Source organism: Anaerococcus urinomassiliensis (genome assembly GCF_900128425.1).
Taxonomy (GTDB): Bacteria; Bacillota; Clostridia; order Tissierellales; family Peptoniphilaceae; genus Anaerococcus; species Anaerococcus urinomassiliensis.
The window spans coordinates 1,346,201-1,576,886 of sequence record NZ_LT635782.1; the positions used below are offsets into that span (position 1 = coordinate 1,346,201).

At 32.4% G+C, this 230,686-nt stretch carries 202 protein-coding genes, 5 pseudogenes and 1 riboswitch (2 of these 208 cut by a window edge); of the genes and pseudogenes, 29 read left to right on the forward strand and 178 right to left on the reverse strand.

Going from position 1 to position 230,686, the window contains the following annotated elements; all coding sequences use genetic code 11:
* Window positions 1-1,266, reverse strand: the 5' portion of a protein-coding gene (gene groL / locus BQ7474_RS07395; RefSeq protein ID WP_073998280.1) for a chaperonin GroEL. It extends 351 nt beyond the left edge of the window; 1,266 of the gene's 1,617 nt are visible here — the first part of the coding sequence; its start codon is at window positions 1,264-1,266; the stop codon falls past the left edge of the window.
* A 15-nt stretch (window positions 1,267-1,281) separates the two neighbouring features.
* Entirely contained in the window at window positions 1,282-1,563 is a 282-nt protein-coding gene (locus BQ7474_RS07400; RefSeq protein WP_044566645.1) for a co-chaperone GroES, read from the reverse strand.
* A gap of 1,258 nt (window positions 1,564-2,821) precedes the next feature.
* Between BQ7474_RS07400 and msrB the strand changes: the two genes are divergently transcribed.
* Window positions 2,822-3,265 carry a peptide-methionine (R)-S-oxide reductase MsrB gene (gene msrB, locus BQ7474_RS07405; RefSeq protein ID WP_073998281.1) on the forward strand — a complete coding sequence of 148 codons (444 nt, stop codon included), beginning with the start codon at window positions 2,822-2,824 and terminating at the stop codon, window positions 3,263-3,265.
* Window positions 3,266-3,318: 53 nt separating this feature from the next.
* On the opposite strand, the gene BQ7474_RS07410 is transcribed toward msrB, so the two are convergent.
* The 8 genes from BQ7474_RS07410 to BQ7474_RS07445 form a co-directional block, all read right to left on the reverse strand.
* Window positions 3,319-3,813: a hypothetical protein gene (locus BQ7474_RS07410; RefSeq protein ID WP_073998282.1), complete on the reverse strand. Its 495-nt coding sequence runs from the start codon at window positions 3,811-3,813 to the stop codon at window positions 3,319-3,321.
* Window positions 3,797-7,318, reverse strand: coding sequence for a coiled-coil domain-containing protein (locus BQ7474_RS07415; RefSeq protein WP_073998283.1), 3,522 nt, complete (start codon window positions 7,316-7,318; stop codon window positions 3,797-3,799). The genes BQ7474_RS07410 and BQ7474_RS07415 overlap by 17 nt, the downstream gene beginning before the upstream one ends.
* 1,365 nt (window positions 7,319-8,683) lie before the next feature.
* Complete coding sequence (locus BQ7474_RS07420) at window positions 8,684-10,054, reverse strand: hypothetical protein (RefSeq protein ID WP_073998284.1); 1,371 nt, start codon at window positions 10,052-10,054, stop codon at window positions 8,684-8,686.
* Between the two features lie 429 nt (window positions 10,055-10,483).
* Complete coding sequence (locus tag BQ7474_RS07425; protein ID WP_073998823.1) at window positions 10,484-10,996, reverse strand: hypothetical protein; 513 nt, start codon at window positions 10,994-10,996, stop codon at window positions 10,484-10,486.
* Between the two features lie 1,208 nt (window positions 10,997-12,204).
* Entirely contained in the window at window positions 12,205-12,984 is a 780-nt protein-coding gene (locus BQ7474_RS07430; protein WP_073998285.1) for a hypothetical protein, read from the reverse strand.
* A gap of 63 nt (window positions 12,985-13,047) precedes the next feature.
* On the reverse strand, window positions 13,048-13,728 hold the full coding sequence (locus BQ7474_RS07435) for a peptidoglycan amidohydrolase family protein (RefSeq protein WP_073998286.1): 681 nt from the start codon (window positions 13,726-13,728) through the stop codon (window positions 13,048-13,050).
* A gap of 9 nt (window positions 13,729-13,737) precedes the next feature.
* Window positions 13,738-13,866 (reverse strand): YvrJ family protein, encoded by a 129-nt coding sequence (locus BQ7474_RS07440; protein ID WP_073998287.1) that lies wholly within the window; start codon window positions 13,864-13,866, stop codon window positions 13,738-13,740.
* 294 nt (window positions 13,867-14,160) lie between these two features.
* Window positions 14,161-15,063, reverse strand: coding sequence for a helix-turn-helix domain-containing protein (locus tag BQ7474_RS07445; protein ID WP_073998288.1), 903 nt, complete (start codon window positions 15,061-15,063; stop codon window positions 14,161-14,163).
* Between the two features lie 169 nt (window positions 15,064-15,232).
* Here BQ7474_RS07445 and BQ7474_RS07450 point away from each other — a divergent pair, with 169 nt between their 5' ends.
* Window positions 15,233-16,288 (forward strand): hypothetical protein, encoded by a 1,056-nt coding sequence (locus BQ7474_RS07450; protein ID WP_073998289.1) that lies wholly within the window; start codon window positions 15,233-15,235, stop codon window positions 16,286-16,288.
* 33 nt (window positions 16,289-16,321) lie between these two features.
* A complete protein-coding gene (locus BQ7474_RS07455; RefSeq protein ID WP_073998290.1) occupies window positions 16,322-17,095 on the forward strand; it encodes a pepsin/retropepsin-like aspartic protease family protein in 774 nt (257 codons plus the stop codon).
* A gap of 964 nt (window positions 17,096-18,059) precedes the next feature.
* Here the strand turns inward: BQ7474_RS07455 and BQ7474_RS07460 are convergent.
* From BQ7474_RS07460 to uvrB, 7 genes are all read right to left on the reverse strand, one after another.
* Window positions 18,060-19,235, reverse strand: coding sequence for an ABC transporter permease (locus BQ7474_RS07460; protein ID WP_159429554.1), 1,176 nt, complete (start codon window positions 19,233-19,235; stop codon window positions 18,060-18,062).
* The gene (locus tag BQ7474_RS07465) at window positions 19,228-20,118 is read right to left on the reverse strand and encodes an ABC transporter ATP-binding protein (RefSeq protein ID WP_073998292.1); all 891 of its coding nucleotides are present in this window, start codon (window positions 20,116-20,118) and stop codon (window positions 19,228-19,230) included. The genes BQ7474_RS07460 and BQ7474_RS07465 overlap by 8 nt, the downstream gene beginning before the upstream one ends.
* Window positions 20,119-20,212: 94 nt before the next feature.
* A complete protein-coding gene (locus BQ7474_RS07470) occupies window positions 20,213-20,419 on the reverse strand; it encodes a helix-turn-helix transcriptional regulator (RefSeq protein ID WP_073998293.1) in 207 nt (68 codons plus the stop codon).
* 12 nt (window positions 20,420-20,431) lie between these two features.
* Window positions 20,432-20,749, reverse strand: a complete 318-nt coding sequence (locus BQ7474_RS07475; RefSeq protein WP_073998294.1) for a DUF6442 family protein — start codon at window positions 20,747-20,749, stop codon at window positions 20,432-20,434.
* Window positions 20,750-20,856: 107 nt separating this feature from the next.
* The gene (locus tag BQ7474_RS07480; RefSeq protein ID WP_073998295.1) at window positions 20,857-21,123 is read right to left on the reverse strand and encodes a hypothetical protein; all 267 of its coding nucleotides are present in this window, start codon (window positions 21,121-21,123) and stop codon (window positions 20,857-20,859) included.
* A gap of 9 nt (window positions 21,124-21,132) precedes the next feature.
* Window positions 21,133-23,952 (reverse strand): excinuclease ABC subunit UvrA, encoded by a 2,820-nt coding sequence (gene uvrA / locus BQ7474_RS07485; RefSeq protein ID WP_073998296.1) that lies wholly within the window; start codon window positions 23,950-23,952, stop codon window positions 21,133-21,135.
* A 1-nt stretch (window position 23,953) separates the two neighbouring features.
* Window positions 23,954-25,921 carry an excinuclease ABC subunit UvrB gene (uvrB, locus tag BQ7474_RS07490; protein ID WP_073998297.1) on the reverse strand — a complete coding sequence of 656 codons (1,968 nt, stop codon included), beginning with the start codon at window positions 25,919-25,921 and terminating at the stop codon, window positions 23,954-23,956.
* A 175-nt stretch (window positions 25,922-26,096) separates the two neighbouring features.
* On the opposite strand from uvrB, the gene dhaK reads away from it, so the two are divergent.
* The 4 genes from dhaK (at window position 26,097) to BQ7474_RS07510 (ending at window position 28,807) form a co-directional block, all read left to right on the forward strand.
* On the forward strand, window positions 26,097-27,074 hold the full coding sequence (dhaK, locus tag BQ7474_RS07495) for a dihydroxyacetone kinase subunit DhaK (RefSeq protein ID WP_073998298.1): 978 nt from the start codon (window positions 26,097-26,099) through the stop codon (window positions 27,072-27,074).
* Between the two features lie 4 nt (window positions 27,075-27,078).
* The gene (gene dhaL, locus BQ7474_RS07500; protein ID WP_073998299.1) at window positions 27,079-27,678 is read left to right on the forward strand and encodes a dihydroxyacetone kinase subunit DhaL; all 600 of its coding nucleotides are present in this window, start codon (window positions 27,079-27,081) and stop codon (window positions 27,676-27,678) included.
* Window positions 27,671-28,057 (forward strand): dihydroxyacetone kinase phosphoryl donor subunit DhaM, encoded by a 387-nt coding sequence (gene dhaM, locus BQ7474_RS07505; protein WP_073998300.1) that lies wholly within the window; start codon window positions 27,671-27,673, stop codon window positions 28,055-28,057. Before dhaL ends, dhaM begins: the two co-directional genes overlap by 8 nt.
* A 126-nt stretch (window positions 28,058-28,183) precedes the next feature.
* The gene (locus BQ7474_RS07510; RefSeq protein WP_073998301.1) at window positions 28,184-28,807 is read left to right on the forward strand and encodes a PepSY domain-containing protein; all 624 of its coding nucleotides are present in this window, start codon (window positions 28,184-28,186) and stop codon (window positions 28,805-28,807) included.
* Window positions 28,808-28,834: 27 nt separating this feature from the next.
* On the opposite strand, the gene BQ7474_RS10625 is transcribed toward BQ7474_RS07510, so the two are convergent.
* From BQ7474_RS10625 to BQ7474_RS07525, 5 genes are all read right to left on the reverse strand, one after another.
* Complete coding sequence (locus tag BQ7474_RS10625; protein ID WP_159429555.1) at window positions 28,835-28,996, reverse strand: hypothetical protein; 162 nt, start codon at window positions 28,994-28,996, stop codon at window positions 28,835-28,837.
* 60 nt (window positions 28,997-29,056) lie between these two features.
* Complete coding sequence (locus tag BQ7474_RS10630) at window positions 29,057-29,230, reverse strand: hypothetical protein (protein ID WP_159429556.1); 174 nt, start codon at window positions 29,228-29,230, stop codon at window positions 29,057-29,059.
* A gap of 82 nt (window positions 29,231-29,312) precedes the next feature.
* Complete coding sequence (locus tag BQ7474_RS07515; RefSeq protein ID WP_073998302.1) at window positions 29,313-29,513, reverse strand: hypothetical protein; 201 nt, start codon at window positions 29,511-29,513, stop codon at window positions 29,313-29,315.
* 30 nt (window positions 29,514-29,543) lie between these two features.
* A complete protein-coding gene (locus BQ7474_RS07520) occupies window positions 29,544-30,641 on the reverse strand; it encodes a hypothetical protein (RefSeq protein WP_073998303.1) in 1,098 nt (365 codons plus the stop codon).
* A complete protein-coding gene (locus BQ7474_RS07525) occupies window positions 30,634-31,347 on the reverse strand; it encodes an ATP-binding cassette domain-containing protein (RefSeq protein WP_073998304.1) in 714 nt (237 codons plus the stop codon). Before BQ7474_RS07525 ends, BQ7474_RS07520 begins: the two co-directional genes overlap by 8 nt.
* A gap of 136 nt (window positions 31,348-31,483) precedes the next feature.
* Between BQ7474_RS07525 and BQ7474_RS07530 the strand changes: the two genes are divergently transcribed.
* From BQ7474_RS07530 to BQ7474_RS07540, 3 genes are read left to right on the forward strand one after another with little or no spacing between them, the layout of a single operon-like run.
* Window positions 31,484-31,777 carry an ArsR/SmtB family transcription factor gene (locus BQ7474_RS07530; RefSeq protein WP_073998305.1) on the forward strand — a complete coding sequence of 98 codons (294 nt, stop codon included), beginning with the start codon at window positions 31,484-31,486 and terminating at the stop codon, window positions 31,775-31,777.
* 3 nt (window positions 31,778-31,780) lie between these two features.
* Entirely contained in the window at window positions 31,781-32,008 is a 228-nt protein-coding gene (locus tag BQ7474_RS07535; RefSeq protein WP_073998306.1) for a cation transporter, read from the forward strand.
* Between the two features lie 13 nt (window positions 32,009-32,021).
* Window positions 32,022-33,860 (forward strand): heavy metal translocating P-type ATPase, encoded by a 1,839-nt coding sequence (locus BQ7474_RS07540; protein WP_235821489.1) that lies wholly within the window; start codon window positions 32,022-32,024, stop codon window positions 33,858-33,860.
* Window positions 33,861-35,161: 1,301 nt separating this feature from the next.
* Here the strand turns inward: BQ7474_RS07540 and BQ7474_RS07545 are convergent.
* From BQ7474_RS07545 to BQ7474_RS10695, 21 genes are all read right to left on the reverse strand, one after another.
* Entirely contained in the window at window positions 35,162-35,839 is a 678-nt protein-coding gene (locus BQ7474_RS07545; RefSeq protein WP_073998308.1) for a hypothetical protein, read from the reverse strand.
* A 549-nt stretch (window positions 35,840-36,388) separates the two neighbouring features.
* On the reverse strand, window positions 36,389-36,874 hold the full coding sequence (locus BQ7474_RS07550; RefSeq protein WP_073998309.1) for an SH3 domain-containing protein: 486 nt from the start codon (window positions 36,872-36,874) through the stop codon (window positions 36,389-36,391).
* The gene (locus tag BQ7474_RS07555; RefSeq protein WP_073998310.1) at window positions 36,871-37,647 is read right to left on the reverse strand and encodes a tyrosine-protein phosphatase; all 777 of its coding nucleotides are present in this window, start codon (window positions 37,645-37,647) and stop codon (window positions 36,871-36,873) included. The genes BQ7474_RS07550 and BQ7474_RS07555 overlap by 4 nt, the downstream gene beginning before the upstream one ends.
* 1 nt (window position 37,648) lies before the next feature.
* A complete protein-coding gene (locus BQ7474_RS07560) occupies window positions 37,649-38,305 on the reverse strand; it encodes a CpsD/CapB family tyrosine-protein kinase (protein ID WP_073998311.1) in 657 nt (218 codons plus the stop codon).
* A gap of 4 nt (window positions 38,306-38,309) precedes the next feature.
* Entirely contained in the window at window positions 38,310-39,005 is a 696-nt protein-coding gene (locus BQ7474_RS07565) for a YveK family protein (protein ID WP_073998312.1), read from the reverse strand.
* A gap of 118 nt (window positions 39,006-39,123) precedes the next feature.
* Window positions 39,124-40,320, reverse strand: coding sequence for a hypothetical protein (locus tag BQ7474_RS07570; protein WP_143179997.1), 1,197 nt, complete (start codon window positions 40,318-40,320; stop codon window positions 39,124-39,126).
* A 24-nt stretch (window positions 40,321-40,344) separates the two neighbouring features.
* Entirely contained in the window at window positions 40,345-41,442 is a 1,098-nt protein-coding gene (locus BQ7474_RS07575; protein ID WP_073998824.1) for a glycosyltransferase, read from the reverse strand.
* Window positions 41,443-41,471: 29 nt separating this feature from the next.
* Window positions 41,472-42,449, reverse strand: coding sequence for an SDR family oxidoreductase (locus tag BQ7474_RS07580; protein WP_073998314.1), 978 nt, complete (start codon window positions 42,447-42,449; stop codon window positions 41,472-41,474).
* Between the two features lie 9 nt (window positions 42,450-42,458).
* Complete coding sequence (locus BQ7474_RS07585; protein WP_073998315.1) at window positions 42,459-43,778, reverse strand: nucleotide sugar dehydrogenase; 1,320 nt, start codon at window positions 43,776-43,778, stop codon at window positions 42,459-42,461.
* A gap of 11 nt (window positions 43,779-43,789) precedes the next feature.
* A complete protein-coding gene (locus BQ7474_RS07590) occupies window positions 43,790-44,920 on the reverse strand; it encodes a glycosyltransferase family 4 protein (protein ID WP_073998316.1) in 1,131 nt (376 codons plus the stop codon).
* A gap of 28 nt (window positions 44,921-44,948) precedes the next feature.
* Window positions 44,949-45,920: an ATP-grasp domain-containing protein gene (locus BQ7474_RS07595; protein ID WP_073998317.1), complete on the reverse strand. Its 972-nt coding sequence runs from the start codon at window positions 45,918-45,920 to the stop codon at window positions 44,949-44,951.
* 26 nt (window positions 45,921-45,946) lie between these two features.
* Window positions 45,947-46,078 (reverse strand): hypothetical protein, encoded by a 132-nt coding sequence (locus BQ7474_RS11010; protein ID WP_268873861.1) that lies wholly within the window; start codon window positions 46,076-46,078, stop codon window positions 45,947-45,949.
* A 69-nt stretch (window positions 46,079-46,147) separates the two neighbouring features.
* Window positions 46,148-46,846: an NAD-dependent epimerase/dehydratase family protein gene (locus tag BQ7474_RS10445; RefSeq protein ID WP_143179998.1), complete on the reverse strand. Its 699-nt coding sequence runs from the start codon at window positions 46,844-46,846 to the stop codon at window positions 46,148-46,150.
* Between the two features lie 38 nt (window positions 46,847-46,884).
* Window positions 46,885-48,057, reverse strand: a complete 1,173-nt coding sequence (locus tag BQ7474_RS07605) for a type III PLP-dependent enzyme domain-containing protein (RefSeq protein ID WP_073998319.1) — start codon at window positions 48,055-48,057, stop codon at window positions 46,885-46,887.
* Window positions 48,044-48,676: a sugar transferase gene (locus BQ7474_RS07610; RefSeq protein ID WP_328585401.1), complete on the reverse strand. Its 633-nt coding sequence runs from the start codon at window positions 48,674-48,676 to the stop codon at window positions 48,044-48,046. The genes BQ7474_RS07605 and BQ7474_RS07610 overlap by 14 nt, the downstream gene beginning before the upstream one ends.
* Window positions 48,677-48,685: 9 nt before the next feature.
* Entirely contained in the window at window positions 48,686-49,948 is a 1,263-nt protein-coding gene (locus BQ7474_RS07615) for a DegT/DnrJ/EryC1/StrS family aminotransferase (RefSeq protein ID WP_073998320.1), read from the reverse strand.
* Window positions 49,949-49,957: 9 nt separating this feature from the next.
* Entirely contained in the window at window positions 49,958-51,919 is a 1,962-nt protein-coding gene (locus BQ7474_RS07620; protein ID WP_073998321.1) for a polysaccharide biosynthesis protein, read from the reverse strand.
* 7 nt (window positions 51,920-51,926) lie between these two features.
* Complete coding sequence (gene murJ, locus BQ7474_RS07625; protein ID WP_073998322.1) at window positions 51,927-53,453, reverse strand: murein biosynthesis integral membrane protein MurJ; 1,527 nt, start codon at window positions 53,451-53,453, stop codon at window positions 51,927-51,929.
* 18 nt (window positions 53,454-53,471) lie between these two features.
* Complete coding sequence (locus BQ7474_RS07630; protein ID WP_073998323.1) at window positions 53,472-54,914, reverse strand: LCP family protein; 1,443 nt, start codon at window positions 54,912-54,914, stop codon at window positions 53,472-53,474.
* 282 nt (window positions 54,915-55,196) lie between these two features.
* Complete coding sequence (locus BQ7474_RS07635) at window positions 55,197-55,970, reverse strand: hypothetical protein (RefSeq protein WP_073998324.1); 774 nt, start codon at window positions 55,968-55,970, stop codon at window positions 55,197-55,199.
* A 144-nt stretch (window positions 55,971-56,114) separates the two neighbouring features.
* Window positions 56,115-56,285 (reverse strand): hypothetical protein, encoded by a 171-nt coding sequence (locus BQ7474_RS10695; RefSeq protein ID WP_165695395.1) that lies wholly within the window; start codon window positions 56,283-56,285, stop codon window positions 56,115-56,117.
* A gap of 106 nt (window positions 56,286-56,391) precedes the next feature.
* Between BQ7474_RS10695 and BQ7474_RS07640 the strand changes: the two genes are divergently transcribed.
* Window positions 56,392-57,435 carry a Fic family protein gene (locus tag BQ7474_RS07640; protein WP_073998325.1) on the forward strand — a complete coding sequence of 348 codons (1,044 nt, stop codon included), beginning with the start codon at window positions 56,392-56,394 and terminating at the stop codon, window positions 57,433-57,435.
* A 56-nt stretch (window positions 57,436-57,491) separates the two neighbouring features.
* Here BQ7474_RS07640 and BQ7474_RS07645 read toward each other — a convergent pair whose 3' ends face one another.
* From BQ7474_RS07645 to BQ7474_RS07675, 7 genes are all read right to left on the reverse strand, one after another.
* Window positions 57,492-59,015, reverse strand: a complete 1,524-nt coding sequence (locus BQ7474_RS07645) for an ATP-binding cassette domain-containing protein (RefSeq protein WP_073998326.1) — start codon at window positions 59,013-59,015, stop codon at window positions 57,492-57,494.
* Window positions 59,016-59,272: 257 nt separating this feature from the next.
* Complete coding sequence (gene fic / locus BQ7474_RS07650) at window positions 59,273-59,848, reverse strand: protein adenylyltransferase Fic (RefSeq protein WP_073998327.1); 576 nt, start codon at window positions 59,846-59,848, stop codon at window positions 59,273-59,275.
* 28 nt (window positions 59,849-59,876) lie between these two features.
* Window positions 59,877-60,494, reverse strand: coding sequence for a class I SAM-dependent methyltransferase (locus tag BQ7474_RS07655; protein ID WP_073998328.1), 618 nt, complete (start codon window positions 60,492-60,494; stop codon window positions 59,877-59,879).
* Window positions 60,484-60,942 carry a hypothetical protein gene (locus tag BQ7474_RS07660; protein ID WP_073998329.1) on the reverse strand — a complete coding sequence of 153 codons (459 nt, stop codon included), beginning with the start codon at window positions 60,940-60,942 and terminating at the stop codon, window positions 60,484-60,486. The genes BQ7474_RS07655 and BQ7474_RS07660 overlap by 11 nt, the downstream gene beginning before the upstream one ends.
* A 174-nt stretch (window positions 60,943-61,116) precedes the next feature.
* Window positions 61,117-61,662, reverse strand: coding sequence for an NADPH-dependent FMN reductase (locus tag BQ7474_RS07665; RefSeq protein ID WP_073998330.1), 546 nt, complete (start codon window positions 61,660-61,662; stop codon window positions 61,117-61,119).
* Window positions 61,663-61,914: 252 nt separating this feature from the next.
* Entirely contained in the window at window positions 61,915-62,247 is a 333-nt protein-coding gene (locus tag BQ7474_RS07670; RefSeq protein WP_073998331.1) for an RNA helicase, read from the reverse strand.
* Between the two features lie 326 nt (window positions 62,248-62,573).
* Window positions 62,574-66,005 carry an SIR2 family protein gene (locus BQ7474_RS07675; protein ID WP_073998332.1) on the reverse strand — a complete coding sequence of 1,144 codons (3,432 nt, stop codon included), beginning with the start codon at window positions 66,003-66,005 and terminating at the stop codon, window positions 62,574-62,576.
* A gap of 916 nt (window positions 66,006-66,921) precedes the next feature.
* Between BQ7474_RS07675 and BQ7474_RS07680 the strand changes: the two genes are divergently transcribed.
* Complete coding sequence (locus BQ7474_RS07680) at window positions 66,922-68,730, forward strand: DUF4365 domain-containing protein (RefSeq protein ID WP_073998333.1); 1,809 nt, start codon at window positions 66,922-66,924, stop codon at window positions 68,728-68,730.
* Window positions 68,731-68,973: 243 nt separating this feature from the next.
* Here the strand turns inward: BQ7474_RS07680 and istB (BQ7474_RS07685) are convergent, their stop codons facing one another.
* From istB (BQ7474_RS07685) to BQ7474_RS11015, 13 genes and pseudogenes are all read right to left on the reverse strand, one after another.
* Window positions 68,974-69,717 carry an IS21-like element helper ATPase IstB gene (gene istB, locus BQ7474_RS07685; RefSeq protein WP_073998005.1) on the reverse strand — a complete coding sequence of 248 codons (744 nt, stop codon included), beginning with the start codon at window positions 69,715-69,717 and terminating at the stop codon, window positions 68,974-68,976.
* A 1-nt stretch (window position 69,718) separates the two neighbouring features.
* Entirely contained in the window at window positions 69,719-71,182 is a 1,464-nt protein-coding gene (gene istA, locus BQ7474_RS07690; protein WP_073998334.1) for an IS21 family transposase, read from the reverse strand.
* A 447-nt stretch (window positions 71,183-71,629) separates the two neighbouring features.
* A complete protein-coding gene (locus tag BQ7474_RS07695) occupies window positions 71,630-71,917 on the reverse strand; it encodes a cupin domain-containing protein (protein ID WP_073998335.1) in 288 nt (95 codons plus the stop codon).
* Between the two features lie 69 nt (window positions 71,918-71,986).
* Complete coding sequence (locus BQ7474_RS07700) at window positions 71,987-72,559, reverse strand: uracil-DNA glycosylase family protein (protein WP_073998336.1); 573 nt, start codon at window positions 72,557-72,559, stop codon at window positions 71,987-71,989.
* A gap of 117 nt (window positions 72,560-72,676) precedes the next feature.
* A pseudogene (locus tag BQ7474_RS07705) lies at window positions 72,677-72,796 on the reverse strand (MobA/MobL family protein); the annotation flags it as partial.
* 532 nt (window positions 72,797-73,328) lie between these two features.
* Window positions 73,329-73,493 (reverse strand): hypothetical protein, encoded by a 165-nt coding sequence (locus BQ7474_RS10635; protein WP_159429557.1) that lies wholly within the window; start codon window positions 73,491-73,493, stop codon window positions 73,329-73,331.
* A gap of 176 nt (window positions 73,494-73,669) precedes the next feature.
* A complete protein-coding gene (locus tag BQ7474_RS07715) occupies window positions 73,670-75,796 on the reverse strand; it encodes an AAA family ATPase (protein ID WP_073998338.1) in 2,127 nt (708 codons plus the stop codon).
* Between the two features lie 93 nt (window positions 75,797-75,889).
* Window positions 75,890-76,237 carry a type II toxin-antitoxin system RnlB family antitoxin gene (locus BQ7474_RS07720; RefSeq protein ID WP_073998339.1) on the reverse strand — a complete coding sequence of 116 codons (348 nt, stop codon included), beginning with the start codon at window positions 76,235-76,237 and terminating at the stop codon, window positions 75,890-75,892.
* 46 nt (window positions 76,238-76,283) lie between these two features.
* Complete coding sequence (locus BQ7474_RS07725; protein ID WP_073998340.1) at window positions 76,284-77,768, reverse strand: ribonuclease H1 domain-containing protein; 1,485 nt, start codon at window positions 77,766-77,768, stop codon at window positions 76,284-76,286.
* A gap of 164 nt (window positions 77,769-77,932) precedes the next feature.
* Window positions 77,933-79,456, reverse strand: a complete 1,524-nt coding sequence (locus BQ7474_RS07730; protein ID WP_073998341.1) for a recombinase family protein — start codon at window positions 79,454-79,456, stop codon at window positions 77,933-77,935.
* Window positions 79,449-81,191 carry a recombinase family protein gene (locus tag BQ7474_RS07735; protein WP_073998342.1) on the reverse strand — a complete coding sequence of 581 codons (1,743 nt, stop codon included), beginning with the start codon at window positions 81,189-81,191 and terminating at the stop codon, window positions 79,449-79,451. The genes BQ7474_RS07730 and BQ7474_RS07735 overlap by 8 nt, the downstream gene beginning before the upstream one ends.
* A complete protein-coding gene (locus tag BQ7474_RS07740) occupies window positions 81,184-81,969 on the reverse strand; it encodes a recombinase zinc ribbon domain-containing protein (RefSeq protein WP_235821491.1) in 786 nt (261 codons plus the stop codon). Before BQ7474_RS07740 ends, BQ7474_RS07735 begins: the two co-directional genes overlap by 8 nt.
* A 15-nt stretch (window positions 81,970-81,984) precedes the next feature.
* Window positions 81,985-82,101 (reverse strand): annotated as a pseudogene (locus tag BQ7474_RS11015) (recombinase family protein); the annotation flags it as partial.
* A 92-nt stretch (window positions 82,102-82,193) separates the two neighbouring features.
* Here BQ7474_RS11015 and BQ7474_RS10925 point away from each other — a divergent pair.
* The gene (locus BQ7474_RS10925) at window positions 82,194-82,523 is read left to right on the forward strand and encodes a terminase gpP N-terminus-related DNA-binding protein (RefSeq protein WP_073998343.1); all 330 of its coding nucleotides are present in this window, start codon (window positions 82,194-82,196) and stop codon (window positions 82,521-82,523) included.
* Here BQ7474_RS10925 and BQ7474_RS07750 read toward each other — a convergent pair.
* From BQ7474_RS07750 to BQ7474_RS07880, 26 genes and pseudogenes are all read right to left on the reverse strand, one after another.
* Window positions 82,489-83,325, reverse strand: a pseudogene (locus tag BQ7474_RS07750) (recombinase family protein); the annotation flags it as partial. The gene BQ7474_RS10925 and the pseudogene BQ7474_RS07750 sit on opposite strands and share 35 nt — an antisense overlap.
* 98 nt (window positions 83,326-83,423) lie before the next feature.
* Window positions 83,424-83,591, reverse strand: a complete 168-nt coding sequence (locus BQ7474_RS07755; protein ID WP_000332792.1) for a hypothetical protein — start codon at window positions 83,589-83,591, stop codon at window positions 83,424-83,426.
* A 451-nt stretch (window positions 83,592-84,042) separates the two neighbouring features.
* Entirely contained in the window at window positions 84,043-84,447 is a 405-nt protein-coding gene (locus BQ7474_RS07760) for a sigma factor-like helix-turn-helix DNA-binding protein (protein WP_072469600.1), read from the reverse strand.
* A gap of 812 nt (window positions 84,448-85,259) precedes the next feature.
* A complete protein-coding gene (locus BQ7474_RS07765; RefSeq protein ID WP_019034951.1) occupies window positions 85,260-86,603 on the reverse strand; it encodes an MATE family efflux transporter in 1,344 nt (447 codons plus the stop codon).
* 31 nt (window positions 86,604-86,634) lie between these two features.
* Window positions 86,635-88,380 carry an ABC transporter ATP-binding protein gene (locus BQ7474_RS07770; protein WP_073998344.1) on the reverse strand — a complete coding sequence of 582 codons (1,746 nt, stop codon included), beginning with the start codon at window positions 88,378-88,380 and terminating at the stop codon, window positions 86,635-86,637.
* Window positions 88,373-90,163: an ABC transporter ATP-binding protein gene (locus BQ7474_RS07775; protein WP_073998345.1), complete on the reverse strand. Its 1,791-nt coding sequence runs from the start codon at window positions 90,161-90,163 to the stop codon at window positions 88,373-88,375. The genes BQ7474_RS07770 and BQ7474_RS07775 overlap by 8 nt, the downstream gene beginning before the upstream one ends.
* The gene (locus BQ7474_RS07780) at window positions 90,153-91,619 is read right to left on the reverse strand and encodes an ABC transporter ATP-binding protein (RefSeq protein WP_073998346.1); all 1,467 of its coding nucleotides are present in this window, start codon (window positions 91,617-91,619) and stop codon (window positions 90,153-90,155) included. The genes BQ7474_RS07775 and BQ7474_RS07780 overlap by 11 nt, the downstream gene beginning before the upstream one ends.
* Entirely contained in the window at window positions 91,604-92,305 is a 702-nt protein-coding gene (locus BQ7474_RS07785; RefSeq protein ID WP_073998347.1) for an energy-coupling factor transporter transmembrane component T family protein, read from the reverse strand. Before BQ7474_RS07785 ends, BQ7474_RS07780 begins: the two co-directional genes overlap by 16 nt.
* A 2-nt stretch (window positions 92,306-92,307) precedes the next feature.
* Window positions 92,308-92,904: an MptD family putative ECF transporter S component gene (locus tag BQ7474_RS07790; RefSeq protein ID WP_073998348.1), complete on the reverse strand. Its 597-nt coding sequence runs from the start codon at window positions 92,902-92,904 to the stop codon at window positions 92,308-92,310.
* Between the two features lie 141 nt (window positions 92,905-93,045).
* Window positions 93,046-93,684 carry a TetR/AcrR family transcriptional regulator gene (locus BQ7474_RS07795; RefSeq protein WP_073998349.1) on the reverse strand — a complete coding sequence of 213 codons (639 nt, stop codon included), beginning with the start codon at window positions 93,682-93,684 and terminating at the stop codon, window positions 93,046-93,048.
* 107 nt (window positions 93,685-93,791) lie between these two features.
* Window positions 93,792-94,502, reverse strand: a complete 711-nt coding sequence (locus BQ7474_RS07800) for a class I SAM-dependent methyltransferase (protein WP_073998350.1) — start codon at window positions 94,500-94,502, stop codon at window positions 93,792-93,794.
* A gap of 16 nt (window positions 94,503-94,518) precedes the next feature.
* Complete coding sequence (locus tag BQ7474_RS07805) at window positions 94,519-95,601, reverse strand: Gfo/Idh/MocA family oxidoreductase (RefSeq protein ID WP_073998827.1); 1,083 nt, start codon at window positions 95,599-95,601, stop codon at window positions 94,519-94,521.
* A gap of 13 nt (window positions 95,602-95,614) precedes the next feature.
* Window positions 95,615-96,589 (reverse strand): Rossmann-fold NAD(P)-binding domain-containing protein, encoded by a 975-nt coding sequence (locus tag BQ7474_RS07810; RefSeq protein WP_073998351.1) that lies wholly within the window; start codon window positions 96,587-96,589, stop codon window positions 95,615-95,617.
* Entirely contained in the window at window positions 96,582-101,489 is a 4,908-nt protein-coding gene (locus BQ7474_RS07815) for an AMP-binding protein (protein ID WP_073998352.1), read from the reverse strand. Before BQ7474_RS07815 ends, BQ7474_RS07810 begins: the two co-directional genes overlap by 8 nt.
* Entirely contained in the window at window positions 101,489-101,734 is a 246-nt protein-coding gene (locus BQ7474_RS07820; protein WP_159429558.1) for an acyl carrier protein, read from the reverse strand. Before BQ7474_RS07820 ends, BQ7474_RS07815 begins: the two co-directional genes overlap by 1 nt.
* Window positions 101,735-101,762: 28 nt before the next feature.
* A complete protein-coding gene (locus BQ7474_RS07825; protein ID WP_073998354.1) occupies window positions 101,763-102,779 on the reverse strand; it encodes an alpha/beta hydrolase in 1,017 nt (338 codons plus the stop codon).
* A gap of 17 nt (window positions 102,780-102,796) precedes the next feature.
* Window positions 102,797-104,215 (reverse strand): condensation domain-containing protein, encoded by a 1,419-nt coding sequence (locus BQ7474_RS07830; RefSeq protein ID WP_073998355.1) that lies wholly within the window; start codon window positions 104,213-104,215, stop codon window positions 102,797-102,799.
* Between the two features lie 10 nt (window positions 104,216-104,225).
* Window positions 104,226-110,360 carry a non-ribosomal peptide synthetase gene (locus BQ7474_RS07835; protein WP_073998356.1) on the reverse strand — a complete coding sequence of 2,045 codons (6,135 nt, stop codon included), beginning with the start codon at window positions 110,358-110,360 and terminating at the stop codon, window positions 104,226-104,228.
* A gap of 10 nt (window positions 110,361-110,370) precedes the next feature.
* Window positions 110,371-111,957, reverse strand: a complete 1,587-nt coding sequence (locus BQ7474_RS07840; protein WP_073998357.1) for a (2,3-dihydroxybenzoyl)adenylate synthase — start codon at window positions 111,955-111,957, stop codon at window positions 110,371-110,373.
* A complete protein-coding gene (locus tag BQ7474_RS07845) occupies window positions 111,957-112,649 on the reverse strand; it encodes a 4'-phosphopantetheinyl transferase family protein (protein ID WP_002841784.1) in 693 nt (230 codons plus the stop codon). Before BQ7474_RS07845 ends, BQ7474_RS07840 begins: the two co-directional genes overlap by 1 nt.
* The gene (locus BQ7474_RS07850; RefSeq protein ID WP_073998358.1) at window positions 112,639-113,391 is read right to left on the reverse strand and encodes a thioesterase II family protein; all 753 of its coding nucleotides are present in this window, start codon (window positions 113,389-113,391) and stop codon (window positions 112,639-112,641) included. The genes BQ7474_RS07845 and BQ7474_RS07850 overlap by 11 nt, the downstream gene beginning before the upstream one ends.
* A 156-nt stretch (window positions 113,392-113,547) precedes the next feature.
* Window positions 113,548-113,919 carry a metal-dependent transcriptional regulator gene (locus tag BQ7474_RS07855; protein ID WP_073998359.1) on the reverse strand — a complete coding sequence of 124 codons (372 nt, stop codon included), beginning with the start codon at window positions 113,917-113,919 and terminating at the stop codon, window positions 113,548-113,550.
* Between the two features lie 355 nt (window positions 113,920-114,274).
* Entirely contained in the window at window positions 114,275-115,492 is a 1,218-nt protein-coding gene (locus BQ7474_RS07860; RefSeq protein WP_001291561.1) for a tyrosine-type recombinase/integrase, read from the reverse strand.
* An 81-nt stretch (window positions 115,493-115,573) separates the two neighbouring features.
* Window positions 115,574-115,777: an excisionase gene (locus BQ7474_RS07865; RefSeq protein ID WP_000814511.1), complete on the reverse strand. Its 204-nt coding sequence runs from the start codon at window positions 115,775-115,777 to the stop codon at window positions 115,574-115,576.
* A 460-nt stretch (window positions 115,778-116,237) separates the two neighbouring features.
* Window positions 116,238-116,468 (reverse strand): helix-turn-helix domain-containing protein, encoded by a 231-nt coding sequence (locus tag BQ7474_RS07875; RefSeq protein WP_000857133.1) that lies wholly within the window; start codon window positions 116,466-116,468, stop codon window positions 116,238-116,240.
* Complete coding sequence (locus BQ7474_RS07880; protein ID WP_000804885.1) at window positions 116,465-116,887, reverse strand: sigma-70 family RNA polymerase sigma factor; 423 nt, start codon at window positions 116,885-116,887, stop codon at window positions 116,465-116,467. The genes BQ7474_RS07875 and BQ7474_RS07880 overlap by 4 nt, the downstream gene beginning before the upstream one ends.
* A gap of 504 nt (window positions 116,888-117,391) precedes the next feature.
* Between BQ7474_RS07880 and BQ7474_RS07885 the strand changes: the two genes are divergently transcribed.
* Window positions 117,392-117,745 (forward strand): helix-turn-helix transcriptional regulator, encoded by a 354-nt coding sequence (locus tag BQ7474_RS07885; RefSeq protein WP_001227347.1) that lies wholly within the window; start codon window positions 117,392-117,394, stop codon window positions 117,743-117,745.
* A 59-nt stretch (window positions 117,746-117,804) separates the two neighbouring features.
* Here the strand turns inward: BQ7474_RS07885 and BQ7474_RS07890 are convergent, their stop codons facing one another.
* From BQ7474_RS07890 to BQ7474_RS07960, 14 genes are all read right to left on the reverse strand, one after another.
* Window positions 117,805-117,972, reverse strand: coding sequence for a cysteine-rich KTR domain-containing protein (locus tag BQ7474_RS07890; protein ID WP_000336323.1), 168 nt, complete (start codon window positions 117,970-117,972; stop codon window positions 117,805-117,807).
* Between the two features lie 118 nt (window positions 117,973-118,090).
* Window positions 118,091-120,010: a tetracycline resistance ribosomal protection protein Tet(M) gene (tet(M), locus tag BQ7474_RS07895; protein ID WP_000691727.1), complete on the reverse strand. Its 1,920-nt coding sequence runs from the start codon at window positions 120,008-120,010 to the stop codon at window positions 118,091-118,093.
* A 15-nt stretch (window positions 120,011-120,025) separates the two neighbouring features.
* Window positions 120,026-120,112, reverse strand: coding sequence for a tetracycline resistance determinant leader peptide (locus BQ7474_RS07900; protein ID WP_011058339.1), 87 nt, complete (start codon window positions 120,110-120,112; stop codon window positions 120,026-120,028).
* Window positions 120,113-120,386: 274 nt separating this feature from the next.
* Window positions 120,387-121,319, reverse strand: coding sequence for a conjugal transfer protein (locus tag BQ7474_RS07905; protein WP_001224319.1), 933 nt, complete (start codon window positions 121,317-121,319; stop codon window positions 120,387-120,389).
* Window positions 121,316-122,317: a bifunctional lytic transglycosylase/C40 family peptidase gene (locus BQ7474_RS07910; protein WP_000769868.1), complete on the reverse strand. Its 1,002-nt coding sequence runs from the start codon at window positions 122,315-122,317 to the stop codon at window positions 121,316-121,318. Before BQ7474_RS07910 ends, BQ7474_RS07905 begins: the two co-directional genes overlap by 4 nt.
* Entirely contained in the window at window positions 122,314-124,491 is a 2,178-nt protein-coding gene (locus BQ7474_RS07915; protein ID WP_000804748.1) for a CD3337/EF1877 family mobilome membrane protein, read from the reverse strand. Before BQ7474_RS07915 ends, BQ7474_RS07910 begins: the two co-directional genes overlap by 4 nt.
* Before the next feature lie 2 nt (window positions 124,492-124,493).
* Entirely contained in the window at window positions 124,494-126,941 is a 2,448-nt protein-coding gene (tcpF, locus tag BQ7474_RS07920) for a conjugal transfer ATPase TcpF (RefSeq protein WP_000331160.1), read from the reverse strand.
* Window positions 126,925-127,317, reverse strand: a complete 393-nt coding sequence (locus BQ7474_RS07925) for a conjugal transfer protein (RefSeq protein ID WP_000723888.1) — start codon at window positions 127,315-127,317, stop codon at window positions 126,925-126,927. The genes tcpF and BQ7474_RS07925 overlap by 17 nt, the downstream gene beginning before the upstream one ends.
* 88 nt (window positions 127,318-127,405) lie before the next feature.
* A complete protein-coding gene (locus BQ7474_RS07930) occupies window positions 127,406-127,903 on the reverse strand; it encodes an antirestriction protein ArdA (RefSeq protein WP_073998360.1) in 498 nt (165 codons plus the stop codon).
* A 116-nt stretch (window positions 127,904-128,019) separates the two neighbouring features.
* Window positions 128,020-128,241 carry a hypothetical protein gene (locus BQ7474_RS07935; protein WP_001009056.1) on the reverse strand — a complete coding sequence of 74 codons (222 nt, stop codon included), beginning with the start codon at window positions 128,239-128,241 and terminating at the stop codon, window positions 128,020-128,022.
* Window positions 128,242-128,283: 42 nt separating this feature from the next.
* Window positions 128,284-129,489, reverse strand: a complete 1,206-nt coding sequence (gene mobT, locus BQ7474_RS07940; protein ID WP_000398284.1) for a MobT family relaxase — start codon at window positions 129,487-129,489, stop codon at window positions 128,284-128,286.
* Window positions 129,490-129,666: 177 nt separating this feature from the next.
* Window positions 129,667-131,052 (reverse strand): FtsK/SpoIIIE domain-containing protein, encoded by a 1,386-nt coding sequence (locus tag BQ7474_RS07950; protein WP_000813488.1) that lies wholly within the window; start codon window positions 131,050-131,052, stop codon window positions 129,667-129,669.
* A gap of 28 nt (window positions 131,053-131,080) precedes the next feature.
* Complete coding sequence (locus tag BQ7474_RS07955) at window positions 131,081-131,464, reverse strand: YdcP family protein (RefSeq protein ID WP_001234286.1); 384 nt, start codon at window positions 131,462-131,464, stop codon at window positions 131,081-131,083.
* A gap of 18 nt (window positions 131,465-131,482) precedes the next feature.
* Entirely contained in the window at window positions 131,483-131,797 is a 315-nt protein-coding gene (locus tag BQ7474_RS07960; RefSeq protein ID WP_000420682.1) for a YdcP family protein, read from the reverse strand.
* 807 nt (window positions 131,798-132,604) lie between these two features.
* Between BQ7474_RS07960 and BQ7474_RS07970 the strand changes: the two genes are divergently transcribed.
* Both BQ7474_RS07970 and BQ7474_RS07975 read left to right on the forward strand, forming a co-directional pair.
* On the forward strand, window positions 132,605-132,973 hold the full coding sequence (locus tag BQ7474_RS07970; RefSeq protein ID WP_019107245.1) for a plasmid mobilization protein: 369 nt from the start codon (window positions 132,605-132,607) through the stop codon (window positions 132,971-132,973).
* On the forward strand, window positions 132,973-134,343 hold the full coding sequence (locus BQ7474_RS07975; protein WP_073998362.1) for a relaxase/mobilization nuclease domain-containing protein: 1,371 nt from the start codon (window positions 132,973-132,975) through the stop codon (window positions 134,341-134,343). The genes BQ7474_RS07970 and BQ7474_RS07975 overlap by 1 nt, the downstream gene beginning before the upstream one ends.
* A 188-nt stretch (window positions 134,344-134,531) precedes the next feature.
* Here the strand turns inward: BQ7474_RS07975 and BQ7474_RS07980 are convergent, their stop codons facing one another.
* The 28 genes and pseudogenes from BQ7474_RS07980 to BQ7474_RS10935 all read right to left on the reverse strand — a co-directional run bounded on the left by BQ7474_RS07980 (window position 134,532) and on the right by BQ7474_RS10935 (window position 167,840).
* Window positions 134,532-135,674 carry a single-stranded DNA-binding protein gene (locus BQ7474_RS07980; protein ID WP_073998363.1) on the reverse strand — a complete coding sequence of 381 codons (1,143 nt, stop codon included), beginning with the start codon at window positions 135,672-135,674 and terminating at the stop codon, window positions 134,532-134,534.
* A gap of 33 nt (window positions 135,675-135,707) precedes the next feature.
* On the reverse strand, window positions 135,708-144,929 hold the full coding sequence (locus BQ7474_RS07985; RefSeq protein WP_407922702.1) for a helicase-related protein: 9,222 nt from the start codon (window positions 144,927-144,929) through the stop codon (window positions 135,708-135,710).
* Window positions 144,815-145,273, reverse strand: coding sequence for a TnpV protein (locus BQ7474_RS11110; protein ID WP_407922703.1), 459 nt, complete (start codon window positions 145,271-145,273; stop codon window positions 144,815-144,817). The genes BQ7474_RS07985 and BQ7474_RS11110 overlap by 115 nt, the downstream gene beginning before the upstream one ends.
* A gap of 899 nt (window positions 145,274-146,172) precedes the next feature.
* Window positions 146,173-147,186 (reverse strand): nucleotidyl transferase AbiEii/AbiGii toxin family protein, encoded by a 1,014-nt coding sequence (locus BQ7474_RS07990; protein ID WP_022620869.1) that lies wholly within the window; start codon window positions 147,184-147,186, stop codon window positions 146,173-146,175.
* A complete protein-coding gene (locus BQ7474_RS07995; protein WP_022620868.1) occupies window positions 147,158-147,784 on the reverse strand; it encodes a DUF6088 family protein in 627 nt (208 codons plus the stop codon). Before BQ7474_RS07995 ends, BQ7474_RS07990 begins: the two co-directional genes overlap by 29 nt.
* Before the next feature lie 530 nt (window positions 147,785-148,314).
* Entirely contained in the window at window positions 148,315-150,021 is a 1,707-nt protein-coding gene (locus BQ7474_RS08000; protein WP_073998365.1) for a DNA topoisomerase 3, read from the reverse strand.
* A 337-nt stretch (window positions 150,022-150,358) separates the two neighbouring features.
* Window positions 150,359-151,255 carry a CD1107 family mobile element protein gene (locus BQ7474_RS08005; RefSeq protein ID WP_044564916.1) on the reverse strand — a complete coding sequence of 299 codons (897 nt, stop codon included), beginning with the start codon at window positions 151,253-151,255 and terminating at the stop codon, window positions 150,359-150,361.
* 14 nt (window positions 151,256-151,269) lie between these two features.
* A pseudogene (locus BQ7474_RS11115) lies at window positions 151,270-151,713 on the reverse strand (copper amine oxidase N-terminal domain-containing protein); the annotation flags it as partial.
* A gap of 1,118 nt (window positions 151,714-152,831) precedes the next feature.
* Window positions 152,832-153,077, reverse strand: a complete 246-nt coding sequence (locus BQ7474_RS08015; RefSeq protein ID WP_010248092.1) for a hypothetical protein — start codon at window positions 153,075-153,077, stop codon at window positions 152,832-152,834.
* Between the two features lie 14 nt (window positions 153,078-153,091).
* On the reverse strand, window positions 153,092-155,632 hold the full coding sequence (locus tag BQ7474_RS08020) for a C40 family peptidase (RefSeq protein ID WP_044564913.1): 2,541 nt from the start codon (window positions 155,630-155,632) through the stop codon (window positions 153,092-153,094).
* Between the two features lie 9 nt (window positions 155,633-155,641).
* Entirely contained in the window at window positions 155,642-156,601 is a 960-nt protein-coding gene (locus BQ7474_RS08025; protein WP_022620850.1) for a DNA-methyltransferase, read from the reverse strand.
* Complete coding sequence (locus BQ7474_RS08030; protein ID WP_022620851.1) at window positions 156,591-159,068, reverse strand: VirB4-like conjugal transfer ATPase, CD1110 family; 2,478 nt, start codon at window positions 159,066-159,068, stop codon at window positions 156,591-156,593. Before BQ7474_RS08030 ends, BQ7474_RS08025 begins: the two co-directional genes overlap by 11 nt.
* Window positions 159,065-159,412 (reverse strand): PrgI family protein, encoded by a 348-nt coding sequence (locus BQ7474_RS08035; protein WP_010248104.1) that lies wholly within the window; start codon window positions 159,410-159,412, stop codon window positions 159,065-159,067. The genes BQ7474_RS08030 and BQ7474_RS08035 overlap by 4 nt, the downstream gene beginning before the upstream one ends.
* A complete protein-coding gene (locus BQ7474_RS10640) occupies window positions 159,412-159,573 on the reverse strand; it encodes a hypothetical protein (RefSeq protein ID WP_022620852.1) in 162 nt (53 codons plus the stop codon). The genes BQ7474_RS08035 and BQ7474_RS10640 overlap by 1 nt, the downstream gene beginning before the upstream one ends.
* A gap of 11 nt (window positions 159,574-159,584) precedes the next feature.
* The gene (locus BQ7474_RS08040; RefSeq protein ID WP_010248107.1) at window positions 159,585-160,448 is read right to left on the reverse strand and encodes a VirB6/TrbL-like conjugal transfer protein, CD1112 family; all 864 of its coding nucleotides are present in this window, start codon (window positions 160,446-160,448) and stop codon (window positions 159,585-159,587) included.
* Between the two features lies 1 nt (window position 160,449).
* Complete coding sequence (locus BQ7474_RS08045) at window positions 160,450-160,665, reverse strand: Maff2 family mobile element protein (protein WP_044564909.1); 216 nt, start codon at window positions 160,663-160,665, stop codon at window positions 160,450-160,452.
* A gap of 3 nt (window positions 160,666-160,668) precedes the next feature.
* Window positions 160,669-160,977: a single-stranded DNA-binding protein gene (locus BQ7474_RS08050; protein ID WP_235821497.1), complete on the reverse strand. Its 309-nt coding sequence runs from the start codon at window positions 160,975-160,977 to the stop codon at window positions 160,669-160,671.
* Window positions 160,978-161,194: 217 nt separating this feature from the next.
* On the reverse strand, window positions 161,195-161,542 hold the full coding sequence (locus tag BQ7474_RS08055; RefSeq protein ID WP_071126403.1) for a type II toxin-antitoxin system RnlB family antitoxin: 348 nt from the start codon (window positions 161,540-161,542) through the stop codon (window positions 161,195-161,197).
* Window positions 161,543-161,690: 148 nt separating this feature from the next.
* Window positions 161,691-163,463, reverse strand: a complete 1,773-nt coding sequence (locus BQ7474_RS08060; protein WP_071126402.1) for a VirD4-like conjugal transfer protein, CD1115 family — start codon at window positions 163,461-163,463, stop codon at window positions 161,691-161,693.
* Between the two features lie 70 nt (window positions 163,464-163,533).
* Complete coding sequence (locus tag BQ7474_RS08065) at window positions 163,534-163,731, reverse strand: hypothetical protein (protein ID WP_044564905.1); 198 nt, start codon at window positions 163,729-163,731, stop codon at window positions 163,534-163,536.
* Between the two features lie 17 nt (window positions 163,732-163,748).
* The gene (locus BQ7474_RS08070; RefSeq protein WP_010245412.1) at window positions 163,749-164,033 is read right to left on the reverse strand and encodes a helix-turn-helix domain-containing protein; all 285 of its coding nucleotides are present in this window, start codon (window positions 164,031-164,033) and stop codon (window positions 163,749-163,751) included.
* Entirely contained in the window at window positions 164,026-164,385 is a 360-nt protein-coding gene (locus BQ7474_RS08075; protein WP_010245415.1) for a type II toxin-antitoxin system RelE/ParE family toxin, read from the reverse strand. The genes BQ7474_RS08070 and BQ7474_RS08075 overlap by 8 nt, the downstream gene beginning before the upstream one ends.
* Before the next feature lie 55 nt (window positions 164,386-164,440).
* Window positions 164,441-164,932 (reverse strand): PcfB family protein, encoded by a 492-nt coding sequence (locus tag BQ7474_RS08080; protein ID WP_071126401.1) that lies wholly within the window; start codon window positions 164,930-164,932, stop codon window positions 164,441-164,443.
* A 14-nt stretch (window positions 164,933-164,946) separates the two neighbouring features.
* Window positions 164,947-165,804 carry an ATP-binding protein gene (locus tag BQ7474_RS08085; RefSeq protein ID WP_071126400.1) on the reverse strand — a complete coding sequence of 286 codons (858 nt, stop codon included), beginning with the start codon at window positions 165,802-165,804 and terminating at the stop codon, window positions 164,947-164,949.
* Between the two features lie 14 nt (window positions 165,805-165,818).
* Window positions 165,819-166,802, reverse strand: coding sequence for a replication initiator protein A (locus BQ7474_RS08090; RefSeq protein WP_071126399.1), 984 nt, complete (start codon window positions 166,800-166,802; stop codon window positions 165,819-165,821).
* 85 nt (window positions 166,803-166,887) lie between these two features.
* A complete protein-coding gene (locus tag BQ7474_RS08095) occupies window positions 166,888-167,178 on the reverse strand; it encodes a CD1845 family protein (protein WP_071126398.1) in 291 nt (96 codons plus the stop codon).
* 65 nt (window positions 167,179-167,243) lie between these two features.
* Entirely contained in the window at window positions 167,244-167,444 is a 201-nt protein-coding gene (locus BQ7474_RS08100) for a hypothetical protein (RefSeq protein ID WP_073998367.1), read from the reverse strand.
* A gap of 201 nt (window positions 167,445-167,645) precedes the next feature.
* Window positions 167,646-167,840 carry a hypothetical protein gene (locus tag BQ7474_RS10935; protein WP_073998368.1) on the reverse strand — a complete coding sequence of 65 codons (195 nt, stop codon included), beginning with the start codon at window positions 167,838-167,840 and terminating at the stop codon, window positions 167,646-167,648.
* A 651-nt stretch (window positions 167,841-168,491) separates the two neighbouring features.
* Between BQ7474_RS10935 and BQ7474_RS08115 the strand changes: the two genes are divergently transcribed.
* From BQ7474_RS08115 to BQ7474_RS08135, 5 genes are all read left to right on the forward strand, one after another.
* The gene (locus tag BQ7474_RS08115; RefSeq protein ID WP_073998369.1) at window positions 168,492-169,193 is read left to right on the forward strand and encodes a lantibiotic protection ABC transporter ATP-binding protein; all 702 of its coding nucleotides are present in this window, start codon (window positions 168,492-168,494) and stop codon (window positions 169,191-169,193) included.
* Window positions 169,194-169,196: 3 nt separating this feature from the next.
* Window positions 169,197-169,937 carry a lantibiotic immunity ABC transporter MutE/EpiE family permease subunit gene (locus BQ7474_RS08120; protein WP_073998370.1) on the forward strand — a complete coding sequence of 247 codons (741 nt, stop codon included), beginning with the start codon at window positions 169,197-169,199 and terminating at the stop codon, window positions 169,935-169,937.
* Window positions 169,937-170,569 (forward strand): lantibiotic immunity ABC transporter MutG family permease subunit, encoded by a 633-nt coding sequence (locus tag BQ7474_RS08125; RefSeq protein ID WP_328585402.1) that lies wholly within the window; start codon window positions 169,937-169,939, stop codon window positions 170,567-170,569. The genes BQ7474_RS08120 and BQ7474_RS08125 overlap by 1 nt, the downstream gene beginning before the upstream one ends.
* 138 nt (window positions 170,570-170,707) lie before the next feature.
* Window positions 170,708-171,367 carry a response regulator transcription factor gene (locus BQ7474_RS08130; RefSeq protein ID WP_073998371.1) on the forward strand — a complete coding sequence of 220 codons (660 nt, stop codon included), beginning with the start codon at window positions 170,708-170,710 and terminating at the stop codon, window positions 171,365-171,367.
* Complete coding sequence (locus tag BQ7474_RS08135; protein WP_073998372.1) at window positions 171,358-172,737, forward strand: sensor histidine kinase; 1,380 nt, start codon at window positions 171,358-171,360, stop codon at window positions 172,735-172,737. Before BQ7474_RS08130 ends, BQ7474_RS08135 begins: the two co-directional genes overlap by 10 nt.
* 123 nt (window positions 172,738-172,860) lie before the next feature.
* Here BQ7474_RS08135 and mobC (BQ7474_RS08140) read toward each other — a convergent pair.
* The 8 genes and pseudogenes from mobC (BQ7474_RS08140) to BQ7474_RS08170 all read right to left on the reverse strand — a co-directional run.
* Window positions 172,861-173,054, reverse strand: a pseudogene (gene mobC / locus BQ7474_RS08140) (plasmid mobilization relaxosome protein MobC); the annotation flags it as partial.
* Window positions 173,055-173,394: 340 nt separating this feature from the next.
* Window positions 173,395-175,569: a hypothetical protein gene (locus BQ7474_RS10755; protein ID WP_073998373.1), complete on the reverse strand. Its 2,175-nt coding sequence runs from the start codon at window positions 175,567-175,569 to the stop codon at window positions 173,395-173,397.
* A gap of 26 nt (window positions 175,570-175,595) precedes the next feature.
* Window positions 175,596-177,578: an AlwI family type II restriction endonuclease gene (locus BQ7474_RS08150; protein ID WP_073998374.1), complete on the reverse strand. Its 1,983-nt coding sequence runs from the start codon at window positions 177,576-177,578 to the stop codon at window positions 175,596-175,598.
* Window positions 177,579-179,747 (reverse strand): Dam family site-specific DNA-(adenine-N6)-methyltransferase, encoded by a 2,169-nt coding sequence (locus BQ7474_RS08155; protein ID WP_073998375.1) that lies wholly within the window; start codon window positions 179,745-179,747, stop codon window positions 177,579-177,581.
* Window positions 179,748-179,890: 143 nt separating this feature from the next.
* Window positions 179,891-180,271: a hypothetical protein gene (locus BQ7474_RS10760; protein WP_235821502.1), complete on the reverse strand. Its 381-nt coding sequence runs from the start codon at window positions 180,269-180,271 to the stop codon at window positions 179,891-179,893.
* Between the two features lie 459 nt (window positions 180,272-180,730).
* Window positions 180,731-181,351: a relaxase/mobilization nuclease domain-containing protein gene (locus BQ7474_RS10765; RefSeq protein WP_218188981.1), complete on the reverse strand. Its 621-nt coding sequence runs from the start codon at window positions 181,349-181,351 to the stop codon at window positions 180,731-180,733.
* 29 nt (window positions 181,352-181,380) lie between these two features.
* The gene (gene mobC, locus BQ7474_RS08165) at window positions 181,381-181,731 is read right to left on the reverse strand and encodes a plasmid mobilization relaxosome protein MobC (protein WP_073998376.1); all 351 of its coding nucleotides are present in this window, start codon (window positions 181,729-181,731) and stop codon (window positions 181,381-181,383) included.
* Window positions 181,732-181,998: 267 nt separating this feature from the next.
* Window positions 181,999-182,475, reverse strand: a complete 477-nt coding sequence (locus tag BQ7474_RS08170) for a hypothetical protein (protein WP_235821504.1) — start codon at window positions 182,473-182,475, stop codon at window positions 181,999-182,001.
* A gap of 164 nt (window positions 182,476-182,639) precedes the next feature.
* Here BQ7474_RS08170 and istA (BQ7474_RS08175) point away from each other — a divergent pair, with 164 nt between their 5' ends.
* Together istA (BQ7474_RS08175) and istB (BQ7474_RS08180) are read left to right on the forward strand one after the other, a co-directional pair.
* Window positions 182,640-184,103, forward strand: coding sequence for an IS21 family transposase (istA, locus tag BQ7474_RS08175; RefSeq protein WP_073997523.1), 1,464 nt, complete (start codon window positions 182,640-182,642; stop codon window positions 184,101-184,103).
* A 1-nt stretch (window position 184,104) separates the two neighbouring features.
* Window positions 184,105-184,848 (forward strand): IS21-like element helper ATPase IstB, encoded by a 744-nt coding sequence (gene istB, locus BQ7474_RS08180; RefSeq protein WP_073998377.1) that lies wholly within the window; start codon window positions 184,105-184,107, stop codon window positions 184,846-184,848.
* Window positions 184,849-184,958: 110 nt separating this feature from the next.
* Here istB (BQ7474_RS08180) and BQ7474_RS08185 read toward each other — a convergent pair whose 3' ends face one another.
* The 5 genes from BQ7474_RS08185 to BQ7474_RS08205 form a co-directional block, all read right to left on the reverse strand.
* A complete protein-coding gene (locus tag BQ7474_RS08185) occupies window positions 184,959-185,414 on the reverse strand; it encodes an AAA family ATPase (RefSeq protein ID WP_235821506.1) in 456 nt (151 codons plus the stop codon).
* Window positions 185,411-186,334 (reverse strand): DNA primase, encoded by a 924-nt coding sequence (locus tag BQ7474_RS08190; RefSeq protein WP_073998378.1) that lies wholly within the window; start codon window positions 186,332-186,334, stop codon window positions 185,411-185,413. The genes BQ7474_RS08185 and BQ7474_RS08190 overlap by 4 nt, the downstream gene beginning before the upstream one ends.
* An 89-nt stretch (window positions 186,335-186,423) precedes the next feature.
* A complete protein-coding gene (locus BQ7474_RS08195; protein ID WP_073998379.1) occupies window positions 186,424-186,807 on the reverse strand; it encodes a plasmid mobilization protein in 384 nt (127 codons plus the stop codon).
* A 10-nt stretch (window positions 186,808-186,817) separates the two neighbouring features.
* Window positions 186,818-187,888 (reverse strand): site-specific integrase, encoded by a 1,071-nt coding sequence (locus BQ7474_RS08200; protein ID WP_073998380.1) that lies wholly within the window; start codon window positions 187,886-187,888, stop codon window positions 186,818-186,820.
* An 11-nt stretch (window positions 187,889-187,899) separates the two neighbouring features.
* On the reverse strand, window positions 187,900-188,091 hold the full coding sequence (locus tag BQ7474_RS08205; protein WP_007392548.1) for a hypothetical protein: 192 nt from the start codon (window positions 188,089-188,091) through the stop codon (window positions 187,900-187,902).
* A gap of 161 nt (window positions 188,092-188,252) precedes the next feature.
* On the opposite strand from BQ7474_RS08205, the gene BQ7474_RS08210 reads away from it, so the two are divergent.
* Window positions 188,253-188,852: a helix-turn-helix domain-containing protein gene (locus BQ7474_RS08210; protein ID WP_073998381.1), complete on the forward strand. Its 600-nt coding sequence runs from the start codon at window positions 188,253-188,255 to the stop codon at window positions 188,850-188,852.
* Window positions 188,853-188,906: 54 nt separating this feature from the next.
* On the forward strand, window positions 188,907-189,035 hold the full coding sequence (locus BQ7474_RS10770; RefSeq protein ID WP_218188982.1) for a DUF2513 domain-containing protein: 129 nt from the start codon (window positions 188,907-188,909) through the stop codon (window positions 189,033-189,035).
* 110 nt (window positions 189,036-189,145) lie between these two features.
* On the opposite strand, the gene istB (BQ7474_RS08215) is transcribed toward BQ7474_RS10770, so the two are convergent.
* Window positions 189,146-189,889, reverse strand: a complete 744-nt coding sequence (gene istB / locus BQ7474_RS08215; protein WP_073998377.1) for an IS21-like element helper ATPase IstB — start codon at window positions 189,887-189,889, stop codon at window positions 189,146-189,148.
* 1 nt (window position 189,890) lies between these two features.
* Window positions 189,891-191,354, reverse strand: a complete 1,464-nt coding sequence (gene istA, locus BQ7474_RS08220) for an IS21 family transposase (RefSeq protein ID WP_073997523.1) — start codon at window positions 191,352-191,354, stop codon at window positions 189,891-189,893.
* A 131-nt stretch (window positions 191,355-191,485) separates the two neighbouring features.
* Here istA (BQ7474_RS08220) and BQ7474_RS08225 point away from each other — a divergent pair, with 131 nt between their 5' ends.
* Window positions 191,486-191,734 carry a DUF2513 domain-containing protein gene (locus BQ7474_RS08225; RefSeq protein WP_073998382.1) on the forward strand — a complete coding sequence of 83 codons (249 nt, stop codon included), beginning with the start codon at window positions 191,486-191,488 and terminating at the stop codon, window positions 191,732-191,734.
* Between the two features lie 159 nt (window positions 191,735-191,893).
* Here BQ7474_RS08225 and guaA read toward each other — a convergent pair whose 3' ends face one another.
* The 25 genes from guaA to ald all read right to left on the reverse strand — a co-directional run bounded on the left by guaA (window position 191,894) and on the right by ald (window position 219,885).
* Window positions 191,894-193,426, reverse strand: a complete 1,533-nt coding sequence (guaA, locus tag BQ7474_RS08230; RefSeq protein ID WP_073998383.1) for a glutamine-hydrolyzing GMP synthase — start codon at window positions 193,424-193,426, stop codon at window positions 191,894-191,896.
* 18 nt (window positions 193,427-193,444) lie between these two features.
* On the reverse strand, window positions 193,445-194,263 hold the full coding sequence (locus BQ7474_RS08235; protein ID WP_073998384.1) for a pyruvate, water dikinase regulatory protein: 819 nt from the start codon (window positions 194,261-194,263) through the stop codon (window positions 193,445-193,447).
* A 9-nt stretch (window positions 194,264-194,272) separates the two neighbouring features.
* A complete protein-coding gene (glyS, locus tag BQ7474_RS08240; RefSeq protein ID WP_073998385.1) occupies window positions 194,273-196,336 on the reverse strand; it encodes a glycine--tRNA ligase subunit beta in 2,064 nt (687 codons plus the stop codon).
* Entirely contained in the window at window positions 196,329-197,213 is an 885-nt protein-coding gene (gene glyQ / locus BQ7474_RS08245) for a glycine--tRNA ligase subunit alpha (protein WP_044566499.1), read from the reverse strand. Before glyQ ends, glyS begins: the two co-directional genes overlap by 8 nt.
* Before the next feature lies 1 nt (window position 197,214).
* Window positions 197,215-198,021, reverse strand: a complete 807-nt coding sequence (gene recO / locus BQ7474_RS08250) for a DNA repair protein RecO (protein ID WP_328585403.1) — start codon at window positions 198,019-198,021, stop codon at window positions 197,215-197,217.
* A complete protein-coding gene (gene era, locus BQ7474_RS08255) occupies window positions 197,966-198,847 on the reverse strand; it encodes a GTPase Era (RefSeq protein ID WP_073998386.1) in 882 nt (293 codons plus the stop codon). Before era ends, recO begins: the two co-directional genes overlap by 56 nt.
* The gene (gene cdd / locus BQ7474_RS08260) at window positions 198,844-199,245 is read right to left on the reverse strand and encodes a cytidine deaminase (RefSeq protein WP_073998387.1); all 402 of its coding nucleotides are present in this window, start codon (window positions 199,243-199,245) and stop codon (window positions 198,844-198,846) included. The genes era and cdd overlap by 4 nt, the downstream gene beginning before the upstream one ends.
* Complete coding sequence (locus tag BQ7474_RS08265; protein WP_073998388.1) at window positions 199,242-200,087, reverse strand: diacylglycerol kinase; 846 nt, start codon at window positions 200,085-200,087, stop codon at window positions 199,242-199,244. Before BQ7474_RS08265 ends, cdd begins: the two co-directional genes overlap by 4 nt.
* Window positions 200,080-200,529, reverse strand: coding sequence for an rRNA maturation RNase YbeY (gene ybeY, locus BQ7474_RS08270; RefSeq protein WP_073998389.1), 450 nt, complete (start codon window positions 200,527-200,529; stop codon window positions 200,080-200,082). Before ybeY ends, BQ7474_RS08265 begins: the two co-directional genes overlap by 8 nt.
* A gap of 8 nt (window positions 200,530-200,537) precedes the next feature.
* Window positions 200,538-201,500 carry a PhoH family protein gene (locus BQ7474_RS08275; protein WP_177343677.1) on the reverse strand — a complete coding sequence of 321 codons (963 nt, stop codon included), beginning with the start codon at window positions 201,498-201,500 and terminating at the stop codon, window positions 200,538-200,540.
* Between the two features lie 80 nt (window positions 201,501-201,580).
* Window positions 201,581-202,144: a hypothetical protein gene (locus BQ7474_RS08280; protein ID WP_073998391.1), complete on the reverse strand. Its 564-nt coding sequence runs from the start codon at window positions 202,142-202,144 to the stop codon at window positions 201,581-201,583.
* Entirely contained in the window at window positions 202,137-203,084 is a 948-nt protein-coding gene (gene floA, locus BQ7474_RS08285; RefSeq protein WP_073998392.1) for a flotillin-like protein FloA, read from the reverse strand. The genes BQ7474_RS08280 and floA overlap by 8 nt, the downstream gene beginning before the upstream one ends.
* A complete protein-coding gene (locus BQ7474_RS08290; RefSeq protein WP_073998393.1) occupies window positions 203,072-203,707 on the reverse strand; it encodes an NfeD family protein in 636 nt (211 codons plus the stop codon). Before BQ7474_RS08290 ends, floA begins: the two co-directional genes overlap by 13 nt.
* A gap of 892 nt (window positions 203,708-204,599) precedes the next feature.
* On the reverse strand, window positions 204,600-205,619 hold the full coding sequence (gene fni, locus BQ7474_RS08300) for a type 2 isopentenyl-diphosphate Delta-isomerase (RefSeq protein ID WP_073998395.1): 1,020 nt from the start codon (window positions 205,617-205,619) through the stop codon (window positions 204,600-204,602).
* 17 nt (window positions 205,620-205,636) lie between these two features.
* Window positions 205,637-206,857 carry an LCP family protein gene (locus BQ7474_RS08305; protein ID WP_073998396.1) on the reverse strand — a complete coding sequence of 407 codons (1,221 nt, stop codon included), beginning with the start codon at window positions 206,855-206,857 and terminating at the stop codon, window positions 205,637-205,639.
* Between the two features lie 91 nt (window positions 206,858-206,948).
* Window positions 206,949-211,220 (reverse strand): 2-hydroxyacyl-CoA dehydratase, encoded by a 4,272-nt coding sequence (locus tag BQ7474_RS08310; protein ID WP_073998397.1) that lies wholly within the window; start codon window positions 211,218-211,220, stop codon window positions 206,949-206,951.
* A gap of 211 nt (window positions 211,221-211,431) precedes the next feature.
* A complete protein-coding gene (locus BQ7474_RS08315) occupies window positions 211,432-212,607 on the reverse strand; it encodes a DUF819 family protein (RefSeq protein ID WP_073998398.1) in 1,176 nt (391 codons plus the stop codon).
* Between the two features lie 136 nt (window positions 212,608-212,743).
* Window positions 212,744-213,352, reverse strand: a complete 609-nt coding sequence (locus tag BQ7474_RS08320; protein ID WP_073998399.1) for an isochorismatase family protein — start codon at window positions 213,350-213,352, stop codon at window positions 212,744-212,746.
* On the reverse strand, window positions 213,337-214,266 hold the full coding sequence (locus tag BQ7474_RS08325) for a tRNA modification radical SAM protein MnmL/YtqA (protein WP_073998400.1): 930 nt from the start codon (window positions 214,264-214,266) through the stop codon (window positions 213,337-213,339). The genes BQ7474_RS08320 and BQ7474_RS08325 overlap by 16 nt, the downstream gene beginning before the upstream one ends.
* Window positions 214,267-214,483: 217 nt before the next feature.
* Entirely contained in the window at window positions 214,484-215,125 is a 642-nt protein-coding gene (locus tag BQ7474_RS08330; protein WP_073998401.1) for a metal-dependent transcriptional regulator, read from the reverse strand.
* Window positions 215,085-216,002: a metal ABC transporter permease gene (locus tag BQ7474_RS08335; RefSeq protein WP_073998402.1), complete on the reverse strand. Its 918-nt coding sequence runs from the start codon at window positions 216,000-216,002 to the stop codon at window positions 215,085-215,087. Before BQ7474_RS08335 ends, BQ7474_RS08330 begins: the two co-directional genes overlap by 41 nt.
* Complete coding sequence (locus tag BQ7474_RS08340; RefSeq protein WP_073998403.1) at window positions 215,995-216,852, reverse strand: metal ABC transporter permease; 858 nt, start codon at window positions 216,850-216,852, stop codon at window positions 215,995-215,997. The genes BQ7474_RS08335 and BQ7474_RS08340 overlap by 8 nt, the downstream gene beginning before the upstream one ends.
* 3 nt (window positions 216,853-216,855) lie before the next feature.
* Complete coding sequence (locus tag BQ7474_RS08345) at window positions 216,856-217,563, reverse strand: metal ABC transporter ATP-binding protein (RefSeq protein WP_073998404.1); 708 nt, start codon at window positions 217,561-217,563, stop codon at window positions 216,856-216,858.
* 6 nt (window positions 217,564-217,569) lie between these two features.
* Window positions 217,570-218,622: a metal ABC transporter solute-binding protein, Zn/Mn family gene (locus tag BQ7474_RS08350; protein WP_082187909.1), complete on the reverse strand. Its 1,053-nt coding sequence runs from the start codon at window positions 218,620-218,622 to the stop codon at window positions 217,570-217,572.
* A gap of 147 nt (window positions 218,623-218,769) precedes the next feature.
* Complete coding sequence (gene ald / locus BQ7474_RS08355) at window positions 218,770-219,885, reverse strand: alanine dehydrogenase (protein WP_073998405.1); 1,116 nt, start codon at window positions 219,883-219,885, stop codon at window positions 218,770-218,772.
* Between the two features lie 96 nt (window positions 219,886-219,981).
* On the opposite strand from ald, the gene BQ7474_RS08360 reads away from it, so the two are divergent.
* Window positions 219,982-220,809: a Cof-type HAD-IIB family hydrolase gene (locus BQ7474_RS08360; RefSeq protein WP_073998406.1), complete on the forward strand. Its 828-nt coding sequence runs from the start codon at window positions 219,982-219,984 to the stop codon at window positions 220,807-220,809.
* A gap of 158 nt (window positions 220,810-220,967) precedes the next feature.
* Here BQ7474_RS08360 and BQ7474_RS08365 read toward each other — a convergent pair whose 3' ends face one another.
* Complete coding sequence (locus BQ7474_RS08365; protein WP_073998407.1) at window positions 220,968-221,489, reverse strand: hypothetical protein; 522 nt, start codon at window positions 221,487-221,489, stop codon at window positions 220,968-220,970.
* Window positions 221,490-221,591: 102 nt separating this feature from the next.
* Here BQ7474_RS08365 and BQ7474_RS08370 point away from each other — a divergent pair, with 102 nt between their 5' ends.
* A complete protein-coding gene (locus tag BQ7474_RS08370) occupies window positions 221,592-222,158 on the forward strand; it encodes a DUF3783 domain-containing protein (protein WP_073998408.1) in 567 nt (188 codons plus the stop codon).
* A 71-nt stretch (window positions 222,159-222,229) separates the two neighbouring features.
* Here BQ7474_RS08370 and BQ7474_RS08375 read toward each other — a convergent pair whose 3' ends face one another.
* On the reverse strand, window positions 222,230-223,408 hold the full coding sequence (locus BQ7474_RS08375; RefSeq protein WP_073998409.1) for a cation:proton antiporter domain-containing protein: 1,179 nt from the start codon (window positions 223,406-223,408) through the stop codon (window positions 222,230-222,232).
* Window positions 223,409-223,442: 34 nt separating this feature from the next.
* Window positions 223,443-223,514: riboswitch (Fluoride riboswitch) on the reverse strand.
* 82 nt (window positions 223,515-223,596) lie between these two features.
* On the opposite strand from BQ7474_RS08375, the gene BQ7474_RS08380 reads away from it, so the two are divergent.
* Window positions 223,597-224,742: a CD0519/CD1768 family membrane protein gene (locus tag BQ7474_RS08380; RefSeq protein WP_073998410.1), complete on the forward strand. Its 1,146-nt coding sequence runs from the start codon at window positions 223,597-223,599 to the stop codon at window positions 224,740-224,742.
* A gap of 983 nt (window positions 224,743-225,725) precedes the next feature.
* Here the strand turns inward: BQ7474_RS08380 and BQ7474_RS08385 are convergent.
* The 5 genes from BQ7474_RS08385 to BQ7474_RS08405 form a co-directional block, all read right to left on the reverse strand.
* On the reverse strand, window positions 225,726-226,310 hold the full coding sequence (locus tag BQ7474_RS08385) for a ribonuclease H1 domain-containing protein (protein ID WP_073998411.1): 585 nt from the start codon (window positions 226,308-226,310) through the stop codon (window positions 225,726-225,728).
* Window positions 226,307-227,758: an alpha-amylase gene (locus BQ7474_RS08390; protein ID WP_073998412.1), complete on the reverse strand. Its 1,452-nt coding sequence runs from the start codon at window positions 227,756-227,758 to the stop codon at window positions 226,307-226,309. The genes BQ7474_RS08385 and BQ7474_RS08390 overlap by 4 nt, the downstream gene beginning before the upstream one ends.
* 8 nt (window positions 227,759-227,766) lie before the next feature.
* Window positions 227,767-228,399: a deoxyribose-phosphate aldolase gene (gene deoC / locus BQ7474_RS08395; protein WP_073998413.1), complete on the reverse strand. Its 633-nt coding sequence runs from the start codon at window positions 228,397-228,399 to the stop codon at window positions 227,767-227,769.
* Window positions 228,386-229,492, reverse strand: a complete 1,107-nt coding sequence (locus BQ7474_RS08400) for a PP2C family protein-serine/threonine phosphatase (protein ID WP_073998414.1) — start codon at window positions 229,490-229,492, stop codon at window positions 228,386-228,388. The genes deoC and BQ7474_RS08400 overlap by 14 nt, the downstream gene beginning before the upstream one ends.
* A 206-nt stretch (window positions 229,493-229,698) precedes the next feature.
* On the reverse strand, window positions 229,699-230,686 hold the 3' portion of the coding sequence (locus BQ7474_RS08405) for a PTS transporter subunit EIIC (protein WP_073998415.1). The gene runs 464 nt beyond the window's last position; only the last 988 of its 1,452 coding nucleotides appear in the window; its start codon lies off the right edge, out of view; its stop codon occupies window positions 229,699-229,701.

Genomic DNA, 230,686 nt, shown 5'->3' on the forward strand with positions numbered 1-230,686 from the left:
TTCTATAGCCCCGATTAGAACTACTCCACCACCAGCTACTATTCCTTCTTCTACTGCAGCTCTTGTTGCTGATAGGGCGTCTTCTATTCTGTATTTCTTCTCTTGCATTTCTGTTTCTGTTGCTGCACCTACGTTTATAACTGCAACTCCACCTGCAAGTTTTGCTACTCTTTCTTGTAGTTTTTCTGTTTCATATGTGCTTTCTTCAGATTCGATTTGTTGACGGATATGGCTTACTCTTTCTTCTAGAGCGGCTTTGTCGCCTTTGCCTTCTACTATTGTAGTGTTGTCTTTGTCAACTTTTACTTTCTTAGCTGAACCTAGCATTTCCATTTCTGTTTCTTTTAGGTCCATATTTAGGTCTTCAGATATTACTGTTGCACCTGTAAGAATAGCAATATCTTCAAGCATTGCTTTTCTTCTATCACCATATCCTGGTGCTTTTACTGCTACAACGTTGAATGTTCCTCTTAGTTTGTTTAGGATAAGTGTTGTTAGAGCTTCTCCGTCTACATCATCGGCAATAATAAGTAGTGGACGACCAGCTTGGACTATTTGTTCAAGTAATGGTAGTAGGTCTTGGATGTTTGAGATCTTCTTATCTGTTAGTAGGATGTATGGATCTTCAAGTTCTGCAACCATTTTTTCATTGTCTGTTGCCATATATGGTGATAGGTATCCCTTATCAAATTGCATACCTTCTACAACATCTAGGTAAGTATCAGTTGTTTTAGATTCTTCAACTGTGATTACCCCATCGTTGCCAACTTTTTCCATAGCATCAGCTATAAATTTACCAATTTCTGGGTCAGCTGATGAGATTGTTCCAACGTTTTCTATAGATTGCTTATCTACTATATCTTGAGAATTTTCTTTGATATATTCAACTGTAACATCTGTTGCTTTCTTAAGTCCCTTGTTTAAAACAATTGGGTTTGCTCCAGCTGCAAGGTTTTTAAGTCCTTCTTTGATAATAGCTTGAGCAAGAACTGTAGCTGTTGTTGTACCATCACCTGCTACATCATTTGTCTTTGTAGCAACTTCTTTTACAAGTTGAGCACCCATATTTTCAAATCTATCTTCAAGTTCAATCTCTTGGGCAATTGTTACACCATCGTTTGTGATTGTTGGTGCACCATATGATTTGTCAAGGACAACATTACGTCCCTTTGGTCCAAGAGTAACTTTAACTGCATTTGCTAGTTTGTCGACACCACGTTCTAAACCATCACGGGCATCTTTACCATAATAAATATCTTTAGCCATTATTTATATCCTTTCTTATTTTACAACTGCCAAAATATCAATGTATTTTACAACAATGTAGTCAGTATCTTCTAGTTTAACTTCTGTGCCTGCATATTGAGAATAGATTACCTTATCCCCAACAGCAAGAGAATCTTTTCTCTTTTCATCTTTTAAAATATCATCACTGATAGCCACAACCTCTGCATAAACTGGTTTTTCTTGGGCAGATTCTGGTAGAACAATTCCAGATTGAGTTGTCTTTTCTGCCTCAGCTTTTTTAATAACGACTCTATCTCCTATAGGTTTTAATTCCATAAATTATCTCCTTAATTATTTTTAGCACTCGTTAGCGTCAATTGCTAATTACATTATTAGTGTACTATCAATAAATAAAAAATCAAATCCTAGAAATTGGTATTTGATTAAAAAAATATTTTTCCATTAAGGGTGAATATTACAGTTTTTCATTATTGGAATTTATTTAATGTATAAGATATGCATATGAAATAAACGCACCTGTAATCTTAAAAGGAGCGAAAGCAACCGAAAGATCTTTACAAAGAAATCAAAAAGAAAATATTTTTCTTTTATATTAACTAATTAGTGTCTTTTATTTAAATATTATTTAAAGATATACCTTCGTACTAAGGGGGAAAACCCAGGGGAGTTAATAAGCCCGTCCGGCTGGTTGAGGACTCTCACCAACCGGTTACGAAAACTCGCTTCTTCGAAGCTCTCCCGTGCTCTCGCACTAAGTTTTCGGGGTAAAAGCCCAAAATCAATGGGCTTTTACCTCCCCCTTATACCCCCTTTTCTGCTACCCCCTCGAAACGGCCACTCGCGTGGGGCGATGTTGTAGTATAAACACCAAAATTTGGGTTTTATCAATCTCAAATTTCTAAAAATCGCAAACTCGCTACGCTCAAACAGTGCGATTTTCTAAACGAAATTATGAGATTTTAAAACACCAATTTTTTCCACCTCTAAGTTTAAGAACACTTAGACTTAATGGTGTAGCATATAATGTATTAACAGTTAAAACAAAAGAATTTGCGGAGCAAACTTCTACTGCTCATTGCTCTCCGCAGGAGCGGTGGGGGTGTAGAAGGTATAGGGGGATCGGGGGAAAGGAAAAAGGGGTCTCCGCTACCCCTAATTCCTATCCCCCGAGGTACGAAGGTACAGCCTGAAATAATAAAAAAACTTAAGATATTCATTCCGTAAAACAAAAGAAATATTCTTTTTATTAGATTTCTTTATAAGGATACTTCTGTCGGTTCTTTAAAAAATTTCACGGACGACATGACGCATGAAATAATTCATATAACGAATATAATTTATATTACAAAAATAAATTTTGAATTAGTTAACTTACTATTGGTTTTGTATTTAGATTAAGCGGGCATCTTTTTTCCAAAATTCTTTGTTACTATTAACTAAATCGATAAAAAGATTTTATTTTTTTTCATATATTAATACAAAAGCATTTTGATTTTGAAATAATGATAGTATAGTTAAAAAAACACATAAACAAAAAAGTTTTTTGCTCATTTTTTAAAAAGGGGGGATTTTTATGTATAATAAGCCTAGTGATGATGAATTAAAGAAAAATCTTTCTCCAATTTCCTATGAAGTAACCCAAAATTCTGCTACTGAAAGACCTTTTTCTTCTACCTATGATGATTTTTATGAAGATGGTATTTACGTTGATATAGTCTCTGGTGAAGCTCTTTTTTCATCAAAAGATAAGTTTGATGCAGGTTGTGGATGGCCATCTTTTACCAAGGCTATTGATGATGAAGCCTTACATGAGAGAGAAGATTTATCTCACGGCATGGTTCGTACTGAAGTTAGAAGCAAGGATGCCGGTAGTCACCTAGGCCATGTTTTTGCTGATGGACCGACAGAGCTTGGCGGACTACGTTATTGTATCAACGGAGCTAGCCTTAGATTTATTCCAAAGGAAGATTTAGAAAAAGAAGGATACGGTAAGTACTTAAGTATTTTTGAAGATTAATTTTGCATTATAAAAGGAACTCCATTTTTGGAGTTCCTCATTTTTTGTCTTTTTTAGTTTCCAAGTTGATCTAGGGCTGCTTGTGCTTCGTCAATTAGTTGGTTTGAATCTTCAAGCATTTGTTCTAGTTCTGGTTTGATGTCAGCTACTTGTTCTGGTGTCATTTCTAGTAAGATTTCTATAGCACGAGCTTGTGTTCTATTATCAAAGATTGCTTGTTCTAGTGTCTCTCTGACGTCTTTGTCAGAAGCATCTGCCATATCATCTTTTGATTCTTCGGCATTTTCTTCAGCGTTTTCTTCACCTTCTGCTGCATTATCTTCTGTATTTTCTTCTGCGCTTTCGTCAGCATTTTCGCTTGTTTGGTCTGCTGCCATATCATCAGTAGTTTTTTCAGCATTTTCTGCCGGAGCATTTTCAGTGTTTTCAGTGTTTTCTTCTACTACTGGCGCTTCGCCTTCTTTGTCATTTTTAACTACATTGTCGCAACCTACTAGAGCTAATGAAAGCGCTAGAGTTGCAAGAATTGTTTTACTTGTATTGGTCATTTTTATCTCCTTCGTAAGTCTTTTTTTCTTTTTTATCAGATGTATTATCTTTTTTACCCTTTTTTGTTACAAATACATAGCCCAAGATTGCTATTGCTAGAACTGCCACATAACCTATTACAGAATCTATACCAGTTCTTACTATTGATCCTGGTGTTACAGTTGTTGGAACATTCTTGGTTGTTGTCACAGGAACTGTTTTTGTACTTGTTGTAGTTACAGGAGTCTGTACTCTTCCACCTGTAGTTGTTACACTAACCTTTCCCTCTTTTGGTAGAGCCTTGGTTAGTTCCTTTTCTACAGCTATAAGATCGTCCATAGTCTTACCATCTTCGTTTAGAGCATTGATTTTATCAGCAAGAGCAGCCTTTACCTTAGAATCAGTAATTTTATCAGAATTATCTTGGTATTTCTTGGCAAGGGCTTGGAATCTTTCTTCAAACTTGTCGCCGTCCAATTTTTTGCGAGCATCAAATAGCTTATTATAAGCTTCTTCAATTTCTTCACTGCTTGCATCAGATTTTTCTACGATTTTCTTTGCATCATCAAGGGCCTTGATATAGGCTTCCTTTAGACTCTTTTGTGCCTTAATGTATTTTATTTCTTTTCTAAATGATGCATCTCCCTTAATAAATTCATTTATCTTTGCCTTGTTGTCATTTAGCATTGATTCTTTGATCTCTTTAAGGATGTTTTCAAATTCTTTTTTGTCTAATATTTCCCTTAATTTATTAATAGCTTGGTTAATTTTTCCAGCATCTTTGCTATTTAAAGCATCTTTTGCTTGGACGATTGCATCTGTTAGATCTTTTTTCAAACTATCGTCGATAGCTTCATAGTCTTTGCGAGATTGGACTTTTTCGCCAATAGCTATTAGTTGTTGTAATTGTTCAGTCTTCTTTTCGAGACCTGTGTCAGTTTTGCCAGATCTTTGAGCTAGAACTTCTTGGGTGATTCTCTTTATGTCGCTTGCATTAAGCATACTAATCAACCTAGTTCTTGCAGCTTCGATATCTTCTTGATTATTAGATTTTATAGCAGATTCCAAAGCTTCTAAGGCTTTTCTTAAAGAAGATTTGTTAGTTTGAGTTACCTCATTAAAGTCCGGGTGATTTTGAACTTCTTTAGCTACTTCAAGTAAATCTTTTTCATTAAGATTATCTAATTTAATCTCTTTGGCCTCTTGGTTTTCTGATTTATTTTCTTTTGCTTTTAGGATTTCTTCAACTATTTCTTTTATAGATGTTGCATTGAAGGCTTCTTCAAGTTCGCTTAGTATAGATTTTACTTCATCGTCAGTAGTTTCATCAGTAATACTTTTACCTGCAGCTTTTTCTAGTCTAGTTTTATCGGCTTGAGGGGCTTCTTTATATTTTGGATAAGCAAATACTTCTCTTGCTAAATCAATATATTCTCTTACTTTAGCGATAGCTAAGTTTCTATCACTTGGCTTATCTATAACTATGCGAGCAAATTTTAAATCATCCGTAAGTTTTTCCATATCAGCATCAGATCTATTCTCATTAGCTAAGATTTTTTTGGATTTCTCTATTAACTCATTGAAGTCTTCAGCAAGTTTTTTTAATTTCTTATCTTTTTTTGCTTCTTGATATTTACTATCATTTTTGAAATCAATTGCGTTTTCAAGCTCCATTACTAAATCAAACTCAGCCTTGCTAATCTCATCAAGAATTGCTTTCTTAAGATTATTAATAACCATTGCATAATCATCTAGTGTTGCTTGGTCATTTTTGCCACTATTTAGATATTTTTTTGCCTCTTCTATACGCTCGTTATAAGTATTTATAAGACTTTTTTCATATTCGTTGCCAGATAGAGCTTTATCTGTAAATTTCTTTTGATTTCTAAAGTCACTTGCCTCATCAACTAAGGCTTGTAGATCATTTGGATAAGTTGTTTTTGCATCGTATCCAATGTCTTTGAGGGCTTTTTCTACCTTGTCTACTGCAGTTTTAAGCTCTTCAAGCTTGATTTTCTTATCATTAGCTTTCTTGGTTTGCAATTCAAGAGCTTCTTTGATAGCTTGGTCATAGGCAGTTTTAAAATTAACTTTAGCTTGTCTATAGGAATTGCTTGATTGTACATTTTCCTTATCACTTGTATAAGTATTTAGTTTATCAAGTAGGGCCTTTGATTCTGCCGTGAGCTCTTCATTATCATCAGAAGTTTTGCCAAAGCCTACTTTTGCAGACTCTATTAGTTTAATAGCGCTATTGACTTTATCTAAGTTTTCCTTATCTTCTTTTTGGGTTTTTTTAGCATCCTCAATAGCTATATCGTAGGTATCTTTTGAAGTTTTATCTGCATTTTTATATTCGTCAGAATTCTTGAATGAGTTAGCTTCTTCTATTAATCTATCTAGCTTCTCAACCGCCCTTTGTAGGTCAGTTTTGCCATCATCTATAGTCTTGGTTTCAACTGGCTTTAGAGCAAGTTTTGCCATACTTATGCTTTTGATAGCTTTTTGATATTCAGCAGGACTTGCGTCTTTATTTTCCAAAACTTTCTTACCATTGGCAAGGGCGCTGTCATAAGTGCTTTGGGCAATCTTATTTGCCTTTTCCTTACCAGCAAAGTTCTCATTAACCAAACTTTCAAGACTTGATTTTAACCTACTAGCTTCTGTATTATTTTTATCTTTGCCAACTTGAGCCTCACTTAAAGCCTCATTTAGGCTCTTATAAGCTTTTTGCAAATCATCAGTTTCAGAATTAACATCATTATAAACATTAACTCCTGCTTTAATAGCATCAGCTAGCTTATTAGCAAAACCTGCATTTTGGTTAGCATCGTGGAACTTCTTTGAACTATCAATCAATTCATAAAGATTGGTCCTAGCCTTACCATAAGCTGCAATATCAGCAGATTCTAGATTAGAAAGTTCGTCTCCACTTAGGATGTACTTACTGGCATCAAGTTTTTTTTCATTGATAATCTTATCAATTAGACTAGCAAGCTTTGAATTTTCTGCATCAATGTCACTAACAGATTTTTCAACATTTGCCAAAATATCCTTAGCCTTATTTATAGCATCAGTAAGACTATTCTTACTAGCCTCATCAAGATCTTTATCAGCTGCTAATTTATTAGCCATAGCAATAGTAGAAGATAGACCATCACGGGCATCACTTGTCAGATAGACATTGCCAGAAAGATTCTTCTTGGCATCTACTATAGCATTATAAAGCTTTTCGATATTGTCTGGGTTTTCGTTTTTAAGCTCACTAGAAGCATTTGCGATAGCATCATCATAAGCTTTCTTTTCACTTGCACTTGCATTGTTATATTTCTTAGATTTTTTAACATTCTCACTTTCATCGACCAAAGTCTTTAGAGAACTTGTATCGACAGTAGAATCTTCACTAGCCGGCGCACTCACTTCACTTGCATAAACAGTATTATTATGTAGTGGTCCTTGAAGATTGGCAACAGAAAAAGAAAGTGCCAAAACAAGTGCTCCAACTTTGATATTTCTCTTATACATTTTAATCTCCTGATTAGTGTTAAAGTAAGTAAAATACTTACACTTAGTCACATTGATTATACAATTTTTCTTAACTTTAGTCAAAAGAAATGGAGGGTGCTATAGTTTTCAAAAACTATAGAAAAAATTTTTTTGTTAGACTTTATGCATATCTTTAGTTTAATTACTTTTTTAAAGTTTTACTTCGACTCCGGGGGATAGGGATTAGGGGTTACGGAGACCCCTATACCCTTTCCCCCGGTCCCCCAAAACCCTTTTCACCCCCTCCGCCACTGCGTGGTGCAATGAGCAGTAGAAGTTTGCTCCGCAAATTCTTTTGTTTTGAATATTAATGTAATATTCACTGCACCTCTGAGCCTACAAGTAAAGAACACATAAGTTATATCTATGGGAAACTCACACACCTGTCATCCTCGAAGGAGGTCCTTTTAGGACCGACCGAGGGATCTTTTTAAAGAAACAGGAAAAAAGATGTTTCTGTTCTATCAGAAGTGAATAAGTATCTTTTATTTTGTTGTAGTCTTAAGTATTTACCGTTGCACCTCGGGGGATAGGAATTAGGGGTAGCAATTGCCAGTCCGGCCGATCTCGGACAGACCCCTTTTTCCTTTCCCCCTTACACCCCAAACCCTTTTCTACGAAAACTCGCTTCTTACGAAGCTCTTCCGTGCTACCGCACTATGTTTTCGGGATAAATGACCGAAATCAACGGTCATTTATCTCCCACCGCCACTGCGTGGTGCGCAGAGCTGTAGAAGTTCTCTTCGAGAATTCTTTTTTTATAATTAACATCACAAACTTGCATCATTAAATCTGAGTGTTTTTAAGCTTAGAGGAGGAAAAAATTGGTGTTTTAAAATCTCATAATTTCGTATAAAAAATCGCACTGTTTGAGCGTAGCGAGTTTGCGATTTTTAGAAATTTGAGATTGATAAAACCCAATTTTTGATGTAGATATAATACTTCGCCCCACGCGAGTGGCAGAGGGGTGAAATGGGTCGGGGGTCCGGGGAAGGGCATAAGGGGCCTCTGCCGCCCCTACCGCCCTGCGCCCCGGTGTCGAAGAATAAACCTTAAATATTGATTAAATATAAGACATTTATCACTTTAAAAGTGGAAAAATATATTTTTTGGAATTTTTTAAAAAGACCTTCCATTTAGGATTACAGGGCGTGTATAAAAATATAAGTGGTGGCAATTATTAATGTATTTAAAAAGCTTTTTTCTTATTTTTTTGTCAAAAAAATCATCCACATTGCTGTGGATGGTTTTTTCAAGTGAGTACCGCGCGTTACTTTTCTTTATTTATTTGTGAGCCTTATTGAGTGCACTCTTTTGTGGGCTCTGTTTTTTAATAACTATTAATTAGTTATTTTTTTTGCTTGCTGCGTATGCAACTGAAGCTGCTGCTAGAACGCCTGCTACGCCAGCTACACCAGCGATACCAGTTTTAGCGTTGTTACCAGCTTTTTTAACTACTTTTGTTGTTGTAGTTGTTTTTTCTTCTTTTTTATCTTCTTTTTTATCTTCTTTTTTGTCTTCTTTTTTATCTTCAGCTGGTTTTTCTTCTTCTTTTTTGCCTTCTTCAGGTTTTACTTCTGGTTTTGTTTCTTCTTCAGCTGGTTGATTAGCTTCGTTTTCTTTAAGAGTATCTTCAATCTCTTTTGTTTTTTCGTTTAGCTTGTCTGTTAATTCTTTAGCTTTTTCTTCAGCTGATTTTTCTTCTTCTGCAGCGTAAGCTGTAGATACTACGTTAAGAGCAGCTTTTTTGCCTAGAAGTTCTTCAGACATTTTGATTGTTGCTTCAGCTTCTTTTACAAGTTTGTCAAGTTTGTCAACAACTTTAGCGATTGTTTTTGGAGTTGTTTTCTTTAATGTTTCAACAGCTTTGATTTGAATCTTAGCGTCAAGGATAGCTTTTTCTAGAGCTGCTTTTGTTTCTGGTTTGATTTCATCTTTGTCAGCTGGTTTTGCTGGTTTAACATTTTCAAAGATAAGTGTGATGTCGCCAGCTTTTTCAGCTCTGTTGATTACGTCAACGCCAACGCCTTCTTTGATTAGAAGTTTTTTAGCTGCATCGTATTCAGATTGAGCTTCTGCTTTAGCGTTTTCAGCTGCTTGTCTTTTATTTTGAGCTTCGTTGTAGTCACCTTGTCTTCTTGTTAATTCAGCTTGAAGGTTAGCTCTTTGGTTTTGAATCCAACCAGCTTCTTTTGTGAATTCTTTGATTCTTTGGTTTAGAGCAACGATGTCTTTAACAGCTTCTGCTTGTGTTTCAGATTTTGTTTTGTCAATGATACCACTGTTTGTAGAAACTTCTGTTACGTAATCACCGATTTTATCAACTTCTATTTTTTCAATTGATTTAAGAAATGTATCAGTTTTTGCACCGCCAGCTCTGTGGTATGTTTCAATGTGTCTAGCTCTTTCTTCTTCGTATCTTGCAAGAGTTGTTTCATATGAACCCTTGTCACCATAGATAGCTTCGAAATCGTTTAGTGCTTTAAGTGCTGCTTCATAAGCTGCTTTTGCTGTAGCTTCGTTAGCTTTAGCTGTTTCAAGATTCTTTTCAGCTTCTCTTAGAGCGTTCCATTTTTCGATAAATTTGTTTTTAGCTACTTTGTAGTCATATGTGTATTCTGCAGATACTTTTGTATCAGCTGCGAATGATGGTGCAACTGCACCAAGTCCTAGAGCTAATGCTAATGCACCAGCTGCGATTTTATTTCTTTTCATTAGAAATATTCTCCTTTTTGTTTTCTTGTTTTAATTTACTAATTAATTTAATTAGTACTCACTTTACACTTTCTATATTACCCCAGATTCTACATTTTTGCAACACATTTGTTCAAAAAATAAATATTTCTAAAAAATATCTATCAAAGAATAGACACATTGTCTTCACAATGGTTACAAATGGGTATTTTATCATATTGGTAATATGAAAGATTTTTAAGACCGTGGCCAATGATTTTATAGATATATTTATTTTCTATATATTTGCCTGAGGTCTTTGGTAAACTATCAGTATTTTCTTGCACTCATGATTAAGATTTCAGCCCATGGATTCTTAATCTATTTTCAATCATTTGTCTTTTTATTCCAAAAGAAATGGCAAATGATTATAGATAGTTCACTTATATTTTAGCACTGTAAATGAAAGTGTCAAGGTTTTTTTGTTTCATTTTTGTAACTTTTGTCATTTATGATGTTGGCGTTGATGTATCTGATGGTTGTAAAGTTGTCATAATTGATCTCAGACATTTCCCTATATAGCATTAATAGGGCGTTATTTCTGTTTTGGATGAGGCTTGGTGCTTGGTTTAAGGTCGATATTGCTTCTCCTGATTTTAGTATGATCTGAGATCCTTCGATATGGTCAACCCAAGTGACATTGACAAAGCCACGCCCTTCCTTATCGTAGATAGCCTTGCGGTATTTGAATCCAAAGAACACATGGTTTTGGTCTATGGTGTAGGGGATATTTCTTGACATTTGTGTGATGGACTTAAATTTCTGGTCCATAATTTTCTTGGACCTGCCCTTTTCTTTGTAAAGAGTATTTAAAAAATGTGTAGGTGTTTTCTCATCTATGTAGGTAGTAGTCTCGGTATATACACGTGCACACAATCCAAATCCTTTGACTTCTTCTGGAAGCACAGCTATGATATGGTACATTGGAGGACTCCTTTCTTTTATATTTATAAGATCTATGTAATAAGATTTGTGTCTTTTGATGTCTATCTTGGACTTTAAGTGTACCATAATATTGGGTTTTTGAACAGAGGCTAATCCCCTATTTAAGATTTTCCCCTCTCTTTATATAAGAAGGAATTGTATTTCATTTTTTGTAAAAATATGAGAAAACTTTTTTATATTTATTATTGCTAAGGGGATTATTTTTAATTATTATTTTAGGTTATAGCTTCTAACCATGGGGTATAGGAATATATTTTGTTCTATTATAGTTTAATATATGAAAAGTTCTTTATATTCTTGTAGTTATTGATGTCTTTTATTTTATAAGTAATCTTAGATATACCTTCGACACCGGGCTGCAGGGCGGTAGGGGCGGCAGAGGCCCCTTATGCCCTTCCCCGGACCCCCGACCCATTGCACCCCTCTGCCACTCGCGTGGGGCGGAGTGAAGTATAAACATCAAAAATCGGGTTTTATCAATCTCAAATTTCTAAAAATCGCAAACTCGCTACGCTCAAACAGTGCGATTTTTTAGACGAAATTATGAGATCTAAAAACCCAATTTTTTCCACTACTAAGATTTATGATTTTCAGTGGATTAAAATTATAGATAAAGATCCTTCGGTCACATTCGTTCCCTCGGTCGGTTACGTTAGCCAAATCATATAGATTTGGACTTCGCGACATTTGACCTTCCATCAATTTCACAAAAAGTTCTTCGGATTCGCTTTCAGCTCATCTCGAAGATGTCAAATATAATTTGCCACCCTAGATGTAGGGACTTGGGATAGGTCAAGAAGTATGACAGGTGTGTTGGAATAATACAGTTAATTAATAAAATCAAAACAAAAGAATTCTCGAAGAGAACTTCTACTGCTCTGCGCACCACGCAGTGGCGGTGGGAGATAAATGACCGTTGATTTCGGTCATTTATCCCGAAAACATAGTGCGGTAGCACGGAAGAGCTTCGTAAGAAGCGAGTTTTCGTAGAAAAGAGTTTGGGGGTGTAAGGGGGAAGGGACGTAGGGGTCTCCGCTACCCCTCGACCCTACCCCCTTAGTACAGAGGTATAACCTCAAATTATAGATAAAATATAAGATATTCATCACTTTTATTGTAAAAAGATTTTTACCAAAAAGTTTTTATTAAAAAAACGCACCTTTTTTAGATGCGTTTTGTTTCTTTTGCTAAAAGATAAAACCTTCTTCTTCATCATCTGTGATTGCTGTGATTATTTTGAAGGCTCCTATGGTTGCTGCGAGTCCTAGGGCTATTGGTTTCCATGGGATTTGTTTTTTGTTTTGTTTTTTCATATTTTTGTAATAGCTTTTGATTGATAGTGGGCTTGTGGTTATTGGTTGGTTTAGTGGGTTTTTGAGGCTTAGGGGATTGGTTGTTTGGTTTTTGTTAGTGAAGTATACGCCTTGGAGTTCGTAGTCTGGGTTTTGTTTGTTGGCGTATCTTTGCACATTTTTGTTTACCTGCTTGTAGCTTTTGCTGTAAGTTTTACTTATTGGTCTTTGGTAAGTGTTGCCCTCTTCTGTTTCTAGGAGATAGCTTGTTTGATTTTCTCCCCTTGCCATAGTAGATTGGTGGCTTCTGATGTTTCCATGATGAGGCTCTATGACTACTTTTGATTCTTTTGGTATCTCTCTTGTTTCACTGGTGATTGTGGATGTGATTTTCCTATCTGTGCTTTCTTTTGTGTTTATTTCGATTTCTTTTACTTGTTCTTCTTTCCTGTCATCTATTATTGTAAGTTTTGGTTTTTCTATGATTTTTTCTTCTTTTTTTATAGAGTCTCTTTGATCTATGCTAGGGCTTGGGACTTCTACGTTTATGTTTATGTTGCCAAAGCCAAAGCCTGTGTATAATTCTTCGCCTTGGTCTAGGTCTTTTGTTAAATCTTCTGCTTTCTTATTTTGTTCTACTTTACTGTTTTGATTTTGTGTGTTTTTATCAGCCAAAATAGCCTCCTTTATCTGGGTAAGTGTGATTATTTGCTTTATTTATACCCATAATGACAACTTTTAGAGGCTAATCCAGGAATTTTTCTTGTCTTTGTAGGCTACATACCTTCTTTTGCCAGAGCTTTGGCCGATGTATGATATCCACCAATAGCCATTTGTGGCAAGGATTCTATCGTAGTAGATGGTTGAATTGGCTGGATAGCAAGCTACAATTGGGGCCTTGGTTGATGGGTAGGCTCTGACATTGGTTGGGTAGTGGACTATGGCCTTGCCGGATTTGTTAATATATTTTTGCTCGCTTATGCCTATGGGTCTAAAGTAGCGCTCGGTATTTGAACGTCTTAAGTCCAAGAAATATCTGATAAATGATGATTCGTTGTTGATAGTGACGGTTCCATTTAGGGCGTTACAGTGGATGATCTCCCCTTTCCTGGTGAAAATCCCCGTGTGTCCTCCCGCCCCAGCAGATTTGCCCTCTATGCCCCTGATAAATATATCTCCGGGCAAGATTTCTTGGTAGGAATAGATTTCTTCTAATGCCCTGCCTTTTTCTTTGTATAGACTTTCTGTGTTGCCAATTGTGGTGTTTGCTGGCAAGTATCCTCCTGCTATGAGGCTATAGTAGACAAAGGATGAGCAGTCCATGGACCCTGGACCCAGACGAGCTGGGTAGGCCATGGAATATCTCACCTTGTGGTGTTTGGATCTGGCAAAGGCTAGCATTTTGTCAATTGATGGCATATGCCCTCCTTATTTGTAGTTTTTGATTTCTCTGATTTCTTGTAGGATTTGATCTAGCTTTCCATCTATCTGATAGATTAGTATCAGAGTGATTACTATTGGAAAGCCTAGGTCTCCGATTAGTTTTGTTATATCCATATATACCTCCTCGCATGTAGTTTGTAGGATGGTCATGGATTTCTAGAAGTTTATACTAGTAGAAAAACTATTTCGCGCTAAAGAATCTTTCAGTAGGGCGAAAAACTTGTCGTATCCTTATTTATTGTCTGTTTTATCCTCTTTGTCTTCTTTTTCTTCGTCTTCTTCTTTATATATACAGATTACTTCCATGGTTTTCACCTCCCTTCTATACTTATATAGAAAAAGGATGTGAAAATTCCCGACAAAAAAACAGGTGCAAACTAAACTGACACCTGTTTATAAGTTTGTTTTTTAGTCAGAAATTATTCCAACTGCTGTTTGTATCACCCCGGCAATAACAAATATAAGCCAGCTTCTGCCCCAATTGCCACTTGTGTAGCTGTAGATTAGGAAAATTGCTATGGTTGATATCCAAAGTATGGCTGAAAACTTGTTCATCCATGATTCTTTCTTTTGTTTCTTAGGATCCCTGTATGCCAAAATATCACGAAGTGACGAATATTTGATAAGGGTATAGGATATAAGCGAAGTTGCTAGGGCTATTAGGACTAGAAATACTATGTTATATCCATCTTTGGCTGGGTTTTCTACTATATATCCTATTGGAGATAGGATGTATAAAAGTACTGCTATTATGACATTTCTTTTTAATGTCGGCATATAGGCATCAAGGTTTTTCTTGATGACACCTTCTACTCCATAGGCAAAAGTGTAGGATTCTTTTTCTACATATTCTATAGAATTTGAAACAAAACCTGCGTGGATACATATAGCTACAGATATGGCCACTAGTATCAATGTGAGAACTATTGCCAAAGCTTCATTAGTTGCTCCCAATATTAGGACTGGTAATGAAGATAGGATAAAAAGTGGTATAGCAAGGGCGATTGATCTTGCGATTTTCTCGTAGCTATCATAATATTCGTTTAAAGCTTTAAGATCAACCAATCTTTCTTTGCTTTCTTCATTGTCATTTATTATAATATTTTCCATACCTAAATCATCATTTAATAGGAAGTCTGTGGAAACCCCAAAAATATTTGAAAGTTTGACTATTTTGTCCAAATCTGGCATAGCCATAGAACTTTCCCATTTGGAAACTGATTGGCGGCTGACACCAATCTCTTGGGCCAGGTCTTCTTGGGTCATAGATTCTTTTTTTCTTAAATTTATAATTTTATCTGCGAGTATCATAAATTCCTCCTTTGTTTTTCTGCTATTATTTTATTAAATCTTAAAGGTGCATACCAGCAATCGGCTTTGGAAATTTGTAAACTCCTGGTTGCATTGTTCAAATTCAGCCTTTTTTTATGAAAGAAAATGTATTATAATTATATTAACTTTTAAAATTGTAGGAAAAAATATGAAGAAAATTTTGTTAGTCTTATTTATAATTATTTTATCATCATGTGGGCAAAATCCCAAGGAGAATAATAAAACTTCTTTGGCTCCCCTAAAGAGTCCTAAGAAAGTGGAAAATAGTTTTAGCCTAGCTGGCATAAATTATAAACTCCCTTTAAAGTATAGTGATTTTACAAAAAGTGGTATAAAGCTAGTCGAAAATGATTATTACAAGGAAACTTTGAACAAGGACGAACAGTTGATGGTAAACTTCTCCTCGGCTAATACCGACTTTGGTGGGTCTTTTAAAAATAACAGCGAGAAGAAAATTCCTACCAAGGATGCACTTATTACAGAAATTTATATCAACTCTGCCCTAAATAATGACTTTGAGATCAACGGTCTCAGATTTGGAGATGATTACTCCAAGGCTATGAAGCTCTTGGATGATTATTATAAAGAAGAAGCAAGTACTGATAAGGAAAAAAGTCTCAATTATCAAACGAAAAATGACTATGTTTCCCTATATTTTTCCGATGACAAGCTAGTATCAGCTGCAATATTTTCCAAAGATTTTATGAGGGATAAGTCCTATGTGGAGGGAGAATTCGTAGTATTTGGCCAAAGTGTCAAGTTCCCAGAAACCATAGCCGAGATAGAAGAGCTTTTGGGGGCCAATTTTGATGCAGATACGGACGATAAGATATTAGCTCCAAATGAGGAGTATAAGATAAAACTACATTCCCCGTTTTTGAAAGATGAAAATGCTAATGATATAGAATTTGTAATCAAAAATACTAATGACTTTGATGTGGATATCAAAGATGGGCAAATCGCAAAAATCACAAGTGATCAGAGCCTTGACCTAAGCATTGGCAATATATTCCTAAGCCAAGGTATAGATGAGCTTAAGAAAATTGATAAGCAAAATCAGAATCCTCAAAGAATGTCCATTGGCAAAAAGAACAAAAATGGCCAAGTTAGCCTTGTCTTTGATGCAGGCAACAATACCCAGTATGTTTTTTATACTGATGGCAAGGCTATTACAAAAATAGAAGTAATCAACAAGACATTATAAGCTTTTAGCAAACACAAATATTAAGGAGAAAAAATGAAATTTACAAAAATAGCACTTTCTGATGCAAAATACCTAAACTATGTCTTCATAGAGGCAAAGGCAGGAGGCATACCAGTAACAGCAATGTTTGACACCAAGGGCAATACCTTGATTAAAGAATCCCTAGCCGAACAAATAGACATAGACTATATAGACGAAAAGCCAATTGATGACAAAAAGGGATGGAGAAGAGCAAGAATCAGACTAAATCTAGGTGAACTTGAAATAGGATCAGCACCAGTAGTAGTGACAAAAGACGAAAATTTCGACCTCATAAAAGACCCACAAGGCAACGCCTTCCCTGCAGATATGATATTGGGCTGGAATATCATCTCTCAACTATGCTTTAGGGGCAATCTCAAGATAGGCGACTTCCAAGTCCAAGTAGATGATTTCAAAGATCCAAAAGCAAAAGATAAACCAAATTCCCCAGTCCTATATGTTGACTTCATGGGAGAGCGAGTACTAGCTGCCCTAGACACATCAAAGCCAGTCACATCAATAAGCCAAAATATCTTCGATAAGATAACAGGCAAAGATGGCAGAAGAGAAACAATGGAAATGCTAGGTCTAGATAAGGAAAAGCTCACCTACGAAACTGCCCTAACCATCAAAATAGACGAAGACACCATAACCCTACCCCAAGCCCAAGTAAACCCAGCATTAAATGATGGAAAGATTGAAATTATAATGGGCGCTGACCTACTATGGAACACAACCTGGGCAATATATTCTCCTATGAGATATATTAGGGCAAGGCAAGGTTAGAAACTTTGAGAACTTTTCTTAAAGTAATAGTAACTTTTATTTTTATGATATAAATTATATTTTCTTGATATATCATCTCATAAAGTTAATTTATATTCTCTAGGAACACCATCTCAGACTTGAAGCAGGTCCTTTTAAGGACTGACCGGATGAACTTTAACAAGAAACTAGAAATAAATATTTTTTATTTATCATATAGGGTGTGTCCATAAACATTCATTAATAATAGTTATATAAATCACTTAAAATAACAATATTATATACTCTAACCTCTCCCTCTTGGGGACCCTTTAAGGGCGTTCCGATTCGCCCTCCAAAGGGTCCCCAAACCCCTACCAAACTCACCCTAACGGCCACTTCGCGTGGAGCGAAGTATTATATCGACATCAAAAATAGGGTTTTGTCAATCTCAAATTTCTAAAAATCGCAAACTCGCTACGCTCAAACATGCGATTTTTTAAACGAAATTATGAGATTTTAAAACACCAATTTTTTCCTCCTCTAAGCTTAAAAACACTTATACTATATGGTGCAGCATGTAATGCATTAACAGTTAAAACAAAAGAATTTGCGGAGCAAACTTCTACTGCTCATTGCTCTCCGCAGGAGCGGTGGGGGTGTAGAAGGTTTAGGGGGATCGGGGGAAAGGAAAAAGGGGTCTCCGCTACCCCTAATTCCTATCCCCCGAGGTGCAACGGTACAGCCTTAAATAATAAAAAAAACATAAGATATCCATTCCTTAAATAATAAGAGAAAGAAAATTTTTTTCTTTTTGCTTTCTTTTTAAAGATCCTTCTATTATTTTTTAAAAGACCTTCCCTCTAGGATAAGATCTTGTATATGTTGTAGCGATTGATGATATTAAGAGGGTGTCTTAGTCATGCTGATAATTTAGATAATTTCCCATCAAAAAAAGGAGCAGTATATGCTCCATTTTTTCTTAAAGTTTTTTATAAAAACTTTTTTATTTCTTTTTTCTTTTGAAAAAACCATCTGTTGAATAGTTTAATATATTCTTCTTATAAACTTTTTCTCCAAATTTGTACATTAATAATATTGATATTAAAAGTATTACTACTGATATGGCTCCCTGTGCTATTGTGGCGTAGCCGTTTAGTAGTCTGAGTGGCATAAAGAATGTTGATGCAAATGGTACATAGGATAGGACCTTGCCTACCATTACATCTCCTCTATTCATTAAGTTGAAGGCTAGGAAAAATAGGATTACTATTAAAAATATTAGTGGTGAGCCCATTTTGCCTGCGTCTTCTACTTTTGTTGCAAATGATCCTAGCATGCCTGCTGCTATTAGGAAGATGAATATCCCTAGTAGGAATAGGAGTATCATTTCTATCAAAATCGGAGTAAAGTTTGGGCCCATGGCTAGGTTTATTGGCAATCCATCTAGTATGCCCTTAGCTTTTGCTATATTAAATCCTATGACTCCAAATATTACATAGGTCAGCATTTGTATGAGGACTGCTATGAAGTTTCCTAGCATTTTTCCTGCAAAATAGTCTCCAGGTCTTACTGATGAGAAGATGAATTCTATCATCTTTGTTCCTTTTTCTGTAGCTGTCTCTGATAGGACTACATTTATAAAGCTGATTGATATCATATACATCAAAAATAAGAAGATGAAGTAGATTATCATACCCATTGACCTATTTTCTTCTTTTTCATCGCTGATTTCATTGATTACTGGCATCTTTCCTAAGGCCTTTATTTGTTCCTGGTTAAGGTCAGCCTTTTGGGCGTTGATGTCTGTTTGTATTTGACTAAGTATTGCTTGTAGGGTTAGTTTTTGGCCCATTGATGATGAGCCTGACATATAGTCAGCTTTTATTAGGCCATTGTCATTTTTGACTTTTGCATAGGATGAGATTTCCTTATCGTCCAATAGCTTATCAAGTTCATCTTCGCTGATAAGCCTAAAATCATAGTCTGGGTTGTTTTCAAAGTATGGTGCTATACTTTCATCTGCTATGACTGCCATGTCGTTGCCAGAGCTACTAGCAAAATATCCTATGGCCATGGTTATGACCATCATAATTATTGGGAATAAGATCATAAACCAGAAAGAACCTGATTTGATTTGCTTCATCAAAGTATCTTGGGCTACAATTTTCATTCTATTCATGACTTTCCACCACCTTTGCAAATATCTCATTTAGTGTAGGAGCAGCTTGGCTAAATTGGCTAACAAAACCTATATGGTTTTTGATTGATTCATAAATCTCTCTGCTATCGTTTTGGTCATTTAGGTAAAGTTTCCAAATATTGCCATTTTTAGTGTAAGATTTGACCTTGCCATCTATAAGTGGCAACAAGTCCCTATCTGTTTCTACCAAGATTTCCTCTCTTGGATAAGTATTTCTAATCTCTGCTGGAGTACCATTTAGGACAACTTTGCCGTTTTTTAGCATGACAAGTTTATTGCAGAGGGCTTCCACGTTTTCCATGTTGTGGGATGAGAACAATATAGTCATACCCATGGAGTTTAGTTCTTTGATGATATCTTCCAATAGCCTGATATTGTATGGATCAAGGCCTGAAAGTGGTTCATCTAGGATTACAAATTCTGGCCTATAGATTACTGCTGCCAAGAGTTGGACTTTTTGTTGGTTCCCTTTGGATAGGGATTTGATCTTGTCTGTTAACTTGCCCTTGATTTCAAATCTATCAAACCATTTTTCCAAAGTTTCTTTAGGGATATTGTCCATTTGGTTAAGTCTTGCAAAGTAGCGGATTTCCTCTTCAATGGTCTTTTTTGGTGAAAGAGATCTTTCTTCTGGCAAAAATCCAATTTTTTCTAGGGGAACTTTGGCCATTGGTTTTCCATCGTAGAGGATTTCTCCACTGTAATCGTCAAAGAAATTCATCATTGAACGAAATAGAGTGGATTTACCAGCGCCGTTTTGGCCAATCAAGCCAAAAACATCTCCTTTTTCAACAGTAAAAGAGACATCATCTAAGGCCTGGACTTTGCCAAAAGATTTAGATACATTTTTTATCTCAATCATAGCTTTACTCCTTTATCTTTTATAGTTAATAATTTTTAAAAAACAATTAATACTTCTCTAAGTTTTTACCCAAATTTATATGAAATCATCATTGCTAAAAGTAAAATAAATCTTCAAATTTTTCATCTAGGGCTATGCACAAGATCAAGGCCAACTTGGCAGTCGGATTAAATTGGCCTGTTTCTATGGAACTTATGGTGTTTCTAGAAACACCAACTTCGTCGGCTAGCTTTTGTTGAGAATATCCTTTGGCCTTTCTTACTTCCTTGAGCCTATTTTTTAGTATCAATTCTTCATTCATAGATTCACCTTATTAGTTGAAACTCATAAAATGAGCTACTAGACTTAATAATCCACCTAAGGCAAAAATAATTCCCAAAACTAGGTCTTTCTTTTCTCTGATGTATTTGTATCTGACTAGAATCATAGTCCCCATAATAGCAAAATATATAGCTTGGGCGCCATAATTGTAAGTATTGAAGACAAATTGATCTCCAGCCACTATAATGGCAGTCACTATTAGGCCAACTTGACTTGAAATCTTTCCTGCTTTTGTCAGTGCATCTAAGAGATACTCATCATTTTTCTCATAATCCTTTCTGCTTTTTGCGAGTATTTCTTCTCTATCCATATTTTTCTCCTTTTTGACAAGTATACTTGGTAATTTAATTATACATATGCCAAGTGTACTTGTCAAAAATATTTTCAAACAAAAAAAGACTGCCGAAGCAGCCTTGATTAATTATCTTCATTTAAAATCTTTGAAACATCGTCAATACCAACACTTTTTAGTAGATCTTCGATTTCCTTTGTTGTCTTGTTTAGCTTGTTACTTAAATCTTTTGCTGAAACTTCTGCGCTTTCATCATTAGCCACATCCTCTTGGCCTGGAATGGATTCTGGAAGGTCTATATAGAAATCTTGACCATCTCCCATTGAAAAGCTTACTGGTCTACCGTTTCTTTTTGTGTCTACTTTGTTGTCTTTTTTATCTTCAAATCCCATTATTTTCTCCTATTTTTTAAGAATTTTCTTTAGGTACTTGCCCGTGTATGATTTTTTGTTTTTTGCTATCTCTTCTGGAGTACCAGCTCCCACCAGGGTCCCACCACCATCTCCACCTTCTGGTCCTAGGTCTACAATGTAGTCAGAAACTTTGATTACATCTAGGTTGTGCTCTATGACAACCACCGTGTTGTTCTGGTCAACTAGACGGTTTAGGACTTCTATTAGTTTGTGGACATCAGCCATGTGTAGGCCTGTAGTTGGCTCATCGAGTATATATAGGGTCTGGCCTGTGCCTACTTTGGCAAGTTCTGTGGCAAGTTTTACTCTTTGAGCCTCTCCACCAGATAGTTCTGTGGATGGTTGGCCAATCTTGATATAGCCAAGTCCTACATCATAGAGGGTTTGGAGTTTTCTGACAATTGGGGCGTGGTTTTCAAAAAATTCTATGCCTTCTTCAACTGTCATATCCAAAACTTCTGATATATCTTTGCCCTTATATTTGACTTCTAAAGTCTCGCGGTTGTAGCGCTTACCATGGCAAACTTCGCATGGCACATATACATCTGGCAAGAACATCATGTCTACCTTGATTGTACCATCACCCTTGCAGGCTTCACAACGTCCACCCTTTACATTGAAGGAAAATCTGCCCTTGGCATAGCCCCTCATCTTGGCCTCGTTGGTCATGGCAAATACATCTCGGATATTGTCAAAGACCTTGGTGTAGGTTGCAGGATTGGACCTCGGAGTCCTTCCTATTGGGGATTGGTCAATGGCTATGACCTTGTCGATTTGATCAAGACCTAGGATATCGTCGTGCTTGCCTGGGCGAACCTTGGTTTTGTTGAGCCTTCTTGTAACAGACTTATAGAGGATTTCATTTATCAGTGAAGATTTTCCCGAACCTGATACTCCTGTCACAGATGTCAAGACGCCAAGAGGTATCTTAACGTCTATATCTTTGAGGTTGTTTTCCTTGGCTCCCTTAATCTCTATAAAATTGTCCGAGCTTCTTCTTGTTTTAGGAACTGGGATTTCTCTTCTGCCAGATAGGTAGTCGCCTGTGATAGAATTTTTGGCTTTTATAATGTCATCTAGGCTTCCTTTGGCCACAACTTCTCCCCCGTGGACTCCAGCCTTTGGACCTATATCTACTATATAGTCAGCTTCACGAATGGTATCTTCGTCGTGTTCTACGATAATTAGGGTGTTTCCTATATCTGTGAGATTTCTTAGGGAGGTTATTAGCTTGTCATTATCTCTTTGGTGTAGTCCTATTGATGGCTCATCTAGGACATAGCATACTCCCACAAGGCCCGAGCCAATCTGGGTAGCCAGTCTTATCCTCTGACTTTCTCCTCCAGAAAGGGTTGATGCAGCACGGCTTAGGGTTAGGTAGCCAAGGCCTACGTCATTTAGGAACTTTAATCTCGCCTTAATCTCCTTTACGATTAGCTCTGCTATTTTTGCTTTCATTTCTGATAATTTTAGTTTATCAAAAAATTCTATAGACTTCTCTACAGAAAGTTTGGTCAAATCTGATATGTTTGTCTCGTTTATTTTGATGGCCAAAACTTCTTGCTTTAACCTGTCTCCGTGGCAGGTGTGGCATTCTTCTTCGCCCATGAATTCACCAATTCTTTTCCTTAGTGAATCAGAGTTTGACCTTTCGTACCTGTCAGATAGGTTAGTGATAGCTCCTTCAAATTTGCCCTTGTATCTCTTTCTGCCAGAAAATCTGGAGTCAAAGACAAAGTTTAGCTCGTAGTCGGTCCCATAAAGGATATCATCTATCATCTCTTGTGGAGCATCTTTGATTGGCTTATCAGTTGGAAAATCATAATGGTCGGATATGGCCTTGATAGTTTCGTAATAGTATGAACCCTTGGCAGAACCAGCATAGGCATCAATGGCCCCCTCATCTATAGAAAGATTTTTCTGTGGGATTACAAGCTCTGGGTCAATTTGTAGGTGAAAACCTAGACCATTACAGTCTGGGCACATGCCTATTGGTGCATTGAAGGAGAACATATTCGGTGTAATCTCTGGCAGGCTCACGTGGCCGTCTGGACAGGCAAGCTTGGAGCTCATCATAAAAGGCTCTCCGTCTATGACATCGATTATGACCAAGCCATTAGCAAGGCCTAAGGCCGTTTCCAAAGAATCTGTAAGTCTAGCATTGACGCCTTCTTTGATGACAATCCTATCTACGACAATTGATATGTCGTGCTTTTTGGTTTTGGATAATTCAATCTCTTCTGCCAGGTCGTATTTTTCTCCATCTATGATAACTCTCACAAATCCTTGTTTTTGGATATTTTCTAGAGCCTTTTTATGTTGGCCCTTCTTGCCCTTTATCATAGGAGCAAGGATCTGTATCCTAGTCCTTTCTGGCAACTCCAGGATATGGTCTACCATTTGGTCTATGGATTGGGCTTCGATTTTCTTGCCACAAACTGGACAATAAGCATCGCCAATTCTGGCATAGAGCAGCCTATAATAGTCGTATATTTCTGTAACTGTTGCTACAGTTGATCTTGGGTTTCTATTGGTTGTCTTTTGGTCTATGGATATAGATGGGGAAAGTCCCTCTATGCTATCCACATCCGGCTTGTCAACATTGCCCAAAAACTGCCTAGCATAGGATGATAGACTTTCTACGTAGCGCCTCTGTCCCTCGGCATAAATTGTGTCAAAGGCCAAAGTGGACTTCCCAGATCCGGAAAGCCCAGTAAAAACTATCATATTATCGCGTGGCAGAGTTATGTTGACATTTTTTAAGTTGTTGGTGCGAGCACCTTTTATAACTATGTCGTGTTCTGTCAATTTATGCTCCTTGGAAATTTTCTTTCATAGACTTGATTTGGTCACGAATGTTGGCAGCTCTCTCAAAGTCAAGCTCTTCTGCTGCCTTATACATTTGACTTTCAAGATTGATCAATATTGTATCTATATCTTCGCGGCTAAATTCTTCAACTTCCTCTTCTTTTGTTTCTTTGGTTACTTGAATCATTTCGCCGATATTTTTCCTGATTGTAGTTGGTACTATACCATGTTCTTCGTTGAAGGCCATTTGGATCTCACGACGACGGCTTGTTTCATCCATGGCAATTTTCATAGACTTGGTTATAGAATCCCCATATAAGATTACATGGCCTTCGCTGTTTCTAGCAGCACGACCAATAGTTTGGATAAGGGATCTTTCTGACCTGAGGAAGCCTTCCTTGTCAGCATCAAGTATGGCTATAAGGCTAACTTCTGGTATATCTATACCCTCACGAAGGAGGTTGATGCCAACTAGTACGTCAAATTCTCCAAGTCTAAGCTCTCTTATAATCTCAGATCTTTCTATAGTTTTGATATCTGAGTGCAAGTATTTTACCTTTACTCCATTTTGAGTTAGGTAGGTTGTCAAATCTTCGGCCATTTTCTTGGTCAAAGTTGTAACCAAAGTCCTGTCGCCCTTTTCTGTGGTCTTGTTAATTTCTTCCATTAGATCGTCGATTTGATTTTCTGTTGGACGAACTTCAACAAGTGGGTCTAATAGCCCTGTAGGACGAATGATTTGATCTACCATCTTTCCACCAGTCTTGTCCATTTCGTAAGGACCTGGGGTTGCTGAAACATAGATTGCTTGGTCGATTAAACCTTCAAATTCATGGAATTTCAAAGGTCTATTGTCAAGGGCTGATGGAAGTCTAAAACCATAGTCGACTAGGTTTTGCTTTCTGGACCTATCTCCCTCATACATGCCCCCTACTTGAGGGATGGATACGTGGGATTCGTCAACCATAAGGACAAAATCTTTTGGGAAATAATCTATCAAGGTATATGGTCTAGATCCTGGTGCTCTTTGGCTTAGGTGTCTGGAGTAGTTTTCTATACCTGAGCAAAAACCTATTTCCTTTAGCATTTCTATGTCGTAGCGAGTTCTTTGCTCCAACCTTTGAGCTTCCAAAAGCTTGTTTTGACTATTTAGCTCAGCAAGACGTTCTTCTAATTCTTCTTCGATAGTAACAATGGCACGCTCTGTCTTTTCACTAGTTGTAGCGTAGTGGCTGGCAGGATAAATGTAGCCGTGGCTTAGCTTCGCTGTCACCTTTCCTGTTAGGGAATCAAACTCAGAAATCTCCTCGATTTCATCACCAAAAAACTCAACTCTGATGGCTTTTTGGTCAAAACCTGCTGGGAAAATATCTAGTATATCTCCACGACGTCTGAAAGTCCCTCTCTCAAAGTCAATGTCATTTCTTACATATTGAACATCTATTAATTTTCTCATCACTTCTTCCGGAGCGATCTCTTGGCCAGGGCGCAAGGATACGACTAGTTCTTTGTAGTCGATTGGGTCACCTAGACCATAGATACAAGAAACAGATGCCACGATTATAACATCTCTTCTCTCAAAAAGAGCCATGGTCGCAGAGTGGCGCATCTTGTCGATCTCATCGTTGATAGAAGAATCCTTGGCAATATAAGTATCAGTTGCAGCTACATAGGCTTCCGGTTGGTAGTAGTCGTAGTAGGAAACAAAATACTCCACAGCATTGTCTGGGAAAAACTCCTTAAACTCTGTAAACAGCTGGTAGGCCAAGGTCTTGTTGTGGGCAAGAATCAAGGTTGGCCTTTGGACCTCCTCGATTATATTTGCCATGGTAAAGGTCTTGCCAGAACCTGTAACCCCTCTTAGAATTTGGTGCTTTTTACCTTCCTTAAGGCCCTTAGCAAGCTTAGCAATAGCCTCTGGCTGGTCACCTCTTGGTTTGTATTCGGAATTTATCTTAAATTTATTCAAAGATTAATCCTTTCTTTATATATCAATGAAAAAGTCAAAGTTTTTGACTTACTTTGACCTTTGTATTACTATTCTCATATTCATAAATATACTGCGGAAAGGACAATATTTCAATCATTATTATCTACCTAGATGGGTATATATCATAAAAAGAATATTATAATCGGAGGTAGATATGAAAAAGATTATAAACAAGCCAGAAGATATAATTAATCAAATGCTAGATGGAATGGTAAAGGCAAATCCAGAAAAAATCGTAAGAATCGAAGGCACTAGTGTCATTGCAAGAAAAGATGCACCAGTTGCTGGCAAAGTTGGTCTAATATCAGGTGGTGGTTCCGGTCACGAACCTGCTCATGCTGGTTATGTTGGCAAGGGCATGCTTGATTGTGCCATAGCTGGAGATGTATTCACATCCCCTACCCCAGACCAAGTACTTGAAGCTATCAAAAGAGCTGACTCTGGCAAGGGAGTTTTTATGGTAGTGAAAAATTACCAGGGAGATGTTATGAACTTTGAAATGGCCAAGGAAATGGCAGAAATGGAAGATATAGAAGTCGACTATGTGATTACCAACGATGATATAGTAGTAGAAAACAAGGAAGACAGACGTGGGGTAGCTGGAACAATCTTTGTTCATAAGACCCTTGGCGCCATGGCAGAAAACGGAGCTAGCCTAAGCGAAATCAAGGAAATGGCTGATAAAATTGTAGAAGACATCAAATCTATCGGTATGGCAAGCAAACCATGCACCAACCCTTCAGATGGCAAGGAATCCTTTAGCCTAGATGAAAACGAAATCGAAATGGGAATCGGCATCCACGGTGAAGAGGGCATCCAAAAAGAAGAAATGAAATCAGCAGATGAAATCACAAAAGAAATGATCGATAGGCTCCTAGTTGAAGTGACAGATACAAATAGCCAATATGCCCTCATGATAAATGGTATGGGAGCTACACCAGAGATGGAACTATTTGTCATAAACAACAGCATTGCTGATTACCTAGCTGAGAAAAACATCAAAATTGCTCGCACTTATGTAGGTAACTTTATGACCAGTATGGATATGGCAGGATTCTCAATCACCTTATACAAGGTTGACGACCAAAGACTAGCCCTCCTAGACCAAGAAGTAGACATAGTAAGGAAATAAATATATGCAAGTTAATAATGTAAAAACTCTAATATTACAAGCAGCAGATGAAATCATAGCCAACAAGGACTATCTCACAGACCTAGATAGGTCCATAGGAGATGCTGACCACGGCGTAAATATGGCAAAAGGCTTTGGCTTTACCAAGGAAGCTCTAGAAGCTGACTTTGATGATTACAAAACTTTGTTTAATAAAGTAGCTACTACTTTGCTATCCAAGGTAGGCGGAGCCTCTGGCCCTCTCTATGGTTCATTTTTTATGAAATTTGCTGCAAGCCTCAAGGATGTAGAAGATTTGACCCGTGATGAACTAAACAAAGCATTTACAGCTGGTCTTGAGGGAGTCAAACAAAGAGGAAAGGCAGAAGTTGGCGATAAGACTATGGTAGATGTCCTAGAGCCAGTTGCAGAAGCCCTAAATGCTGGCAAATCTTTTGATGAGGTTATTAAAATAGCAGAAGAATCCATGGAAAAAACCAAGGACATCAAAGCTAAAAAAGGCCGTGCATCATACGTTGGAGAAAGGTCTATTGGCCACATTGACCCAGGTGCAGCAAGTTCTTATATCCTAATCAAAGAAACTTTGGGAGCTATCAATGATTAATATACTAATAGCAAGCCACAGCCATAAATTAGCGGAAGGGTTAAAAGAATTAGTAGGCCAAATGGCTGCTGATGTCAATATCGAATACTCTGGTGGAACAGAAGATGGAGAACTTGGTTCAAACTTTGAAGAAATCAACGAAAAAATGACAAGACTTGCTGAGGATGGAGTAGTAGTATTCTTTGACCTTGGATCATCAATGATGAACTGTGAGATGGCCTATGATATGCTAGATGATAACCTTAAGGAAAATGTCCTACTAGCTGGCTCTCCCCTAGTTGAATCAAGTGTTGAGATAGCAGTAACTATAGACGAAAACACAAGTCTTGACCAAATCAAAGAACAAGTATCTTCCTATCATCTTAATAAATTAGCATAGAACACTTTTGTAAATACAATTTATGTTTTATAAATAAACCTCTCTAGATTTTTCTATTATATTAATTTATTGATTAATATTATAAAGTGGGTATATTAATAATATGCAATTTAAGGAGGAAGAATAATGAAAATTAAAAACCTAAAATACGGAGCATCTGCTCTAGCTTTGGCAGCAGTATTAGCTGCTTGTGGTAACGAAAGTGCCAACAAAGCCAAAGAAGATGTCAAGGATGCCGCAAGCAATACCGAAGCTGCAGTCACAGAAGAAGTTGACAAGGCAAAGGATAGCGTAGAAGAAAAAGTTGACGACCTAAAATCTGGCATAGAAGAAAAAGAATTCGCTCTAAGTCTTGATGATGCTGTAGCAAAATTCAAAGAAACTTTCACAGCTGAAGGTCTTGAAATCAACAGTGTAGAACTTGACGAAGATGACGGAGTTTATGCTTACTCTATAGAAGGATTTGACGGCGAAAAAGAATATCAAGCAAAAATTGACGCTGAAAGTGGCGAAATCCTAGGTCAAGAGGAAGAAGTTGATGATGATAAAGACAATGACACAGCAATCGACTTTACTAAAATCCTAGCTCCAAAAGAAGCTATGGCTAAAGCACTTGAAAACAACAAAGGCTATGTAAAATCATACGAAATAGAAACTAATGACGAAGGCAAAATAGTATACAGCATCGACGTTGAAGATGGCGATGATGTAGAACTTGATGCAGAAAGTGGAGACATACTTCACAAATAATCACAAAAGGGCCCATAGGGGTCCTTTTTACATTGATCTATAATCAGTCCCTCGCCTACTAAATATATATAGGCCAAGTCCAATTAAAAACACAAGAAATCCCATGCCACCCTTTTTAGTAAAAAACATAAAAACGGATATGCTTATAAAAACTATGGCAAGTATACTTAAAAGCTTTCTCTCATTCATAATATTCCTCCATTGTTAAATATGTACAAAAAAACCTTCCGCTTGGGAAGGCTAAAATTTTTATCTAGGAACGTAATTTTGATTTTCTTTTTCTTCCTTTTTACCAAGTCCGAATACTACTGCACCTATCAAAAATACAATAAATCCTACTCCCCCACGTTTATCAAAAAACATATAAACTGAGAAAAGCATAGCTACAATTCCTATAATTTGTTGAATCTTAGTTTTGTTCATAATATCTCCTTATATTTTTTCATATATAATATACTTACCCAAAAAAATAAAACTCCCAAAAGGAGTTTTATCAAGTCAGTAATTAAAAGAAATATTTTGTTCTATTTCTCTTCCTGCCATTAGCATTATCTGATGGATTTCTAAATGCCATGACAATAAATAGAATTCCTAGTATTACAGAAACTACTGCAAAAATTGGTTGGTTTTGTTTATATATAAAATATGCAGCTACTAGCCAAATTATACCAACGATAATTCTTATAGCTTTAGAACTATTAGTCATCAATTATCTCCTTTCTATTAAAATTTATACTTAGAATGTCTTAAACATTATTAGTACTAAAAAACTGATTACAAAAACAATTATTGGTAAGATATACTTTCTTGGATGTTTCCAGATTTCATTTTGTGTCTTTGTATTTGTTATAGGCCTTAGACTTTCGAGTTTATATGATACAAAAACTTCTATTATTGTTACAATTACCATGTTTACTATTAGCAAATAAGTTGGTTGGACTTTATTAAAATTAATCACTACAATTATGGTATTTATAATTACAAAATATAGGGCTAGGACTTTGATATAATCTTTTTGTAGGGTTACATTTGGAAACATTTTATCATAGCTTCTCAAAGCTTCACTTGATGAAAACATAGTCAATAGTGGAGTGTTTACAGCTCCAACTGCAAAGGCAATAACTAGTCCCATAGCTTCAGGAAGAGCAAGAGATGCAAATATTATCATGACTATAAGCGAAATAGAGTTTATAATATATACACTTTCAGCAAGAGCAAATTTTAAGAAATAATTCTTTATATGTAATTTATTAATTTTTGTATTAGTTCTTGTAGAAAAATATATATCTTTAAATAATACTGAAGATATCGCAATAGTAACTAGACAAGCTATACCACCATAGAGCAAACTATAATTTATTATCATATATAAGGCTATAAGAGATATGGCTAAAATAAGCAAAAATTTCCCCAGGGAAAGATTTAAAGTATTACTTGCTGAAGCAAAAAAAGTAATAACCAACATAATAAAGGTAACTTTTACATAAAAATCAAATGGGGCCTTTAGTAGATATAAGGCTATAAAAACTAAGATTAATTTACTAAAAATTGTATCAATTAATATAGCAAGGATAAAATTTCTATTTAAAGTCTGAGTGCTAACAGGTAAGGCATAATAAGATAAAATTCTATCATTTGCAACATATCCTCTAATATAATAAAAAATTGATCCAACTAGGGCAACTGCTACAAAAATTAGAAATCTTTCGTTAAAGACAATATCTTGCCTATTTTTTAAAAGTCCATCTAAGACGGCATAGGCAACTATAGCGTAGATAAAATATTTTAAGAACCTTTGCCTATCAAGAAGATCTTTGGTAAAAAGTTTAAACATTTTCCACTCCAAAAGATTTCATAATTTCATCAGAACTCAATTTTTCAACTATTGGTTTTTTCTCGCTAAGTTTGCCATTGTGCAGTAGTATGTATGAATCAGCAACTTCATTTATTGACTCTAGAATATGGGTAGACATAAAAATCGAACCATATTTTTTGTATTTTTTTAACTCTTGGTACAAAAACACAGTAGATTCAAAGTCTAGGCCATCTACAGGCTCATCTAATACTAAAAAAGGTAATTTTAGGCCAAGAGCAGCTATAATATAAAATTTCTTGGCATTTCCCATAGATAGATCTTTTAGTATGTAGTTTTCATATTTATTAAAATTAAAACCCTGCATCAAGGACTCTATGTAAGTTTCATCGATTTCTTTGCCATATATTTTGTACAAAAAATCTGCATATTCCCAAAAACTCCAGTATCTAAAGGCTTTATCATCTGAAAAAACTGCCAGCCTATTTTCTTTAAAGTATGGGTCTTTGAAATCAGAATTTTTGCCCATAAAACTAATTTCATCCACCTTGTAATTAGGATGTATGTCCATAATAGTTTTGATAAGGGTTGTTTTCCCCGAACCATTACTGCCTACAAGTGCCACGACTTCATTTTGATTGAGACTAAAACTGCACCCATCTAAGATATTTTTTTCTGGGTCATACCACGATTTTAAATTTTTCACTGTAAAAAGTTCTTCTACCATACTGGCCTCCTTGAGAATTATTTACCCACTAAATAAATTATAAATGTAAAATTATCATAACATATATAAACTTTGACATAATGTAAATATCTGCTATAATATATATGAACACATATTCATATGAACAGAGGTGACAATGTTAAGCATTAAAGATGAAGAAATTTTATTTGATTTAGCTGATCTTTTTAAGGTTTTTGGCGATTCAACTAGGCTTAGGATCATGAATGTGCTTTTTAGTGGACCTACTGCTGTAGGCGAAATTGCGGAGGCCTTGGATATGAGCCAGTCGGCTATTAGCCACCAGCTAAAAAGTTTGAAGGATAACAATTTGGTCAGAGCCAAGAGAAGTGGCAAATCAATGTACTACGAACTTGCCGATGACCATGTAAAGACGATTTTTAAGACAGGAATTGAACATATTAAGGAGTAAGTTATGAGATTAAAATATAAAGTAGAAAGCAAATCACTATGTGCAAATTGCGCAGCAAAAATAGAAGAAGCTGTCAAAAATATTGACGGAGTAGAGGATGCCAACCTATCATTTTTGACAGAAAAATTAAAGCTTGAAGTTAAGGATGATGCAAATCCTGACCAAATCCTAGATGAAGCTAATAAAATTGCTGACAAGTTAGAACCAGGAACAGTATTTTTGGCCAAATAGTATGTTTAAATCAATGACAGATGAACACAAAAGTGAGCTTAAGCGATTGATTGTAATTGCCATCCTCACTTTTGTCCTAGGTATTTATCATCATAGATACGTTTCTGGTCCATATATAATAATAGTATTTGCAATAATATATATAATGGTGGCTTTTGATATTCTAAAAGAAGCATTTCAAATGCTTAAGCGTGGACAAGCTCTTGACGAGAATTTCTTGATGTCTATTGCTACAATCACAGCCTTTGCAATCGGCCAATATACTGAAGCTGTCGCTGTAATGCTCTTTTATAATTTTGGTGAGCTTTTTGAAGAAATTGCCACCCATAAGTCTAGAGAAAATATCAAAGGACTACTAAACTTGGTGCCAGAAGTAGCAAATAAGGTAAATCCAGACGGAAGTACTACAGAAATCGACCTAGATGATGTCGAAGTTGGCGATATACTCCTAGTCCGTGATGGCGAAAAAATCGGTGTTGACGGTATTGTAACCAAGGGTCACGGGCTATTGGATACCTCATCTGTAACAGGCGAATCTATGCCAGTTGAACTTGAAGTTGGATCTGAGATTATTTCTTCATCTATTATGACAGAAGGAATCATACAAATGGAAGCCAAAAAAGAATTTGAAGATTCTGTAGCTGCCAAAATCATGGAACTTATCGAAGACTCAGCAGGAAGTAAGTCAGAAAGTGAGAAAACTGTAACTCGTTTTGCAAGGGTATATACACCAATTGTAGTTGTACTTGCAATCTTACTTGCACTGGTGCCTCCCTTATTTTTTGGTGGAGCCTGGAATGATTACTTGCTACGTGCTGCAACATTTTTAGTATTATCTTGCCCATGTGCTCTTGTCCTATCAGTACCACTTACCTTTATGTCAGGCCTTGGCCTTGCTAGTGAAAATGGGATACTCATCAAGGGAAGCCAATACTTTGAAAGCCTCAACCAGGCCCAAGTCCTATTGACAGACAAGACTGGAACTCTCACAACAGGCAAATTCAAGGTAGAAGATGTCAAATATTTTGGAGATTATGATAAGGAAGAAACCCTTGATTACATCTACAATATAGAACTTTTGAGCACCCATCCAATAGCCAAAGGAGTGGTAGAAAGCTTAGATAGAGAAAAAAAACCAGATCTATTTAAAAATGTAACAAACGAAAAAGGCCTTGGGGTCAAAGCCATCAACCAAAATGACCAAGAAATCAAAATTGGTTCAGCAAAATATGTGGGCTACAAAGAAGAAGAAAAAGATAGGTCAATATATCTTTCTATAGATGGAAATCTAGCCGCAAAAGTAATAATAGAAGACGATATCAAGGAAAATACAAAAGAAACTATAGATAACCTCAAAGATCACTTCAAAGAAGTCCTAGTAGTATCTGGCGATAGCGAACAAGTCGTAAAAGAAACATCAAACAAACTCGGACTTACAGACTATTATGCAGAAGTTATGCCAGATGAAAAACTCAAAGTTTTAAAAGAATTTGAAACAAAGGGAGAAAAAACAGTCTTTGTAGGAGACGGAATAAACGATGCTCCAGTCCTTGCCAATGCAAGTGTGGGAATCTCCATGGGAGAAACAGCAAGCGACCTTGCCATAGAATCATCAGATATCCTGGTAGTAAATGGCGAATTTGCAAAACTAAATGAATTAATGAAAATATCAGACATCACCAATAGAACTGTCAGACAAAACATAACATTCATATTGCTAGTAAAACTAGTAATACTAATCCTAGGATTTTTAGGAAAAGCCAATATGTGGCTGGCAATATTTGGAGATGTAGGAGTATCAATCATTGCCATACTTTGGGCAATGAGGATATTGAAAAAAGGGGAAGTATAACTAACCCCTTTTTAATTTCCCCTATTATTGAAATGATGGTATTTTTGATAAGCACATTCTCTACTTTGCCAGTCCAAACACCTGTCATCATAGAGAGAGGCCTTATAGGGCCATCTTTACAAAGAATGTGTTTGTATGAAAGATGTTTCGCATTCGCTCAATCAGATTTTGACAAATCACAGATTTGAAACAATCTGATATCTGACCTACCATCCATTTTTTTCAAAAATGGATGGTAGGTCATTAAACATGACAGTGAGGTGGATGTGATTACGGATAATGGCAAAAGCATGGGATTATAAAGCCCTATTCTAGAGTGGTTTGGAACAAATGTATACTCCTTGCTTAGCGAAAAAAACACATTCTAGCTCTCCCCTCTGTCATCCTCGAGGAAGGCCCTTGAGGGCCGACCGAAGGATCTTTACAAAGAAATTAAAAAGAAATATTTTTCTTTTATTTTAGTAATCAATATCTTTTATTTAAATATTTTTTAAGGCTGTGACTTCGTACCTCGGGGGATAGGAATTAGGGGTAGCAATTGCCAGTCCGGCCGATCTAGGACAGACCCCTTTTTTCCTACGGAAACTCGCTTTTAAAAAGCTATTTCGTGCATCCGCACTTAGTTTCCGTATAAATGTCATTCTTGATGAAAAACAAACCCTACCATTCGGTAATGCAAACCCCAGTGTCATTCTGAGCAAAAGCGAAGAATCCATTTTTAAAGAATATTTTTGTAAAAACTATAACAAACTATATTTATAATATTAACAACACACCTATCCCCTTTGGGGACCCTTTAAGGGCGTTGTCCTCACTCGCCGGACTGGCTGGCGTTCGCCCTCCAAAGGGTCCCCAAGCCCCTACCAAACTCACCCTAACGGCCACTCGCGTGGGGCGGATTATAATATCAACATCAAAAATTGGGTTTTTACAATCTCAAATTTCTAAAAATCGCAAACTCGCTATGCTCAAACAGTGCGATTTTTTAAACGAAATTATGAGATCTTAAAACACCAATTTTTTCCACCTCTAAGCTTAGTTATATTTCCCGGCTCCCCTGTCATTCTGATTGAGCGCTAGCGAAAGAAGAATCTCCTGGCGTAGTGTTTCTCTATGAGATCCTTCGGTCAGTCCTTGTTAGGCTTCCCACTGGGATGACAGGGTGGAACGGAGGGATCTTTCGGTCGCATTCGCTCCCTCGAGGATGACAATAGGGTAATGGAATCCAAACCCTATCATTCGGCAATGAAAACCCCAATGTCATTTTGAGCTGAAATCGAAGGATCTTTCTTTTAAGTCTTCTACAAGCTTAGCTGATTGAAGACTTCATCATCATATTTTTCCCAGATTATAAAACCCTCACTCTTGTCTTCTGTGGAGTCTTCTTTTTTGTAATTCTTATCCAGTCTAGAGTCTTCTCCTGGCATTAGATCTCCTGGTGTTCCTGGGATGTATAGGTAGTAGTCTGCGTCTTCTTTCATACCTAGAGCGAAGTCTACGTTAAAGTATATGTCATCGTGGAGACCGTATTCTGAGGTTATTTCAAAGTCTTCAAGTTTCATCATATATACATAGTCATTGATCTGTTTTACTATGGTAAATCTCCCCTTAAAATCTGATGAATGAATTTCTTCTCCCAGGTAATATGCAGCTGCCTTCCAGTTTCTGCCTCCATCAAAGCCATCTACCGAGGTTTTGCCCATGTAGGAGCCTGTAAATGTCCCATCTGGTCCAAGTTCTAAGTTAGTCCAGCCAGTATCTTCTCCATAATTTCTGACCAATTTTTGTCCATCAAGCTTCTCATAAAGGAACGCAGATAGTTCATCAAGTGAAACTTCCGCTTTCTTTTCTTGCTCTTTTTCTTCCTCCAAATTTACAACCTTAGGAGCTTGTTTTTCCTCTACTTGTCCGCAAGCTGTAAGTATCGAAATCGAAAGTAATCCTAATAACATTTTTTGTCTAAATATTTTTTCAGTCATGCTATCATTATATTATTTAAAAATACACAATCAACGCAAGTATATTGTAAGCCTTTGTAGATTTTTATGATATAATTAAATTGTCTCCGAAAGGAGGTGATTTAAATGGAGATAATCCTTTACATTTTGGAAAATTTTATTTTTCCTTTGTTAGTAGCTATTATAGCTAGCCTTATAGTCTATAAATGCGAAGACAAGTAAAACAAAAAGACAGTAGCTGCAACTACTGTCTTTTTTGATTCTAATGGAGAATCTTCCTTTACATTCATCCTTGATTACTCAAGGGCTTTTTTGGGATCAAGAGGTGGCTTCTCTTACCATTATTATATTGCTTGATGGTCTATTTTCAACTAAGCTAGTTATCTCCTCTTGAGACATTTCTTTAGAAAAGTTTGCAAAATAAAACAGTAGCGGCAACTACTGTCTTTTTTGATTCTCATGGAGATTCTTCCTCTACCTTATCCTTGAAAATTCAAGGGCTTTTTTGGGATCAAGAGGTTGCTTCTCTTACCATTATTATATTGCCAAAGAAACAATTTTCAAATAAAGCTAATTATTTACCTCTTGAAGCAATTCTTTGACTACAAATCCTGTCTGTCCTTGATATTCTAACTTGACCCAAATCTTGCCATTTTGTTCAATCTCTTCAAGACCTGTAATCTCTGTACCAGGGTCAATCACAGCTATGATATTGTCAGCATCCGTATTAGCTTCAGATCTCATATTTACGCCATTTTCAACCCTATATTTCTTTGTATTATTATCAGGGTCCTTATTGCCTTGTTGATTATTATCTTCCGCCTTATTATTGTCTTCAGCTTTATCATCTGCTGGCTTTTCTTCTTTTTTCTCTTCTTTTGCCTTATCTTCATTTTTAGATTTATCTTTGTCAGCGTCGGATTCATTAGAATCATCAGCCTTGTCAAAGACTGAATCCACCTTCACATTTTTACTCTCATAATGTTCTTCTTCTTTGTTGCAAGAAGTCAATGCGAATAAAATAATAGCAGAATAAATAAATTTTCTTATTCTCATTTTTTTCTCCAAAAATTAAATATGCCTTTTCTCTTTGTCTTTTCTGGTCTAATGATTTTGTCATAGTCACTAGAAATAAAGTCATTATCAATCACTTTTTGTGGGTTGATAGTTGAAAGCTTATCAAATTTCTCCTTAGAGATTATCCTTTCTATCTCATCTTTGTAGGATGAAATATCTGGGCTCCTCCACTCTGATTGGTGGGCATCTGTCCCTATGATATGAACCATATTTCTTTTCAAAAGTTCCCTAGTAATATCAGAATGTGATCTTATTGATGCATAGTTGATTTGAACCAGAGCTCCAGCTTTGATAAAGTCCTCAAGCCATTCTATGTGGTCCTCCACATAGGGATATCTCTCAGCGTGGGCTATGATTGGAATATAGCCTTCCAATTGCATATTGTAAAAAAGGTCCTTCAAGAAATTAGGCTTATTTACAAATGAAAGCTCACAAAGCACATACTTTGAACCATTCAAAGTTAATAGTTCGCCATTTTTTAGTTTCTTAATCATATCAAGCTCAACCTGGATCTCGTGACCTGGATATATTTTGAAATCTAAATCACGGTTAGAAATTTCATCATACAAAATCTCAACTTTTTCTTTGATTTCCCCAGCATCTACCATATATCTAGACCTATCATAGTGGCTTGTCGCTATAATTTTGTTAAAGCCAGCCTTTTGGTAGAGCTCAACCATCTTTAGGCTCTCATCAATGTCTCTAGCCCCGTCATCAACTCCATATATTATATGATTGTGTATATCTATCATCTTAATAGTAGTTTCCGTATTTGCTCTTCTTCAAGTGAGCGTGGGTCAAAACCATACCTAAAATATTTGCATCTACTCTCTTTAGATTTTCTAAGGCTTGGGATATCTCTTCCCTTTTGGTATCAGATGATTTTACAACATATATCATGCCGTCAGAAAGGGTAGAAACTATTGATGCATCTGTAAAAAGTCCCACTGGAGGAGTATCTATGAATACATAGTCATATGTTTCAGCAAGGTTTTTGATAAGATTTGCAAAAACCTTTGAAGCAAGCATCTCTGATGGATTTGGTGGGATAGGACCAGTAAGAATCAAATCTAGATTAGCCTGTTCCCTATCCTTAATAATAACATCATTAATATCTGCTTTGCCAGTAAGGTAATTTGTAACGCCAAGGTTAAAATTCACACCAGCAATCTCGCCTATAGATGGACTCCTAAGGTCACAATCAAGAAGTATAGACCTATCACCGTTTTCTGCAAAAGACTTGGCCAAATTATACAAAACAGTAGACTTACCCTCAGCAGGTTTAGTTGAAGTAACAGATATTATTTTGTTTTCCTTATCAACACCAGAAAACTGGATATTAGTTCTCACTGATCTGATAGCCTCATCATACATTGAGGAATTATAATAATTTTTATTTTTCTTTCCCATAATCTTATCCTTGCTTCTTATCTGGAATAATACCAATAACTGGTAGGTCAAAATACTTGTTAATATCATCTTGGGACTTGATAGTTGTATCTGCAAGTTCTTTAAAAATAGAAATCATAACTCCAAGAATAAGTCCTAAAACAACTCCAATAGCAGTATTTTTCTTAATATTTGGAGATGAAGGTTTTTCTGGTAATGTCGCACCATCAAGTATCTGAACATTATCAACCTTCATTATGTCACCAATAGAATCCTTAAAGATATTCGCAGTCTCATTAGCAATGTCCTGAGCTCTCTCAGGTATTGTATCTACTACCATCACAGATATGATCTGAGTATCTTTCACAGACTCAATAGACACCTTTTCTGAGAATTCTTCATAATCCATATCAAGATTTAGATTACTAATAACCTTATCAGCAATACCCCTAGACTTTACTATCTCTGAATAGGTGGAAATAAGAGCTTTGTTAGCATTAATTTGACTAAGCTCTACATTAGCCTGTGGCATATTTTGACTATCCACGTTAGTAGAATTACTAATTATCATAGTTGCATTCGAATCATATTTTGGTGTGAGTACAAATGAAGAAATACCATAAGAAATCCCCCCTATCAAAAGACCCAAAATAATGATTAGTAATGTATGTTTTTTAATGTTATTAAACAGTTCAATTAAATCAATTTCTTGTTCATTCATTTCTTCTCCTTGTATATTATGAATTATTACAATTTTTATAAAATAAATAATTAATTATTTTCCACCTCTAAAGCATCTTAAAATGTAATACATTAAATATAATAATATATGTATTATATTAAGTTTCTTTCTTTTTATGAAAAATAAAAGGTATATATAGATACATAAAATAACCAAACATAATTTCTGTTCCAATATTCATAATTAAAAATACAAATATAAGGCATTTTTGAAGTTTGGTTTCTCCAATGAAAGATTTTATCGCAAAATTAAAATAAAATAATACACCAATCAAACCAAAATTATAGAACAGTCTAAATAATCCTGGTAAATAAGTTTCAATCTTGATATTTCCTTTCCCTAAAAATACATTAAAAATACTATTAAAGTTATCAAATGATTTACCAAGACTTCCGAATCTAGAAGAATTTGTAATACCAGATAGCTTCCTCGTGTTTCCAAATGTCCTATTAATAAAGTAATCAATTGTTTTGAATCCAGAAGTGGAAGAATATATAATAAGTATTGATAATAGAATCAATATTATTATCATCATATCTTTATTGCTACCCTCAACTATACTTGTGTATATATATATAATCCATATAATGAACATCATTATTATTGCTGTTGATGATTTACTTAATAAACATGCAGAAGATAATATCAAGCCTATCAAAAAATATGAATTTTTAGTTTCACGATTATCAAAAAGTACTATTGTTAAAGAGCTTATAATATAGGTAGCAAAGTGAGCTGGTTCATTAAGTAAAGATCTAGGTCTGAATTCCAATCCTAAGTTTAATTGGTCAAGCAAAATATCATCCGTATTTTTGTATATACCAGTTGTGTCAAAATGTTTTAGCCCAGGCAGGTAAGTTGTTAGTACGATTCCTCTTTTTGCATAAAAATACTGTATGAATGCATATACAGATAAAATTAGGGTAATTAAAATAATGATTTTCTTCCCTAACTCTATATCAAAAAAGTTATAAGCTAATACACCTAGTAATATTAATAGGTAAATAAACCTCATACTTGTTCCTAATATTTGTATAGATATTTCTTTAGGATAGAAAAATAAAGAGACTAGCGTATGGGTTAATATAAACAATATAAATTGAAGTAATGCCCTATCCACTTTAATATTTTTATTATTTAGAACTAATACATATATTAATAATATGAAAGATAAAACTTCCGGTATACTCACCATATCTGAAACAATAAAGTATCTGGCAAAAATTGGGAACGATAACAGTAGTACAGTTATTATATTATTAAGTTTTTTACTCTCATTACTCAAATAATTCATAATACATGAACCTTAACCATTTAATTAACCTACATTCAAATAAAATCTTTCAAGTTTTTTTGCGACACATGCAATATCATAACCACTAGTTTTTATCTCATTAATCATATTATTTCTTTTAATAATGCTGTTATTTAGTATTTCCTCTGACCAGATTTTTACTGAATTTTTAGAATCTATTGGAATATATTTAATGTTATTCGTAATTTTTGCGTCCTGAGGCACTTTATTAGAAACATAGCATTGTAATCCTGCAGCCTGTGCTTCAATTAAAACTAAGCCAAGTCCTTCATAGCTAGACGGCAAAATAAAAATATCAAAAGCTTGTAACAATTCATTTACATCAGATCTAGATCCAAGAAATAGTACGTTATTTTTTGCTTTATCATCAATATAATCCCTTACTTTTTCTTCAACTCCAGATCCAACCAAAGCTAATTTATAATTTTCATCTTCATTAAAAATATTATTAAATATCTCAACCAGAAATCTATGATTTTTAACTGGTCGATAATTTCCTACATGTCCTATTAAGATTTCGTTATTTTTTATTCCTAATTCTATCCTCTTCTCGTTTCTTACATATTTATTGAATAGAAATTTATCCACTTCAATACCATTTTTTATAATTTTGAAATCATTGCTATTGCTCTCATACATCCGACATCCCGCTTCTTGCGAACAAGCAAACTTATAGTCAGCAACTTTACTAATGTTTCTTTTAGATATATTTTTTATTAAACTCTTTAATCCACCTTCACCATTTACATTATGAATATGAGATATAGTAGAAATCCCTCTTTTTTTAGCAATATTTAAATATATAGATGCAGTACTATTCATATGCCCATGTACAGCATGAAAGTTGTTATTCTTAAATAAATTTTTCCAAGCATTTATATATCTTAAATGATTATACACTTTATATCTAGGCAAATGATAAATTCTACCACCCAATGATTCTATTTCATCATCAAAATCGCATCTATCATCTGTATGAATAGCAAAGTCAAATTGAATCTTTTCTCTATCTATATTCCTATATATACTCATTACTAGCGATTCTGCTCCACCTATATCTGTTCTCCCTAGGACATGCAGTATTCGAATTGGATCTGTCATTTTTGCTCCCAACTTTATTATTCTACCAACTACAGGTTTTTCACATACCAATCTATGGCTTCTTTTATTCCCTCTTCAAAGCTCCAATCTGGATCATATCCTAGGATTTCTTTTGCTTTGCTTATGTCAGCGTTGGAATGCTTTATATCTCCGACTCTATCTGGACCATATATTGGTTTTATGTCAGTTTTGTTCATTAGTTCTGCTATGGTATCGTACATATCGTTTAGATATGCTCTGCCACCATATGCTATATTAAAGGCTTCCCCTGCATACTTTGAATCCGCTTTCAGTGCCTTTAGGTTAGCTTCGATTACATTTTCAATATATGTGAAATCTCTACTTTGTGTTCCATCACCATTTATTGTTGGGCTCTCATCATTTAGTAGTAGTTTTATAAATTTAGGTATTACCGCAGCATAAGCTCCATCTGGATCTTGGCGTCTGCCAAATACGTTGAAATATCTAAGACCATAGGTATCAAGATTATATAAATCTGCATATATTTTAGCATACATTTCATCAACTTTTTTTGTTAGTGCATACGGAGAAAGTGCCTTACCTTCTTTACCTTCTTTTTTAGGTAGTGTCTCTTCGTCTCCATATACTGATGAGCTTGATGCGTACACTACTTTTTTCGCTCCATTTTGTCTAGATGCTTCGAATATATTTAGTGTTCCTTTGATATTTATATCATTGTATTTTAAAGGCATCTCTACACTTCTTGGCACTGATCCCCAAGCAGCTTGATGGAGTACATAGCCCACACCATCAGTAGCTCTCATACAAGTATCAAGGTCACAAATATCTCCCTTTATAAATTCATAGTTAGGATTGTCAATAAATAAGTCAATATTTTCTTGCTTACCTATAGAAAGGTCGTCAAGGCATCTTACTTTGTGCCCTAGGCTTAGTAAAGCTTCGCATAAGTTTGAGCCTATAAAACCAGCTCCCCCAGTAACCAAAAACAAACTATCTTTTTCAAATTTTATATCTTTGTATCCCATTTCTTATCCCTACAATCTCCAATATGCATAATCATAATCTGATTCGTATTCTTCTATATCATAGATCCCTTTTAAGTCAAAAAGAATTTTCTTACCATCTTTGAATAGAGAAGAAATATCTTCTTTTTCCAATTCTTTAAATTGCTTGTGAGATACTGCAACTATTAGAGCATCCAAATCATTTAGCTTATCAAAATCTTCTAAATCAATATTGTAAATTTCGCTTGTTTCTTCCCTATCAGCTTCTGGATCTACTATAATTGGACTTACTCCAAATTCATTTAATTCTTTTACAATGTCGTATACTTTGGTATTTCTAGTATCTGGGCAGTCTTCCTTAAATGTAAAGCCTAATATTCCAACTTTGGCAGTGTTTAGATCTTTCTTTTCACCTATTAAGGCTTTGACAAGTTTGTCAGCTATATATATTCCCATACTATCGTTTATATTTCTACCAGCAAGTACTACTTCGCTTTTGTACCCATATTGGTTTGCAGCATATGTTAAATAATATGGGTCCACTCCTATACAGTGCCCACCTACTAACCCTGGGTAGAAACTTAGGAAATTCCATTTTGTAGATGCTGCTTCAAGTACTGACTTGGTATCTATTCCCATTTTATCAAAGATTATTGAAATCTCATTCATAAAGGCAATGTTTATATCCCTTTGTGAGTTTTCTATTACTTTTGCAGCTTCTGCAACCTTTATGGTCGGTGCTTTATGTACTCCTGCTTCGATAATAGAGTTATAAACTTCATATATTATTTCAAGACTCTCTTCATCCATACCAGATACAATCTTGACTATATTCTCTAACCTGTTGTTCTTGTCCCCTGGATTTATTCTTTCCGGAGAATATCCAATTTTAAAATCCACTCCACACTCTAATCCAGATTCTTTCTCCAAAATAGGTGCACAAATATCTTCTGTAACTCCAGGGTATACTGTAGATTCGTAGACAACTATGCTTCCTTTTGTAAGATTTTGACCTAATAATTTGCTAGCTTCTTCAACGGGTGTTAGATTCGGTGTCTTGTCTTGATTAATAGGTGTTGGAACCGCAACTATATGAAACTTAGATTTCTTTAAGTCGCGAGGATTGCTTGTAAAGTTTAAATCTGATTTACTTAACTCTTCATCACCCACTTCATTAGTTGGATCTTGACCACTTCTGTATAAGTCTATCTTGTGCCCATTTATATCAAATCCAATTACATCATATTTTCTTGACAGTGCTACTGCTAAAGGCAATCCTACATAACCAAGTCCAACTACAGATACTTTTTCTTTTCTTTCCTTTAAATTACTATATAAAAAACTATACATAATGCTCCTACCTATCTAGCGTATTTCTCAATACACTCTATATACTTTTGAACTACAATCTTCCTATCGAAGTTCTTTTCAACATGCTCCCTATTTGCTTTTCCCATTTGTACTTTTTTCTCATAAGGAATATTTATAAACTCCTCTATTTTACGAATCAAATCATCCGAATCTTTTACTCTTACTGCTAATCCTGATACTCCATCAATAAATGTTTCTTTGCAACCGGGCACATTACTTGCAATAACAGGTCTACCAGTTGCTCCAGCTTCTAGCAGAACATTGGATAGGCCTTCGTGGTATGATGGGTGGATTATACAATGATAATCCCCTATTATTTGTGGTATGTCATTTCTTAGACCCAAATAATTTATAGTACCAACTTTATTTAAACTGTCTATTTTATCTTTATACGAAACGTCATCATAACTTCCAGCTATATGAAACTCCACTTTTGAACCAAATTCTTTTTTAATTTTAACTATTGATTCTAAAAGTTCATCGATTCCTTTATCCTTCATTATCCTTCCAATAGTTATAAACTTAATGGGTTGCGTATCAGATGGATATTCTTTATAGACAAATCTTTCTAGATTTATACCTGATCCTGGAATTAAATTATAATTAGCATCAGCAAGTATATTGTTCTTAAAAAACTCTAAATTAGATTTATTTTGTACAAATATTTCCGATGCACCCTTAACGCCTATTTTATATAGCTTTTTAATAAATTTAGAAGTGATGTTGTTTTTATGAATACTAGTTCCAAGACCAGTTATATTAACTATATAAGGTGTTTTTTGCTTTTTTGCAGCTATACCCCCATATATATTGGGTTTTATAGTGTAAGTAAGAATTACATTAGGATTAAAGTTGTCGATTATTCTTTCATAATCTTTAATAAGCTTATAATCTTTTAAAGGGTTTTTTCCTCTCCTATCCATACTTACATTCTTATACATGCATCCAATTTTAGCAATATCATTACTATAATCACTATTAGGGGCACATACTAATATTTCTTCTACAATAAAGTTATTATTATTATTGATAAATGATTTAGCATTTAGTAGCTCTTCAAGTAGTTCTTTTCTAAATAGCAAAAATCCTTGAGCATCATTTGTTAAAATAAGAATTTTCATTAAAACACAATACCTATTTACATCCTATTCAGTCGTTTAATTTTGTAATTACAACACTATCATACATCATCATTACTATATCTTCCTCATACTCTAAATCACTTTTTTGATTTTCGATTTTATTTACGTTGTTTTCAATCATTTTTATGAAATCTACCCCTGCACCATAAGCATGTAAATAAGCACCACCAAATCTTGGATTGATTTCTGAAAGATAATATTTACCGTCTTTATACCATAAATCAACATCAATTGGCCCATTGAAGTTAAAATGGTTCAGTGCTTCTTCAAGAAATTCATATAAATTGTTATCCTTAAAAGATATAGTCTTATTGGCTCCACCTATTTTTGTTTCTAGTTTTCTCTTAGAAAACACTGATACTAATTTTTTAGATATTGTATCAATGTAAGCATCACAATCTATATCCTCAAAATCGCCCATAAATTCTTGAACTATTAGACTTTGATCCTCTTTGAATGCTTCTTCTAAATCCTTAATATTGTAAATTTTTCTCGCTCCTACTGACCCACTTCCTTGTCGAGGCTTAACAAAAACTGGAAACTCAATGTTATCTTTTGATAACCCTTCTTTAAAGGACTCTATACTATCGTAAGTAAGAACAGTGTTTATACCTAACTTACTTAATTCATTATAAGTTCTAAATTTATCAAAGAATATATTGGCTGTTTCTAATTCTGGAGCAAGAACTAGAATCCCTAATTCTTCAAACTTTTTTCTATTTTTAGCTAATAATTTTATTTCCGGATCTATTAGTGTGGTAATAGCATCTATTTTCTCAATTTTGCATATTTTAATTAATTCATCTATGTAATTACTATCAGTAATAGGTGGAACTATATAATACTTATCTGCAAAATATATAGCTGGAGCAATATTTGACATTTCAGTAACCACTATTTTTGATTCTGGGCCAAGTGAACTTTTAACATTTTTTAATAATTCACACCTTCTTCCAGCACTACAAAACAATATGTTCATCTAAATTCTCTCCTTACTTAATCTAACTAATAATTTAATTCTTCTTTTGATTTTGTCCAATCTAACATTGATTGGAGTGTATAAGGCTTTCCTGAATCATAATAAATCTCAGAATAATTTTCATTTTGAGCAGAAACTTCTACAATACCTTTAATCATTTCATCTAGAGATACTCTTTCAGGAGAACCGATTTTATATATTCCTCCTTCAAGAGGTGACTTTACAGCTTAAACTACTACTTTTGTAAAATCTTTTATATATACCATCTCTTTTACCCTGTGTGGATCTCCATAAACTGTTATTGGCTCACCTTTTGAGGCTTTATCCATTAGATTTCTGTATGGCATCTTTCTCATTTTATGGTCTGCATAGAGGTAAGCATTTGGGTGATACTGATAAATTTTAAAATATCTAAGGATAAATCTACTTATATTATAGGTCTGGTGATAATACTCAATTAAATCAACCGCAGCATTTTTCGCAATTGCATAAATACCATGATCATTTGACACTGGAAAAGATCTTCTAGCATCAGGATCAATAGGTTTTCCTGTTTCATGTAAATAGAATAGATCATACGGTATAGTAGGAAACACAATTTTAGACGCACCTATTTCCCTCATGAATTCTAACACATTCAATGTAGCATTAGTTATACTTCTAAGCAATCTCTCCAGATTAAAAGCATTGCGTGAAGGTAATTCCCCAGCAAAATCTACAACTATTGTTATTCCTTCTCCTAATAAGCAATCAAATTCGTCATTATGAGTTATATCGAATGAATAATATGGGATACCCCTATCTGCAAAGAAATTATTATCAGATTTTCTATGACCAGCTGCAACAACATCAAATCCAGCATCCTTTAAAGCAAGCGCCGAATAAGCTCCTAAATTACCAGTTACCCCTAAAACTAATACTTTTATGCTGACATATTTTGATTCTCCTTAAAAGTATACATATATTAAGAATGAATATTGTAATAATCTTCCATTGTTGATTTATTACGAACCTTAGTTAGCTGATTATCTTCCGTTTTAACATACACATCTGGGTAATAGTTTATAAACATACCACCAAAAGTCATTGTATAGGCACCTACTCTGTGATATATAACTTTATCATCTATAGAGAGTTCTTTTTCATCGTTAATAGACATTAATCTATCATGATCCATACAAGTGTAACCACATATTATTTGTTTACCTATGGTGCTATCTTTAGCCGATATTAAAGAATACATATATGAATTTTTCGACCAAAGTGGATCAATGTGAATTCTACTTCCATCTGTCGTTACTATCCTTGATTTAACTGTATCCTTTATGTCTACAACAGATGTTACTAAATCGACAGCTGATCCTATTATAGCTGAACCTGGCTCAACAATTAATGTAGTTGAATTTATATCTATACATCTTTCTAGAATATTTTTTATAGTTAATATATATTCATATGGAGTAGTTTTGCCTGGCACGCCACCAAAAAAACCTCCTCCTATATCTATATATGAAGGTTTTAAATTATATTTTTTAATTATCTGGCAAGTATATTCTGCCAATGATTCATACACAGCTTGACTTCTTGTAACACTGTTACAATGAACATGAAGTCCAAACGAATGCCATTTTTCAGTAATAATATTTATTGCTTTCTCTAATTCACCAGTTTCATCCGAAAATCCAAATCTGAATCCGTCTTCATGATATCCAATATCTGACCTATTAAAAATATCTGGATTAGGGTTTATTCTAACTCCGATATTTTCTTTGATAGTATTAGCATATCTTTTTAGGTAATCAAGCTCAGTTCTAGAATCAATATTAACTATAGCTTCCTCATTGAGTGCATTAAAAAATATTTCCTTACCTTTTATTGGTCCATTAAAAATGATATCTCTATCATTAAATCCACATTTTTTTACTAGATTATATTCCTCTTCAGATACAACTTCTGCAGATACGTTCTTGCTAAGTAAATACTTTAATACCCAAGGCAATGAATTTGTTTTTACAGAATAAGAGAGCTTGTGATTAGGCCAAAGTTTATTTAGTGCATATTTAAAGTCGTCTATATTCTTATCTAATTTATCTTGATAAATCAAAAAAAACGGGGTTTTTATTTCATTTATTTTCATTTCCTGTGAAATCCTCCATTGTCACTGACGTCTCAGAACTTATACCTTCTCTTTTAAATACTACTTTTATAGTATCAATTAAAATATTCATATCCATCAAAAACGATAAGGCATTTACATATTCAATATCTAAAAGGAATCTAGATTCCCAACTTATTTCATTCCTTCCATTTGTTTGAGCAAGTCCTGTTAATCCAGGCCTTACATCATGTCTATGTTTTTGTTCATCGTTGTATAGATCCAAATACTCAACTAGCAATGGTCGCGGTCCAACAATGGACATATCACCTTTTAGTATATTAAATAATTCTGGTAGTTCATCCAAAGATGTGGATCTTAATTTCTTGCCAAAACTAGTTAATCTCTCATCATCAGGAAGTAAGTTGCCATCTTCATCTCTATCATCAGTCATAGACCTAAACTTATATAATCTAAATATTTTTTCATCTTTCCCAGGTCTTTCTTGAGCAAAGATAACTGGAGACCCTAACTTTATCTTAACCAATAAGCAGAGTATGAGTAATAAAGGCGATAAGACTATTATTGCAATAAGAGATAATACAATATCTAATATTCTTTTTATATATTTTGCATAGATAGTATTTGTACTGCTATTCAATGCTATCTCCTATTCAAAACAAGCTTTAATCACTTCAATGATACGGTCTTGCTCTTCTTCTGTCATCTTATTATCACTTGGCAGGCATAGGCCTCTGTTGAATATATCCATTGAGATATCCTCTGGCAATCCATCTTCATCCACGATGCCACCTTCTATATATGCATTTGTCATTGCATTTGCTTTGCCATGTCTATTAATGAAGTCATAGCTCATAAATATTGGTTGTTTGTGCATTGGTTTCCATATCGGTCTTCCCTCTGCATTTATAGAATTTATTGCATCCAAGATTTCGTGAGGTGATGACTTTCCAGCTTCTGTTTCATACAAGTAGTCTTTATCAGATCTTACTTGTTTGGTCAAGTAATCTTTATCTATAGTCAAACAAGATAACCAATAGTTAGGATTAGACTTATCTTTCTCAAAAGGATTCATAGATATTGGCAAGTCTTTTAGACCTTCTTTATATCTATAGTAAATATTTTTCTTTTGGTCTATATGTGTTTCCAACCTATCAAGCTGGTTTCTAATGATACCAGCAATGACATTGCTCATTCTATAGTTATATCCGATTTCCTCATGTTGATACCATGGAGCATTTTCACGAGATTGGGTCGACCATTTTCTTGCTTTTTCAGCAGTTTTCTTCGAATTTGTAAGAAGCATTCCGCCTGATGATCCAGTTATGATTTTATTACCGTTAAATGAAATCGCATTATGAGAACCAAAACTACCTGTTTGTTTACCCTTATAAGTTGCACCGAATGATTCTGCTGCATCCTCGATAAGAGTAGCTCCATGTCTTTCACAAATTTCAGCGATTTCATCTAGTTTTGCAGGAACTCCGTATAGATGAACTAGTAGAACATATTTAGTATCTGGGTAGATTTCAAAGGCTTTTTCTAGTGCTTTAGGATCCATGTTCCATGTTTCATATTCTGAGTCTATAAAAACTGGTGTGGCGCCCTCATAGCAGATTGGATTGATACTGGCAGAAAATGTTAATGTTGAGCAAAATACCCTATCACCTCTTTTGATACCAGCTAGTTTCGCCATAAGGTGAATTGAGCTAGTACCTGATGCTAGGGCAACAGCTGACCTTACTCCAGTCATCTCTGCTACTCTCTTTTCTATTTCGTTAATATTTTCGCCCACTGTAGACATCCAGTTGGTTTCGTATGCTTCCATGGCATATTCCATACTATCTTCATACATTGTAGGGCTTGATAGCCATACTTTTTTATCTAGTGGTTTAATATTTTTCTTATACATTGCATCTCCTTAAATATCTTGTTTCCCAATAAAAGTATCAATTAATGAGTTAATTGTTGATATTATATTGAGCTCATCAATGTGTTCTTGGTTTATTATCTGGTCTAGATTGGCAAAAAATTCTGGTCTAGAGAACTCTAATGGCTTTCCTATCGCAATCTGCTTTTGATCTGTTCCCTCAAGAAGCTCCTCATCCATTAATCTTTCTTCATATAGCTTTTCACCTGGCCTAAGTCCTGTGTAAACTATCTTTATATCTATGTCGGGTTCGTAACCAGATAGTTTTATCAGTTGTCTAGCTAAATGGTCTATTTTTACTGGTTCTCCCATGTCTAGGACAAATATTTCTCCACCCTTTGCCATAGACCCTGCTTGCAGTACTAGTTTTACAGCTTCCTGGATAGTCATAAAGTATCTAATAATTTCAGGGTGGGTAACTGTTACTGGTCCACCTGCTGCAATTTGCTTTTTAAATAGTGGTATTACTGATCCGTTGGACCCTAGGACATTACCAAATCGTACAGCAACAAATTCTGTCTGTAGTGTTTTGTCACTAAGTTCTTTTTGAGGATCAATAGTTATATTTCTATTCCCATCCTGTACTAAGACTTTGGCAAGTTTGTCGAATTCTTTGTTAGTTCTGGTATCATTTAATCCTTGGATAATTTTTTCGCAAACCCTCTTAGTCGCCCCCATGACAGATGTTGGGTTCACAGCCTTGTCTGTAGATATTAAAACAAATCTCTTTACATTATATATTAATGACAGTAAACCAACAATATAGGTTCCTCTGACATTGTTTTTAATAGCCTCTACAGGACTTTCTTCCATAAGTGGAACGTGCTTGTGAGCTGCTGCATGGAATACAATATCTGGTTTGTAGTCTTCGAATACTTTTTTTACCCTGTTGTAGTCTCTTACAGATCCTATTAGAGTTTTTAAATTTAAAGTATTGTAGTTTCTTTTAAGTTCTTGTTCTATATCGTAGGCATTATTTTCATAGATATCAAATATTATTAGTTGTTTTGGTCCATATTGAGCTATTTGCCTACAAAGTTCTGACCCTATAGAACCTCCACCACCAGTAACTAGTACCACTTTGTTATTAAGATAATCGTAGCTTGCATTGTTAAATAATTTAACTGGTTCTCTACCAAGAAGGTCTTCGATTTGGATATCCTTCATCTTTGATACTGAGATTTTGCCAGAAACTAGTTGGTAAAGGCCTGGTAATACCTTAACTTCGCAATTTGTGTCATTACAGATATTTAGTATTTCTCTTTTATCTTCTTCATTAGCTGATGGTATGGCTACTAGGATAAGGTCTACATCTTCTTTAACAACTAGCTCTTTAATCTTATCTCTGCCTCCATAGATCATAGTTCCATCTATGTATTGACCTCTTTTGCTTGGGTCATCATCAATAAATCCAACTACCTTGACTTGAGTGCTCTCTTCTTTGTTGGAGTTATTAATATCCTTTTTGATAGTTTGACCAGCTGAACCTGCTCCTACAATGATTGATCTTTTAAAATTAGACTTTCTAGAAACATGGCTGTAGCCTCTTTGAGTAAGCATCTTCTTTGCAAACCTAAGAGAAACTGTAAGAACATACTGGATTAAAAATCCAAATACAAAATATGAAATAGGCATCCTTTGGAATAGGATCGAAATGCCTATAATGTGTAATACAAATGATATAATCACTGCTCGGGTTATTTGAACAAGCTCTTTGTAGGATGCATATTCTAGTATCATTTTATATAGTCTAAAAATTGAATATACGGCAATGGTTAAAATAGTGTTGATGATAGCATAATTTTTATAAGCATTTAGATATTGCTCTGGTATATTTATAATTGACCCATCAAATCTAAAAAATAAAGCGATAAAATATGCCATATTTATAATTAAGATATCTAGTATTAGTAATATTATTGTTTTCTTGTTTAAGTTTTTGCTAATATTCATTTTATTCTCACTTGTTTTTACTTAACTTATTCTTTATGGAATGTCTCAAATCATATAACTCTGGAATCTTAACTAATAATATCAATACTATAAATACCAACCCAGCGATAGCAACCGATATAAATAGACTGATGATAAGCGAATAATTGTTGATTAAGTATCCATATATAAATTTTGCCAGTGCAGATATAAGTAATGATAATAATGTGATTTTAATTATAGATATAATAAGATTATTATCTTTATAATTACCAATTTTTTTAGAAAATGATAATACCATTAATAAACTACCTATAAATGTAGATAAACTTGTTGCATATCCCAAGCCATCTATACCAAAAAGTTTGACCAATATAACATTCAAAATAACGTTAACTATTTGCTGGATGAGAACGATCCTTACAGGAGTTTTTGCATCTCCAATAGCGTAAAATCCATTTGCCATTATCTTGATAACTGAAGCAAAAATAATATAAGGTCCATATGATACAAGTAGGCTTGAAACAATTGCTGTATCACTTGCTGTAAATGCTCTTCTTTCAAAGGCCAATTGTATAATTGGGTTTGCAAGGGCCATCATACCAAATGTAGCAGGTATTACTAGCAACATGCTAGTAATAATGGATGATGACACAGACTCTTTCATGCCATCAATATCTCCAGACTGCCCTAGTCTTGCTATATCTGGAAATGATACAGTAGCTACAGTCAAAGTAACTACTCCCATAATGAAGTTGAGCATCGTCTTTGCATAAAAAATCTTTGATACAGATGCTACCCCAAAGAAAGCAGAGGCCATTGAGTTGTCTATCAAAATAGATAGTTGGTCAGCAGCTGAAGAAATTATAATGGGTAACATTATAATCATCAATGATTTAAAATAAGGGTCTTTAAAATCAACCACTTTTTTATGAGAATATCCTAATCTTCTGCTGACACTTGGAAATCTTATAAACTGGAATATTTGAGCAAGTAACGTGCCTACTATTAAAATATAAGGATTGCCTATATTTCCTGTTAGTATTGTAGAAATAATAATTAATATATTTAATATAAATCCAACTACATCAGGTTCAATAAAATTGCCTTTAATGTTTAGATACCCTCTTATTACAGATGATGATAGGTATGCAAATATTGAAAAAGACATTATTCTTGTAAAATTAACAGCAATTTTAAGTGATTCTCCTGATAGTTTAGGAGAGAATAATATCGATAGTGGCCTAGCAAAAATAATTACAAATACTACTGCTACCGCTCCGTAAATCATAAGAATATTTATAAGGTTGGAAGTGAAATCCTTAGCTCTTTTTTCACCTTTTTCATTTAATGCTTTATTATAGACAGGAATGTAGGCTGACAAAATACCTGTTACAATTATTCCAGTAAGCATATTTGGTATGGTCATAGCCGTAGTATAAATAGACTTCAGCTCCCCAGCTCCTATATAGGCTGCCATTACTGACTCTCTTACGAATCCAAATATTTTTGATATTACTGTAATTATCATCAGTATTAGTGTCGTTTGTCCCATTTGTTTTCCTTTTTCTCTTTAGTCTTCTTTTACTTGGTTATTTTCCTCTATTTTTGCTTTGACTTCTTTTAAAGAGTTTTCATCTACTTTCATCATGTATAGGTCAGCATTTGGCATTAGGTATGATGGTAGGCCACTTGCTCCCCTTCCTTCTAAGGCTTGTGTTTCTATGGACCAATCTCTAGAATCTTCTATTTGGTAGTTGACTAGTTGGATCATTTTTGCGTATGGCATATCTGTGTTGACTGATTGTAGGGCGATTTCTGAGATTTGGTTGAAGTTTAGGAGTATTTCTGGTCTGAGCATCTTTTTGATTATGCCTGTCATGACTCTGGTTTGGTTTCTTCCTCTGTCAAAGTCGCCTTCTGCTAGGCTATATCTTTCCCTGGAGTAGGCTAGGGCCATAGCTCCGTCCATGTCTACATTTCCTTGTGGGAAGTTGTATTTGCCAGTATTAAATGCTACTGGGTTTTCTACTGTAATGCCTCCTATGACGTCTACTAGTTGAGTAACTGTAGTGAAGTTTACCCTTCCGTAGTAGTCGATTTCTATGTCCAGGAGGTTTTCTAGACTCTTGATAGATGTGTCCACGCCAAATAGACCAGCGTGGGTTAGCTTGTCGTATTTGCCCTCATCCCCGCCAAGTGGTAGATATGTGTCCCTAGGTATGGTTGTGATTAGTACCTTTCTTTGGCCTGGGTTCACGCTTACTACTAGGTTAACGTCGGATCTGGATACTTTGGATAGGCTGCCGTAGGTGTCTATTCCTGAGATATAAACATTGAAAGGATATTTGGCTCCTACTTTTTTCCTTTGTTTTTCTTTGACCTCTTTTCCCTTTACTACTACTGATTCTAGTACTCGGGTTTTGTCAGAGAATCCTTCGATACTTTCTTCTATTAATTGTCTGTAACCTTCGTTTAGTAGCATTACTTGACTTTGTCCGTCTATGAGGGACTGGGCTGATGCTAGGTAGTTACCAAGGTTTACAGTATTAAGTTTATTGTCAAACTTATTCTTGTATTCGTCTATGGCCTTTTGGCTATTGTCCCCGTCAAAGTCTTCTGATATTGCAATCTCGTAGTCGGATGCTTCCTCCAAACTATCTATGTCAGAGTCTTTAAGCACAACAAAAGACATTTGGCTGTTGTTGATATCTGCCTGCTCGTTGATTTTGTTTACAGTTTGGATAGATTTACTTGCATAGGAATAGAATATACCCTCACCTATACTGGTTATGATAAATAGAATGGCCAAAACTACTAGGCCTGGGGATGATTCTTCTTTTTTGAATGCTAAGTATAGATAGTATGCTAAGAGTAGTGCGAATACTACTAGCAGAATTATTCTTAATTTTATAGGTAAAATATCGTGTCTAAACAAAAACACGAAAAATAACAAATTAATAATAGCAGCTAACACTGCTACTATTTTTGAAAAAAGATTTTTAGATTTTCTCATTTTTTTCTTTCCTTGTAGTTTATTAATCATTACTATATTATGGTAAAAACGTTCAAATGTCAACTAATTATGTATATAAATATCTATGTAAAATAATATTTACAAATCTGAGTTTCTTGTTAAATTTATATAAAGTTTCTGAAATCGATTATTTAGTAAACCATCCAATATTTTGTAAAAGATCCTTAAATAAACATAAAAAATTTATTATATTTTTAACTATAATTTTTTATTTAGCTTCTCACATAAAAACCAGCAAACTTGCTGGCATTTAACTCAATTCTATTTAATTTCCATTTCTGACAAAATACTTGTAGATACAATATCTCCGTAGCGACTTTTTATTTGGTCGCCCATGATTTCTGCTTCTCCCATTTGGATTTTTTCTGGATTGGACACGTGGTATGCGCCATATATGCCCATGATTCTCTTATCTTCTAGGTTGTCAAATTCGTATATGAAGTTTTCGACTAGCATGTGTTCTCTAAAATCAGCAATCCTAGCAAGACGAGTATCTTCTTGATTTTCCTTGTACTCTTTGATATAGGCATCTCTTCTGTCGCCCTGGTCCATCACTTCTTTGACCCTATCAATTTGTGTTTTGTCGTTTATCTTTTGCAAATGTTTTAGGTAGCCTTGGCCCAAAGTATCGTTAAAATCGCCAATGTCCGTCCCGTGAAACACGGTTTGTGGACATTCTTTTTTGATACGTCTTAGTAATTTGCCATAATGTTTAAGCTTGTTGCCCTGGGAAAACTTGTATTGGTCCCTAAGGATTTCTAGGATTTGATCATCTTCTTCATCCATCCATAGATTCAAGTAGCCGGCTACATAGTTGGGCACTTCTAGAAAGAGATTTCTCATGCCTTCTTTATCATAATAGTCTTTCCAAAGGGCAAACTCTTTGTCTGTGTCAGTTTGCGTGCCGTGTTCTTCCCCATAAAGATAAATCTTGGCCGGTTTCTCGGTCTCTGCATTATTGTTTTGGCAAGCACTTATTGCTATGAGTATGGCAAATATAAGTCCGTGCTTTAAAATTTTTTGGAATATTTTCATTTTCCTCTCTCTTTATTTATTCTTAGGATAATTATATCATCATTTCTAAGATAATAAATATTTATTTTGCAGAGGACTAAAGCCTAGGCTAATAGTGTTGCTATCTTTTATAAATAGAGAATATTAACCTGCCAAAATTATCCATTATTTATGTACTAGAGCAAAGTATATCACATAGGCCCAGCTCAATGCTCCGTGGAAGATTGCCCAAGGGATGGAGTGCCAAGTGGTGTAGGAAATAACTATGGCAAGGGCTGATCCAAATGTGATTCCCTCCCTTACTGTTTTGTGGACAATTGTTTTATTTTCTTTCATAATGTCCTCCTTTCCTTTTGCTCACTATATACCCTAAATATCGCCTAAAAATTGAATTATCGCCTAAAATACGGTACATTTTAGGCGATAATGAAAGGATTAAGCGATGAGAGTTTTTAATTACAATTTATTGAAAGATAAAAAGTGGGATTTTGAAATAATCAACTATATATCAACTATAGAAAAATTTAAGGGTAGAGGGGAGGTATTCCTATCGCAAAAAGCCCAGACCTTAGATAATCTAGTTGAGCTTGCTATCATCCAAAGTACAGAAAGTTCCAATAAAATCGAGGGTATTAGAACAACAGATTCTAGGATGCGTGACTTACTTCAAAAAAATATAAAGCCCAAAAATAGAGATGAAGAAGATATACTTGGTTATCAGGATGTGCTAAGCACTATACATGAATCTTACAAGTATATACCTATTAGCTCGGATGTAATCCTACAATTACATAAAGATCTCTTTAGGTATTCAGATAGGTCAATTGCTGGTAGATACAAAAATACTCAAAACTACATCAGCCAGACAAATGCCGATGGAGAAAGTTATACAATATTTACTCCCCTAGACCCTTTCCAAACACCAATTGCAATGGGGATGATATGTGATTCTTACAATAAAGAAATTGATAGAGGAGAAATCAGTCCATTGATTCTTATCCCTTCTTTTATCCATGATTTCCTTTGTATACATCCTTTTAACGACGGCAATGGTAGGATGTCGAGACTCCTGACTACTTTGTTATTATACAAAATGGGTTACCAAGTTGGAAAATATATAAGCCTTGAAGAAAAAATCGAAAAAACAAAAATTAACTATTACAAGTCCTTGGAATATAGTGGACAAGGCCGGTCTACAAATGATGAAGATAAAATTTATTTTATAAAATATATCCTAGGAATAATTACTTCTGCATATAGAGATTTTGAAGAGAGAGTAGATATATTCGATAACAATCTATCAGCGTTTGACCTAGTTAAGAATGCAGTTAATAATCAATTGGGAAAATTTACAAAGTCCGACATTATGAAACTTACACCAAGTATAAGCAAATCATCAGTTGAAAATTCCTTGAGAGACTTGCTTGATTCTGGACTAATAGAAAGACATGGTAAAGGCAGAGGAACTTTTTACGTGAAGAAATGATTTGCAATATTCAAAAAATCCAGCAAGTAGGTAGCTTGCCGGATTTTTTTATTTTATCATATAATCATATGCAAACCATATCCATTTAGTTCATACACCTTATCAAAAACTTGGTCTATGAAGTCCTTATCGTGGGAGACGGCTATTATGGCTCCCTTGTATGCTCTGAGGGCTTCTATAATCTCTGGCTTTGACAAGGGAGAAAGGTTTCTGGTGGGCTCGTCAAGGATTAGGACTTCTGCCTTGTCTAGATTCATCTTAGCAAAGAAAAGTTTGGCCTTTTGTCCTCCTGATAGGTCGGATATATTTCTATACATTTCTTCTCTTTTAAAGCTTAAGCTTGCTAGGAGATTGGATGATTTTATATGGTCATCTTTAGCTTCCGACTGAGATAGGTACTCTAGGGCTGTCATAGATCCATTTTCATATTCGAAATATGATTGGGGCATATAACCCACTTTTAGATTTAGGTCCTGGCATTCTCTTAATATCTCTTTAAGCAAGGTGGTTTTGCCTACTCCATTTTTCCCAATTATACAGATTTTATCAGGACCTATGATTTGAAGTTCAATATTTTTTGCCAAGAGCTTATCAGCAATCCTTAGCTCATCTTTCTTAAAGTCTAGGACTTGCTTACCATTTGGAATATTTATATCTTCATCGAAAAATATATCTATGGCTTCCTCATAGTCTGGTTTTTGAGTCAAATTTGCTTCTTCTTTTTCTAGTCTCTTGCCGACGGACTTTACAGTGTGCATCTTATCCTTTAGATTTCTACCCATTAAGTCATCCTTGGTAGCTCTAAGGTCGTGCTGGACTGCATCGTGGACCCTTTTATATTTGTATAATTTTTTATCAAATTCTTCTCGTTCGTTATTAGCTCTGGTAGTTTCACTTATGATAAAGTTATCTCTTTTTGTCACATAGTCATTGTAAGTATTGTTTGAAATGGTGTACTTGGCCATAGACCTACGTCTGATTTGTTCCAGGTGGATTATTCTATTAGCCACCTTTTTTAGCAAATTGGTATCGTGGGATACAAATATAAGAGGAATTTCTAAATCTTCCATGAAGTTTTCTAGCCAAAGCAAAGATTCATAGTCCAAATCATTGCTAGGCTCATCAAATAGAAAAATACTCGGTTCTTTTAGCATTTCTACTAGAAGTATAAATTTAATCTTCTCCCCACCAGACAGACTTCCCATCTTTCTGTCATCTGATAAGATATCGTCCGGCAAAGCAAAGTCAGATAGATACTTATAAAGTTTGTTATAATCTATCATATCAAAGCTTAGGTGTTTATAAAGATAAGCATTGGTAGTAAGACTTGCATTATTGTCATCCAAACTTTGTGGCAGATACCCAATTATTTCATTGTTTTTATTAATTTCTCCACTAATGCTGGCAAATTTTTCTGTATTTTCCCTATCAACTATAGTTTTTAAAAGGATTGACTTGCCATTGCCCTCTTCGCCGATGAGCCCAACCTTGTCCCCCTTGTTTAAAGTAAAATAAAAATCTTTGATAATAATCCTGTCATCTTCTATTAATCGTATCGTTAAATCTTTTATCTGTAACATATATCCTCCTTAGGATGTATGCCACATTATGAAAAATAAAAAAAGCCTATCCACAAAAAAAGTGAACAGACTTTCTCTAATGATAAGCAGACTAATCTTATTCACAATATGGCATACCAAAACAAGCTCAATGAGCTTAAAATCAGTATCAAAATTTCCATATTGCTTATAAAATCAATTAAACTTACCTCCGTGTTTTAATTTCTTTTGTATTGTACCACTGTTTTCAAAAATAGATAGCTTTGATTTCTAATATCTTATTTATCAATTTCTTCAGACCTAACTTTATCTAAGCCTTCATAAATATAAGATTGGTCAAGCCCCTTCATAAATACTTCTCTATCTTCTATCTTATCAGTCAGTGCATCTTTAAGAAGCATCTTGATGTATTTGCTTCTAACAGGACTTATTTTCATAAGTTCTAGGTAATCAACTTTATCTACTCTCTGCCAATCTATACACTTGCCCAAATTCTTTTTTAAGATCAAATCAAGCCATATCCTCGTAGCCCTTCCATTTCCCTCTATAAAGGGATGGGCTACATTCATCTCCACGTACTTATCAATTATTTGATCAAAATTATTTTCAGGCATTTTCTCTATAGCTTCAAGAGCTGGATTAAGATACATAGAATTAGCAAAGCGGAAGTTCCCCTTTGATATATTGACTTTTCGAATCTTGCCTGCGTCGAATCCTTCTAGGTCGTGGAATAGGGCATAATGGATATCCAAAAGTCCCTTGACGCTTCCTATTTCAAAGTCGTCTATTCTTCCAGAATCCCGTAAGTCAATGGCTCTTTTTTTGCTTATGTATTCTTCACTATTCTTATTCACAACAAGTCTCCTTTTTTAGAAGAAATATTTAATTCTCAATAATTATTATACCCGCACAATGGGACATCTGATCAAAAGTAGAAGTTGGGAATTTGTCTTTGATTTCATCATAGACAAAATAAAATTCCTCATAATCCCAATAATCCCCAGCGTGATTTTTGCAAATTTCCAAGTCATGGCGAGTCCTAAAAGCGACATCTCCTATCAAAATCTTTCCTCCATCATCTAATAATGGAAACAGTAACTTTATAAAGTCAACCTTATCTTCATCTTCTAGATGATGAAGGGAATATGTTGCGATAATAGCATCGTATTTATTTGCCAGAAGTTCTTCACTTAAACCATCCGAGAAATCTTTGGAGTATAGGTGTGCATCAGGCATTTTCTCTTGAGCAATTTTTAGCATTTCTTCTGAAAAATCTTGGCCATATATTTCTATTCCTTTTTCATAAAGACGGCTAGTAAGAGTTCCTGTTCCAAAACCTACATCCAAAATCTTCTTAGCCGGTAAGTATAGGACCTCATTATAAATTTGGTTTAAAATTTCCCTGTATCCAGCAAAGGGATATGTATTATCATCATCCGATAGGCCAACGCTCTTGTCGTAATCATCTGACCATAGGTCAAAACCTTTATTATCCAACATCTACATCTCCCTTGATTAATCTGTTTTCATATAAGATATTTATGATTGCATCCATATCTTTTATTTCATAGACTTGCTTATATGTATTTCCAAATGCATTTATCCTAAGTTTAATATCACTGTAACTTTCTTTTAGGCTTACATCTTTTATCTGATCAAAGTTAATGAATTTTAGGATAGGACTGCCCATAAAAACGATGATATCATCTTTGCCAATGCCTGGTAAAAATTCTATAGTATATGCAAGCAAGATTGCAGATATCAGAATCAGAAAACCCATAAGACTCCTATCTAACCTATACCAGAAAAGGCTAGTAATAGCGGCAAAAATAGCCAAGATAAAGCCTAGATATGAGTTCTTTTTTACCCTAATTATATTATTTCTTTGGACTGTGAAGTTATAAAAGCTCGGAACAATTAGCATTAGTAATACGACAACTTTTACCATCTTTCCTCTTTTCTAATATTTTTTCTAAGAATTTAAAATCATTCTTTCTGTAAACACTATGTTTTATTTTATTATAACAGATAAGTTGATTGATTTAATATAAACACACTCATAGGATATTTAAACTTTCACAAAAAAATAGCCATCAGTATCGACTGACAGCTTATAAATAAATTATTTTATAAATTCTACAAATTTCTCAACAAAGCTTGCTAAAAATTCTCTTGTAAATTCGATCATATTGCCATTTTCATCAAAGCACTTGTGAATCTCTGATAACATAACTTCTGGTTGAGCCAAAACATTGGCCCCTAAAAATGCTAATGATGTTCTTACCTCATAATTTGCCCTTAGTCCTGCAGTCATAGCAAGAGATGCACTTATAACAGCAAGCTTCTTACCAGCCCACTTCATATCTTCATATGGCCTTGATCCAACATCGATTGCATTTTTGATACTAGCTGGCATGGACCTATTGTACTCAGGAGTAACAAATATAAAAGCATCTGCACTTTCCATTTCATCTCTAAATCTAGTATAAGACTCCGGAGTTTCTAATGTGCCATCATCATATTCTTCATTGTATAAAGGCAAATCTCCTATTTCAATAAAGCTTGCCTCAAATCCTTCTGGTAAAAGTTCAACAATATTCTCTGCAACTTTTTTATTATAAGAATCTTTCCTCAGACTCCCTACAATAAAACCAATTTTCTTAGTCATAATCCATCTCCCTTTATCACAATAAACTATTTGTCACAAAATACTGCAATAAATATACCCTAGTAGAGTGTTTTGAAACATTAGGGAGGGCTAGGTAGCCTCATTTAAAATTATAGCAGGATAAAAAACCAAGGATCCTATACTAAGCTTGAATTTTGTTAATATACAATTTTTATAATATCCTTAAATATATATAATCATAGGACTTGCTAAGATTTTAGTCCCGTCCCAGTCCCAGTACCGGAGAAAATTTTATAAGTTTTTAACTCTCTCAGTTTCTCTATCATAAATCTCGAATGAGCCATCATTTAATTCATTAAGCCTTTTTATGAGTTTTTTAAGAAGATCAAGCATTTTGTATTTATCTTTTTTCTCTTGGTCTTTGTCAAAATATACGGGTTCATCATTGTAATCAATTTTATAATATGATGAATATAAATCTTGAATTTCATTATTTAATTTTTGGATATATTCATCATTGTCAACAACATCTATGCCTGTAAGCAAGCGATCAGATTTTTCGTCGTAATACTTACTCACTAATGGTCCATCACCTAAATCTAATATTATCTCTAATTTTTTCATAATTAACTCCTATCTTGGGTAAACAGTTACTATAAAGCCATTTGTTCCAACCGCACAAAGAACATAATGCTTCCCACCATAGTCATAAATTTTTGTAATTTTCATTCCATTTTTTCTACTTGAAACTAATCTTCCGTTTTCAATAACTGATTTTATAAAACTAGGTATTTGTTCCTTATCAACACCAAAAACTTCTTTAAGTTAATTGGTATGTATCCGTCGTATTTTTTTCCAGGCTGTTAGTTTTTTAGTAAAGTTACTCTAAGAGCTTAATTTTAATACTTCTAAAATAAATTTTATTTAAATGTCTTGCGACGCATGGGACTCTATTGAATAATATTCATAAACCTAAGGTTTGCTTCTAAGTTATCTGCATTCGATTCATATTTTAAAATTTCATAATATACACTTTTCAAATCTTCTTTAATATCATAAGTTATTAACTCCTGTGTATTATTTATCATTTGATTAGTAATAAATATCATTAATTTATTTATTAGATCTACATTATCTTTTGATATTTCAATATCTATTGTGAAAAAATATAAAGTAAATTGCTCTATAGTAAACCCTTTATCAAATTTTTTTAATATTTCATCTAGATTGCTAGTAAAGTAAGGAAATTTCGCTAAAAATTTGATAATAAGGTTTTTTTCATGGTTAGATGTTTTTATTGGATAATCTCGTGAACGTCTATCTAAAAAATCCTTTATCCATTTATCAAATATTTCTTTTCTTCCCGTTTTATCTAATTGGTCAATACCATTTGATAACTCAAAATAAAATAATTCTAATGTTTCCTCTGCCATATCACCACTAAATATATTAGGAATATAATCTCCCATAGCATCTTCTGAAAAGTTGAAAATTAAAGACATATATCCCTTAAATATCAATTGTCTTATATCTTTCTCAAAAATATCAATGTTTTTTATAGCTTCGTGGTATATAGGTTCAAAAACCAACGCAAATTCTGTATATAAATATGACTGATGTACAAAACCACTCCATGCCATTTTTAGTATTTCATCATCATTTGATTTAAATTTATCTAAAATAAACTTTTCACACCAATCACTATCAATATTATAAAAGAAAGAAACATTACCTAGTATAACAACTAAAGAATCATTATATCCTTCTTCTTTTAACATTTGTTCTAAAAAAACTTTAAAACTATCCTTTAAGCATTTTTCATCGCTATTCTTTATTGAAATTTCTATTAGTTTTATTGTTGATAGAGCTAAATTACCTTTAGATGAATTCAATGCTCTCGTCATATAACCAAGTGATTTTTCTTCTGTATTACTAGAATCGTTCCATAATAATTTGATCTTTTCATAAAAGAAATCTACAAGATTATCACTAATACTCTTTCTTGTATTTACAATTGAAAAAATAACACGAGATAGCTCAAGATTATAAATATCAACAACTAGCGGATTAAAAAATATCTTCTCAAAAGTATATATTAACTTCTGTTCATATAAATTAGATTTTTCTAAAGACATTATAATGCCTCTCCACAAATCGGTATTTAGTTCATTTTCCTTGATTAATAATTCTATAAGTTTCTCTCTAAAACTTTCATTTTCAGAACAAATTTTCTCTAATTTTCTAATCAGTGTTATTCTCTCCGCTCGTTCAAACCCATCTCCTTCATAGGATAATAATTCGTCAATAATTATTTCTAAGCTATTAACTATATCTGTGTCAGTATATGGTAATTGAGCATCTCCCCATCTTACTGTAATAGGTCCAATTGATTTTTCAGGGTTTTCTCGTGGTTGAAAATAATCATATTTCTCTTTAATAGAATTTATATTACTAATAATATCCTGATTGCTTTCATCAAACCTTTGTAGCCAAATTAGTAAGTTATATTTTTGATAAAAGTATGATTCGTCAGTAAAATTATTAGAAAGTTTTTCTTCATTCATTATTTCATTTAAAAATATTTTTTTATCATCATCTTCCAATTTAGGGAAGATATCTGCATATAGCCAAAATAACTCTTCCTTAAAGCTTATATCAAGAATTTTAATATTATTAGATTTTAATAAATCTAATTTCTCTTTACCTGTAATGTTAGACATGTGCCTTAATATTAACAAGGAAGATCTAAGTAATATAGAAATATCTGACGAAATATATGTTTGATACCAATATTCTTTATTCTTATTATCCATACCTAATAAAAGTTCTTTGAAAATAATAAGAAATTGTTCATGATTGCTTAGATACTCTTCAGGTCTTGGATAGAACGAAGCAAATTCAAATTCTTCTACATTAAATCCCATAATTTTATATCTTTTCAAGTTATAGAGTTGATTTGATATATTATTTAATATATTGATATAATATTTATTCTTAAACAATTTGTACTTATTCCACAACTCTTCCATAATGTAGTTTTCGAACTTAAAATCTATACCTATTTTATCCGTAGAGATGACTGTTTTTTTATTTAATACGAACGATAAACTTTTAGAATAAATTTCGTCTGCAACAAAATCTAACTTAGGTCTATTTGTATAACAAACATCTAACAATCGACCTACCAACATAAAATCTAAATTATTAAAATCAATTAAATTAATTAATTTTTCGATTTTTTCAATTTTAGTATTTTTATTACAAATTATTGTCGCAATTTCTATCTGTAATTTCTTGCTCAATATAAAATCTTTATCATAACAAAATTTTAAAAATAGATCAGTTTCATTTATAATTATTTCTCTAGATAACCATTCTATTCTTTGAATACCAAAATTATCTACTTTATTATTAGAAAAAATCTCATCAAAATATCCTTCATTAAAAAGGTATTCTGCCCAATCCCTACTTTTTATTTTTGAAAAGAGCTTATCAGAATAGTGTATATTGTTTAATATTTCTCTGATTTCGAAGTCAAATTCATCATTTATTTTATTGGGTACTTCTTCTGAAATGTCCTTAATTCTTAAACTCCAGCTATTATCATCCCTGGTTACTAAATTAGATACTCTAAGTAGGGAATCATATATTTGCTTATAATTATTTTTTTCATGAATTATAGGAGTTAATCCTAGTGGTTTATAGTTACTAGCTTGGTCACTACTAGTAAAAATATATCTTTTTTTACCAGATAAATCTGGTAATGATCTTGTGAAATATTTCATTACAATGTCATTATAACTATAGCCAATGAAAAGCACAGTATATTCTGACTCAAATAAATCTCTTAAAAACATTGTTATATTTCCACGATACATATAAGATTTTCCAAAATCAGAATCTGTAAGAACAATATCTTGAGGAATCTCAACCTCGCCATGTAAATGAACAATTCCATTAAATTTATCACCATACGGAAGTGCTGGATATGAATATACTTTTGCTTTTCTATCCTTTTTTTCTAATGCACTTTCAAGCATGCTATCATAATTAGTGGTAACAATACGAATATCTTTTTTAAAAAAATCAATCAAGGCCTCATGATTTGTATTTGGTTTAGTATGAGTTGCACTGAGTATATTGCAAACTTCACTGTGTACATCATGACCTAAATTTTCAACTCTACCTAAGTACTGCTCATCGGACTCATCATTTCTTTTTTCTTGATTGGTCAATTCAGCTATTTTATACGAAAGTTCGTTAAAGCTAGATAGATTGGTTGGTTCACTCATTGATATGCCAGCCCCACAAAAAATCACAAGTTTATCATTTTTTATTGCTTCTACTAATAATTCAGGGTACTCAATATCTTTTATTATCATTATTATCCTTCCATAAAAAGATTCAGACTATAGCTCTTATTTTAATTTCTGTTAAATTAATTCATGATATAATTTCAAAATTATATCACTTACTCTTATCATAATATATTTTTTACTAAAATCCATAGTTATAATAACAATTTACGGTTGTTATAATCTGCTGTCCTTATTATTTGTTCAATCATTCATGGAGTAATATTTTCTTTTTCTAACAATCCTATATTAACGTTTGGAAATTATAAAATTTCATAAGAATGATACTAATCTTGTTTATTTTTATTTTGATCTAGAATTCTAAATAAATTAATATACGTTATTCAGACCAGAAAGAATATCTAATATTATTTTATTATTCAAGTATTTGTTTTTATATTATTTCTGCTTTTAATGTTTTTTTATAATAAAGTCCTGATTTTTTAATTCATAAGTTTGATTATAAGTATCTCCATACGCCTTTATTATTAATTCTAGACCATTATTTTTACTTAACTTAACACTCACTAGTTTATCTTAGCAAGATATATAAACAAAATATGCATTATCTAACAATCCTATAAGGTATTATATCGCTCATTAAACGGTATAATTATGACATGAAAAAATTTGAAATAACAAACTTAATTAGTTATATGGAAGTTCTTCAAGAAATAACATCAAATGGAAGTAAATTTTTCTTTTGAGGGGAAGGTGCCAAGTACAAAAAACCTTTACTAGCTAGCGGCTATAGAAAAACACAATTTCAAAATTATCTAAGGGAAGCTAGACGTGATTCCTTTAAAATAAGTCTAATGGAAGCATACTATATAATCCCTTAGTCTGCTAATGGTAAAACAACTCTAGATAATGGCAAATGCTCTGTAAATCTTGCAACAGAGAAAAAAGTAATAAATAATATAGTAAGTTTCAGGAGAATATATTGGATACAAAAAAAATTGAAGATATTTCTGTAAGCGCATTAAATTTAGCATTAAATAAATCGAATCGTTTGAATCCATTTATTAGCTCTAATGATAAAGAGCCTTCATGGGACGGTAGTGTTCATGTTCTTTATCCAAGCATAGATAGCAACTTAAATATTTCTAAAGACATGATTATGGGGAGAGTACCTATTCAAGTTAAAGGTACTAGAAGAAAACTCCCAAAAAAGAACATTACATTTCAAGTTAATCTTTCCGACTTAAAAAACTTTCAAAAGGAAGCTGGGGCTATTTATTTTGTAGTTTTTATAGATGAAAATAACGAAACAAAAATATATTATTCTGACCTATTACCCGTAAAACTTAATAGGATTTTTAGAAATTCTAAAGCGAAAAAAAAGATAACAATTCAATTAAAAGAATTACCTAATAATACACTTGAACTTGAAAAAATTTTTTATAAGTTTCTAGATAATAATTTAAGACAAGCAAGGCTGAGTGATAATGAGCTTATTTCACTTATCGACATAGAAAATGATAATGATTTTAAAGAACTAAACTTCTTTAATACCCGATTACCAGGAGAAAGTCTCTATAGGTTTATATTCGATGATGAGGTGTATGCTTATGCTATAATAGGAGAAAATAAAATTGCACAACCTATTAAAGAAATTCTAACAAATATTACTCTTTCTTATGATTATCAAGTAGATATTAAAATCCAAGATAAAACTTATTATAAAGTTATTAGAGCATTCAAGTCAAAGAATCAAGAAAAAATAAAAATAGGTAATAGTATTTATATTGTTATTACTGAAAATGACACCATGTACACACAGATAGATTTAAGTAACAATATAAGGGAAATTGTCAGAGATTTGGACTTCATAATATCCGCACTTGATAATAAAGGTTTTTATTTTGACAATGCATTTATAGATTTTGATATATCAAATAAATCTGATGGTGACTTTGATCTAAATTACGAACGAGAAAGATTAGATTTCTTTAAAAAATGCACACAGATGTTGGATGATATGAAGTGTTATGATGATTTTAATATAAAAGATTTATCAATTAATGAATGGACAAATTTAACTACACTTGTGTATTCGATTATTGATGGTAATAAGATAAAAATGGATAGTGACAAATCAATAATAGTCAGACCAGTAAATATTGGCTTATATTCAGTATTGATAATAGCTGTAAAACAAAATGATGAATATTTATTATATGATTACAACAGAGTAGAATTCGATCATTTTTATTTTTCTAGCGTCGATGATCCCTCTAAAAAATTTGATACATCAAAATACTTAATACTTGACTCAGATTTACTGTCTAAGATTAGCAACTTGAATTACTATCTCATTAAGAAATCTTTCAAAAGCATACAAGATCTAAATATTAAATATTCAGATAGCACTCATTTTCTACTTGAGGTTTTGAAGGCTTCTGATATTTGTACAAATGAAAATCATAAAAAAGACCTTTTGCTGTTTGCAGAAGATTTTTCTTACTGGATTTTCGAAAATGATCCAAATGAAAATAACTATTATACCAACAAGCTTAATTACTATCAGACCTTAAAAAGACAAAATAAATTAACTGATATCGATAGAACTAACTTAATAAAAATTGATAAAGAAGTTCCTGGAATAATATACAAATACGCAGCTAATTTATTATTAGATAGATATGAAGATGCGTTATATTATTTAAATGAATTAACTGAAGATGATAAATCTTATATTACTGAGCTTCCAATTTCATTTTTTTTAAATAAAGAATACGACAAAATTTAATTTATGTAACTTGCATTACGCTTTAATGTACTGTGTTTGTAAAACTATAGGTACCTTAATGGTGTTCAATATAATTTCATTAAATTCAATTCTAGGAATACATTCGGTTAAAATTTGTCAACAATATCTGTAAATGTCAACCGAAAATTGGTCCACAGTTATTATCGAAAAGTGGTCCACATATAGTAAAGATATTGACCACACTTGTCCTTTCCCCTAGGGGAAAGACTTTTTACATATATTTCATATATTCTTTGACCACTCCATTGTATCTTCCATCCTATAAGATTTTTCTCTAGACATATCCATAATATGGGCCCTATGAGCAAGTCTATCTACTATAGCCCCAGTAAGCATAGGATCTTTAAAAACTTCCTCCCATCTTTCAAAGTTTAAATTCGTTGTTAAAATTATCGAACCCTTATCATTTCTAGATGATAATAGGTTAAAAAGAATCTCACAGCCTATCTTATCAAAGGAAACATAACCTAGCTCATCTAAGATCACCAAGTCATATTTTTCAAATTTCTTCTTGTAGTTAGTAATTTGATTTTTACTCATAGCCTCCTGTAGTTCTATCACAAGGTTAGGAACAGAGGTAAATAGTACATTCTTTCCAGCAATACATGCCTTAATACCTAAGGCAGTTGCATAATGAGTTTTACCACAACCAGGTGTTCCTATCATGATTATGTTTTCTTTGTTATCTATGAATTTTAGTGTTTCAAGATATTCAAATTTTTTGTTTAGTTCTAAAGAATATTTTGTTTTATCAAAGTCTTCTAAGAATTTCTTGTTGATAAATTTGGCATTTCTTATTCTTCTTGCTATGCCGTTGTTTTTCCTTCTTTCTACCTCTCTTTCTAAGAAAAGTTTTAAGAATTCTTCGTTAGATAAGTTTAGATTTGATGATTCTTCTATTAAATCCTCATATGACTCTCTTAGATAAGAGAGCTTAAGTATGTTAGAAGCTTCTTTAATATTCATCTTAGCCTCCAATTACAAGGCAGTCATAGGAGGCAACTATTTTTCTTGCCTTTATTTCTATGTCAGCTTCTTTTTTATCGGTTTTCACTATATCTAATACATCAAGTTCTTTCTTAGTGTTAGAATAGTTATTTAAGATATCAACTATTTGATCAATATCCTTATCTTTGTTAAGCTCTACTAATTCTATGAACTTCTTTGGGTTAGAGGTAAAGTATTTATCGAAGATGTTTTTTAAATCAGGATGACTTTTTAAGGCGAGAGAATTACGAATTGCACCTGGTTTGCGTGCTAATGATTTTAGGTAATGAGTGATGTCAATGCTATATTCATTAGCACCATCTTTTCTTTTATGAACGGCTAGAAGTTTATCATTTACATATATTTTAATTTCCCTAGCATAAGCTCTAACAAGAACAGTTTTTCCTACCATGTAATCTGGTAGTGAATACTTGTTTTTATCAACTTGTATTAAAGAATACTTATCTACCTTAGCAAAAGATACTTTTGATAGTTCATAAGTAGGTCTTAGGACTAGAAGGTGTTTCTTTTCCTCATTAATCTTAGAGTCCTTATTTAACTGGATAAGTTTAGAATTTAAGTACTCTTGTGCTTGATCAATTGAATCAAACTCGTATTTTTCACAAAAAGCATCCTTTCTAATTATCCTAACACTTCCTTCAACATGACCTTTTTCGTTTCCTGAAAAACAATTGGTTACATTGACTGAAAAGCCATAGTAGTTGGCAAACTCTATTAATCTTGGGTTAAGTTCTTTTTCATTTCTACCTATGAACTTACTAACAACATTTCTCATATTATCATAGACTATTTCTCTATACATTCCTCCAATCATATTAAAAAATCTTACTTGTGAATCAAAGAATACATCTTGATTTTGACTTGTGTATAGATAAGCCCATCTAAAATTAGATGCTGGGGAACTCATAACAGCCATATTTAAACTAACAAGTTTGCCATCGATTACAAGCTTAAGTTCACCAAAGTCATATTCTAACCTATCAGCAAAATCATATACTTGCTTAATGAAGCATTCTTTAGAAGCTTCTCTTTTCTTTCTAACATAAACTGCTATTGAAGGATAAGATATATCAAAACCCTTATCAACAATCATCTTATGAATCTGAACAACGCTTAAAGCTTGCTTATGATTACCCAAGATAGAATCCTTTCTTTTCTCACTTTCTAAAATCTGATCAAGATACTCATCTACTTCTTTTGTATATTTGATCTTCTTTCTATTAGAAGAATCGTAGGAAGGCGCCTTGGCAATTTCTTCTTGAACTAATGCTCTATCTAAATTAGGATTATCTAAATTCTTAACATCTTCCTGGTACTTATTCCAATATTTAGCTACAGTCTTCCTATTAATCTTAAGTATTCTAGATACTTCTCTATTTGAATATCCTTGATTTTTAAGTTTTATTATTGCATGTTTGTCCATTAATTTAATCACCTCACATACCTGCGTACCTATACTTTACATACGGAGTACAAACTAAAACAAGTGGACCATTTTTCGATTAGAATTAATCGATTATTGGACCACTTTTAGTTTATCATTTACATCTTGTTTGCTATATAATCTAAATGTTTCCTCAAATATCCTGTCATGGTCTTTATTTTTTTCAATATTTTAATAAACTTAATTAATGATCTAATTAATAACCTACATAATTATATAAAATCAATATTTTTAAAATGAAAATATGTACGCAAAAACGGGCTGTTGCAAAATAGATAAACCGTTCCTATATCATTCGAGCACTCTCCCAGAAAGGTCTCTGTCAGCCGGCGGGCTAAACCTCAAACTTTCTGGGAGTGCACTCCAATGATGGTACGTTAGATATCTATCAATTTGCAACAGCCCCTATCTTAGCTAAATATATTCTTAAATTCTTACTTTTATAACCATCAAATCGCTATCCTCAAGAGCCTTAAGAGCATGGATTTCATTAGGATCCATTGTGATTATATCACCTGGGATTATTATCTGGTTTCCGTTCTCTTCCTTAAAATCTACCTTGCCCTTATAAATTACAACTACTGCACTTTTATCTGACTTGTGACTTGGTATTTCTTCGCCCTTTTTGATTTGTAGGTGGGTTATTTGTAAATTATCCTCATCCACCAAATGCTCAAATTTGCCGTCTAAAATATTCGCACTTATTTTTTTCATATTTTCTCTCCTTGTTGATGACCATTACCATAAAAAAAATGGTATACAATAAATTTTTACAAACACAATTTATCTTAGCTTTTTTACAATTTTCTTTAACTCAGGCAAGACCTCTTCTCTAAAAAAAGGATTTTTTGCTATCCACCTGTTGTTTAGAGGACTTGGGTGGGCTATTGGGAAATATTCTGGCAAAAATTCTTTGTAAGATTTTACTGTTTCAGTTAAATTTTTCTTAAATTTATCCTTCAAATAAAACTTTTGAGCATAGGCTCCTATCAAAATAGTTAACTTTATATCCTTCAATTCATTTAATAATAGTGGATGGTATTCTTTTGCAATAAAAGATCTAGGAGCCTTGTCGCCTGATTTTCCCTTTCCAGGATAATAAAAATCCATTGGAATTATAGAAAAATCTTCACTATGGAGAACGTCTTCCGATATACCCAACCATTTGACAAGATTTTCCCCACTCTTATCATTGAATAAAATACCAGTTTCTTCAACCCTTTCCCCAGGAGCTTGCCCAATTATCAAAATTTTTGATTTTGGATTTAGCTGGAATATTGGGTTAATTCCTCTATTTGTGTAGGTTTCATTTCTGCGATCTTCTCTTAATTTTTGAATAATGAGTTTTTCTTTCATAATTTTGTCATCACTTCCATTAGAATTAGAACCTTACCAAGCTTTAGGACAAGTAACAATTTTCGTAAAAAATCTATCCTTAGCCTAGTAAAGCTTTCAACCTACAAAAGATTATTACCCATTTTTGTCTCGACTCTCAGCATGGATTGCATAATCTACTATCATTCCTTGTGACGTTAGATTTTCTTTTATAAATCTTTCAACTAGGTTTTTATTTTCACTTAAAGATAATTTTTTTGCTACTAACGAAAATCGCAGCTACGCTATTTTCCGGGTAAACTACCACACAGGATATTGTCCTTTCAGAAACTCTTTTCTAGTTTCTTCGCTTAGTTCTCTGGATTCGCTTGTAGCTTCGCTCCTTCGCTTATCTCAGAGATGAAAAATTCTTCGCATTTTCCACCCAAGATGATGGGACTAACGAATATCCCGTTTGCTGCGCAAACTCTCTCGCTGCTACTGCAGCTGATTTTCGGATAAATCGACCGAAATCAACGGTCGATTTATTCCCATTCTTCTTTTCCAAACGTACGACATATCTCAAACCGTTCAAAATACTAGATTCTATTTTTTGTAGTATCACTATATCCACCTAATTATAGGACATTTTCAAATTTTTAGTCCCGTCCCAGTCCCAGTACCGGAAAATGAATAAGCTTTTTGTACCAAATTTGTTCACTTTACCTTATCCATTAAATCCATTACTCTAGCTTTTATATTTTCTAGCTCAATTGACAATTGTTGTTTAGCTATTGGTTATAATTGAAGTTTATGAAATAATAAATTTCATCATTACAAAGTCAAATATAATATCTTGGTCAATATTATAAACTTCATTTTTATCTTCATTATTATAATCAATAATAGTATATCTGACTATATTTATACCTACAAATTGCTTATTGATTTCTTCTATATAGAGCTCTTGTTCCATAAAAGAGGAATCAAGCTTATTATTTTTTTAACAATTAAGCATCATAGCCTGCCAATTCTTCTTCCGCACCAAAATATGGTACTATTCAATAAATATTTTTTTATATTATCCCAATTAAATTAAATGTCCTAAAAATGACAACATTTAGGATAAAGTAATATATTTTTTAAATTAACCTATTCTGATATACCCATCATCATATTATAGTGTTCAATATGACCAGTTTTATCAAAAATATCCCTAAAAATCCTTTTAAATATATCACTTATATCAGAGTGCATATCTATGTGCAAATCATCATATATAGTATGAGAACCATCATTTATCCAATACAAAAGTGATTCACAAACATTTTTTTCTTCTTTAGTTTTAAACTTTGATATTATGTAGTCATCTTGCTTTTTACCAATTATTTTAAAATAGTTTTCAATAATTCTTCTCATAGTGTTTTGCATGGAAACAACTGAAATATTTTGATCTTCTCTAAGCTCTTTCCATAATAATTCATATGTAGATGAAATTGGATTAACCATGTCATAACTTTGTATTTTTGATATACCATTATTTTTTCTTACAATCCAAAAATTAACATCTTTATCTTCCGTTGTTCTTCCGTTTATAAATGATGCTTCTTTATGAAAATAAACATTATGAGTTAATATAAATAATTGTTCTACATCGGATTTACCACTTTTTATTTCAATGACTAACTCTTTGATCATAGCACTAACCAAATATAGTATATTACTATCTAAACTACTTATAGGGTCGTCTAAAATAATTATTTTCTTTTCATTAACAAATTCTTTATTCGTAGAGCCCTTAGTCAATTGCATAAAGTACAAAAAAGTAATAAAAGTCGACTCTCCTTCACTTAAAGTATGATTAGCCTCTGTACCATCATTTCTAATGATTCGATACTTATTTAATTGTTCTCCTTCAACTTCTGAATATGGTTCAATTTCAAAATTCGTAAATCCATAAGCTACTAAAGTTTTATTTATTTGATCTACTGCAGGTTGTACACTTGTTAAATTATTTGACTTCTCACTTATTTCTTTTTTAATTTTCTCAATTTCATCAAACTTATTCGTAAGATTTTTTCTCATACCTTTTAAGGCTTTATGAATTGAATTCATGTCTTCCTTATATTGATTTATAAAAGTTTCTGAATCATAAATGCAATAGCACCAAACATCATCCACTAATTTTCCATATTCTTTATTATATTCATTAACTAAATTATTATTCTTCTTAATCTTAGCATTATAACTAAATAACAAATTATTAATCTCATTAAACGATTCTACTAGTTCAGAAAAAGAAATTTTATTTTCTGGAGCCTTAATCTTCTTTTCTATTTTATTATTAACACTTTCTAATTGTGCTTCTATTTTACCTATTAGTGCATTATATGTATTCATGTTTAATTCAGCAATATTGCAAGATTCCGTCATTTCTAAATTATTACGGAGACCATTTAATATTAAATCTACGTTATTAAATAACTCTTTCTTTTTCAATTTCATATAGTCTAATTTTTCTTCATACTCATTGTTAAAGAAATTATTTAATTCATTTCTAAAATTCTCATCTACCGTATTCTTCTGGCAAAATGGACACACGGAGCTGTTTTCTTCAATATAATCCATACCTTTATTAACCCAAGATGAATTATGCAATTTTTTAATCAGCTTAGCTATTTCTACGTCACCACTACCAAAAATAACTTGATTCCAAATTGAATCTTCACTTATTTTTATAACATTTTTTAATAAATTCTCTGGTATTTCATACAAATTTCCAACACTAACTGGCTTTCTTTTAAATAGCACAGAAGATCTTTCTATCAGATTTTTCCTTTCGTTTAATTCTCCATTAGGATCATTGATACGTGTTTTTAATTCTTCGATAAATTTATTTTTATTTCCTCTAAAACCTTCAAAAGCATTACTGAAATCATTTTCATTACGTTTAAGAATTTGTTTCCATGCTACTTCCTTAAATTTTTTCTCTAACTCTTCTTTTTCATTATTTTTCTTTTCAATGGATTCTTTAGTATTATTATATTTTTCTTCTTTTTCTCTTAATTCTTCTTTAAGTTTTTTAATAGCGTCGATATCTTCTATTGAATCTTCCCCTAATGTAAATACACCTGGGATTCCTACTTCATTTCTAAAATTATTTTCTCGAAATTTACGATTGTAGACATATATTTGGTTTTTTTTATTAGATTCCCATTTTATCTGACATAATTTATATCTATCTGAATTTGTTTCATAAGTCCTTAAATACTCACTAATGGTAGTTTTTCCCTACAATGTCAAGTAATTGATATTAAAAAAGCACCTAAATTTCTTTAAGTGCTTTGATGCGTCATATGGTATACAGTATATTTAACTCTGTGCTATTTTTTTTATTTGTGATTCCGGCAATACAGAATTTCTTAAAAAAGCGGATTGATATTTTAGAATCTCATTTGCTTTTTCTAGTACATCATTGTCCACATTAACATAGTTATAATGATTTAAATTAATTGTTCCATCTTCATTTAAAGTAGTTTCAATAAAACGATACTCATTCATTCCCGAACATAATATAGTATCTATCAAAAGTTTTCTTGTTTCGTTCGGAGACATTCTAATGGATTTTAAACATCTTGATATTTGAGTTTGGTAATCCAACAATGTTATTATAGCATCAAATCCATCCTTTTTTAAACTATTTATCAAATATGGTTTCATTACAATATCTCCTCCTTCCTCTTAAATCATTTATTCAAAAAAGTAACTAAAATATTATATAATATTTATTTATAAATTGCAAGCCTTCCAAAATTAATTCATGAGCTGTTTTTATATCTGTTATAACTTGAGTATCCATTGAATTCTCTGACCAATGAGAATATGGATGTCTCATCTTGTTATACCTATTATACAAATCATTTAAATAATCTATCTGATTATTATTAAGATTCCCTTTTGAAGAATTATATTCGTACCTATTTGTTGAATTGTTAGGTTTGAAGTAACCAAATTTATTCTTTCCTTTTGATGTAGTTGTATTTTTTCCTAACCTATCACTCAAAATTCTATGCAAATAAAATTCCATAACTCTAAAAAGTGGTGTAACTAAATAAGTATAATCAGGCATATACCCTATTATTAGAGTATTAAATACTGCTGATAATAACGTGTTTCTCAGTTTTGTATCTTGTTCATTAATTGGGAAATTAGGTAATATAGCAGAAAAGGCATTTTCTACTTCAGACTTTTCTACTGTTAAAGCATGATACGTATTTAGGACTTCTATAACAGCATTATCTGTTGGTAATTTTTCAATGGCTAATGAAATAATTTTCTGAAACAATAAACTCTGTTTCCCTTGAACATAAGATTTGTTACCTTTGTAACAGTTAATAATCACTCGTTGACCATCAAATATAAGTAGCAATTTATCTAAATAATCCTTCGGATTAGATTCTTCCACCATAATATTGTATTTTATATTCTCTTCATTAATTTCATTATTGAGTGATTCTACCATACTAATCCAATCTTGTTTTTGAAAACCTATGAAATAGATAGATCCGTCATTATATGTTTTATACCCCTGCGACAAAAGAGCTCTTTTTGCTAATTCATCTGCTTTTTCATTATACACAATTCCGCTATGAGCTTTTACATGCTCAAATTCTATATTTATCAACTTTGACTTCTCATCAAAGAATTTGCTATAATCCTGTGAAATCTTGACTTTAGATTTCCATTCTTTCGTTGCCCACTTTTCAATGCCTTCATAATCATAAAAAATTTTTATTCTTTGTTTATTGCTTTCAATAGCCCATAAAATAGCTTGTTTAACACCTTCAATTTCACCTGCAATATTTCTTGAATCCATATAAGTTTTATCTATAAAAGCCTTATATAGACTGTCTTCTGATTCATTGGTTAAAAGAAAAACACCAAAACTATATTTTTCTTTTCCATCTGCATCTAAAGAATGGCTGCCATCTACAAAAGCAATTACTTCTCTATCTCGTAAGTTCTTTATTTCCTGTTCTATTTTTTTATTTATTGCAGACGTTTCATCAGATACACTTTTAATTTCTTTTATATCTTCACAAGATATATATCTTATTGCATCTTCCTCAGTAGAAAAAGATTTATACACAGCTCCCGGAAATCCTTTAACCTGTTCCTCCGTTTCACTCCAAGTGCCATATATCCCTGGTATTTTACCCACCTTTACTGCATAAAATTTTTTCTTCGCCATAAATTTTCACCACCGTTATTCTAAATTTTAATAAAATTCTACTCGCTCATATTTATATTATACCACAATTAGCAAATAAATAGTATCTCCACTATTGACATAGTAGTCATTTTATGATATAGAAAATTTTCGCTTATATTTTGTTACAGCTTCAACTATACAAACTAATACTTTTCCATAATTTCTATTTCTCCAGTTCTTGATACAAATATTTTATCAATAGAACTATCTACATAGGATTTCAATAAATTATTCTTATCTAAGGAATTACCATCGAATTCTTTCTTCAAATCAATCTTCTCTGATTTTAATTCTTTCAACCTACTCTCCAGTAATACCTTTTTATCATGGATAAAAGTTTTTTCCTTTAAATAGTCATCTTTTGAAATATTTTTCTTTTTATAGTTTTCATAGATGATTTGTAAATTACTGTTTAATATGGATATTTCCTTTAGAATATCTTCTTCTACATTCTTGTGTTCTATAACTTTCTCTTCATTTAATGTGTTTTGTATCTTAAAATCTTTTAATTTGGGTTTTATAAGTTCAATAATATCTTTCTCTTTGATATTGTTTGGTGTTTTCTCAGCTTTACATAAATTACAATAATAACTTTTATACTTGTATATTTTATCAGAATTCTTCTTTTGTCTACTGTCACATCGAAAACTCATATGTCTACCACATTCTTTACAAAAAATCTTATCAGAAAAAATAGAACGATTTTTATTTCCTGTATATCCTCCAAAACTTCTTTTTTCTTTTATTTTCTTTACCTCATCAAATACTTCTCTTGAAATAATCGCTTCATGGGTATTTGGAAGTATTTTCCACTCCTCTTCAGGAAGTAAAATTCTTTTTCTTCCACCTATTTTTGTTTCTTTGAATTTATTATATACATAATCTCCTGTATATAGTTCGTTCCTTGTAATCTGTGAGATAGCTGCGTTTGTCCAAACTCTTTTCTTTACTTCACTTCCAGTAATTAAATTTCCAGTATAATCAGAAAGTTTCAGTTCTTCTTTTCGTTCAGAGCGTGTAATATAACCTTTTTCATTAAATATATTAGCCACTTGAATACACGAATATCCTTTTAGCAATAAATCAAAAGCTTCTTTAACTATAAAAGCTGTTTTTTCATCAATGATGATACTATGTTTATCTTTTGGATCTTTAATATATCCAAAAGGTGCTGCCCAATTTATATTTTTCCCCTGCGATTTAATTTGCCTAATAGAACTTCTTACCTTTTCAGATAATTCCTTACTGAATAAATCATAATACAATGTCTTAAACTGTGTATCTGTATCTAAGCCATTACCTTGTTCTTTTAAAGAATCATAGTTGTCATTAATAGCAATAAATCGTATTTTTAGAAATGGTAATATATTGCTTAAGTAATCCCCAAGCAAAATATAATCTCTTGAAAACCTAGACATATCTTTTACAATTATAGTTCCCACTTTACCACTCTTTATATCCTCAATAAGCCTTAAAAAGGAAGGTCTATTTGTATTAGTAGCAGAATATCCATCATCTACATATTCTTCTATTTCACAACTTTTTAAAGATGTTTCATTTTCAATGTAGCTTTTTATATAATCTCTTTGATTTGCTATACTTTCACTTTCATCTACTTTGTGATAATCTTCTTCAGAAAGTCTTAAATATATAGCTATCTTATTCATACTCTACCTCCAACTGCTTTCCCACATCTTTATCAAGTTTAAACTTAAAATATATGGTAACCTGCTTATACTCTGATATTTCTATATGGCTAATTAATGTATCGACCAATTCTTTATCAACTTCTATGCTTTTAGCATCCAAGCAGCAAAATAGTACATCTATAAATTCTATAATTTCTCTTTTTTTCTTTTTTATATTTCTTATTCTTTCATCAAAAACTTTTAATTCATTTTTCAAGGTTTTTATTTGATTATTTATTTTTTTACTTTCTATTTTAAAATCACTTAAAAGAACATCTCCTTTAACATAGTTTTCATATTGTTCTTGTAGATTGATACTAAGAGAAGCAATCTTTTTATTATTTACATCTGTTTTTATAAAAACTTGATTTATCTTTTCAGCACTTATATTTTCTAAATATATTTTTAGTTGTAATCTTTTATCCTTTTTATAAAAGCTTGAAAACAGTCTTTTTAAGGTATCTACTAAAATTTTGTCGAGGTCTGTCTCATATATTCTGACATGAGATTTTTCTAATTTTAATCTGTCTCCACCTTTACAATAATAACAATAGCAAATCTCATCATGATATTTCAGTCCTCGTGGTCCATATTGTTTTTTCAAATTTCTACCACAAACACTGCATTGTATGAGGTCGTCATACTTTCCTTCTTTTTTATAATCTCTTTGAATTTTTACTCCAACATTTTCTTTTCCGTCTTTTATTATGTTTTTCAGTGAATGGTAAGGTAGATAGTTTTGTTTTTTCTCCTTTATCTCTCTGATATTTTCAAATGTAGTTTTGTCTATTAACCCTTCGTGGGTGTTCTCTGTTATAATCCACTCTTCTTTATCACGAAACTTACTTTTCCTACTTGGATCATGTCTATTTGAGTATACTCTTTGAATCAAATTCCCAATATATACTTCATCAGAAAGCATTTTTGATATATAAGAAATATCCCATTGTTTTGTATCTTCTTTATCCTTAAAAATTTTACCTGTTCTTTTATATTCATCAGGTGTCGTATATGTTTTAGTCAATTCTCTTGCTATTTGCATATTGGATTTTCTTTGACTTGCCATATAAAAGATAAGTCTTACTACATCTGCTGCCTTTTCGTCCATCACCAGAACTCTTTTTCCATCAATTTTATCAACCTTATAGCCATACGGAGCCATCGCTCCTATAAAAGACCCTTGTTTCATTTTTATTTCTTTAGAGGCTTTTATTTTCTTTGAAATATCTTTTGCGTATAAATCATTGAAGATATTTTTTATTGCTATTTCATAACTCTGATCTGATTTTATACCGTCTTTAGTATCCAAATTATCATTTACGGAAATAAATCGAACTCCCAAAAATGGAAATACTTTTTCGATATAGTTTGCGATTTCTAAATACTCTCTACCAAACCTTGACATATCCTTTACTATGATACAATTTATCCTGCTTGTTCGGATATCTTCCATCATTTCAATAAATGCAGGTCTTTTAAAATTTGTTCCAGAATACTCATAGTCCTTGTACACTCTTAAAATCTTTATATCTTTTTCGTTTGCAGCATTTATACAAAGTTCTTCCTGCATTTCAAGTGAATTACTTTTATCCCTGTAAGCTTCCTTTCTTTCCTGTGATAATCTAGCATAAATACCGGCAATGTATATTTTTTCAATCACTTTTCCAACTTCTGTTTCTGATTGTGATATATGCCTATTTTTTGTTCTAGCCATAGCATACCTCACTTTCAGAACTTACAAGACTTTTATTCATAACAGTGGGTATAGTTTTTGACTTCCTGCTTATATCGATACTTTTCTTTTTTATAGTGTTAACATTAATGTCAGACTTATCCATTTTTGTCATTTCTTCAAGTAAAGACAATTCTTCGGTATGATTAAACCTAACATCTATCGTCTTATTTTCAGAAATAAAAATTTTATCAATAAGCATCACAACAGACAATCTATCTATTTCAGATAAATTTTTATACTTGTTAATGTCGATGATCCAACTCTTATTTTTGTCAATCTTCTCCTTAGTATCTTCCTGTTTTTTCAATCTATACTCGATACTTTCATCTAATTTAGTCAATTTCTCTGTATAGTTTTTTCTAAAAAGTTGATATTCTTCTTTACTAATAACATCTTCTTTTAGGTCAAGGTATAGAGAAGATAAGAGCTCTTCTGTCATTGCTTTTTCTCGTTTTAGTATAGGAATTTGATTGTCTTTCAAATTTTTATCTATATCTATACGCTGAACTTTAGAATATAGATTTTCATTAAATTCAATGTAGGACTTCATTACTTTAGATACTGCTTTTATCAAGGTTTCTTCTTTTATGCTGTGTCTTGTGCAAGATTTTTCCTTGTTGTACTTTGAACAGATATAGAATATCTCTTCTCTTTTTTTATACTTTACAGTCCTTCTAATCAAAGAACTTCCACATTCTTTACAAAAAAGCATTCCTGTAAAAATATCAATTTTGTCCTTTCCACGTGAATTATTCAAATCTCTTTTTAACATAGTATTTGCAATAGTAAAAACTTCTTTACTTATAATTGCTTCATGGGTATTTTCTACTCTTATCCATTCTTCTTTCTCTTTTTCTTGTAAATGATAAACTAAAAGTGGTCCAATAATCGATTAATTCTAATCGAAAAATGGTCCACTTGTTTTAGTTTGTACTCCGTATGTAAAGTATAGGTACGGAGGTATGTGAGGTGATTAAATTAATGGATAAGAATGCAATAATAAGACTTAAAAATCAAGGATATTCAAATAGAGAAGTATCTAGAATACTTAAGATTAATAGGAAGACTGTAGCTAAATATTGGAATAAGTACCAGGAAGATGTTAAGAATTTAGATAATCCTAATTTAGATAGAGCATTAGTTCAAGAAGAAATTGCCAAGGCGCCTTCCTACGATTCTTCTAATAGAAAGAAGATCAAATATACAAAAGAAGTAGATGAGTATCTTGATCAGATTTTAGAAAGTGAGAAAAGAAAGGATTCTATCTTGGGTAATNTTCTATCTGCTTTTTATTTTTATAACTTAAAGTAACACTCTTTCCTTGTAAAGTATTTCCAATATATACTTCATTTTCTATAATTCTATTTACTGTCTTTGCTGACCAATTTCCACCTTTTGTATTTTGAAATCCATTACACTTAAATCCTTGACTTTCTTTATATTTTCTTGGAGTTAAAACTCCTAAATGATTTAGTTCATCTGCAATTGCCTTTGAGGAATATCCCAAGAGTTTCATATCAAATATATTTTTGATAATATCCGATATCTCTTTATCAATCACTAACTTGTTTTTATTCTCCTCAGACTTTTTATATCCATAAGGTGCAAAAGCACTGATAAAGTCTCCTTTTTCTCTTTTTATCTTTTGAGAGCTTTTTACCTTATTGGAAATATCTCGGCAATAACTATCATTGATGAAGTTTTTTATAGGAAGTATAAGGTGTGTATCGTTTATATCTGCACTTTTACTATCGTAATTGTCATTTACTGATATAAATCTTATACCGTTTTCCGGAAATATTCTTTGAATATATTTTCCAGCTTCTATATAATCTCTTCCGAATCTTGATAAGTCCTTTACAATAATTGTATTGAACTTTCTATCATAGGCAGCCTTTATCATTTCTTTAAAATTGGGACGATCAAAATTTGCACCTGAATATCCATCATCAACATACTCTTTGATCATTGTAATTTGATTTTTTCTTGCATAAGAGTTTATAATTTCTCTTTGATTGGATATAGAGTTACTTTCTGTTTTTTCGCCATCTTCTTTTGATAATCTTAAATACATAACTGCCAAATTTTCTTTTGCTAAATTGTTTTTAAACATAAAAAAGCCTCCTTTAATTCAATTTACATACAATAAATCGAACCAAGGTTAGGCTTCCACAAAAATATTATAACGCTCCTTATATTTTTTGTCAGCCCCTAATAGACAGAAAATTTTTCTTTGATGTATTCCTCTACTAAATTTTCTAAACTAAATCCATTCTCATTAAATTTAACTTCTATATTCCAACCATCAATTTGATTTATCATCTGTTTATCTTTTTTATCTGTTTTCATTTCTGTATTTATATTATGTTCATCACACATAATACCTTCTCCTTATCTTCAATATTTTTAAGTTTTTTGACATTAACAGGCGTGTAGGTCACGACATTGGAATTTCACCACCGCCTCTTTTCAAGATGAGCCGGCAACAACTGTAGAAGTATCATTATCCCCATTTGCTTCAATGCATCAGTTTCCTAGGCTGAATATATAATTTCTTTTTGTCGCTCGTTTTCTTTTATCCTTCTTTTAACTAGAGTATTTATTTAAACCGAAACTCTTATCAGCAGAAAAGTCATGGCGAAGAAATTATAAAGCTCCACAAATGGTTAATGTCCTGTCTTGGTCTATTCAGTTGTCAAGGTTCAAATCTATATATAACGAGGTTTTAAAAGTCCCTCTATATATAAACCTTAATTTTTATGCCTCTTGTTTCCATTTTTTTGAAGTATTTTTTAATTTCCCATAAAACAAGAAGATCCTTAGTAATTCCCTAATCTTCTACATCGAGTAGTTTTTTTAGTTTTTGTAATATTTTATTTCTTGATGTGAAAATTTTTTTGGAAGATACATCTTTTTCTTTTGCTAGATCTCGGATTGTTTTTTCTTCAAAATATAAAGCATCGATTATCTTTCTTTCTTCCTCATTTAAGTTATCAAGTGCCTTATATAGATCCCCTATTCTAAGCTTAGTCTCAATTATCTTTTCTACATTTACACTTTTATCTACTATATTTTCTATAGCATCATTTTCGCTTGTAAAATAAAGATCTCTATACTTTCTATCTAGTCTTGATAGATACTCTTCACGATTCTTTAGTTTCTTATATTCTCTATAAATTTCATCACTTACATATATTTTCTTTCCATCCACATAAATATATTTTTCTTTAGACATCTTGTCCTCCTTTTCTTTTTCAAATTCTTTTTTGAAAATAAAAAAAGGAGGACTGCGACATTTAGACATGCCGCGTCCTCTAAAAAATAATAGTTTAAAAACTAAATACAGTTTTTTATTAAATCTAAAAAATAAAAATAAATATGATGTTTAAATAGGTAGATAAACTTATTATTTCCTTATATAGATTTTTTATCATTAAAGTATCTACCTCCATTACACATATATCTTTCTAAATATTGATATGAGCATAATTATCTTTTTTAGTATCTAAATATTTTATTGAAAGTATTAATAACTAAAGCTTGTCATGAAATTTATCAGCTTCCATGCTTGTGTGATTATCTAAATTATTATTAAAATAATTTATAAATCTGAGTTTTATTTGTTCTTCCAAATTCTTAAATTTTTTATCATCCTTAGATTCAACTAAAAAATAGCATATATAGATCTGAATTCTTCACAACTGAATATTTTATCTATTAATATTTCTATAATATTTGTATTAATAATACTGTCTACATCCTTTAATACAAATTCTATGAATTTCACAAAATTAAATTTTTCAGAAATTAAATCATATAAAATATCCTCTTTTCTTTTATAATAACTATATAATCATCCTGTACTTATTCCCGCTTATATATATCATTGTTGACTTATTAAACCTTTTGGAAATAAATACTTTTTTCCCAGTTTTTTTGTATTTGTAATTTTTTTGATTGACGGATAATCTTTATCTTTTTGAATTTTCATTCACAATGAAAATCTCTCCTTTCAAAGTCTAAATATATTATTTTTTAAAATGTTATTTAGTTACCTTTTACCATTTTTGAAAGAGCTTTTCCTTGCATTATTAATCCAACTATAATCATCAATAAATCAACTGCCGGCTCTGCCCACCAAACTGCACTACTACCGAAAATTTTAGGAAGTATTAACATAGCTGGAACAAATAAAATAAGTTGTCTTAGCATTACAATCTTTCCTGCCTTTTTGCCATCACCAATAGCTTGGAAAAATGTTATGGTCATAACCATTACTCCGTATAAAATAAATACTGAGTAAAATAATCTAAGATTATTCAATCCTTGTGATATTATTTCTTCACTTACATTAAATCCTGATAGAATTTCTCTTGTAAATATTTGTACAGGTATCCAAAATATTGCAGCAAGAACTAGTCCGCCTATTGAAAATACTTTCATAGTTTCTCTTACCCTATCAAATTTTTTAGCACCAAAATTTGTTCCAACGACCGGTTGAAGTCCTTGGCTCATTCCCCAAAGTGGAATGAATGAAAAGGCATAAATTCTTAGAGTTGCTGCCATTAATATGCCGTTTGTCTCTCCTCCGTATAAAAAGGCTTGTTTATATAAAAGTGTCTGTTGAATCATAAAGAAAACTTGCATAATCATTGCAGAAACTCCTACACCAAACATTTCTTTATAAACTTCTTTATACTTTCTAATTTTTCCTATTTTTACATTTTCACTTTTATTTTTAAAGTAATATAAAGTTACAATAGCTTGAATAATTTGAGCAACTACGGTTGCAATGGCAGCCCCTTCTATGGCATATTCTCCCATAGCTTTCATAAGTATTGGATCAAGAATAATATTTATAAAGGCTCCCATTGCCATAATTCCCATGGCTCTTTTCATAAGACCTTCGCCACGCATAACCATATTAGCTGATTGTGTGAAGTTTACAAAAATAGAGCCTAAAAATATTACCCTTAAGTACCTAACTCCAAGTTCTTTAATCTCTCCACTTGCACCTACTAAGTCTAGAAAATGTGGAGCTAAAATTATTCCTCCAACTGTAATTATTACGGAAAATAAAATTACAAAATAAATCAAATTTCCCATAATCTTATCTACGGTTTCTCTATCACCTTTTCCAAGAGATCTAGATAAAATTGATGCACTTCCCACTCCAAGTAAAGTTGATGTACCACTGTTAAAAAATGTAAGTGGAAGTGCAACTCCACAAGCGGTCATTGCACTTTGTCCTATAATATTTCCTGCAAAAATTCCATCCATTAATGGATATAATCCTATAACTATCATTCCGATTACGGCCGGAATGGATAGTTGAAACATTAAAGATAATGGACTTTTTGTAAGAAGTTGTTCTTTCATATCCTGTTTCACGTACTTACCTCCATTTATAATAAATATTTTCTCACAGTATTTTTACGCCATTATTTTTATTTTGCAGCTCTACCATATTTTTATAAATCCCATTTAAAGAAATTAGTTCATTATGGGTTCCTTGTTCTACAATATTGCCTTCCTTGATTACAATAATATTATCGGCATCTCTAATAGTATTTAATCTATGAGCGATAACTAATAATGTTTTATTCTTTACCAATTCACTGATTGCTTCCTGTATATAGCTTTCATTATCCACATCAACACTTGCTGTTGCTTCGTCAAGAATTACAATAGGAGCATTTTTTAATATACAGCGAGCAATAGAAATTCTTTGTTTTTCACCACCAGATAGAGTTGCACCTCCCTCTCCGATCATTGTGTCAAATCCATCAGGAAGTTCCATAATAAAATCATAACATCTTGCTTTTTTGGCTGCTTCTATAACTTCTTCCTTAGTTGCATTTTCTTTTCCCATAGCAATATTATTAAAAATTGTATCTTGGAATAAATAAACTCTCTGGAAAACCATACTGATTTCTGACATCAATTCAGACAGTGAAACATCCTTTATATTCACTCCTCTAATCAAAATTTCTCCAGAGTCTACATCCCAGAATCTTGCCAAAAGATTAGCCACTGTGGATTTTCCTCCACCAGACTGTCCAACTAAAGCCGTCATTGTATTCTTATTCATTTTGAAACTCATATCATGCAAGACCTCTTTTTCACCATAAGAAAATTTAACATGATTAAAACAAATTTCAGGTTCTGAGGACTCAGATTTTGGTATATGTTTTTTCCCTACATCTTGTAATTCAGTTTCATTTAACACTTCTTCGATGCGATCCAAAGCAGCGTTCATTACAGTAAGCCTTGTAGCTTCACCATAAAGTGTTTTTAAAGGGCTAAATAAGTCAAACACAAACAAAATAAGCCCCAACATATATGGAAGTCCCAAAGTTCCTTTATTATTAAGATATAAAGCCACTGCTAAAATAAATGTGATACCAATTCCATAAATAATATTTAAACCGGTTGTCCATGGTGTTATTTTATTTTCAAATTTTATTGATGTGTTCTTTGATGATATAAAATTATCTGTAAGAGATTTAGAATTTTCACCTAAAAGGTTATAACTTTTAATAACACTGATCCCCTCAGCAAATGACAAAACTGCATCAGTGAGTTTTTCACTTTGTTCTTGTCTAATAACCGATTCAGATAAAGACATTTTGTTCATGCTATTTGCAAGCAATGTTGCAACCAGTGTCACACACAGCGCAATCAGTCCAATTCTGTAATCTAAAACAAACATGAATACTGTTAGTACAAGTGTTGATAATACATAGCTCATCATATTGGCAATCGTACTCATGGAAACTTCTTCAATAAAAGCCATGTCCGAACTTAAAACAGAATTTATTTTTCCTAAATTACCTGCTGTAAAATATCCCATTGGAAGCTTTCTAAGATGATTACCAAGCTGCATTCTTTTATCAGCAAAAATCATAAAGCCGGCTGCACTTTGTAATTTATCACTTAAGAAGTGAACCACAGCTTGTAATAAAACCACTAAAACAAGTCCTACTCCTACATATAGAAAAGTTTTGGGAGTATTCGTTTTTTCATAAAATCCAATCAAAACGGTAAATGCAATAAATATAGGCATTTTACTTAATATAGATTCAACAAAGGCAAATATAAATGCGAACTTTATTCTGTTTTTGTATTTACCTGATAGATTTAAAATTCTTGAAATTAGTCTAAACATTCATTTCACCTTTCTTTCTACTGATTTTCCAATCTTTACTAAATAGTGTCGCATCCCATAATTTACGATATTCTACCGAAGATTCTAATAAATCTTTATGCTTTCCATTCGCAACTAAACGACCATGATCCATAACCAATATCTGATCTGCATCTACAATAGACGGCAACTTATGTGCAATAACAATTAAGGTTTTCCCTTTTACAAGTTCACGAATAGCCGCTTCCATTTTTTCTTCATTTTCCGGATCTGCGTAAGCTGTTGCCTCATCAAGCACAACAATCGGAGCATTCTTTAAAATAGCTCTTGCTAATGATATTCTTTGCCTTTCTCCACCTGAAAGCATCTTTCCTGCTTCTCCAGCTAAAGAATAAATACCATTCGGAAGTCTATTTAAGAACTCCATGCACTGGGCTTTTTTAGCTGCTTCTATAACCTCATCATCACTGGCATCTAAATTACCAATGCGAATATTTTCTAAAAGAGAGGTATTAAACAGATATTGGTCTTGTGCTACATAAGAAATTTGTTTGTTGAGTGATTCCAATCTTATGTCCTGTATGTCCTGTCCACCAATACTTATGCTTCCATCTAAAGCATCATAATAATGAATTAAAAGTTTAGCCAAAGTACTTTTTCCTGAACCGGATTCGCCAACAATCGCTGTCTTTTCGCCGGCTCTTGCCGTAAAACTAACATTATGAATAACATTCTTAATATAGGTTTCAGGCTGCCCATTTTCTCCCATCTTGCTTAACTGATAGCCAAAGGTAACATTGTCAAATAAAATAGTCTGTCCTGTTCCCTTAAAATCATTTTCTCCCTGTTTTAAAGGAGCCATATTTAAGGCTTGTTCTAAAGCAGAAATTTTATAATTTAACTGCGGCATAGTTGGTAAAAATCCGAGAGCTTTCAGTAGTGGTAAGCCTATACTTAAAGAAAGGCATAATATTAATATTAAGTTAGAAAGGCTTGCATAGCCCATATATACAAAGTAGCCACCAAGCGGCAATGTTAAAATAATTGTGCATGGGAGTAAGGCACTGTATAACGCCATCCATGGCCATGCCGTCTTATACCAAGCAAGTGCATAATCTCTGTAATTACTGATATCTTTAGAAAGGCGTTCATAAGACTCTGTTTGCTTATTAAATACTTTTACAACTTCCATACCGTTTACATACTCAATAATGGTATTATTCATTTTTCCACTTGCCATATAATATGGGCCCATTTGTTTCATGCCTACAGAGTACATAATCATCATTGCTAGAACGCTAATCGGAATAGAAGCTAATGACATTAAAGCTAATCTCCAGTCAATAAAAAACATTGAAACATAAACCATAATAGGTACAATTAAATTAGCTATTCCTTCAGGAAGCGAATGAGCTAAAAGCACTTCTAAACTACCAATATCATCCACGAACATTTTTTTGATTGTACCCGTCCCTTTTTCTTCAACAACACCCAATGGAAGGGCTTCCATTTTTTTCTGTAAAGATGTTCGAAGTCCAAGTAACGTGTTATATGCTGCTTTATGTGAGACATTAAGACCTACTCCACCTAAGACAGCTTGTAATACTAAACAAACTAAAATGCTTATCAACAAAAAAACAAGTCTTTCAAATTCCACTTGTTTACCTAAAACAAGTGGATTGATGATTTGATATACAAATAGAAAGGGTAACACACCCATAATTACACTAATAAGCATAATAAAACTTGCTAAGTGAATTGATTTTTTATGCGTACCAGCATATTCGAAAACCTTATTTAACATAGTTTATCTCCTTACATAAAATTTTTTTATTCATAAAATCCATGATCAACTCTTCATTTCCTTTTACAGATATTTTTTTATAATCCTTATCACCGAGCATTAAGACGGAATGACAGGTTTTAAATAACAGCTCTAAGTCATGAGTAATTATTATAATTGGAAGCTCCTTTGCTTTTTCTGTCATTAATTCGGACATGATTTTCATACTTTTATAATCAAGCCCTGATGTTGGTTCATCCAAAATTATTAGCTTACGACCTGATAAAAATGAAGTGATAATTGCCAATCGTTGTTTTTGTCCCCCTGATAATTTCTGTGGGTGATTGGTTTTCTTATTCCACAAATCTGTATCTTTTAAGTAGTTACGGATTTCTTCTAAATCACTTTCTGAATTTTTATCTTTGCAAAATATCAGTTCATTTTCTACTGTGTCTAAAAAAATCTGAGCATCTACATCCTGTAATACACAGTATGAGTTTCTGAGCCTTTCCTTTTGTTTATGCCCATAGTTTACATCTAAATATTTTTCAGATAATCCGCATAATGCTTTTGCTAAAGTACTTTTCCCAATACCATTAGGACCAATAACTCCCATTATTTCGCTTTTCCCAAGCTCAAAAGTTAAATTTTTTATCAAGGTTCTTTTCCCTTGATGGATACAAGCGTTATTTAGTTTTATGTAGCTTTCAGCTACAATCGGTTCTATTTCTGATACCAATTCTCTTTCATTAAGTGTTCTTAACTCAAGTTCCTTACATTTATCATTACTAAGACTCCCATTCGGAAAAATACCACATATTGTACCATCTTTTATATAAATCAACCTGTTAAAAATCTCTTTTAAATAATAGAGTCTATGTTCCGCTATAATTATTGTCTTCCCCATCGCTTTCAATCTGAGAAGTATTTCACTGAAGTGTTTTATACTATCGTAATCGAGGCTACTTGATGGCTCATCAAAAAAAATAATATCTGTATCATAGATAAGAGTTCCAGCTATAGCTACTTTTTGCCTTTCTCCTCCTGATAATTCAAAAATGGATTTTTTGCTGATATGGCTTATTCCTAATAAGTCCATTGCTTCTTCAACCTTTTCTTTTAATGTATCCCTGTCTAAGCCCAAATTTTCACCCACTAAAGCAATTTCATCTTCAACAACATCACAAAAAAATTGATCTTTAGGATTTTGAAATACATTGCCAATATATTTAGCTAACTCTCCCTTTTTATATGCCGTTATATCTTTCCCTAAAATCTTGATTTCTCCGTCCAAATCACCATCATAAAAGGATGGAATAAGCCCGTTTAGTAATCTTAAAAGTGTCGTTTTTCCGCATCCGGAAAGACCCGTTAAGACTACAATTTCGCCTTTCTTTACGGACATTTTTAAATTTTTTAATATCAAATCTTCTCCATAATGAAAAGATTTGATTTCTGCCTCTAAAATATTTTCCATAAACTCATCCCCAATAAAATCATCCCTCCGACTATCATTGCGATATCAATAAATGTAATTTTCACATCATGAAAACTTGTTTTTTCCCCATCGTATTCAATTCCCTTTGATATAATTGAACAAGTTAAGGTGTCGCTTATGTCTATACACTTATACATAAGAGGAACAAAATATAACTCAAATGTTTTAATTGGTTTGAAAATACTTGCTTTAAATCCTCTAATTTTCATGCCGTTGTTTATTTCCTTCATCCTAATAGAGATTTCTGGAATAAAACGAAAAAATACTGTGATTCCTATACCTATTCCACCTTCAACTCCAATTTTTCTAAATGCAGCAATTAGATGCGAGGAGCTATATGATGACAGAACTTTTCCCAATATGAAAAGTGGAGCAAATTTCAACACTATAAGTAGCATTGTATATATAGAGCCAATAAAAACATTTCCTAAATGCGGTTTTAGTAAATAAATAAGTCCCCATACTATAAGCAATGAACATATCGTTCTAAATGCTTTTTTGATAGAAAATAAAAATAATAACCCTAAAACAAAAATAAGGGAAAATAAGTATTGGGATTGCTCTCCTACCGTTAAAATAACTGAAAATAATAAAATCAACCCAACTATAGTAAGTGGGTTGATTTTATCTGATAGTTGGTATTTGTTTTTATTATTTTTTTTCATCTCTACAAAACACTTTTTTTCTTCCTATTGCTAAAAAATTTATTATAAATGTATGTCCCGAAATAAGCACCTATGACTGATGCTACAAGTGAAATCAACAGACAAATCAATATGTTTCTAGGAGTGTAAAAATTATAAAGGAATGTTGCATAATCTTTTGTAAACATTTTTGGAAATTGCTTTGCAAGTCCTTCTACACCAAATACAAACATAAAATACATAGCATGTAAGGAATATATGAACATACCTGCTCCAAACGCAGTTCCAACCCTCATATTTTTATTCACATAATTTTCCTTTTTACCAATTACAAGCTCTGCTAAAATTCCTGCAATAGCACAAACAACAATTACTGGCCACATTCCCATGAGAACATAGAAAACACCCATCAATAGAAAATATAAAAATGCTGTACCTCTTTGTTGAACCTGTTTACACATAATAACAAAAACCGGTGCTACAATAATTGTTGGCAAGGCTGACGATAAATATAAACTTGGGAGCATTCCAAAGGATCCCGTCAAAAATCCTAATCCCATTGTCAAAATAAATCCAATAACTGAAAAAACAGCTATTTTTACAACACTTTTTAAATTCATAAGTTAATCCTCCTTAAAATTTTATTTATGTCTAATACATAGATATTAATTTTTAACTCCATACTCTCCACGACCAATATAACTAAGTTATATTTAAGTTAAAAATCAATTATAACTAAGTTATATTTAGCTAAAAATTATTTATAATCCTCGAATTTTTCTCCATCCTTCATTAAAGAACTGTGAAATCAATCTTGCATTTAATTTTACTTCTTCTTTATTTTGCGAATGAACTGCTACTTCTGATAAAGCATAAAAGTATGCATGATTCAGCAAGTGTATTCCTCTATTAGTTATTACATCATTGACATTATTTTCGCCATAAATCATACTTAGAATTTTAAAATGATTTTTGTCTTCTCTCTCAATGATACTATCTAAAAAGTTATTATGTTTTGTTCCATAAGAACCGAATATTAAAAGTTCAAACACATCTTTATGTTCAAAGAAATACAGTACCATTTCAATAGCATCTTGTGCTTTTGATTCCAAAACATTCTGAATAGCTTCTCTACTTATTGGGCTTTCTTTCTTATAAACATCAAAACTCTTGTCTTCATACATTGTATAATATATGTTTATTTGGTCTATTAGAGGTTCAACCAATTTACAGAAAAGATCTTCTTTATCTTCAAAATGTCCATAAAAAGCACCTGTTGTCACGCCCGCAGCTTTACATATTGCTCTTAGATTAGCTTTTTCAAATCCTTTTTCTTTGAAAATTTTTTTACCACAATCTAATATCTTTGAGTGAGTTACCTCATAATCTCCATTAGCCACTATTCACTACATTCTCCTTTCAAATATAACTTAGTTATATTATAACACGCCTTGCTTTTAATTTCAATGCTAATACATGTAAGTACTATACTTTTAATATAAATAATTTAATTCCTATATGCTATAATGTAATTATTTGATATCTGAACCCCTTTAATTCCAAATTTATGTAATTCATTAATAATACATTCATTATCTATATTTTCCCATTCCAATGTATATACTATCTGTCTTTGTAAAACTTTATCTCTATTAAGATTAATCAGAAACTTCCATTGAAACTTGTTTTTTTTAATGTGTTTTTTTTCTTTCATTATCAATTCATATTCATAATCTCCTACTCTCACATTCTCCAATACAGTTCCGTTCTTTATATAAAAATACTCTTTACTTAAATTACTTATAAGTATAGGGGCATCCTTTTCCAATTTTTCACCTAAATTTTTCCATAGAAATTCTCTTTCATACATATTAAAATGTCCTACTACCCCCATCAAAAAAACAGCGGATATATCTTTAGTAAATTCAATTTCAAATATATTAGTATCAATTACCGTTATATTATTTTTTTTAGCAATAACATTTTGTAATTTGGACATTAATGCAATTCTCATTTCTGGAGATTTTTCTATAGCATAAATCTTTTCACAATCAAACATTTCAGATATATATATTGATAAATTGCCCGTTCCTGCACCAATGTCAAATACTATACCTTTTTTCCTAACCAAAGGCATAATCTCATCAATAATTTTTTTATCTTGTTCCCACGAATTTCTACTTGTAATATCGTAAAACTCAACTTCTGACCCATACAAATTATATAATCCCCCTTTATTTTTGATATTTTTTCATTAAATTTTCGTGTATTTTTTTTGTATCTCCAACTTTATGATACTCCACTTGATTTGTGTATCCAATCTTCTTACATATGTCTGACCATAATCTTGATACGAAAATTTGTGATTGAACATTTGATAATTTACTATTTCTGTCCTGATTATTTAATTCAACTATTGCTCTTTTGACAGCATTAATCCATATCTCTTCGAATGTATTAAGAATACTTGGAGCAACACTACTTCCTATTACAGTTGCTGTAGGGATCTTTAAAGCTTCATTGTTACTATCAAAACTTAATAAATTATTTGAATCTCTTGGTAATTCTATAAAAGGCAACCATACAATAGGTCCATTAGTATTTATCAAACATAATCTTCCATTACTAAAAGTAGCCTCTATTCTATGGTATAAATGCATTGGATGATCTGCATCATATTTATCTACATTTCTATTAATTTTAAATGTAACCGGGGTGTTTCCTATTTCTGACACTAAAACAGTATCACATATTTTATCTTTAACATCTAAATTACGTAAGTCACTCACATCACCTAATACCCAAGATGATATTGAATTTAAACAGCAACTCAACATATCAATACCATCATACAAAACATTAATTGAACACTCTAATGACATATTAACAATATTACTTTGCTTTTTTAATTCAACAAGTATTTCTAAAAAATCCAGAAAGGGTTGCGTGTATCTATAGAATGGATTAATCATAAATCCATTATCTTTCGCCACTTTCAGGCATTCCAATATTTCTTTTTCATGAACTGGATGTTCTAATAAAACCGGAATACCCCTTTTTAACAAACTTTTAGCAACTTCAAAACCACGACCACCAGCACCAGAATTTGGAATTATAACACAAGCTAAATCCGCTATAATTCTATCATCATTAACATCTTTAAAATACGGTACTCCTAATTTATCCGCCAACACTTTAGTACGCTTACTACCACTACCTAAAATTCCAGATATATAGAAATCATCCATTTTATTTATTGCATTAAGATATATCTTACCAAATCCAGAACCACAGACTAAAACACTCGTTTTTCTCATCATAAAACCTCTTCTATATTTTATTGATTTGTTTTGAAACAATAGGTAATTTATTTAACAAGTCAAAAATTCCTTTATTATAAAACAAATCACAATATCTATTTATACCGACAACTTGTAAATTTCTTTCTAAAATTTCTTCTATTACAGTATATATTATATACGCTGTTATATAATCAGGATTTGGAGTAGAAAAAATAGCTGCTTTACTAAAGTAGTCTAATATACAATTTATATAAATTGAAACATTTACAGAATATCCTTTATTAACATATTCTAAATCTCTAAAATTAATATCTTTATAACTATTCTCTCCCAAAGCCGTATATGAGTATATATCCTTTATCTTATATTTTCTTCCGATGTATTCGACTTCGTTAATTATATATGGAAATATTTTACAAATATTTAATTCAGATGGTGTATAATTTGGATATAATTGGTCTGAATACTGTAATTTACCTCCTTTTACATTCTTCATGAAATATCCATCAAAATTTTCATTTTTTGCTTTTATGAAATCTTTTTTTGAACTATTAGAGAAATTGTATTCTCCACCATGAATTATTTCAATTTTATCAGGAATATCACTCATTTTTTCAATAAAATTCATTAAAATCACTCCAAGTAATCCTGGAATAAATCCTGTGTTTAATATCACTTTGGCATCAGAGTTATCTTTAAAATGAAGTAACTTACATCCACTTGGATCAATATAATATATATTTTTCCTTAATGCAGCATAATACATAAATTCACTTAATTCTGATGATGGTCCTGCCGTTCCTACCAGTATTGAAATATCTCTACAAAACAAATCTAATTTTTCTTCATCTCTAATATCAAAAAAATAACCTTTTTCATTTTTAACATTTGAGTTCTCATTATATCCACATTTTACAATGTATCCTTTTTCTTGTAGTATCTGAATTAAAATGCTTCCAATTCTACCACTTGAACCTAAAATCCCTATTACTTTATCATTCATCTATCTCCTCCAATATTAAATTCAACAATTGTTCTGTATTGTCATAACATTTATAATCGCAGTCAATAAAGTTAGGGTTTCTATCTATAAATTCTATACTTTTTTTATGACAGATTACCATTCTCCCTAAATATGACTCATATATATTATCTAAATTGGGAGATATAGCTACAATCTTTTTAAAAGCCTTTCTATCTATAATTTTTTGACTCGCAAAGTTTAATATTTTATTGAATTCATTATCGAAAACCACTATAATTTTCTCTTTGCAATCATCTAATTCAACTAGATGCTTGAATGTTTTTACTTTTTTAAAATCAAATTTTGTTAATTTCAATTTTTCTACTATCTCAAAATATGACTCACAATTTATATCTCCAAAAATAACAACTTCACTTGTTTTAAAGTTTTCATTATTATAATTTTCTTCAGTATCATTCTGATTAAATTTTTTTCCGTTTTTTGCAGCTTTAATATAAAGGATAATTTTATCAATTGTTCCATCCGACAAGGATACACTTAATAATTCATCAAATTTAATATCATATTCTTCAGCATATAATTCCATTATCTTTCCAGCGGCTTGAGATAACATTAATGAATCAAATCCTAATTTTCTTAAATCATCACCCAAGTTCAAACTCTCTATAGCTCCAACATCTTTATATATTTTTACTATTGTCCTAGAAAAACTATCACTTATATTGTTTGTTTTTATTTCTTTATCTAATATATAATTGTATATATCTTGTAAATTACATTCAGATAAAGATATTTTTAATAATTCATTAAACTTAATGTCATAAGTATCTCCATATAAATTAATTATCTCACCTGCTGCCTGAGACAATAACAACGAATCAAATCCAATCTCCCTTAAATTATCCTTCTCTGTTAAACTATCTACTTCCCCTATATCCATATATATTTTTAATATTGATTTAAACATACGGTTTTCTTTATCGTTAGACTTATTCTCATTTTCAAAACCATGTTTAAAGGATGAATTTTGTGTTTCCATATAGATATCTACTAATCTTTTTCTATCAATTTTTCCATTTTCTGTTAAAGGTAACGTATCTACACATATAAATTCACTTGGAATCATATACTGAGGCAACTTATCCCCTAAAAACTCTTTATAAGTCTGTTTTTTATTATCATTTTTTCTCATCACAAATATTTTTTGTCCAAAATTTGAATAAAAATTATTTGAATTTCTATCTGGAATAGATAGTATTAAATCTAAATTACAAGATTTGATACTTTCTTCCCATTCCTCTTCAGAGAAAAAAATGTTACCACTTTTTGCTCTGCTGTCGGTATGCTTTGGCATCATAAATGCCTGTGAAATGTCTATTTCTATATGTTCACCTACTGGATCTGCAATTATAATAATGCCACTATCTGACAGCATCTCTTTTAAAATAGTAAGTGAGTTGTCGATGTTAATAACATTATTCAATACTCCAACTGCAACTATAACATCAAACTTATTGCTGTTTATCTTCTCATCTACATTATTTAAATCAAAAATTTCAGTATTTATATATGGATATTTTTGTTTTATATTATTCAAAAAAAATGTCGAAACATCTGTAAATAGATATTCATAGTGTGTATATTTATTTTTTGCAAATTTACTAAGTATGAAGTCAGTTGTGGCTCCTATACCCCCACCTACCTCTAATATATTTGCGTAGCTAGTATCTTTCAAATGCAAATATATTACATCTGATATTATGTTGTTAATATATTTAGAAATAATAGTTTGTTTATAAAGATCTTCCGCAATATCTGTGTTTCCGCCTGGGAATAAATTCACTAGCGGATTCATTTTTCCTGACAACAACTCACAGAAATTATCTGCATGTTTTTTTATATAGTTAGTAACCGATTTCGGAGCAACGATGTTATAGTCTTTACATAACTGATTCCATAAATCATTACTCACAATCTTATTACTATCTACAAAAGTATCTTCTATTTTTTTTATATAATTATGTTGCTCTAAATATAGCAGCATTTTATCTAATATTGGCTGATTTTCTTTAGTTACACTGGTTTTGTTTACTATTGACCAATATTTTTCTAATTTAACTGAAAAAATTTCATGCTTCTTCAAATTATCATATACTGATTTTAATATTGCATCAGTTAAGCATCTATTAAAATCTTCCATATTAATATTTTTATTGTTATAAATAATTTTATATAAATCCAAATGCTTTTTTATTGAATTCTTTTCTATAATAAAAGCTATAATTTTATTATCTATCTTTAACACAGAGCAATTTTCCACTGTATTAGACTTTAAAAGTTCACTTTCTATTTCAGATATCTCTATCCTATATCCGTTTATTTTTATTTGATTATCCATGCGACCTAGAAATTCAATTTCGCCAGTTTTTTGATATCTCCCTAAATCACCAGTTAAATAATAACGCCAGTTTCGATCACTATCATAAATAAATTTTTCCTTTGTTATAGCTTCATCATTCAAATAACCTTCTGCTAGAGAGTATCCTGCGATTGCTATTTGACCAACAGAATATATCTCACACTCATTTAAATGTTTATCAATAACAACAACAGATTGTCCATCTAAAGGTTTCCCATATAGTATTGAAGGTAATTCTCTAACCTTAGGATTTATTTCATGATATATAGACCATATCCCTCCCTCGGTTGCTCCTCCTAAACTGAATATCTTACTATTAGGAAAAATTTTAATTAAATTTTCAGGTAATTTTGCTTTAATAACATCTCCAGATAAAAGACTAAATCTTAGGGAAGGAAAAACAACTCTTTCTCTACAAAAATATTCCAATAACTCTACCTGTGCGGGCACTGAATTCCACAACGTAATCTCATATCTTTTTATTAATTCATTCCAATGAGATGGATCATTTTTCCTATCAGAATCTGGGATAACAATCATACCACCTGCCCCTAACAATGAAAAAATATTAAAAACAGATAAATCAAACGAAGCTTCTGAAATAGCCAATATCCTATCCTTAGAGGTAAGTTTGATTAAATTATTTACAGCAGCAAGTGTATTTAATACAGCATTATGTGTCATTATAACACCTTTAGGAGTTCCTGTCGTTCCAGAAGTAAAAATCACGTACGCAATATCTGAAATATATTTTTTTTCAATAATGTCAAATGAATCACATTTTTTTAATGCTTCATTAATTCTGTCTTCATCCAATACAAAATTCACTTTAGCTTTATTCAATATTTTTAGTTGTCTTTCATATGGCTGGCTAATATCAATTGGTAAGTAGGAAAAACCGCTCATTAATATTCCTAGAATACCAACTATTTGATTATAATTTTTATCTATTTTAATCCCTATATATGGAACTTCAGCACTTGAACAATTATTAATAATATAATTTGATACCTTCAGAGCATCATAATAAAGTTTTTGATATGTATACTCTTTACCTCTGTATACTATAGCTATTCTGTCTGGATGTTTTATTGATTGTTCAATAAATCTATCTTGTATACGTCCCTTGATAGAAACATCTTTGTGGTTATTATAAAATTTTTCAAACGAAACTATATTTTTTCCTAAATTATTTTCCCATGAAAATGAATTTCCAGCAACTTCTGTAAGAAATCTTTCAAAACGCAAAAACATAGTATCAATTAGATCGTCATCAAAAATCCCTTCCCTTACATCCCAATTGATAGATAATGCTCTATCGGGATTCAATCCACTAACATCTTCGACTATTTGACAATCTACCCATACTTGAGGAGTCTTTGTTATTCCATACTTAATATTCAGACTTCTACTATCGTTCTGCAAAACACCTGTAAACACAAAGGGGGATATAAAATCTCTATTATTAGTTAATTTTTTTATATCACTAATAACATCGATACCAGAATAGTTCCTATGATCTAAATCATCTATTAACTGTTCAAAAATAGACCTAGAATACTCCAAAAAGCTTTTTGTTTGTTCAAAATCTACTTCAAGTATATTTACATCTGTAAATTCTCCTACAATATTTTTACTATCTAGTACCGGTATTCTATTTTGTATCGGTATGTTTAATAAAAATTTTTTGTTCTCACTCCATAAACTAATAATATAAGAATATGCGGAAAGAATAACAGATGAAAACGTTAAACCATATTTAACAGACTTTCTTTTTAATGATTCTAAGCAGGAACTATTTAAATAAAAAGTATAACGTTTAAACTCATTTCCTACACTCGTTTTTGGAGATAATCTTCCACTCCTCGGTAGTCTAGGATATGATGGGAAATTATTTATTCTATCATTCCAATATTTTTTATCTTCTAATATTCTATTATCATTATACTCACTAACTAAATCTAAATAATCAAAGAAATCTCCTTGTTTTTTATCCAATAATGCACCAGATAATAAAGCTTTTAGCTCTTTAAATAAAATTTGTACACTCCCAAAATCTACAAATAATAAATTTATAGATAAATGCAATATATTAAATTTTTTTGTTTTTACTACAATTCCTTTGAAAGATTTATTAAAAACTTTATAATCTGTATTTTTGAGTTCTTCACGTATAATAGATAGTCTATTCTTAATATCATGGTCTGTAGAATTAGAAAGATCAATCACCTCTATGTTATCAACATAATCGCAACCATTTATTATACATCTACCATTAAAAATGCTTGCTCGTAACATCTCATGCCTACTAACTAAAATTTTCCATGAATTTAGTAGTTTGTCAGTATCACAGTCTTCTAAAAATATTTCTAAATACCCTTGGCAATCTACACCTCCCCATTTTATATCATTTTGAGAGCCTATATAATAAGAATGCTGCATCGGTGTAAGATTATGCGCCTTAATATTTTTACTATTGTCATCTATAACCTTTTTCATTAGATTTCACCTTCAAAAATAACATCGTCATTTAATTCTATCTCGTCTAAACATTTTTCTACAAAGTCTATTGGTGTAACAAATAAAAACACGGATTTTAGTTTTATATTTATAGCATATCTTTGATTTAATATCGAGATAAACTTTGTTGCATTAAGACTGTCTAAACCTCTTTCTAATAAGTTATCGTCTTTATTGATATCTTCATTTAAAATTTCGCACCAAATATCACAAACTATTTTCAATTTTATATCTTTCTTACTTTTCATAAAATTAGCCTATATCCTTTCTCATTTGCAACATAACCCACTTCGATATACTTTCAATAGCTTCAGTGTCAATTTCTCCGCCGATATCTTGAAGTGGAGACTCTACTTTTTGTAAAGAATGACCCAATCCTGGGAATAGCTTTATATCTACATTTTTATTTATTTTCTTTGCGAGCTCGACGCTCTCCACAGGATTAATCCATCCATCATTAATTCCATGTAATATAAGTACTGGTTTGCCAAACTTGCTAAAAATCTCTAAATCTCCATTCCATGAATCTAGAAAAAAATTTTCCACATAATTTGAAATGTTTAACGAATTATCTCCTATTAGTTTTGCAACGTTCTTCCAATCTTTATTTATGTTTATTACGCCATCTGAATTTGTATCAATTCTATCGTTAAACTTTAATATCCCATTACTCGCTTTCCTTAGTAGCATTGTACTAATTGCAAACGAAACAGAGGAAGAGTTTAATTCGTATCTCTCAAAATCAAAAACATTTACTAAGCCATCATTATCACTATCTATTTTTTCTAACTCCATAGTAACTAACTCTTCTAATATATACTGGAAGTAAGAATTCCAGCCTTTAGCAACACCTGATTGCAATATTAATCCATCTATCCCATCTACCTCTTTAATAATATTAGCTATTACTCTAACTCCTTCACTCCAACCATAAATATAAATCTTACCTACATCATTCCTATTTTTTAAATACTTCGTAATGCAAATAGCATCCTGTATTATTTTGTCAATTTGATAACCATAATTTTTGTTAAACCTAAATGTACTTACACCATTTCTTAAAAGTTCATCCGATATTATTTTAAAATTTTTAGAAACAATCCTGTTGGAATAATAAACTGTTCCATCTTTGTCGCTTTCTCCAGAGCCATGAATGAATAAGACTATATTTTTTTCACTATTTTTATCCTTAATATCATATTCGAATTGACCTGTTATATTTTTTTCAGCTCCCTTTATAACAATTTTTTCGGTACAAATATTTTTCATCACATTATCTCCTTCGTCTATAAAATATTAAATTTCATATTGTTTAAAAATTTTATATAGTTATTGAAAAGCGTTTCAATATACTCTTTTTCAAATAACTCTTCTACATAATCCCAAGAAATAACCATAGAATTTCTTATTAATCTAATATGATGATCTATTATTACTTGAGGTGTTTTACTAATAGCATAGTTTTCTGTAACAAATCCCTCCATAATAGTATCTTCTTCTATTACACTAGTCAAAACAAAAGGAGATACTATTTGTCCTAGCTTGTTTTGTTTTATATACTTAAATGACTCCATTCCATCATATTCAATAAATTCTAGTATTTCTAAAATAGAATTTCTAATATTTTTTAAATCATGGCAAAAATTTCCACTTTTTGTATAATTTAAAACTGCTATATTAGAAAATTCACCAATTATATCATTTTCATTTTCAATAATATTTTTTCTTCCATTCATAGTTAATATTATTGAAGATCTTTCTTCACCACTAGCTTCAGCTAAAAAACTAGCGTAACAGGTCGCAATATACATAGTCGGTGTGTATCCCAATAGTCTAAGTTTACTAAATATTTCTTTAGTTTCCTTTACAGTAAATTCATAGCAAACCCTTTTAAAGGTTACTTTTCTTATTTCTGAAAAATCTCTTTTATATTTCAATTCTGGGATACTATATTTTTTCATTTCATCCGAAAGATACTTATGATATTCTTCCATTTCCAAATTATCTAAATATAGACTTTCTTTTCTTTTATAAATACTGTAGTTAGTGCTTGCAATTTTTTTGTGTATATCTAAAAAATATCTATAAAATATTTCCTTGATTAGATTGTTGGCACTCCAAGCATCTAATACTATACAGTTGAATATAAAATACAATATATCGTCGCTATTTGAATCTTTATGTACATAAAAATCAAAAAGTGGCCAATCATAATACGAATATTTCTTATCAAAAATTAGATTCCTAATTTCATTATAATCGAGATTATTATCAAGTTTTTTTATTTTATATTTGTCGAATGTATCAAAAATTACGTACTTGTTAATATCAACAAAAAAACATCTTAACCCTTCATTTTCATAAATCAATTCATTTATTATTTTTTCAAGCCTTGATATGTCTATGTTGTTTATCTTGTACTCAATATAATAAGCACAGTTAGTCCCACCCAATTCACAATCTGTATCCATCCCCAAAATATATGACTTTTGAATAGGACTTAATTCTATTCCAGTATTAATATTTTTTAATACTTTTATAAACTGGTTTTTATTTTTTCCTATATATTCTCTAAAATCAGAAATAAATTTATTGCTTGTTCCATCCATAGCTTTATATTTTATTTTTTTATCATCTAGATATAATCTAATATTATTTTCTCTTAAATAAATTATATATTTTAAAACGCATACATCTGAGATCAATGCCAACCTCCTATTTTCTTATAGAAAAAATAAATTTAGCAAGTTCACTAGGAGTAGGTTTCTCAAAAATAGTTTTGATGCTAAGTTGAATATCAAATTTTTCATTTAATAGCTTAACTAATCTAACAACTTTAAGAGAATCTCCTCCTTCAATAAAAAAGTTACTATTACTCCTAATGCATTTTGTTGATAAAATTTTTTCAAATGATTTTATTACCTTATATTCTATGTCATAGCATTTGTTTTTTTGTACAATATTAACATTTTCATATAGAGTCTTCTTTATATTTTTATTAGAAGATATTGCTTCTATCTCAGCTTCATCTGAATCCAAAGTATCGATATAAATATTATCCCAATTATCGTTTTGAATCATTAAATCAATAATATTTTTATATTCATCAAACATTTTTGCAATAGTATTTTCTTCAAATAATTCTTTTATATAATCCCAAGATAAATATAATCCTCCTTTTAAAACAAACACTTGATGATCTAACCAAACTTGAGATGATTGAGAAATACTATAACTTAGGTTATCAATCCACTTTTCTTCTCTACTGTCATCAATGCCAATTCCACTAGTGAATACAATTGGCATTACTGATTCGATATAATTATTGATTTTTTTTCTTATTTTTCTTTCAAATTCAATTGAACTATATAACGAATGAGAGATATCATCTAGTAACTGATTCTGAACATCAGTGATTTTAGAATATAAACTTTCTCCACACTTTTCTTTAATTTCCAATAAGTTTAAAGTTGTAAAGTCACCTATCACCCCATCTATATCATTATGAAGTTGCTCTCTATTGAACCTCGTAATATTTAATGCAAAATGTTTGTTACTTGACCATTTCTTAAGTGTTTCACTATATGCAGTAATAAGTGCAGAACTGGTAGTGAATCCATATTTTTTACAAATCTCCTTAAAAATATTCCATTTATTTTCAGATAAATAAAAATATTTTCTTACAAATCTTACTTTTTTAACGTTTCCTTCATAATTTATTAATGGTAGTTTAGGATATTCTGGAAAGCTTTCAATTCTATCTTCCCAATAATTCTTATCTTCTATATATTTTTTTGTATGTCTCAGCTTTCCTAAGGCTAAAACATAATCTCTATAGCTTATATCAATATCCGGAATCAACTTTCCATCATACAACATTTGCCATTGTTTTAGCACATGAAACATACTCCAGCCATCAAATATTATGTTTTCAAACCTAACATGTAGTTTGACAATGCCTTTTTTTAGCTTAGTCACCCTAACATCAAATAAAGGCCATTTATCGTAATGTATTGTTTTATTATAAATTTCGTTTCTGATTGTATTGATTTTATCCAAAATTCTATCTTCTTCAGTATAACTTAAATCAAAAACTTGAATTTTATAATATGGAACGTTAGGCAGTATTTGTTGCTGTCCTTCATTCAATATTATAGCCCTCATCATATCATGTTTTATTATTAATTCATTAAAAGACTTTTCTAATTTTCCGATATCTATATTTTTCAACTCTACTTCAAAATAACAATTAGTAGATATACCGGTTAAATTATGTCCCCCATTCATTCCTATCCAATAGGCAAATTGTATGTCAGTCAGAGGAAAAGGCTTATGCCTATTATCTATATCCATTAAAATCTGATTCTTCATTTCTTCACTATTGATATGATGTTTTTTCCTATTTCCTACTACAATAGATAGTTTTTCTATCGTCGGATTCTCAAAAATATCTTTTACTGAAATCTTAACATTATACAAACTGCTAATCTTTCCAACTATCTCAGTCGCCGTTAGAGAATCTCCACCAATAGAAAAATAATTATTGTCTACACCTATATTTTCGTTATTAAAAATATCCTTCCATATTTTTAGTATAGTAAGCTCCAATTCATTTTTAGGTTTTACATTATAATTAATTTCTAATTTTTCTTTTTTATTTTTATTCTTTAACTTATTTTTCAATTTCTTCCTATCAACTTTTCCATTTTTATTTAATGGAATGTCATCTACTTTATAGAAATTTGCAGGAATCATATAGCTTGGTATTTCATGTGATAAATAACTTCTTAATTTTTCAAAGGTAGACTTGTTTTCTTTTAAGTTAGCTATTATAAAAGTTATAAAATTAGAGCATTCTGTCCTTTTTTCACTGTTTATATAGAGGACTTCACAATCATTATTGTCAAAATCATCTGGTCTTACTTCGTTAAATGGCTGCTCATTTATTATATCTGCTGTAATAATAGGCAGTAGGTTATTATTTTTTAATTCATTACCAATAATAAGTCCATTAACTTTCAACACTTTTAGTACTCCTTCTATAAGAGTCTTTTTGGCATTACTTCTGTGAATCGAGTTTAAAACTATAGCAATATCAAAATTATCTTCATCTAAAGAAGTTTCTAAGTTATCATTTATACAAACATATTTAAATTTATTATCATTCTCCAAATCAGATAGATTATTTCTAAAGTAGATAGAACTATCAGCATAAATATACTCACTAATAAACTCTTTAAGCTCTTTAAAAATAGTAGTAGTAAGTTCACTATTTCTAGTTCCATATTCTAAGATTTTTATATTTTTTTTATTATTTAATCTTGCATAAGCCTTTATTGAATTTATAATGCTATTAATTGATTCTTCATAGCCTAAAAGTTCTTCTGTAAATTTTGACATATAGGATTTATTTGAATCTGAATAAAAGGCTTCTATAGGATCTTTTTCTCCCGACAAAATCTTTATAAGCTCCAATTCTAAATCCTTTAAATAATTGCCTATTTCATTATTGCAACTTTCTTCATTTATGAAAATCTCATCTTCTCTTAATGAATATTTTTCATTCTTAAATTCTAAATATTTTAAAGATAAAAGTTTATTTATCCAATTTTCAATTATAAATCTATTTCTTTTTGAATCCTTAATTTTATTATAAATATCAACAATTGAGTAGCTATTATTTACTAAATCAAGTTCAAAGCTTTTAAAGACATTTATAATAGTTTTGGCGACCAGCCTATTTATTTTTTCATTTTGTGTCCTTATATCCTCATAAGAGATTTCTTCCACTTCCTCAATAAAAGAAGCGTCTATTTTTTCTAAACATTTATTAGTATTAAAGTTATCAGAATCCTTGTCAATTTTTACAAAGGCTACTAGATTTTTGCTGTTTACTTTTTCTATAAAATCAACTACTACTTTTTTAACACCATCAAATTTACTTATAGCATCTTCGATTTCCCCAAGTTCAATTCTATGACCTTTAATTTTTACTTGAGTGTCTTTTCTTCCAAGAAATTCAATAGTACCATCATTCCAAAATCTTCCATTATCTCCAGTTCTATACCACCTAATCCCATCTTCTTCAAAATACTTATTATTAGTTAGGTCTTCATCTCCATGATAACATTTAGCGACACCTACCCCACCAATTAAAAGTTCTCCCTTAACATAATTAGGGCATATTCTACCTAATTCATCTACTACTCTATAGACTTGGTTTTTAAGTGGTCTTCCATATGGAATTGACATCCAATCTTTTGGTATTTCTCTTGGTGCATTTAAATAATTTGACCAAATTGAAGCTTCCGTTGCACCACCCATAGCAACAACTATAGAATTTTCTTTTTCGCTTATCTTATAAAATCTTCCTGGTAAGTCTTTTGCTATCCAATCTCCCGATAACATAACAATTCTAAGTGGTAAGTTTTTCTTTTCACCCTCTGCCATAGTTACGAGCATGTCAAAAAGTATAGGTACAGAGTCCCACACACTTACCTTATATTTTTCAATAATTCTAATCCATTCATCAGAATTACGATAATTATCTTCATTAGTTGTTATTAGTGTTCCACCTACACCAAGTACTCCAAAAATATCATATACTGATAAGTCAAAGTCTATTGCTGACACCATAAGTAACGTATCATTTGAATTAATAGAATATTTTTCATTTAAATCATTAATAGTATTAATGGCACTTGTGTGCATGATCTCAACACCCTTTGGCACTCCTGTAGTACCTGATGTCATTATTATATAGGCTGAGTCAAAAGGTCTTACTTCTATAGGCTTATCAAGACCTAAGAATTTATCTATAGTCTTGTCTAAATCAATTAAAGAAACTTCTCTCGTATCTAGTTTGCAATCTTCTATTGTTTTATTATCACTGATTACAAACTTTATACCTATTTGTTCGTATATTTTACTTCGCCTTTCACTAGGTTGATTTATTCCAATAGCAACATATGCTGCTCCAGCAAAGAGTATTCCAAATATAGCATAAATTTGCTTGCTTGATCTCGGGAGAGTAATGCCCACATATTCTCCCTTTTTTATTCCATTTTCCTTTAAATATCCTGCTATATTTAAGGATTTTTCATATAAGTCCATATAGGATATTTCTTCTTTAGTTTCTGAATCTATAATTGCAATTTTTTCTGGATTTTCTTTTACATTTTTTATAAATCCGTCATATAATCTTTCATCAGGAAAGTTTAATGGAAGAATTGATTGAAGCTCTTTTTCTCTTGCTAGTTTTTGATTTTCTGATAGCACATCAAATTTGCTTTCCCAATTTTCTTTTTCTGTTAGTCTTAAAAGTTGTTTTTCTAAAGAATTTAACATATCATCTAACATTTTTTCAGGGAAAAGTTCATCTACACTATCCCAGCATAATACTAAATCTCCATCTTTTATATAAGATTGGAAATCTAACCATACTCCTGGAGTTTGTGATACCATATATGTAATTTTGCCCAAAGCTTCCCTTGAAATTTCAGTTTCTAGTGGATAGTCTATGTTGCACGCAAAAACTACAGGTGCTACATTAAGGCTTGTCCCCTGTGATTTTGATATATCCCTTTGAACTTGTACTCCACTATAAGATGAATGACTAACATTGTCTATAAAGGTTTTGCTTATTCTATTCAAAGTTTCTAGGAAAGAAGTATCATTTTTTCTTTCATGCTCTACTAATAAGATATTTGTAAAGTCTGCCACCATATCTTTCATGTTTTCGTTTGAAAGATCTCTATTAAATAATGGTAAGTTTATAAAAAACTTATCTTGGTTAGTCCATCTTTCTAGAATTAAATCATATGCAGTTAATAAAACCATTGATGGCGTAGATTTATAGCTTGCTGCAAGCTCTTTTATTTTGCTCCACTTATCTTTTTCAATAACTCGTTTTCTTCTAGTAAATCTTGTTTCTTTGATTTGTTCAGGATCTTTTCTTAATGGTAAATTAGGTCTTTCTATTTCAAATGAGTCTATTTTTTCTTTCCAAAACTCTTGGTCTTTTTTATAAATTTCAGAGTCTACTTCAAGATTATTTATATAGTCTTTAAAAGTATAACTGTTTAGATTGTCTAATTCTTTTCCTAAATACAATTCTCCTAATTCTTTTAAAAGAATACTCATACTCATGACATCGGCAACAAGTAAATCTAAATCAAAGAAAATTTTATTTCTATTCTGTGACAGATTTGCAAGTTTTAATCCTGCGACTTCTCCCATTTCTACTCTGAGTTTTCTATGCGATAAATTTTCTCGTATTTCATCTAATCTAATTTTTCTTTCTTTTTCATCTAAATTAGATAAGTCAAAAACTTCAATTTCTTCACTAAAAGGTTTATCTAATATTTCTTGCTTTCCATCTTCTGTGAATCTTGCCCTGAGCATTGGATGTCTATATTGAAGTTTATTCCATGCATCATTCAATCTTTTACAATCTATTTCTTCTCCGTCTATTTCAATATAGGCATGACAACCCACTCTACCTAGAGTTTGATCATCACTTCTGCCTATAAAATAAGAATATTGAACATCTGTAAGATTGAATGAATCTTTACCATCATTTGATTTCTTATTATCTTTTGAAGGTTTCTTAATAATTTTTGAATTATCTACTAGGTCAAACCATGAATTAAGTGTAGGCTTCTCAATGAGCTTTGCGAAGGAAATTCTAATTCCTTCTTTTTTAAGAACTCCTGAAAGTTGCATTACTTGCATGGAACTTAAGCCTTTTTCTATTAAATTATCATTTTCCCCTATTTTTGATTTTTGTAAGGTATCTTTTAACCATTTTACAATTATTAATTTAATTTGTTTCCCTACGTTTGGTTCCATATTCTGCTCCTCAATCTATTAATTTTAATTTTTTTCTATCAATTTTTCCTAATGCTGTCAACGGCCATGAATCAATATATTTTATATCATCTGGTAATTTAAATTCAGCTACATTATTATTAACTAAAAATTTCCTAACGTCCTCTAAAGAAAGTTCTTCCTTTTCATTTTTTAATATGAATATCCCTATCTTCTCACCTAAAAGTGGATCTGGTATCCCCACAACTTGAACATCTTCTATATTTTCATTTGATAGTAAAATATCTTCAATTTCAGATGGAGTTATCTTTTCTCCAGCCCTATTTATTGTTTCTGAAATTCTTCCAACTACCTGATAATTCCCATCTTTTAGTTTCCTTACCTTATCTCCAGTTTTGAAATATAAATCTTTGTCTATACATCTTTTATTTACTTCTGGGAGCTTATAATAGCCATAAATTGTATAAGAGCCTCTAACTATAAGTTCTCCGTAATCTTCATCTTTGACTTCTTCTCCATCTTCATCAACTATTAACAATTCATCAAACTCACTTATAGGTTTACCTTGAGTTGTAAATATAGTTTTACTATCATCATCTAAAGAAGTTGTCATAATCAGACCTTCAGCTATTCCGAAAATTTGTTGTAATTTGCACCCAAATTCTCTTTCTATTTTTTCTGCAAGCTTTTCTTCTAAAACCGAACCTCCAACTTGAAGAACCTTTAATGAAGATATATCATAATCATCTACCTTTATAAAATCTATACATATATTTGCCATAGCAGGAACTAATCCCGTTATCGTAACCTCCTCTTCCTCAATTAAAGGCAAGATTTCATCTGGGCTTGTTACTGGGCATAAAACAACTTTGCCGCCTATAAAAAATGTTCCTAATATCCCTGGGCAACATAAAGGAAAGTTGTGAGCAATAGGAAGAGAGGCTAGATAAATACTGTCTTGATCCATTTTACATCTCTTTGCAGTTTCTTTTGCTACATAGATATAATCGCAGTGTCTCCTTGGTATCAATTTTGGTATCCCAGTGGTACCACCCGATAAAAGTAATAATCCTATTTCTTTATAGTCAACATCTATATGTTGATATATATAATCTTTATCATTGAGATTGTAAAAATTTTTATATCCTTGATTATCCCCAAGAATATAAACTTTAAAATCTATGTTTAATTCTTCTCTTACTTCTCTAATCATATCCACATATGAAAATCCAAGATATTTACCCTTAGATATATATGCTTTTGCTCCTGATTTTTCTAATATTCCCTTTATTTCATTTTTCCTGTGAGCTGGAAGGGATAATACAGGAATCAAACCAATCTTAAACATGGCAAAAAGGATAATAACAAATTCATGGCAATTAGGAAGTTGAAGAACGATTCTATCTCCCTTTTTAAATCCAGCTTTCAATAAACCATTGGCATATTGGCAAGCTTTTCTATTTAATTCTTGATATGAAAGTTCAACATCTCCATCTACTAAGGCAATTTTATCCCCATATTTTTTAGCACAATCTTCAATAAATTCTCCTAAGGTCATATGCGGCCATACTTGTTCATCATAAATTTTTTCTAATTTTTCTTTTAATTCAATGTTCATTAATTTTCCTCCAAGCATATTGCCCCGAAATATTTGTCATCATAGTTTAATGACTTTAATCTACTTATTGTATTCCTTTTACTATCATTAATTTCTATAAATTCATTTCCAAAAGAAATTATTTCAATCTCTTTTAAATTCCTTACAAGACCAATACCATCACATTTAAGATAAGCTTCTTTTGCAGTCCAATATCTATAGAAACTGATTATGTTATTATCTATATTTATAATTTCATCTTTAGTAAAACAATTTTCTAATATATCCTTAAACTCAAATTGATAATTTATTTTTTCAACATCTATTCCTACTTCTATTTTAGAAAAAGCTAACAAGACCAAGTCTTCTGTATGGGATATGTTAAACTTTAATCCTAGAGTGTTTTCTACATAAGGCTTATTGTTTTTATCCCTCTTGACTCTTAAATCATTAATTCCTTTTTCGAGTAAACCTTTTAAGGTCAAATTAAGTATTGCCCTTGATGCTAGATAATTAATTTTTGCTATTTCTGATTTATAATCTTCTGATTTTATTATCTCCTCTTTAGTTAAATAAGGAAGTAATTTTTCTTCTAATAATTTATCTGTATAAGCCTTAATTAGTATTAAATTATTACTAGCTAATTTATCTTTTAAATCTTCTAAAGTAAGAAAATCATTAATTTTTCTTATTTCATATTCTTCAATTTTCATTTACTTTTATAAACTCTTTTATCTCTTTAATGACACTTTCAGGAGATGTATTGACAAACATATGCTTGCCATCGATATATCTATAAGTGAATTCTTTTGTGGTATAATCTTGCCATTTTATAAGTTCATCTAAAGTCATTTCTTGATCTTTATCTCCCATAAGACCTAGTATAGGTGATTCTAATTTCTCAAATTTTGTGTCTTGATAGTCTTCATCTATTGCAAAATCTGCCCTAAGTGTTGGCAAGAAAATAGAAATTAAATCCTTATTGTCTAAAATTTCTTTTGGTGTTCCTTCATATCTTCTTAAGCCTTCTATAAATCCGTCATCATCAAGATGATAAATTGGATGAGGTTCTTTATATAATGGTGCTCGTCCTCCTGATATTATTATTCCTCTTGGATTTATGTAATCCGAATTTTTAATTCTTAATGCAAGTTCATAAACTATTTTTGTTCCCATACTGTGTCCAAATAAATAATAAGGTTTTCTAAAATTAAAATTTTCTTTCATATCTTCAAATAAATTATCCACTAAGATGTTAATGTCACTTATAGCCTTTTCAGAAAACCTGTTTTCTCTTCCTGGATACTGGGCAACAAGTAATTTTATATCTTCAAACTCATCTTTCCATTTTCTAAAGGCAGACACTCCACCACCTGCAAACGGAAATATAACAAGACTAGCTTTAATATTGTTTTCGTCTAATTCTTTATTTAGCATTTCAAAATTTTTTGACATAAATTCACCTTTTAATATATTTTTTGTTAGCAATAGCTAACTTTTATTCATTATATACCATTTGATAACATTTATCAATGAGTTTTTGAACGTTTTTGTAAAATAATTAAAAAAAATAGCATAAAAAACTTATTTAAAAGTTATCTATGCTATTAATTATAAGGTTTCATTAAAATGTTTTTTTAATTTTTTAAACGTTTCATCTGATATAACGTGTTCTATAAGACAAGCTTCACTTTCTGCTTGTTTAGGATTAACTCCAAGTTTAATGAATACGCTAGTAAGATACATATGTTTTTTATACATCTTTTCACAAAATTTTTTTGATTCGTCTGTTAAACGAATTATTTTATCATCTCCATAAGTTATCCTGCCTTTATTGTCAAGTTTTTTTAGCATTCTTGTAACCGTCGGTCTTTTGTAATCCAAATAGTTAGCAATGTCTATATTTCTAACCTCTTCATTTTCCAAAGATAAAATATATATGGCTTCTAAATAATTTTCTTCAGCAAATTCCCTGTGTAAAATAAATTACTCCCCCTCTTAAATTGTTAGTAACTAATAATTTAATTAAATATCTTTAAATATGATAATTTAAAATATTTTTTAATATCATACATATTATTATAGTTGTAAAAGTATCTATTTCAAAGTAATTTTTTTAGTTTTTTAAAATTTAAGTTATCATAAAATAGTGTATTTTTAAATTAAACAAAGTATAAATTTCTAATTATCTTTTTATATTTTCTTAAATGCTCGTAAAGCCTTATTCTATGTGCTTTCGAGTATTTTTACTGTAGGAAGATACTTCACGTTTCTTTGCATATTTCCTCATGTCTTAGCTGTCAGAAGTGGTAAATAAGTAGTAAATTCATTTGTACTACTAAGCAACAAGACGCTCCTGTTGCTTCTCTTTATTCAAGCGTTTCATTTCTGCCATTGCAGAATCGAATGTTGCATGTGCGTAATAGTTCAGCGTCATGGCTATATTAGCATGTCCCATAATGTACTGTAATGCCTTTGGATTCATTCCTGCATTTGCATAGTTGGTACAGAATGTATGTCGCAAACTATGTGGAGTGATGTGTGGCAATTTATCCTCGTTATACTTATTGTATTTCTTAACAAGACCTTTCATCATGCCGTTGTAATCACTTGCCACTTTTGGATAGTTCTTTCTATTAAGAAAGAGGAAATCACTATATCCATCAATCTCAACACGCTTATCATTCTTTCGATTCGCTAACACTCGCTTAAATGCTTGATAGGCTTCTTCAACCATAGGAACTTGACGTTCGCCACTTTTGGTCTTTGGTGTTTCAATGTAGTACCCAATTTCAGTATCTCTCAATAGCTGATGGTCTATATTGACAAGACGATTCTCAAAATCTAAATCTGGAAGTGTCAAACCACCAAACTCTGAAATACGAAGACCTGTTTTTAAGAGTATCAGAATTTCATCATAATTTTTGCTGTAGGTTTTATCAGCTTTTGCAAAGGCTAACAGTTTTTCTTCCTGTTCTTCTGTTAGTACGGTCTTAGGGACAGTATCATCATCAAGAACTGCTTTCAGTTGAAAGTCAAATGGATTCTTCCGAACACAATCATCTTGTATAGCAATATAGAATGAAGCCTTTAAAGAACGTTTGTAGTTATTGATGGTTTGATAAGCATAACCATTTTCACTCATTCTAATAGCCCATTCTTTAGCGTCTGATGGCTTAATACTGTCAATACTTCTTACACCTAACTTGTCTTTCTTCAAAATATCCATAAGATATTTGCGTCCAGTTTCAGTGTTTTTTCTAACCTTTGGTCTTTGAGCGTTCTGTTTTGCGTAAAGCTGGCAGAGTGTCATTTTCTTTCCTACAACATCAATACCATCATGAATGTCTTTCTGTAACTCTGCGATTTTCTCTCTAAGTGAGATACAATCACGCTTTCCTGCTGGTACTCGGTCTGTAGCCACAAGTTTCCACGAGTAAACAAATTGCGGTTCTCCAAATGAATCTATATATTTGTATAAGTATCTTCCGTCTTTTCGTTGGCTCTCTCCAGTCTTTAAGATTCGACCTTTATTGTCACGTCTTTTTTCTGACATGGCATTTGCTCCTTTCCTTTATGGAAAGAGCCTTGATACGACTTAATACTATTTTATCATATACAAGACCCTTTGGCGACGCTAGATTGCGTCCAATGTATCTATAATTTTTTCAAATTGTTTTCGTTTAATCTGAATACGATTGCCATTCATAATCAGCCAATTTGCATTTTTATTTTCCTCTGCCAAGCGTCGTAGCTTGTTTTCGCCAATACGAAAATATTTTGACGCTTCTTCAATGGTTAGGGTATAACGTTCCCAAATAGGAATGTCAGTCTGCTTCATAAAATCCTCCTTTCCAAATCACTTATTTGGATTTCATAAAAGTTGTTTTACCAGCAATCGAACAGCTTTAGCAAAGCTCACGGGAGTTCCACCCCTGCATGGTTCTCATGTAGCCATACTCATTGCCTGCGACGGTTTTATCACGCTCGGACTATTGACTGTATGGGAGTATCATTATCACGATAAGAATGTCGTTGCAGGCAATCCTGCTAAAGATTGCTTCTCGGATCACTAACATGAATCGCTCGCTATCTTTATAAGATAGGTCATGGCGGTTAGTTCCGTTGGCTCTTTTCTTATCGAAACGTATTCGATTACTTTTATTCAGTTTTCAAAGAACAATGGCTCGTTAGCCTATCAAAACACATTGAAAGCTCAATATGCATTGGTGGAATAACAAACCTCCCTGTTCGGGAAGCGTGGAATGGTTTAGCACGCTTCCACGAAAGGAGAGAGGATATTACTTAATTTCAAATGACAAAATCTTTGTAATCAGTCTGGTTTCCATTCTTCCACGTAAGACTTCATCAACGACCATACTTTGATTGCCATATTCATCTTTCATAAGTCGTAGGGAACGCTTCGTTATGTACCCTCTGTAATGATGTAGAATCTGGTTAATCGCTTCGGTATCGCCATCTGTTGCCTTTACAATGAGAGGAAAGGGAATCATAGGATATTGTGTTTTCATTCTTCAAATTCCTCCATAAACTTTTTAATTAAGGCTAGTCCACTGGTTCTATGCCGATAGACAGTAGAACGGTTCAATTTCAACAGGTCTGCAATTTCTGAATCGCTCATGTCCATAAAGTAAAACAGCAGTAGAATTTCACGTTTCTTGTCTGGCAACTCACGTAATGCTTCACTCAACAAATCATTTTCAACGCCTACTGATAACCCATTGAGTGTAAAAATCTGAAAGTCAGTTGAATAGTTATCTGTTGTCGCAAACTGGCTAACAAGATAATCGCCAACATCCGAAAAGGACACCTCACGCTTTGCAATCCTTGAAAGATAAAGCATATAATTCTTTCGCTCGTCTTCCATAGCACGTTTACAGATATAGTCAAACTGATTTTCTATTGTGGTCTGAAAAGAAGATGGTTTCATGTTTCTCACCCCCTTTCTGTCTAGGAAAGGAAGTGAGCCTTGCTCGTTTATCTCCTTTCACTCTTAGTCCCAATGTGAAAGGGGGATTTGTTGCATTACTGATAAATAAACTTTGTAAAAAAGTTCTGAATAGCCAAAAAAGCATATAAACAGATTTATTTCTCTGTTTACATGCTTCTGTTATTCTATCTATATGATTTATAAAACCACATTGGTGGACGTACTTATCTATTGCAGATAGACGACTTTTTTTGACAAGAACCCAATGTAAGGAAATTTATTGTATATGATGTACTTCATGGCGACGTTGACCTCCAACAAACCGCCATTTGGAAGTAATATACAATATTTTAACAGCGTAAATAGCACTACCATATAACGGTTTTTTTTATTGGCGTTTAGTAGTGCTTTTTATTAAATATAAACCTATAAACCATATAACACGTTTTTCTATACCTGTTTTTAATTCAGTAGGAACAATAAAATGTATAGAGGTGGTCTACTATGCGTAAAAAAGAAGATAAATATGATTTTAGAGCCTTTGGTTTAGCCATTAAAGAAGCTCGATTGAAACGAGGTTTAACTCGTGAACAAGTGGGAGCATTGATTGAAATTGACCCACGGTACTTAACTAATATTGAAAATAAAGGGCAACACCCCAGCATACAAGTTCTTTATGACCTTGTATCGTTACTTCATGTTTCCGTTGATGAATTTTTCTTACCTGCTAATAACTTGGTAAAAAGCACCCGACGATTACAGATAGAGAAATACATGGATAGCTTTACAGACAAAGAACTATCCTTAATGGAATCTTTAGCCAGCGGTATCAACGAAGCAAGAAACATCGAAGACTAATTAAAAGAATCCATACATAACGGAAAGAGCCGATAAAATGAGATTGTATTAATCTCATTTTATCGGCTCTGCGTCTTTGCGTCTGGCTCTGTAATCACAGTTACTTTGAACTGCTTTATTTCAATTAAATTTTCTTGTCTGCATTTCGGACAATAGAGGGGGAATTTTTTTAATTCAGTATCTTCCCTTATCTTTAATCGTGTTTTATTTCCACATACAGGACACAATATCCACTTGTAGTTTATAATAACTATCTCCTCCTTTACACTTTAATTCAAATCTTTATTAAAAAATATTTCATCTTATTTAACAAGAAACCATATTTATATAACAACATAAAATACACTAAGTTATTTTATTGAACATATATCGTACTTTATCTATCCTACTATTTGGACGACGGGGCTGGCAAACAGGTTCACCGGTAGTAACATGGTACCCTTTTAACTCTGTTAAACAAACACTACGTCCATTTGTAAAGAAAGTTAAATCACTACGATATTCTTGAATACATCGAGCAGGGATTTCTCCACTAAGAATGACCTCATTATTTTTCAATTGAGTGTCTACGATGTTCGCACAATATTTAGGAGCATCGTTGTATGCTCGTGAAAGATATTCCTGTGGCGCATAAATTTTAAAACTAAGATATGGCTCTAACAATTCTGTTCCAGCTTTTTTTAAGACTTGTTCCAATACAATAGGAGCAAGCATTCGAAAATCTGCTGGGGTACTAACAGGGCTATAGTATAAGCCATACTTAAAACAGATTTTACAGTCCGTCACATTCCAACCATACAATCCTTGTTCACAGCCATAGCGTATCCCCTCCATAACTGCATTTTGAAACGATTGATTTAAGTATCCAAGAGAAACCGAGCTCTCATACTGCATTCCACTTCCCAACGGAAGCGGTGATACAGATAAACCAATGGAAGCCCAGAAAGGATTTGGCGGCACTTCGATGTGAATGGTATATTCTGCATTTTTTAACGGTCTCTCCATATAAATGACTGTAGGCTCTTTTAGTTCTATCTCCACATGATACTTTTCTTGCAACAGTGCACTAATCACTTCCATTTGTACTTTCCCTAAGAAAGAAAGTATAATTTCATGTGTCGTAGAATCCACGTAATATCGTAGAAGCGGATCACTATCTGAGATTTCCAAAAGGGCATCAAGCAACATTTCTCTCTGTTCAGGTTTACTCGGTTCAACAGTTGTTTGTAGTAGAGGGTGCGGATTTTCAATCTTTTTTCTCTGTGGCAATAGTTTTGTATCTCCAAGAACACTATTTAACTTCAAAAACTCATTTTGCAAAATAACAATTTCTCCAGAATAAGCTCTATCAATCTTACATAATTCACCATTTATTGAAGTATACATTTCTGTAACTTTTATTTTTTCTTTTTCTGATACTCTAACCGAATCTCGTAAATGTAGTACTCCACTATAAAGGCGTATATATGCAAGACGTTGTCTTTTTTTTGTATATTCAATTTTGAAAACATTTCCGCAAAGTTCAGACGGACCTCGATGTGTTGATGAATAAAATTTATTCGTAATCACTTCTATAAGGTTATCAATCCCTATATTGTTTTTTGCACTTCCGTGATAAACAGGGAACAGGGAACAATTATGAAATCTTATGCTTTCCTCTTGTTCGAGTTCCAATGCTTCTAATGATTTACCGGACATATATTTCTCTAAAAGGTCATCGTTTCCCTCTATTACCGTATCCCATTGTTCAGATTCGGTAAAGTTCGTCACACACATATTAGGATACAGTTCTACCTTCTGTTTGATTACAATTTCGGCAGAAAGTTTCTCTTTAATATCCTGATAAACCGTTGATAAATCAATTCCATTTTGGTCAATCTTATTGATAAAAAAGATTGTGGGAATCCCCATTTTCCTAAGTGCATGAAATAATATACGAGTTTGTGCTTGTACGCCATCTTTTGCAGAAATCAGTAGAATTGCCCCATCTAAAACTGATAATGAACGATATACTTCTGCTAAGAAATCCATATGTCCTGGCGTGTCTATGATGTTCACCTTCGTATTTTCCCACTGAAAAGAGGTTATTCCTGTCTGAATTGTAATTCCTCTCTGACGTTCTAAAAGCGTATTATCCGTCCTCGTTGTACCTTTGTCCACGCTTCCTAATTCTGTAATCGCTCCACTGTTATATAATAAGCTTTCTGTTAAGGTAGTTTTTCCTGCATCAACATGAGCTAAAACTCCAATATTAATAATTTTCATGTGATTTTCCTCCATTCAAAAACCCAAAAGGGCATAAAAATCCCAGTGATAAATACTTTTATCACTGGGATTTTTATGCATAACCATAGGTATACAAAGCATACAGATATTCTCTGGATACTTTAGAATCACATGATAAAGGTATTCTTAAACTGGGTACAAAAAACTAAGCCCTCCTAAAAAAGGACATCTAATTATTTGTTCCCGCTATCAAATTGACAGTTTATTTAAGAATACCTTGCCGCATATTTATTAACTCCTTTTAAATAGTCACTTAAATAATAGCACGTAAGAGCATATTTGTAAAGGAATCTCCAATTTTTTATCAAAAAGAGTACATGATTACAAAGTATCTGTAATCATGTACCAATATTTGTTATTTTACAATCTTCCAATTACTCCCGTTCTTTTCAAGTACCAAATCAAATTGAGATACCTGCGTTGCTTTGGTCTGCTGGTCGATATACTCCACTGTCAGCGATACCGTGACTTGATTATCCTTACGATTGTGAATAGGATTTACCAGTTCTTGAAAGATGTACTCTTTTCCGATTGGTTTTAATATCCCGTCATTCACATAGTAGGAAAGTTCACTGGCTGTCGCTGTAGGATAGAGCTTGAAGAACGTCGTTAAAAACTCATTGATTTCATTGGTTGTAATGGAATCAACCGTCCCCTCACTTTCAATGGCTTTTGGTTTATAACTTGATTTCTTAGGTATGTTGGTAATGGTCGGATTCTTAACCAGTACCATATTTCCAGAACCATCTACATAGACACTCACTATATAAGCAGAGTGGACGGTCTTTGTATTTTCTCCCTCTGTAATGAGCTGGTCTACACTGTAGGTTACATTAAACTCATTGTCGCCAGTTGGCTCTACCGTCCATATCTGAAATCCTCTTACAGAAGACGATACAGGAATATCTTTGCGTACTGTATCAACATTGAGAGCTTGAAGTTCATCTGTCAGATAGCCTTTTAGACTTTCCATTCGATTATCAATGGACTTATCGGATTGCTCCCATGAATAGTAGACTTTCGCAAAGTTCTCTACAAAATTTTCTACATGATGAGTATCAACGTATTCCTTTTCTATGATAGTTGTTTCGTGAATAGTATGAGTATCTATAGCTGTAAAGTGCTTGAATATCGCAAAGCTGAAACTAAGCCCTAAAAGTACCCACAAGGCAATCACAACCTTTTTATGAGGATTGACCTTATAGACACGAGGTTTCTTTTCCTTTGGTATCTGTTTTTCTTTATTCTGATTTTTTCTAAATTTCATCATTAAATCTTCCTTTCTCATTGTTTGATTCGTCCTGCTCCCACTAAATGCTGTTGCCAGTAGGGGCTTGTTAAGTCGGCATAACCGATTGGGTCGCCTGCATGAAACATACGGTTATTGCCAAGGTATATCCCAACATGAGTAATATAAGAGCCAGCGTTATAGGTAGAATGAAAGAAAACCAAATCGCCAGCTTGTGCTTCCGATAGTGGGATATGCTGGGTCACATCATATTGCTGTTGTGCGGTTCGTGGTAAGTTAATTCCAGCTTTTCCATACGTCCATTGTGTCAGTCCGCTACAATCAAAAGAAGTAGTCGGGGAAGCTCCACCGTAAACGTATCGCCAGCCCTCATATTTCAGTGCTTCGTCCATGATGGCTTGTACCGTATCATCATCAAACTCTGTTGTGACAAGATACTGCGTTACCAGTTGCACATAAAACATATTGCCATAGTTGTATCGCCAGCCCCCATTGATAGGTATGGCTATGGGATTGGGGTAAGACACTTTTTCGCCACCTGAATACTCTTTTGAGAAACTTTGAGCCAGTTCAAAGGTATATTTATTTCCACGATTAGCCACATACCCTAAGAAACCACCACCATAATTGTAGGACTGGATAACCGATTCTAAATCTACACTGAGCCTTTCGCTACTGGCTAATAATTCACTGAAATACTTCACACCTTGCTTAATGGATTCTTCTGTACTCAATGAATTAGGTGGAAGACCGAGGGATTCCGAGGACTGCATAACATCTTCCGCAGTACCGCCCGATTCCACCTGTATAATCGCAAGAAGTATGTTGACATATTCTTCAACGCCATATTCTTTGGCATATTTTTCTACCATAGGCTTATGAGCCAGCACTTCTGCGGAAACATTCACACCTCCATAATGAATATTGGAAATTCCGCTGTCCTGTTCATCTGAAAATAAAATGGCAACAAACAGAAGCAGTGAGAAGACCATCAAGAATAATCCAGAACCACCAATCACTAAAGTTTTCAACTTCATGGTTTCTTACCGACTTTCTTAATGGTGGCGGTTTTGATTGGTGGTCTACTTCTTGTATTTTGTAGTGGTACTCTTTGAACAGTAGACGGACGTTCTTTTGTGATTGGACGTTGTGAAGTTCTATCTGCTGTAGTGGTTGAAGTTGCTGGCTTTTGAACGGTTTTTTCTTGAACGGTATTGCCTTGGCGTTCCACTTTTGGACTTGAAAAATCGGACTTAACTGCTGGACGCTCTTGTTTGGCTTGTTGAGATTCCTTATATGAAGTCTGAATATTAGACTGTTTTGAGGTCTGTTCATCATGATATTGTTCTTGTCTTGTAGTCGGTCTTTCATGAACAGAAGAAGCAGGCTGTTTTTTCTGTTTGACCTGTTCCATTTCAGAGCGACGCTTCGCAATGGTTTTTCGCCTTTGTTCCTGCTGTTCCTTGCGTCCACTGGCTCTGTCCGCTTTGGTTTGAGAAATACTACTGGTTAAATCACGGACATTCTCTTTTACTTTGGATTTTCCTTGATATACTGCATATCTTGCATTGGTCGGCAAATCTTTAACCTGTTCTTTCAAACCACTAGCAGTGTCTACCATTCTGTCTTTGGTATCAGCTACTGTACCGATGGTTTGACCGATACGTTTTCCAAGTGTTGATTTTTCCTTTCCGTCTGGTCGGGAGTGATCTGCTTGTGTCCTTGCAGAACTCCCCGAACCCGACTGTCCTTTTTTACCTGTAACAATGGCAGACCCAGCCCCTAGAGTAGTCATGGAACGTCCAAGTTTCCGCTGTAGACGGTGCATGTGAGCGTGCATAAGCATACGAGGTTTTCTCATCACACGACTTCCCACACTTTGAGAATCGTTACTCTGTAGAGAAAACATACTCATTAAATCGCCCAGCTTGAAGTAGATTCCTGCAAAGGTCACAATCTGTAGAAAAGCAATCAAAAAGAACGGATAACCAGCCGATAAGGTATAGAGCATGGTTGAAATACTAAATGCTGTCGTAATAATCAATGTGATTCCAGCTCGTGTCAAAATGGTATTAAAGAGCTTTGTTATGGCTCGTTTTGACATACCATCAAATGATGGAATCATGCTTAAAATAAAGCTCACAGGCAGAAACATAGCATAGATGATAAAAAGTACCTGCGAGAAAATCATGATTCCTGTTAATAGGAATACAAATATGGAAATCCCAATATTGAAGACAAATAGGAAGAAGACTGTACCTAAACGGTTAATGGTCTTTGTAATGGTTAGATTGGTATTGCTTCTGTCTTCAATTTCTTCCGCAACAATTTTTTCTCTGTCTTCGCCATTGTTGGAATCTGGGCTGGTGGAGAGCAGGCTTTCCACACGGTCAATACCGATACTTTCAATGTCTGAACTGTTGTATTGAAGCAGTAGCCACGGTTGCTGAACCTGTATGGAAAACAGGCTATCTCTGATTAAGTCCACGCTGTCCTTGCCTTGACTATCGGAATGGGGCATGACAATCTTCGTGCCAAGTGATAAACTGGCATTACTGATGTCTGATGAAAAGTCATTGATTTTTTTAATGTAGTCGGGAGCGTAGGCAATAAAGGAAGCCGATAGGATAAACACCAGCACAAAATTCATAATGGCATGAATTGCCTTTGTGGTTTCTCTCTTTATCAGTCCCGTATAGGCAACATAAACCCCAAGAACCAAAATCAAGAGTAAGAGGAATCCAACATAGAAACCCTCTGTTGAAAATCCGTTTGCACTCACACCAGCTAAGGTCTGCATATTCTTACCAATGGAATCTGCTGTAGCGGAAATGAAGTCTAAGGAATAGGCTTCCTGTACTAAGTAACCTGTCGCATTGGAAACATACAAACTGATTGTCCAAATAAAATTGGTAATGGCATATAGTCCATACATGACCTGTTTTCCAATCCCGTCCGACCAGTTCCACGGAAGCCAGCCCCAGCTATTATCCACATAAAAATCCAGTTGATAGTTTTCAAGTGGGTATCGGCTGTATTCATTTGCCACATTGACCGTATCATCTACCAAGCCCGCAGCTTGAACCACCGTTCCCAGCATGGCTAAAAGAAAAATGGCAATCACAAGTGTGAAAGCCACTGTCATTGCCACTTTACCTAGACGTTTCAGCGTCCAGTTTGATTTTATTCTGTTTACTATTGATGGTTTCACATTTACACCTCTTTTCGCACAGGTGGTCTGGTATCAAAGGCATGGAGCAGTTCTTCAAATACAGGGTGGAACTGTATCACACCGACACGACCATATAAATCACTGATAAGGCATTGCCCGTTTTCCAAATCACGCAATCGCTTCTGATTGTTTTCGTCCTCTGGGTCTACACCAAAAAAGGCTAAGGTCTTTTTAATCTCGTTAAGGTCAGTGGAACGAAATGCAAATTTTAAGCCGAGGTTATTTTTCAGTTTTTCATCTAAGAGGTCGTCTGTATTTTGGGTCACGAAATATACCCCAGCGTTCATAGCACGACCAGCCCGAACCAGCTTCATAGATAGTGTTTTTCCTTGTGCTACCTGTAAAAAGCTCCATGCTTCGTCTAAATCTACAATCTTGAAAATGCTTCGGTCTGTATGGATAAAGTCTAAAGCAAAGGTACTAATGACAATCAGCATAGCAACGGATAAAAGCTCCATAGTGGTATATTCCTCAAAGGAAGTTTCCTTGTCGGGAAGTACCAAGTCCGCAACCTGTATAATGTTCAGTTGTTTTTCTAAGCTGATAGACTGCTCCACATAACCATTACTGAATAATAAATGTGCAAAGTCATAGTCTGTAAAACTTTCGATATGGTCGGCTATACTGGTACTTAGTGGCGTATTCTCAACCCGTAATTCCTCAATCACTTTCATCAACCCTCGTACTTCACTATTGGTTACTGCACGAATGGCTTTTCTAAGGATTGGGAAGCGTTCCCCATCACGAGAGGAAATCCCCGTAAGGAATGTCAGAATATCAATAGCCAGTGATTCAGAATCTTTGGGATTTTTCATAATCACATAAGGGTCAAGTAAGCCTTTGTTTTTCTCATCAGAAGTCAGAGTGACGATATTGATTTCATGGGAAATCTCTGGCAAGGTTTCTTTCCATCTGCCACGTTCTGCTTTTGGGTCTACAATCACTGCTTGTGCCCCATAAAGCACCGCATAATAGACGATAAGGTTATTCGCAAAGGATTTACCACCACCCAGCGAACCAACAAAAGCCGACGCTAACGCATTGGTTACTGAACCCTTAACCCCTTGACTGGCAAGAGCAGGTTTCAGATAGACATTGCGTCCAGTATCTAAGCTGTAGCCAACATAAATCCCCTCATTTTCCCCCAGCATTTGAGTAGCACCAAAACCTAAACCAGCGAGGAAATCAGAGGTCACGTATTGAATATAATCATTCATATAACGCTTGCTGGCAGGTAAAAATTCTTCATGTAAGCCGAGCATATCCCCAAATGGTCGTACCAGTTTTACGCTTAAATCGTCATAAAAATCTTTCACTTCATTACAACGACGTTTGAGTTCGTCAAGATCATTTGCTGATACCCTTACCACATAAGACAGCTTGTACATAGATTCCTTGCTTTGGTCTAAATTGGTTTCCAGCTCATTCACACTTTCCAGAGCTTCCGCCACATTGGAGCTGGTTTCATTATCACTTTGCCAAGCGTGGTTATCCAAGTCTTTCAGTTCTTTCTTTTTATTGCGGACAGTAGATAGGGCTTTACGATTCGCTACAATTTCCACATTCATTGACGTATCAATCGGGAATGTAAATTGCTGTTGCTGGTAGTAGAAGATTTCAGAGGACGGGAAGTCCAGTTCTCCGACAATGCTGTTAATGGTAAAGTAAGCTACATAGACGGTTTCATCTTCCTGCTGGATTTTCAAATATCGCTGTTTTTCTTCCACCAAACAGCGAGTAGGCTTAATCAAGTCATAGTATTTAATCAGCGTTTCATTATCCAGCTTTTTCTTTGATAGATGGTACTCATACTCTTCATAGGCAGTGCCTGTCTGTCCGTAAAGGTGTTCAATCAGATAGCCGAAGTCGTCCTTATCTAACCTGCGGATTTTGAAACGACGAGAGATTTTATTTTCTAAGAGCTTTTCCATCTTCTGAAAACGCAGGATTTCATCATTACTCATACTAACAAAATCGCCCATCAGCTTATGGTTCACATCATAGACAAAATCAGACAAAGCATTTTTTGCTTCAACGGTAAGACTTTTCATAGAAAACTCCTGATCGTTGAGAAGCAACTTAAAGCCGATAAAGAAACGGTAGTTCACTTGATTTTCGCCAATCATGGATATTAAAGCGTCTGTCTGTTGGTCGATTTTGTCATAGGCAACCGCTTTGAGCTTGCCAGTGACTTCATTTTTGGAACGCTCTTGTGCAGAACGTATGCTGGATTCTGTACTGATTTGTAAAGCATGAATTTTGCCATCACGATTTTGTGCGATAAGCTGTCTGAAAGAATCATGCACTTGTATTTTCTGTTCTGGACTTAGAAATGAGTAATTGTAAGGAACAAGCTCATAGTAAGCATAACATTCCCCGTCTTTATTCCAGACGAGATTGTTTTCAATGTATTTAATTGGATATGCCATAAAATTCACTCCTAACTGCTGTAATGGCTTCTTGTGGCTGGTTTCTGCCAAGCGTTACTTTTTTTCCTGCATAGGTCAGCTTTGGTCGCAGTGCATAAGCAATGACAGACTTCAAAAATCCATAAGGCTTTTTACCATCAAAAGTTTTTGTAGACATAAACCATGTGAAAGCCACAGGAATCCCAAAGTATTTGAGAAATGCTCCCTCTATCATGGAAAGAGGGGGCAAGTTGCCAAGTATCATCACTGCAAAGAGTGACACGACAAACCATGTCATTTGCGTAAAGGTTATGGGAAACGGAAGTCTAAAATCATTGATAGAATACAGTACCTTTTCCACAGACCAGATACTGGTATAGCTTCGTATTTTCTTCATGTAATCAATCCTTTCATAAAAAATAGGGGTAGCTGATTGAGCCACCCCGTAAAATAGAAAATCTGCCAGTAGTAATGTACCGACAGATTTAATAGACGATTTCAAAAATCCCATGATTGGTTGAGATAAACGTTCCTGAAAGGTCTAAATCCCGACCATAGGCTTGATAATCAATATAGTTTTGAAGACTAGCTGGTACTTCGCCTAAAGCACCCGTTTCTTCAATGTAGTAGCGTGCCACGTCATACATATCATCACAATCGGAATGAATGATAATATCCTCTTGATGTTCGCTTAGTTCTTCAATGCTTGAAAAATGAGTGAGCAGAGCATATAGCTCCGATTGTAATTCTTCGGGTAATTCCGATACCATTTCCCATAGTCGATTGAGTTCGCCAATGGAAGTGTATTCGTCAACCGTAAAGGGTAACTCGTAGTCATGAATGGCGTATTCCTCATATTCATCATTCAAGCCGATTTTCTCTTTGACTTCCTCAAAGTCAATGGGAAAGGTAAACCACGCACCGACCAATTCGCCCTCATTGTATTTGCCTAAATTCGCAATATAGACTTGCATATCGTCCATATATTCACGTCCTTTCTTTGTAGAGATTCAAAAATCCCTACCGCACTTCGTTTGGTGTACCATTCCTTTGCGGAACATAAGAAAACCACTTATATTCCACAAAAGAACGGTTTTATTTAAGCACCAATAATGCGATTGAATAGCTCTAGTAAAATGTCTTTTACTCCAGCAGCGTTGAAGACTAAGCCAACCGCAATAATCGCAATAATTAAAAAGCCAATCAGTTTGCTAAACTCACGCTTGAAGCCAAGATACAAGCCAATCACAACGATTGCTAAAAGCACCAGTGATTGAGCGTTTGATAGAAACCAGTTATAAAGGTTTTGTCCAAAATTCATAAAAATGTTCTCCTCTCTATATTCAATGAATTTGTATTTGAGTTATTTTTTTGTTGTTATCACGTCCTGTTCTTTTACTGACTGTTGCTTCAAAATCTGCTTGTGTCGGTCTGTCAGTTTCGCATGGTCGAGAATGTCTTTTACAACCTGCGTCTGGTTGATTTCATCAAGTTTAATCGCAACCTTTAAGGTCGGGGCAACTTGATGAGATAGCCAGTTCAGCGTCCTTTGGAAGGAGTAAGGCTCTGGTTTTGTGGTTAGTTTTAATCGTTCACGATTGTTCCCAATAAACCAAGCCCATTCTTCATTCAGTTTCCAATCAGAACGAGGTTTGGAATCGTCTTTATCTACAAAACGGATATACCGATTGATAATTTTAAAGGCGGTATGCTCTGGATTGTCATAGACGAGTAAATCACGGACTGCATAATAGGCACGCTCATTTTTCAATCGAATCTCAAAACGGTTTTTTACTTCTGCGTCTTCAATGGGAATATCATTTTTCTTGTACTGCTCGTAGTCCTTTTCATAGATACAGAAATAAACTTCACTTTGTAATGAACCGATATAGAGGGTGTTTCCCATACATTCCTTTTCCTCTTTGCGTACCAGTTCGCCACTGCGATAGCTTTTAAAACTGCGGAAGACGGAGATACATTCTTCCTGTTGGCACTTTTCAGTGAGTACAGGGATATTTAAAATCCCTGTCTTATCGTTAATGGCAAGGTCAAGGCGTTTCATCACACCGCCAGCCACCAAAACGTCCATAAAGAACTCATACCAGCTTCTTTGTTGTGCCAGAAGATAGCTTTCAAATTGTCTGCACCCACGACCTTTCAATTCCACCAGAACTCCTTTGTCCAGTTCATGGGAGCAAAGGACGAATATGTCGCCTAAAGCATAATGCTCTGAATAAGAATAGAAACCATAGTCCTCATGAAGAAAATAGGACAGTTTCAGTTGTAAGATGTTTTCGACCACCTGCTGTACGTCTGTTGTCGGAAAGCGAATTCTTACATAATCAAACAGCATTTCAAGGGGAGCGTCGGGATTGAAGCGTTCCAGAGCTTCCCAAAGGGACTGCTGTAAATCCTCTGATGGCTTGACTTTTCCTGTTTCAATATCGCTTAGATACTGCCTTGTAATACCAGTCGCAACAGCTAAACGGTTTTGAGATAGTCCATAAGCCAAGCGTTTTTCTTTTAAATGCTGTAACCAAGTTTGTTCATTCAGTAAAAATCCCTCCAATCAAAAAGGCGTATGTCAACTTTTAAAGCCCATTTGACATACGCTGAAATTTTGTAAATCCCTTGTAACCAAAGGATTTTCTAATGTTTTTTTGACTGTTTCCTGTCGATTTGTACCCCCCTGTTAGATACGGGGGGTTAAGTGCTGGCGTGGCTATTGCCACACCAGCCAGCAAGATCAGTCCACACCTGCGACTTCCGCTTCGCACGTCGCCTGCGTGGACTGTCTGCTGTTGGATAACTTTTTAATTTCCTCCAAGAAATCATATCCTTTTGGTACAAGGGGAGTATAAAACTCTGATATGACACTTGTTCCTACATCAACATAGCCACGACCTTTGATTCGCTTTAAGAAGAAATCCTTTTGTACGTCACTGCCAAACATCATGCCATAGCCCATTTCAGACATACGACCTAAAGCCACTCTGAAATTAAACTGATCACGGATTCCGTCGCCTAAATATTTTGCGTCTGGACGTTGACAAGCCAGTATTAGAAAGAAGCCAGCTTGACGACCTAACATGACAATCTGTTTCAGCTTATTCATAACTGCGGTGTTTTCTTTTGTTCCCAGCATTTCCATGAAAGCGACGTATTCATCAAAGATTAAGAAGTGTGCCGGGAGACCTAAGTAAGCATAATTTTTGCCAGTCTTATAGTTCTTCATCTGCTTCATTTCCTCACTACGTTTCATCATTTCTTCATAGAATGTTTCAATGCAAGAAAGCAAGTCTTCTTTTCTATAGTAGACATTTGCCATCACAGAACCTAAGTCCGCAAGATCAGCATTTTTCGGGTCAAGAATATACAGTTTTGAATCTGTATGAAGCAAGGCTTCAATCAGTGTCAGTATAAAGTAAGTTTTACCGCCACCTGTACCACCAGCAATCAACATATGAGGGAGCTTATCATATTCCCACCATACGTTTTTCATTAAGCGAAGTTTACCATCTTTAGCTTCTACTTCATCAATAGAAATACGACTGGCTATGGTGTCATAGAGCAAAGTATATTCCACATAGGAATCCTTTAACTCTTTATCCGTCAGCTCACAGTACAAGCCACTCTCTAATTTCTTTTCCAAGTGTAAGAGTTGGTCTTGATATTTTCCCAGCGTGATTTCCACCCGTATCTGTATCAAGCCATTTTTAAGTCGATAATACATTTTAGGGAAGTAGGTTATCTTTTCCTTTGTACGACCAGCACTATCTTTAAAGAAACCCTCTGTTTTGACCTGTTCAGATTCATACCACTTGTTTTCAAGTATCATCTTTGCCAGTTTTTGACGGTGGTAAAGTTGTTTAACCGTATCATAGCGAACCCGTTTGAATACAAACGCTACCAGCAAGCAGATAAGAATTGCGACACTGAAACTGATAATTAAATAGGGAATGTCAATCTTATCTGCTTGTGATAGGTTAAAATCCTGCCAGTTGATCTGCTGGATTGTCTTCACATGAAACAGTCCGACAACCAGCAGGAAAACAGGCAGGAGTGACGCTATCGTAAAATGAAAGACTAAATCTTTACCAGATGGGCGAATCCTTTTACCACGCTGTTTCATGCGAAAAAGTCTCCTTTCTACCTAGCGACTATTTGTCTTGTGTCGGTTCTTTCTTTGCTTGTGGTTGAGCTTTGAATGAACTAGAATCCTTTGTCAGCACAATATCGTCTGCCTTGATATACCAGTCAACATCTGCTCCTTGATAGGTGGCAGTAGCAACGGTGTCCGCAATGGGATTGATAAGTTCCACCCGTGCGTTATAATCAAACTCTTTCAAAGGCACGCTGGCAGGAATACTTACTTGAATCATGCGTCCTTGTCCTTTGGATTTTAAGTCATAGGTACGTTCCTTGATTTCATCTGAAACCGACCCGTCTTCATTTTGGATTCTCACTTCACGACGTAGAGCAGAGAATTTCAATTCTCCAAAAGTCGTGTCTTTATCTAATACAATGCCATTTGCTAATCTCATCATTTTTCCTCTCTTTCTTTATTCTTTTATCATGTCGTCAGCATGTAAAAGGTAATTTGTAAAACCACGAGTGCCGATTTTGTAGCCCTCTGCGGTAATACGTGGATTGACTAACTTCACACGTTCCTCAAAGCCGAAATGTTTTTCGCCAGCTTCAGCAGGAAGCACCACCACAATATCATCTGCTCTTTGAACATCAGAATAGAGATTATAGCTTCTTGATAAGACAGTTAGCCGTCCGTTGATTCTTCGCTGAACGACTTTATCCTCGCCAGCAAATTCTAAATTGCCGAATGTTTTTTCCATGTTGGGAATCACAAATTTAAGTTCCATATTTTTACCTATCCTTTCTTTTTTATTGGCTGAATGAATGTTTGATGGTCTTAAAGAGTGGGGAACGACCTTTTGATTCTTGATTTTTTGTTTTCATAAGTTCACTTCCTTTCAAAATCGGGTAAAAAAATAGACACCTCATTTTTTGAAGTGTCTACCTATTAAATATTCAAATTTTATTGGAAGTATCTTTATATCTTCACTTTTCAAGGATAAATCGTCGTATCAAAGCTCATTCATAAGTAGTAAATTAGTAGTAAATTGAGTGGTTTTGACCTTGATAAAGTGTGATAAGTCCAGTTTTTATGCGGATAACTAGATTTTTATGCTATTTTTATTAAACAAAAATAGCAAAAATAGCAAGCACAGTAAGTGCATATGCACTTACTAAAAATGAAATAAGAATACTACGATTATATCACTTATTTTTTCCCATTTTACTTGTTGGGGAATATCCCCAAACCCCTAGATTTATAATAATTAAATTCAGCAACAAACGCTTATAATAGCCCCAACGTAAACTTGAATATTCCCTCAAAAAGTGATACAATATGAATGATAAAAATTTAAATCAGGAGATTTCCAGACGAAATATATAGAATAAATTAAACCTGTAAGTCAAGTAATCCTACTTGAATTTACAGGTTTTTCTTTTTTATTTCTATTAATAAATTTATTAGGTAGACGAACTTCAATGAGGTTTACTACGAGCTCTATATATACAATTATTATCCCATAATAAAGAGGGATTGAGAACAAAATGTAGTATTTTATTACTACAACTATAATATACGAGGAGGTTAAATTATGACAAGTAGATTTAGGAATAACGGAATCTATTTAATGTTATCTGATGAGGAGTTAGAATTGTTAAATGAAAAATATAAAGCATCTAAGTGTAAAACTCTTAGGCAATTTATTATGAAATGTATTTTAGAAAAAGATATTTATGTATTAGATATGGATGTCTTTCGTGAAATGTCAACAAATATAAGTCGTACTTCAAATAATATAAATCAAATTACTAAAAGGGTAAATACTACATCAATTATATATAAAGATGATGTAGAAGATTTAAAAATCTTATTAGAAAATCAGGCAAAAGATATTTTCTCTATACGTAAAAAAATATACTCTCTTACTAATTCTAATAGCATAAATACTGAGAAAGAATAATGGCAATTACTAAAATTCATCCTATAAAATCCACTTTAAAAGCAGCACTTGATTATATTATGAATAGTGATAAAACAGATGGAAAAATTCTAATTTCCTCCCTAAACTGTAACCCTATAACTGCTCATTTAGAATTTGAACAAACAAAAATAGAATGTAATTCTAAAGCAAAAGTTTTGGCAAGACATTTAATTCAATCTTTTTTCCCCGGAGAAACTACTGCTGAAGAGGCTCATCAAATAGGAATAGAACTATGCGAAAAAATCTTAAAAGGAAAGTATGAATATGTTCTTACTACCCATATAGATAAGGGACATATTCACAACCATATACTATTTAATAATGTTTCTTTTGAGACTGGTAAAGCATATCAAAGTAACAAAAAAACTTATCACCAAATTAGAAATCATAGTGATAATTTATGTAGAAAGTATAAGCTATCAGTTATAGATGAAGATTATGTAAAATTTAAGGAAAAGTATAAAACCAATGGTAAATCCTACAAAGAATATATTGAATTTAAGAAAGGAAAATCCTGGAAACATAAACTTCAAATCGCTATTGATCATACTATTAATAAAGCAAATAGCTATGAGAATTTCTTAAAGCTTATGGAAGAATATGGCTATGAAATTAAACTTGGAAAATATCTTTCTTTCAGGCATAAAAAACAAGGAGAAAAAGGGCGATTCATTCGTGCGAGAGAAACTACTCTTGGAAAAGATTATACAAAAGAGAAAATAAAAGAAAGAATTGAAAATAAGGTAAATGAAAATTACAAAAATAGTGAAGTATATTATGCTAAGAAATCTTATAAGAAATTTGATAATATAATAGACATAGAAAGCAATGAAAAGGTTAAATCTTCTAAAGGTTATGAAATATGGGCTAGAAAACATAATATGAATACTATGGCGAAGACCTTAAATCAGCTTAGAAAATACGGTCTATCATCTAGTATGGATTTGGAAAATAAACTCCAAGAAGAGGCAGTTAATAGGCAAGAAATCCTAAATAAGATTAAGGATATAGAAAAAGTTATGAGCGAAATATACGCAGTTATTGAAGACATTAATACTATAAAAATAAATAAGGTTATCTATAAAACCTATAAAGAAAACACAAATGATAAAGATTTTTATAGTGAATATAAGCCTCAAATTATCGCATATGAAAAAGCAATAAATACTTTAGAAAAGTGTCAATATAAAAATCTAAGTATAAAAGAGTTGTCAAAATTATATGATAAATACAAAAATAAAAAAGATATTCTTATGGATGACTACGCCAACGAGAATATATTGATAAATGAATTGACCCAATTAAGAAAGAATACTGATAAGTATATTTATAATGAATTGTATAAGTAAGGATCTGGTGTATCAGCTTCTCCAGTAGTTTGAAAAGTTTTGTTTAGGGGAGACTGTGTAAAATTTTGTGTATCAGCCCTCCTGATAGGATGTGGCTGATATTTTTTCAATATAACCCATCATTTTCCCTTAAAGACAACCAATAAAAAAATACAGGAGGCAGACTAAAAACTGCCCCCTATAATCTTTTACCTTTCTATGCTATTATCCTTTTTCTTCTTTTCATCCACTTTCATATCCCCTTTATCCTTAAATTCCTTTAATTTCCCTATTGTTGACGCTTTTGCTTTAGTATGCTCTTTAGCTTTTAATAACTTTGCAGAGTATACTTTCAGACTTGTGTATTCCTTATTATCCTTTCCCATACTTTTCTTTTCTTTGCCAAATAGGTGTACAAAATCTCCTTTTTTCAAATTTTTTACTTGATTGATTTTGTCATTATAGGCGTAGCAACTGATGAATTTTGCATTTCCTTCCTTGTCATTTTCAGCAATAGAAAAGGAGGCTACTTTAAAGTCCCTCCCATCTTTTGATTTTAAATCTTTAATTTCTATATCAGTTGCTATATTTCCATCTATATTTAATGTATCCTTTTCTTTATTATCTATATCTTTCATTTCTTTATCTCCTTGTTCTTGATTAGCTTCTAAGTTTTCTTTTAACTCTTCTTCATCTATATATTCAATAAACTTTTCATCAATAAGACCCATAACTGAATCGTTCATATAATTATCATAGGCATTATTAAGAACATTTTCATTTTCTACTCCTGTTTCAAGAGATATAATACCTTTTACAAATTCTTTATGATTATATTCTGCTAAAAAATCTATTGTATTTTTCATGCTTTCAAAATTTGTATTTCCCATATTTGCTATTGTTTTTATATCACTTGCGTATCTAACAGAATCCCATTCATACTTTCCACTTTCTTTGTTAAACTCTACTCTTGTGGCTAAAATAAATTGCTTCCCGTCAAATAAGGTAGCTTGATTATCTTTCACATCCAATACCATAGTGTCTCCAAATTCAGTTTCAATTACATTTCCCTTTTTTATATTCATTTTTATTCCTCCATTTCTATTTTTATCTTTCTTATCTGTTAAATCTTTTATTTCTTCTTCATTTCCGTCACTAATAATAAATTGTTTTATTTCTTCAACTGTTGGATCATCAATTGTAGTCTGAATAAATTCAACTAATTTATCTTCTGAATCGGCAAAATTTTTAATTCCATATTCAACTATATTGTTGATTATTCTCTGAGTATTACCATCAAAAGAAAAATTTTCTCGAATAAATTCATTAAATATATCTCTATCAAATTCCATATTTTTTGTCCTCTAATAATCTCATTTAAAGCTTTATCTGCCACATGGTTCACTATTATTTATTTCTTTTATATTATTATTTGCTGCTAAATTCCCCTTATATTCCTTTAATTTATCCATAATAGATGTTTTTTCTTTCCTTTCAAAATCTCCTATTTCCTGCACTTTACTATCTCTAAAATCAGCATCATTTCTATCTATTATTCCGTCTAAATCCATATCTTTAGATAGTGGATCATAGAAGTTGCCATCATCATCTATCTCAAGTCCCATTACTTCTCTCAATTTTTCTTCATTTACTGATACAAGCTCACTAAAGTCCCAAAATCCAATAGATGTCTTTATCTGTACTAACTCTTTTAAATCACTTGCATCTAAGGGATCATAGGTGTATTGAAAACTGTCAATTAAGTTCTTATCTACATAGGTGTTCATCTTGTAATTTATTAAATCTAAACTTACTTGTATTTCATGTTTTTCATCTGGTGTAGTTGTATAAGCTATTCCTATATCTGTTAAGTCAGGAAATATAGTATCAAAGTCCTCTAACCTGTTTTCTTCATCATATTCTCTGTTAAGGAAGTCTATCAATTCTTCCTTTACTTCTTCTAGTAATGGATTATCTTGGCTTATATCTTCACTTTTTCCCATATCTAGTAAATTATTTACTTCTGCAAGTCTTAGTGTCTTATCCTTTAAAAGTTCAGCTTGTGGAAATGTCTTTTGTATTTCAATTTTGGCTGTTTGAAATTGCTCTTCTGTATCTTTTAGTTTTGAAATTGTATTTTCTAATCTTTCTGGTAATTTATCTAATACATTATCCATTCTTGTTATATTACCTATTTCATCTGTTCCAAACTCTCCTATATATTCTCCCTTACCTTTTAATATAAAGTTATATTTATTGAAAAAAGAATCATATTTTATGGATAAGTCAAAATTTCTATATTCACCTATTTTTTCTCCATCTTTATCCATTTCCCTATATATTTTAACTCCCTTAATTTTGTTCAACAAAAACTCTCCAGCTATTTTCTTATCTATATACTTCTTTCCGTCAATAATTAGAGAGGTAAATTTATTATCTTCTTTTAAATTTTTATCTACATCTCTATAAGGCTCAACATTTTTAATATCTTCCTTTAAGTTCTCTATCCTTTCTTTTAATCTTTCTATTTCCTTTGGATAAAATTTAACTACTTTATCTTCCAGCTTGTAAAGATTTGATTTAAAATTGGACTCTAGCATTTTAAGTTTAGAAACTTCAACATCAAGGTCCATCTTCTCCTTTATTAATGGATTTCCTGTTGCAAGAGCTTTGATTTCGGCATAGTTTAATGTGGCTTCGTCTACATCTTCTGCAACTCTTACAGGTGTCTTTGAAGTCATAATTTGGGAAATATATTTTTGTTTATTCTCTAAGGTTTGGAATAGGTAGGCATCAAAAGTATTTTCTGTTACATATCTAAATATATGGACTTCCTTATTCTCATTTCCCTGCCTCACAATCCTGCCTGCTCTTTGAGAAAGATCAGCAGGTCTCCATGGTATATCAAGATCGTGAATTGCAATTAGTTTGTCTTGGGCATTAGTACCTGCTCCCATTTTCTGTGTTGAACCAAGTAAGACTCTTATTTCTCCCTTTCTTACCTTATCAAAGATAGCGTCTTTTTCCATATTGTTTTTTGCCTTATGAATAAATTCTATTTCATTTTCAGGTACTCCCATTTCTATAAGTTTTGTTTTAATATCATCATAGATATTAAAATCACTACTTGGTGTAGACATATCACAAAATATTAATTGAGCAGATTTTTTATCTTTATATTTATTCCAAATGCTAAATACATTTTTTATACAGGTATTTACCTTACTATTAGGATCATCAGGAAGTAAAGGATTGATTAATCTTTGATCTAACGCCATCTTCTTCCCATCATTTGTTATTAATAGCATATTATCAACACTTGAATCTACCTGCTTATCACGAACCTTATCTGCTCTCTCGGAAAAAGTTTCAAGAATTTCTTTTTGTTCTTCGGTAGGCTTTGTTTTTATAGTTTCATAATGGGCAATTGGTGTAGGAAGATTTAAAACATCAACTGTTTTAATATCCATAAATCCTTTTACAGTATTCATAAGTTCAGGAAGATTATAAAATTTTGCAAATCTGGTTTTGCTCCTATAACCATTACCCTCAGGATTTAATTCTATTGCCGTTATTGTTTCTCCAAAAGTAGACGCCCAAGAATCGAAATGTTGCAATTTCATCTTTTTTAATTCATCATACTGTAAATATCTCTGCATGGTATAAAGTTCAGCCATACTGTTGCTTACTGGTGTACCTGTGGCAAATACTAATCCTTTATTATTAGTTATTTCATCCATATAGCGGCATTTCATAAGCATATCTGATGATTTTTGTGAATCTGTAGAAGTAATTCCTGCTACATTCCTCATTTTAGAAAATAGATAGAGGTTTTTGTATGCGTGGGCTTCATCTACAAATAACTTATCTACTCCCAGTTCCTCAAAGGTTACAACGTCATCTTTCTTATAATCAGCATTTAGTTTTTCTAACTTTGTCTCTAATTTTTTCTTTGTTTTTTCTAATTGCTTTACAGTAAATCTTTGATCCCTTTCTCTCTTATATTCATCTATATAGTCAATGATTTCATCAATTTGACCTTGCAATTCATATTCTTGTCTTTCTTTTGATATAGGAATTTTTTCAAATTGACTGTGCCCTATAATAACAGCATCAAAACTTCCTGTAGCAATACGACTACAAAATCTTTTTCTTCTATCTGGTGTAAAATCTTTTTCTGTAGCACATAATACATTAGCTCCTGGATAAAGTTCATTAAATTCTCTTCCAAATTGCTCTACAATGTGGTTAGGAACAACAAACATTGACTTATTACTCATACCAAGTCTTTTTGACTCCATGGCTATACCTATCATTTCAAAGGTTTTTCCTGCTCCTACTTCATGGGCAAGTAAAGTATTTCCACCAAACAAACCTCTTGCTATGGCATCTTTTTGATGTGCTCTTAATTCTATTTCAGGATTCATTCCTTCAAAAGTAAGATTAGATCCATCATATTCCCTTTGTCTTATGGAATTGAATCTTTCGTTATAATCTTCTACTAATCTATTTCTTCTTTCCACATCATCAAATATCCAGCTTTTAAATTCTTCTTTTATCATCTCTTGCTTACTTCTTGCAAGCATTGTTTCTTTTTGATTAAGCACAGATTTTTTCTTTCCATCACTGTCTTCTACTTGGTCAAATACCTTAGTATCTCTTAAATTTAAAGTATCTTCTATCAATTTGTAGGCATTTACCCTATTTGTACCATAGGTAAAAGAAGCAAGGTCATTGTCCCTATCAGAGCTTTTTCCTTCAACTCTATATTCTCCTGTAAAGTCAGAATACTTAATATCTATATTCCACCTTGATGAAACTGGTGTTTTCAACAAATCAAACATAAATTTTTTGTAATCTTGTTCCGGTATCCATGTTGCACCCATTCTAACTGTAATCTCACTTGCATCTAGTGCTTTAGGCATTACTTCCACTAGCTTTGCTTTTTGAAAATGTAACTCTTCTAATTCTTTTTTTAAGAGTTTACTATCCTCTAGATTTTCTTCCTTTCCTAACTCTTTTTCGATGTTTTTAATATAAGAGTCTACAACTTCAATTTTATCTCTTATATTTCCTGACAAGTATTCATCAGCACTTACGTAAGGTCTTGAAAAATCTCCTAGCTCATTAGCAGACTTAAATGGATTTATATCATTAGGTTCAAAGGAATCTAAATTTAAAAATATTTCTCCCTTTAATTCTTCTATTAATTTATCTCTTGTTTTTCCTGTCAATTCTTCCATATAATCAAAATTTATTTTACCTTTTTGACTAATAGAGAGTACCAGAGCATCTATTGCCCTATCTGTATGATCTATTATTACAGCTTTTTTTATAGTTCTCTTGTTAAAGATGTCAGATTTTCCTATAAAGTTGCCTTCTTTATCTAATTTTTCCAAAGTTGAAATTAAAGAAAAATTGGCATCTTCTCTAAATAACTTTTTATTGGTTTTTGAATTTAGTCTTCCATGTTTGCTATTGAAATCATCGTAGAATTTATTTAGATTTTCTTGTTCTTTTTTTATCTCTTCATCTGAATAGTCTTCTCTTTGATAGGTTATAACTTTCCTTAGACTTTCATTTAATCTTAAATATTCTTTTACCTTATCTTTATCCTTTTGGTTTAAGGATATTCTTTGCATAATTGAATTTTCTCTAAAATATATTTCATCATCCACTAAAGCAAAAGAATAGTTTTTAACACTATCATCAGCTGGTATTGTTTCTTCTCCTAAATCATCATTTATTTGAGCTTCTTCATACATACCTTGAATATTTTTAATGGCTTTTTTTAGTCCTTCTTCTAAAGAAATATCTTTATTTTCAATACATGCAAGGCTTGTCCCAAATCTTGACGGTATTTCTTCCATAGTCCCTATTACCATCTGAGGATTATCTACAAAGTATTTATTATATATTAGTCCTTTTGCATCTTTGTCTAGCTTTACCCAGTCTTCATCTAGCTTTAATAGCCTATCTCTCTTTTTTAAAAAGATTATATCTGAAGTTACTTCTGTTCCAGCTACCCCTTTAAATGTAGTATTTGGTAGTCTTATTGCTCCTAGGAACTCTGCCCTTTCCGATATATATCTTCTAACATCTTCACTTTTTTTATCCATTGTTCCTGAAGATGTTATAAAGGCAATGATGCCTCCATCCCTAACCTTATCTAAAGTTTTAGCAAAAAAATAATCGTGAATAAGAAAATTATTTCTTTCATACTCACGATCTGCTACTTTAAATTCTCCAAAAGGAATATTTCCTATGGCAACATCAAATAAATTATTGGAAAAATTTGTATCTTCAAAGCCTTTAACTTGTATTTTAGCATTAGGATATAAGTGTTTAGCAATTTTACCACTAATCCTATCTAACTCTACTCCATAAAAGTCTGACTCATTCATTTCTTCAGGTAGACTTCCTATAAATCTTCCTATCCCAGCACTTGGTTCTAAGATGTTCCCTTTTTTAAATCCAAAATTAGAAAGAGTTTCATAGATAGAGTCTATAACTACTTTCGGCGTATAAAAAGCTGTTAAGGTCGATTCTCTTGCTCTATTATATTCTTCCCCAGTTAAATTTTCTTTTAAGAAATTTCTCGCATCAAGCCACTGACCTTCCTTTTCTTCGTCAAATACATCAGCAAGTCCTCCCCAGCTTACATACTTTGCTAAAATTTCCTGTTCATCTTTTCTTGCACTTCTATTTTCTTTTTCTAAAGCCTTTAAGACATTTATAGCTTCAATGTTGTTTTTTAATCTCTGTGAAGGTAGTAGGTTTTCTTCTTCATTAATAATTTTATAGTTTTCTAAAGAAACTTCAGAAACCCCTTCTATATTTTCTCTATCAGTCTTTTTGTCTTTTTTAACTTCTTCTTCGTTATTATTGTCAATATCTTCAAAGCTGATTTGTTCTACTAGTTTCCCTTTATCAATAGATTGTTTTTCTTTTTCACTAGATTTATATACTTCTAAATCAAGATTTTTGTAATCATTAAAAAGAATTGTTTCACTTCCGGTAATAAAACCATTCATTAGTCCTGTGCTATCTTCTAGTTCTATAGTTTTAGGACTTGTATTATCGTTAATGGCGGTTATAGTGTATTCTTTTCCTTTGTATCTAACACTCATACCTTCTTTAAATGGATTTTCTTCTTGCCTTGTTCTATCATTTTCTATTTGCTGATTTAAATATCCATTTAAAAGCACTTCTCTATGTTTGTCATCAAGTAAATAAGGTAAGTTACTTAATATGTCCTTATAACTTTTATATTTTATAGCTTGATTAGAATTTAAAATATACCCATTATATCGTAAATTTTGTTTAAGAGATTTCCCCTTAACATCTAAGATTAGCTCTACCTTATACCCTTCTTTTCCATCTATAATATTTTCTGGTTTTTTTAATAATCCATCTTCTATTTTCTTTGACAGTAGTAAGTATTCTTCATTTTGAGGATCAAAATAGTATTCTCTTTTTTCTTTGATATCCTTACCTATTAACTTGGAAAGAACTTGTTTCTTATCTCTTATTTCTTCAATTTTGGATTTTTCTTCTTGCGATAAATTTATATTAAAAGTAATTTTATTTTCTTCATTTATATGTGCTAAATTTTGATATGCTCCATTGATTTCAAGATTTTTATTAAAAACATATATATCATTATAATAATCTGGAAATTGTTGATTAAAGCTTTGAACATCTATATCATAGCCTTCCTCAAATTTTGTAACTTTATCATCAGTAATTTCAAATAAACCTTCCCTTTCCAATTCTAATACATCATTTAAATTTGTAAGGTTTGATTCTTTCATCTTGGCAGTAATTTCATCAAACAAACTGTCTATTTTTCTGCTATCTTCAAAAGATTTCCCTTTATATAAAGTATAGATCTTTCCTTGTGAGTTTTCCTTTCTTGGATAAACTCTAATTCCTGTCTCTTCTAGTTCTATATCCTTTCTTTTCTCTTTATCTACTAAAGCGTAATAAATTCCTACTTTTACTGCTATTTTATCTTCTACAATCTCTTTTGTTAATTTTTCTTCTACTTCATTTCTTAATACTTCTAAAGCTTTCAAATCGCTTTCTTTAAAGGAATGTGAGAATAGTTTTAAGTCCTTATCAAAATAGGCATCATATGAATAATATGTTATTTGATTATGGTTATTATCATATCCACTGGAAATATTTTTTATTTTTAAATATTTATTATCCTCTGTTTTAACTATATCTCCCACTTTTATAGAGAGTATCTCCTTATCATCTTCTATATTGTTTTCAAGTGAATTATTTAAATATTCTCTATATCTATGTTCTATTCTAATGCCTAATTCTTTAACCTTATCTATTGACTTCATATCATCTGGAAGATTTTCCTGCTTATCGGCAACTTCTCTCATGATTTTCGCATATTCTCTTTGAAATACAGAATTAAAACTTGCTAAAGTATTATTTCCTAAGTTATCTCTTGCCTTTATAATTTCATTTTCTAAAACTTTATCCTTAACTAATACATCGAAAAGTATATCTTCAATTTGGTCTATGGAAATTATTTTTTCATCTATCTTATTTTCTTCTATAGTTTGATTAAGTTCTATCTGATTTTTTCCTATTTGTTCATAAAGAAATTCAAAGTCTCTTTGGTTGATCTCATTTCCATCACCTATGTCCATCTTATAGTGATCAACTATTTCTCCATCTACTATATGGTTAAAATAGAATTTGGAATACCCCTCCCACTCATCAGTCATCTGACTATACTCATCTTCTCCTAAGGTCTTATTATGAAGTCTTATCTTTTCATCTATTTCCCTTATTTCATCTAATAATTCTTTAGTCAGCCTTTGTCCTGTATAATCTTTTTCTATTAGACTTGAACCCTCATTAAACTCAATTATCCAATAATCATCTTTTATATGGCTATCTAAATCAAAACCTATATTCTCTTTATTTTTATTAGTATAAAATTCCTTAAATTCTTCAAAACCATTTACTATATCATCATCTATAACTTCTTTGTTAGAATTAACTACAATATTTGGAATATCATCATATCGACTTTGACTTTCTAAAAGGTAATATTCTCTTCCGTCTATTTCTTCCTTTTCTTTAATATAAAAAGTGTCATATATTCCCTCAAGAATAATTCCATCGTCTAACTGGTCTAATGGTATATCTAATTGTTTTTCAAAGGCTATGGAATATATTTCTTCTTTTAAAAAGTTTGGTATAAATTCATCATAAATGATAAGTTTTCCATCATCACCTATACTTGCTACCGACTGTCCTTGATAATAATATATAGAACTATTATTTGTTCTTTCTATATATACATCATTATCAGTTGGAGGCAGATCATCTTGATAATTTATATACTCCTGGATTTCTTTTTCTGTTTTATTTATTTCCTGATCTGTTTTTTTCTCCCTATTTTTTTCAAAACTTTCTTCATCTATATATCTATTCTTTTTAATAAGGTCATTAATTCTTCTTGCAACATTAGACCAAGATAGTAGTATTTCTTTTGCATTACCTTTATTATATTTTATTCCCGTCGCATCGTGCCACTCACCACTTTCTCTTGCAGCAGATAGTGCATGAGAACTTCCACCTACGCCATATTCATTTTTCAAGAAGTCTGCTTGTTCTTTCAAATCATGCTTTTTAGTAAAAAATTCATATATTCTTTTCTTTCCATCAGAAAACCCACTTCCTCTTTTTAAGTTTTCATCTATCTCATCTTGTGTTATGAAACTCTGAATAGGTGCAATATCCTTTAAATTTGTCCTATATAATTTTCTTTCTATTTCTAGATCACTGATATCATTGTAGATTCTAGATAATTTATAATGATGAAATCTTAAAATATCAGGATTAATCTTATATTCTTCTAAAAATACCTCGTATTCTTTTCTGAGTTTATTTATAAAATTTTTATCTTCAAGTTTTTTTCCGAGATTTTCTTTTTCATCTTGGAAGCCTATTCCTTTTATATCATTAAGACTCGATAGATATCTATCCTTAGTTTCATCAGTAAGATCTCTCTTTAAATACAATAATGTTTCTGCTATTTTTTCTCTTTCATATGTCGCACTTTCTACAATCTCAACATTGCTAGCAAATTCTCCTCTATCTAATAAATTATTAATATTATTGGCTAAGTCTTTCCAAGAAACTATTTGCCCTTCTCTATACCTTGCCTCATCTCCATCTTTAAAAATTGCTCCTTCCTTTCCAAACCATGCAGATATCTTTCTTCCTTCAATTTCAAGACCATTAGCTCCCTTATATATTTCTTTCAAAAAGTTTACCTGTTCTTCTAAAGATTTACCCTTAGAAAATTCTGCTATTACCCCTAGTCTTCCATCTTCATGATTTCCTCCATGTATTAAAAATGTATCTATTTCTCTTTGACTTATTGGATTTGAGAAGGATATTTGCTCTCCCTGATTTTTAGCAGAAAAAAAGGAAGTAGACTCTACTTCCTCATTTTTTAGATTAAGATTATCTCCTTTTCCCCTATTTCTTGTATGGTCATATCCATGTTCTTCTTCAATCTCAGATATTTCAGATAGTCCTCTTCTTTCAGTTCTTCTGTCAGCCCCCAAGTTTCCATCATTTTGACTTCTTCCCTCGTGATAAAGTCCTCTATCTCTTTTTCCTTTGATAGAAGATGATCCATTAATGTCCCTTGCAAATACATTATCTGATAATCCTCTTCTTTGTTCTCCTTGAGAAAGTTCAATCTCATCCTTCCCCATCTGTTGAGTTTCTTTAAATCTATTTCCTTGGGAATTGCCATATTGGGTACTAGGACTTCCATTCCTTCCTCCAATTCTTCCATCTTGTATGTCCCTCCCTGTCTCTCGAAGGAATTCTCCTTGACGATTGGTGTGTAAATCCCCTCCTCCATGAGGTATTCCTTGCCTGCCAATGTTACTTTCTCTTTCATCTTCCAAGCCTCCTTTTTTAAAATTTATTTTACCGTTTATATCAGAACTTAATTTATTATAACGCTCCTTAAGCTCTTTTGTCTGCTCCAAATCTTTTCTTTCTTGAATTTTCTCTAGAATTTCTAATCTTTTTATTTCTCTTCCCAAATCAAGTAAGATATCTTTACTTATATTAGCACTTATACTTAATACTTTGTCTATGTCCGAACTTGATATTTTAGACAGTAAAGATAAGTTTTCTTCTTTTAGCTGATATGAGACCTCCATTCTCTCGCTTATGGAAATTTTTACGGATTCTTTTAACAAATTAAAAAGGTCTACCTTTTGAATGCTTTTTAAACTTTCATCAGATAGACTTTCTAAAATTTTATTGAATTTTCCTCTAACATTACTTTCTACTAAGGCAGCAATTTTATCTTCTTGGCTTAATAGAAGCTTACTATCTTTTTCTTTAAACTTATCTATCATTTCATCTAGTAAGTTTAAATGTTTTTTGCCATCATATTCCCATAATTTTACCTCAGAAATGTTGTGATCAACGCTTACCGTTTGCCTTATATCAAAGATATATTTTATTTTTCCATTTTCTATATCTAAAAGCGGTATTCCTTTTTCTCCTCTTTTGACACTCCTACCTATGCTTTTCCAGTAATCAAATTCCGCACAGGCTGTAGCCTTGGTATCCATATTGTAAATAGATATTTGGTGTATATATGGGTACTTATAGTTATTGCCTGATACCTTTAAATATTCCTCATATTTTTTTATATCTTTCTTAAATTCTTCTTTTGCAAGATATATTGATCTACTTAAATCTACTGTATCATATCTTGGCATTCTACCCCTCCTTGTTTTAGTAATAAAAAAAGAAGATATATTTTCTATACCTCCTTATTTATTAAGCTTTATTATTACTTATTTTTTCATTTAAACTCTCTTCATATTTTTTTAGTTCGCTAATTATCTTTTCAAATGGTATTTTTTCTCCAAATATCATATTTTTCATACTATCATAATCTTTGGAAAAAATCTCCACTCCTTCTTTTGATGGAATTAACTTTATTCTTCCTTCCATTATCTCATCATATTTCGCCCAATTACTGGCATAAAACTTTTTCTTAAATTGAATAACAGAATTTAATAATTCTAATTGAGAAAAACTTTCTTCTTTTATGTCAGTAAGTAGCATTTTATATACATCATAAAAATGTCTTGAATACCTTGTAGGATAATTTCCATTTATTCTGTTAGCCTCTCTGTGTAGTATAGTTATTTTTTCATAAAAAGTCCTTAAACTATTTACAGATACAACTTCTATATTTTCATTAAATACCTCTGGATAAGTTTCCTCTATATAGGTTTTTATCTTTTTCCTACTTGATGGAATCGGTTCTGCTAAACTTCCTATTTCTAATCTTATGACTTGAAGTATAGAGGTATCTTCATAATTTTTAGGATAATCAAAGGCAATAGTTTGTCCATCTATTTCATCAATATAAAAATTATATTTTCTGTTCTTTAATAATTTTTTGAAATCTTTTTGCAGAGTTGGCAAAAATTCTTCTTGTATAAACTTTTTTGTATCTTCATTTAGTTTATCGTTAAATTTTAATTGCTTTGTTTTACTCCTCTCTTCATAAGGCTCTAACTTTTCATAGCCCAAGAGTTGCCAATTAAGAGCAAGATCTATATCCTCTGAAAATCTTTCTATTAATTTATATACTTTAGATAAACTTGTGCCCCCTTTAAAGACAATATAGTCCCTATATTTAAAATCACTAAATAGATATTTCAAAATAATACAGACCCATAAGTCCTTCTCCACAATTGCCTTTGACAAGTTCAATTTATCTGATGTATTTTGTATAACTAATTCAAGTTCTTCATTTGATATTTCTAATAGCTTTTTCATTATTAATCTCCTGTATTTTCTCTAATATTTCCTGTATCCAAAATGGTAGCTTTAAGGTATCACGCTTTAAGTCTTCTTTAATATTTTGGGCAAATACGGCTAACTTCTTGAGTTCTTCTTCCCCTATTCCATCTTTTCCCAAAGCTCTAATTGCTTGAACTAAAATAGATAGTTCTTTTGAATAAGACGTAATGTTTCTATTACTTGTGTGTTTAAATAGTATCTTCTTATTTCTGTAATCATATTGCCTATATGGTCCATCAGAAATATATATATATTCGTTTGGAACTTGTGTAGATAATCCAGTATAATTTAAAGCTGTATCTCCTGTTGGAGATATGGTCCAAGAAAATTTATCGGCTATCTTTTCTGCCAAGGCATTTGCATCTGGATAAGAATATTCTTTAAGGATTTCGCTATACTTAGGCTTTGTATATAATCCATCTATAAGTCTTGTGATTTTATCTTCTTCATTTAATCGGTATAAAACGGATTTGATTGTATTCTTTGTCCCCAGTCCATAGAAGTCATTAATAGAAAAAATTTCTCCTGTATTGCTTGTCATTATATCTTCTATTTTCTTGTTTATTGATTCCATTTCTAATACCTCCTGCACCTAAAATTATATACTTTTGGGTGCAAAAAATCAATTGGGTGACATTTAATTTTTGCACTTTTCTTTAAATTCTTCTCTTGCAAGATATATTGATTTACTTAAATCTACTGTATAATATCTTGGCACTCTATATTTTCTTATTTTAGTAATAAAAAAGAAGATATATTTTCTATACCTCCTTAGCCATTAAGCTTTATTGTTTTTTGTATCATTTATAAAACTTCCTGCACCTAAAATTATATATTTTTGGGTGCAGGAAATGCATTTTATTAGTAACTACTTTTTCCATGGTAAACTACTTCATAAATCAGAAAATGCTCATCAAAGATATTCTTCTATCTTTTCTATTTTTCCTTTGCCTATTATTGATATTCTTAGTTTCCCTTTAAGATGTTTAAGATGTGCTTATCTTTTCTTGTAAGTTAGCTATGTTTTAAGATTACTTTCCTTTATATCCTTGCTTTTGAAAAAACTTATATCTACTATTATCTTTCTCTGTTTTTATAATCAATTTATTTGCAATATCTACCAATGGTGTTTTTGATTTCTTCTTCAATTTCTTTTAAAAATATCTCCTTATCTTCTTTCCCATTTGCAATCTCACTTAATCCCATTTCCCATTCTGCTGTTGTTTTTGGTGATTTAAATTCATCTATTACTATTGATACTAAGTTTAAGCCCTTTCTTGTTGAAATAAGATTTCTCTTATCTCTTTTTATATAACCTTTATAAATTAGATTTTCTATTATTCCTGCACGAGTGGCTGGAGTCCCTATTCCTCTTCTTTCTACTTCAATACCTTTTTCTAAAACATCATTTCCTGCTATTTCCATAGCTTTAAGTAAACTATCTTCGGTAAAATGTTTTGGAGGTGTAGTATACTTTTCTTTAATATTTTTTTCCTTTATTTCAAGTTCATCTCCAATATTCACATTAGGAAATATCGTATCTTCACTCTTTTTCGATGTATATTCTTTTAAATACTTTGTAAATCCTTCATCTTTAATTACTTTGCCAGTGTTTGTAAATTCAAAGCTATCAAATATAGCTACAATTTTTGTTGTATTTTCAACGAGTGGATATCCAACACTTGCGTTTAGTTTATTTAATATTAGTCTATACACTTTAGATTCACTTTCTGGAAGATAAGATATATCTTTACTCAATGAACTTACTGTAGGTATAATTGCATGATGATCGCTAACTTTTTTTGAATTAAATACAATTTTAATACGCTCTGTATCAAAATCATTTTTCCCCAAAATATTATTTATTGTGCTTACAATCATATCTTCTGTTAAATACCTACTGTCTGTTCTTGGATAGGTTATATATTTCTTCTCATAAAGGCTTTGAGCATAATCTAAAGTCTGTTTTGCACTATATCCAAAATATTTGTTACACTCTCTTTGTAGTGTTGTTAAATCAAAAGGTAAATCTGGTTTCGTTATTTTTTCTTTTTTTACTAAATCTGTAATTTTTATTGTATTGCCTATTAAATTTATCAGCTGTTCAGCTATCACCCTATTATCTATTCTATTAGTGGATAGCATAAACTTATCAAGTTCTATTTCTACTGTATAATATTTTTCTTTTTTAAAATTTTCTATTTCAAAATCTCTATCTACTATCATTGCCAATGTTGGTGTTTGAACTCTCCCTATACTATAATTTTCGTCATATAAGCAAGAGTAAAGTCTACTCATATTCATTCCAACAAGCCAGTCGGCTATAGCTCTTGCCTTTGCTGAGTCAAAAAGATTATCATAGTATTTTCCATCTTTTAAATTGTTGAATCCTTCTTTTATCGCAGAATCTTCCATAGATGAAATCCAAAGACGCTCTATTTTCTTTTTACAATTTGCTTTCATATACACAAGTCTAAATATAGCTTCTCCTTCTCTTCCTGCATCACAAGCATTAATTATAGTATCAACTTCTTTACTGTTCATCAGCTTTTTAAGAATATTAAATTGTTTCTTTGTGGTATTTACAATTTCGTACTTGTATTCTTTTGGAATAATAGGTAAATCTTCAATTCTCCACTTTTTATATTTTTCATCATAATTATCAGGATTTGCCATCTGAACTAGATGACCTACACACCAAGATACTCTATAATCATTTCCCTCATAATATCCATCTTTTTTGTTCTTTGCTCCTATAACCTTTGCTATTGACATTGCAACGCTTGGTTTTTCTGCTATAACTAATTTCATTTTTCCTCCTTAATTTTTTATAAAAAAAAGAGCGAAAGATTTCTCCTTCGCTCGCAATTTATCATAATCTTTACTACATCACTTATTTATTTTTTATTAACAAACTATTATCTTCTCTTAGTTTCACAAATTATTTTAGATTTTAATATAAATTTTAAAAACCGTATACTTTTCTATCGTAGATTCTTCTTGTTATACGATAGTTGAATTTCATATCTGAATGTTTCTATATTTTTATAATTTTTATTCCATTATTTAACACTTCTTCAAATGTTATATCCTTCGCATATATGTTTTTCTCGAATAAACTTCCCATCTTTTCAAAAAATTCTCATTATTAAAAATCATCTTCTTCTGGAATAATTTCTGTATCTTCTATACTTTCTTTCTCATCATTTTCTTTATCATATTCATAATCATCTTCTAATTCGTCATAATCTTCATCATCTTCAATAGTATCCTCTTCTCTTTTTTTGTAAACTTTAAAATAATATCCTGCACCTATTCCCACTAGCATTATAAGAACTATAAAAATATATAATCCTACGCCTGACTTCTTTTCTTTCTCTTTTTCTTTTTGAGGTTCTTCCTTTTTTATAGGCTCTTCTTTTCTAACTACTTTTTCTTCTTTTGATTTAGTATCACTTTCTCCTTCGATCATATTTAAAAGGTCTTGCTCACCAACTTCTGTTAATAGTTGAACATTTTCTTGGTTTTGTGAATGATCTATAATAAGGTGCATTGTCTTGCCTGATTTAGTCTGAAAAGTTAAAAATTGTCTAACGTCTACAGGATTTTCTTCGCCCTCTTTTCTTACTTCTTTATCTCCAACTTTAGGAGTTAGATCTTCTCCACTTTCATCTACATTTTCCAATACTGTCCCTCTTGCTTTATTCTCCTTTGTTGCTAAAGAATTAATCGCTTTTGTATTCCCTCCTTTTACAGGTTTTGCTGGTTGGCATGAATTAATAGATCTTTCTTTTTGTTCACTTTTTACATTTTTACTATCTGGTATTTTAGGTACTTCTTGATAGGGTATTTTTTGTTTTTCATCAGAAGGATTATACACATCTTCATCAAATAAATTTTCTAATTCTTTATTATTTTCTGGAGTATATATATTATTTAGTTGACTCGTTATTTCACTTTCATTACTTTTTGCCATGGATATACTTGGTATTATTGTAAACATAAAGAGTAACACTAAGGCTACTTTTATTCCGCTTTTCTTCATCTTTAGCTCCTTTTTTATTTTATATTTTTAAATACATATACTGCTTTTTTGTTATTATCCCATTCAATGCTTTGATCTTTTCCGTCTTTTATATCTCCACAAGTTGCATTAAAAGCTTTTGCAATATTTGAAATAGAAGCATGAACTCTTCCATTTATAATTACTGGCTTAGTATCAGAATGATAAATATTTCCGTCACTATCTTTCATGACTCCTGTGTCTATATTTAATCTCAATGTTTTCTTTGGAAGAACGATATTTTCTTTATTGGAAAATATAGCTTCTCTTTTGTTGTCATCATATTCAACGTTAAATCCTAAAGTATAGGCTGTATATCTTATAGGTAACATAATATGATCATCTTGAATGTATGCCTTAACATCCATATACACAGTAGTTTTCTTTCCATCTTTTATGACATTATAGTAATTTTTTCCCACTTGAAACACGCTAAATTCATCGCTCTTACTACATGGCTTTATATTATCCTCTCTTTTACTAATAACTTCTTTAGTATCTACTACTTCTTTGTTAGTAATCTTTTCTTCTACATCTTTATCATGTTTTGTTTCTATTTCTGCTTGTTTCTTCTTAAGATTATCCAAAGTTTTTTCAAGCTTTTCCTTATCATTTATAGCTTTTTCTTTTTCCCCTGTTTTGTTTTTCTTTAGGTATTTCTCTAGTTCACTGATTCTTTTATTACATTCTTCTATTTTTTTGTCTAAGTCATTTTGGAGATTTTCAAACTCTTTTGTTTGTTGTTCTATTTTATCTTCCAAGCTTTTTATCTGTTCTTGTAATTCTTTTTTATCTTTTTCTGCTTTAGATCTTAATTCAGTTAATTCTTCTTCAAGAGATTTTACTTTCTCACAAGAATTTTCTTTATCTTCTTTTGCCTTATCTACTTGGTCTTTTAATTTTTCTAATCTTTCTTCTTTTGCCTTTAAAGTATCTTCTATTTTCTTTATTTTCTCCTCTTTTAATTCTATATTTTGATCCTTTTCTTTAATCTCTTTTTCTAATTGACCAATCTTTTCTCTTGTTTCTTTAAAACTTTTTTCATTAACTTCTGCCTTTTCACCTTTTGCTTCTAATTCCCATTTTGCAGAAGATAATTCTTCTTTTAATTTTTCACTTTCTTCTTGAAGTTTCTTTACTTCATCTCTTAGCTGTTCTAGCTCAGCTATTTGCTTTTTGTCTTTACTTTCTAGAGCACATATTTTTTCTTCTAGACCTTTAATTACTCTTTCTTTTTCTAATAATTGATCTTCTAGGCATTTCTTATCTTCTAAAAAATTATCTTCCTTATTTTTATATGAATCTAATTTCTCTTGAAGCTTTTTTATTTGATCTTTATTTATCTCTTTATCTTTATTTAAGTTTTTAATTTTCTCTTGTAAGTCTGTAATTTCTTTTTCTAAATTTTCTACATTGCTACATACCATTTCAGCTTCAATTTTATTTGTGTTTTGTAAACTTTTTTCTGAACTAGCATATATATGACTCATAGGCGATATATTTATAATACTTGCTAGTATTATTCCAAACGCTAAAACTCTATTTCCTATTCTTTTCATTACTTTTCTTCTCCTTCATTAATTTGACTTATACTTTTTTCTTTTCTTTCTTCTTCCTTATTTTTTCTTACTATATATAAAAATTCATCAAGGGATATTTTTTTGCTACGAAACTCTTTGATAACTTCCATATTCTCTAATTCTTCTTGTTCTTCTTCTAAGATTTGAAGTTCCAACTCAATATCTTCTTTTTTCTTTACTAACTTTTTTTGTTTTTCTATATTTTTAATTAGTTTTTTATTCATTTTTATCACCTTTTCTATCTTGGTCTGCCAAAGGCATAAAAGTGTTCTTTCCAATATCTTGTATTAATATTTGCATATTGAATAGGATCTCCTGCATGAATCATCATTCCATTGCCTGCATATATTCCTACGTGAGATATTGGTGTTCCAGAATTATATGTTCCTTTGAAGAAAATTATATCTCCAGGCTTTGCTTGACTAGGCGATACAGGATTACAATAATCAGTATATATTCTCCAAGCTGTTGTTCTTGGCATATTCTTTACTCCTGATTTTGTAAATGACCAACATACAAATCCTGAACAGTCAAAATTCCTTGGTCCACTAGCTCCAAAAACATATCTTTTTCCTATATGTTTTTCAGCTTCTCCAAATAATCTCCTTACTGCTACATCATCAAACTCTATACCGGAATTTCCAAAATTTGGATTATCTACTATATCCCCTAAATCTCCATAACCAGAGCCAAAATAATCTCCCATATTTCCTTGATTTTCTAATAATGATAAGTAGTGAGCCATATTAGTTTCATAAATTGCAAACTCTTCTTTTGCAATTTTATCAATACTTTTCTTGGTAATGGTAAGAGTCAATATTTTATAGGTGTATGGATTTCCATCTTTATCATATTTAGTAATAGTTTTTGATGTATACTCTTTTTTGTACATCTGATTAAAGAGTTTTTTTAGCTCCTTTTTTATTTCATCAGTCGACTTAATTTCTCCATATCTTGCTGTTAAATAACTAAATAGCTCGTGAACATCATGACCTACTGGATCTCCTTTTATATGATATTCATCGTAGTTTGGATAATTTTCTTTAATACTATCTATCTCATCTTGCAAAGCATATTCATAACTTGAAAATTCATTATTTACATCACTTAGCACTTCTTTTTTTGATAAGTAACTTGTAGCCATAACATTACTTGTAATACCTGAAGTAATACTTCCAATATTACTTATTTCTTTAAACAGCATGAAAAAAAGTCCTAAAATGCAAAGGACAATAAAAATATTTTTATATCCCTTATTTTTTAGAACTTCTGCTGTCTTTTTACTCATATTTGTAATAGACTTTTTTATTCTATTTTTTAAGCTTACTTCTTGTTTTTTTCTGAAATCTTTCTGAAATTTTTTCTTCATAAAAAATCGATTCAATTTATTGGTATTTTGATAGACTCTAGACTTTTTTAATTCTTCAAAATTTTTTTCAAATAATAATCTACTTTCTTTTTTATGAATTTTATTATCTAATTTCTCTAATTTTCTTTTAGTTTTTAAAGCTTTTTTTCTACGATTACGTCTAATATTTTTTCCAATAAGCTCTGTACTTCTGCTTACTTTATATGATACATCTATTCCTGCATTATCTTCTTTTCCGCTATAAAGATAGTTTGATGCCATTGCACTTGCAAGAATTAAAGGATTTTCTAATCCTCCTTTTTTTGCTTTTTTATTATCTTTAACTAAGTCTTTTTCTTTTTTTGCTTTTTTCGAGTGTAATTTTGAGATCTTTTCTTCATTTTTTTGAAGCTTATCTTCTTCCTTCAATTTATCTTCTTTAAACTTATTTTGTCCTTCTTTTACATTCGAACTTTCCTTTTTTGTTCTTGTATATTTTTCATTTAGATTAAAATTAGCTCTTTTACCTTCTTTTTTGTTATTATCTATAATTTTATTTTTATTATTTAGATCTACAGAGCATTTTTCCTTTAAGTTCTTACCAGTCTTTAGTTTCTGATAATTCTTATTATCCATTTCACTTTCTGTTAAGTATAAACTTTTTGCCCTAAACTTCTTACCTTTATAATCCCTTACATTAGATCTTTCTATTTTTGTTGAAATGGACTTATCTTGAAATGAATTTTCTTGTTTGTCACTTTGATACTGCTCTTTATTCTTTCTAAAGTCATTTAGAAATCTTTTATTTCTATACTTTGAAAAATACTTTTCATCATCACTAGTATCTCTATAAGAAATATTACTATCTCTAAAGTCCATATCATAACGATCTATTACTCCATCATTATCTAAATCTTTAGACAATGGGTCATAAACTTCTAACTTATCTTTATTCTTTATTCCATTCTTAGATATATGATTAGAACTCTTCTTGAAATTACTTATCCTATTTTCATATACTCTATCATTTTCTTTCTTGATTCTTTCTTCTCTAATTTTATCTTCTACTTCATTATCTTGTTTCAAGTTATCAAGTATTTTATATTTTTCTCTATATACTTTCTCCTGTCTTTTTCTTTGTATTTTTTCCTTATCTGATTTTTCATTAATATTAGGTATATATTTATTATCTAGTTCTTGAAAGTGGCTAGAAGTTTTCTTTATATTATCATAATTCTCAACTTCAGAAACTTGTCTGTAGCTATCTTTTTCATTCATAAAAGTGCTATTTTCTCTTTCAGAATTTTTGTTTAATAAAATGGGTGAATCTTTTTTATTTTTTATAGTGTTGCTACTTATATTTTTCTTTTCTAATATAAGCTTACTTTTTGGTACATCTCTAGGATTTATTTTGCCCTTTTCTTTTTTCATAAACGCCTCCTATTTCATATTTTCTTCAATCCTTTCTTTAGCCATCTTGCAATAGTCCTCATTTAATTCTATTCCTATATATTCTCTATTCATTTTAGTAGCAACCATTCCAACTGTGCCTGATCCCATAAATGGATCTAATATTAACCCATTATTAGGACAAGCTGCTTTTATACAAATTTCTACTAATTTTGGTGGAAATACTGCATAGTGTTTTCCTTTAAAGGCATTAGTATTTATTGTCCAAATATCTCTACTATTTCTAAACTGAGGAACATTATCTCCTATATATTCTCCATATTCTCTTGCTTCATTTATGCTCTGTCTTTTAGCACCTGTATTTTCTTTTAGGTACTTATTGTCTTTTCCCCTTGCCCTTATATATCTTTTTTTACTTATCTCTTTCATGGGTTCTTTCATTGCTTCATAGTTATAAAAATATTTTTTTGATTTAGAGAGTAAAAAAATATGTTCGTATGATCTCGATGGTCTATCTTTACATGATTCTGGCATAGCATTTTCTTTGTGCCATATAATATCACTTCTTAAATACCAACCATCTTCTCTTAGTTTTAATGCAAGTTGCCAAGGAACTCCAATCAAATCTTTTGTCTTATATCCTTTTAATTTTTTCGTGACAGAAACTTTTTGGCCTGTTCTTCCATTCTTATTTTTTGGGTCTTTGTATTCTTTCTTGCTTCCAGTACCAACGTAAGAATCTCCTATTACAATCCATAAAGTTCCATCTTTTTTTAATACTCTTTTTACTTGGTCAAATACTTCTACTAACTTATTTAAATACTCTTCAGGACTTTCTTCTCTTCCAATTTGACCTTTAACTTTATAATCTCTTAATCCATAATAAGGAGGAGAAGTAATACAGCAATCAAATATCTCATTAGGTAGTTCTTTTAAGGCTACTAATGCATCTAAATTAATAATATAGTTACTTTTTATCTTATTCTTCATAACTTTCTTTTAACTCCTCTGGTTTAGTTGTCATTAGTCTATATAGCTTAGTATCTTTAGGGAATCTATCCACGAATGGAACAATGGTATTTCCATAAAACAAAAGCCCTTCTCCTTCATTAGAGTTGGTTACATATGATAATTGGTAAAGTGATATATTTAGTTTATCTGCTAATATTTCTCTATCTCCAGAGGCTTGATTTAGCATCAATATAAAGTCTGTATTATCAAATATATTTTCTATTTCAGGACTAGCTAAAAGATCCTTGACATTCTGAGTTAACCCTGTTGGTATTCCTCCCCATTTACGAAATCTTTTCCAAATTTCTATTGAATAACTTGCTGTTTGTTCTTCTCTTAACAATAAATGGAATTCATCGCAATAATACCTAGTTTCTTTCTTATTCCTATTAATTGTAACTCTATTCCAAACTTGATCTTGAACAATAAGCATTCCAATTTTTCTTAATTGCTTTCCCAATTCTTTGATGTCATAACAAAGTATTCTATTTTTAGTATCTACATTAGTTCTATGATTAAAAACATTTAAGCTTCCTTTAACATATATTTCCATTTCTACCGCAAGTTTTTTCCCTACTTTTTCCTCTTGTTCCAAAAGTAAGTTATATAAATCTTCTAAAATTGGCATATTAGAAGGTATAGGATTATCAAAGTAGTTTTTATATAAGATTGGAAGACATCTATCTATAACAGAAGTTTCTTCTGCACTCAGTCCTTCTTTTCCCACTACTAATTCAAATAATGATAGTATAAAGTCAGACTTTAATGACAATGGATTATCTTCATCTGCATAATCTAAGTTTATATCTAATGGATTAATATAGTCTCTACTAGTAGGTGATATCCTTATAACTTCTCCTCCTAATGCTCTAGTTAAATTCCCATATTCGGATTCAGGATCACATATTATAATGTCATCTTGTGTAATTAAAAAGGCATTGGTAATTTCTCTTTTAGCCGAGAAAGATTTTCCCGACCCTGGTGTTCCAAGTATTAAACCATTAGGATTTTTTAACAGCTTTCTATCTGTCATTATGATATTTCGACTTAATGCATTTAAACCATAATATAAGCTTTCTCCTTCTAAACACAATTCTTCTGTAGTAAATGGAATAAAGATCGCTGTAGAACTTGTAGTAAGTCCCCTTTTCACCTCAATGTCATTCTTTCCAATGGGCAATGAGGACATAAGAGCTTGTTCTTGCCTATAATTAAGATTCTTTAATACACAATTATGTCTACCTGCTATAGAGTTTAATTGAAAAATTACGTTGCTCAATTTCTTTCTGCTTTTTTCTATATTTGTAAATAAAATGGTAATTACAAACATTCTCTCGTTATGATTTTGAAGCTCTAATAAAAGTCTTTTAGCATCATTTCCATAAGTGATCAAGTCTGAAGGTAATATATCCATGTCATATCCCGATCTTATAGCTTTTTTATTTTCTTCAATTTTCATCTTATCTAGATCTGTAATTTTTCTTTTTATCATTTTAATTGCGTTTGTTTGATCGATAGAGTTTATATGAAAGGTTACAATCATATTTTCTTCAACTTCTAAAAATTCAGATAATAGTCTATCAGATAATTCTGGTGCAAGAATCTGTAAAAAATTTACTTCTCCAAAGTATTCTCCTACTCTAAACTGATTTATAGATGAAAAATTAAAAGAAGTCGGAGAAATATAATCTTTTGTGGATAAACCACTATGTTTTAAATCATCATATGAAAAAGTAAATTTTTTATCTTTATTTAAAATATCATGAATCACCTTTAATCTTTCGTATCCATCTAGCACATAAGCCTTAACTCCCATTTTCTTAAAATTATTTAGTATGTCCATTTCCATTCTTTCAAGTCTAATTGTAGCTTCTTTTATATCCTGTGCTTCTAAGCTAAAAGTGATATACATATATTTACTTAATCCATTGTTCCCTTTTTCACTTTGATTTTTTAACATCTCTCTATATTCTTTCCTTATCTCATTAAAAGAATCATCTCTATAGGGGATATTAATATTTTTTTCTATTTCTTCATTTTTCCCTATTCTGTTAATATATGAGAGTTCAATATCTACACTTGGATCAAAGTAATTTAAAAAGTTAGAAAATTCATTAAAAATACTTTCTTTATCTTCTTCTGTCGAAAGCTGATAATTAATATCTAAAAATCTTATCATTTTATTAAATTTATTCTTTTCTATTTGACAAACTCCATTTTTAAGCATTCTTAAATAGGGAATTGTATCTTGAACACTTTTTTTCTTTTGTTTTCTTCCATTAAAAAAAGAAAGCTCTTTCTTTTGCTTTCTTTGTCCTTTGTACTTCTTTGAACTTTCTATTTTCTTTTGACTTTTACCTATGCTTTTTAAGTCTTCTTTCTGCTTTTTTAAATTCTCTTTTTCTGCATTTAATTTTTTTTGCTGTCTTTTTTGTATTTGATTCATTTTCTCCCTTCTTTCATTTTACTTATTTTTCTTTCTATATCATAAATACAATCTGTTTTATATAGTCGAATACTTGGTTGAGTCTTTTTTTCTATCATGTACTTAAGATACTTCTCAAAATACAGACCATCTTTTTCATAAAGTGTTGTGAAAATAATAGGAAATGCTACTCCTATCATAATAAGCATAGATATATCATTTGGTAGATTTTTTCTTGATAATATATAAATAGGAAAGCCTATTACTCCTGCTATTGTAAATCCAATTAATTGTCTTTTTGTTAAATTTAATGCTACTTTGGTTTTTACTTTAGTTAAATCTTTTGGAACATTTACATATGCCATTATTCTATTTCCTCTATTCTATAAATTATCATCTCATCTTCCCTTTCTTTTTTTCTTATTTTATTTGTTATATATGATCCAATTATAATTATTGGTAATCCTATTATTCCAAACCTTTTAATTTTAAGTTCATTCTTTCTTTTATTTATTCCTTTAAACATTTCTCCTCCCTTTAATGTGCATTTAATATTGATTTTGCAATACTTCCAGATTTCATCATCGTAATTCCAAGTATTAGTGTGTAGCCAAGTAGTTCAAAAATACTCTTGTGTATATCTGTTATACTTAAAGTCTTTACAAGAACTGCGTAAATACCTACACATATAAGCAAAAATAACCCTTGTAGTCCAAGAGCAAAAAGTCCTCTAATATAATTAGTTCCTATGCTCCCCCATTCTTTGTTTCCCATAGTGGCAAAAGGTATAGCACAAACAGAGGTATAGATATATATTTCTATCATTCTTCCATAAAGTATTACCGTTATTAATACCGATATTCCTTGAATTATCATTTTTACTATAGAGGTTTCTATTACTACTGTCATAAGTTTTCCTATTGATTCATTCTTCAATGTTTCTGTCATAGCCGCTATATCCCCTGGTGAAACTTTTGAACTCACATTAGCTACTCCTGCTGCTTTTCCTATTAAACTTTGAGCTACATCAAATACTGCCATAGAAAATTCAAAAGCATGAGATACCAACCATACAGCTATCCACATTTTTATAATATATTTAAAGAAATCAAATGTATCTGTATCGTTCATATTATTCTTATTCATTACCATTTGAATTAACTCAATACATAAAACTGCAGTTATGATAAGACCTGCTATAGGAAGTATTACATTTTCACTTATTGATTTTATAAAGTGGAAAACTTCCGAGTTCCATCCACTCGGAGTTTTTCCAACTTCTGTTGCTATCGTAGATACTTTATCATTTATATCAAGAAGCATTCCACTTAAATTTTCCTTGATCATGTCTATAAGCATCTCCGAAAAAAACTCTTTGATCTTATCTACTATATTAAACATCTTATTTTAATACATTTGCTAAAAGTGGAATTAATTTAAGTCCAATAAGCACAATTCCTCCACCTGCCATAAGTTGCTTAATACCTTGAGATTTAGCTCCAGGGTTATCATTACCATAACCTTCCATTAGATTAATTACTCCCCAAGAACCAAGTCCAGCTCCAATCGCTGTTACTAATACCTTTAATACATTTACTGCTTGTGTGAAAAACTCCATTTTTTATTCCTCCTCTTTTTCTTCTTTATTTATTCTATTAATATGTTTTACAATAAAATTTTTGAATATTTTCTCCTCTTTTTTTACCTCTTTAAAATATCCAAATATATGAACATACTCACCGCTTTCGAAATCCTCTACTGTCTCTACTTTTTCTCCGTATAGATTGCAATAAATATATTCTTTTTTTGTTTTTCCATTTTCTTTAAATTTATTTACTACAGTAAAATTTGCTACTTCTCTTTTTCCTTCATTTATATCTATTGTTGTTGTTTTTATTTCTCCAACTAAATTTCCACTTATGTTTAGCATTTATCTTTCCATATCTTATTTTCTCCTTAATTTTTTTATGATTTTTTCAAAAAAAGAACATCTATTTTTATTAGATGTCCTGATACTATGGCTATTTAATTTTTAAAGGAGAATCTCTTTCATTGTATATCTTCATGCAATCCTCCCATTTAGTATAAAAAAATACACCTAAAGTTTTTATATTCTTTAGGTGTTTATATATTTTATGTTTTTTTATTTAAAATGTTGCTATTAACTCTTTCTGAGAATTTGTTAAAATTGAGTTTTTTAGCCATATTGACTCTTTACTAATTATAGAATTAGCTTTGTTAATTATATTTTCATCTACTATGGGATATGAATATTTATTTAAGTTTATTGTCCCGTCTTTATTAATTTTTACTTCTAGAAACCTATAACTATTTATTCCTGAAACTAAAGCAGTGTCGATTAAAACCTTATATTCAGATGAAGGAAGCAGCTTTATATTTTTTAAGCAAGTAGAAATTTTTTCTTTATAATCTAATAATGTTATTATCTTTTTATATCCTGATATGTTTAAATCATTAATTAAATATTTTTCCATAAAACTTCCTCCTTTCCAAAGTTCCTCTATTAATTAAATACTTGATAAAACTCATTAATTAATTTTAAATTTGTAATAATTAATTCTCTTGCTGTTTTTAAATCTTCAATAACTTTATTTATACCTTAGACAATATTCAATTTTAATTTTATGCCTCTAAAACTTCAACTTCCATATCACTTTTTAATCTAATTCCATCCTTCTTCTTAAAATATTGTTCTATATCAAACACATTTTTCTTATCATAATCTTCAAGTAATTTATAATTTTTATGCTTAGTTATATCAAACTTATCAGATAAAAATGGTCTCACTCCTCTTAGTTGATAAATACATTTACCTCCATCCATTACAGTTATCTCATCTTGACTCATTAATTCTTTTCCAGTTTTTTGATAATTTAAACCAAAACTTTTTTGATTTGATCTAGTTTCCGACGTATTATATAGATCTATTGTTTCTTTGCCTAAACTTTCAGATAGTTCTTTTAAGGTTGTCCTTTCTTTACCACCTAAAAATAATGTGGAATCACAATTTCCTACTATGGTGTCCGCATTATCTTTATAAATTGCTTTTAGTTGAGACTGAGCTTGCAAAATAATGCAAGCTGATATTTCTCTGCTTCTAATTGTGGCAATTAGCTTTTCAAACTTTGGAATCTGACCTATATTGCTAAACTCATCAAGTAGACATCTTACATGAACTGGCAATCTTCCGCCATACTCATCATCTGCCTTATCACATAATAGATTAAATAACTGAGAATACATTATTGATACTACAAAGTTAAAGGTATCATCTGTATCTGATATTATTACAAATAAAGCAGTTTTTCTATCTCCAATTTTATCAAGCTCTAATTCATCTTCGCTCATTAAACCCCTTAATTCTTCGATATCAAATGGTGCAAGTCTTGCTCCACAAGAAATAAGAATAGATTTAGCGGTCTTACCCGCAGCAAGTTTGTATTTTTTGTATTGTTTTACTGCAAAATGATCTGGCTTTTCTTTTTCTAAAGCTTCAAACATATAATCAACAGCATTTTTAAAGTTTTCATCTTCTTCTCTAACTTCTGATGCATCTATCATAGCTAACAAGGTTGAAAAATTTTGTTCTTCTTTTGGTGCTTCATAGTAAATATAACCGATGAGGGCAGTATAATAGAGCTTTTCTGCCTTAATCCAAAAATCTTCAGTTGACTTTTCACCTTCACCTTTTGTATTTGCAATGATTGTTTGTACTAATTTGAGTATATCTTTTTCACTTCTAATGTAAGCGAATGGATTGTACTTCATAGACTTTTTAAAGTTAATGGTATTTAAAATTTTTATCTCGTATCCATTTTTTTCTAGCATTTTCCCACATTCTAATACTAATGTTCCTTTAGGATCAGTAACTACATAAGACGAATGCATTTGCATGAGATTTGGCTTTACGAAAAATCTTGTCTTTCCTGAACCAGAACCACCAATGACAAGAACATTTTTATTTCTTGCATATTTAGGATTCTGAGGGCGATTATTCATTGTAAGTCTCTCTGTTTGAGTTAGTAGAATGTTATTTTCAAACTTTTTATCAATATATGGCTCTATATCTTTTTCGTTCCCCCATCTTGCAGATCCATACTCTTTACCTTCTCTAAATTTTTTTGCTTTTTTCTTCTTTTGTATTAAAACCAATTTAATAATTAATGCTAGTATTACCCCTGCTAATATATTTCTTATTTTAAACGAAAGAAAATAATTTAAACTATCAATTTGACTAGAGGCTACCATAATTCTATCTAATATATCTCCTCCTTCATAGGAGTTTATATGACTAGCTAGTATATTTCCTATATAAAAAAATACGAGATATGGAAGATTTTCTAAAATAAATCTTTTCTTATCTCGTATGTGAAATACATTCTTTATATCTTTCATTACTTCATTAAGTATTTTCGTCTTGTTCACTCCCTTTCTAAAAAATTAATAACTCTCTTATCAGTTTTGTTTATTTTTTATACCTTATTACTGGAACTTTTTTTACCTTTTTACCTATTCTTTTTCTTTCCAAAGCAAAAATCATATCTTCACTTCTTTCAAAATATCCTAAATCTTTATGATAACTCATTCCACATTTACAATGTAATAAACCTATAAACTGTTGCTTCATTTCCCTTTTACATCTAGGACAAACATTTTTCTTCATTTCATACACTTATATACTTATATTTTACTTTCAAAGGTAACTTTCAATTTCTTTCCTAATGCATCTGCAAGTCTATCCAAGGTTTTAATAGAAGGATTAGCATTACCATTTTCTATTTTACTAATATCCCCTTGGGCAATACCTGTCATATCTGAGAGTTCTCTTTGAGTAAGGTGATTCTCATTTCTTCCATCTATCATAGCCTTTATTATTTGAAATTCCACCTCTAAATTATCCCATTCTTTTTTAAATTCGGGGTTTTCCATTTCTTCCTTTAAGGTATCTCTAAAATTTTTACTCATTTTTATAACTCCTTCTCTGATAATCTTCCCTATATTGCTTGGCTAATTTAATTTCTGACCTTGGTGTTTTTTGTGTTTTCTTTATAAATCCATTAGTCAATATCACTTTATTTCCTATGACAAAAAAATATAGAACTCTTGTTATGTTTTTTCCTAGTTTCACTCTTAACTCAAATATTCCATCTTCTAAATGTTTTGAATATGGCTCTCTAAGTTGATTCCCCTTTATTTCTAAGAGTTCTAAGTTTCTAAATACTTTAGCCCTCATTTTTATATCCAAAGATAAGAGGAATTCCTCTACTGGATAGCTTCCATCTTCCTTTTCATAATATTCAACTATAAATTGATTCATTCTATCTTTTCACTTTCATTTTATAGGATATATCCTATATTGTCAATCTTTTCCCTTATAAACTTTGCTCTTGATGTTTATGCTTAACCTTATCCTTATCCGTTGTAGCTTTTACTTTCTCTTTGAAGTTAGCTAATTTTTCTATAACAGATTCTTTTTTCATGGACTCTTCTCGAGTAAATTTATATACAGTTTTCTTAAAGGCTTGTTCCATTATCTTTTCATCTTTTGCTTGAAAAAATATAATATTATTTCCGCTTTCTAAATCTTTTTTTATTGAAAATTTAACTCCATATCTTTTTAATTCTCTTTTTAAAGTCTTTAAATCTATATCATTAAGCTCTAAGGTTTCTACTTTTCCTTTTTTTACCAGATCTTTTACTTTAACTTTCTTAAATTTGCTAATTGCCCCTGTCTTTTCTAAGCTTGCTTTTTGCTTATTTATTTCTAATATTTTTTTCATTAAGTTTATAACTTGCTTAGCTGTTACTACTCCAGCTTTTTTCATTATGGCAATTGTTCTACTATTGATATCGTCATTTTGCATTTACTCACCTACTTTCATTTATTTTTTAATATTTCATAGGCTAATTTCGACTTTTCTTTCATTTTCTCTATTCTTCTGTTTTCTCCCGTAAATATAATTGGGCTACATATTTCAAGTATTCTTGAGTAAATTCTTTTATCTTTTATTGTTTGAGGGTTTGTTAAGGCTGATATACTTAAATTCGTAGTTATAATCAGAGGTTTACCTACTCTATATCTACTATCGATGATATTAAAGATGTGTTCTGCTGCAAAAGCTGTGTCTCTTTCCATTCCAAAGTCATCTATAATAAGTAGTTGCTTATTATTTAGCTTTTCAATATATTTACTTTTGTCAATTTCAAAGTTTGTCATATCATTTAAAATTACTGAAAAGTTTGTCATCTTAACTTTTATTTCTTTTTCTAAAAGACTATTAGCTATGGAACTTGCAAGATAAGTTTTTCCACATCCTACATCTCCTGTTAAAATTAAACCTATATTATTTATATATATATCATCAAATTTTTCTACATAATTTCTTGCTACTTCTTCATGTTCGCTGTCTTTATCCATGTTAGCAAAGTTCCAATTTAAAAGTATAGGATCATCAAAGCATTCTTTTTTTAATCTATCAATCTTTAAAAGATGATTAATCTTCTGCCTTTCTTCTTCCTGCTGTTTTTGTTTTTCTTGTTTACACTTACATAAAATAGGTACTTTTTTTCTTTTTCCTAAAAAGTCAATTTCTTTTTCCATTGGACTTTTACAATGTGAGCAATATTTTAGTCCTGTTTTTTGATCTATATAACTTTCATTATTGTCTTTTTTTGAAAAATATATTTTTTCTAATGGTTCTATATTGTTTTCTAAAATATCTTTAATTGATTCCATAGAAATTTCACCTCCTATTTCATATTTAAAAATTCTTGCCAGATATCTTCATCTCTACTATAGTCATATTTTTTATTGTTATTATTACTGCCTTTTATAATTTCCATATTTTTAATATTTTCATCTGCATTATATAAGAGTGTAAGCAAGTAAGCGTTTATATTTCTTATATCTTTGGGTGCGTTTTCTTTTAAATATGTCAATACATAATCTATATGTTTATAGTTTAGATTTAGAATCTTTTCTTTTAACTTTTTATGATCTATCTTCAGCCCACCTATGTGAATGCTTTTAGAATTATTTAATGCTCTTACCAGAACATTTATAATTACATCTACTTGTTTCTTATCTTCTATCCTTGATTTCTCAAATATTTCATAAGATATATTATTTTTAATCTTTTCTTTTAATTTTGCCTCCTCCAAAATTGTTCTATCTAAATTTTCTTCTTCATATTTTAAGAATGCTATGGAGGTGGGATTATTAAAATCAGTATTACTAATATCAGTATTATTAATATTAGTATTATTAGAGTCCTCTTTTAAAACTTCTTGAGATTTATTATTGAAACTTCTTGAAGTTTGATTTTTAAACTTCTGCAAGTTTACTTTTGAAACTTCTGTAGGTTTATTGTTTCCTGTGTATATAAAGTTCTTTACATAAAGTAGATTTGGCTTGCCAAGTCCCTGTCTCTTTTTTTCTAATAGCCCTATTTCTTCGATTTCTTTCATTATCTTAACGGACTTATTTCTACCCCAATTTAACACTTCCATAATTTCTTCTATGGTGTAAATGATATATACTTTGTTTGACTCATCTAACCATTTGTTTTTTAGTGACAAACTCATTCTATCTAATAAAATTCCATATAAGACTTTAGCTTCTACTGACATACTATTAAAATATTGATTAGTAAATAAAGATTTTGGAATTCTAAAAAACGAATATTGTTCTGCTTCATTACCATAGTAATATTCAAATTCTACTATTTCTTTCATCTTACACCCCCTTTCTTAGTACAGAAAAAGAGACAGCATATCTTAATTTGCTATCTCTTCTTGAATTAATTTTTATGTTTTGTTTTTATATTAATTTTATTTTTTTATTCACCTCTTCTATTAATTCTACTACAACACATCCTAACGCTGGAATTCCATAAGGACTAAAAAGAAATGCTAATATAATGGCTTCAACTGCAAGATTTTTTTCTCCGTTAATAACAGATCCTAAAAACCCCATTATTGCAATAAAAGATATTAATTTAAAAAATACCGTACTAAGTCCCAATATAAAAGTTAAAAACATAGCAATAATACTTAGTGCTATACTAATAGGAAAAAGTATGATTTTAAAAATTACTCTAACTATTATCATATCCTCTTCAATCCTTTTTACCTAAATTAAATTTATTTTGTGAATTCAACAAAAAGATGACAGATTCAAATTAAAATCATCTTGTTTAAAAATTTTGTGGAAGCCTTTAAACCTTGATTTAACTTAATTATTGTATCTGTCACTATTATACTATTCTCCCCACTACCATTAGCTCCGTAAATAAAATTAACTTTTTTACAATTACTTATATTAACTCCCAATTCATCATAAGGAGTACAAGACTTTATACAAATTTCGTTAATCATTTTTCACTTCCCGTTACAAACTTCAAATTTATATCAAACTCTTCCATCCTAAACTCTCTATTAAAGAATGGAAGCCCTATAATCCTATACTTATTATCTTCAACATGTTTCTTATAATGGACATCTTGCTCTTCAATCTTTAACAGAAAATATTCTTTCCACTTATTATTTCTTTTTCCAATTAAATGACTTCCCTTTGGTTCAATATAAATCTATTCTCGCAAATACCCATCTGTACCTTTCTTTTGTAAAAAACAACAAAGAGTCAGGCTCAAATCTTTCTCCTGTGTCAAATTCATAAATAGCCAAGGCCTGAATTCTCTCATTTCTTACCAAATAAATTTCATAATGTTTACTTCTTAAATCTTTAACTATACCTTTAAAGTCTTTCAGCATATGATACTTTTGACTTAGTAATTTGATTGTTCTCTTAAACAAAAGGTTCTTTGAAACTCAATATTTTTTAATTCATTTGAAAATTTCATAACCTACCTCACATATTCCATGATATCTTCAACACCTCACTCAACACACAACATATGTTTGCTATCATTTCTAAGTTTATTCTTTTGACCTTATTATTACAATAAAAATTTAGTTTAATCATTTAAAGATTTGAATCTTTTTCTAATTTGAAGATATTTTCTTAATATCTGTATGTTTTCCATTCTTTATTTTTAAAAGTTTCTATAATTAAATTATAGCACATCTAGGATATCCAAAGGACTACGATGGAATAAAAATTATAATTTACTGCAAAAAAATAAATCGAGTAAAACTCGATTTATTCCCATTCTTCTTTTCTAAACGTACGACATATCCCAAACCATTCAAAATACTAGATTCTATTTTTTCTAATACCACTAAATCCATCTAATTATAGGGCATTTTCAAATTTTTAGTCCCGTCCCAGTCCCAGTACCGGATAATATATCTACTTTTAGGATAAAAATAAGCTATTAGATTTTTAAAGAATCTTATCTTCCTTATGGAATCCTTAGATTTGTATTTTATACTAAGTTTATAAAATGAAGAGGAGGTTCATTTATGAACAAATTGATATTAGAAACAAAAAATCTTACTAAAACTTTTGGTAAACAAAAAGCAGTAGATAGTATTTCTTTAAAAATAAAAGAAAATTCTATATATGGCTTGCTAGGACCTAATGGGGCTGGTAAATCGACTACATTGAAGATGATTACTGGAATGATTCATAAAACATCTGGTCAAATCTTTTTTGAAGGTCATGAGTGGAGTCGTGACGATTTATCTGATATTGGTGCCTTGATAGAAATGCCTGCCTTGTATGAGAACTTATCAGCTAGGGAAAATTTAAAAGTAAGGACACTCCTATTAGGATTACCAGATTCTAGGATAGATGAAGTTTTGGAAATAGTAAGTTTAAAAAATACTGGCAAAAAGAAAAGTGGTCAATTTTCTTTAGGTATGAAACAAAGGCTAGGTATCGCTATTGCCTTATTAAATAATCCTAAGCTTTTGATTTTAGATGAGCCAACAAACGGACTTGATCCTCTTGGAATTCAAGAATTACGTGATTTAATAAGAAGTTTCCCAAATAAAGGAATAACCGTTATTTTGTCCAGTCATATTTTAGCAGAAGTTGAACAAACTGCTGACCATATTGGGATTATTAATAATGGAAAATTGCAATATCAAAACATTATTAATCATAATGACAATTTAGAAGAACTTTTTATGAATGTTATAAAAAGTGGAATGGGGGTGTAAAAAATGATAAATTATATTCTTGCAGAAAATTTAAAACATAAGGGCACTTTCTTAAAGAAGTTATTAGTTATTATGCCAATATCTTTAATCTTATTGTCACTCTTTCTTATGCCAAGCTATTTTACTACCAATTCCTATAACTGGTGGTATATCATAATAATGCCTGCAACTTTTGCCTTAATACCAGCAATGATGGATAGAAAAGAAAGTAAAAAATTAAACTACAGAGCAGTTTTCCCTCTAAAAATTAATCTCAAAAAGTTATGGGCTTCAAAAATAATTACAGCATTTGTTTATATGAGTATTGCTGCTATAATTCATATGCTAGGAGTGTATATTTTTCAATTTTTAATTGGAGAGCAATTAACACCAAACTATGGATTTTCAACATTACTATTTGCAAGTTTCTTACTAATAATAACTAATATTTGGCAAATCCCTCTATGCTTTTTCTTAGCAAAAAAATTTGGCTTTATCGCATGTATTGCAGTAAATGCAGTATTAGGTTTAGGAGCAGGAATATTGTTGTCTGACGGTGCTTTTTGGATTTATTGCCCATATTCTTGGGGAATTAGATTAATGATTCCTGTTATGCATATTTTACCAAGTGGTGTCTTGACGGAAGTATCAAATCCAATAATATCAAACACATCATTATATATTCCTTGCATATTATCTATATGTCTATTTACATTACTTACAATAATAACTGCAAATTGGTTTTCAAAACAAGAGGTAAAATAATGATAAATATAATAAAATCAGAAATATACAAATTTAAAGGCACCTGGCTTCCTTGGATTCACATAGTCTTACCTATAGCCTATTCTTTATTATTTTATGTGGCATCAAAAACTACTGGATTAAAAAATTTTGAAGAAAACGATATAAGCCAAACATATTTTGTACTTTTAGGAGCAGTAATACCAATAATATTAAGTTTTATAACTTCAAAAGTAGCTGATATGGAAATGAGTGCTGGGAAATTTCAAGTGCTTTTATCTACTACAAAATCTAGAAGCAAAGCCTATATAGGAAAACTCCTTGTATTAGAATTGGGATTTGTTATTTCTCTTGCTTTAGCTATTATAATTTTTGCAATACTAACTGGATATCTAAATATCTTAGATTGGCTTATTGAATTTTTACTAATTGTTATTAGCAGCCTTTCTCTATACATGATTCATCTTTGGGTATCAATCGTATTAAGTAATGGTGCATCTATAGGATTGGGTTTTCTAGAAACAATGATTGCTTTGCTTTCAATGACTGTCATCGGTGATAATATTTGGTATTTTATACCTTGTACTTGGGGCTCCAGGCTTCCTGCGATATATAATGATGGGCAAAGCTTTAGATCCTTCATATTTTTATAAAGAGTTAAAGCTGTGGGGTTTAATAGCTTCCTTTATTATCTTAATCCTATTTATTTCCTCAATAATTTGGTTTAATAAGTGGGATGGGAAATCTGTTAGTGAATAAAAGTTTTTAATTTGAAATTAAGAGGTGATGAAATGTCTTTAATTCTTGCAGTTGATGACGAGCTAGATATGCTTGATTTAATAGAAAATATTTTGAAAAAGAACAACCATCAAGTCGATGTATATCAAAACCCTTTAGACATTGACTATAGCAAACTTAGTAAATATGATTTGATTCTACTTGATGTGATGATGCCAGGTATTGACGGAATTAGTTTCTGTAAGGAGATTCGAGGAAAAGTAGACTGCCCTATTCTTTTTTTAACAGCGAAAACTATGGAAGAAGATATAGTTGAAGGCTTATTAATTGGTGGTGATGATTACATCACAAAACCATTCGGTGCAGCAGAATTGTTAGCTCGTATAGAAGCACATTTAAGACGAGAAAAAAGAGAACGACACACTAGTTTAAATCTTGGTGAAATTCGATTTGATTTATCTTCAAATGAAGTTTTTGTAGTGGAGGAAAAAGTTCATTTAACAAAATCTGAGTATCAGATTTCAGAATTACTAGCAAAAAGAAAAGGACAAGTATTTTCAAGAGATCAAATATACGAGCTTATCTTTGGATTTGATGGTATAGGAGATGCATCTGCAATATCAGAACATATAAAAAATATTAGGGCAAAGTTTCAAAAATATGGAAAAAATCCAATTGAAACAGTATGGGGAATAGGATATAAATGGAATTAAAATCAAAAGGTCAATCTCTTAAAAATATACTTTTTAAATATTTGTTAAGTATTGCACTAGGACTAGTAATCTCAGTTGGATTAATAATAGCTTTTATATCTGCTTCTTACCAATTTAAGTGGATATTTCCTGCGAACTATACTGAGAATTTAATTCTTGAAAAAAGGACAGATATTGCCTCTTCAAAAAATTTCGAAAAATCATTACTTCCAGATAATACATCTTATCTATTTATATCAAAAGACGATAAAGTTATAGAAACAAATATGAATAAGAATATCCAAGATATAGCTTTTAACTATCATAATGGATCTGGTAATTCTAATTCCAACTTATCCTTTATGGAAATACAAAGATCAGATGGATATGTACTAGTAGCTTATAAGCTAAAACCTTATTATAGAAATCCTTGGATGCAAAAGCATCTACCACAAATAAATGTTTTATTACTAATCTTACTGATAATATTTTGTTTTATTAGTATTATTACTATCACATTAATTTGGGCAAAGAAAATATCGAAAGAATTGAATCCTTTGCTAGAAGCTTCGGAAGAAATTGGAAAACAAAACTTAGACTTCAAAGTTAAAAGGTCAAATATTCAAGAATTTAATGCCATATTAGAAAGTTTAGAAAAAATGAAAGTAGGATTAAGTGAATCTTTAAGAACAAATTGGAGAGAGGAAGAGAAAAAAAGAAATCAGATTTCAGCATTAAGCCATGATATAAAAACTCCAGTTTCAATTATAAAGGGAAACTCAGAATTATTAGGAGAAACAAACCTAACAGAAGAACAGCAAACATATCTAAATTATATTAGAAAAAACACAAGCCGTATTGATAAATATATCGAAACTTTAATGCTTGTTAATAAATCTAATCAAGCAAATGAATTAAACTTTACCCAAATTAGAGCAAAAGAATTTGTAGAAAACATTGAAAAACTTGCTAAAGAATTTACATCAACTTATAAGTTAAATCTTTTAGAAGATATTAACTATGATGATGATTTTTTAATAGTAGATTTAAAAAATTTTGAACGAGCCTTTCTAAATATTTTAAGTAATGCCGAGGAGCAAAGTCCTAAAAACTCAACTATTAAGTTAATTATATGTTCCAAAGCTGATAAGCTTCAAATATCAACATTAGATCAAGGACATGGATTTACAGATGAAGACCTATTATATGCTACAGATCAATTCTATCAAGGAGACAAAAGTAGGCATTCAAAAGAAAACTATGGAATCGGATTATTTGTTGCCGAACAAATTATTAAGATGCATGGAGGAAATCTTGTTATAGAAAATAGGACTGATACAATAGGCGCAAAAGTCACTATATTATTACCTGTCAAGAATACTCTTATATAGGGTATTCTTTTTTTGTATTCATAAATTATATATGAGAATACTAAATTTTTTTCACTCTTAATAATGTAATCTATTACTAAATTAAGAGTTGATTTTATAGGATGTATTTTTGTAATTGCCATACTAAATACCATAACTTTCTTTTGATTTATTAAGAAGTATGGAATGTATATCCCATATCTCTTTGATAATTTTTCTATTTGTTTATTCATTGATTCAATTTCATTTTTGTAAATAACACCAGTGGTATTAGTTGCTTTTGCAATCTGATTTATGTTATTTGTTGCATTTGAAAGTAACCATTTGAGATGTCTAAATAAAATAATCCTCATAATATGCATGCAAAAAGACCGCAGTCTAAAAACTACGATCTAATTTTTTGTCCAAATGTAAACCACTTGGAACTATTATTCAATTTATTCTTTTTTACTTCCAGTACCATTTGAGTACCAGTAGCCATTTTTCATTCTCTTTATAGCCTGTAATTAAGCCATTTTAGAAAATTTTGCGATTATTCCCATTCGATATGTCCATTGATATTGTTTTGTGTAAATGGCATAAAATCAAGGTTTTTAATGTCTATTTTAGCCCTATTATCCATTTTATTTCTGTTTATCTGATTTTTTGCAAGCATATTGCAAGCATGAAGTCAAAAATCTATAAGCTGTTTACAAAAGCTAAAATATCTGTTTTCTCCTTTCCCAACATATGATCGGTAATGTCAATTGCCGGCTGAAAAATACTCATATTACCCTCAAAATGATTAAATTCATTCAACAAAGTTTTCTTTGTTGTAAGAAAAACTCTATTTTTTATATCCTCGCTATTTTTACTATTTTCAGGGAAAGCTTTTGAGATTATCTGTCCAAGTTGCCTAGCTCCACTCTTACTTTCAGTATCTATGTTATACTTTAATACCAATTTTTTCTCTATCAATAATCTTAGAAACAAATAAGTAAATGAATGTATTAGTGTACGATTTAATAATGGATATTTCTCTTTATCAACAATTTCCTTTCCATCAACAGTTTTATTCAAAATATCATCAACATTCACTTTATAATTATTAGGAATTATATTATTCTTATTCCCGAATAATTTTATATAACATTCCGCTATATCAACTGTATTTGTTTTATATCCATGCATTAATTGGGTTAGATTTTCTTTAATATCATTATCATTAATAATTGTTGAATATCCTCTCATAAAAGGAATTAACGAAATCAAAAATAATTCTACGTCTTCTATGTGTTCATAAATCTTTTCTCTAAATGTTTTTAACAACTCATCAAGGTTAATAAGCATATCACGTTCATCAAAATTTAATGCTATAAACCCATTTTCTTCATTTTCTGTGTTATTGAATAAAAATAACTTAAAACATTTTTTAAATTGTCCATCTAAAAGTCTTAATAGATCTACATTATGAGTTAAAATAACCCTTTTCTTATTCTGTAATATCTTAACTATTGCATAGGCTATTTTATTTTTATAAATAGAATCAAAGCTAGAAATAGGATCATCTAGTATTATAATTGGTTTGTCAGAGTTTTTTGCTTTCAAAAATTCAAATGTTAATGATAGAAAATTTTGTTCTCCGGAACTTAATGGCAATTCTTCTCTGTTAATCCCAAGAAAATCTTTATTCTCTAAAACAATTTTTATATTCTTCTTATCATCTCTAATTATCTGCAGTTTCTTACTCATATTGTTGCTAATAATCTGCTCAATATATAAAAAATCTTCCTCTGTAATTTCTGGCTTCTGATTTATCAATTTTTGATATTCTTCATTTTTTATTTTTATATCAGAAGATTTATAAAGTTGTACCAATTCCTTTATTACCTTGTTCGCAAATATATTCTTATATTCTTTAATCGACTCTTTAAGTAACAAAACGTCACTTAAATTTCCTGTTTCAATTGCATCTAGCATAATATCCTTTATTCTAAACGGATCTTTTTCACTTATATTAGCAATTATCTTTTCAACAATTTTTTTAGTCTTTGCATCTAATGTCTTTATAATTTCTTCCTTATTTTTGGATTTTTTATTTAATAAATTTTCAGAATCAATTCCATTTGAATCACAAACTATACACTGATCTTTGTAGCTGAAACGTGAAAGTATCTTTATGGCTTCTGTATTCTCCTCTATCTCCTTAATATGAGAATTATTAGCTAACTTACTTGTATCTATCGTTTCAATTTCAATAATAAGGGGATTCTTTTCTGATAAATCAGAAATGATATAATCTAGCTTGGCCTGTTCATAGTCAGGAATGGTTATTTGAGTATGCTTTTCCAATTCCGAAATATAAGTATCCACGCCAGTTTTAGAACCTTTACTTCTGTTATTCATTAAATCTTTAATTATATTTTGAATACTTGTCCATTCAGAAAAGCAATCTATCGATTTACTACTGCTTGAAGATACACTGTAATTACTTTTTAAGATAGAAATGCTTTCAGTGCAAAGTCTATTATATTCATTTGCTATATATTCCTGTAATTCAAATTCTTTTTTTATGTCATCTCCTAATAAAAAATCTTTCGTTTCACCTTGTATGATATTTCTGTTATTTTGATCGTTAATCACAAAAAATTGAGAGCCATCCGTATACTCTTTCCCATCATAAGTATACTTTACTTTTGTTCCCTTTTCGGATGATAAAACCTTTACTAAGCTTGTTTTACCAGTTCCATTAGGACCATAAATTACAGAAATTCCTTCTCTGGAAAAATCTATTTCATTATTTCTAATAAACTTTTTATAATCTGATACAAAAATATCTTCATTTTCAATTTTTTCAAAAATAATCTTCGCCATCTTTATTCCTCCTAAAATTATAAATATTATGCTTCATACTCCCCAGTAGCCTCTTTTATCATCCCATCATGCCAATCTAACGTCTCTAATGGCATTTCATGGTATTTGTCAAAGACTTCATACAGATACTTATACTTAACTTTATTCTCAATTATTTTCTTAAGAGAATCTGTATCCATTGAAATAATCTTCATCCCTGTAATTGTTTCATTATCTCTTTTATAAGGAATAATTTTTCTATACCTAAAGTCATTAACTACATTATCATCCAGATAAGTGCTAACGAATAAGCTGTAATCGAATGGATTATTAAATCTAATCCTATAATCTCCTAAATGTCTTGAAACAGGCTCCATTTCCATTCTTCTTTGATTGTTTCCATCTGCAAGGGTTGCTTCAAGCAATAATGAATGTTTCGGATAAGATGTACACGCTTCATATTCATATATAATGTCTGCATAACCTCCAGCTGCATGTGTCTTAGGTAATAAATTTGCTTCTAATGATAGCTTCATGAAATCCAAAATATTTCCTTGTCTTTCACTCACTTTGTACCATATAATTCCAAAAATATATTCAAATATAGTCGGTACTGCAGCTTCATCTGTAACAAGTTCTTCAATCCTTTTATCATCACGTTGCTCAAAACAATTTAATAACTCTATAAGCACAGAATCATTAAATTTCTTATCAATCAAAGTATTAAATCTTCTATATCTCTCATCATTTATATAAATTGCAGCTTGTTCAGGATTCTTAATTGTAATTCCTAAATCTTTACTTAAAGCTGCATATACTTTGCTAATATCTAACTTGAATGCTTCTGATATAGTTTCAAGTTGGACATCAGATCTTAGATTATTATCTCTACTAAAAGTTTCTGTATACAGAACATCAATAATTTCTTTAAAATAATACTTTGGAATCATATCCAACTTAATCATACGATCTTCAAAAATTAGAACATCTGTAATATTAAAATATCTTCTATTTAAATCAAAATAATCAGATAAAGTCGCCATTGCTTTAAAAACATGTAAATGTTTAAAAAACACTTCTTTTAGTTCTGTTTCATTTTTACAGTTCATAAATGGGCATTGTTTGTGAATTGAAGACTTCCCATTTTTTCTTACAACACCAATATTGGTTGTTTTAAATAGTAAACTTCTCCACAACGTTCCAGGTTTTTGATTTATATTCTTTGCAGAATTTAATAGGGATTCATAATCGCTTTTCCCATCAAGAAATACTTTCTTTAAATTCTCATATAATTTATAGTAAGGCTTGTCATAACTTCTGCTTTTACGATTCATTCCCACTAAACATATTAGATTTTCATCAACATCCGAAGTAATAAATTCTTCTTGTGCAAGTTTGTAGTTTTCCATTTGCATAAGCCTCTTATAAATTATTTCTTCCGGCAAAATTTTACCTTCTCGATATAATTTAATATCCGATATGATTTGTTTTGCACTTTCTTCATCTCTAATTAGCGGAACAAAATAAGTAAACTCGTCATAACTTAAAAACTCAAGTTCCGTCAGGCACTTTACAACCGCAATAAACGGTCTAACGATACTACCACTTACATCTATACTTGTTTTAAGAAGCTGTTTTAGATAGATAAAGCTATCTCTATTAATATTAAACACATTATTGGTTTCAAAATCCCCACTACTTGTTATTTTAAGGAGTTCTCTTCCTGCATCCGTAATCAATCTATCTTCTGTAATTAAACCAATATCAACCAATCCTGATGTTTTTTCTCTGGCATCTTTGTCTTTCCTTTTCGCCTCACCTGTTAAGAAGGATTTATTTTTCATGAAATCATAATATTTTTCTTGTAATTCATTATTCCAATTCCATTTAGATTTTTTTATGACTTCATTATAAAACTCATCAAGAAGCAATAATTGTGCCTCTATTTTTAAATTTAATTTTGCAGTTCTAAAACTTGTAGTTCCTATAACCCAACAAAAACTTTGATAAGGAATACTTTTATTAACCATTTACTCATTCCTCCAGTCCACCGGATAATTAGTAATTAAAACTTCTTCGGATATACTATTTTTGTTTTTTCTGTGATAATTGCTATTTGAATAACTTTTATTTAGACGATTGCAGTGGTACCCCCTACTTTCAATCCAATTACATAAAATATCATTTCTTTTATTTTTACTTTCCAAAACATTAGATAAGGCAAAACTAAAACCTTTTTCATTGGCTTCATCCAAAAATTTAAGTAAAGCTTTTTCTTCTATTTCAGTCCACATGCCATTTTCATTATATGTTGCATTTGTAATCAAATAAGGTGGATCACAATAAATAAAAGTCTCCTGAGAAAAATCATCTAACGAAATTTCTCTAAAATCCTTTTTCAAAAACTGAATGTCCTTGCTTTTCAATTCCTCGGAAAATAACACAAGTTTACTTCTCATTTTGGAATTAAAATCTCTCTTACCTACCGGAAGATTAAAAAGTCCCTTTCGATTAAACCTAATCTGATTATTAAAAGAGAACACCATAAGTACATACAGCATTGGATAATCTATTTCTCCAGCAAGAACTTTAGCATTAAAATCATCTCTTAACTTGAGAAATCTTCCTTTATTGTATTCGGCTAAGCCTCTACTACTATCACAATCATAATAAGAATACCCATATAATGATGTATTGGATAAATTATACGCCTCAATAATATTGTCTATTTGTTTTAATAAAGCATCAGTATCAGTGTCTTTTATACATTCAATTAAATCTATCAATTTTTCATTCGTATCATTAAAAAAAACTTTTGAAGAAGATGAATTTATTCCAACATTTCCTCCTCCGGCAAACAAATCTAAAAATACTTCCTTTTCATGAAATAAAGGTTTCAACTGTTCTAGCAACTTAAATTTTCCACCTGTATAATTAAACGGGCAAGGTATATTAATTTTCTTTTTTTCTTCCCTAAATACTTCACATAAAAATAGTCTTTCTTTATTATCTTTTATATCTGATTTTCCAGTCGAAAAACTCTTATAGTCTGATTCAAATATAGTAACTTTCCCCTTTTTATTAAGAATTCTCATAATATCTTCATCCGATATTTTCGCATTGGATCTATCATTTCCCTTGTTTGACATATTGTTATATGAAAGCAGAATATATTTTGCATCAGCATTTTCAATAAGCTCCTCAAATGATTTTGTAGCTGAAATCATGCAATAATCACTTTTAAGAGAAGTTCTATCCATCTTTCTTGCAACACCATAAACTTTAGGTTTTTCCCATCGTGCCACATTTTCAAGTAAATGATATGCATCACAATATTGCCTTGAATTATATGGAGGATCTAAGTATAACAAATCTCCCTTAATATTTTTAATTAGTTTGTTTGCGTCTAGGTTATAACAAACATTATTGGAATTAATGGATTTTTCAGGCAACAAAACATTCAATACTAAAGTTTTTTCAAAATCGACATTCTTTCTATACGCATCGTAATGTCCAACTGTATTTGCAATCTTATCCATCGCATATAGAAGCGATGTAATCATTATTGCATATTCCTTAAAATTTATTTCTTTATTTTTATACTTTGCTTCTATATCTTCTCTTATATATCCTATCTTGCTACAATCATCAGCAGAAAAAAAAGTATCTGCGAAATTTTCTCGCATATAATTATTTTCTTTTGTTTTAACTTGATTATAGTCGTATATAAGCTCAATTATCTTTTTGCTTGAATATTTTTCATATCCAAACCATGCATAATTGGAAATATAATTACTATAAAGTAAATCATTTGTGATAAGCATTTTATCCTTAAAAGTATTCGTAACTGCACCGGTCCCACTAAATATGTCAATAACAATATTTACACCTTTGCAATTTTCATCAACTGTTTTTCTTATAAAATCAGAAAGAGAATATTTATTTCCTAAATATCTTCTATTATTTATATAGGATTGTTTTAATCCTAATTTAGATATTAAATATTCTGTATCATTCTTATTTTGTAAAACATCTATGTGCAAAAATCTTTTTATAGTTTTAACTGTGTTTTCATCCCAAAAGTACCTTCCTGTATCACTTCTCGGAATTAAAATATTTTCTTTATCTATTAATTTATATAAATATGACTTAGAAATGTCTAACTCTTTTATTACATCAGTAACATTAAGACTTGCCATCTTTATTCCTCCTTGCCACATTTTAATCTATTCAGTAGACATTATAGCATATTTTACGCAAATTTTCCAGATTTTCAGCAAAAAATCAGATGCTAATTGCATCAAAAATGGAGAGCATCTTCTATAATACTCTCCATGTATCTCTATAACTCCATATCGTTATTTATATTATGACTATGATCAATTGTTTTATCTATTTTTCTTCTATGATTCTTAATTGTACCAATAACTGATTCCTTTTTCTTTTCAGTTTTATCCCTACCGAGATAATCATTCATATTAACTTTCAAATGCTCCAATTCATCATACTGTGCTGCTAATGAATTATGTTTCTTGATTATCACCTCTTGTTTAGCTTGTAACTCTTTAGAATGCTCATTTAATTTCCTGAAAAGATTTTTACTTGATTTTGTCTTTAACTCTCCTGCTACAACATGTCTTAAGTGCGGAAATTGCTTCAGAAAAATATCTATTTCTTCATAAGACTTCTGATAGGATTCCACATCTTTTCTGTTCATCATCATATAAATCTTGTCGTTTGGATTTTTTCGGTAGCCTTCATAATGTTCTCTTTTACTGATACAGATTTGAATATGTTTAACAACTTCCTTTATCCTTTTTTGCTCCCATGACAGCTTATCAAACTCTCGCTTCAACTCATTTTTTTCAATGGAGAGTCTGCTAATACCACGTTCTAATTCCTCTATTGAATTAAATCCTTTGTTTCTGATTTCAACAAGCGTTGAAGCCGCTGTTTGAAGATTGTGCTTTGTCGCCCAATGCTCATATCCTTTGCTGGAATTTGCTTTATCGTTGTTCTTAATGTCTATGATATTGCCCAGATCTTTGTATTTATTTCGGATTCTTTCTTTGATTTTTTCTTCTGTGTAATTATCCCCTATGGTTTTCGCTCTTGTAAATCTCTGCTGATTTTTCTGTTTGAAAGCAATATACTTTCCAAACTTAATTTCATATCCATATTGTTACATTATTTTAAGAAAATGTTCCCAGCTTATTGCTTTTTGAATTACTCTATCCATATCAAATTGAAGTCTTGATTTATAACTTTTACCTTTTTTATCCTCATTCCAGTCATACCAATTCACAAACTTTCTTCGCTTAATCTCGTTGATTTCCTTTTGTATTTCTTGGTCGATGACAGATAAATTATGCTCCTTACATAGCTTGTCGCTTTGATTTCTGATATTCGTATAGGAGCCGTAATAAGAATGATAAACCTTGCCCTCGTCCACATCTATGGAATTAAAAATGATATGATTATGAATATGGTCTTTGTCTATATGTGTTGCTAAAACATATTCATATTTCCCGCCTAAAATCTTTTCACATAACTCAATTCCAACTTGATGTGCTTCTTCAAAGCTAACTTCTTCCGGAACAAAAGATTGAATCAAATGATGTGCTAAGGTCTTTGTTCTTGAGTTAAATTGTTTCTTAGTAAGTTCAAATTCCTTATGAGCATTTTCTCTGCTACACAGGTGTGTTGTAACATAGATTTCATCATCGGTTTTATCACCATTACAGATATAGTCTATGGCTTTTTTAAGTGTTGTTTTAATCGGATGTATCTTTGTAACTGCCATCAGCTTATTGCCTCATTGATAATATAGTCCTAAACTTTTTCTCTAAATCCTGATAAAAAAAGTAGTTCTCGCTGCAAGGCTTTCTTGATACTTTCAATATCATCTTTATAAATAGCTCCTGTACTGTTTGCTGCCTTTGCAATCTGATTCAGGTTCACTGAGTTACGACTGACAAGGGAAGAAAGTTCTCGCAGTTCTTTTCTAAACTTACCGGATAAATCAATGCTAATAATTCTATTCTTGAAAATACTGTCTCTATAAAACTCTCTTTTGCTCTTAAAATTGGTCAAAGCAAATCTTCTGTTAAGTTCTTTCATATCATCTTCATTTATCATAAAATGAACAGTGTAATTATTTTTTCGATTAACACTCTTTGACATTTTTCATCACTCCTTTCTTCTTCGGGGTCTTAGGGTTCTCCCTAAATATTTCAAATTTGAGTTATCAAATTTCAAGCCTACTTTTTGGGTGTGGTCAAAAAGTATATGCTTGCTATCAACATGTAATTCATAATTTTTATAAATTAGTCTTTAACTTGCACAGAAAAAATAGATGTAGATTCTTCAATTACCGTTTGCACCGTTCATACCGCACGACATTCCCTTACACATGAAACATCAAACGGTACGAACGGTTTGAACGGCATTTTAATAAATCACATCCTCTGAATTATATTTAACTTGATAGTTATTGTTGTTTTTTCCTCGCTTCATTTTAATGCTGATTCCATTTTTTCTGAGAATATCTTTATTACGATTTAAGGTCTTGCCGAATTGTTGCGGACTCTCTATCTCTAATTTTATCTTTGAGCAAATATCAACTATTGTTCCTTCTATTTCTTTTAATTTAGGCATAAGTTGAACTAATCTTTGAATGGACGGTTCCAGCATTTCAATCGGATCTATTTTATCTAACTCCAATATCTTTTTTGACGGATGAATTTTTACTTGATATACCCTTGATTCAAAAAGTCTACTGGTTACATCCAAGCTAAACTCTGTATCAAATTCCGATGATTTATTTATAGCTATTATAGTGTCTACTGAACCGGATAACGCTTGAGAACCTATCACTTTTTCACTCACATTTTTGATAGATGAATCCTTTTTTGTGTGATACATCATAATAAAAGTGCAACCATATTTTTCTATAAGCTCATAATACTGTAAATGATAAACTAAAAGTGGTCCAATAATCGATTAATTCTAATCGAAAAATGGTCCACTTGTTTTAGTTTGTACTCCGTATGTAAAGTATAGGTACGGAGGTATGTGAGGTGATTAAATTAATGGATAAGAATGCAATAATAAGACTTAAAAATCAAGGATATTCAAATAGAGAAGTATCTAGAATACTTAAGATTAATAGGAAGACTGTAGCTAAATATTGGAATAAGTACCAGGAAGATGTTAAGAATTTAGATAATCCTAATTTAGATAGAGCATTAGTTCAAGAAGAAATTGCCAAGGCGCCTTCCTACGATTCTTCTAATAGAAAGAAGATCAAATATACAAAAGAAGTAGATGAGTATCTTGATCAGATTTTAGAAAGTGAGAAAAGAAAGGATTCTATCTTGGGTAATCATAAGCAAGCTTTAAGCGTTGTTCAGATTCATAAGATGATTGTTGATAAGGGTTTTGATATATCTTATCCTTCAATAGCAGTTTATGTTAGAAAGAAAAGAGAAGCTTCTAAAGAATGCTTCATTAAGCAAGTATATGATTTTGCTGATAGGTTAGAATATGACTTTGGTGAACTTAAGCTTGTAATCGATGGCAAACTTGTTAGTTTAAATATGGCTGTTATGAGTTCCCCAGCATCTAATTTTAGATGGGCTTATCTATACACAAGTCAAAATCAAGATGTATTCTTTGATTCACAAGTAAGATTTTTTAATATGATTGGAGGAATGTATAGAGAAATAGTCTATGATAATATGAGAAATGTTGTTAGTAAGTTCATAGGTAGAAATGAAAAAGAACTTAACCCAAGATTAATAGAGTTTGCCAACTACTATGGCTTTTCAGTCAATGTAACCAATTGTTTTTCAGGAAATGAAAAAGGTCATGTTGAAGGAAGTGTTAGGATAATTAGAAAGAATGCTTTTTGTGAAAAATACGAGTTTGATTCAATTGATCAAGCACAAGAGTACTTAAATTCTAAACTTATCCAGTTAAATAAGGACTCTAAGATTAATGAGGAAAAGAAACACCTTCTAGTCCTAAGACCTACTTATGAACTATCAAAAGTATCTTTTGCTAAGGTAGATAAGTATTCTTTAATACAAGTTGATAAAAACAAGTATTCACTACCAGATTACATGGTAGGAAAAACTGTTCTTGTTAGAGCTTATGCTAGGGAAATTAAAATATATGTAAATGATAAACTTCTAGCCGTTCATAAAAGAAAAGATGGTGCTAATGAATATAGCATTGACATCACTCATTACCTAAAATCATTAGCACGCAAACCAGGTGCAATTCGTAATTCTCTCGCCTTAAAAAGTCATCCTGATTTAAAAAACATCTTCGATAAATACTTTACCTCTAACCCAAAGAAGTTCATAGAATTAGTAGAGCTTAACAAAGATAAGGATGTTGATAAAATAGTTGATATCTTAAATAACTATTCTAACACTAAGAAAGAACTTGATGTATTAGATATAGTGAAAACCGATAAAAAAGAAGCTGACATAGAAATAAAGGCAAGAAAAATAGTGTCCTCCTATGATAGCCTTGTAATTGGAGGCTAAGATGAATATTAAAGAAGCTTCTAACATACTTAAGCTCTCTTATCTAAGAGAGTCATATGAGGATTTAATAGAAGAATCATCAAATCTAAACTTATCTAACGAAGAATTCTTAAAACTTTTCTTAGAAAGAGAGGTAGAAAGAAGGAAAAACAACGGCATAGCAAGAAGAATAAGAAATGCCAAATTTATCAACAAGAAATTCTTAGAAGACTTTGATAAAACAAAATATTCTTTAGAACTAAACAAAAAATTTGGATATCTTGAAACACTAAAATTCATAGATAACAAAGAAAACATAATCATGATAGGAACACCTGGTTGTGGAAAGACTCATTATGCAACTGCCTTAGGTATTAAGGCATGTATTGCTGGAAAGAATGTACTATTTACCTCTGTTCCTAACCTTGTGATAGAACTACAGGAGGCTATGAGTAAAAATCAAATTACTAACTACAAGAAGAAATTTGAAAAATATGACTTGGTGATCTTAGATGAGCTAGGTTATGTTTCCTTTGATAAGATAGGCTGTGAGATTCTTTTTAACCTATTATCATCTAGAAATGATAAGGGTTCGATAATTTTAACAACGAATTTAAACTTTGAAAGATGGGAGGAAGTTTTTAAAGATCCTATGCTTACTGGGGCTATAGTAGATAGACTTGCTCATAGGGCCCATATTATGGATATGTCTAGAGAAAAATCTTATAGGATGGAAGATACAATGGAGTGGTCAAAGAATATATGAAATATATGTAAAAAGTCTTTCCCCTAGGGGAAAAGACAAGTGTGGTCAATATCTTTACTATATGTGGACCACTTTTCGATAATAACTGTGGACCAATTTTCGGTTGACATTTACAAATACTTTGCCATAACCTCATAGGTATCATTGTAATCATTAGCATTATATTTTCTGTCATATTTTATCTTAGAAAATGTATCAACTACGAACACCTCATAGCCCAATTCAACATCAGATTTTATAATTCTTTCAAACTCACCAAAGTCTACATAACTTGTGCCTTCATAAAATTTCATAGTGTTTGAACAAGGTATATCTAATCTCTTAATTCTTTCTTGAATAAGTTTACCCGAGAGTTCATTGCAATAGTAAACAACCTTTGTTTTTTTTACATTATTTTCAAGAAAATCAATTCCTTCGTTTATACAAATACCAAGATTTAATCCTAATGCAGTTTTGCCTTTTTTAGGAGAAGCTACAATCAATGTAATGCTTTTTCTTGCAATAATATTATCAACGATATACTTATCAGAGGTATCAAACTCAGTGTTTATCGTATAGGCTTTCAACGAATCTCCTCCTTATTTTTTCTATGATAGTTATAATCCCAATAATTCGTTCCGCCGACTTCCTGTGCCTTCTGAATACTTTGATTTAAGTATTTAATATATGCTGCCTCATTTCTTCTTTTACTCATATCACCCATTCGGTTCAATGATGATTTCAGGAAGATCTCAAGCATTAAATCTGCATTTCCATGTGTAAAGCTGTTTAAGATAAGAAGCAATTGAAAATCGTCTTTGCTTGCATCGCCTGTGGAATATTCGCCTCTAAAAAGCTCTCTGCCTTTGCGATTAGTCATATACATTGCCTTTAAAATCACTTCAATATCCGGCACATCACTATTTATATTTTTATAGTAGAAAATTTGCTCTCTAATCGTTTCTTTAATGGCATATTTTTCATAGTAAAGGTTTAACTTATATTGTTCATTCTTTACTTCTGTGCAAGTTCCTATGACATCACCGGTCATAGCAATGCACTTATTTGATTTATACATTTCAAAACGATCAGCTTGATTGTTGATGTTCTTATGAATTCTTCCCTTGGCAAATATGTGGACTCCGTTTCCCGATACGGAAATTTCCTTATATGTTTCGCCAAAATCACTTATGATGTCTCGCACATCCTCAAAGCTGTCCTTAACATTATCTAAATCAATACAGACAAACGGATCATCTTCAGTTAAAACAAACGATAGACCATCACAACCGCTTTTTTCTAAGCCATCTAAGGCAGTTTCAAAATCTGTCCAGTTCTCTTTTTTATTCCATTCATTTGCTTCACAAGTGATTGGACTGATTGGGATTTTTACAGCTTTTGCATTACCCTTTTTATCTTTGTTATGATAAATTTTAAACCATAACCATTGCTTGCAGTCTTTTAATTCTTGTGGCATATTGTTAATATATGTTTCTTTATTTATCATTTTTTACCTCCATAATTGTGTTGATGATAGAAGTACAACCTGATAAAATATTTTTAAGAGTTGCAATCTTATCAGGTTGCTTCTTGACTCTATCTATTGCAGTAGGTAGAGTCATTTTTATTTCTATTCATCGTTTCAAACATTTCCAGAATATATGCCAAAAGTTCAAGCTTATTTTCTTCAATATCGCAGTCCAAATTAACATTTTTAAAATATTCTTCAAGCATTTTCAGTTTCGTTTTCAGTTCATCAAACACTCTTATATTTCCAAATACCTCAACTTTATGATTTATACTCATTTGAATCATATAATCCTGTTTGTTTAATCCTGATAATACTATTTTCTCTTCCAATAAACTTTTTTCTTCTGGAGACATTCTGAAATTCACTATAATATTTCTTTTTCTATTTTTATCGACTTTCAGTTTTCTACCTTTTGTTTGTAGACTTTCTCTTTTAAATATCTTACTCATCTTAATAAATTTAATTCCTTTCTTTCTCTATCATTTCAATGATTTCCAACTGCTTTGACGGATATAAATGTGCATAATTTAAGGTTATTGAGATACTTTCATGACCTAATCTTTCTGCAATTACCACCGGAGAAAAACCTTGCTCTATCAAATAAGCAACATGAGAATGTCTTAAATCATGAACTCTAATTCGTTTTACTCCTGATAACTTACAAGCTCTATCCATTTCATGATGTAAATATGATTTTGTAAAATTAAATAGTCTCTCCTTTGAATCCAGATGATAAAACATCCCAAAGAAGTCTGACATTTCATCACATAGAAATTGTGGTAATTGAATTACTCTATTGCTTTTTTCTGTCTTAGGAGATGTAATGTAATCTTTTCCTTTTAACCTTTGAAATGATTTACTAATAGTTAGAGTTTTCTTCTCAAGATCAAAATCGTCTTTTGTAAGTGCAAGCAATTCACCTTCTCTAATACCGCACCAATAAAGTATCTCAAAAGCATAGTATGAGGCAGGTTTGCTCTTAACACTTTCAGCGAATTTTTCATATTCCTCTTTAGTCCAAAATAACATTTCCTGTGCCTTTGATCTCCCCATCTTAGTAGTTTTATGAGCAGGATTACTTGTCAGTCCATAATACTTACTCGCATGGTTAAGGATTGCATTCAGTTGATTCTGAATCGTTCTTAAATAAGTTTGAGAATATTGTTTCCCCTCACCATCTGACTTTTTAAGCAATTCATTTTGCCACTGTAAAATATCTGGAGCTGTTATTTCAGCTATAGATTTCTTGGCAAAGTAAGGTATTATTTTCGTTTCTATAAGATGAACCTTTGTCAAATAAGTGTTGTATTTAATTCTTGGCTTTAAATCGCTCAAATAGATCTCAACAAAGGATTCAAAAAGCATATTAAAATCTCTCGACTTACTTGCTAAAAACTCCCTTTCATATTCCAATGCCTCTCTCTTTGTAGCAAATCCACGTTTTGTATGGATTTGTTTTACTCCTTTCCAATCAACATACCTTAAATAGATTTTCCATGTGCCTCTTTCTTTATCCTTGCTGGCTGACACATCATCACCTCCTATACTTCTTTCGTTTGACCATAACAGTTTTCTTCATAAAATTTTCGATTAACCTTACCTGCAATCACTATCAGGTTCGGATTGTCTTTTAGCATTCTCTCATTTAATTCTTTTATCATTTTGTATGCTTTGGGTTTTGAAACTCCCCAATCTTTGCTGACTTCTTCAGCATCAACATACATCTTTCTCATATTTTTCCTCCTTTTCTATTTATTTGAACTTGTGATATATATTAGTATACTGATTTATATAACAGAAGTCAATAGTTATTTCTAATTTTTATCAGAATTTCTCTTTATTTTTAGTATACGATTTGATATAATAATATATAATAAATATAGGAGATTATAATATGAATAATAAAACTGTATCGGAACGATTGAAATATCTTCGTTCTATAAATAAAAAAACACAAAAGGAGTTTGCAGAATTTTTAGGAATACCACAGCCATCAATGTCTGCTTACGAAAATGGTAAAAACAATCCTACAATAGATGTACTGATAGATATTGCCGATAAATGCAAAGTATCTTTAGATTGGCTTGCCGGAAGAAGTGACTATACTTTAGGTCTTTCAAGCATGAGAGATTTTGTATTATTTATGTATGAACTGGCAATGAAAAAAGAAATCGGATTCAAAATAATTGTAGAAGATAAATTCCCGAATGATATTGAAACAGAAGAGAATAAATGGAATGTTAAGCTTGTATTCTATGGTAATGATAAAGAGCATCCGTTTAATGCAGATGTTTGCAATATTTTAAAAGAATTGTCTGATAATCTGTTTGACTTGGAGTCCTACTCCATTACAAAAGAGCAGTTTGATTCTATGAAAAATAAGTCTGTAGAGTATTACACTCTACCACTAACACAGAAAGAGTTTGAAGAACTTTCAAGAGATGAAATTCTAAAAAAGAGAATTGAGTATTTGAAAGAAAATAATTTGCTATAAAAACGGAATCGTTAAAACGACAAAATTTTATAAGTCATACAGGAGGTATTAAGTTTGAAAAGAGATATGGACTTATGCAGAAAAATTTTATTTAAAATCGAAGAACAATATATTGATACAGCATTGTCAAATCTTGAACTAGAAAATTATGATAATTTACAAATTGCTTATCATTGTATGTAAATGTCAACCGAAAATTGGTCCACAGTTATTATCGAAAAGTGGTCCACATATAGTAAAGATATTGACCACACTTGTCTTTTCCCCTAGGGGAAAGACTTTTTACATATATTTCATATATTCTTTGACCACTCCATTGTATCTTCCATCCTATAAGATTTTTCTCTAGACATATCCATAATATGGGCCCTATGAGCAAGTCTATCTACTATAGCCCCAGTAAGCATAGGATCTTTAAAAACTTCCTCCCATCTTTCAAAGTTTAAATTCGTTGTTAAAATTATCGAACCCTTATCATTTCTAGATGATAATAGGTTAAAAAGAATCTCACAGCCTATCTTATCAAAGGAAACATAACCTAGCTCATCTAAGATCACCAAGTCATATTTTTCAAATTTCTTCTTGTAGTTAGTAATTTGATTTTTACTCATAGCCTCCTGTAGTTCTATCACAAGGTTAGGAACAGAGGTAAATAGTACATTCTTTCCAGCAATACATGCCTTAATACCTAAGGCAGTTGCATAATGAGTCTTTCCACAACCAGGTGTTCCTATCATGATTATGTTTTCTTTGTTATCTATGAATTTTAGTGTTTCAAGATATCCAAATTTTTTGTTTAGTTCTAAAGAATATTTTGTTTTATCAAAGTCTTCTAAGAATTTCTTGTTGATAAATTTGGCATTTCTTATTCTTCTTGCTATGCCGTTGTTTTTCCTTCTTTCTACCTCTCTTTCTAAGAAAAGTTTTAAGAATTCTTCGTTAGATAAGTTTAGATTTGATGATTCTTCTATTAAATCCTCATATGACTCTCTTAGATAAGAGAGCTTAAGTATGTTAGAAGCTTCTTTAATATTCATCTTAGCCTCCAATTACAAGGCTATCATAGGAGGACACTATTTTTCTTGCCTTTATTTCTATGTCAGCTTCTTTTTTATCGGTTTTCACTATATCTAATACATCAAGTTCTTTCTTAGTGTTAGAATAGTTATTTAAGATATCAACTATTTTATCAACATCCTTATCTTTGTTAAGCTCTACTAATTCTATGAACTTCTTTGGGTTAGAGGTAAAGTATTTATCGAAGATGTTTTTTAAATCAGGATGACTTTTTAAGGCGAGAGAATTACGAATTGCACCTGGTTTGCGTGCTAATGATTTTAGGTAATGAGTGATGTCAATGCTATATTCATTAGCACCATCTTTTCTTTTATGAACGGCTAGAAGTTTATCATTTACATATATTTTAATTTCCCTAGCATAAGCTCTAACAAGAACAGTTTTTCCTACCATGTAATCTGGTAGTGAATACTTGTTTTTATCAACTTGTATTAAAGAATACTTATCTACCTTAGCAAAAGATACTTTTGATAGTTCATAAGTAGGTCTTAGGACTAGAAGGTGTTTCTTTTCCTCATTAATCTTAGAGTCCTTATTTAACTGGATAAGTTTAGAATTTAAGTACTCTTGTGCTTGATCAATTGAATCAAACTCGTATTTTTCACAAAAAGCATTCTTTCTAATTATCCTAACACTTCCTTCAACATGACCTTTTTCATTTCCTGAAAAACAATTGGTTACATTGACTGAAAAGCCATAGTAGTTGGCAAACTCTATTAATCTTGGGTTAAGTTCTTTTTCATTTCTACCTATGAACTTACTAACAACATTTCTCATATTATCATAGACTATTTCTCTATACATTCCTCCAATCATATTAAAAAATCTTACTTGTGAATCAAAGAATACATCTTGATTTTGACTTGTGTATAGATAAGCCCATCTAAAATTAGATGCTGGGGAACTCATAACAGCCATATTTAAACTAACAAGTTTGCCATCGATTACAAGCTTAAGTTCACCAAAGTCATATTCTAACCTATCAGCAAAATCATATACTTGCTTAATGAAGCATTCTTTAGAAGCTTCTCTTTTCTTTCTAACATAAACTGCTATTGAAGGATAAGATATATCAAAACCCTTATCAACAATCATCTTATGAATCTGAACAACGCTTAAAGCTTGCTTATGATTACCCAAGATAGAATCCTTTCTTTTCTCACTTTCTAAAATCTGATCAAGATACTCATCTACTTCTTTTGTATATTTGATCTTCTTTCTATTAGAAGAATCGTAGGAAGGCGCCTTGGCAATTTCTTCTTGAACTAATGCTCTATCTAAATTAGGATTATCTAAATTCTTAACATCTTCCTGGTACTTATTCCAATATTTAGCTACAGTCTTCCTATTAATCTTAAGTATTCTAGATACTTCTCTATTTGAATATCCTTGATTTTTAAGTCTTATTATTGCATTCTTATCCATTAATTTAATCACCTCACATACCTCCGTACCTATACTTTACATACGGAGTACAAACTAAAACAAGTGGACCATTTTTCGATTAGAATTAATCGATTATTGGACCACTTTTAGTTTATCATTTACATTGTAAAATTTTAAATGAAGCTGGATTGATCGATTACTATAGTGCTCAATATGCTGATAACTCATTATACTTTTTTTCAGTTGGTTCATTAACTTGGGAAGGACATGATTTTTTAGATAAAATTAGAGAAGATACTACATGGAATAATGTCAAGAAGATAATTAAAGATAAAGCTCTGCCATTTACATTAGAAGTTACTAAAACCATCGCCACAGATTTGTTGGCAGTTTCGATGAAAGCAGCATTAAACTTATAAATGATAAAAAACAAAAAAGCAACTAGGATTTTCTCTTAGTTGCTTTTTGTATTCCTTGAAAATTATTCTTCAGGTGACCAATTTCTAAAATTTGCAAGCATTTTGCAAGCATAGCAGTTGCAAAACGGCTATTTATAAGGCTTTAAAGTCTGTTTTTAACTACTCCCATTCAATAGTTCCAGGTGGTTTTGAGGTTATATCATACACTACTCTACCAACTCCTGCTACTTCGTTTATCATTCTACTTGATAGGGTTTGGAGTAGGTCGAATGGTAGGTTGGATGCTTCTACTGTCATGGCGTCGGTGCTTTCTACTGCTCTTATTGCTATGACGTTTTCGTAGACTCTAGCGTCTCCTTTTACTCCTACTGTTTTGATTGGAGTCCATACTGTGAAGTATTGCCACACGTCTTCGACAAGTCCATAGTTTTTGATTTCTTCTCTTAGAATGGCATCTGTTTCTCTTACTATTTCTAGTTTTTCTTCTGTGATATCGCCCATTACTCTAATTCCTAGTCCTGGTCCTGGGAATGGTTGGCGCCATACCATATCGTGTGGTACTCCTATGGATTCTCCTAGGGCGCGTACTTCATCTTTGAAGAGGTCTCTTAGGGGTTCTACTAGTCCTTCAAAGAGCATATCTTCTGGTAAACCGCCGACGTTGTGGTGGCTTTTGATGACGCTTGCTTTGTCTTTTCCAGATTCTATAACGTCTGGATAGATTGTTCCTTGGACTAGATATTTGGCATCTCCAAATTCTTTGGCTTCTCTTTCGAATACTTCTACGAAGTGGTTGCCTATGATTTTTCTTTTTGTTTCTGGGTCATCCACTCCTTTTAGTAGGTCCAAGAATTCCTTTGCTGCGTCTACTTTTTTTACCCTTAGTCCTAAGTTTTTGTAAGTTTCCATGACTTCTTCAGCTTCGTTTTTGCGAAGTAGACCGTGGTCTACAAATACGCATTGGAGATTATCTCCTATAGCTTTTGATACTATGGTTGCTGCTACTGAGGAGTCTACTCCGCCTGATAGAGCACAGATCATTTTTTCGCCAGAGTATTTTTCCTTGATTTCTTCTATCATTTTTTTAGCATAATCGTCCATTTTCCATGTTTGCTCAGCTTTGCATATGTTTAGGACAAAGTTTGCTATCATGATTTTGCCGTATTCTGAGTGGACTACTTCCGGGTGAAATTGGACTGCATAGATGTCTTTGTCTTTGTTTTCCATTCCAGCTACTGGGCAGTTTAGGGTCCATGCTGTTTTCTTAAAGCCTTCAGCAATTTTACTTACTCTGTCTCTATGGTTCATCCATATGGTTGATTCTTGTGGAACATTTTGGAAAAGGCTTGAATTTTTGTCTACAAATAGTGGAGTTTTGCCGTATTCACCGTTTTTTGGTGTTTCGATTTCTCCACAAAAGATATGGTTGATGTATTGGAGTCCATAACAAATACCAAGTATTGGCACTCCAAGTTCAAATATTTTCTTATCTGCTCTGAGACTTTGTGCATCGTTTACTGATTGTGGTCCACCTGTGAGTATTATGCCTGCTAGTCCCTCTAAGTCCAGGGAAGCTATGTCTACATCACATGGGTGTAGCTCGGCGTATACTCCAAGTTCTCTGACCCTTCTTACGATTAGTTGGTCTGTTTGGCCCCCAAAGTTTAGGACAATAATTTTGTTTAAGCTCATTTATACTTCCTATCTTTTTTAATTTTCTTCGCCAAATTGTGACTTGTAATAGCTTTCGATTTCTGTTGCTGTTTGTTCTATAGTGTTGTTGGTTACGTCTATGACCTTGCAATCCAAGTCTTTGAAAACTTCCTTGGCATAGGCTAGTTCTGCTTGGATTCTCTGGTCTTTGTAGTATACTGAGTTGCCTATAAGACCCAATTCCAAGGTCCTAGACTCTCTTATGTCAGCAAGTTTGTCTGGATCTATGATTAGTCCAATTATCCTTCTTGGATCAACTTCAAATATTTCTTGAGGCAATCTAGATTCTGGTACCAAAGGCAAATTTGAAACCTTGTAGTTTTTGGTTGATAAAATCATTGTTGTTGGAGTTTTGCTGGTTCTGCTTACTCCAAGTAAAACTATATCAGATTTTAAGTATCCCCTAGGATCCTTGCCATCGTCGTATTGGATGGCAAATTCTATCGCTTCTATCATATTGAAATAATCTTGAGATAGGGCACGAGTGAGGCCTGGTTCTCTGACAGCCTTTTTGCCTGTGATTTTTTCAAACTTTTCTATGCCAAAGTCCAAGATATCTAAGACTTCGATATTGTTTTTTACAGAAAGCTCTCTTAGGTATTGTGCTAGGTCATAATCTGCTATCGTTTGGACTATCAGAGAATATTCCGGAATTTCTTTAATGATTTCGTCGATTTCGTCCTTGCTTCTGATATCAGGACGTCTTATAATCCTTGTCTCAAGATCTGGAAACTGAGTTGTTACTGATTTTAGGTAGGTGTTTGCAGTCTCACCTGTCGAGTCACTAATTATTATAATAGTTAGACAATCTTGCATACATATCTCCTATCTTACAATTTCGTTTACGTCAAATACCTTTTTTATTCTCTTAGCCAAGACGTTTAGCATAGCTAATCTTGTTGATTTTAAGGCCTCATCTTCTACATTTATCATTGTATTGTCTAGGTAGTTATTACCAATTGCACCTGTTTTAGCAAGAAGCTCTAGTTCATTTTTGTAATCATCATTTGTTGCAAGACCATTTTCAGGAAGATTTACTATTTCTTCATAGAATTCTTTTTCCAAATCATTTTCGAGAATATTTGTGTCAATATTTGTGTCGTTAGAATTCTTAGTTAGATTAATTATTCTTGTGAAATACTCTAAATCTCTATCATTATCTTTGATAAAATCACTTACTGCTTTGACTTTTTGGTCTATCTTTAGGATGTTGGAATCGCTTGTGTTAATCACAGCATTTACAACATCGTATCTATAGCCTTCATCAATAAGCATATTTTTTAGCCTGTCTTTGATAAAGTCAAGGGTCTTTTGCATGGTTTGGTCATAGTCAAATGCAAGACCATTTTTCTCTGTATAAACTATAAGAGCATCGTTTACTAACGCTTTTAAATCTACGTTTATATTGTTTGCCAAGATAATATTGATAAATCCAAGGGCTGCTCTTCTTAGGGCAAATGGGTCTTGGCTACCTGTTACATATTTTTCTATGGCGTATAGGCCTACAATTGAGTCCATCTTGTCAGCAAGGGATAGGACTATGCCTACCATTGATTCTGGTAGGTCGTCATTTGCTGATTTTGGCTTGTATTGTTCTTCTATGGCATTGGCTACTCTTTGGTCTTCTCCAGATGCTTTAGCGTAAATCTTGCCCATAGTTCCTTGTAGTTCTGTAAACTCGACTACCATTTTTGTAACTAGGTCTGCTTTTGCTAGGTAGGAGGCACGAGCTAGATCTTCTTTGATGTCATCTCCAAGATTTAGTTCTTGTTGGAATTTTTCTGTTAATTCCACTAGTCTTTGGGTCTTTTGGTACATGGAACCTAAGCCTTCAAAGAATGTTAGACTCTTCAATTCTTCTACGTATTCTTCTAAGTTTTTATTTGTATCTTGTTCGTAGAAGAACTTGGCATCTTCAAGCCTTGCCACCAATACTTTTTTGTTTCCTTCTACTACATTTTCACTGTGGTTGTCATCGCCATTTCTTACCAGCATAAAGTATGGCATAAGATTTTTGTTTTCATCAAGCATTGGGAAATATCTTTGGTGATCTTTCATTGGTGTTACTATGACTTCCTTTGGAAGTGATAGATATTTTTGGTCGATATCTCCAATTAGTACTGTTGGATATTCTACTATGTTTATAACTTCATCAAGTAGGGCCTCATCTTTCATGTACTCCCCACCCTTTTCCATATCGTGTTTATTTAGGCCACGAAGGATGATGTCTCTTCTTTCCTTGTAAGGAAGGATTACATAGTTTTCTTTTAGTAGTTTTTCATAGTTTTCGATTTTGTCTATCTCAATATGGTCAGATCCAAGGCTTCTGTGTCCTTTTGTGACATTGGATACTCTTATGCCTTCTGCATCAAAGTCTAGAATTTGATCATCTAGGATAGACACAAAGTATCTGATTGGCCTAGCCCATCTGATTGATTTGCCTCCCCAGCGCATAGACCTATTAAATGAAATAGATTTTACTAGGTCATAGACATTTTCTTTGAGTACATCTGCTACTGATTTGCTCTCTTCTTCTTTTTCTATGAAGATATAGTCAGAGCCTTTGAAGTCTTTTACTATGACATCAGAAAGTTCTGCCTTTTGTCCTCTAAGAAAGCCCAATAGTGGCTTAGTAGGTTCTCCATTTTCATCATAGGCAATCTTTGCATTAGGACCTTTGACTGAAATCTTCTCCCTAGATTCATTGGCATTTACATTTTCTATAAATATGGCAAATCTTCTAGGAGTTGATTCTACCCTTACTTGATCGTAAGTAAGTTTATTTTCTTCTAATAATTTTTCAAATTTTTCCTTTAGTTGACTCTTTGTCTTGTCAATATAATCTGAAGGTATCTCTTCTACACCGATTTCTAATAAGTATCTACTCATCATTATCCTTTCTTAGAAGAGGGTATCCTTGCTCTTCTCTGATTTCTAAATATCTTTGTGCAACCTTACTGCTCACATCACGAACTCTTTTGATATAGTGGCTTCTTTCAGATACTGAAATGGCCCCTTTTGCATCTAGAGTATTAAAGGTGTGGCTGGTTTTTAGGACATTGTCATAGGCTGGATATATGAGGCCTAGGTCAATGAGTCTGTTTGCTTCCTTTTCGTAAATATCAAATAATTCCATCAAAAGATCACTATCAGCATCTTCAAATGAATACTTTGAATTCTCATATTCTGCTTGTTTGAAGACATCTCCATATGTCAAGTTCTCTGACCATTTGATGTCATAAACACTTTCTACATTTTGTAGGTACATGCAAAGTCTTTCTAGGCCAATGGTAATCTCTCCACTTTCAATCTCGCAGTTGATGCCTCCAACTTGTTGGAAATAAGTAAATTGGGTGATTTCCATACCATCAAGCCATACTTCCCAACCAAGGCCCCAAGCTCCTAGAGTTGGTGATTCCCAGTTGTCCTCTACAAAACGGATGTCGTGTTCTTTTGGATCAATGCCTATGGTTTCTAGGCATTTAAGGTATAGGTCTTGGATATTTTCTGGTGTTGGTTTCAAGAGCACTTGGAGTTGATGATGTTGGTAGAGCCTATTTGGGTTTTCACCATAGCGACCATCTGCTGGACGGCGGCTTGGCTCAACATAAACAACTGACCATGGTTCTGGGCCAAGAGCCCTTAGGAAGGTGTGAGGGTTCATAGTTCCTGCACCTTTTTCTGTATCGTAAGAAAACATAACCGAGCAGCCAGCTTCTATCCAATACTGTTCTAGTTTTAGTATTAAATCTTCAAAATAAAGCATATTAATTCCTTTCGAAAGCTTTCTTATACACCCAGTCAATAGATGAAAATCTAGCTATTTCAAGCTTATCTAGGGTGTAGTCAATAATTAGCTTAGTCATTTTGTCCACTGATTTGACTAAGTTTACAGAAGAAAGTTCTTCTGAATTTGTATATAATAATTTTTTAAGGTAGACAAATTCTTCTTTTGTAAGAAAAATTTTATCATAAATCTGGTATTTGTCATCGGAACAAATCAAAGAGGCTTGACTATTGGAAAAATACAAGTCCTCATTTTTAATCTTTTTCCCACAAACACCGCAAGTTGATAGATTTGGCTTAAATCCTGAAAATGATATATATTTCAAAAGAAAGGCCAAGAAAATATTTAACTGGTTTTCTCTTGCATTTTCAAAGGCCAAAAAACTATTATTCAAGAGCCTATAGACCACATCAATTTGAGTTTGGTCTATAGTCCTTAATAAAAGGTCTGCTATGGCCGACTTATACAATATCACATCAAAATTTTTGTTAGACTTATTGTAGGCATTGATAAGGCTAATTTCCTTAAGGCCATAAAAGTCCTTGCCAGACTTATAGAGGTTAACGTTGACCTTGGCAAAGCGCCTACTTGTAGCAGATGATTTGTTTTTTCCATTGATTCCCTTGGCTATTATGGAAATTTTACCGTATTCCCTGGTGAAAACTTCCAAGATTTTGCTTGTTTCCTTGTAGGGGAATTCTCTTAGGATAAATCCTGTCACATCTGATAGGTCATTTGTAGCCAAATCTATCCACCATTTTTTCTTTTTTACGCCAATCTTTTTCAACCTTGACCCATAGCTTTAAATTGACCTTTGAGTCTAGGAAGGTCTCGATCTCTTTTCTAGCTTCCATGCCGATTTTTTTGACCATAGATCCCCCCTTGCCGATGACAATTTCCTTGTGAGAATTCCTTTCAACTATGATTGTAGCATCAATATCAATAAGTCTCTTGTTTTCTCTTTCTTTGAAATTATCTATGCGAACGGCTATGCCATGAGGAACTTCTTCGCTTAGGTTATTTAGAGCCTTTTCACGAATTATTTCTGATACAATAAAGCGTTCGCTCTTATCAGTTATCATATCCCTATCGTAATAGGCTGGCCCCTCATCTAGCATGGACTTGATAGCTTCTATGTAAGCCTTGACATTTTTATCTTCTAGTGCTGAAATCCCAATAATTTGATCAAACATATCCATGGCTTGGTATTTTTCTTTGATTTGGTCAAGTTCATCTTCCCTTAATAAGTCAACTTTGTTTATGACTAGGATTTTAGGAAGGCGAATTCTTTCAAGCATAGCTATAATCTCTTTATCAAGCCTACCGATTTCTAAGGAATTATCCACTACAAAGGTAACTATATCCGATTCTTTCAAGCTTTCTTCTGAAAATTCAAAGAGTTTTTCTTGAAGCTTGTTGGATGGGGTTTGGATACCTGGTGTGTCGATAAATATGATTTGGCTTTCCTCATCGTTATATATTATTTGTATTTTATCTCTGGTAGTTTGGGCCTTGTTGGAAATTATAGAAATCTTCTCACCCAAGATCTTGGCCATAAGGGTTGATTTGCCAACATTGGCTCTGCCTACTACTGATATAAATCCTGATTTCATATATCTTTTAAGTCCTCATTTGAAAAACTATATGGCAAAAGTTCTTCTATTGTGTATTCTTTGTAATCATCTATAGAATTTGCTATTACAATTTTTGTATCAGAATCTGCAAATTCTCTGATGAATTGCCTGCAAACTCCACAAGGAAAAGTATCCTTGCTATCGCCATTTATGACAATATAGGAAAAGTCTCTTTCACCATTGCTGATGGCCGCACTCATTGCTGATCTTTCGGCACAAAGACTTGGTGAATATGCAGCATTTTCAATATTTACTCCCTTATATATAGAGCCTGACTTAGTCTTTACTACTGATGAAACCCTAAAATGTGAATAGGGAGAGTAGGAGTTTTCCTTGTTGTCTAGGGCAATTTGTATTAATTTTTTAATCTCGTTCATGAAAATATCCCAAATATAGCCATAGCCATGGATGTACCAAGTATGGCTCCTCTTATTATTTCTGGTATGGAGTGAATGTCAGCTTCATACCTACTTTCTGCAACTATAACAGCAATACCTGCAAACATTAGCCTTACTAGTGGTTCATCTACCAAGAGAATGCCTATGGTAGCAATACAAAATGCCAGCGAAGTATGTCCACTAACAAAGCCACCCTTAAAGGCTGTCCCATGTCCTTCATAGAAAACACCCTTTAAAAATATAGTAACTACAATAACCAAGGCTATGGTAATGACTGCCAAATGTGATGGTCTTCTAGTAATTCTTGCAAAAACCGAATTGTAAAAGTCCAAAAATTTGTCAAAAAATATCATATATGCAACAAAAAGTGCATTTAAGGCTGCTATAAAGGTTGCAGCAGCTGACAGGTCCTTACTAGCCTTGGCAAAGGACGAATACTTGCCTCCACTGGCTAGGTTTACTGCCTGTTCAATGGAAGTGTTCAAAAGTTCAAATCCTAGGACAAAGCAAACTGCAAATACTAAAGTGATCATCTCAACCCTAGATAGGTTAAAAAATAATGATCCTACAAGAAGTATGGCTAGTATCAGCAAGTGGAATTTCATATTTTTCTCATGGTTGATAGCCCAAACCAAGCCCTCATAGGCATAGTCAAAGCCTTTTAGGAACTTTTGCCCATGGGAAAGTTCTTCTTTTTCAAAATTCCTCTCATGCAATTCTTGCTGGGCAGCTTCTTTCTTATCTTCTTCTCTGCGCCACTCCTCTAATATTTCATTTTTTAATTCTTCTTTTAGAAGATCTCTGTCAGTCTTATTATTCATTTTTGAAGACTCCCAAGATTTTCATAACTTCTTTTTCACGGGTGCGCATTTCTTTTTTTTCATCATCTGTCATATGATCGTAGCCCAAAAGATGCAAGGTGGAATGGCAGGTTAGATACATGATCTCACGATCTAGACTGTGGCCTAGGTCATTTGCTTGCTCCTTGGCTACATCCATACAGATGACAATATCGCCAAGCATGGCATCCACACCCTCAACTACAAAGTCTGTATCCATAGGAAAAGATAGGACATCTGTTGGCCTATCTACATTCCTAAATTCTTTATTTAATTGGTGAATCTCATCTTTATCGACAAAAGTAATAGAAACTTCATAAGCCAAAGAAAGACCCTCGGTTTCAAGGACTGTTTTTATAACGCTTTCTAATTTATCATCCATTTCTATTTTTTCATTGGTTTCATTTGTGATTAAAAGATTCATTAGTCTACCTACTCTTGGCTTTCCTCTTTGTTCTTTGCTTGGAGTCTTTTTGCTTCTTTTTCCTGGTCATCTCTGTCGTAAGCGTCGATTATCTTTTGGACAAGTGGGTGTCTTACAACATCTATTGATGAGAAGTTTTGAAATCCAATGCCCTTGATATTTTTTAATATGCGTTCGGCTGTCTTTAATCCACTCATCCTACCTCTAGGAAGGTCCACCTGGGTCTTATCTCCTGTTATGATGGCCTTTGAACCGTAGCCCAAACGAGTTAAGAACATCTTCATTTGTTCACTTGTGGTGTTTTGGGCTTCATCTAGGATTACAAAGGCATTGTCCAAGGTCCTACCCCTCATATAGGCAAGGGGAGCAACTTCTATCATGCCTTTTTCTACAAATCCTTGGTAGGTTTCATAGCCTAGGATTTCAAAAAGTCCATCATAAAGTGGTCTAAGATATGGGTCAACCTTATCTTGAAGATCTCCTGGCAAGAAACCAAGGCTTTCACCTGCTTCAACTGCAGGACGAGTCAAGATTATTCTATTGACTTCACCTTGTTTGAAACTCCTTACTGCCATGGCTACTGCAAGGTAGGTTTTGCCGGTACCAGCAGGACCTATGCCAAATACCACATCATTGTTTTTGATCTTTTCGATGTATGCTTGTTGGCCCAAGGTCTTTGGCTTGATAGGTTTGCCTGTAGCAGTTGTGATGATTGCATCATCCAAGGCTTGTTTTATGACATCCTTGTTTTCACGCTCTAGCATATCTGCGTGGTATTTTATCTTTTGAAAGTCGATAGAACCATTTTTATTGATTTCGTTTAATAATTCTATGATTAACTCTTTGGCAAATTCTGTATTTATGCCTTCGCCACATATATCAATGCCATCGTCAGCAAGTTTTATTTTTGTATTGAAACGTTCCTCTATATATTTTCTATTTGAATCAAAATTTCCAAATAGGGTTCTTATATCATTTTGATTATCTATCTTAATACTTCTATTAATATCAATCCCTCCGATTGCTTTCTAATGCTTATATTATACCTTTTTTAATGATTATTTCTTTTAGAAAGTGGAGGGCCTAGGATTTCTGATGCAAGGATAGCCTTTCTAAATGTTTCTTTGTTTTTTAAAGACTTTTTGAAATCAGATATTTGTGCTTTTTTCTCAGCTTTTTTGACAGATTTTCTCTTATAGCTTTGGCTAGAATTCTTCTTTGATTCTTCTCTAGCTTTCATTCTTTCAGCACGTCTTTTTTCTTCTAGTCTTTTCCTAAGCTCTGGGTTTACTGGATCTCCTTCGTGCCCCATAATAGGACTTCCTTCTATGCTTCCTCTTGTATTAACCTTGCCTTCATGGGATTTCTTGTCCATTATGCTTTGAGCTGACTTAGAATTTTGTGGTCTTGGGAAAATCTCATTTAGGTCAGCATTATCAGAAAATCTCCTGTATACTGTCTTTTTGTCAGAGGATTCTAAAGATTTTTTCTTATTCTCCTCTTCTTCAAGTTCTCTTTCAATTTCTTCTTTAAATTCATTAATAGACTTCCTGGCAGAATTTAGCCAATCATCAAAAGATTTGTAGTTATTTTGTTTCTTGTTTTTCCTAGACATCAAAATCACCAGAATCTACATCTGATAGGCTTTCACGCATTCTTGTATCCGCATTAACATTTCTCATATTGTAATAGTCCATGATACCAAGATTGCCTTCTTCAAAGGCTTTTGCAATTGCTTCTGGTATTCTCGCTTCTGCTTCCACAACTTTTGCCTTATTTTCTTGTTCAAGGGCGATAGCTTGGGCACGACGTTCTTCGGCCTTCGCTTGGGCAATGTTCTTGTCAGCTTCAGCTTGGTCACGTTGAAGTTCTGCACCAACGTTACGTCCAACATCCACATCTGCTATGTCTATTGATAAGATTTCATAAGCAGTACCAGAATCAAGACCCTTTAGTAGAACTGTTTGGGAAATATTGTCTGGGTTTTCCAATACTTGAGCGTGAGAATCTGCAGAACCAACTGTTGTTACAATACCTTCACCAACACGGGCTATGATTGTTTCCTCACCTGCACCACCGACAAGTCTATCGATATTGGCACGAACTGTTACTTTTGCAATAACCTTTACTTCAATACCATTTTTTGCTACTGCTGCAATCACTGGTGTATTGATAACCTTTGGTGTTACAGAAACTTGTACAGCTTCAAAAACATTACGGCCAGCAAGATCTATTGCTGCTGCTTGTTCAAAAGTTAGGTCAATGTTGGCACGTTCTGCTGCTATAAGGGCATCAACAACTTGGTTGATATTACCTCCAGCTAGGTAGTGACTTTCCAAATCTTCTGTTCTAATTGGTATACCTGCTTGGTGGGATTTGATAAGGGCATTTACAATTAGATTAGGATTTAGCCTTCTAAAACGCATAGCAACAAGGCTTGCCATAGAAATATTAACTCCAGAAAATCTAGCTGTGATCCAAAGTCCCACTGGAACCATTGTGAAAAATACTATTAGTACGATTATTATAATTGCTGCTGGTATTATAAAGTCCATATTTTCTCCTTTACTATTATGTGGCCATCACGAATGCCAGTAACCTCAACATCTTTCTCTTTTCCGATAAAATCGGAATCGCTCTTTGCATCATAGGATATGCCATCAATCTCAACTCTACCTGTCGGTCTAAGAATAGTCTTAGATTTGCCAGTCTTGCCTATCAATTCACTATAATCTTTTTTGCTATTGAAGCCTCTTTGTGCCGAGTTTTCATTCTTTAAAACAAAAGAGTCAAAAAGATTATTAGAAAAACCTAACTTGACATAAATTGTCACAGTAAGAATTATAGCAAGAGCAGATAAAACTAAAACAGCTATTCCAGTTTGGCTATTTTCATAGCTATCCATAACAGAATAGACAGTCAAAATTGTACCAATGATACCAATAATGCCAAAACTAGGAATGAAAATCTCAAGGGCTAACAAAGAGATTCCCATAACAAAGGTAACGATAGTCATATTATCTGCTACATTGTGTATAGAATTTTGATAATAGAAAAATCCAAAAAGACCAACAGTAATTATGGCAAAAAGAATTTTCTTATCAGTAAACAGAACAGATATCAGTGAAATAACTGCCAAAATAAAACTTAAAGCAATAGTTACATCATTATTAAGCATCTTTACCACCTTCCTATATTTTATAGGTTAATTATCATATAAAACGTGAAAAATTGCAATAAAATCGATTAAATATAAGTAAATAAGGGCTGATAGATATTTTCTAAACATCTATGACTAAATTGTTTTTTTGTTCAATGGAATAAATATCTTTTATTTTGTTAAGGTTTTTAGGCTGTACCGTTGCACCTCGGGGGATAGGAATTAGGAGTAGCGGAGACCCCTTTTTCCTTTCCCCCGATCCCCCTATACCTTCTACACCCCCACCGCCACTGCGTGGGGCAATGATTAGTAGAAGTTTGCTTCGCAAATTCTTTTGTTTTGACTGTTAATACAACATTTACTGCACTACTAGGCCTACAAGTATAAAATCCATAGGCTTAGCGGTGGGGAAATTGTTTTGTTTTCAAATCGTAGAATTTCGTTAAGAAATCGCACTGTTTGAGCGTAGCGAGTTTGCGATTTTAGAAATTCAAGATTTAGAAAACACCAATTTTTGTAGTTAATAATGAGATTTCACCTATAAAATCGTAAGAATTTGCATAGCAAATTCTTACTAATTCCAGCACCACGCAGTGGCAGAGGGGTGAAATGGGTCGGGGGTCCGGGGAAGGGCAAAAGGGGCCTCTGCCGCCCCTATCGCCCTGCACCCCGGTGTCGAAAGTATAACCTTAAATTACAAACAAAATAAAAGACATGTAAAAAGTCAAACAAAAAGGAAAAAGAGCATTTACTCATACTTATTAAAATATCTTAACAGTAATTCCTTGGATTCTACCATTTGTGCAAAGGTATATCTAAAAAATATTTAAATATAAGACATAAAATATTTTTTATTAATCACAAAAAGCTTTTTTGCTTCTTTTTCCCGAGAAAAAAGACCAGGGATTTCCTAGTCTTCTACTAATTCTCTTAGCTCTCCTATGAGTTTATAGTCTACTTTTTTAAGTTCTTCTATGTTTCTTACTCCTAGTAGGGCCATTATTATTTTTATTTTGTGGTTGATTTCTTTTAGAAAATCTTCGCAGGCTTGGTAGCCGCCACGCAATAGGTAGTTTAGGACTTCTCCTGTCATGGCTGCCATGTCTGCTCCTATGATTATTGATTTTACTAAGTCCATGGCTGTTTTTATACCGCCTGATGCTATGATGAATACATCATCTGATGCGCTTCTGACATCTATTATTGATTTTGCTGTTGGTATGCCCCAGTTGTATAAGTCGGAGTAGTCCATTTCGAAGTCTCTTAGGTCTTCTATTTCTATGAAGTTGGTTCCACCCTTGCCTGCAACGTCAATGTATTTGACGTTTTTTTCTATTAGTTTTTGGGCCACTTCTTTTGATATGCCCGATCCTGTTTCTTTTACTATTATTGGATAAGGGAATTTTTCTACTAGTTCTCCTATTATATCTATTGAGGAGTGGAAATCATTGTCTCCTTCTTTCATCACTAGCTCTTGAGCAATGTTTAGGTGGACTTGCATGGCCTTTGCGTCTATGAGGTCTCTGGCAAATATGAAATCTTCATAGTTTCTTTCAAATCCTAAGTTACCTATCCTAAATAGGTCTTCTTTTTGTTTGACTAGCTCAAATGACTCTCTGCTTGATTCATCTGTGAGGGCTATGGATTCGCTTCCTACAGCCATTGGTATGTTGATTTCTTCACATATGGATGATAAATCTTCATTAATATTTGCTGATGAATCTCCTCCACCTGTGATTGCATCTACCATAAGGGGCATAGCAATCTTTTGTCCCATAAATTCTACTGATGTATCGATTTGTTTTATTGACACATCTGATAGGGCATTGTGCTCTATATATACGCAGTCTAGGAGGGTTGTTCCCCTTGCTCTAGTTTTTAGATAATTTTCTATGTGTTGGTCTTTTCTTTGACGTCTTTGCCTATCCATTTCCCCTCCTTGAGGACCTACTCTCCATCTTCAGCTGGTACTTCTTCTGTCGTGGTTGTTGTTATATATTCTATTATTTCGTACTCTTCGTAGTTGCCATTATCAGCATTGGTATTGGAATAATTTTCTGATGGTGCTTGGTAAGATTGGTTGTTGTTTTGGGAAGGGGCTTGCCAATTTTCATTGTTATTTTGCATTGGAATTGTTTGTGTTTGTGGGACAGGGGCTTCTTCTGCTTGGCCATCATCTTTTTTTTCTGTGATGCCAGATGTTTGTGATTGGTCTTCGATTTGCCCGAAGTCCTTGTATTCTTCATATCCTGAATCTTCTTTTTTCCAATTTTTGAGTTTGAAGTTACTATAACTATCATCTACAATTTGCCAGGTCTTATCATAATCTGGTATCCAATAGCTTGTGCCATTTATTGTCTGCTCCATGCCAGGAACTGTGTGTGTAGACATTTTATCTGATGAGAAGCTATTGATATGACCAGCCAAATCAAGCATAGCACTCATTGGTAGATTTGTTTTCACATATTTGATGTAATTTGAGATAAAGGTCATCAAATTCATATCTTTTGACTTTTTGACCATCTCATCTACCATAGCTTTTACAAAAGCTTGTTGGGTATTGACCCTACCTATGTCTCCATTATTATAGATGTTTCTAGTTCTTAGATACCACATAACCTCGTTACCATCTAGGTGGTTTGGACCTGGGTGTATTTTTACTTTGCCTTTATGGATATTGATTCCTTCAGGTACATCGTAGTCTACCCCACCCAGGGCGTCGACTATATTTATCAAGGCTTGGTAGTTGACTTGGACATAATAGTCTATATCAAGACCCAAAAATTGCCTTAGAGTTTGCATAGTAAGCTCAATTCCTCCAAAAGCGTGGGCGTGGTTTACCTTGTCAAACTTATCTCTAATCTTCACTCTTGAGTCACGAGGTATGGACAAAAGCTCCATATTGCCGGTCTTTGTGTCAGCGCTTACGAGCATGATTGTATCTGTTCTAGTAAAGTCAGTGTTATCGTCATTGCCGTTCTTGTCAACTCCAACTAAGAGTATTAAATATTGGCCTTCTTCCTTTTTTACTGCATCATCATTTATTATATTTTCGTTACCATTGATATTGAATCTTTGGCTTGCTTCAAGTCTGTCTAGTATAAATTTCGATCCGAAAAATCCTAGCAGTATTACAAGAAGTGTAATAAAAAATCTTTTAGCTTTCATATATCTCTCTTTCTTTTACTTAAGAAAGATTATACCATCAATGACATTTTATTGAAATCAAAAAGAGAGGCCTGAGCCTCTCAATTATTAATTATTTATTTGCCATTTCTTTTTGTTTCAAATTGTCACGTGCCTGGCTCATCATTAGCTTGACACGGTTGATTTGGTTGACTTCACTTGCACCTGGGTCATAGTCTATGGCCACAATATTTGCTTCAGGATATTCTTCTCTGATTTTCTTCATAACACCCTTACCAGTGATATGGTTTGGCAAGCATCCAAATGGTTGGATGCAGACTATATTTGGTGCGCCAGCATGGATTAGTTCTACCATTTCACCAGCAAGTAGCCAGCCTTCACCAGCTTGGTTACCAAGACTTGTTACATCTGATGCGTAATCTACAATTTGGTCAATGTATTCTGGCTCATTAAATCTCTTTGACTCTCTTAGGGCCTTTCTGACTGGTTTTCTGTAGGATTCGACAATGCTTATGCCGATTTTGCCAATTCCAGCAGAAAACTTGCTCTTGCCGTACAAATCAGCTTTGAGCTCTGAGTTTTTCATGCAGTACATAAAGAAGTCTGTGAGGTCTGGTAGGATTACCTCAGCTCCCTCAGCTTCTAGGACTTTTTGTAGATTGTTATTTGCTTCTGGCAAGAATTTAACCAAGATTTCTCCTACGATCCCTGCCTTTGGTATTTTGATATCCTTTACTGGGATGTTATCAAAATCTTCTACTATTTCCTTGACTATCGCCTTATACTCTCTATCTGTCATTGTTGGAGCAAGTACTTCAAGACGACTAATCCAGTCTTCTTTTAGCCTATCTGTTGCCCCCTTTTCCACTTCATAAGGTCTGGTAGCATTTGATACTCTGTTTATCAAGTCACCAAATATTATCGCCCTAAATCCTCTTTTGAAAAATGGTATGGCTGATGGTTTTCTAAGGTCAAAACCTGAGTTAGTCTCGATTCCTTGGGCAGAGATTGCAATTACAGGAATGTCTGGATATCCCGCATCTCTAAGACCCTTTCTAATATAGCCAACGTAGTTACTTGCCCTGCACGCTCCACCCGTTTGGGTCATCACTATTGCAAGCTTGTCGGTATCGTACCTACCAGAGTTGACAGCTTCCATAAATTGACCAACTACTGTAATTGATGGATAGCAGGAGTCGTTATTTACGTATTTTAGACCTTGGTCTAGGACCTTGTCATTTACTGTATCCAAGAACTCAATATTTATCCCATATTGGTGGAATACTGGCGCCAATATCCTAAAGTGTTCTCTTGCCATTTGTGGGGCAAGGATTGTGTAACCTTCCTCAACCATCTTCTTGGTAAATTCTGGTGTAGAATAATCCAATCTATCTAGGTCTGTCTTAAACTCAATTCCTTCCATTTTCTTTTGGTTTAGAGCTTGGAGGAGAGACCTTATTCTAATCTTGATAGCACCAAGGTTTGATACTTCGTCTATCTTTAGTAGGGTATAGATTTTGCCGTGAGCTTCTAATAGGTCTTGGACTTGGTCGGTTGTAACAGCATCTAGACCACAACCAAAGGAATTTAGTTGGATTAGTTGCAAGTTTGGATTGTCTGCTACATATTCTGCAGCCCTATAAAGTCTTGCGTGGTAGGACCATTGGTCAAGTACACGAACCTTAGCATCTATATCTTTGATGTTGTAGGCAACAGCATCTTCAGAAATTACTGGGATTTTCATTCCTTCTATTAACTCTGGTATGCCGTGGTTGACTTCAGGGTCAATATGGTAAGGGCGGCCAGCAAGGACTATGGCATTTAGCTTGTTAGCATTTACATAGTCAATTATTTCCTTGCCACGAATTCTTATTTGGTCATGGTAGTCTTGGAGTTCTTGCCAAGCTAGAGCAACTGCATTTTTGATCTCTTTTTTGCCAAGTACATTGCCATTGTGGCTGTAGCCAGCAAATTCTTCTATGAGCCTATCTCTGATAATTTTTTCGCTCTCTAGAGATAGGTAAGGATTCATATAGTTTTTGCCCTCTAGGCTTTCTACATTGTTTTTGATAAGGTCAGGATATCCAGAAACTACTGGGCAGTTCATGTGGTTTTGAGCCTTGTCAAATTGCTTGTATTCGTAGAAAACAGCTGGGTAAAATATCAAATCCAAGTCATCTCTGGCTGCCAAATCTTCTATATGGCCGTGGGCAAGTTTGGCTGGATAGCAAGCTGTTTCTGATGAGATTGATGAGATTCCTTTCTCATACATTTGCCTGTCACTTTTGCCAGAAAGAACGACATCAAAGCCAAGAGATGTGAAAAATTTGTGCCAGAATGGGTAATCTTCGTAGATATTGAGAACCCTAGGCATGCCAACCCTACCCATGCGACCACCATCTCCCAAGCTCTTTCTATCGAAAAGTAATTTATTTTTGAATTTGTACATATTCAAATCGGCCATGGTCTCTTCTTTTTTGACACCGGCTCCTCTTTCACACCTATTTCCAGTTACATATCTAGAACCGTCAGGAAATACGTTAATGATTAGGGAACAATTATTGGTGCATAGGCCACAGCGAGCACTTTTTTGCTTATAAGTGAAGTTTTCAAGTTCATCTATATCTGCTAATGTTGATTGACCAGTGGACTTATCTTTGCTTATAAGGGCCATACCCATAGCACCCATAAGGCCAGCAATCTCTGGTCTTGTGGTTTTTCTGCCTGTGATTTTTTCAAAGGATCTTAGTATAGCATCGCCGTAGAAAGTTCCCCCTTGGACTACTATATTTTCACCAAGTGACTTTGGATCACGGACCTTGATAACTTTCTGAATAGCGTTTTTGATTACAGAATAACATAGACCTGCCGCTATATCTCCAACTTCTGACCCCTCTTTTTGGGCTTGTTTGACCTTGGAGTTCATAAAAACTGTACAACGACTTCCTAGGTCTGCTGGTTCTTTGGCAAAAAGTGCCTTGTGTTGGAATTCCTCTACACTCATGCCTACTGATGCAGAGAAAGTAGATAAGAATGAACCGCAACCTGATGAACAAGCTTCGTTAAGCTGTATAGAGTCGATTATCCCTTCTCTAATATGCATGGCCTTCATATCTTGGCCACCAATATCTAGGATGAAGTCTACATTAGGATTGAAAAATTTGGCTGCTGAGTAATGGGCAATGGTTTCTACCTCACCATTATCTACATGGAGGGCATTTTTTATGAAGTCCTCCCCATAGCCACAAATACCAGAAGATGCTATGTATGCCTTTGGATTTTTCTTTGCATAGGCATCTTTTAGCATAGATATTACTATTTCAAGTGGACGACCTAAATTCATTCTATAATCTTCATGGATGATGTGGGCATCTTCTGTAATCCAAACCATCTTGCTAGTTGTAGAACCCGCATCAATGCCTACATATATAGGTCCCTCATAAGTTTCTATATCATCATAGACTACTTGGTCTGTCTTGTGGCTAGCTACAAAGTCTTCGTATTCTTTCTCAGAAGTGAAAAGTGGTTCAAGTTTCTTGGTCATTTCCATATCTTCTGGCAATTCTTTTTTAAGTTCCTTTATCAAATCTTTGTAGGCAATATATTCTTCATTTTCTGCAGATAGGATAGCTGCGCCCTTTGCAACATAAAGTTGAGCATCTTCTGGGGTTTTAAATGTATTGCCATCTTCTCCCAAAGTTTCTACAAACCTGTCTCTTAGGGCAGGCAAAAAGTGAAGTGGTCCACCCAAAAATGTGACATTGCCCTTTATAGGCCTACCACAGGCGAGGTTTGATATAGTTTGGTTAACAACCGATTGGAAGACTGAGATTGCAATATCTTCACGACTTGCCCCTTGGTTCATAAGGGCTTGGATACCAGTTTTTGCAAATACCCCACAGCGAGAAGCTATTGGGTATATTTTCTTATAATTTTTTGATAAATCATTTAGACCAGATGCATCTGTATCAAGAAGTGCCGCCATTTGATCTATAAAGGCACCAGTACCTCCAGCACAGATTGAGTTCATTCTTTGTTCAACAGAACCTGATAGGTAGGTAATCTTGCTATCCTCACCACCAAGCTCGATGACAACATCGGTCTCTGGGATAAATTTCCTAATGGCAGCAGTTTCTGCAATAACTTCTTGGACGAAATTGATCCCCATATACTTTTCAAGGAACATTCCCCCAGAACCAGTTACATTTATAGTAATATAGTCGTCCTTAAACTCTTCATAAGCTTCACTAAGAACGACCCTAACAGTTTCTTTAACATCAGACTTATGTCTTCTATATACTTGGTATAGGGTATTAAAATTCTCATCTGTAATAACAATTTTTACAGTAGTAGACCCTACATCAAGACCCATATGTAAATTCATAAAAAGCCTTTCTAATTAATCTATATATAAAAAGTTATCATTAAAATAACTTGTTTGCCTTTAAAACTAACACTAACATTTTACCTCAATCCAAGAGTTAATTCCAAGTAAATAACTATGGATTATCCAGTAAAAGCCGGTACATATTCCATTAAATACTATAAAAATTTTTTTGCAATACAGCAAAAGAAAAAAGAGCCACAAAGACTCTTTATATTAGTATATTTCCTACTATTGTTCCTAGGTAGTTTCCTATAATGTATCCAAATAGACCTGCGAATATTCCTGGGCCTATAAGATGGTACCATCCTTTTGATATGGCCATGGCTGCTGCTGTGGATGGGCCTCCTATGTTGGCATTTGATGCTATGATAGCCTCCTGCAATGAAACTTTTAATAATTTTGCTCCTAATAAAACCATTAGCATATTTATCACAACCATTATAAAACAGAATACTAGTAGCAATGGTGCTGTTTTTATGATAAGTGGTATGCTTGCTGGCACTCCTATTACTACAAAGAAAATATAAATCAAAAATGATCCAACTTCTTCTGCTCCGCTTATTTTTTCAAAATATTTTGGAAAAGCCGTGGTAAGTATCATAGTTAATGTTGTTATTATAAGATATGGATTGCCAAAAAGTTGATTTAATAATAGGCTAAAGGCGTTTGTTGTTGGGATTTTTGCTGCAAAGAATCCTGCAATAACATTACTCACCGCAACTATAGCAGCAGATGTAGCAAATATTACTGCCAAGTCAAAGGTCGATATATAAGTTTTCTTGTTAAATTCATCCTTGTGTTCGCTACTTGCTTCAGATTGGATGAAGTTTTTCCTAAAAAATCCTATATTTGGCAAAGCTGATAGGATTACAAAATAAATAGCCATATTAAAGTTATCGGCAACAGTTGTTGCAGATACCATGGTCTTGTCTAGGTCAAATACTTGGCTTAGGGCGACAAAGTTGACTCCTCCACCAATGTAGGATCCTGTCATCATTCCAGCTATATTGCCTAAATTTGGAATTGCATTTTTTAGCAATCCAAAGGATATAAGGGCTCCAAGTACTGTTCCCACCGACCCGATGGTAAAAAGTAAGAGGATTTTGCCAGATTCCTTAAAAATCTTCCTCATATTTGATCTAAATAAAAGCATAGGAATGGAAAGTGGAATAGCGTAGTCCCAAACAGTGTCATAAACTGTTGATTCCATAGGCAAGACCTTTAAGTTGGTGAGAATCACAGCAAAAATCAGAGCAATAACTGCTCCAGTTAAAACTTGCCCCCACTTATATTTTTTCTCTATTGTCATTGCAAGGACGACAATAATTAATAAAACTGCCCAAATCATCCAAATATTGTCTGGACTTATCAAAGTATTAGTCATAAACTCTCCTTAAACTTTATTTTATTATTATAAACTATTTTTTATAATAATAAAACAATTAATGACAAGTTTCTTTGATAAAATATCAGAATAAAAAACACACAGCAATATCTTCATATCACCAGGTGAAAATTTATTAGTCTCTTGATCTCATTTCTTTTACAAGATTTGATATAACTTTGAAGTGGCTGTCTTTGGAATCGTAGGCTATGTCAAATAATAACATTTCTGTATTTACAACTACCGCCCCCATTTCCACCAAAGTCTGGGCAGAAGTTTCTTTCAGTTCTTCTGTGTATGAGCTTATAGCATCTTTTACAAAAAATACATTTAGGCCAAGATCTAGTAGACTTCTAATTGTTTGGTAGATACAAACATGGCCCTCAGCTCCTACTACTACAACATTTGTGATATTATTTTCTTTTATAAAGTCTAGAACTTCTGGTGTTGCTGCATCAAAAATTGTCTTTTCAAATATTTTATCTTCTGGGATTTCTTCTAGTAATCTTTGATCTGATTTGCCAAGTCCTTTTGGATATTGCTCTGTTGCAAGGATTGGCATTTGGTATTCTTTGAATGCTTTTATCAAAACCAAAGTGTTTAGGATAGTAAGTTCACCATTTTCCATAGTTTTCATTAGTTTTGGTTGTTCATCTACTACCAATAGAAGAGTCTTATCTTTTTTTGCGTATTTGTCGCCTTCTAGAGAATTTATATAATATTTGCTTGCTAATTTTCTTTCCATAGGTCCCCCTGTCTGTAATCACTGTCTTTCATAATTTTATCGATTGTCGATAATACTGCTCCCTTATTTTTTGACCAAAGTGGATAAGCTATATTTGAAGAAATGCCATCACCAGTTAACCTATGTACAACAACATCAGGATTTAGATGACGAAGCATAGATACTACAATATTTGCATAGTCATCCTTGGTCATATCATAAGTTATATTGTTTTTTTCATAGTAGGATTTTAGATAAGTATTGTTTTCTATATAGAGATTGTGGATTTTTATTCCTTCTATCCCACGATAGTTTATGTAGGATATATCTCTCAGATAGTCATCAATATCTTCTCCAACTAATCCCACTATAATATGAGCTACCATTTCTATACCCAAACTACATAGTTTTTGAACACCGTTATCAAATTCTTGATGAGAATATCCACGGTTGATAAATTCCAAAGTGCCCTCATTGACACTTTGCATGCCCAATTCTATGGTAAGGTCAGTAATTTGATTTAATTCAGATAGCATTGCCAAAACCTCATCAGGCAGGCAATCGGCACGAGTTGCTATCGATAGTCCTACTATATCAGCTTCATTTATAGCAGCATAAAACATCTCACGCATTTTTGCCACATCTCCATAGGTATTGGTGAAGTTTTGAAAATAAGCAATATATCCTTCCTCTCTACCAGGTTTTGCTAGGATCTTCTTCTGATAGGCGATTTGAGCTCTGATATCTCCAACAGACCTATAAGTCCACTCTCCAGCTCCTACATCAGAACAATAGATACACCCACGTGACGATAAAGTCCCATCACGGTTGGGGCAAGTAAAACCACCATCTAGGGGCAATTTTATAATCTTCTTTCCATATTTGATTTTATAATAAGTATCTAAATCATTGTAGCGTTTTCTGTTAAGTTCCATGGGATAATTGTACCTTTATTTTCCGTTAATATACAGAAAAAGGGGCTGTTACAAATTGATAGATATCTAACGTTCCATCATTGGAGTGCACTCCCAGAAAGTTTGAGGCTTAGCCCGCCGGCTCAGGGAGGTAATTAGCCCGTCGGCTGACAGAGACCTTTCTGGGAGGGTGCTCGAATGATATAGGAACGATTTATCTATTTTGCAACAGCCCCTTCTAATCTATTTCTTTTAAGTATATGTCCTTACAAGCCTTTGGAGAGATTCTTTTTTCTTTGTCATTTTCTATAATTATAGCTGTGTTGTCAAATTTGTCATAGGCTAGAAATTTTATTTTATCTCCTATTCCTATTTCCATATTCTCACAATAACTTAACAAATCGTGATCATCTCTTATTCTCCTGATGATATAGGCTTTGCCAGTTTTAGCTTCTGACATTTTTATAAAATCATCTGGAGTTTCTTCATTATTTATAAATATTATAGAACCATGAGGGCAGTAGTCTGGGTATCCCAGGTAGGCGTTGAGCTTTTCTAAAAGTTCATCGTTTGTTACTGATTGAAGGTCACTTGCTATTGGGTGGATATCTTTCCAAGAAAATTTCAAATTATTTTCTAAAAAATATTCCCAAAGCCTGTGCTTAGAAAGGAGTTTTTTGGTATATTTGATGCCTTCATCAGTCAAAAAATTGCTTTTATCATCTACTAGCAAGCCCTCTTGTTTTAATTTTTTTAACATTTCTGTTACTGTGGGTGGAGCTAGATCAAGGTATGTTGATATAGATTTATTTGTTACCTTCTGATCTTCTCCCATTAGCTTAAATATGGTTATTAAGTATTCTTCCTTTTGCGGGTTCATCGCGTGCATCTTTATCCTCTTTTGTATATTGCTTGTTTCCTATTTTACTATTATCAATATACTGCTTTAGGATGATTGAAGCCAGATAACAAGCCATATTGACACTTGATACTGCCCCTGCTATAGATACATTTATTTTTATTGCTAATATATATCCTAAGATACAATTAGCTATTGCAATAAGAATGCTCACAATAAATGTTGATTCTAAACTTTTTGTAAAGTTAATCGCTGTTGCTGCTGGTGCAATAAAAAATGAAATTACCAGTATGGCTCCCACATTGTTAAAGGATATAACAGTAGTTATGGATGTTAAGGTCATCAGTCCATAGAAAATTGCTGCTGTAGGTATGCCTATTAAGTATGCAAAGTCTTTATCAAATGTAGATATTTTTAGTTTTCTATACTGACTTAGTATAAAACTTACTATTAGCACTAATAAGATTAAACCGTAGAGTATGGCAGTTGAAATTTTTACCCCAAATATTTCTGTTTTTATTAGGGATGAAAACAAAACCTCTCCCATCAAGACAATATCAATATCCAAATGTGCATTTCTAAAAAATTTACTTATAAGCACTACCGCTAGGGAAAATAGTATTGGAAATACTATGCCTATTGCATCATCGTATTTTGCAAACTTGCTATTACCAATTGTTTCAATTAAATAAACCGTAATTATCCCCATCATCGATGCCCCTAAAATTAGTAGCGGGCTATCCAAATCTTTTACTATGAAATAGGCTAGAACTATACCTAATAAGACTGTATGGCTTATTGCATCTGTCAACATGGATAAATTTCTTAAAAGTAAAAATACTCCTAATAGGGTACATGATATTGCTGTTAATATTAAAACTATAAGAGAATTATTCATGACACTTATCTCCTTTTTTTATTTTAGTATAAGCAATTACCATTAGTGAAATTAACCCTTGGCATAGTATTATTGTAGGACCTGTAGAAAATCCTTGGTATATTGTAGAAATAAGGCTACCCATGATTGATCCTATGACAGAAAATAATGCAGACAGAGTAAGTAACATTAAAAAATTGTTAGTAACTTTGCTAGCACTTACAATCGGTATTATCATAAGGGAGCTAATTAAAATAACTCCTACTACTTTTATCCCAACTCCAATTACTAATATTGTTAAAAATAAAATTAGGATATCAAGTTTTTTAATATCCACACCAATAAGACTTGCGTATTCTTTATCAAATAAATAACATTTCAAATCTCTATAGTAAATACCTATTAGCAAAACAACTATAAGTGTAGCAAAAAGTATCAAATAAATGTCTTTTTTCTGTAAATAAGCTGCTTGACCAAAAATATAATTATCTAATCCCGCCTTACTTGCTCCGACAAAATTAGGATTGCCTTGGATATATGATTTTAATACCAAGCCAAATCCAAAAAATCCCGACAAAAATATAGCCATATTTGCATCTGGACCTATCTTACTTTTAGATGATGAGTAATGGATTAAAATATAAGATAAGCCCGATGAGCATATTGCCCCGATTAGAAGTATCAGCGGGTCTTTTTCTAAACTTAGCATATATGCTAATATAATCCCCGGTAGGGTTGAATGCCCTAGGGCATCACCTATTAGAGATTGACTTTTGTAGACGTTTATAGACCCTATTAAACTTGCAGATATAGCAAGTAATACTGTCCCTATAAGAACAATTTGAAAGGAATACATTTGAAAAATTTTCATATCCTATCCCCTAAATCCTTGATTAATTTTCTCATCAAGTCCGTCTACAAATATTGTTCCCGAGTATTTTACATGCCTATTTAAAACGACAACATTGTCAAAGTATTTTTCTAGGGTGTAGATGTTGTGGTGGACTGCTATAATTGTTTTTCCAAGTCCTTGGAGTTTTTTAAACTGATCAGCTATTATGTCTTCAGTTTTTATATCAACTCCTGTGAGAGGTTCATCTAAAATATATAAGTCCACATCTTGGGCAAGGGCCCTAGCCAAAAAAACTCTTTGTTTTTGGCCTCCAGATAAGTTATTAATAGGTCTATCGCTTAAATCTGCTATGCCCATCTCATTTAAGGCATCAATAACCACATCCTTATCTTTTTGCTTTGGTTTTTGGAATTTCTTTAGATAAGGGTAGCGCCCCATCATCACAACATCATATACAGTAGTTGGGAAATTCCAATTTACTGTATCTTTTTGGGCTACATAGGCTATGTTTGTTTTTGCTTTTTCTATATTTTTTCCAAGTATTTTAATTTGGCCACTATCTTTTCTTATAAGACCGAGGCAGGATTTTATCAAAGTAGATTTTCCCGCCCCGTTAGCTCCAATAATTGCTGTCCTAGTATTAACTGGGATATTGAGATTTACATTCTCCAATACTTTATTGTTAGCATAAGAAACATTTAGATTATTTGTTTCAATTGCATATTGCATCTTCACCTACTTTAGATTTTCTACAATCAAATCTATATTATGTTTGTACATATCGATGAAATTATCCCCAGCTTTGCCCTTTTCATCTAGTGAATCAGAATATAATTCTTGTCCATCACCATGGATAACTTTTGTTTCAAATCCCTTGCTTTTAACTATATCTTTTAGTTTTTCCATTCTTTCTGGATTAGTTGTTGATTCAGCAAAAATAGCTTTTATTTTATGGTCGGCTATAAATTGAGCTGTATCTTCAAGGTCTTTATTTGAAACTTCTGAATCTGTACTTACTCCTTGAGGAGCCATAACTTCTATGCCATATCTTCTAGAAAAATAATTAAAAGCATCGTGTGGGGTAATCAGATATCTTGATTCTTCTGGAATTTCTGCAAGTTTTTCTTTGTTGTAATTATCAAGATCATCTAATTTTTCAAGATAATTTTTCTCATTTTTATTGATTGTCTCTACTACTTGATCATCATCTTTGTATAGTTCTTTAAGCTTATTTGCAGCATTTGAAAAAGCTTCTTTGTATAGGTCTATGTCAAACCAGAAGTGAGGGTCTTCAACCATCTGTGATTCATCCTCTTCATCTTCCATTTGTCCAATTTTCTCTTTGTCAAATGTACTTGCTAGAGCATAGCCCACTTCTTCAAGTGCATCTACCATCTTTCCTTCAAAATGTATACCATGGTATAAAACTAAATCTGATTGTGTAAGTTTATTTAAATCTTCTGGTTTAGCTACATACATATGGGGATCGCTACCAGCAGGTATTATAAGCTCTACATTTGCAGTATCACCTATAAGCTCATTTACCATATCTGCTATAAAAGTTGTTGTAACTGTGATAGTTTTTTTATTATCAGCTGTTTTTTTATCATTTTCTTCAACTGGTTTTTCTTTACTATCATCTTTGTCTACATGCTCTTTATTTTCACTTTCTACACTTTGGCTAATATCAACATTCTGTTTGTCTTTAGTATCTGCTGCTTGGTTAGCATTGCCACAAGCTGTTAGTGATGTGAGTGTTAGTATTAATAATATAATTTTATTTATCATATGATTCTCCTTAATAATTTGATTAAGGCTATTATAATACTATTATTAGGTTTTGTAAAGTATTTTTTTAGGTTTGCCTAATATAATAGTTAAAAGTTCCAATAAAAAAAAACACCCTAGTCCTCTAAGGTGTTCATATATTGCTATTTACTCAGCAAAATCTAATTGTTTATATTCAAGTTCTAAGTCTTCTGCAACTGGTTGGTAGGTTACATGTCCTTTGTAGGTATTTATTCCGCTTTCAAGCTCTGGGAATCTTTGACATGCTGCTTCCAAGCCCATGTCTGCTATTGCTTTTGCATATCTTGTTGTTGCATTTGATAGGGCGTAAGTAGATGTCATCGCTACTGCTCCTGGGATGTTTGCTACAGCATAGTGTATTACATCATATTTTACAAATGTTGGGTCTGTATGTGTTGTTGGGTGGCCTTTGGTTAAATCTGTTGATCCACCTTGGTCTATTGCCACGTCAACTATTACAGATCCTTCTTTCATTTGTTTTACCATGTCTTCTTTGATTAGCTGTGGTGCTTTTCTTCCTGGGATTAGTACTGTTGATATAACAAGGTCTGCTGTTTTTAAGCTTTCTTCTATGTTTAGTGGGTTTGAGTAAAGTGTCTCAACTTTATCTGGGAATATATTTGTTATTGCTGTTAAGGCATTAATGTTTACATCTAGGACTGTTACCCTTGCTCCCATTCCTACTGCTATTCTTGTTGCTCCTGTTCCTACTACACCAGCACCGACTATTACAACATGAGCTGGTCTTACTCCTGGTACACCTTGAAGAAGTATTCCTCGCCCACCATTTGGTTTGGTTAGGTATGATGCTCCTTCTTGGACTGCCATACGTCCTGCTATTTCAGACATTGGACGAAGTAGTGGAAGGCTTCTATCTTCTAATTGTACAGTTTCATAACCTATGCCTATTACTCCTGTATCTACCATTTTTTTTGCCAGTTCTAAGTTGCTTGCTAGGTGAAGGTAGGTATAGATGATTAATCCTTCTCTAAAATATTGGTATTCTTCTTCTAGAGGTTCTTTTACTTTATAAATCATATCAGCTTTTTCCCAGACTTCTTTTGCTGTATCTAGGATACTAGCTCCTGCTTCTATGTAATCTTCATCTGTTATGCCTGATCCAAGGCCGGCTCCTTTTTCTATAAATACTTCATTTTTCTTGCTAAGTTCTGTTACTGCTCCAGGGATTATTGCAACCCTATTTTCTTGGTCTTTTATCTCTTTTGGAATTCCGATTATCATAATTTCTCCTTATATTGTTAAAACTTGCTTATATTTATTTTATACCCAATTTACTTTAATTGTTTAAATTATAATTTTTAAGGCTATAATAATCATATGATTAAACTTATAACAATAGATGTGGATGGCACCCTAGTTACTCCACTAAAAAGACTTACAAAAGAAAATATAATAGCCATAGATAAGGCACGTGACATGGGTGTGCACATAGCCTTGGCATCTGGTAGACCTTATTCTGGCATGAGAGGGCTAGTAAAGAAGCTGGGTCTAGATAGGAAAGATCATTTTTCTGTTTGCCAAAACGGATCTTATATATTTGATAATCTTACAGAAGAGCCAATTTCCGGGACCTACCAATCCCCATCTGATTTTAAAATAGTGGATGACTTAGTTAAAGATTTTAATGTAGAAGTTTCTGCTATGGACCACGAGGGATTTTATTCCCGTCACAAAAACCCTAGTATTTACACCAGGATAGATGCAAAGATATCTAAATTGCCCATAACTCGTATCAAATACAGTGACTTCCCCAAAGATAAAAAATTGGGCAGGATATTGATATTAGGACGAAAAACTGCCATTGACAAGCTATACAATAATATGCCCAAAGACTTGGTTGAAAATTACTATGCAGTAAGAACTGCACCATTTTTAATAGAAGTTATGAATAAAAATACCAACAAGGGTTATGCTGTTGGTGCAATGGCAAAAGAACTTGGTATAAGCCAAGATGAGATAATGAGTATAGGAAATGAAAGAAATGATATCCCTATGCTAGAGCATGCAGGATTTGCCGTAGCCATGGAAAATTCTGTCGAAGAATTAAAGGCTCACGCAGATTTCATAACAAAATCCAACCTAAAGTCCGGCGTAGGCTACGCTATTAATAAACTTATTGACAATGATTTGATGCCATACAAATAGGGGGCTGTTGCAAAATAGATAAATCGTTCCTATATCATTCGAGCACCCTCCCAGAAAGTTTGGCCTCCATGAGCCGGCGGGCTAAACCTCAAACTTTCTGGGAGTGCACTCCAATGATGGAACGTTAGATATCTATCAATTTGCAACAACCCCTTTTTTTAATTTATTTTGCCTTTAAGTTTATCTTTCTTATATTCTTTTAGTTCTTTTTCCTTTGCTATCTCATAGCGAGTTTTTTTCTCTTCGCTTTCTAGTCTTCTTATAACAGTTTGCAAAGATCTTTTTGCCTTTGTAATATCAAATTGTTTAAGTCTCATATTTGTTCTGATAGCAATGTCGCTTGCCTTGCCATTTGCTGAAGAAAATTCGCTCATCTTACTTGGTAAATAAATTTTCTTTGCTAAGTTCTCATCAAATAGTAGCAAGTTGGCATGAAGGTCTAATAGAGCTTGTTGGGCACGGTCGATATTGCTATTTACAGCAGATACTTTGTTGCCTCTTAAGAAGTTGCCAAAAAAGTTGCCTCTTAGCAAGCTATGTGAATTAAAATCATATTTGCCTTCTATTTTTCTTTCTGATCTTTCAAGTTGACTTAATACATCCTTTGCTTGTCTTAATATACTTTCTATTTTCCTTAAATAATCTGGTCTTTGATAGCCAGCGCTTGTCTTAATAGCCATAGTCCCTCCGTTTGTGTGGTATTTATTTATATTTATACCCAATTTCAAAATTTGTTTATCATTTGCTTATAAAGTATAGTTATTTTAGCAAAGAGAGGTAATATGGCAAAAGTTTTATTATATAATATCAAAGAAGATTACGATATAGAAAAATTCGAAAAATTAGCCGATGAACAAAATATCGGCATTATTAGAGTGGAAAAAGATTCTATAGACCAACGCATTGGATATCTTTTGGGCTTTGAAGGATTTGAAAAAAGTGACGAAAATCTTTCCGAAGGCCCAAGTCTTGATTTCCCTTTTATACTTTTTGTTGGCTTTGACAGAGATCATTTGTTTGATTTCTTGGATTTGATGCGTGAAAACGACCTAGCAATCCAACATAAGGCAGGAGAAACTGAAAATAATGTCAAATGGACTCTAAGGGAACTTCTTACAGAAAATGACAAAGAAGCAAGGACTATGGGCCTTATCCATAGGATAAACGGTCTAGTAGCCAGAGCTAAGGCTTTAAAAGAAGCTCACGGTGAAGACCCTAAACTAAAAGAATTAATCGATGAAATGCAAGCATACTTTGACGATTCTAGTCTATTTGAATTAGAAGTTGCCCAAAAGTACTATCTAAAACTCTTAGATGAAATCGTAAGAGTAGAAGAATCATATAAGTAAAAAAGAGTTAGCTATTTTGAGCTGAACCCCAAAACCCGGAATACGGATGGAGGGGTTCAGCTTATTTATAGTTAACTCTTTTTAAGCAGTTTATCATAAGTATTGTCAGTTAGGATTGCTCCTAGTGGAGCTGTAAAAAGTATAGCAATTACAGATACTGATAAAATAAGATTTCCTGAAGCAAGTCCCATGGATAAGGCAACTGGACCAATGGCTGCTTGGACTGTCGCCTTTGGCAAATAGGCAAAGGATGTAAACAATCTCTCGTCCTTGTTTAAATTTGTACCAATAAGTGATATATTAACTCCGACCATCCTAAAGATTAGGCCGATTAGTATTAGTAAAACTGCCAGAAATCCTGCTTCTTTTACATAGGCCATGTCTACAGATATGCCAACCAAGACAAATAAAAACACTTCAAAAACCTTCCACAATCTTCCAAAGGATCCCAAAAGGTCACTTGTCAAACTCTCATCTTCCATATTTATAGCCATGCCAGCTGTCATGATTGAAATCAAGGCTGATATTGCTATATAATCTGACACAATCTCTTGGAATCTTAGGGTCAAAAATCCAAGACTTATAAAAATCATAGCCTTATAAATTGGATTTATGTCAAAGCTTACAAGTATTTTTCCCAATATTTTCCCTATAATAATTCCTAAGATTATGCCAGTAATTATGGAAATTGGAATATTTAAGAAATTCATAAAAGATAAATCTCCGCCTGTTTTTAGAGCAAGGAAGGAAGAGAAAAATACAATTACAAAGACATCATCTACACTTGCCCCAGCTAAGATCATCTCTGGTATATGCTTATCCTTACCGTATCCCTCGTTCATAAGTCTAATCATACGTGGCACCACTATGGCAGGACTTACAGCAGCAAGGACAGCCGCAAGGATGCCAGCATCAATAGTGTCAATTTTAAATATCATCTTTCCAAAGATAATAATTCCTAGCATTTCTATAGAAGCCGGAACGAAACTTAGCAAAATTGCAGGCCTGCCAACTTTTTTAAGCTTGTCAAAATTTAGAGAAAGTCCTGCACGACTGAGTATTGTAACTAGGGCAATCTGCCTTAAATCACTACTTAAATTTACAATGTTTTCACTTACCAAGGCTAATTGATTAGGACTTATCAAAATCCCTGCAATTAGCATGCCTATTATTGGTGCCAAACCTATTTTTTCAGAAAATTTTGCAAAAACAATTCCTAAAATAAAAATAATTCCTATATCTACTAACATAAATCTCCTCAAATAAAAAAAGCTGGTAATCCCTACAAAAGTAGAAGTCATCAGCTTTTAGCGGTTTTAAAATAATTTATGGAAGAACTTCATTTCCATTTCTTATACTATTTTACTTATTAGAATATCTATTACAAGTAAATAGACATAAATTTTATAATCAATTATAATTTAGTAAGAGGTATTATATGGAAAATCAAAGAAAATACACTAAAAATATTAGCAAAGAAAACTTTATATTTGTAATCCTATTTTTTGGATTTTTTATCCCCCTTGGAAAAACCATGGGTCTATACAATATGCTGTCAACTATTATGAACCAAGCCTTTGACTTGTTAATAAATACTTGTTTTTACCTGACAGCCATATGTGTACTAACAGGAGCCTTATCAGCACTTTTTGCCGAATTCGGTTTTATATCGCTGATAAATGTCATGCTTGCAAAAATAATGAAACCAATTTATAATCTACCAGGAGCGGCATCTCTAGGTATATTAAATTGCTATCTGTCAGACAATCCATCAATCCTAACTCTGGCTAGCGAAGATAATTTTAAGATGCTTTTCAAAAAATACCAGCTACCATCGCTAACAAACCTTGGCACATCCTTTGGTATGGGCCTTATCGTTACAGGTAGCATAGGATCACTAAAAATCCCTGGGGCTGGTAAGGCTGCAATGATAGGCAACCTAGGCGCCATTATTGGATCTATAATAAGTGTAAGAATCATGCAAGGTTTTTGCAAAAAACACTACGGTGTAGATGAAATGGTAGAAGTGGAATCCTTGGATGATATCCCTGCTAATTCTAGAATAATCAGAGATGGGTCTGTTGGACTAAGATTTATACAAGCCCTCCTTGAAGGTGGCAAATCTGGCCTAGATATGGGTCTTTCAATCATCCCAGGCGTAATAAGTATCTGCACCATGATAATGCTTTTGACAAATACAGCACCAGCAGATGGTATATACACAGGAGCAATCAACGAAGGCGTTCCCCTTCTACCATGGGTAGGCAATAAATTGTCCTTCATCCTAAACCCACTATTTGGATTCACCTTTAGTGAATCAATAGCAGTCCCAATAACGTCCCTAGGATCAGCTGGCGCAGCCCTCGGAGTAGTAAAGGGTCTAGTAGCAAATAACCTAGCCACAGCAAACGACCTAGCGGTATTTACATCCATATGTATGTGCTACTCAGGATACCTATCAACTCACGTAGCAATGATGGATGCCATAGGATCAAAAGAGCTTACTGGTAAAGCTATTTTATCGCATACTATTGGAGGCTTGGTTGCAGGGGTCTCAGCGCACTTGTTGTTTAGTATTTTTTAGAAAAATATTGGTAAATATTTTTATTGAGTAATAAGTTGTTATAATGTCTTATATTTAATTATTATTTTAGGTTATAGCTTCGTCCTAAGGGGGAAAACCCAGGGGAGTTCCGATTCTCCCCAACCGGTTTTCCCCCTTAGACCCCCTTTTCTGCTACCCCCTCGAAACGGCCACTCGCGTGGGGCGATGTTGTAGTATGAATACCAAAATTTGGGTTTTATCAATCTCAAATTTCTAAAAATCGCAAACTCGCTACGCTCAAACAGTGCCATTTTTTATACGAAATTATGAGATCTTAAAACCCGATTTTTTCCTCCTCTAAGCTTAAAACACTTAGACTTAATGGTGTAGCTTATAGTGCATTAACAGTTAAAACAAAAGAATTTGCGGAGCAAACTTCTTCTGCTCATTGCTCTCCGCAGGAGCGGTGGGGGTGTAGAAGGTATAGGGGGATCGGGGGAAAGGAAAAAGGGGTCTCCGTTACCCCTAATTCCTATCCCCCGAGGTACGAAGGTACAGCCTTAAAAAATATTTAAATAAAAGATATCGATTAGTAAAATAAAAGAAAAATATTTTCTTTTTGATTTCTTTGTAAAGATCCTTCGGTCGGCCTTAAAAGGCCTCCCTCGAGGATGACAGGTGTGTTGGAATAATAAAGTTAGATAATATAATCAACATAAAAGAATTTGCGAAGCAAACTTCTACTGTTCTGCGCACCACGCAGTGGCGGTGGGAGTTAAACAACCGTTGATTTCGGTTGTTTAACCCGGAAACATAGTGCGGTAGCACGGAGGAGCTTTGCAAAAGCGAGTTTCCGTGGGACGTAGGGGTCTGTCCGAGAGCGGCCGGACTGGCAATTGCTACCCCTCGACCCTACCCCCTTAATGCAACGGTACAGCCTTAAACAAGTAAAAACCTATAAGACACATAATCAAACATAATTTAAAAATCAGGATTTTAAAAGGCGGGATTTCTCCTGCCTTTTATCCTATACCTGCTGCTTCTTTGGCTAGCTGGTCTGCTTTGTCGTTGTTTTTGTCATTGGAATGACCCTTTACTTTTACAAAGTCTATTTTTATTTTCTTTCTTGCCTGATCTATAAATCTTTTATATGATTTGGTCAAGTCGTTGTTTGTCTTCCAATCACCCTTTGCCCAGGATGCTATTCCTTGGTAGTCGTGGTAGATTATGATTTGATCTTTTTTATCTTCTATGGCTTTTTCTATGGCAAGTTCGCTTGCTTTTACTTCTCCAGCCACATTTCTATGGATATGGTAGGCGTCGTCGTAGGATTTCATTAGTTCTATCTCTTTATCATCTGTGATATAGACTGCTCCTGATCCATATACTTTTAGCTTTTGGTTGTAGGATCCGTCTACATAGGCTATGACTGAGTTTGCTCCTATTTCTATATCTTTTTCTTCACCTGCCATATAGCTTTTAGCTTCTTCCTTGGTCTTGAAAGACTTATAGATTGCTCCACTATATCCTTTTACTTCTTTTAAACAAGAATCCCAGGATGTATAAATCCCAGGATTTCTGCCTTTTTTTACTGCGTAATATTTCATAAGCTTTCTTTGTTTGCCCAATATGTCACTTGGCCTGGGCCTACTGTGAAGACTCCGTTGCCCGCTTCATCTATTGTTACTTCTTCATTTTTGCCAGATAGGTCAACATAGGTTGCCCCTGCTTCGCCTTCTCCCACGTGCATTTGTTTTTCTGCCATATCTTTGATAGATATTAAAACTGCAAGTGGCTTGTGGTCACTATCGCCACGTCTTACCCAACCTATTACTGCTGGGTCGTCGAAGTAGTCGTCTTGGTTGCCATGATTGTATTTCTTTCTGACACTTATCATATTGTTTATCATCTGGTCGAGCGGGTCGGTTTTTACTGGTCCACATAGGCCATAGTAATCTCCTGCAAATACGCAAGGATAACCATCTTTTCTAAACAATATTAGTGCATAGGCTATTTCCTTAAACCATGGTTCAATCCAAGATTCCAAACCTTGGCCAGGTTGGCTATCGTGGTTGTCTACAAAGGTTACAGCTTCTGCCGGGAAGTCTCCAACAATTGTATTGTCAAATATCTTTCTCATGTCGTAATTGCCCATGGACTTGCTGGCTTCTTCCATGTGGAAGTGAAGTGGAACGTCAAACAAATCTATTTGATGGTTGGTTGCTCCTAGATAATGTTCTATGGATTCTTTAGAATATTGCCAAAATTCACCAAACAAATAGAAATTGTCCAAGCCTTTTTCATCTATGATGTGACTTGATAGGCTATGGATAAATTCTTCTGATATATGTTTTAGGGCATCGTAACGGAAGCCATCTACTTTTGTTTCTTCTATAAACCAATCTGCCCACTTAAATATTTCTTCACGAACTTCTGGGTGGTTGTGGTCGATGTCGTTGTTCATAAGGTAGTCAAAATTGCCCTTTTCGTTGGAAACATCGTCATCCCAATATTTGCCATCTCCAACTATACGATAAATTGCAGATGTGCCGGACAAGTCATCGTAGTCAACTCCTGTAAAGTGGTACCAGTGCCACTGCATGTCAGAGTATTTGCCATTTCTTCCAGGGAAGGTGAAATGGGTCCATGCTTCTATGTCTGTCGCTTCGCCAACATCCAAGGTCCTATTGTTTTGGTCTACCATTATAGCTTGGAATTTTTCTTTCTCATCGCCGTTACCCTTGTGATTTAACACTACGTCTGCATAGCATTTGATGCCCGCATCATGGAGGGCATCTATGGCTTGGTGGAGTTCCTCTTTTGTCCCATATTTGGTTCTGACAGTTCCTTTTTGGTCAAATTCTCCAAGATCCCATAGGTCATAGGCTCCGTATCCCACGTCCATGTCTGATCCACCCTTAGTCATAGGTGGAAGCCATAGGGAGTCAATTCCATTTTCTTTTAATTTTTTTGCATTCTTTGTTAAATTTTTATAAAAACTGCCATCAGCCCAAGTATCCCACTCAAAGGCTTGCATCATTACTTCATTTGCCATAAATTGTCCTATTTGCAAATTTCTATGGACTTGCTTGCACCAATCCTACTTGCGCCAGCTTCTACCATTTCTAGTGCTTCTTCTTTAGTGTGAATACCACCAGATGCCTTTACACCAATATCTGGACCTACTGTCTTTCTCATTAGGGCAATATCAGATGCTTTTGCACCTCCTGTTGAAAATCCAGTTGATGTTTTGACAAAGTCTGCCCCAGCTTCTACAGCTAGTTCACAGGCTTTTACAATCTCTTTTTCAGTTAATAGGCAAGTTTCGATTATAACTTTTAATAAATTGTCTCCACAAGCTTCTTTAACTGCTTTAATGTCATTTAGAACATAGTCATAGTCTTTTTCCTTTAGGCGGCCAACTTCTATAACCATATCTATTTCACTTGCCCCATCTTCAATGGCACATTTTGTTTCATAGGCCTTGGCAGATGTTGCCATAGCTCCTAGAGGAAAGCCTACAACTGTTGCAATCTTTACATCTTTGTTATAATCTTTGATAAGTTTTACAAAAGATGAGTTTACGCAAACACTAAAAAACTCATGTTCAACTGCCTCATCAACTAGTTTTTTGATATCTTCACTTGTTGCTTCAGCCTTCAAATTTGTATGATCTATTAATTTATTTAACTGCATTATTTCTCCTATAAGTAATCATAGCCAAGGTTATATCATCCTTTTGCTCTCCCCAGCTAAAATCTTCTATTTCATCGTAAATTTTTTCTATTTGCCTACTCTGGCAAAAAACTTCTTTTAGTCTTGCTAGACCAAACTCTTTATTATCCTCATCAGTTGCTTCGATAACTCCATCCGTGAAAAAAAGAATTAAATCTTCATCTTTTAACTCTGTAGTCACTTCATTATATACATCTGGCTCTATGATATTTGAAATCATCCTTCCATTGGCGTGCAAATATTCGCAAGCCTGTGCATCAGACCTATAGATCATCGGTGGGCAATTATGACCAGCATTTGAAAAACAAAGAGTATTATTTCCCATATCAAATATTCCAAGCCAGGCTGTGAAGTATTGAGACGAATCAATATCGAGATCATAAAAACGGCTTCTAAGTTTTAATAAAGCCTGACTAGGTGTATAGTCAGGATACTTGTCAAAAATCGAACTGATAGATACTTTAACAAACATAGTTAGGATAGAAGCCTTGACTCCATGGCCCATAACATCGGAAATATAAAAAGCATACCTATTATCATCAAGCTTTATCAAATCGAACATATCTCCTGATACATTAGAACAAGGATTATAATAAGATTTGAGGTCAAGTTTGCCATAAATCTTATTTTTTGGCAAAATCGAAGATTGGACTTTTCTAACAAATCTCACATCGTCGAGCATATTTCTATTGGCATCAAAAAGTTCGATTTTCATATTAGTTTCTCGGGTTATGTCCCTAAAAACTTCCACTACGCCAGAATATTCTCCACCTATAACAATAGGTGAAGACTTTATGCTATAATATCTGTTATTTATCAACTTTTCTTCTATTACAGTAGTATTTCTTATGGAGTCATTTTCGCTAGCTAGATTTAAGGGTACATTTTCATCAAGATAAATGCTTAAACTTTCAGATTTTTTCCTAGCAAGGTCTAGCGAATTGTTGACAAAAATCGTCTTTGCATTCAAATCGACAATCCTCACCCAATCATCCATAGAGTTTAACACTTCAAAATTTTTATTATTAACTTTATCAATCAGTGTCTTTTTCATACCCTTACCTCATTTTTATAAAAGTATAATTTCTTATATTTAACTATATCATTTTATATGCCCTTTGGCAAATAATTTCACAAGAGGTAAAGCTTGTAATTTCAAGCATTTGAGCCTTTGACTAAATTCCATAGGAAAATAAAAAGAAGTCCTAAGAAATAATTCTAATCACAAAGCATATTTCTCAGGACTCCTCTTACTATAAGCTATTTAAATTCAAATTTATTTGAGTTATCAAGGTTAGCTCCATCTACATATTTCTGATCAACTCCAAAGAAATATGTTAATACGAATCCACCTATATAGCCAGCAATAAGGCCAGCTAGATAACCTAGCCATCTATTTTGGTAAATAAGTGGAATTAGTGCAAGACCTGATGGTCCTATAGCTGTTGAACCAATAGATCCTATAGCTCCTATAACTGCGCCACCTATACCTCCACCAAGACAAGCTGTGATGAAAGCCTTGCCCATTGGTAAGGTTAGCGCATATATAAGTGGCTCCCCAATTCCTAAAAATCCTACAGGAAGTCCACCTTTGGCAATAGTTGTAATTTGTTTATTCTTTCTACATTTAACAAGTATTGCAAGTGCAGCTCCTACTTGTCCTGCTCCTGCCATTGCAAGAATTGGCAGTAAGTATGTCGCGCCTTGTTGCTCAATCATTGCTACATGTATTGGTGTTAGAATTTGGTGAAGACCAAGCATTACCATAGGTAAGAACAAGGCACCTAAGATAAATCCTGATACTGCGCCACCAATATTGATTACTCCGTTAATAAAACCTATTAGGCCATTTGAAATAAGTCCAGCTAATGGCATTATTATAAACATAGTTAGAAGGCCTACTGCTAAAAGTGATAGCATTGGAACCAATATAATGTCTAGGGAATCTGGTATTATTTTATGAAGAGCATTTTCAATCTTACTTAATAAGTATACTGAAATTAGTACACCTATTACTCCACCCTGTCCTGCTGCAAGAGGAGTTCCCAAGAAAATGTTGCTTATAGGCATATCTGGATTCATACCTGTAAGGTAAACCATACCTCCAACAACGCCGCCAAGTCCCTCATTTGCTCCAAAGACTTTTGCTGTGTTAATACCTATAAAAATATTTAGGTAAGCATAAAGACCATTTTTCATTACATTTAAAATCTGAATAAGGTTATTTACACCATCACCTGTTAGTGTT

Coding starts and splice junctions, on each gene's coding strand:
- BQ7474_RS07400 (WP_044566645.1), bottom strand. CDS start 1,563: ATGGAATTAAAACCTATAGGAGATAGAGTCGTTATTAAAAAAGCTGAG.
- msrB (WP_073998281.1), top strand. CDS start 2,822: ATGTATAATAAGCCTAGTGATGATGAATTAAAGAAAAATCTTTCTCCA.
- BQ7474_RS07410 (WP_073998282.1), bottom strand. CDS start 3,813: ATGACCAATACAAGTAAAACAATTCTTGCAACTCTAGCGCTTTCATTA.
- BQ7474_RS07415 (WP_073998283.1), bottom strand. CDS start 7,318: ATGTATAAGAGAAATATCAAAGTTGGAGCACTTGTTTTGGCACTTTCT.
- BQ7474_RS07420 (WP_073998284.1), bottom strand. CDS start 10,054: ATGAAAAGAAATAAAATCGCAGCTGGTGCATTAGCATTAGCTCTAGGA.
- BQ7474_RS07425 (WP_073998823.1), bottom strand. CDS start 10,996: ATGTACCATATCATAGCTGTGCTTCCAGAAGAAGTCAAAGGATTTGGA.
- BQ7474_RS07435 (WP_073998286.1), bottom strand. CDS start 13,728: ATGCCATCAATTGACAAAATGCTAGCCTTTGCCAGATCCAAACACCAC.
- BQ7474_RS07440 (WP_073998287.1), bottom strand. CDS start 13,866: ATGGATATAACAAAACTAATCGGAGACCTAGGCTTTCCAATAGTAATC.
- BQ7474_RS07445 (WP_073998288.1), bottom strand. CDS start 15,063: ATGATACTCGCAGATAAAATTATAAATTTAAGAAAAAAAGAATCTATG.
- BQ7474_RS07450 (WP_073998289.1), top strand. CDS start 15,233: ATGAAGAAAATTTTGTTAGTCTTATTTATAATTATTTTATCATCATGT.
- BQ7474_RS07455 (WP_073998290.1), top strand. CDS start 16,322: ATGAAATTTACAAAAATAGCACTTTCTGATGCAAAATACCTAAACTAT.
- BQ7474_RS07460 (WP_159429554.1), bottom strand. CDS start 19,235: ATGAATAGAATGAAAATTGTAGCCCAAGATACTTTGATGAAGCAAATC.
- BQ7474_RS07465 (WP_073998292.1), bottom strand. CDS start 20,118: ATGATTGAGATAAAAAATGTATCTAAATCTTTTGGCAAAGTCCAGGCC.
- BQ7474_RS07470 (WP_073998293.1), bottom strand. CDS start 20,419: ATGAATGAAGAATTGATACTAAAAAATAGGCTCAAGGAAGTAAGAAAG.
- BQ7474_RS07475 (WP_073998294.1), bottom strand. CDS start 20,749: ATGGATAGAGAAGAAATACTCGCAAAAAGCAGAAAGGATTATGAGAAA.
- BQ7474_RS07480 (WP_073998295.1), bottom strand. CDS start 21,123: ATGGGATTTGAAGATAAAAAAGACAACAAAGTAGACACAAAAAGAAAC.
- dhaK (WP_073998298.1), top strand. CDS start 26,097: ATGAAAAAGATTATAAACAAGCCAGAAGATATAATTAATCAAATGCTA.
- dhaL (WP_073998299.1), top strand. CDS start 27,079: ATGCAAGTTAATAATGTAAAAACTCTAATATTACAAGCAGCAGATGAA.
- dhaM (WP_073998300.1), top strand. CDS start 27,671: ATGATTAATATACTAATAGCAAGCCACAGCCATAAATTAGCGGAAGGG.
- BQ7474_RS07510 (WP_073998301.1), top strand. CDS start 28,184: ATGAAAATTAAAAACCTAAAATACGGAGCATCTGCTCTAGCTTTGGCA.
- BQ7474_RS10625 (WP_159429555.1), bottom strand. CDS start 28,996: ATGAATGAGAGAAAGCTTTTAAGTATACTTGCCATAGTTTTTATAAGC.
- BQ7474_RS10630 (WP_159429556.1), bottom strand. CDS start 29,230: ATGAACAAAACTAAGATTCAACAAATTATAGGAATTGTAGCTATGCTT.
- BQ7474_RS07515 (WP_073998302.1), bottom strand. CDS start 29,513: ATGACTAATAGTTCTAAAGCTATAAGAATTATCGTTGGTATAATTTGG.
- BQ7474_RS07520 (WP_073998303.1), bottom strand. CDS start 30,641: ATGTTTAAACTTTTTACCAAAGATCTTCTTGATAGGCAAAGGTTCTTA.
- BQ7474_RS07525 (WP_073998304.1), bottom strand. CDS start 31,347: ATGGTAGAAGAACTTTTTACAGTGAAAAATTTAAAATCGTGGTATGAC.
- BQ7474_RS07530 (WP_073998305.1), top strand. CDS start 31,484: ATGTTAAGCATTAAAGATGAAGAAATTTTATTTGATTTAGCTGATCTT.
- BQ7474_RS07535 (WP_073998306.1), top strand. CDS start 31,781: ATGAGATTAAAATATAAAGTAGAAAGCAAATCACTATGTGCAAATTGC.
- BQ7474_RS07540 (WP_235821489.1), top strand. CDS start 32,022: ATGACAGATGAACACAAAAGTGAGCTTAAGCGATTGATTGTAATTGCC.
- BQ7474_RS07545 (WP_073998308.1), bottom strand. CDS start 35,839: ATGACTGAAAAAATATTTAGACAAAAAATGTTATTAGGATTACTTTCG.
- BQ7474_RS07550 (WP_073998309.1), bottom strand. CDS start 36,874: ATGAGAATAAGAAAATTTATTTATTCTGCTATTATTTTATTCGCATTG.
- BQ7474_RS07555 (WP_073998310.1), bottom strand. CDS start 37,647: ATGATAGATATACACAATCATATAATATATGGAGTTGATGACGGGGCT.
- BQ7474_RS07560 (WP_073998311.1), bottom strand. CDS start 38,305: ATGGGAAAGAAAAATAAAAATTATTATAATTCCTCAATGTATGATGAG.
- BQ7474_RS07565 (WP_073998312.1), bottom strand. CDS start 39,005: ATGAATGAACAAGAAATTGATTTAATTGAACTGTTTAATAACATTAAA.
- BQ7474_RS07570 (WP_143179997.1), bottom strand. CDS start 40,320: ATGAATTATTTGAGTAATGAGAGTAAAAAACTTAATAATATAATAACT.
- BQ7474_RS07575 (WP_073998824.1), bottom strand. CDS start 41,442: ATGACAGATCCAATTCGAATACTGCATGTCCTAGGGAGAACAGATATA.
- BQ7474_RS07580 (WP_073998314.1), bottom strand. CDS start 42,449: ATGGGATACAAAGATATAAAATTTGAAAAAGATAGTTTGTTTTTGGTT.
- BQ7474_RS07585 (WP_073998315.1), bottom strand. CDS start 43,778: ATGTATAGTTTTTTATATAGTAATTTAAAGGAAAGAAAAGAAAAAGTA.
- BQ7474_RS07590 (WP_073998316.1), bottom strand. CDS start 44,920: ATGAAAATTCTTATTTTAACAAATGATGCTCAAGGATTTTTGCTATTT.
- BQ7474_RS07595 (WP_073998317.1), bottom strand. CDS start 45,920: ATGAACATATTGTTTTGTAGTGCTGGAAGAAGGTGTGAATTATTAAAA.
- BQ7474_RS11010 (WP_268873861.1), bottom strand. CDS start 46,078: ATGATTAAAGGTATTGTAGAAGTTTCTGCTCAAAATGAAAATTATTCT.
- BQ7474_RS07605 (WP_073998319.1), bottom strand. CDS start 48,057: ATGAAAATAAATGAAATAAAAACCCCGTTTTTTTTGATTTATCAAGAT.
- BQ7474_RS07615 (WP_073998320.1), bottom strand. CDS start 49,948: ATGTATAAGAAAAATATTAAACCACTAGATAAAAAAGTATGGCTATCA.
- BQ7474_RS07620 (WP_073998321.1), bottom strand. CDS start 51,919: ATGAATATTAGCAAAAACTTAAACAAGAAAACAATAATATTACTAATA.
- murJ (WP_073998322.1), bottom strand. CDS start 53,453: ATGGGACAAACGACACTAATACTGATGATAATTACAGTAATATCAAAA.
- BQ7474_RS07630 (WP_073998323.1), bottom strand. CDS start 54,914: ATGAGAAAATCTAAAAATCTTTTTTCAAAAATAGTAGCAGTGTTAGCT.
- BQ7474_RS07635 (WP_073998324.1), bottom strand. CDS start 55,970: ATGAAAATATTCCAAAAAATTTTAAAGCACGGACTTATATTTGCCATA.
- BQ7474_RS10695 (WP_165695395.1), bottom strand. CDS start 56,285: ATGAAAGAAAATAAAACAATTGTCCACAAAACAGTAAGGGAGGGAATC.
- BQ7474_RS07640 (WP_073998325.1), top strand. CDS start 56,392: ATGAGAGTTTTTAATTACAATTTATTGAAAGATAAAAAGTGGGATTTT.
- BQ7474_RS07645 (WP_073998326.1), bottom strand. CDS start 59,015: ATGTTACAGATAAAAGATTTAACGATACGATTAATAGAAGATGACAGG.
- BQ7474_RS07655 (WP_073998328.1), bottom strand. CDS start 60,494: ATGTTGGATAATAAAGGTTTTGACCTATGGTCAGATGATTACGACAAG.
- BQ7474_RS07660 (WP_073998329.1), bottom strand. CDS start 60,942: ATGGTAAAAGTTGTCGTATTACTAATGCTAATTGTTCCGAGCTTTTAT.
- BQ7474_RS07665 (WP_073998330.1), bottom strand. CDS start 61,662: ATGACTAAGAAAATTGGTTTTATTGTAGGGAGTCTGAGGAAAGATTCT.
- BQ7474_RS07670 (WP_073998331.1), bottom strand. CDS start 62,247: ATGAAAAAATTAGAGATAATATTAGATTTAGGTGATGGACCATTAGTG.
- BQ7474_RS07675 (WP_073998332.1), bottom strand. CDS start 66,005: ATGATAATAAAAGATATTGAGTACCCTGAATTATTAGTAGAAGCAATA.
- istB (WP_073998005.1), bottom strand. CDS start 69,717: ATGAATATTAAAGAAGCTTCTAACATACTTAAGCTCTCTTATCTAAGA.
- istA (WP_073998334.1), bottom strand. CDS start 71,182: ATGGACAAACATGCAATAATAAAACTTAAAAATCAAGGATATTCAAAT.
- BQ7474_RS07695 (WP_073998335.1), bottom strand. CDS start 71,917: ATGAAAAAAATAAGTGCGAATATTTTAGACGGCAAATTTGAGCATTTG.
- BQ7474_RS07700 (WP_073998336.1), bottom strand. CDS start 72,559: ATGAAAGAAAAACTCATTATTCAAAAATTAAGAGAAGATCGCAGAAAT.
- BQ7474_RS10635 (WP_159429557.1), bottom strand. CDS start 73,493: ATGGAACAAGAGCTCTATATAGAAGAAATCAATAAGCAATTTGTAGGT.
- BQ7474_RS07720 (WP_073998339.1), bottom strand. CDS start 76,237: ATGAAACCATATTTGATAAATAGTTTAAAAAAGGATGGATTTGATGCT.
- BQ7474_RS07725 (WP_073998340.1), bottom strand. CDS start 77,768: ATGGCGAAGAAAAAATTTTATGCAGTAAAGGTGGGTAAAATACCAGGG.
- BQ7474_RS07730 (WP_073998341.1), bottom strand. CDS start 79,456: ATGAATAAGATAGCTATATATTTAAGACTTTCTGAAGAAGATTATCAC.
- BQ7474_RS07735 (WP_073998342.1), bottom strand. CDS start 81,191: ATGGCTAGAACAAAAAATAGGCATATATCACAATCAGAAACAGAAGTT.
- BQ7474_RS07755 (WP_000332792.1), bottom strand. CDS start 83,591: ATGTGTGATGAACATAATATAAATACAGAAATGAAAACAGATAAAAAA.
- BQ7474_RS07760 (WP_072469600.1), bottom strand. CDS start 84,447: ATGTCTAAAGAAAAATATATTTATGTGGATGGAAAGAAAATATATGTA.
- BQ7474_RS07770 (WP_073998344.1), bottom strand. CDS start 88,380: ATGTTTAGACTAATTTCAAGAATTTTAAATCTATCAGGTAAATACAAA.
- BQ7474_RS07775 (WP_073998345.1), bottom strand. CDS start 90,163: ATGTTAAATAAGGTTTTCGAATATGCTGGTACGCATAAAAAATCAATT.
- BQ7474_RS07780 (WP_073998346.1), bottom strand. CDS start 91,619: ATGGAAAATATTTTAGAGGCAGAAATCAAATCTTTTCATTATGGAGAA.
- BQ7474_RS07785 (WP_073998347.1), bottom strand. CDS start 92,305: ATGAAAAAAAATAATAAAAACAAATACCAACTATCAGATAAAATCAAC.
- BQ7474_RS07790 (WP_073998348.1), bottom strand. CDS start 92,904: ATGAATTTAAAAAGTGTTGTAAAAATAGCTGTTTTTTCAGTTATTGGA.
- BQ7474_RS07805 (WP_073998827.1), bottom strand. CDS start 95,601: ATGAGAAAAACGAGTGTTTTAGTCTGTGGTTCTGGATTTGGTAAGATA.
- BQ7474_RS07810 (WP_073998351.1), bottom strand. CDS start 96,589: ATGAATGATAAAGTAATAGGGATTTTAGGTTCAAGTGGTAGAATTGGA.
- BQ7474_RS07815 (WP_073998352.1), bottom strand. CDS start 101,489: ATGAAAAAGGTTATAGATGACAATAGTAAAAATATTAAGGCGCATAAT.
- BQ7474_RS07825 (WP_073998354.1), bottom strand. CDS start 102,779: ATGAAAAATATTTGTACCGAAAAAATTGTTATAAAGGGAGCTGAAAAA.
- BQ7474_RS07835 (WP_073998356.1), bottom strand. CDS start 110,360: ATGGAACCAAACGTAGGGAAACAAATTAAATTAATAATTGTAAAATGG.
- BQ7474_RS07840 (WP_073998357.1), bottom strand. CDS start 111,957: ATGAACATTGAATTAAAAGAAAAATTAGAAAAAATTTATGATGAACAA.
- BQ7474_RS07845 (WP_002841784.1), bottom strand. CDS start 112,649: ATGAAAATTGAAGAATATGAAATAAGAAAAATTAATGATTTTCTTACT.
- BQ7474_RS07850 (WP_073998358.1), bottom strand. CDS start 113,391: ATGTCAAAAAATTTTGAAATGCTAAATAAAGAATTAGACGAAAACAAT.
- BQ7474_RS07860 (WP_001291561.1), bottom strand. CDS start 115,492: ATGTCAGAAAAAAGACGTGACAATAAAGGTCGAATCTTAAAGACTGGA.
- BQ7474_RS07865 (WP_000814511.1), bottom strand. CDS start 115,777: ATGAAGCAGACTGACATTCCTATTTGGGAACGTTATACCCTAACCATT.
- BQ7474_RS07875 (WP_000857133.1), bottom strand. CDS start 116,468: ATGAAAACACAATATCCTATGATTCCCTTTCCTCTCATTGTAAAGGCA.
- BQ7474_RS07880 (WP_000804885.1), bottom strand. CDS start 116,887: ATGAAACCATCTTCTTTTCAGACCACAATAGAAAATCAGTTTGACTAT.
- BQ7474_RS07885 (WP_001227347.1), top strand. CDS start 117,392: ATGCGTAAAAAAGAAGATAAATATGATTTTAGAGCCTTTGGTTTAGCC.
- BQ7474_RS07900 (WP_011058339.1), bottom strand. CDS start 120,112: ATGCTTTGTATACCTATGGTTATGCATAAAAATCCCAGTGATAAAAGT.
- BQ7474_RS07905 (WP_001224319.1), bottom strand. CDS start 121,319: ATGAGAAAGGAAGATTTAATGATGAAATTTAGAAAAAATCAGAATAAA.
- BQ7474_RS07910 (WP_000769868.1), bottom strand. CDS start 122,317: ATGAAGTTGAAAACTTTAGTGATTGGTGGTTCTGGATTATTCTTGATG.
- tcpF (WP_000331160.1), bottom strand. CDS start 126,941: ATGGCATATCCAATTAAATACATTGAAAACAATCTCGTCTGGAATAAA.
- BQ7474_RS07925 (WP_000723888.1), bottom strand. CDS start 127,317: ATGAAGAAAATACGAAGCTATACCAGTATCTGGTCTGTGGAAAAGGTA.
- BQ7474_RS07930 (WP_073998360.1), bottom strand. CDS start 127,903: ATGGACGATATGCAAGTCTATATTGCGAATTTAGGCAAATACAATGAG.
- BQ7474_RS07935 (WP_001009056.1), bottom strand. CDS start 128,241: ATGAATTTTGGACAAAACCTTTATAACTGGTTTCTATCAAACGCTCAA.
- BQ7474_RS07950 (WP_000813488.1), bottom strand. CDS start 131,052: ATGAAACAGCGTGGTAAAAGGATTCGCCCATCTGGTAAAGATTTAGTC.
- BQ7474_RS07955 (WP_001234286.1), bottom strand. CDS start 131,464: ATGAGATTAGCAAATGGCATTGTATTAGATAAAGACACGACTTTTGGA.
- BQ7474_RS07960 (WP_000420682.1), bottom strand. CDS start 131,797: ATGGAACTTAAATTTGTGATTCCCAACATGGAAAAAACATTCGGCAAT.
- BQ7474_RS07970 (WP_019107245.1), top strand. CDS start 132,605: ATGACAAGTAGATTTAGGAATAACGGAATCTATTTAATGTTATCTGAT.
- BQ7474_RS07975 (WP_073998362.1), top strand. CDS start 132,973: ATGGCAATTACTAAAATTCATCCTATAAAATCCACTTTAAAAGCAGCA.
- BQ7474_RS07980 (WP_073998363.1), bottom strand. CDS start 135,674: ATGGAATTTGATAGAGATATATTTAATGAATTTATTCGAGAAAATTTT.
- BQ7474_RS11110 (WP_407922703.1), bottom strand. CDS start 145,273: ATGAAAGAGAAAGTAACATTGGCAGGCAAGGAATACCTCATGGAGGAG.
- BQ7474_RS07990 (WP_022620869.1), bottom strand. CDS start 147,186: ATGAAAAAGCTATTAGAAATATCAAATGAAGAACTTGAATTAGTTATA.
- BQ7474_RS07995 (WP_022620868.1), bottom strand. CDS start 147,784: ATGGAATCAATAAACAAGAAAATAGAAGATATAATGACAAGCAATACA.
- BQ7474_RS08000 (WP_073998365.1), bottom strand. CDS start 150,021: ATGAAATTAGTTATAGCAGAAAAACCAAGCGTTGCAATGTCAATAGCA.
- BQ7474_RS08005 (WP_044564916.1), bottom strand. CDS start 151,255: ATGAAGAAAAGCGGAATAAAAGTAGCCTTAGTGTTACTCTTTATGTTT.
- BQ7474_RS08015 (WP_010248092.1), bottom strand. CDS start 153,077: ATGAATAAAAAACTAATTAAAAATATAGAAAAACAAAAAAAGTTAGTA.
- BQ7474_RS08020 (WP_044564913.1), bottom strand. CDS start 155,632: ATGAAAAAAGAAAAGGGCAAAATAAATCCTAGAGATGTACCAAAAAGT.
- BQ7474_RS08025 (WP_022620850.1), bottom strand. CDS start 156,601: ATGAAGAATAAGATAAAAAGTAACTATATTATTAATTTAGATGCATTA.
- BQ7474_RS08030 (WP_022620851.1), bottom strand. CDS start 159,068: ATGAATCAAATACAAAAAAGACAGCAAAAAAAATTAAATGCAGAAAAA.
- BQ7474_RS08035 (WP_010248104.1), bottom strand. CDS start 159,412: ATGGCATATGTAAATGTTCCAAAAGATTTAACTAAAGTAAAAACCAAA.
- BQ7474_RS10640 (WP_022620852.1), bottom strand. CDS start 159,573: ATGTTTAAAGGAATAAATAAAAGAAAGAATGAACTTAAAATTAAAAGG.
- BQ7474_RS08040 (WP_010248107.1), bottom strand. CDS start 160,448: ATGTTTAATATAGTAGATAAGATCAAAGAGTTTTTTTCGGAGATGCTT.
- BQ7474_RS08045 (WP_044564909.1), bottom strand. CDS start 160,665: ATGGAGTTTTTCACACAAGCAGTAAATGTATTAAAGGTATTAGTAACA.
- BQ7474_RS08050 (WP_235821497.1), bottom strand. CDS start 160,977: ATGCTAAACATAAGTGGAAATTTAGTTGGAGAAATAAAAACAACAACA.
- BQ7474_RS08055 (WP_071126403.1), bottom strand. CDS start 161,542: ATGGAAAAATATTTAATTAATGATTTAAACATATCAGGATATAAAAAG.
- BQ7474_RS08060 (WP_071126402.1), bottom strand. CDS start 163,463: ATGAAAGATATAAAGAATGTATTTCACATACGAGATAAGAAAAGATTT.
- BQ7474_RS08065 (WP_044564905.1), bottom strand. CDS start 163,731: ATGAAGAAAAATGTTTGTCCTAGATGTAAAAGGGAAATGAAGCAACAG.
- BQ7474_RS08070 (WP_010245412.1), bottom strand. CDS start 164,033: ATGAGTAAAAATTTTAGAGATACCTTAAAGGAAGAAATGGAAAACCCC.
- BQ7474_RS08075 (WP_010245415.1), bottom strand. CDS start 164,385: ATGAATCAATTTATAGTTGAATATTATGAAAAGGAAGATGGAAGCTAT.
- BQ7474_RS08080 (WP_071126401.1), bottom strand. CDS start 164,932: ATGCAAAATGACGATATCAATAGTAGAACAATTGCCATAATGAAAAAA.
- BQ7474_RS08085 (WP_071126400.1), bottom strand. CDS start 165,804: ATGGAATCAATTAAAGATATTTTAGAAAACAATATAGAACCATTAGAA.
- BQ7474_RS08090 (WP_071126399.1), bottom strand. CDS start 166,802: ATGAAAGAAATAGTAGAATTTGAATATTACTATGGTAATGAAGCAGAA.
- BQ7474_RS08095 (WP_071126398.1), bottom strand. CDS start 167,178: ATGATAATAGTTAGAGTAATTTTTAAAATCATACTTTTTCCTATTAGT.
- BQ7474_RS08100 (WP_073998367.1), bottom strand. CDS start 167,444: ATGATTAACGAAATTTGTATAAAGTCTTGTACTCCTTATGATGAATTG.
- BQ7474_RS10935 (WP_073998368.1), bottom strand. CDS start 167,840: ATGCTGAAAGACTTTAAAGGTATAGTTAAAGATTTAAGAAGTAAACAT.
- BQ7474_RS08115 (WP_073998369.1), top strand. CDS start 168,492: ATGAACAAATTGATATTAGAAACAAAAAATCTTACTAAAACTTTTGGT.
- BQ7474_RS08120 (WP_073998370.1), top strand. CDS start 169,197: ATGATAAATTATATTCTTGCAGAAAATTTAAAACATAAGGGCACTTTC.
- BQ7474_RS08125 (WP_328585402.1), top strand. CDS start 169,937: ATGATAAATATAATAAAATCAGAAATATACAAATTTAAAGGCACCTGG.
- BQ7474_RS08130 (WP_073998371.1), top strand. CDS start 170,708: ATGTCTTTAATTCTTGCAGTTGATGACGAGCTAGATATGCTTGATTTA.
- BQ7474_RS08135 (WP_073998372.1), top strand. CDS start 171,358: ATGGAATTAAAATCAAAAGGTCAATCTCTTAAAAATATACTTTTTAAA.
- BQ7474_RS10755 (WP_073998373.1), bottom strand. CDS start 175,569: ATGGCGAAGATTATTTTTGAAAAAATTGAAAATGAAGATATTTTTGTA.
- BQ7474_RS08150 (WP_073998374.1), bottom strand. CDS start 177,578: ATGGTTAATAAAAGTATTCCTTATCAAAGTTTTTGTTGGGTTATAGGA.
- BQ7474_RS08155 (WP_073998375.1), bottom strand. CDS start 179,747: ATGGCAAGTCTTAATGTTACTGATGTAATAAAAGAGTTAGACATTTCT.
- BQ7474_RS10760 (WP_235821502.1), bottom strand. CDS start 180,271: ATGATGATGAACAGAAAAGATGTGGAATCCTATCAGAAGTCTTATGAA.
- BQ7474_RS10765 (WP_218188981.1), bottom strand. CDS start 181,351: ATGGCAGTTACAAAGATACATCCGATTAAAACAACACTTAAAAAAGCC.
- mobC (WP_073998376.1), bottom strand. CDS start 181,731: ATGTCAAAGAGTGTTAATCGAAAAAATAATTACACTGTTCATTTTATG.
- BQ7474_RS08170 (WP_235821504.1), bottom strand. CDS start 182,475: ATGATGTATCACACAAAAAAGGATTCATCTATCAAAAATGTGAGTGAA.
- istA (WP_073997523.1), top strand. CDS start 182,640: ATGGATAAGAATGCAATAATAAGACTTAAAAATCAAGGATATTCAAAT.
- istB (WP_073998377.1), top strand. CDS start 184,105: ATGAATATTAAAGAAGCTTCTAACATACTTAAGCTCTCTTATCTAAGA.
- BQ7474_RS08190 (WP_073998378.1), bottom strand. CDS start 186,334: ATGATAAATAAAGAAACATATATTAACAATATGCCACAAGAATTAAAA.
- BQ7474_RS08195 (WP_073998379.1), bottom strand. CDS start 186,807: ATGAGTAAGATATTTAAAAGAGAAAGTCTACAAACAAAAGGTAGAAAA.
- BQ7474_RS08205 (WP_007392548.1), bottom strand. CDS start 188,091: ATGAGAAAGATGTATGTTGATGCTGAAGAAGTCAGCAAAGATTGGGGA.
- BQ7474_RS08210 (WP_073998381.1), top strand. CDS start 188,253: ATGAATAATAAAACTGTATCGGAACGATTGAAATATCTTCGTTCTATA.
- istB (WP_073998377.1), bottom strand. CDS start 189,889: ATGAATATTAAAGAAGCTTCTAACATACTTAAGCTCTCTTATCTAAGA.
- istA (WP_073997523.1), bottom strand. CDS start 191,354: ATGGATAAGAATGCAATAATAAGACTTAAAAATCAAGGATATTCAAAT.
- guaA (WP_073998383.1), bottom strand. CDS start 193,426: ATGAGCTTAAACAAAATTATTGTCCTAAACTTTGGGGGCCAAACAGAC.
- BQ7474_RS08235 (WP_073998384.1), bottom strand. CDS start 194,263: ATGCAAGATTGTCTAACTATTATAATAATTAGTGACTCGACAGGTGAG.
- glyS (WP_073998385.1), bottom strand. CDS start 196,336: ATGAGTAGATACTTATTAGAAATCGGTGTAGAAGAGATACCTTCAGAT.
- glyQ (WP_044566499.1), bottom strand. CDS start 197,213: ATGCTTTATTTTGAAGATTTAATACTAAAACTAGAACAGTATTGGATA.
- era (WP_073998386.1), bottom strand. CDS start 198,847: ATGAAATCAGGATTTATATCAGTAGTAGGCAGAGCCAATGTTGGCAAA.
- cdd (WP_073998387.1), bottom strand. CDS start 199,245: ATGAACGAGATTAAAAAATTAATACAAATTGCCCTAGACAACAAGGAA.
- BQ7474_RS08265 (WP_073998388.1), bottom strand. CDS start 200,087: ATGAATAATAAGACTGACAGAGATCTTCTAAAAGAAGAATTAAAAAAT.
- ybeY (WP_073998389.1), bottom strand. CDS start 200,529: ATGAATCTTTTAATCACAAATGAAACCAATGAAAAAATAGAAATGGAT.
- BQ7474_RS08280 (WP_073998391.1), bottom strand. CDS start 202,144: ATGTCTAGGAAAAACAAGAAACAAAATAACTACAAATCTTTTGATGAT.
- floA (WP_073998392.1), bottom strand. CDS start 203,084: ATGGACTTTATAATACCAGCAGCAATTATAATAATCGTACTAATAGTA.
- BQ7474_RS08290 (WP_073998393.1), bottom strand. CDS start 203,707: ATGCTTAATAATGATGTAACTATTGCTTTAAGTTTTATTTTGGCAGTT.
- fni (WP_073998395.1), bottom strand. CDS start 205,619: ATGGATAGGCAAAGACGTCAAAGAAAAGACCAACACATAGAAAATTAT.
- BQ7474_RS08305 (WP_073998396.1), bottom strand. CDS start 206,857: ATGAAAGCTAAAAGATTTTTTATTACACTTCTTGTAATACTGCTAGGA.
- BQ7474_RS08310 (WP_073998397.1), bottom strand. CDS start 211,220: ATGAATTTACATATGGGTCTTGATGTAGGGTCTACTACTGTAAAAATT.
- BQ7474_RS08315 (WP_073998398.1), bottom strand. CDS start 212,607: ATGACTAATACTTTGATAAGTCCAGACAATATTTGGATGATTTGGGCA.
- BQ7474_RS08320 (WP_073998399.1), bottom strand. CDS start 213,352: ATGGAAAGAAAATTAGCAAGCAAATATTATATAAATTCTCTAGAAGGC.
- BQ7474_RS08325 (WP_073998400.1), bottom strand. CDS start 214,266: ATGGAACTTAACAGAAAACGCTACAATGATTTAGATACTTATTATAAA.
- BQ7474_RS08330 (WP_073998401.1), bottom strand. CDS start 215,125: ATGAACCCGCAAAAGGAAGAATACTTAATAACCATATTTAAGCTAATG.
- BQ7474_RS08335 (WP_073998402.1), bottom strand. CDS start 216,002: ATGAATAATTCTCTTATAGTTTTAATATTAACAGCAATATCATGTACC.
- BQ7474_RS08340 (WP_073998403.1), bottom strand. CDS start 216,852: ATGAAAATTTTTCAAATGTATTCCTTTCAAATTGTTCTTATAGGGACA.
- BQ7474_RS08345 (WP_073998404.1), bottom strand. CDS start 217,563: ATGCAATATGCAATTGAAACAAATAATCTAAATGTTTCTTATGCTAAC.
- BQ7474_RS08350 (WP_082187909.1), bottom strand. CDS start 218,622: ATGATAAATAAAATTATATTATTAATACTAACACTCACATCACTAACA.
- ald (WP_073998405.1), bottom strand. CDS start 219,885: ATGATAATCGGAATTCCAAAAGAGATAAAAGACCAAGAAAATAGGGTT.
- BQ7474_RS08360 (WP_073998406.1), top strand. CDS start 219,982: ATGATTAAACTTATAACAATAGATGTGGATGGCACCCTAGTTACTCCA.
- BQ7474_RS08365 (WP_073998407.1), bottom strand. CDS start 221,489: ATGGCTATTAAGACAAGCGCTGGCTATCAAAGACCAGATTATTTAAGG.
- BQ7474_RS08370 (WP_073998408.1), top strand. CDS start 221,592: ATGGCAAAAGTTTTATTATATAATATCAAAGAAGATTACGATATAGAA.
- BQ7474_RS08375 (WP_073998409.1), bottom strand. CDS start 223,408: ATGTTAGTAGATATAGGAATTATTTTTATTTTAGGAATTGTTTTTGCA.
- BQ7474_RS08380 (WP_073998410.1), top strand. CDS start 223,597: ATGGAAAATCAAAGAAAATACACTAAAAATATTAGCAAAGAAAACTTT.
- BQ7474_RS08385 (WP_073998411.1), bottom strand. CDS start 226,310: ATGAAATATTACGCAGTAAAAAAAGGCAGAAATCCTGGGATTTATACA.
- BQ7474_RS08390 (WP_073998412.1), bottom strand. CDS start 227,758: ATGGCAAATGAAGTAATGATGCAAGCCTTTGAGTGGGATACTTGGGCT.
- deoC (WP_073998413.1), bottom strand. CDS start 228,399: ATGCAGTTAAATAAATTAATAGATCATACAAATTTGAAGGCTGAAGCA.
- BQ7474_RS08400 (WP_073998414.1), bottom strand. CDS start 229,492: ATGAAAAAGACACTGATTGATAAAGTTAATAATAAAAATTTTGAAGTG.